General features: G+C 61.6%; 192 protein-coding genes, 3 pseudogenes and 2 riboswitches (1 of these 197 cut by a window edge). Of the genes and pseudogenes, 98 read left to right on the top strand and 97 right to left on the bottom strand.

Annotated features, from left to right (window positions below; translation table 11 throughout):
• On the top strand, positions 1–395 hold the 3' end of the coding sequence (locus AC0IYH_RS12695; RefSeq protein WP_471834616.1) for a GAF domain-containing protein. The gene continues 1,798 nt to the left of window position 1, outside the view; only the last 395 of its 2,193 coding nucleotides appear in the window; the start codon falls outside the window, past its left edge; the stop codon is at positions 393–395.
• 8 nt (positions 396–403) lie between these two features.
• On the opposite strand, the gene AC0IYH_RS12690 is transcribed toward AC0IYH_RS12695, so the two are convergent.
• The 4 genes from AC0IYH_RS12690 to AC0IYH_RS12675 all read right to left on the bottom strand — a co-directional run bounded on the left by AC0IYH_RS12690 (position 404) and on the right by AC0IYH_RS12675 (position 9,285).
• Positions 404–1,570 (bottom strand): GGDEF domain-containing protein, encoded by a 1,167-nt coding sequence (locus AC0IYH_RS12690; protein ID WP_122773907.1) that lies wholly within the window; start codon positions 1,568–1,570, stop codon positions 404–406.
• A 51-nt stretch (positions 1,571–1,621) separates the two neighbouring features.
• A complete protein-coding gene (gene glgB, locus AC0IYH_RS12685) occupies positions 1,622–3,859 on the bottom strand; it encodes a 1,4-alpha-glucan branching protein GlgB (protein WP_471834614.1) in 2,238 nt (745 codons plus the stop codon).
• Complete coding sequence (treS, locus tag AC0IYH_RS12680) at positions 3,856–7,203, bottom strand: maltose alpha-D-glucosyltransferase (protein ID WP_116629883.1); 3,348 nt, start codon at positions 7,201–7,203, stop codon at positions 3,856–3,858. The genes glgB and treS overlap by 4 nt, the downstream gene beginning before the upstream one ends.
• A 93-nt stretch (positions 7,204–7,296) precedes the next feature.
• The gene (locus AC0IYH_RS12675; RefSeq protein ID WP_116629884.1) at positions 7,297–9,285 is read right to left on the bottom strand and encodes an alpha-1,4-glucan--maltose-1-phosphate maltosyltransferase; all 1,989 of its coding nucleotides are present in this window, start codon (positions 9,283–9,285) and stop codon (positions 7,297–7,299) included.
• 204 nt (positions 9,286–9,489) lie between these two features.
• Here AC0IYH_RS12675 and AC0IYH_RS12670 point away from each other — a divergent pair, with 204 nt between their 5' ends.
• Positions 9,490–9,648, top strand: a complete 159-nt coding sequence (locus tag AC0IYH_RS12670) for a hypothetical protein (RefSeq protein WP_163821451.1) — start codon at positions 9,490–9,492, stop codon at positions 9,646–9,648.
• Positions 9,649–9,779: 131 nt separating this feature from the next.
• Here AC0IYH_RS12670 and AC0IYH_RS12665 read toward each other — a convergent pair whose 3' ends face one another.
• Positions 9,780–10,274, bottom strand: coding sequence for an MgtC/SapB family protein (locus tag AC0IYH_RS12665; protein WP_471834611.1), 495 nt, complete (start codon positions 10,272–10,274; stop codon positions 9,780–9,782).
• A 119-nt stretch (positions 10,275–10,393) separates the two neighbouring features.
• Here AC0IYH_RS12665 and AC0IYH_RS12660 point away from each other — a divergent pair, with 119 nt between their 5' ends.
• From AC0IYH_RS12660 to AC0IYH_RS12645, 4 genes are all read left to right on the top strand, one after another.
• A complete protein-coding gene (locus tag AC0IYH_RS12660) occupies positions 10,394–10,633 on the top strand; it encodes a DUF3203 family protein (protein WP_116629886.1) in 240 nt (79 codons plus the stop codon).
• A gap of 184 nt (positions 10,634–10,817) precedes the next feature.
• Positions 10,818–12,227, top strand: a complete 1,410-nt coding sequence (gene ccoG / locus AC0IYH_RS12655) for a cytochrome c oxidase accessory protein CcoG (RefSeq protein ID WP_471834609.1) — start codon at positions 10,818–10,820, stop codon at positions 12,225–12,227.
• Positions 12,228–12,270: 43 nt separating this feature from the next.
• On the top strand, positions 12,271–13,680 hold the full coding sequence (gene mapR / locus AC0IYH_RS12650) for a GntR family transcriptional regulator MpaR (RefSeq protein WP_122773902.1): 1,410 nt from the start codon (positions 12,271–12,273) through the stop codon (positions 13,678–13,680).
• Between the two features lie 92 nt (positions 13,681–13,772).
• Positions 13,773–14,231, top strand: a complete 459-nt coding sequence (locus AC0IYH_RS12645) for a hypothetical protein (protein ID WP_471834607.1) — start codon at positions 13,773–13,775, stop codon at positions 14,229–14,231.
• Positions 14,232–14,248: 17 nt separating this feature from the next.
• Here the strand turns inward: AC0IYH_RS12645 and AC0IYH_RS12640 are convergent, their stop codons facing one another.
• The 7 genes from AC0IYH_RS12640 to tpx all read right to left on the bottom strand — a co-directional run bounded on the left by AC0IYH_RS12640 (position 14,249) and on the right by tpx (position 27,442).
• Complete coding sequence (locus AC0IYH_RS12640) at positions 14,249–14,995, bottom strand: SDR family oxidoreductase (protein ID WP_116629889.1); 747 nt, start codon at positions 14,993–14,995, stop codon at positions 14,249–14,251.
• Between the two features lie 54 nt (positions 14,996–15,049).
• Complete coding sequence (locus AC0IYH_RS12635; protein ID WP_116629890.1) at positions 15,050–17,146, bottom strand: EAL domain-containing protein; 2,097 nt, start codon at positions 17,144–17,146, stop codon at positions 15,050–15,052.
• Positions 17,147–17,752: 606 nt separating this feature from the next.
• The gene (locus AC0IYH_RS12630; protein WP_471834605.1) at positions 17,753–19,207 is read right to left on the bottom strand and encodes an efflux transporter outer membrane subunit; all 1,455 of its coding nucleotides are present in this window, start codon (positions 19,205–19,207) and stop codon (positions 17,753–17,755) included.
• On the bottom strand, positions 19,204–22,311 hold the full coding sequence (locus AC0IYH_RS12625; protein ID WP_116629892.1) for an efflux RND transporter permease subunit: 3,108 nt from the start codon (positions 22,309–22,311) through the stop codon (positions 19,204–19,206). The genes AC0IYH_RS12630 and AC0IYH_RS12625 overlap by 4 nt, the downstream gene beginning before the upstream one ends.
• Positions 22,308–25,409: an MdtB/MuxB family multidrug efflux RND transporter permease subunit gene (locus AC0IYH_RS12620; protein WP_471834604.1), complete on the bottom strand. Its 3,102-nt coding sequence runs from the start codon at positions 25,407–25,409 to the stop codon at positions 22,308–22,310. The genes AC0IYH_RS12625 and AC0IYH_RS12620 overlap by 4 nt, the downstream gene beginning before the upstream one ends.
• The gene (locus tag AC0IYH_RS12615; protein ID WP_471834602.1) at positions 25,406–26,710 is read right to left on the bottom strand and encodes an MdtA/MuxA family multidrug efflux RND transporter periplasmic adaptor subunit; all 1,305 of its coding nucleotides are present in this window, start codon (positions 26,708–26,710) and stop codon (positions 25,406–25,408) included. Before AC0IYH_RS12615 ends, AC0IYH_RS12620 begins: the two co-directional genes overlap by 4 nt.
• A 231-nt stretch (positions 26,711–26,941) precedes the next feature.
• On the bottom strand, positions 26,942–27,442 hold the full coding sequence (tpx, locus tag AC0IYH_RS12610; RefSeq protein ID WP_116629895.1) for a thiol peroxidase: 501 nt from the start codon (positions 27,440–27,442) through the stop codon (positions 26,942–26,944).
• Positions 27,443–27,600: 158 nt separating this feature from the next.
• Between tpx and AC0IYH_RS12605 the strand changes: the two genes are divergently transcribed.
• The 12 genes from AC0IYH_RS12605 to AC0IYH_RS12550 all read left to right on the top strand — a co-directional run bounded on the left by AC0IYH_RS12605 (position 27,601) and on the right by AC0IYH_RS12550 (position 43,873).
• Positions 27,601–28,884, top strand: coding sequence for a glycosyltransferase (locus AC0IYH_RS12605; RefSeq protein ID WP_471834600.1), 1,284 nt, complete (start codon positions 27,601–27,603; stop codon positions 28,882–28,884).
• 72 nt (positions 28,885–28,956) lie between these two features.
• Entirely contained in the window at positions 28,957–29,862 is a 906-nt protein-coding gene (locus AC0IYH_RS12600) for an AraC family transcriptional regulator (protein WP_116629897.1), read from the top strand.
• 162 nt (positions 29,863–30,024) lie between these two features.
• On the top strand, positions 30,025–34,383 hold the full coding sequence (locus AC0IYH_RS12595) for a hypothetical protein (protein ID WP_471834598.1): 4,359 nt from the start codon (positions 30,025–30,027) through the stop codon (positions 34,381–34,383).
• Positions 34,384–34,657: 274 nt separating this feature from the next.
• Positions 34,658–35,929, top strand: coding sequence for an ABC transporter substrate-binding protein (locus tag AC0IYH_RS12590; protein ID WP_471834650.1), 1,272 nt, complete (start codon positions 34,658–34,660; stop codon positions 35,927–35,929).
• Between the two features lie 152 nt (positions 35,930–36,081).
• The gene (locus AC0IYH_RS12585; protein WP_116629901.1) at positions 36,082–36,972 is read left to right on the top strand and encodes a carbohydrate ABC transporter permease; all 891 of its coding nucleotides are present in this window, start codon (positions 36,082–36,084) and stop codon (positions 36,970–36,972) included.
• 10 nt (positions 36,973–36,982) lie between these two features.
• Entirely contained in the window at positions 36,983–37,813 is an 831-nt protein-coding gene (locus tag AC0IYH_RS12580; RefSeq protein ID WP_017848429.1) for a carbohydrate ABC transporter permease, read from the top strand.
• Between the two features lie 23 nt (positions 37,814–37,836).
• Positions 37,837–38,940, top strand: a complete 1,104-nt coding sequence (locus AC0IYH_RS12575) for an ABC transporter ATP-binding protein (protein ID WP_471834596.1) — start codon at positions 37,837–37,839, stop codon at positions 38,938–38,940.
• A gap of 18 nt (positions 38,941–38,958) precedes the next feature.
• Entirely contained in the window at positions 38,959–40,440 is a 1,482-nt protein-coding gene (locus AC0IYH_RS12570) for a mannitol dehydrogenase family protein (RefSeq protein WP_471834594.1), read from the top strand.
• A gap of 154 nt (positions 40,441–40,594) precedes the next feature.
• Positions 40,595–42,076, top strand: a complete 1,482-nt coding sequence (gene xylB, locus AC0IYH_RS12565) for a xylulokinase (RefSeq protein ID WP_116629904.1) — start codon at positions 40,595–40,597, stop codon at positions 42,074–42,076.
• Between the two features lie 12 nt (positions 42,077–42,088).
• Positions 42,089–43,027 carry a carbohydrate kinase family protein gene (locus AC0IYH_RS12560; RefSeq protein ID WP_471834592.1) on the top strand — a complete coding sequence of 313 codons (939 nt, stop codon included), beginning with the start codon at positions 42,089–42,091 and terminating at the stop codon, positions 43,025–43,027.
• Between the two features lie 99 nt (positions 43,028–43,126).
• Complete coding sequence (locus AC0IYH_RS12555; RefSeq protein ID WP_471834591.1) at positions 43,127–43,396, top strand: DUF2790 domain-containing protein; 270 nt, start codon at positions 43,127–43,129, stop codon at positions 43,394–43,396.
• 78 nt (positions 43,397–43,474) lie between these two features.
• Complete coding sequence (locus AC0IYH_RS12550) at positions 43,475–43,873, top strand: hypothetical protein (RefSeq protein WP_471834589.1); 399 nt, start codon at positions 43,475–43,477, stop codon at positions 43,871–43,873.
• Here AC0IYH_RS12550 and AC0IYH_RS12545 read toward each other — a convergent pair.
• Together AC0IYH_RS12545 and ilvA are read right to left on the bottom strand one after the other, a co-directional pair.
• The gene (locus AC0IYH_RS12545) at positions 43,870–44,139 is read right to left on the bottom strand and encodes a DUF1652 domain-containing protein (RefSeq protein WP_116629908.1); all 270 of its coding nucleotides are present in this window, start codon (positions 44,137–44,139) and stop codon (positions 43,870–43,872) included. The genes AC0IYH_RS12550 and AC0IYH_RS12545 overlap by 4 nt on opposite strands.
• A gap of 259 nt (positions 44,140–44,398) precedes the next feature.
• A pseudogene (ilvA, locus tag AC0IYH_RS12540) lies at positions 44,399–45,397 on the bottom strand (threonine ammonia-lyase, biosynthetic); the annotation flags it as partial.
• Between the two features lie 274 nt (positions 45,398–45,671).
• Here ilvA and AC0IYH_RS12535 point away from each other — a divergent pair.
• Together AC0IYH_RS12535 and map are read left to right on the top strand one after the other, a co-directional pair.
• Positions 45,672–45,872 (top strand): ParD-like family protein, encoded by a 201-nt coding sequence (locus AC0IYH_RS12535; RefSeq protein WP_025855286.1) that lies wholly within the window; start codon positions 45,672–45,674, stop codon positions 45,870–45,872.
• Positions 45,872–46,621 carry a type I methionyl aminopeptidase gene (map, locus tag AC0IYH_RS12530; protein WP_471834586.1) on the top strand — a complete coding sequence of 250 codons (750 nt, stop codon included), beginning with the start codon at positions 45,872–45,874 and terminating at the stop codon, positions 46,619–46,621. The genes AC0IYH_RS12535 and map overlap by 1 nt, the downstream gene beginning before the upstream one ends.
• 139 nt (positions 46,622–46,760) lie before the next feature.
• Here the strand turns inward: map and sfnG are convergent, their stop codons facing one another.
• Entirely contained in the window at positions 46,761–47,846 is a 1,086-nt protein-coding gene (sfnG, locus tag AC0IYH_RS12525; RefSeq protein ID WP_471834584.1) for a dimethylsulfone monooxygenase SfnG, read from the bottom strand.
• A 267-nt stretch (positions 47,847–48,113) separates the two neighbouring features.
• Here sfnG and AC0IYH_RS12520 point away from each other — a divergent pair, with 267 nt between their 5' ends.
• Positions 48,114–49,352 (top strand): acyl-CoA dehydrogenase family protein, encoded by a 1,239-nt coding sequence (locus tag AC0IYH_RS12520; protein WP_116629912.1) that lies wholly within the window; start codon positions 48,114–48,116, stop codon positions 49,350–49,352.
• 125 nt (positions 49,353–49,477) lie between these two features.
• On the opposite strand, the gene AC0IYH_RS12515 is transcribed toward AC0IYH_RS12520, so the two are convergent.
• Entirely contained in the window at positions 49,478–50,263 is a 786-nt protein-coding gene (locus AC0IYH_RS12515; protein WP_116629913.1) for a sulfite exporter TauE/SafE family protein, read from the bottom strand.
• Between the two features lie 193 nt (positions 50,264–50,456).
• Here AC0IYH_RS12515 and AC0IYH_RS12510 point away from each other — a divergent pair, with 193 nt between their 5' ends.
• The 3 genes from AC0IYH_RS12510 (at position 50,457) to AC0IYH_RS12500 (ending at position 52,218) form a co-directional block, all read left to right on the top strand.
• Positions 50,457–50,978, top strand: coding sequence for a DUF3455 domain-containing protein (locus AC0IYH_RS12510; RefSeq protein ID WP_471834582.1), 522 nt, complete (start codon positions 50,457–50,459; stop codon positions 50,976–50,978).
• 71 nt (positions 50,979–51,049) lie between these two features.
• Positions 51,050–51,556, top strand: coding sequence for a sigma-70 family RNA polymerase sigma factor (locus AC0IYH_RS12505; protein WP_471834580.1), 507 nt, complete (start codon positions 51,050–51,052; stop codon positions 51,554–51,556).
• A complete protein-coding gene (locus tag AC0IYH_RS12500; protein WP_471834578.1) occupies positions 51,553–52,218 on the top strand; it encodes an anti-sigma factor in 666 nt (221 codons plus the stop codon). Before AC0IYH_RS12505 ends, AC0IYH_RS12500 begins: the two co-directional genes overlap by 4 nt.
• On the opposite strand, the gene AC0IYH_RS12495 is transcribed toward AC0IYH_RS12500, so the two are convergent.
• Positions 52,219–53,520, bottom strand: a complete 1,302-nt coding sequence (locus AC0IYH_RS12495) for an ATP-binding protein (RefSeq protein WP_116629917.1) — start codon at positions 53,518–53,520, stop codon at positions 52,219–52,221. It abuts the gene before it with no gap.
• A 3-nt stretch (positions 53,521–53,523) separates the two neighbouring features.
• The gene (locus tag AC0IYH_RS12490; protein WP_116629918.1) at positions 53,524–54,225 is read right to left on the bottom strand and encodes a response regulator transcription factor; all 702 of its coding nucleotides are present in this window, start codon (positions 54,223–54,225) and stop codon (positions 53,524–53,526) included.
• A 228-nt stretch (positions 54,226–54,453) separates the two neighbouring features.
• On the opposite strand from AC0IYH_RS12490, the gene AC0IYH_RS12485 reads away from it, so the two are divergent.
• Genes AC0IYH_RS12485 through AC0IYH_RS12475 form a run of 3 tightly spaced genes read left to right on the top strand, consistent with a single transcriptional unit; the run spans position 54,454 to position 59,361 of the window.
• A complete protein-coding gene (locus tag AC0IYH_RS12485) occupies positions 54,454–55,578 on the top strand; it encodes an efflux RND transporter periplasmic adaptor subunit (RefSeq protein WP_122773887.1) in 1,125 nt (374 codons plus the stop codon).
• Positions 55,579–55,585: 7 nt separating this feature from the next.
• Positions 55,586–58,675 carry a multidrug efflux RND transporter permease subunit gene (locus tag AC0IYH_RS12480; protein ID WP_471834575.1) on the top strand — a complete coding sequence of 1,030 codons (3,090 nt, stop codon included), beginning with the start codon at positions 55,586–55,588 and terminating at the stop codon, positions 58,673–58,675.
• A 44-nt stretch (positions 58,676–58,719) separates the two neighbouring features.
• Positions 58,720–59,361, top strand: coding sequence for a DUF1345 domain-containing protein (locus AC0IYH_RS12475; RefSeq protein ID WP_116629921.1), 642 nt, complete (start codon positions 58,720–58,722; stop codon positions 59,359–59,361).
• A 56-nt stretch (positions 59,362–59,417) separates the two neighbouring features.
• On the opposite strand, the gene AC0IYH_RS12470 is transcribed toward AC0IYH_RS12475, so the two are convergent.
• The 3 genes from AC0IYH_RS12470 to AC0IYH_RS12460 all read right to left on the bottom strand — a co-directional run bounded on the left by AC0IYH_RS12470 (position 59,418) and on the right by AC0IYH_RS12460 (position 65,229).
• Positions 59,418–61,430 (bottom strand): autotransporter outer membrane beta-barrel domain-containing protein, encoded by a 2,013-nt coding sequence (locus AC0IYH_RS12470; protein WP_471834573.1) that lies wholly within the window; start codon positions 61,428–61,430, stop codon positions 59,418–59,420.
• Between the two features lie 520 nt (positions 61,431–61,950).
• Positions 61,951–64,029 carry a hypothetical protein gene (locus AC0IYH_RS12465; RefSeq protein WP_471834571.1) on the bottom strand — a complete coding sequence of 693 codons (2,079 nt, stop codon included), beginning with the start codon at positions 64,027–64,029 and terminating at the stop codon, positions 61,951–61,953.
• Positions 64,030–64,176: 147 nt separating this feature from the next.
• The gene (locus AC0IYH_RS12460) at positions 64,177–65,229 is read right to left on the bottom strand and encodes a hypothetical protein (RefSeq protein WP_471834569.1); all 1,053 of its coding nucleotides are present in this window, start codon (positions 65,227–65,229) and stop codon (positions 64,177–64,179) included.
• 408 nt (positions 65,230–65,637) lie between these two features.
• Here AC0IYH_RS12460 and AC0IYH_RS12455 point away from each other — a divergent pair, with 408 nt between their 5' ends.
• From AC0IYH_RS12455 to AC0IYH_RS12435, 5 genes are read left to right on the top strand one after another with little or no spacing between them, the layout of a single operon-like run.
• Positions 65,638–66,651, top strand: a complete 1,014-nt coding sequence (locus AC0IYH_RS12455; protein WP_471834567.1) for a LacI family DNA-binding transcriptional regulator — start codon at positions 65,638–65,640, stop codon at positions 66,649–66,651.
• A gap of 45 nt (positions 66,652–66,696) precedes the next feature.
• Positions 66,697–67,479, top strand: a complete 783-nt coding sequence (locus AC0IYH_RS12450) for a sugar phosphate isomerase/epimerase family protein (protein WP_471834566.1) — start codon at positions 66,697–66,699, stop codon at positions 67,477–67,479.
• Positions 67,472–68,413, top strand: coding sequence for a sugar kinase (locus AC0IYH_RS12445; protein ID WP_471834564.1), 942 nt, complete (start codon positions 67,472–67,474; stop codon positions 68,411–68,413). The genes AC0IYH_RS12450 and AC0IYH_RS12445 overlap by 8 nt, the downstream gene beginning before the upstream one ends.
• Positions 68,414–68,458: 45 nt before the next feature.
• Complete coding sequence (locus tag AC0IYH_RS12440) at positions 68,459–69,757, top strand: MFS transporter (RefSeq protein ID WP_116629926.1); 1,299 nt, start codon at positions 68,459–68,461, stop codon at positions 69,755–69,757.
• Entirely contained in the window at positions 69,754–70,731 is a 978-nt protein-coding gene (locus AC0IYH_RS12435; protein WP_471834562.1) for a 2-hydroxyacid dehydrogenase, read from the top strand. Before AC0IYH_RS12440 ends, AC0IYH_RS12435 begins: the two co-directional genes overlap by 4 nt.
• Before the next feature lie 30 nt (positions 70,732–70,761).
• On the opposite strand, the gene AC0IYH_RS12430 is transcribed toward AC0IYH_RS12435, so the two are convergent.
• Positions 70,762–72,387 carry a HAMP domain-containing methyl-accepting chemotaxis protein gene (locus AC0IYH_RS12430; protein ID WP_122773880.1) on the bottom strand — a complete coding sequence of 542 codons (1,626 nt, stop codon included), beginning with the start codon at positions 72,385–72,387 and terminating at the stop codon, positions 70,762–70,764.
• A 233-nt stretch (positions 72,388–72,620) separates the two neighbouring features.
• Between AC0IYH_RS12430 and AC0IYH_RS12425 the strand changes: the two genes are divergently transcribed.
• Together AC0IYH_RS12425 and AC0IYH_RS12420 are read left to right on the top strand one after the other, a co-directional pair.
• Positions 72,621–74,051 (top strand): nucleobase:cation symporter-2 family protein, encoded by a 1,431-nt coding sequence (locus AC0IYH_RS12425; RefSeq protein WP_116629929.1) that lies wholly within the window; start codon positions 72,621–72,623, stop codon positions 74,049–74,051.
• A 13-nt stretch (positions 74,052–74,064) separates the two neighbouring features.
• Positions 74,065–74,526 (top strand): LEA/WHy family protein, encoded by a 462-nt coding sequence (locus tag AC0IYH_RS12420; RefSeq protein ID WP_122773879.1) that lies wholly within the window; start codon positions 74,065–74,067, stop codon positions 74,524–74,526.
• Positions 74,527–74,641: 115 nt separating this feature from the next.
• Here the strand turns inward: AC0IYH_RS12420 and AC0IYH_RS12415 are convergent, their stop codons facing one another.
• Complete coding sequence (locus AC0IYH_RS12415) at positions 74,642–75,568, bottom strand: carbon-nitrogen hydrolase family protein (protein WP_471834560.1); 927 nt, start codon at positions 75,566–75,568, stop codon at positions 74,642–74,644.
• A gap of 83 nt (positions 75,569–75,651) precedes the next feature.
• Here AC0IYH_RS12415 and AC0IYH_RS12410 point away from each other — a divergent pair, with 83 nt between their 5' ends.
• The gene (locus AC0IYH_RS12410) at positions 75,652–76,581 is read left to right on the top strand and encodes a LysR family transcriptional regulator (protein ID WP_471834558.1); all 930 of its coding nucleotides are present in this window, start codon (positions 75,652–75,654) and stop codon (positions 76,579–76,581) included.
• Here AC0IYH_RS12410 and AC0IYH_RS12405 read toward each other — a convergent pair.
• Positions 76,553–76,807: a hypothetical protein gene (locus AC0IYH_RS12405; protein ID WP_003190904.1), complete on the bottom strand. Its 255-nt coding sequence runs from the start codon at positions 76,805–76,807 to the stop codon at positions 76,553–76,555. The genes AC0IYH_RS12410 and AC0IYH_RS12405 overlap by 29 nt on opposite strands.
• Before the next feature lie 164 nt (positions 76,808–76,971).
• Between AC0IYH_RS12405 and AC0IYH_RS12400 the strand changes: the two genes are divergently transcribed.
• On the top strand, positions 76,972–77,292 hold the full coding sequence (locus AC0IYH_RS12400) for an ElaB/YgaM/YqjD family protein (protein WP_017528517.1): 321 nt from the start codon (positions 76,972–76,974) through the stop codon (positions 77,290–77,292).
• A 33-nt stretch (positions 77,293–77,325) separates the two neighbouring features.
• Here AC0IYH_RS12400 and AC0IYH_RS12395 read toward each other — a convergent pair whose 3' ends face one another.
• Positions 77,326–78,360 carry an Ldh family oxidoreductase gene (locus AC0IYH_RS12395; RefSeq protein WP_122773876.1) on the bottom strand — a complete coding sequence of 345 codons (1,035 nt, stop codon included), beginning with the start codon at positions 78,358–78,360 and terminating at the stop codon, positions 77,326–77,328.
• Between the two features lie 180 nt (positions 78,361–78,540).
• Here AC0IYH_RS12395 and AC0IYH_RS12390 point away from each other — a divergent pair, with 180 nt between their 5' ends.
• From AC0IYH_RS12390 to AC0IYH_RS12355, 8 genes are all read left to right on the top strand, one after another.
• The gene (locus AC0IYH_RS12390; protein WP_471834556.1) at positions 78,541–83,409 is read left to right on the top strand and encodes a dermonecrotic toxin domain-containing protein; all 4,869 of its coding nucleotides are present in this window, start codon (positions 78,541–78,543) and stop codon (positions 83,407–83,409) included.
• A gap of 127 nt (positions 83,410–83,536) precedes the next feature.
• Entirely contained in the window at positions 83,537–84,532 is a 996-nt protein-coding gene (locus AC0IYH_RS12385) for a FecR family protein (RefSeq protein WP_116629936.1), read from the top strand.
• Positions 84,533–84,859: 327 nt separating this feature from the next.
• Positions 84,860–85,303 (top strand): hypothetical protein, encoded by a 444-nt coding sequence (locus AC0IYH_RS12380; protein WP_177411982.1) that lies wholly within the window; start codon positions 84,860–84,862, stop codon positions 85,301–85,303.
• 1 nt (position 85,304) lies between these two features.
• Positions 85,305–85,868, top strand: coding sequence for an adhesin (locus tag AC0IYH_RS12375; protein WP_116629938.1), 564 nt, complete (start codon positions 85,305–85,307; stop codon positions 85,866–85,868).
• 67 nt (positions 85,869–85,935) lie between these two features.
• On the top strand, positions 85,936–86,670 hold the full coding sequence (locus AC0IYH_RS12370) for a heme utilization protein (protein WP_471834553.1): 735 nt from the start codon (positions 85,936–85,938) through the stop codon (positions 86,668–86,670).
• A 63-nt stretch (positions 86,671–86,733) separates the two neighbouring features.
• On the top strand, positions 86,734–87,411 hold the full coding sequence (locus AC0IYH_RS12365; protein ID WP_116629940.1) for a C39 family peptidase: 678 nt from the start codon (positions 86,734–86,736) through the stop codon (positions 87,409–87,411).
• Positions 87,412–87,448: 37 nt separating this feature from the next.
• Positions 87,449–88,198, top strand: coding sequence for a hypothetical protein (locus tag AC0IYH_RS12360; protein WP_122773873.1), 750 nt, complete (start codon positions 87,449–87,451; stop codon positions 88,196–88,198).
• Between the two features lie 50 nt (positions 88,199–88,248).
• On the top strand, positions 88,249–89,553 hold the full coding sequence (locus AC0IYH_RS12355) for a transporter (RefSeq protein ID WP_122773872.1): 1,305 nt from the start codon (positions 88,249–88,251) through the stop codon (positions 89,551–89,553).
• A 120-nt stretch (positions 89,554–89,673) separates the two neighbouring features.
• On the opposite strand, the gene AC0IYH_RS12350 is transcribed toward AC0IYH_RS12355, so the two are convergent.
• Together AC0IYH_RS12350 and AC0IYH_RS12345 are read right to left on the bottom strand one after the other, a co-directional pair.
• Positions 89,674–90,999: a sigma-54 dependent transcriptional regulator gene (locus AC0IYH_RS12350; RefSeq protein WP_471834551.1), complete on the bottom strand. Its 1,326-nt coding sequence runs from the start codon at positions 90,997–90,999 to the stop codon at positions 89,674–89,676.
• A 2-nt stretch (positions 91,000–91,001) separates the two neighbouring features.
• Positions 91,002–91,175, bottom strand: a complete 174-nt coding sequence (locus AC0IYH_RS12345) for a hypothetical protein (protein WP_163821449.1) — start codon at positions 91,173–91,175, stop codon at positions 91,002–91,004.
• Between the two features lie 168 nt (positions 91,176–91,343).
• On the opposite strand from AC0IYH_RS12345, the gene AC0IYH_RS12340 reads away from it, so the two are divergent.
• A complete protein-coding gene (locus tag AC0IYH_RS12340; protein ID WP_116629944.1) occupies positions 91,344–91,604 on the top strand; it encodes a hypothetical protein in 261 nt (86 codons plus the stop codon).
• A 57-nt stretch (positions 91,605–91,661) separates the two neighbouring features.
• Here the strand turns inward: AC0IYH_RS12340 and AC0IYH_RS12335 are convergent, their stop codons facing one another.
• The 3 genes from AC0IYH_RS12335 to gnd are packed head-to-tail and all read right to left on the bottom strand — an operon-like array spanning position 91,662 to position 94,986.
• A complete protein-coding gene (locus AC0IYH_RS12335; protein WP_471834549.1) occupies positions 91,662–92,486 on the bottom strand; it encodes an HAD family hydrolase in 825 nt (274 codons plus the stop codon).
• A complete protein-coding gene (gene zwf, locus AC0IYH_RS12330) occupies positions 92,483–94,006 on the bottom strand; it encodes a glucose-6-phosphate dehydrogenase (RefSeq protein WP_116629946.1) in 1,524 nt (507 codons plus the stop codon). The genes AC0IYH_RS12335 and zwf overlap by 4 nt, the downstream gene beginning before the upstream one ends.
• Positions 94,003–94,986: a phosphogluconate dehydrogenase (NAD(+)-dependent, decarboxylating) gene (gnd, locus tag AC0IYH_RS12325; protein WP_116629947.1), complete on the bottom strand. Its 984-nt coding sequence runs from the start codon at positions 94,984–94,986 to the stop codon at positions 94,003–94,005. Before gnd ends, zwf begins: the two co-directional genes overlap by 4 nt.
• Before the next feature lie 270 nt (positions 94,987–95,256).
• Between gnd and AC0IYH_RS12320 the strand changes: the two genes are divergently transcribed.
• From AC0IYH_RS12320 to AC0IYH_RS12305, 4 genes are all read left to right on the top strand, one after another.
• Positions 95,257–95,436, top strand: a complete 180-nt coding sequence (locus tag AC0IYH_RS12320) for a DUF6026 family protein (RefSeq protein ID WP_163821447.1) — start codon at positions 95,257–95,259, stop codon at positions 95,434–95,436.
• Between the two features lie 158 nt (positions 95,437–95,594).
• Positions 95,595–97,352, top strand: a complete 1,758-nt coding sequence (locus tag AC0IYH_RS12315) for a phosphoethanolamine transferase CptA (protein WP_471834547.1) — start codon at positions 95,595–95,597, stop codon at positions 97,350–97,352.
• Between the two features lie 114 nt (positions 97,353–97,466).
• The gene (locus tag AC0IYH_RS12310) at positions 97,467–99,707 is read left to right on the top strand and encodes a TonB-dependent siderophore receptor (RefSeq protein WP_471834545.1); all 2,241 of its coding nucleotides are present in this window, start codon (positions 97,467–97,469) and stop codon (positions 99,705–99,707) included.
• 142 nt (positions 99,708–99,849) lie between these two features.
• Positions 99,850–100,071 (top strand): hypothetical protein, encoded by a 222-nt coding sequence (locus tag AC0IYH_RS12305; protein WP_471834543.1) that lies wholly within the window; start codon positions 99,850–99,852, stop codon positions 100,069–100,071.
• A gap of 89 nt (positions 100,072–100,160) precedes the next feature.
• Here the strand turns inward: AC0IYH_RS12305 and AC0IYH_RS12300 are convergent, their stop codons facing one another.
• A complete protein-coding gene (locus tag AC0IYH_RS12300; RefSeq protein WP_116629951.1) occupies positions 100,161–100,652 on the bottom strand; it encodes a GNAT family N-acetyltransferase in 492 nt (163 codons plus the stop codon).
• 147 nt (positions 100,653–100,799) lie between these two features.
• Positions 100,800–101,903 (bottom strand): cell division protein ZapE, encoded by a 1,104-nt coding sequence (gene zapE, locus AC0IYH_RS12295; RefSeq protein ID WP_471834541.1) that lies wholly within the window; start codon positions 101,901–101,903, stop codon positions 100,800–100,802.
• 217 nt (positions 101,904–102,120) lie between these two features.
• On the opposite strand from zapE, the gene AC0IYH_RS12290 reads away from it, so the two are divergent.
• Entirely contained in the window at positions 102,121–103,167 is a 1,047-nt protein-coding gene (locus AC0IYH_RS12290; RefSeq protein ID WP_471834540.1) for an aldo/keto reductase, read from the top strand.
• 46 nt (positions 103,168–103,213) lie between these two features.
• Here the strand turns inward: AC0IYH_RS12290 and pepN are convergent, their stop codons facing one another.
• The 6 genes from pepN to AC0IYH_RS12260 are packed head-to-tail and all read right to left on the bottom strand — an operon-like array spanning position 103,214 to position 109,714.
• Positions 103,214–105,871 carry an aminopeptidase N gene (gene pepN / locus AC0IYH_RS12285; RefSeq protein ID WP_471834538.1) on the bottom strand — a complete coding sequence of 886 codons (2,658 nt, stop codon included), beginning with the start codon at positions 105,869–105,871 and terminating at the stop codon, positions 103,214–103,216.
• 13 nt (positions 105,872–105,884) lie between these two features.
• Positions 105,885–106,715 carry a DUF2797 domain-containing protein gene (locus tag AC0IYH_RS12280; RefSeq protein WP_122773864.1) on the bottom strand — a complete coding sequence of 277 codons (831 nt, stop codon included), beginning with the start codon at positions 106,713–106,715 and terminating at the stop codon, positions 105,885–105,887.
• Positions 106,712–106,972 carry a YeaC family protein gene (locus AC0IYH_RS12275; protein WP_033902243.1) on the bottom strand — a complete coding sequence of 87 codons (261 nt, stop codon included), beginning with the start codon at positions 106,970–106,972 and terminating at the stop codon, positions 106,712–106,714. The genes AC0IYH_RS12280 and AC0IYH_RS12275 overlap by 4 nt, the downstream gene beginning before the upstream one ends.
• A 14-nt stretch (positions 106,973–106,986) precedes the next feature.
• A complete protein-coding gene (locus AC0IYH_RS12270) occupies positions 106,987–107,856 on the bottom strand; it encodes a rhomboid family intramembrane serine protease (protein WP_122773863.1) in 870 nt (289 codons plus the stop codon).
• Positions 107,853–108,827 (bottom strand): metallophosphoesterase, encoded by a 975-nt coding sequence (locus AC0IYH_RS12265; protein WP_471834648.1) that lies wholly within the window; start codon positions 108,825–108,827, stop codon positions 107,853–107,855. Before AC0IYH_RS12265 ends, AC0IYH_RS12270 begins: the two co-directional genes overlap by 4 nt.
• Positions 108,824–109,714, bottom strand: coding sequence for an NAD(+) kinase (locus AC0IYH_RS12260; protein WP_116629958.1), 891 nt, complete (start codon positions 109,712–109,714; stop codon positions 108,824–108,826). Before AC0IYH_RS12260 ends, AC0IYH_RS12265 begins: the two co-directional genes overlap by 4 nt.
• 146 nt (positions 109,715–109,860) lie before the next feature.
• Here AC0IYH_RS12260 and AC0IYH_RS12255 point away from each other — a divergent pair, with 146 nt between their 5' ends.
• Entirely contained in the window at positions 109,861–110,808 is a 948-nt protein-coding gene (locus tag AC0IYH_RS12255; RefSeq protein WP_471834535.1) for a DUF1853 family protein, read from the top strand.
• 109 nt (positions 110,809–110,917) lie between these two features.
• Here the strand turns inward: AC0IYH_RS12255 and AC0IYH_RS12250 are convergent, their stop codons facing one another.
• From AC0IYH_RS12250 to cobW, 4 genes are read right to left on the bottom strand one after another with little or no spacing between them, the layout of a single operon-like run.
• Positions 110,918–111,520 (bottom strand): VWA domain-containing protein, encoded by a 603-nt coding sequence (locus AC0IYH_RS12250; RefSeq protein ID WP_116630014.1) that lies wholly within the window; start codon positions 111,518–111,520, stop codon positions 110,918–110,920.
• 53 nt (positions 111,521–111,573) lie between these two features.
• Positions 111,574–112,572 (bottom strand): ATP-binding protein, encoded by a 999-nt coding sequence (locus AC0IYH_RS12245; protein ID WP_471834534.1) that lies wholly within the window; start codon positions 112,570–112,572, stop codon positions 111,574–111,576.
• Positions 112,572–116,333: a cobaltochelatase subunit CobN gene (cobN, locus tag AC0IYH_RS12240; RefSeq protein WP_471834532.1), complete on the bottom strand. Its 3,762-nt coding sequence runs from the start codon at positions 116,331–116,333 to the stop codon at positions 112,572–112,574. The genes AC0IYH_RS12245 and cobN overlap by 1 nt, the downstream gene beginning before the upstream one ends.
• 3 nt (positions 116,334–116,336) lie before the next feature.
• Positions 116,337–117,398 carry a cobalamin biosynthesis protein CobW gene (gene cobW, locus AC0IYH_RS12235; protein ID WP_116629962.1) on the bottom strand — a complete coding sequence of 354 codons (1,062 nt, stop codon included), beginning with the start codon at positions 117,396–117,398 and terminating at the stop codon, positions 116,337–116,339.
• Between the two features lie 93 nt (positions 117,399–117,491).
• A riboswitch (cobalamin riboswitch) is annotated at positions 117,492–117,691 on the bottom strand.
• Positions 117,692–117,733: 42 nt separating this feature from the next.
• Positions 117,734–117,948: riboswitch (cobalamin riboswitch) on the top strand.
• Between the two features lie 96 nt (positions 117,949–118,044).
• On the opposite strand from cobW, the gene AC0IYH_RS12230 reads away from it, so the two are divergent.
• The 4 genes from AC0IYH_RS12230 (at position 118,045) to cobM (ending at position 120,155) form a co-directional block, all read left to right on the top strand.
• Complete coding sequence (locus AC0IYH_RS12230; RefSeq protein ID WP_032875937.1) at positions 118,045–118,233, top strand: CbtB domain-containing protein; 189 nt, start codon at positions 118,045–118,047, stop codon at positions 118,231–118,233.
• A gap of 11 nt (positions 118,234–118,244) precedes the next feature.
• The gene (locus AC0IYH_RS12225) at positions 118,245–118,949 is read left to right on the top strand and encodes a CbtA family protein (protein ID WP_116629963.1); all 705 of its coding nucleotides are present in this window, start codon (positions 118,245–118,247) and stop codon (positions 118,947–118,949) included.
• On the top strand, positions 118,946–119,338 hold the full coding sequence (locus AC0IYH_RS12220; RefSeq protein WP_471834530.1) for a cobalamin biosynthesis protein: 393 nt from the start codon (positions 118,946–118,948) through the stop codon (positions 119,336–119,338). The genes AC0IYH_RS12225 and AC0IYH_RS12220 overlap by 4 nt, the downstream gene beginning before the upstream one ends.
• Before the next feature lie 70 nt (positions 119,339–119,408).
• A complete protein-coding gene (gene cobM / locus AC0IYH_RS12215) occupies positions 119,409–120,155 on the top strand; it encodes a precorrin-4 C(11)-methyltransferase (protein WP_471834529.1) in 747 nt (248 codons plus the stop codon).
• A 175-nt stretch (positions 120,156–120,330) separates the two neighbouring features.
• On the opposite strand, the gene nfuA is transcribed toward cobM, so the two are convergent.
• Positions 120,331–120,915: a Fe-S biogenesis protein NfuA gene (nfuA, locus tag AC0IYH_RS12210; RefSeq protein WP_017136914.1), complete on the bottom strand. Its 585-nt coding sequence runs from the start codon at positions 120,913–120,915 to the stop codon at positions 120,331–120,333.
• 222 nt (positions 120,916–121,137) lie between these two features.
• Between nfuA and AC0IYH_RS12205 the strand changes: the two genes are divergently transcribed.
• Positions 121,138–125,133, top strand: coding sequence for a dermonecrotic toxin domain-containing protein (locus AC0IYH_RS12205; protein ID WP_471834527.1), 3,996 nt, complete (start codon positions 121,138–121,140; stop codon positions 125,131–125,133).
• Positions 125,134–125,141: 8 nt separating this feature from the next.
• Here the strand turns inward: AC0IYH_RS12205 and AC0IYH_RS12200 are convergent, their stop codons facing one another.
• Positions 125,142–127,424 (bottom strand): fatty acid cis/trans isomerase, encoded by a 2,283-nt coding sequence (locus AC0IYH_RS12200; protein WP_471834525.1) that lies wholly within the window; start codon positions 127,422–127,424, stop codon positions 125,142–125,144.
• A gap of 167 nt (positions 127,425–127,591) precedes the next feature.
• Between AC0IYH_RS12200 and metH the strand changes: the two genes are divergently transcribed.
• Positions 127,592–131,302, top strand: coding sequence for a methionine synthase (gene metH / locus AC0IYH_RS12195; protein ID WP_471834523.1), 3,711 nt, complete (start codon positions 127,592–127,594; stop codon positions 131,300–131,302).
• 38 nt (positions 131,303–131,340) lie between these two features.
• On the opposite strand, the gene AC0IYH_RS12190 is transcribed toward metH, so the two are convergent.
• Positions 131,341–137,616, bottom strand: coding sequence for an NEL-type E3 ubiquitin ligase domain-containing protein (locus tag AC0IYH_RS12190; RefSeq protein WP_471834522.1), 6,276 nt, complete (start codon positions 137,614–137,616; stop codon positions 131,341–131,343).
• A 131-nt stretch (positions 137,617–137,747) separates the two neighbouring features.
• Here AC0IYH_RS12190 and AC0IYH_RS12185 point away from each other — a divergent pair, with 131 nt between their 5' ends.
• The 3 genes from AC0IYH_RS12185 to AC0IYH_RS12175 all read left to right on the top strand — a co-directional run bounded on the left by AC0IYH_RS12185 (position 137,748) and on the right by AC0IYH_RS12175 (position 140,511).
• Positions 137,748–137,963, top strand: a complete 216-nt coding sequence (locus AC0IYH_RS12185; protein WP_116629969.1) for a DUF2970 domain-containing protein — start codon at positions 137,748–137,750, stop codon at positions 137,961–137,963.
• Positions 137,964–138,374: 411 nt separating this feature from the next.
• The gene (locus tag AC0IYH_RS12180) at positions 138,375–140,033 is read left to right on the top strand and encodes a nitrite/sulfite reductase (RefSeq protein WP_116629971.1); all 1,659 of its coding nucleotides are present in this window, start codon (positions 138,375–138,377) and stop codon (positions 140,031–140,033) included.
• Positions 140,017–140,511 (top strand): DUF934 domain-containing protein, encoded by a 495-nt coding sequence (locus AC0IYH_RS12175; protein WP_012723852.1) that lies wholly within the window; start codon positions 140,017–140,019, stop codon positions 140,509–140,511. The genes AC0IYH_RS12180 and AC0IYH_RS12175 overlap by 17 nt, the downstream gene beginning before the upstream one ends.
• Positions 140,512–140,574: 63 nt before the next feature.
• Here AC0IYH_RS12175 and AC0IYH_RS12170 read toward each other — a convergent pair whose 3' ends face one another.
• A complete protein-coding gene (locus tag AC0IYH_RS12170; RefSeq protein WP_471834519.1) occupies positions 140,575–140,985 on the bottom strand; it encodes a MerR family transcriptional regulator in 411 nt (136 codons plus the stop codon).
• Between the two features lie 71 nt (positions 140,986–141,056).
• Here AC0IYH_RS12170 and AC0IYH_RS12165 point away from each other — a divergent pair, with 71 nt between their 5' ends.
• Together AC0IYH_RS12165 and poxB are read left to right on the top strand one after the other, a co-directional pair.
• A complete protein-coding gene (locus AC0IYH_RS12165) occupies positions 141,057–142,277 on the top strand; it encodes an NADH:flavin oxidoreductase/NADH oxidase family protein (RefSeq protein WP_471834518.1) in 1,221 nt (406 codons plus the stop codon).
• Positions 142,278–142,367: 90 nt separating this feature from the next.
• Complete coding sequence (poxB, locus tag AC0IYH_RS12160) at positions 142,368–144,092, top strand: ubiquinone-dependent pyruvate dehydrogenase (RefSeq protein WP_471834516.1); 1,725 nt, start codon at positions 142,368–142,370, stop codon at positions 144,090–144,092.
• A 68-nt stretch (positions 144,093–144,160) separates the two neighbouring features.
• Here the strand turns inward: poxB and AC0IYH_RS12155 are convergent, their stop codons facing one another.
• Complete coding sequence (locus tag AC0IYH_RS12155; RefSeq protein WP_471834515.1) at positions 144,161–144,718, bottom strand: NADPH-dependent FMN reductase; 558 nt, start codon at positions 144,716–144,718, stop codon at positions 144,161–144,163.
• 225 nt (positions 144,719–144,943) lie between these two features.
• Between AC0IYH_RS12155 and AC0IYH_RS12150 the strand changes: the two genes are divergently transcribed.
• Positions 144,944–145,180 (top strand): hypothetical protein, encoded by a 237-nt coding sequence (locus AC0IYH_RS12150; protein ID WP_016979714.1) that lies wholly within the window; start codon positions 144,944–144,946, stop codon positions 145,178–145,180.
• 63 nt (positions 145,181–145,243) lie between these two features.
• Here the strand turns inward: AC0IYH_RS12150 and AC0IYH_RS12145 are convergent, their stop codons facing one another.
• Entirely contained in the window at positions 145,244–145,588 is a 345-nt protein-coding gene (locus AC0IYH_RS12145) for a hypothetical protein (RefSeq protein WP_471834513.1), read from the bottom strand.
• Positions 145,589–145,743: 155 nt separating this feature from the next.
• Here AC0IYH_RS12145 and AC0IYH_RS12140 point away from each other — a divergent pair, with 155 nt between their 5' ends.
• The gene (locus AC0IYH_RS12140; RefSeq protein WP_116629978.1) at positions 145,744–146,637 is read left to right on the top strand and encodes a LysR substrate-binding domain-containing protein; all 894 of its coding nucleotides are present in this window, start codon (positions 145,744–145,746) and stop codon (positions 146,635–146,637) included.
• Here AC0IYH_RS12140 and AC0IYH_RS12135 read toward each other — a convergent pair.
• The 5 genes from AC0IYH_RS12135 to AC0IYH_RS12115 all read right to left on the bottom strand — a co-directional run bounded on the left by AC0IYH_RS12135 (position 146,634) and on the right by AC0IYH_RS12115 (position 151,669).
• Positions 146,634–147,215, bottom strand: a complete 582-nt coding sequence (locus AC0IYH_RS12135) for a GNAT family N-acetyltransferase (RefSeq protein WP_116630016.1) — start codon at positions 147,213–147,215, stop codon at positions 146,634–146,636. The genes AC0IYH_RS12140 and AC0IYH_RS12135 overlap by 4 nt on opposite strands.
• 8 nt (positions 147,216–147,223) lie before the next feature.
• Entirely contained in the window at positions 147,224–149,479 is a 2,256-nt protein-coding gene (locus AC0IYH_RS12130; RefSeq protein ID WP_471834511.1) for an Orn/Lys/Arg family decarboxylase, read from the bottom strand.
• 141 nt (positions 149,480–149,620) lie between these two features.
• Entirely contained in the window at positions 149,621–150,361 is a 741-nt protein-coding gene (gene dnaQ / locus AC0IYH_RS12125; RefSeq protein WP_163821452.1) for a DNA polymerase III subunit epsilon, read from the bottom strand.
• A gap of 64 nt (positions 150,362–150,425) precedes the next feature.
• The gene (gene rnhA, locus AC0IYH_RS12120) at positions 150,426–150,878 is read right to left on the bottom strand and encodes a ribonuclease HI (protein WP_003173571.1); all 453 of its coding nucleotides are present in this window, start codon (positions 150,876–150,878) and stop codon (positions 150,426–150,428) included.
• A gap of 32 nt (positions 150,879–150,910) precedes the next feature.
• Positions 150,911–151,669, bottom strand: a complete 759-nt coding sequence (locus AC0IYH_RS12115) for a methyltransferase domain-containing protein (protein ID WP_116629980.1) — start codon at positions 151,667–151,669, stop codon at positions 150,911–150,913.
• Between the two features lie 65 nt (positions 151,670–151,734).
• Between AC0IYH_RS12115 and gloB the strand changes: the two genes are divergently transcribed.
• From gloB to AC0IYH_RS12075, 8 genes are all read left to right on the top strand, one after another.
• Positions 151,735–152,502 carry a hydroxyacylglutathione hydrolase gene (gene gloB / locus AC0IYH_RS12110; RefSeq protein WP_471834509.1) on the top strand — a complete coding sequence of 256 codons (768 nt, stop codon included), beginning with the start codon at positions 151,735–151,737 and terminating at the stop codon, positions 152,500–152,502.
• Positions 152,503–152,600: 98 nt separating this feature from the next.
• Positions 152,601–154,010, top strand: coding sequence for a lytic transglycosylase domain-containing protein (locus tag AC0IYH_RS12105; protein WP_116629982.1), 1,410 nt, complete (start codon positions 152,601–152,603; stop codon positions 154,008–154,010).
• A 211-nt stretch (positions 154,011–154,221) separates the two neighbouring features.
• The gene (locus AC0IYH_RS12100) at positions 154,222–156,051 is read left to right on the top strand and encodes an extracellular solute-binding protein (RefSeq protein ID WP_116629983.1); all 1,830 of its coding nucleotides are present in this window, start codon (positions 154,222–154,224) and stop codon (positions 156,049–156,051) included.
• Positions 156,048–157,880 carry an extracellular solute-binding protein gene (locus tag AC0IYH_RS12095; protein ID WP_471834508.1) on the top strand — a complete coding sequence of 611 codons (1,833 nt, stop codon included), beginning with the start codon at positions 156,048–156,050 and terminating at the stop codon, positions 157,878–157,880. The genes AC0IYH_RS12100 and AC0IYH_RS12095 overlap by 4 nt, the downstream gene beginning before the upstream one ends.
• Entirely contained in the window at positions 157,881–158,957 is a 1,077-nt protein-coding gene (locus tag AC0IYH_RS12090; RefSeq protein ID WP_116629985.1) for a microcin C ABC transporter permease YejB, read from the top strand.
• Position 158,958: 1 nt separating this feature from the next.
• On the top strand, positions 158,959–159,978 hold the full coding sequence (locus AC0IYH_RS12085) for an ABC transporter permease (RefSeq protein ID WP_116629986.1): 1,020 nt from the start codon (positions 158,959–158,961) through the stop codon (positions 159,976–159,978).
• A 1-nt stretch (position 159,979) separates the two neighbouring features.
• Positions 159,980–161,581, top strand: coding sequence for an ABC transporter ATP-binding protein (locus AC0IYH_RS12080; RefSeq protein WP_471834506.1), 1,602 nt, complete (start codon positions 159,980–159,982; stop codon positions 161,579–161,581).
• Between the two features lie 231 nt (positions 161,582–161,812).
• On the top strand, positions 161,813–162,700 hold the full coding sequence (locus AC0IYH_RS12075; RefSeq protein WP_471834505.1) for a helix-turn-helix domain-containing protein: 888 nt from the start codon (positions 161,813–161,815) through the stop codon (positions 162,698–162,700).
• Here AC0IYH_RS12075 and AC0IYH_RS12070 read toward each other — a convergent pair.
• Positions 162,642–163,229 (bottom strand): LysE family translocator, encoded by a 588-nt coding sequence (locus AC0IYH_RS12070; protein ID WP_116629991.1) that lies wholly within the window; start codon positions 163,227–163,229, stop codon positions 162,642–162,644. The genes AC0IYH_RS12075 and AC0IYH_RS12070 overlap by 59 nt on opposite strands.
• Positions 163,230–163,390: 161 nt before the next feature.
• Here AC0IYH_RS12070 and AC0IYH_RS12065 point away from each other — a divergent pair, with 161 nt between their 5' ends.
• Positions 163,391–164,233, top strand: a complete 843-nt coding sequence (locus AC0IYH_RS12065; RefSeq protein WP_471834503.1) for an alpha/beta fold hydrolase — start codon at positions 163,391–163,393, stop codon at positions 164,231–164,233.
• A gap of 64 nt (positions 164,234–164,297) precedes the next feature.
• Positions 164,298–164,588: a helix-turn-helix domain-containing protein gene (locus tag AC0IYH_RS12060; RefSeq protein ID WP_241092323.1), complete on the top strand. Its 291-nt coding sequence runs from the start codon at positions 164,298–164,300 to the stop codon at positions 164,586–164,588.
• Here the strand turns inward: AC0IYH_RS12060 and AC0IYH_RS12055 are convergent.
• Positions 164,581–166,269, bottom strand: coding sequence for a phospholipase D-like domain-containing protein (locus AC0IYH_RS12055; RefSeq protein WP_471834501.1), 1,689 nt, complete (start codon positions 166,267–166,269; stop codon positions 164,581–164,583). The two genes, AC0IYH_RS12060 and AC0IYH_RS12055, sit on opposite strands and share 8 nt — an antisense overlap.
• Positions 166,270–166,322: 53 nt before the next feature.
• Positions 166,323–166,757 carry a winged helix-turn-helix transcriptional regulator gene (locus tag AC0IYH_RS12050; RefSeq protein WP_471834500.1) on the bottom strand — a complete coding sequence of 145 codons (435 nt, stop codon included), beginning with the start codon at positions 166,755–166,757 and terminating at the stop codon, positions 166,323–166,325.
• A gap of 106 nt (positions 166,758–166,863) precedes the next feature.
• On the opposite strand from AC0IYH_RS12050, the gene AC0IYH_RS12045 reads away from it, so the two are divergent.
• Both AC0IYH_RS12045 and AC0IYH_RS12040 read left to right on the top strand, forming a co-directional pair.
• Positions 166,864–167,562 carry an SDR family oxidoreductase gene (locus AC0IYH_RS12045; protein WP_116629996.1) on the top strand — a complete coding sequence of 233 codons (699 nt, stop codon included), beginning with the start codon at positions 166,864–166,866 and terminating at the stop codon, positions 167,560–167,562.
• Positions 167,563–167,655: 93 nt separating this feature from the next.
• Positions 167,656–167,736 (top strand): annotated as a pseudogene (locus AC0IYH_RS12040) (transcriptional regulator); the annotation flags it as partial.
• On the opposite strand, the gene AC0IYH_RS12035 reads toward AC0IYH_RS12040, so the two are convergent.
• Together AC0IYH_RS12035 and AC0IYH_RS12030 are read right to left on the bottom strand one after the other, a co-directional pair.
• Positions 167,733–168,362 carry a ribonuclease T2 family protein gene (locus tag AC0IYH_RS12035; RefSeq protein ID WP_471834498.1) on the bottom strand — a complete coding sequence of 210 codons (630 nt, stop codon included), beginning with the start codon at positions 168,360–168,362 and terminating at the stop codon, positions 167,733–167,735. The pseudogene AC0IYH_RS12040 and the gene AC0IYH_RS12035 sit on opposite strands and share 4 nt — an antisense overlap.
• A gap of 22 nt (positions 168,363–168,384) precedes the next feature.
• A complete protein-coding gene (locus AC0IYH_RS12030) occupies positions 168,385–169,365 on the bottom strand; it encodes a Gfo/Idh/MocA family protein (protein ID WP_471834496.1) in 981 nt (326 codons plus the stop codon).
• A gap of 127 nt (positions 169,366–169,492) precedes the next feature.
• Between AC0IYH_RS12030 and AC0IYH_RS12025 the strand changes: the two genes are divergently transcribed.
• A complete protein-coding gene (locus AC0IYH_RS12025; RefSeq protein ID WP_116629999.1) occupies positions 169,493–169,855 on the top strand; it encodes an NUDIX domain-containing protein in 363 nt (120 codons plus the stop codon).
• Here the strand turns inward: AC0IYH_RS12025 and AC0IYH_RS12020 are convergent.
• Entirely contained in the window at positions 169,841–170,554 is a 714-nt protein-coding gene (locus AC0IYH_RS12020; protein WP_471834495.1) for a transporter substrate-binding domain-containing protein, read from the bottom strand. The genes AC0IYH_RS12025 and AC0IYH_RS12020 overlap by 15 nt on opposite strands.
• Entirely contained in the window at positions 170,547–170,759 is a 213-nt protein-coding gene (locus AC0IYH_RS12015) for a hypothetical protein (protein ID WP_122773838.1), read from the bottom strand. Before AC0IYH_RS12015 ends, AC0IYH_RS12020 begins: the two co-directional genes overlap by 8 nt.
• Between AC0IYH_RS12015 and AC0IYH_RS12010 the strand changes: the two are divergent.
• Positions 170,700–170,837, top strand: a pseudogene (locus AC0IYH_RS12010) (DUF6124 family protein); the annotation flags it as partial. The gene AC0IYH_RS12015 and the pseudogene AC0IYH_RS12010 overlap by 60 nt on opposite strands.
• Positions 170,838–170,920: 83 nt before the next feature.
• On the opposite strand, the gene AC0IYH_RS12005 reads toward AC0IYH_RS12010, so the two are convergent.
• The 4 genes from AC0IYH_RS12005 to AC0IYH_RS11990 are packed head-to-tail and all read right to left on the bottom strand — an operon-like array spanning position 170,921 to position 172,732.
• Positions 170,921–171,394, bottom strand: a complete 474-nt coding sequence (locus AC0IYH_RS12005; protein WP_122773837.1) for a periplasmic heavy metal sensor — start codon at positions 171,392–171,394, stop codon at positions 170,921–170,923.
• Positions 171,391–171,816 (bottom strand): hypothetical protein, encoded by a 426-nt coding sequence (locus AC0IYH_RS12000; RefSeq protein WP_471834494.1) that lies wholly within the window; start codon positions 171,814–171,816, stop codon positions 171,391–171,393. The genes AC0IYH_RS12005 and AC0IYH_RS12000 overlap by 4 nt, the downstream gene beginning before the upstream one ends.
• Positions 171,813–172,391 carry an RNA polymerase sigma factor gene (locus tag AC0IYH_RS11995; RefSeq protein ID WP_471834492.1) on the bottom strand — a complete coding sequence of 193 codons (579 nt, stop codon included), beginning with the start codon at positions 172,389–172,391 and terminating at the stop codon, positions 171,813–171,815. Before AC0IYH_RS11995 ends, AC0IYH_RS12000 begins: the two co-directional genes overlap by 4 nt.
• A gap of 29 nt (positions 172,392–172,420) precedes the next feature.
• Complete coding sequence (locus AC0IYH_RS11990; protein ID WP_471834491.1) at positions 172,421–172,732, bottom strand: YXWGXW repeat-containing protein; 312 nt, start codon at positions 172,730–172,732, stop codon at positions 172,421–172,423.
• Between the two features lie 224 nt (positions 172,733–172,956).
• On the opposite strand from AC0IYH_RS11990, the gene AC0IYH_RS11985 reads away from it, so the two are divergent.
• On the top strand, positions 172,957–173,097 hold the full coding sequence (locus AC0IYH_RS11985) for a hypothetical protein (protein ID WP_163821448.1): 141 nt from the start codon (positions 172,957–172,959) through the stop codon (positions 173,095–173,097).
• Here AC0IYH_RS11985 and AC0IYH_RS11980 read toward each other — a convergent pair.
• Positions 173,094–173,342 (bottom strand): DUF1652 domain-containing protein, encoded by a 249-nt coding sequence (locus AC0IYH_RS11980; RefSeq protein WP_116630017.1) that lies wholly within the window; start codon positions 173,340–173,342, stop codon positions 173,094–173,096. The genes AC0IYH_RS11985 and AC0IYH_RS11980 overlap by 4 nt on opposite strands.
• Between AC0IYH_RS11980 and AC0IYH_RS11975 the strand changes: the two genes are divergently transcribed.
• Together AC0IYH_RS11975 and AC0IYH_RS11970 are read left to right on the top strand one after the other, a co-directional pair.
• A complete protein-coding gene (locus tag AC0IYH_RS11975; protein ID WP_133250597.1) occupies positions 173,341–173,529 on the top strand; it encodes a hypothetical protein in 189 nt (62 codons plus the stop codon). The genes AC0IYH_RS11980 and AC0IYH_RS11975 overlap by 2 nt on opposite strands.
• 57 nt (positions 173,530–173,586) lie before the next feature.
• A complete protein-coding gene (locus tag AC0IYH_RS11970; RefSeq protein WP_471834489.1) occupies positions 173,587–174,531 on the top strand; it encodes a GGDEF domain-containing protein in 945 nt (314 codons plus the stop codon).
• Between the two features lie 291 nt (positions 174,532–174,822).
• Here AC0IYH_RS11970 and AC0IYH_RS11965 read toward each other — a convergent pair whose 3' ends face one another.
• From AC0IYH_RS11965 to AC0IYH_RS11955, 3 genes are all read right to left on the bottom strand, one after another.
• Positions 174,823–175,731: a helix-turn-helix domain-containing protein gene (locus AC0IYH_RS11965; protein ID WP_116630006.1), complete on the bottom strand. Its 909-nt coding sequence runs from the start codon at positions 175,729–175,731 to the stop codon at positions 174,823–174,825.
• A gap of 50 nt (positions 175,732–175,781) precedes the next feature.
• A complete protein-coding gene (locus tag AC0IYH_RS11960) occupies positions 175,782–176,477 on the bottom strand; it encodes a fumarylacetoacetate hydrolase family protein (protein ID WP_116630007.1) in 696 nt (231 codons plus the stop codon).
• A gap of 66 nt (positions 176,478–176,543) precedes the next feature.
• A complete protein-coding gene (locus AC0IYH_RS11955; RefSeq protein WP_471834487.1) occupies positions 176,544–177,599 on the bottom strand; it encodes an AbrB family transcriptional regulator in 1,056 nt (351 codons plus the stop codon).
• 106 nt (positions 177,600–177,705) lie between these two features.
• Here AC0IYH_RS11955 and AC0IYH_RS11950 point away from each other — a divergent pair, with 106 nt between their 5' ends.
• Positions 177,706–178,605, top strand: a complete 900-nt coding sequence (locus tag AC0IYH_RS11950) for a LysR family transcriptional regulator (protein WP_471834485.1) — start codon at positions 177,706–177,708, stop codon at positions 178,603–178,605.
• A gap of 4 nt (positions 178,606–178,609) precedes the next feature.
• Here the strand turns inward: AC0IYH_RS11950 and AC0IYH_RS11945 are convergent, their stop codons facing one another.
• Entirely contained in the window at positions 178,610–178,939 is a 330-nt protein-coding gene (locus AC0IYH_RS11945) for a hypothetical protein (protein ID WP_116630009.1), read from the bottom strand.
• A gap of 137 nt (positions 178,940–179,076) precedes the next feature.
• Positions 179,077–181,569, bottom strand: a complete 2,493-nt coding sequence (locus AC0IYH_RS11940; RefSeq protein ID WP_471834483.1) for a TonB-dependent siderophore receptor — start codon at positions 181,567–181,569, stop codon at positions 179,077–179,079.
• A 263-nt stretch (positions 181,570–181,832) separates the two neighbouring features.
• On the opposite strand from AC0IYH_RS11940, the gene AC0IYH_RS11935 reads away from it, so the two are divergent.
• A complete protein-coding gene (locus AC0IYH_RS11935) occupies positions 181,833–186,437 on the top strand; it encodes an RHS repeat-associated core domain-containing protein (RefSeq protein WP_471834482.1) in 4,605 nt (1,534 codons plus the stop codon).
• Positions 186,434–186,823: a hypothetical protein gene (locus AC0IYH_RS11930; protein WP_471834480.1), complete on the top strand. Its 390-nt coding sequence runs from the start codon at positions 186,434–186,436 to the stop codon at positions 186,821–186,823. The genes AC0IYH_RS11935 and AC0IYH_RS11930 overlap by 4 nt, the downstream gene beginning before the upstream one ends.
• A 16-nt stretch (positions 186,824–186,839) precedes the next feature.
• Here AC0IYH_RS11930 and AC0IYH_RS11925 read toward each other — a convergent pair whose 3' ends face one another.
• Positions 186,840–187,277 carry a DUF3995 domain-containing protein gene (locus tag AC0IYH_RS11925; RefSeq protein WP_471834478.1) on the bottom strand — a complete coding sequence of 146 codons (438 nt, stop codon included), beginning with the start codon at positions 187,275–187,277 and terminating at the stop codon, positions 186,840–186,842.
• A 93-nt stretch (positions 187,278–187,370) separates the two neighbouring features.
• On the opposite strand from AC0IYH_RS11925, the gene AC0IYH_RS11920 reads away from it, so the two are divergent.
• Both AC0IYH_RS11920 and AC0IYH_RS11915 read left to right on the top strand, forming a co-directional pair.
• Positions 187,371–187,760 (top strand): DUF2946 domain-containing protein, encoded by a 390-nt coding sequence (locus tag AC0IYH_RS11920; RefSeq protein WP_471834477.1) that lies wholly within the window; start codon positions 187,371–187,373, stop codon positions 187,758–187,760.
• A 94-nt stretch (positions 187,761–187,854) separates the two neighbouring features.
• The gene (locus AC0IYH_RS11915; protein ID WP_471834475.1) at positions 187,855–189,981 is read left to right on the top strand and encodes a TonB-dependent receptor; all 2,127 of its coding nucleotides are present in this window, start codon (positions 187,855–187,857) and stop codon (positions 189,979–189,981) included.
• A 15-nt stretch (positions 189,982–189,996) separates the two neighbouring features.
• Here AC0IYH_RS11915 and AC0IYH_RS11910 read toward each other — a convergent pair whose 3' ends face one another.
• The gene (locus AC0IYH_RS11910) at positions 189,997–191,013 is read right to left on the bottom strand and encodes an ABC transporter substrate-binding protein (RefSeq protein ID WP_471834473.1); all 1,017 of its coding nucleotides are present in this window, start codon (positions 191,011–191,013) and stop codon (positions 189,997–189,999) included.
• Between the two features lie 132 nt (positions 191,014–191,145).
• Positions 191,146–191,595 (bottom strand): hypothetical protein, encoded by a 450-nt coding sequence (locus AC0IYH_RS11905; protein ID WP_177411987.1) that lies wholly within the window; start codon positions 191,593–191,595, stop codon positions 191,146–191,148.
• Between the two features lie 419 nt (positions 191,596–192,014).
• On the opposite strand from AC0IYH_RS11905, the gene AC0IYH_RS11900 reads away from it, so the two are divergent.
• The 3 genes from AC0IYH_RS11900 (at position 192,015) to AC0IYH_RS11890 (ending at position 192,942) form a co-directional block, all read left to right on the top strand.
• Positions 192,015–192,290, top strand: coding sequence for a hypothetical protein (locus AC0IYH_RS11900; protein WP_165842723.1), 276 nt, complete (start codon positions 192,015–192,017; stop codon positions 192,288–192,290).
• A 110-nt stretch (positions 192,291–192,400) separates the two neighbouring features.
• The gene (locus AC0IYH_RS11895) at positions 192,401–192,631 is read left to right on the top strand and encodes a hypothetical protein (RefSeq protein WP_116630485.1); all 231 of its coding nucleotides are present in this window, start codon (positions 192,401–192,403) and stop codon (positions 192,629–192,631) included.
• Between the two features lie 74 nt (positions 192,632–192,705).
• A complete protein-coding gene (locus tag AC0IYH_RS11890) occupies positions 192,706–192,942 on the top strand; it encodes a DUF2789 domain-containing protein (protein ID WP_116630484.1) in 237 nt (78 codons plus the stop codon).
• 3 nt (positions 192,943–192,945) lie between these two features.
• Here the strand turns inward: AC0IYH_RS11890 and AC0IYH_RS11885 are convergent, their stop codons facing one another.
• The 13 genes from AC0IYH_RS11885 to AC0IYH_RS11825 all read right to left on the bottom strand — a co-directional run bounded on the left by AC0IYH_RS11885 (position 192,946) and on the right by AC0IYH_RS11825 (position 208,239).
• Positions 192,946–194,178 (bottom strand): methyl-accepting chemotaxis protein, encoded by a 1,233-nt coding sequence (locus tag AC0IYH_RS11885; protein ID WP_471834645.1) that lies wholly within the window; start codon positions 194,176–194,178, stop codon positions 192,946–192,948.
• Positions 194,179–194,722: 544 nt separating this feature from the next.
• Entirely contained in the window at positions 194,723–195,127 is a 405-nt protein-coding gene (locus AC0IYH_RS11880; RefSeq protein WP_010564800.1) for a TraR/DksA family transcriptional regulator, read from the bottom strand.
• A 360-nt stretch (positions 195,128–195,487) separates the two neighbouring features.
• Positions 195,488–196,510: an ABC transporter permease gene (locus AC0IYH_RS11875; protein WP_094952516.1), complete on the bottom strand. Its 1,023-nt coding sequence runs from the start codon at positions 196,508–196,510 to the stop codon at positions 195,488–195,490.
• 31 nt (positions 196,511–196,541) lie between these two features.
• Positions 196,542–198,095: a sugar ABC transporter ATP-binding protein gene (locus tag AC0IYH_RS11870; protein ID WP_116630482.1), complete on the bottom strand. Its 1,554-nt coding sequence runs from the start codon at positions 198,093–198,095 to the stop codon at positions 196,542–196,544.
• A gap of 65 nt (positions 198,096–198,160) precedes the next feature.
• The gene (locus AC0IYH_RS11865) at positions 198,161–199,090 is read right to left on the bottom strand and encodes a sugar ABC transporter substrate-binding protein (RefSeq protein WP_116630481.1); all 930 of its coding nucleotides are present in this window, start codon (positions 199,088–199,090) and stop codon (positions 198,161–198,163) included.
• Positions 199,091–199,138: 48 nt separating this feature from the next.
• Positions 199,139–199,315 carry a hypothetical protein gene (locus tag AC0IYH_RS11860; RefSeq protein WP_163034651.1) on the bottom strand — a complete coding sequence of 59 codons (177 nt, stop codon included), beginning with the start codon at positions 199,313–199,315 and terminating at the stop codon, positions 199,139–199,141.
• A gap of 128 nt (positions 199,316–199,443) precedes the next feature.
• On the bottom strand, positions 199,444–200,472 hold the full coding sequence (locus AC0IYH_RS11855) for a Gfo/Idh/MocA family protein (RefSeq protein ID WP_471834469.1): 1,029 nt from the start codon (positions 200,470–200,472) through the stop codon (positions 199,444–199,446).
• Between the two features lie 167 nt (positions 200,473–200,639).
• On the bottom strand, positions 200,640–201,650 hold the full coding sequence (gene iolG, locus AC0IYH_RS11850) for a bifunctional inositol 2-dehydrogenase/D-chiro-inositol 1-dehydrogenase (RefSeq protein ID WP_471834468.1): 1,011 nt from the start codon (positions 201,648–201,650) through the stop codon (positions 200,640–200,642).
• 19 nt (positions 201,651–201,669) lie between these two features.
• Positions 201,670–203,601, bottom strand: coding sequence for a 3D-(3,5/4)-trihydroxycyclohexane-1,2-dione acylhydrolase (decyclizing) (gene iolD, locus AC0IYH_RS11845; RefSeq protein WP_471834466.1), 1,932 nt, complete (start codon positions 203,599–203,601; stop codon positions 201,670–201,672).
• A 10-nt stretch (positions 203,602–203,611) separates the two neighbouring features.
• A complete protein-coding gene (locus AC0IYH_RS11840; protein ID WP_116630477.1) occupies positions 203,612–204,427 on the bottom strand; it encodes a TIM barrel protein in 816 nt (271 codons plus the stop codon).
• A 25-nt stretch (positions 204,428–204,452) separates the two neighbouring features.
• Positions 204,453–205,241: a 5-deoxy-glucuronate isomerase gene (gene iolB, locus AC0IYH_RS11835; RefSeq protein ID WP_116630476.1), complete on the bottom strand. Its 789-nt coding sequence runs from the start codon at positions 205,239–205,241 to the stop codon at positions 204,453–204,455.
• The gene (iolE, locus tag AC0IYH_RS11830) at positions 205,241–206,131 is read right to left on the bottom strand and encodes a myo-inosose-2 dehydratase (RefSeq protein WP_116630475.1); all 891 of its coding nucleotides are present in this window, start codon (positions 206,129–206,131) and stop codon (positions 205,241–205,243) included. The genes iolB and iolE overlap by 1 nt, the downstream gene beginning before the upstream one ends.
• Before the next feature lie 170 nt (positions 206,132–206,301).
• Entirely contained in the window at positions 206,302–208,239 is a 1,938-nt protein-coding gene (locus AC0IYH_RS11825) for a bifunctional 5-dehydro-2-deoxygluconokinase/5-dehydro-2-deoxyphosphogluconate aldolase (protein WP_471834463.1), read from the bottom strand.
• Here AC0IYH_RS11825 and AC0IYH_RS11820 point away from each other — a divergent pair.
• Positions 208,238–208,441 (top strand): hypothetical protein, encoded by a 204-nt coding sequence (locus AC0IYH_RS11820; protein ID WP_133250602.1) that lies wholly within the window; start codon positions 208,238–208,240, stop codon positions 208,439–208,441. The two genes, AC0IYH_RS11825 and AC0IYH_RS11820, sit on opposite strands and share 2 nt — an antisense overlap.
• A gap of 82 nt (positions 208,442–208,523) precedes the next feature.
• Entirely contained in the window at positions 208,524–209,432 is a 909-nt protein-coding gene (locus tag AC0IYH_RS11815) for a MurR/RpiR family transcriptional regulator (RefSeq protein WP_471834461.1), read from the top strand.
• On the opposite strand, the gene pdxR is transcribed toward AC0IYH_RS11815, so the two are convergent.
• Positions 209,362–210,846 carry a MocR-like pyridoxine biosynthesis transcription factor PdxR gene (pdxR, locus tag AC0IYH_RS11810; protein ID WP_471834459.1) on the bottom strand — a complete coding sequence of 495 codons (1,485 nt, stop codon included), beginning with the start codon at positions 210,844–210,846 and terminating at the stop codon, positions 209,362–209,364. The genes AC0IYH_RS11815 and pdxR overlap by 71 nt on opposite strands.
• Before the next feature lie 92 nt (positions 210,847–210,938).
• Between pdxR and AC0IYH_RS11805 the strand changes: the two genes are divergently transcribed.
• On the top strand, positions 210,939–212,237 hold the full coding sequence (locus AC0IYH_RS11805; RefSeq protein ID WP_471834458.1) for a multidrug effflux MFS transporter: 1,299 nt from the start codon (positions 210,939–210,941) through the stop codon (positions 212,235–212,237).
• Between the two features lie 24 nt (positions 212,238–212,261).
• On the opposite strand, the gene AC0IYH_RS11800 is transcribed toward AC0IYH_RS11805, so the two are convergent.
• On the bottom strand, positions 212,262–213,155 hold the full coding sequence (locus AC0IYH_RS11800) for a hypothetical protein (protein WP_116630470.1): 894 nt from the start codon (positions 213,153–213,155) through the stop codon (positions 212,262–212,264).
• Between the two features lie 333 nt (positions 213,156–213,488).
• On the opposite strand from AC0IYH_RS11800, the gene AC0IYH_RS11795 reads away from it, so the two are divergent.
• Positions 213,489–214,172 (top strand): response regulator transcription factor, encoded by a 684-nt coding sequence (locus tag AC0IYH_RS11795; RefSeq protein ID WP_003219726.1) that lies wholly within the window; start codon positions 213,489–213,491, stop codon positions 214,170–214,172.
• Positions 214,150–215,541 (top strand): sensor histidine kinase, encoded by a 1,392-nt coding sequence (locus AC0IYH_RS11790; RefSeq protein ID WP_471834455.1) that lies wholly within the window; start codon positions 214,150–214,152, stop codon positions 215,539–215,541. The genes AC0IYH_RS11795 and AC0IYH_RS11790 overlap by 23 nt, the downstream gene beginning before the upstream one ends.
• Before the next feature lie 133 nt (positions 215,542–215,674).
• On the opposite strand, the gene AC0IYH_RS11785 is transcribed toward AC0IYH_RS11790, so the two are convergent.
• The 3 genes from AC0IYH_RS11785 to AC0IYH_RS11775 are packed head-to-tail and all read right to left on the bottom strand — an operon-like array spanning position 215,675 to position 217,940.
• Complete coding sequence (locus tag AC0IYH_RS11785; protein ID WP_116630468.1) at positions 215,675–216,091, bottom strand: SRPBCC family protein; 417 nt, start codon at positions 216,089–216,091, stop codon at positions 215,675–215,677.
• Positions 216,092–216,120: 29 nt separating this feature from the next.
• Complete coding sequence (locus AC0IYH_RS11780) at positions 216,121–216,918, bottom strand: SDR family oxidoreductase (RefSeq protein ID WP_116630467.1); 798 nt, start codon at positions 216,916–216,918, stop codon at positions 216,121–216,123.
• Between the two features lie 17 nt (positions 216,919–216,935).
• Entirely contained in the window at positions 216,936–217,940 is a 1,005-nt protein-coding gene (locus tag AC0IYH_RS11775) for an aldo/keto reductase (protein WP_471834453.1), read from the bottom strand.
• A 114-nt stretch (positions 217,941–218,054) separates the two neighbouring features.
• Between AC0IYH_RS11775 and AC0IYH_RS11770 the strand changes: the two genes are divergently transcribed.
• Positions 218,055–218,948: a LysR substrate-binding domain-containing protein gene (locus AC0IYH_RS11770; RefSeq protein WP_471834451.1), complete on the top strand. Its 894-nt coding sequence runs from the start codon at positions 218,055–218,057 to the stop codon at positions 218,946–218,948.
• Here AC0IYH_RS11770 and AC0IYH_RS11765 read toward each other — a convergent pair.
• From AC0IYH_RS11765 to AC0IYH_RS11745, 5 genes are all read right to left on the bottom strand, one after another.
• Positions 218,917–219,825 carry an EamA family transporter gene (locus AC0IYH_RS11765; protein ID WP_471834450.1) on the bottom strand — a complete coding sequence of 303 codons (909 nt, stop codon included), beginning with the start codon at positions 219,823–219,825 and terminating at the stop codon, positions 218,917–218,919. The two genes, AC0IYH_RS11770 and AC0IYH_RS11765, sit on opposite strands and share 32 nt — an antisense overlap.
• 10 nt (positions 219,826–219,835) lie before the next feature.
• A complete protein-coding gene (locus AC0IYH_RS11760; protein WP_116630463.1) occupies positions 219,836–220,516 on the bottom strand; it encodes a hypothetical protein in 681 nt (226 codons plus the stop codon).
• Between the two features lie 183 nt (positions 220,517–220,699).
• Positions 220,700–221,986, bottom strand: a complete 1,287-nt coding sequence (locus AC0IYH_RS11755; RefSeq protein WP_471834448.1) for an NAD(P)/FAD-dependent oxidoreductase — start codon at positions 221,984–221,986, stop codon at positions 220,700–220,702.
• Entirely contained in the window at positions 221,983–223,071 is a 1,089-nt protein-coding gene (locus AC0IYH_RS11750; protein ID WP_116630461.1) for a polyamine ABC transporter substrate-binding protein, read from the bottom strand. The genes AC0IYH_RS11755 and AC0IYH_RS11750 overlap by 4 nt, the downstream gene beginning before the upstream one ends.
• Positions 223,072–223,093: 22 nt before the next feature.
• Positions 223,094–224,452 (bottom strand): glutamine synthetase family protein, encoded by a 1,359-nt coding sequence (locus AC0IYH_RS11745; RefSeq protein ID WP_471834446.1) that lies wholly within the window; start codon positions 224,450–224,452, stop codon positions 223,094–223,096.
• 138 nt (positions 224,453–224,590) lie between these two features.
• Between AC0IYH_RS11745 and AC0IYH_RS11740 the strand changes: the two genes are divergently transcribed.
• The 3 genes from AC0IYH_RS11740 (at position 224,591) to AC0IYH_RS11730 (ending at position 229,723) form a co-directional block, all read left to right on the top strand.
• Complete coding sequence (locus AC0IYH_RS11740; protein WP_471834444.1) at positions 224,591–225,478, top strand: helix-turn-helix domain-containing protein; 888 nt, start codon at positions 224,591–224,593, stop codon at positions 225,476–225,478.
• Positions 225,479–225,653: 175 nt separating this feature from the next.
• A complete protein-coding gene (locus tag AC0IYH_RS11735) occupies positions 225,654–227,804 on the top strand; it encodes a TonB-dependent siderophore receptor (RefSeq protein ID WP_471834442.1) in 2,151 nt (716 codons plus the stop codon).
• Between the two features lie 245 nt (positions 227,805–228,049).
• A complete protein-coding gene (locus tag AC0IYH_RS11730) occupies positions 228,050–229,723 on the top strand; it encodes a hypothetical protein (RefSeq protein ID WP_471834440.1) in 1,674 nt (557 codons plus the stop codon).
• A gap of 99 nt (positions 229,724–229,822) precedes the next feature.
• Here the strand turns inward: AC0IYH_RS11730 and AC0IYH_RS11725 are convergent, their stop codons facing one another.
• Positions 229,823–230,260, bottom strand: coding sequence for a carboxymuconolactone decarboxylase family protein (locus AC0IYH_RS11725; RefSeq protein ID WP_078048013.1), 438 nt, complete (start codon positions 230,258–230,260; stop codon positions 229,823–229,825).
• Positions 230,261–230,686: the final 426 nt, after the last annotated feature.

Below are 230,686 nucleotides of genomic sequence, written 5' to 3'. Positions count from 1 at the left end.
ACACGCCGACGCCAGCCCATGACACCACCCAGTGCCGCGTGTTGATCGTCGAGGACAATCTGGAAGTCGGACGTTTTGCCAGCCAGATCCTGCAAGACCTGGGTTACCAGACCACCTGGGCGACGGATGCCGAGCAGGCGCTGGCGCTGGCGCTGGCCGGGCAGGATGCGATGGCGTTCGACGTGGTGTTTTCGGATGTGGTCATGCCCGGCATCACCGGCGTGGCCATGGCCAAGTTGCTGCGCCAGCGCCGCGCCGACCTGCCGGTGGTGCTGACCTCGGGCTACAGCGACGAGCTGGCGGAAGACGGCTACGCAGGGTTCGAATTCCTCGCCAAGCCCTACTCTGCCGACCAGGTGTCCAGGGTTTTGCTCAAGGCCATGCTCAAGGACTGAGCGGCGCCCTACTCCGCCACCGCCACCTGGTTGCGGCCCAATGCCTTGGCACGGTACAGCGCCTTGTCGGCGGTGTTCATGAGGCCGTGCAGGTCCTGGTCAAGGGCATGGGTGGACGCCACGCCAAGGCTGGCGGTCAGGCCGTGCACCGGCTCGGACACCAGCCCGGAAATCGACTTGATCAACTGCTCGGCGATATCCCTGGCGGTTTCCAGCGAGGTATTGGGCAACAGCACCGCAAACTCTTCGCCGCCCAGGCGGCCGTACACGTCAGCCTTGCGGAACGAGGCACTGATCACCCCGCCGATCTGGCGCAGCACCTGGTCGCCGGCCTGGTGGCCGTAGGTGTCGTTGATTTGCTTGAAGTGGTCCATGTCCAGCATCAGCGCGCACAGCGGCTGCTGGTTGTGGCGGCATTGCGCGTACAACAACTGGGCATGTTCGAAAAACGCGCGGCGGTTCATCAGGCCGGTGAGTTCGTCGGTCTGTGCGGCGCGAGTGGATATGTTGTGGGCACGTTCCATTTGCCGGGTCAGCCGGAAGGCCTTTTCCAGCGCATCGGAGAATTTGCGCGTGGCGCTGACCACAAAGGTCGAGAACACCAGCACCGCCAGAGCCACGCCCACCTGCATCGACGACGGCTGGACCAGCAGCCACAGCGTGCACGGCAGCAGCACCAGCGCCATGGACGCCAGCGTCAGGTAGCGATACGCCGAATAACACGACACCGCGCTCACTGACATGCCCACCGTGAACAACATCACCAAGACCTGGGACAGGCGGTCATCGGTGGGCATCACCGCAAACGCGCCGGCCCCCCAGATCCCTGCAGACAACATCAGCGTGACGCAATAGCGACGCTCCCAACGCGCCGGCGTGCGCTCGGCGTTGGGGCAGCGGAACCATTCCATGAACATCTTCAGCCGCAGCAGGGACGACACCGCCAGCGCGACCAGCCAGACCAGGATGACCTGATGGTCAAACCGGTCCCAGCACAGCCAGCACAGCATCACGGCGGCCAGGTAGCTGCCGAGAATGGCGGCAAAGGATTGCCTAAACAACTGGTGCAGACGGTCGGTCCGCACCTGTTCCTCTATGAAGCAATCCTGGTCCTGCCCACGCCCAAGGCCATTCATCAATTTCGCTCGATTCGACTGCCACGACAAAGGCGCCATTGTGGCACCCTGCCAGTAGCGTGGACAACAAAATCCAGCACGGTAGAGCCTTTAAAACGCTTCCGGACGCAGAATCAGCACGCCCAGCGGCGGCAGATTCAACGACAGCGACACCGCTTGCCCATGGCGTGGCTCATCCTGGGTAAACACTTCACCGCCATTGCCGTAATTGGAGCCGGCATAGGTGTCGGCATCGCTGTTGAGCACCTCGCTCCAGCGCCCGGCAAACGGTACCCCCACGGCGTACGCCGCACGCGGCACCGGGGTGAAGTTGGCCACCACCAGTACCGGCTTGCCATCCTTGCTCCAGCGCAGCCAGGCGTAGACGCTGTTGATCGCATCGTCGCCGATCAACCACTGGAAACCCTGGGGCGCGTCGTCCTGCTCATGCAGCGCGGGTTCCTCGCGGTACAGACGGTTCAAATCGCCCACCAGCTTTTGCACGCCTTTGTGTTCGGCGTACTGCAGCAGGTACCAGTCCAGTTGCTGATCGTGGTTCCACTCACGCCATTGGCCGAATTCGCAGCCCATGAACAGCAATTTCTTGCCGGGATGCATCCACATGAACGTCAGGTAGGCGCGCAGGTTGGCGAACTTCTGCCAGCGGTCGCCGGGCATCTTGTCGATCAGCGAGTGTTTGCCGTGCACCACTTCATCGTGGGAGATCGGCAAAATAAACCGCTCGGACCAGGCATACACCAGGCCGAAGCTCAGCTCGTTGTGGTGATGGGCGCGGTACACCGGATCCTGCTGGATGTAGTGCAGCGAATCGTGCATCCAGCCCATGTTCCATTTGTAGTTGAAACCCAGGCCGCCCTGCTGGGTCGGCTGGCTCACGCCCGGCCAGGCCGTGGACTCTTCGGCAATCACCAGCGCGCCGGGGGCTTCCAGGGCCACCACGTCGTTCAGGTGGCGCAGGAAGTCGATGGCTTCGAGGTTCTCGCGGCCACCATGGCGGTTGGGCACCCACTCACCGGCCTTGCGCGAGTAATCGCGGTAGAGCATCGACGCCACGGCATCCACGCGCAGCCCGTCAATGTGGAAGTGTTTGAGCCAATGCAGCGCCGAAGCAAGCATGAAACCGTGCACTTCGGTGCGGCCCAGGTTGTAGATCAACGTGTCCCAATCCTGGTGAAAGCCTTCCAGCGGGTTGGCGTATTCGTACAGCGCGGTGCCGTCGAATTGCGCGAGGCCGTGGGTGTCGGTCGGGAAATGCGCCGGCACCCAGTCGAGAATCACGCCGATATCGGCCTGGTGCAGCGCGTTGATGAAGTAGGCGAAATCCTCCGGCGAGCCAAAGCGCGCGGTCGGCGCGAACTGCGATAGCGCCTGGTAACCCCAGGAGCCCCCGAACGGGTGTTCCATGATCGGCATCAGCTCCACATGGGTAAACCCGAGCTGCTGCACATACGGCACCAGCCTTTCAGCCAGCTCACGCCAGTTATATTGGCGCGCGACCTCGCCCGCCTCGTCCAGTTCGCACTGCCAGGAGCCCACGTGCAGCTCGTAGATCGACAGCGGCGCAGTGGTCTTCCGGCGTTCGACCCGCGATTGCATCCATTCATGGTCCTGCCAGTCGACCCGCAACGGCTCGGCGACTTTCGACGCGGTGTCCGGCGGCAACTGGGTGGCCAGCGCCATCGGGTCGGCCTTGAGCGGCAGAATCCCGTTGGCGCCGAGGATTTCATATTTGTAGGCTGCGCCCGGTTGCAGGCGTGGGATAAAGATTTCCCACACGCCGGACGGATGCCGCAAGCGCATCGGGTGGCGGCGGCCGTCCCAGATATTGAAGTCGCCCACCACCGACACGCGCCGTGCATTCGGAGCCCACACGGCAAACCGCACGCCGTCGATGCCATCAACGTTAGTGACCTGGGCGCCCAGGCAACTGCTGAGGTCGCGGTGATTGCCTTCGGCAAACAGATACAGGTCCATTTCCCCCAGCAGCAGTTGCTGGAAGCTGTAAGGGTCTTCGGTGATCTGCTCACCGCCGGCCCACTGAATTTTCAGCAGGTACGGCTGGCGGGTATTGAATTGCCCGACAAACAGGCCCGGCACCTGAGTGGCGTCGAGGCTGCCGATCTGCTCGCCGCTGTCGCGGGCCAGCACCTGAACGCTCAAGGCCTCGGGCAGGAATGCGCGGATAAACTGGCCGCCCTGCTCGTCGTCGTGCGGCCCGAGAATCGAGAACGGGTCATGGTGCTCGGCGCGCACCAGCGCTTCGACGTCCTTGGACGCCGGCAATGCAGTCAACTTTGGCTGCAGCGGTTCTTTATGTGTAAAGCTCATGACGTCTCCCCACCGCGTACAGTTTTCGATATAGGTATAAGCCCACTGAGCAAGCCGTGCAGCCCTTGCAAGGGCACCGGCAGCCAGGTCGGGCGATTTTCCGCTTCGTAAGCCACTTCATACGCGGCCTTTTCCAGGCTGAACAATGTCAGCGCGGCGTCCTGGCCTTTGGCATCCTGCCAGTCATGCGCCAGTGTAGACGTAGCTGCCTGATAAGCCTGAATAAATGCCTGGCGCGCTTCTTTCAGATAACGATCGGTCACGCGTTTACGCGCCACATCGGCCTCGGGCGAGTGATCCACCCCCTGCACGTTCAGGGCCATCGCCGCCGCGTAATCGAAAGAGCGCAACACGCCGCTCACATCTTTATACGGGCTGTGCTTGCCGCGTCGCTCGTGCAGCGGTCGCGCCGGTTCACCTTCGAAGTCGATCAAGTAGGCATCGCCCTTGACCACCAGCACTTGGCCCAGGTGCAAATCACCATGCACCCGAATACGCAGGCCACCCAAGGTGGCTTTGGCCAACGCCTGCACATGGCTGGCGATGGCTTTTTTCTGCGTCAGCAAGTCACTGACCAGTGCCTGATCGGCAGGGTTCAATTGGTTTTGATGCACCTTGAGCAATTGCAGGGCGCGCTCGATCTGCGCCCCCACATCCTTGGCCCAGGCCTGGGTGTCCTTGGCGCTTGTGACTTCAGGCTTGAAGTCTTTATTGCCGGTGGGCGCGCCCAGCACGCCGTGCATCTCGCCAAGGCGCTGGCCGAGCAAGCCGGCAAAATCGGCCAGCTCGCCAAGGGCGTTGTAATGCTGCTCCTGCTCGGAGATAGCTTCGGCCAGCTCGTCGCGAATCGCGCGTTCGAGGCTGTTCTGGGTCCAGCTCCAGGCGTCGCCCTGGTTGCTCAGATAGCCTTGGGCGATCATCAACAGGTTGTCCTCGCCCTGGGCGTCGTGGCGCACCATCGAGCCCAGCAACGGCGAGATATTCGGGTAATCGGCCGCCGTGAGGTAGGCGCTCATTTCCAGCTCCGGGTGCACCCCGGCGCTGACTTTGCGGATCAGCTTGAGCACCAGGCTCTCGCCCACCACCACCGAGCTGTTGGACTGCTCGGCGGACAAATAACGCACCGGCGACTCGTCCGTGAGCTGCAACTTGGCCAAGTGCTGGGTACCTTCAAAACGCAACTCGCCCTCGCTGGAATTCAGCACACTGCCGGCTTGCATGCCCTGGATCACCGCGCGGATAAAGTGCTCCAGGCTGAAGGCATCGGTCACCAAACCCACCTGGCGCACACGCCGTACCCGGGCCATAGCCAATTGCTGCGGCAACGCGCTGGTGAACTGGTCCTCACCGAGGAAGCCGAACGGCAGCTGATAACGGCTGACCTGGCCGCCGGCAGTCACCTCAAGCTCACTGAGCAATACCGGGTGCTGCGGGTCGCCAAACCGCACGCCGTAAGCGATGCGCACGCGGTCGATGGCCGTGTCCTTGCCGGCAAACCAACGCCGCTTGGGCAGCCAGGCCGGCAGCGAAGTCTGTTCCAGGCTGCTGCGGCAGGGTTCGTCGAGCAATTCTTCCATACGTTTTTTCAGCACCAGGGTGGTGAAGTCCGGCATGCTTTGCGCCGGTTCCACGTGCCAGCTCGGCATCTGGTTTTCCGCCGCCAGCACAAACCAGTAAAAGCCATACGGCGCCAGGGTCAGCAGGAAATTCAACTGGCCGATCGGCGGGAACGCGTTACCGCCGAGCATCTCCACCGGCACCATGCCGGCGAACGCCGACAGGTCCAACTCGGCCGCCTGGGCACTGCGCGACACGTTGGCCACGCACAGGATGATTTCGTTGCGTCCGTCCTCACCGGTAAATTCGCGGGTATACGCGAGGATCCGGCGGTTGCTCGGCGACAGCATTTTCAGGCTGCCGCGGCCAAACGCCTTGGACTGCTTGCGCACCGCGAGCATGCGTCGGGTCCAGTTGAGCAGCGAGTGCGGGTCCTGGGCCTGGGTTTCGACGTTGACCGACTGATAGCCGTATTGCGGGTCCATGATCGGCGGGAGCACCAGGCTGGCCGGGTCGGCGCGGGAGAAGCCGCCGTTGCGGTCGATGGACCATTGCATTGGCGTGCGCACGCCGTCGCGGTCGCCGAGGTAGATGTTGTCGCCCATGCCGATTTCATCGCCGTAGTACAGGGTCGGCGTACCGGGCATTGACAGCAGCAGGCTGTTGAGCAGCTCGACGCGCCGGCGATCGCGCTCCATCAAGGGCGCCAGGCGCCGGCGAATCCCGAGGTTGATCCGCGCGCGACGGTCGGCGGCGTAGTAATTCCACAGGTAGTCGCGCTCTTTGTCGGTGACCATTTCCAGGGTCAGCTCATCGTGGTTGCGCAGGAAAATCGCCCACTGGCAGTTGGCGGGGATCTCCGGGGTCTGGCGCAGGATGTCGGTGATCGGGAAGCGATCTTCCTGGGCCAGCGCCATGTACATGCGCGGCATCAGCGGGAAGTGGAAAGCCATGTGGCATTCATCGCCGTCGTCGCCGTGTTTGTCACCGAAATACAATTGCGTGTCTTCCGGCCACTGGTTGGCTTCGGCCAACAACATGCGGTCGGGGTAATGCGCGTCGATCTCGGCGCGGATCTGCTTGAGCACGTCGTGGGTTTCGGGGAGGTTTTCGTTGTTGGTGCCATCGCGCTCGATCAGGTACGGGATCGCATCCAGGCGCAGGCCGTCAATGCCCATGTCGAGCCAATAGCGCATCACCGACAGTACGGCTTTCATGACCTGGGGGTTGTCAAAATTGAGGTCTGGCTGGTGGGAATAGAAGCGGTGCCAGAAGTACTGGCCGGCCACCGGGTCCCAGGTCCAGTTGGACTTCTCGGTATCGAGGAAAATGATGCGCGTGCCGTCGTACTTCTGGTCGTCATCGGACCACACATAGAAGTTACGCGCCGCCGAACCGGGCTTGGCTTTGCGCGCGCGCTGGAACCACGGGTGCTGGTCGGAGGTGTGGTTGATCACCAGTTCGGTAATCACCCGCAGCCCGCGCTGGTGGGCCTCGGCGATAAAGCGCTTGGCGTCGGCCATGGTCCCGTAGTCGCTGTGCACGCCACGGTATTCGGCGATGTCGTAGCCGTCATCGCGGCGTGGCGAAGGGTAGAACGGCAGCAGCCAGATGGTGTTCACGCCGAGGTCGGCGATGTAGTCGAGTTTGGCGATCAGCCCGGGAAAGTCACCGATGCCGTCGTTGTTGGAGTCGAAATAGGATTTGACGTGAACCTGGTAGATCACCGCGTCCTTGTACCAGAGCGGGTCTTTGATAAAGGTGGCAGCCTTGGGTTTCTTCGCCATTGGAAACTCCTGAAACACTGAAATTCTGCGGGCTGGATGCAAAACAATGTGGGAGGGGGCTTGCCCCCTCCCACATTTGAATCCCCATCGAACTTAAGAAGTGGTAATGCGCCAAATGCCAAACGGCATCTGCGGGTCCAGGCGGGTCCACTGGGTCTTGCCGTACCAGGTCCAGCGATGGCCGTTCATCAGGTCTTCGCCTTGGGTCTGGGCGTCATCCGGCAGGCCCAACTCCCACAGTGGCAGTTCGAAATTCGCCTCCTGGGCGTTGTAAGGGTCGAGGTTGACGGCCACCAGAATGAAGTTGCTGCCGTCCTCGCTGCGCTTGCCGAAGTAGAGGATGTTGTCGTTCCATGCGTTGTAGAGCTTGAGCCCCAAATGGGTCTGCAACGCCGGGTTCTGCCGGCGGATGCGGTTGAGCTGGGCGATCTCGGCGATGATGTTACCGGGCGCGGTGAAGTCCCGTGGGCGGATCTCGTATTTCTCCGAATCGAGGTATTCCTCCTTGCCCGGCACCGGCGCGGCTTCGCACAGCTCGAAGCCCGAATACATGCCCCACAGGCCAGAGCCCATGGTGGCCAGCGCGGCGCGGATCAAGAAGCCCGGGCGGCCGGACTCATGCAGGAACGCGGGATTGATGTCCGGCGTGTTGACGAAGAAGTTCGGCCGGTAGCATTCACGCCACGGCGACTCGTTCAACTGCGCGAAGTATTCACTCAATTCGGCCTTGGTATTACGCCAGGTGAAGTAGGTGTAGCTCTGGGAATAGCCAACCTTGCCCAGGCGCGCCATCATCGCCGGCGTGGTGAACGCTTCGGCGAGGAAAATCACCTCGGGGTGTTTGGCGCGCACATCGCTGATCAGCCATTGCCAGAACGGCAGCGGCTTGGTGTGGGGGTTGTCGACGCGAAAGGTCTTCACACCTTCTTCCACCCAGCCCACCACAATGTCGCGCAGCTCGGTCCAGAGGCCTGGAATCGCATCCGCCGCATAGAAATCGACGTTGACGATGTCCTGGTATTTTTTCGGCGGGTTCTCCGCGTATTTGATCGTGCCGTCCGGGCGCCAGTTGAACCAGCCCGGGTGCTGCTTGAGCCACGGGTGGTCCTGGGAACACTGGATGGCGAAGTCCAGGGCGATTTCCAGGCCGTGGTCGGCGGCGGCGGCGACCAGGCGACGGAAGTCCTCGCGGCTGCCCAATTGCGGGTGGATGGCTTCATGGCCGCCCTCCTCGCTGCCGATGGCGTAGGGGCTGCCCGGGTCGTCAGGGCCAGCCGTCAGGGAATTGTTCTTGCCTTTGCGGTGGCTGCGGCCGATGGGATGGATCGGCGGGAAGTACAGCACGTCGAAGCCCATGTCGTGGATCATCGACAGGCGTGAGTGCACATCGTTAAAGGTGCCGTGGCGCGCGGGATCGTCGGTGATCGAGCGCGGAAACAGCTCGTACCAGCTGGCAAACTGCGCGGCCTCGCGCTCCACATCGATCGGGTACACGGTGCTGATGCTCAAATAGGCGCGGTGGTCGGCCTGGGTCATCAGGTGTGCACTGTCTTCGTGCAGAAACTGCGCGACCTGCTCGGTTTCCAGCAACCCGGACAATTCGTGGTGCAGCAGCATCAAGCGGTCGCGCAGTTCGTTGTCACTGCGCTCGGCGGCCTGCAGCACCAGGCTGCGGCCTTCCTGCAGCTCCAGGCTGACGGGGACACCGGCTTCATGTTTTTTGCGTAATTCGTAGCAAAAGCTGGCGAAAGTATCGATCCAGGCCTCGATGCAGTATTCATGCGGGCCCTGGCTGATCACGGTAAACCCGCCTTCCCAGCCGTTGTTGCCGACATCGCTCATGACCACGCTGTGCCAGCTTTCTTCGTGCAGGGCGCGCCAGCGGATCAGCACGGCGAGCTTGTCGTGGCCGTCAGCGAATACCTTGCTGGTGACGTTGACCCGCTGGCCAACCACGGCCTTGACGGCAAATTCGCCGCCGTCGATCACGGGTGTGGTGCTTTCGATTGCGATCCTGGGCAGCAACAATGCCTGGGACAGCGGCAAGAGAGATTCTTCTGGAACCAGTGTTTCAGCAGTCATCGAGCATCTTCCCCTTACGCCCTGTGGACGCTCTTTGCTTGATCCGAATTCTGAGACGGCGACGCTCTCCCTGAGCAGGGCCGTATAAGGTCCGAGCCTGCCCTGGCAAGAAAAGTTCAGGTGGATGTGCCGCCATCGGGCGGGGAATCAATTTGCCCAGGCAGCTGTCCACCGATAGAGCAAAGCACAAAGGAGGCCACACCGATGAATATCCCGATCCCGGCTGAAACGCCCGACCCCAACATCGACAACCCGACCCTGCCGCCCAGCGAACCTGCGCCGATCCCCGAGCAGGAACCACCCGAAAACGAGCCGCCGCCGGTGCAGGAGCCACCCACCACCGTACCGCCGGTAATCGTTTAAATACCGCAGAAATCCAAAGGCCAGCGAGACACTCGCCCGAGTCAAACCTCCTGGCCTTTTTTACAGTCGTTAATGACATCTGGCCGAGGCGTCGGCTGAGTTTGGCGCGCAGATCATCCCTCTGCGCTCGCTTACGACTTCTTCTCCAGCAGCTTGACGATCCTTGGCATCACACTGAACACCGCCAGTGCCAGCACCGTACTCAGCACCGCGGTGGACTCGCGACCCAACCCGGCCGAGACCCCAATCGCAGCGGTCATCCAGAGCCCGGCGGCGGTGGTCAGCCCCTTGACGTGGCCCTCCTCGTCGTCTTTGCCCTTGATGATGGTGCCGGCGCCCAGAAAACCGATCCCTGCGATCACCCCCTGCACCACTCGGCTCATGGCGTCCGCCTGATTGCCGGACATCTGCGGCACCATCACAAACAACGCAGCGCCCAACGCCACCAGCATGTGTGTACGCACGCCGGCGGCTTTACCCTTGCTCTCTCGCTCAAAACCGAGAATCCCGCCCAGCACGGCGGCGATCAGCAACCGCACGGTGATTTGGGTGAGCTGCCTGGCGTCGCCGATATCAGCGAATTCAGCCTGCAGGGTTTGCCACACTTCATGCCACCACGCGTCCATGAAAGCCGTCCTTTGTCATTGTTGGTAAAGGATGGACAGCGGCGACCGCCAGTCAGTTGCCTGGAACCGTTGGCAACTCGGCCAAGCCTAACGCTCACAGCCTGCAAAAGGAGATCACCATGCCCGTACGCATCGAAAATCAGACGTGCTATTTCAAGGTCAACGACGACGGCCAGGAACACAGCCTGTCGGCAAGCGCAGTGACGGTCAGCACCGACATTCCCAAGGCCATGTCCTATGTGGAGCTGGGCGCCGAGCGGGTCTACATCACCGAGCAGGAAGCCGATGCGCTCACCGTCGCCGGCGCGACCGACGGGCGCCAGCACAAGAAGGTCACCGAGCCTGGTTCGGCGATTTAGTTGATCTGTATCAGCACACGCAAAAATTGGCTGCACCCCCCGCGCCACGGGGTGCAGCAGATTGCCGCATAGGGTTGGCTCCAGCCCGTCTGATCCGCTTTTTATCGCCCTACCTGAGTCTGTTATGCAAACACCCTGACGCGCATAGTTCAGCGGCCTGATGGAGGCTGATGAGCGAACGACCATGAGCGAAAGAATCCCAACCGTGGAAACCTTTGAGCGTGTTCACCCAAAGAAGGTGACAGCCAAATCCAGCGATAACCTGATCCATACCCGCAGCTTCACCGGGTTGTTCCGTACCTTGCGCGTGGGCGGTGCCGCCTTGCTGTTCCTGGCGTTTTTCGGCACGGTGTGGCTCAACTGGGGCGGCCGCCAAGCGGTGTTATGGGACTTGGCTGAAAGCAAGTTCCACATCTTCGGTGCCACGTTCTGGCCGCAGGATTTCATCTTGCTGTCAGCCCTGCTGATCATCTGCGCCTTCGGCCTGTTTGCGATCACCGTGTTTGCCGGACGGGTGTGGTGCGGCTACACCTGCCCGCAAAGCTCGTTCACCTGGCTGTTCATGTGGTGCGAAAAGGTCACCGAAGGCGAACGCAACCAACGCATCAAGCTGCAAGCGGCGCCCTGGAGCCTGAACAAACTGGCCCGGCGCTCGGCCAAGCACAGCTTGTGGCTGGGCATCAGCGTGCTCACCGGGCTGACGTTCGTGGGCTATTTCACCCCGATACGGCCCCTGGCCAACGAGCTGCTGACCTGGCAAATGGGCGGCGTGAGCCTGTTTTGGGTGCTGTTCTTTACCGGCGCCACCTACCTCAACGCCGGTTGGCTGCGCGAAGCGGTGTGCATGCACATGTGCCCGTATGCGCGGTTCCAGAGTGTGATGTTCGACAAGGACACCCTGACCATCGCCTACAACCCAGCCCGTGGTGAAAGCCGTGGCCCGCGCAAGCGTGAGGTCAAGCCCGCCGACGTCGGCCTGGGTGATTGCATCGACTGCCAGTTGTGCGTGCAGGTCTGCCCCACCGGCATCGACATCCGCGACGGCCTGCAAATGGAATGCATCGGTTGCGCGGCGTGCATCGACGCTTGTGATTCGATCATGGACAAGATGGGCTATGCCCGCGGCCTGGTGAGCTACACCAGCGAACATCAACTGCAAGGTGGCAAGACCCAGCTGCTAAGGCCGCGCCTGATCGGCTACAGTGCGGTGTTGCTGGTGATGATCGCCGCGCTGGTGGTGGCGTTGGTCGAGCGGCCGATGGTCTCGCTGGACGTGACCAAGGACCGTGGCATGTTCCGCGAAAACGCCCAGGGCCAGATCGAAAACATCTACAGCCTCAAGGTCATCAACAAGACCCAGCAACACCAGGACTACCGCCTGGAGCTGGTGGACGCGGAGGGCTTCCAGCTGCAGGGCAAGACCGCGATCAGCCTGGCACCCGGGGAAATCAGCGATGTGCCGGTCTCCGTGGCGTTGCTGGCCGACAAACCGGCAAGCAGCTCGCAGACCCTGCGCTTCAAGGTCACGGATATCGATGAACCCTGGGTCTACAGTGCTGCAGACAGCCGCTTTGTAGCGCCGCTGAACCGCTGACACTGTGATCGATGTAAACACTGGAACTCTGTTTAAGGCCACCATGAAACGCTACGAAAAATTCGCCGACGACATCGCAGAACTGATCCGCTCCGGCGTGCTCGGCCCCGGCCAGCGCGTGCCCTCCGTGCGTTATGCCAGCCAGACTTACGGGGTCAGCCCGTCCACGGTGTTCCAGGCCTATTACCTGTTGGAACGCCGCGGGCTGATCCGCGCACGGCCGCGCTCCGGCTACTTCGTCAACACCCACGCGCCGAGCCCGTTTTCCGAGCCGGTGGTGAGCGAGCAGGTGCATGAGTCCACCGAAGTGGACGTCAGCGAATTGGTGTTCTCGGTGCTCGACTCCATCAAGGACCCGAACACTGTGCCCTTCGGCTCAGCCTTCCCCAGCCCGATGCTGTTTCCGCTGCCACGCCTGGCTCGCTCCCTGGCCAGCGCCAGCCGTGAGATGGACCCGCGCCTGGTGGTCACCGACATGTCGCCGGGCAACCCGCAACTGCGCCGGCAGATCGCCCTGCGTTACATGGTCGGCGGCCTGATGCTGCCCATGGAAGAACTGCTGATCACCAACGGTGCCCTGGAAGCACTGAACCTGTGCCTGCAAGCCGTGACCGAACCCGGCGACCTGGTGGCCATCGAGGCCCCGGCGTTCTATGCCTGCCTGCAAGTGCTGGAACGCCTGAAGCTCAAGGCCGTGGAAATTCCGGTGCACCCGCGCGATGGCATCGACCTCAACGCGCTCGCACAAACCCTGGAGCGCTACCCGATCAAGGCCTGCTGGACCATGACCAGCTTCCAGAACCCCATGGGTGCGACCCTGCCGGAGGAGAAGAAACAGGCGCTGGTAGAACTGCTGCGCAGCCATCAAGTGCCCTTGATCGAAGACGATGTGTACGCCGAGCTGTACTACGGCCAACACGCGCCAAAACCGGCCAAGGCCTTCGACACAGAAGGCCTGGTGATGCACTGCGGCTCCTTCGCCAAGAGCCTGGCGCCCGGCTATCGCGTGGGTTGGGTCGCGGCCGGGCGCTTTGCGCAGAAGGTCGAGCGCCTCAAACTGATGACCTCGCTCTGCCCCTCGATGCCGGCCCAGGCGGCGATTGCCGACTACCTGCAGCACGGCGGCTACGACCGCCACCTGCGCAAATTGCGCTATGCCCTGGAGGAACAGCAAAGCGCCATGCTGGCCGCCATCGCGCGTTACTTCCCGGCGCAAACGCGCGTCAGCCAGCCGGCGGGCGGGTATTTCCTGTGGCTGGAATTGCCGGAACAGACCGACTCATTGAAGTTGTTCCAGATGGCGCTGGCCCAAGGCATCAGCATCGCGCCGGGGCCGATTTTCTCGGCGACCCAGCGCTTTCGAAACTGCATCCGCCTGAACTACGGCAGCCCCTGGACCGAGGCGTCGGAAAAGGCCATGGAGACATTGGGAAGGATCGTGCGCTCGTTCTGAGCGGGAACCGAATCGCAGTGAGGACCACATAGAAAGGTGCCTTTTTTGCACGTCAAAAGAACGTCTTTCCAGGTTCCATGCTGAGGTTTCCTATGTCTATGTCCATACCCGAAGGGCTCAAGCCGCTGCCCGTGCCTCCCAACTATATGCGCGCAGCAGAACGCCGCCAATTGCTCGAAATGACCGGCCCCATGGGCCGCCCCGCCGGCGACCTTCGTTCGGCAGCCAGAATTATCGAACAAAGCGCTGTCGCTACGCGGTTTCTGGAAAGCCGTGATCATTACGACGTGGGTGACGACCTCAAGCACCAGGTCGGCGACTGGACCGACGCAAATCCGAACTCGCAAACCCGGGCGGACGCAGCCTATGACCTGGACAAGGTGCTGCGGTTTATCGATAACGTCGACGACCGCACCTTGAATGGCAGCGATAGCCGCAACGGGCACATTGACGGTTTTTCCGACTATGGCTACAGCAGCCTCGATAACTCGGAAGCCAGGCTGCTATCGCGGTTTGCCCAGAACGGCTACGAGGTACTGCGCCGTCTGTGAAGGTGGCTAAAACGGTCTCAGCGCCCGCCGCCGAGGTCAACAAAGGTGCCGGTGGCATAGGAAGCCTTGTCTGACAGCAGCCAGATAATCGCCTCCGCCACCTCATCCGGGCGACCGCCACGGGCCATGGGAATGCCGGACTCCAGCTTGCTGACCCGGTCCGGGTCGCCGCTCAGGGCATGGAAGTCGGTGAAAATATAGCCTGGGCGCACGGCGTTGACACGAATACCCTCGCCCGCCACTTCCTTCGACAAGCCCAGGGTAAAGGTGTCGACCGCGCCCTTGGAGGCCGCGTAATCGACGTACTCACCCGGCGAGCCCAGGCGCGAGGCCACTGACGACACGTTGACGATGCTGCCGCCCTGCCCGCCATGCTTGGGCGACATACGCAATACCGCGTGCTTGGCACACAGGATCGGGCCCAATACGTTGGTCTTCAGGATTTTCAGGATACGAAATTCAGACATCTCATCAACCCGCGACTTGTGCGCCACGGTACCGGCGTTGTTGACCAACGCCGTGACACGCCCCAGTTCGGCATCCACACGGGCGAACAGTGCGATCACCTCATCTTCAATGCTGACATCCGCGCGCACCGCAATCGCCTGGGCGCCCAAGGCGCGAACCTGGTCGAGGACGGCATGGGCCGCTTGCTCATCGGAGTGATAGTTGATGCAGATTCGATAGCCTTCGCGCGCGGCCAGCAATGCCGTCTCGGCACCAATCCCGCGGCTGCCCCCGGTGATGATCACTACTTTGTCCATGCGTGCGGTCTCCTGGTCCAATCAGCTGATAAGAGTTGGATCCAATACTAACCGTCATGCACGGCTTTTGTCAGGCGCCAACGCGTCTTCGGCGCGCTGGATATCGGCCATGAATCCGTCGGCCGGCAGCGGGTGGCCGAGCAGGAAGCCTTGCAGGGAGTTACAGCCCAGCCGCGTCAGGAAACTTTGCTGCACATCGGTTTCCACACCTTCGGCGACAATCCGCAACCCAAGGGCCTGGCCCAGGGCGACGATGGCCGACACAATCGCCGCGTCGTCGCTGTCGTGTTCCAGGTCGCGCACAAAACCACGGTCGATCTTCAACTCGTTGGCCGGCAGGCGCTTGAGGTACATCAGGCTTGAATAACCGGTGCCGAAGTCATCGATGGACAGGTCGACGCCCATGTCCGACAGCTGCTGCAACACCGTCATGCTCGCATCTGCGTCGCTCATGGCGGTGGTTTCGGTGATTTCCAGGGTCAGGCTGTTGGCCGGCAACTGATGCCGCTCCAGCGCCGAGGCCACACTTTTGACCAGCCCCGCGTGGCAGAACTGCAACGCCGAGAGGTTCACCGCAATGCGCCAGTCTTCGTAGCCCTGCGCATACCACACGCGCATCTGGCGGCAGGCTTCATTAAGTACCCATTCGCCGATGGGAATGATCAGCCCGGTTTTTTCTGCCAGCTCGATAAACATCGCCGGCAGCAGCAGGCCCTGTTGCGGATGCTCCCAGCGCAGCAGGGCTTCGGCACCTACCGGGATACCGCTGACCGCGTCGAACTTGGGCTGGTAATACAGCCGGAACTGCTCTTGCTCAACCGCGTTGCGCAGGTCTTGCAGCAACTGCAATTGCTTGCGCGCGTTGGTGTTCATCGACACATCAAAAAAGCTGTAGCCGTTCTTGCCCATGCCCTTGGCGTGGTACATCGCGGCATCGGCGTTCATCAGCAACTCCTGGGGGCTGCCACCGTTACCCGGGTACATGGCGATGCCGACACTGGCGGAGATTTTCAGCTGATGCTCGGCCACCTGGAACGCCCGGTTGATCAGCACCACCTGGCGCTCGGCGAGGCCGAGGGCATCATCCGGCTGAGTCAATTGCACCAGCAGTACAAACTCATCCCCGCCGATGCGCGCCAGGGTGTCGTGGCTGCGCAAGTCTTCACGCAGGCGCAGGCCGACTTCACGCAGCAATTGGTCACCCATATGGTGGCCAAAGGCATCATTGACCGGCTTGAAGCCGTCCAGGTCGATAAACATCAAGGCGAAGCAGCCGCCCTGCTCCTTCACCGCCTGCATGGCTTGCTGGATACGGTCGGCGAGCAAGGTGCGATTGGGCAGGCCGGTGAGCATGTCATGCAGGGCCAGGTGGGTCAGCTCCTGGTTGGCCAGGGTCAGGGAGTCGGCGAGCACGGCGGTGCGCGCTTCCAGGCGCGCGTCTAGCAGCGAGGTCAACAGCGCGATGGCCAGCACGGCCAGGGTGGTGACCAGCACCAGGTTGTCCAGGCCCTTGCCGCTGAGGCCCGACAGTGCCGCGCCGCAAAAGCTTTCATCGGCAAACTGCGCCGCCGCCATGCCGGTGTAGTGCATACCGACGATGGCAAAGCCCATCACCACCGCCGCCCCGCCACGCTTGAGTCGCACGTAAGGCGTGTTGCGGCGCAGGTTGAACGCAATCCACAGCGCGGCGCCGGAGGCGACTACGGCGATCAGCAACGAGGCGCCAAACAGCGTCGGGTCATAGTCGATGCCCGGGGTCATGCGCATGGCGGCCATGCCGGTGTAATGCATGCTGGCAATACCGGCGCCCATCACCAACGCGCCAAAGGCCAACTGCCAGGCGGGCAGCCGCGGCTGGCTGACCAGCCATAACGCAAAGCCACTGGACAACACCGCGATCAACAAGGAGAGCGCGGTAATACCGACATCAAAGCCAAGGGCAAACGGCAAGCGCAACGCCAGCATGCCAATGAAGTGCATCGACCACACGCCGATCCCCATGGCGATGGCCCCGCCGGCGATCCACAAATAGACGGCACGGCCCTTGGCCGTCGAGATACGGCCAGAGAGGTCCAGCGCGGTGTAGGAAGCGAGCATCGCGACGCACAGCGAGATCGCGAGCAGTGAGGGGGAATAACTACCGATGAGCATGGGACTTCTCGTGCGCAACGGGTCTGAAAGGCCGATGCGAAGTGGCAAAGCGGGCGATTGTAGCGAGAATAATTCTTGGGTAGGTGATTAATTATCAGAGGGCCATTATTGGATTTTTGGCGTCAAATGAGTGGCTTATTTCGGGGGTGGGGTGGCGTTTATATCCGTTGCTTCGGTAACGGCGGCTTAGGGTTCCGCTCTTACAGCGGGTCACTTTGGAAAAGAGCCCCAAAAGAAACCAAAAAGGCTCTTGCCCCACCACTCGGCACCTTGCCCAGGCTCGGTGTGCCCGAAAACAGGTAGTACGGAGCGCTTGAGATCAAAATCAAAAGCAGAGCAGATCAAAAGCAGAGTGAAATGCACCTGAAATGTGGAGATCAAAATGTGGGAGGGGGCTTGCCCCCGATGAGGGTGTGTCAGCTAATAAATTTCTGGCTGACCCACTGCCATCGGGGGCAAGCCCCCTCCCACATTTTTAACCGAGCTCGACACACAACAACGGGACTGTTGGGGCAAGAGCCCTTTGCTTACTTTGGGGCTTTTCCAAAGTGATTCGCTGTAAGAGCGGAACCATAGCAAGCCGTTACCGCAGCAACGGATATGTATTCAATCCCCCTTCCCAGCAATAGGCGTCTCCCCATCCCACCCGCCACCCAATGCAGCAATCAACTGCACGCTCGCCACCAACCGCGTCTGCAGCAACGTCAACACCGTGCGCTCATTACTCAACGCAGTTGCCTGCACCGTGACCACATCCAGATAAGCAATCAACCCAGCCTTATACTGATTCTGCGTCAACCGCAGCGATTCCCGCGCCGCATCCAGCGCCTCATTACTCACCACCGCCTCGTCTTCCAGCACCTTGAGCTGAACCATGTAGTTTTCCACTTCACGGAACCCATCCAGCACCGTCTGCCGATATTTGGCCACGGTCTCGTCATAGGACGCCACGCTGCGATCAACCTCGGCCGAGCGCTGCCCACCGTCAAACAGCGTCATCGCCAGTTTCGGTCCTACCGACCAGAACCGGTTCGGCAAGCTGATCCAGTCGGCATAGGTACTGCTGGAGTAGCCCCCGGCCAGGCTCAAGCTCAAATCCGGATAATAGGCAGCCTTGGCCACGCCGATATTGGCGTTGGCGGCAATCACCGAGCGTTCGGCCGAGGCAATATCCGGGCGGCGTTCAAGCAATTGCGACGGCAGGCTCACGGGAATCTGCGGCAGCGCCGGGATGTCCTTGCTCACCGCCAGGTTGAAGTTGGCCGGCGCCTCGCCGATCAGCACGGCAATTGCGTTTTCCAGCTGGGCACGCTGCCAGATCAGGTCGATCAGGCTGGCCTGGGTGGTCTTCAGTTGAGTCTGCGCCTGAGCCACCGCGTCCTTGCCGGAGACCCCGGCGCGGTACTGGTTTTCGGTCATTTGCAGGGAGCGCTGATAGGTCTCCAACGTGGCTTGCAGCAAGCGGGTCTGTTCATCCATCACCCGCAGTTGCAGGTAGCTTTGCACCAGTTCCGACTGCTGGCTCAGGCGCATCGCGGCGAGGTCGGCCGAGCTGGCTTCGGCGCTCGCCTCGTTGGCCTCCAGGCCGCGGCGCAGCTTACCCCAGATGTCCGCTTCCCAGCTCACGCCCAACTGCGCATTGAGTGTGTCGCGGATACCGCTGCTGGAACTGCTGAGGCTCGCGTTACTGCTGCCGGTGCCCTGGCTGGCGCGGGTTTTACCGGCGCTCAGGTCCACCGTGGGGTAAAACGCCCCGCGCGAACTGCGCACCAGGGCCTGGGCCTGGCGAAAGCGCGCCTCGGCCTGGGCGACGGTCTGGTTGGACGTGTTCAGGCGAGTGACCAGGTCATTGAGCTGACGGTCGCCGTACAGCTCCCACCAGGCGCCACGGGCCAGCGAGTCACTGGGCGTGGCCTGGCGCCAGCCCTGGGCTTCCTTGAATTGCGCAGGCTCCACGACCTCCGGACGTTTGTAATCCGGGCCAACGGCGCAGGCGCTGAGCAACAGGCCACACAGCACCGCCACCAACAGTTTCTGGCTTGTCTTAGGGAAATCGGTCATAGCGCAGTGTCCAGGGCAGCATCGGTACGCACGCCGCGCCAGGCGTTGAAACGGTGGCGCGCGCGGTCGAGGTAGAGGTAGACCACCGGGGTGGTGTAAAGGGTCAGCACCTGGCTGAACACCAGGCCGCCAATGATGGTCAGGCCCAGCGGGTGGCGCATTTCCGCGCCGTCGCCGGTACCAAGCAGCAAAGGCAAGGCGCCGAGGATGGCTGCCAGCGTGGTCATCAGAATCGGGCGTAAACGCAGCAGGCAAGCGCTGCGGATCGACTCCAGCGGGCCCATGCCGTCGTTGCGTTCCAGCTGCAAGGCCAGGTCGATCATCAGGATCGCGTTTTTCTTCACCACGCCAATCAGCAGGAACAGGCCCAGCAAGGAGATCAGGCTGAACTCCCCGCCCGTGAGGTAGATGGCAAGCATGGCGCCGACGCCGGCCGACGGCAGGGTCGAGAGAATCGTCAGCGGGTGAATGTAGCTTTCATACAGGATGCCCAACACCAGGTACACCGCCACCAGCGCGCCGAGGATCATGAACGGCTGGCCCTTCTGCGTCGCCGCAAAGGCGTCGGCGGTGCCGGCCATCTTGGCGATCACGTCTTCCGGCAGGCCGACCTTGGCAATCGCCCGCTCGATGGCAGCCGTGCCCTGCTCCACCGTCACGCCGGGAGCCATGTCGAAGGCGATGTTTTCCGAGGCGAACTGGCCTTCATGGCTGACGCGGTCATCGGCCAGGCTGTTCTCGTAATGGGCGATGGTCGACAGCGGCACCCGCGCGCCATCGGCGGTAATCACCTGCATCTGGTTGAGGGTGATCGGGTCCTGGGCGTATTTGGGGTTGACCTCCATCACCACCTGGTACTGGTTGAGGCTGTCGTAGATCGTCGAAATCTGCCGCTGGCTGTAGGCGTTGTTCAGCACCGCCGTGACCATGTCCATGTCGATGCCCAGGCGCTTGGCCTGGTCGCGGTCGACAATCAGCGTGACCTGCGCCGCGCCCCTGCCCTCACGGGCGTCGATGGCGGTGAGTTCCGGCAGCTCGCGCAAGGCGCTGACAACTTTCGGGTACCACAGGCGCAGTGCGGCCAGGTCGCCGCTTTGCAGGATGTAGGAATATTGCGCGCTGGTCTGGTCACGGCTACCGCCGAACTGCAGGTCCTGGTCGGCCATCAGGAACAGGCGCCCGCCCGGCACCAGCGGCACATCTTTACGCAGACGCTCGATCACCGCCTGGGCGGAAAGCTTGCGTTCGCTGATGGGCTTGAGGCGTACCAGCATCACCGCGTTGTTGGTGCCGTTGTTGCCGCCGATAAAGCCGGCCACGCTGAGCACCGCCGGGTCCTTTAGCACAGCCTTGCGGAAGGTTTCCATCTTCGGCTGCATCACGCTGAACGACAGCCCGTCGTCGCCGCGCACAAAGCCGATCAACTGGCCGGTGTCCTGCTGCGGCATAAAGGTTTTCGGCACCACCACATACAGCGCGACGTTCACGCCGATGGTCAGCAACAGGCTGAGCAGGGTCAGGCGACGGTGGCGCAGGACCCAGTCGAGGCTGGTGGCGTAGCCGGCGACCATGCGGTCGTTGATCTTCTGGCTCCAGCGCTGCAAGCCGGTCATCTGGCCTTTGACATGGGGCTTGAGCCAACGGGCACAGAGCATCGGCGTGAGGGTCAGCGAAACAATCAGCGACACAATGATCGCCGCCGACAAGGTGATGGAAAACTCACGAAACAGGTTGGTAACGATCCCGCCCATAAACAGGATCGAGAGGAACACCGCCACCAGCGACACGTTCATCGACAGCAAGGTAAAGCCGACTTCCTCGGCGCCCAGGTACGCGGCCTTCATCGGCGGCACGCCTTTGTCGATATGCCGGGAAATGTTCTCCAGCACCACGATGGCGTCATCGACCACCAGGCCGGTGGCCAGGATCAAGGCCATCAGCGAGAAGTTGTTCAGTGAAAACCCGTACAGGTACATCACCGCAAAGGTGCCCACCAGCGACACCGGCACCGCCAGGGTCGGAATCAGCGAGGCGCGGAAGTTGCCGAGGAACAGGTAGACCACCAGGATCACCAGCCCCACGGCAATCAATAGGGTCATCTCGGCTTCGTGCAGGGTGGCGGTGATTACCGGCGAGCGGTCCATGGCCAGGCTGAGCTTGACGCTGGACGGCAGCACCGCCTGCAACGCCGGCAGTTGCGCCTTGATCTGCCTGACGGTTTCGATGATGTTGGCGCCGGACTGGCGGTTGATCACCAGCAGCACCGCCGAGTCATTGTTGAAGAAGCCACTGTTGTAGCGGTCTTCCACGCCGTCGGTGATTTTGGCCACGTCCTTGAGGCGCAAGGCTGCGCCGTCCTGGTAGCGGATCAGCAGCGGCTCGTAGTCCTTGGCTTTTTCCAGCTGGTCGTTGGCCTGGATCTGCCAGTTGCGCTGGCTGTCTTCCAACGAGCCCTTGGGCCGGCGCTGGTTGGCATTGGCGATGGTGTTGCGCACATCGTCGAGCGCCACGCCGTACTGGTCGAGGGCCTTCGGTTCCAGCTCGATGCGCACCGCCGGCAGGGAGCTGCCGCCGATCTGCACTTCGCCCACACCCGGCACCTGGGACAGGCTTTGCGAAAGGATGGTCGAGGCCAGGTCGTACAGCTGGCCCTTTTGCAACACGTCCGACGTCAGCGACAGCACCATGATCGGCGCCTGGGACGGGTTGATCTTCTTGTAGGTGGGCATGCTGCGCATACCGCTGGGCAGCAGGTTGCGCGAAGCATTGATGGCCGCCTGCACTTCCCGCGCCGCGCCGTTGATATCACGGTCGGAGTCGAACGCCAGGATCACACGCGTGGAGCCCTGGCTGGAGCTGCTGCTCATGGTGGTTATGCCGGCAATCGCGCCGAAAGAGCGCTCCAGCGGCGTGGCCACGGTGGACGCCATCACCTCGGGGCTCGCACCGGGCAAGCTGGCCGACACCACGATCACCGGGAAGTCGATCTGCGGCAGCGGCGACACCGGCAGCAGGTTGAAGCTGACGCCGCCCAGCAACAGGATCGCCAGGCTCAGCAGCATGGTCGCGACCGGCCGGCGGATGAAAGGTCCGGACAGGTTCATGACTCAACCGGCTCCAGGCTTTGCGGCTCTTTGCGCCAGCGGCGGCCGAGGCGATCGAAGTACAGGTAGATCACCGGCGTGGTGAACAGCGTCAGCACCTGGCTCACCAGCAGGCCGCCGACCATCACCAGTCCCAGGGGCTGGCGCAGCTCGGCACCGGAGCCGGTGGCCAGCATCAACGGCACCGCACCGAACAGCGCGGCCAGGGTGGTCATCAGGATCGGCCGGAAGCGCAGCAGCGCCGCCTGGTAGATAGCCGTCTGCGGGTCCAGGCCCTGGTTGCGCTCGGCGTCCAGGGCAAAGTCGATCATCATGATCGCGTTCTTTTTCACGATACCGATCAGCAAGATGATGCCGATGATCGCGATCATGCCCAGGTCATTGCCACTGATCAGCAAGGCCAGCAAGGCCCCCACCGCCGCCGACGGCAAGGTCGAGAGAATGGTGATCGGGTGGATATAGCTCTCGTAAAGCACGCCCAGCACGATGTACATGGTCACCACCGCCGCCAGAATCAGCAGCAAGGTGCTCGACAACGACGCTTCGAAAGCCTGGGCCGCGCCCTGGAACTGAGTCTGCACGCCCACCGGCATGCCGATGTCTTTCTGCGCCTGGTTGATCAGCTCCACGCCTTTGCCCAGCGCCACGCCGGGGGCGAGGTTGAACGACATCATCACTGCCGGGAACTGGCCGATATGCGCAATGGCCAGTTGGGCCTGGCGCTGCTCGACGTGGGCCAGGCTGGACAGGCGCACCTGGCCGCCGTCGGTGGTTTTCACGTGGATCTGGTTCAGCGCCGCCGGGCCGAGGGTTTCACCCGATTGGGCCTGCAACACCACGCGGTACTGGCTGGCCTGGGTGTAGATGGTGGAAATCTGCCGCTGGCCAAAGGCGTCGTAGAGCGCGTCGGTGATGGTCGACACGCTCACACCCAGGCGCGAGGCCGCATCGCGGTCGATTACCAGGTACACCTGCAGGCCTTTGTCCTGCAAGTCGCTGGCGACATCGGTGAGTTCCGGCATCTGGCTCAGGGTGTACACCAGCTTGTCGCTCCACAGCGCCAGCAGCTCGGCGTCCGGCGAGGACATGCTGAACTGGTACTGGGTGCGGCTCACACGGTCTTCGATGGTCAAGTCCTGCACCGGCTGCATGAACAGACGGATACCCACCAACTTGTCGATGTTGGGTTGCAAGCGGGTGATCACCTCGGCCGCACTCAAGTCGCGCTGGCCGTGGGCCTTGAGGTTGATCAGCAGGCGCCCGCTGTTGAGCGTGGCGTTGTCGCCGTCCACGCCGATGTAGGACGACAGGCTTTCCACCGCCGGGTCGGCGAGGATGATTTTGGCCAGTTCCTGCTGGCGCTGGCTCATGGCCGCAAAGGAGATCGACTGCGGGGCTTCGGAAATGCCCTGGATCACGCCGGTGTCCTGCACCGGGAAAAAGCCCTTGGGCACCACCAGGTAAAGGAACACCGTAAGGCCCAGGGTGGCGATGGCCACCAGCAGGGTCAGTGGCTGGTGCCGGAGCACCCACTGCAACATGCTGGCGTAACGCGCGATCAACCAATCAATCCACGCGCCGCTGGCCTTGTAGAAGCGGCTTTGCTCCTCCTCCTTGGGTTCACGCTTGAGCAACCGCGCGCACATCATCGGCGTGAGGGTCAGGGACACCACCAGGGAAATCAGGATTGCCACCGCCAGAGTGATGGCGAATTCGCGAAACAACCGCCCTACTACGTCGGCCATGAACAGCAGCGGAATCAATACGGCAATCAGCGACAGGGTCAGGGAGATCAGGGTAAAGCCGATCTGCCTGGCGCCCTTGAGCGCGGCATTGAGCGGCGTCTCGCCTTCCTCGATGTAACGCGAGATGTTCTCCAGCATCACGATGGCATCGTCCACCACAAAACCGGTGGCAATGGTCAGGGCCATCAGGGTCAGGTTGTTGATGGAAAAACCGGCCAGGTACATCACGCCAAAGGTGCCGATCAGGGACAACGGCACGGCGATGGACGGAATGATGGTAGCGCTGACCCGACGCAGGAACAGGAACGTGACCATCACCACCAGGGCAATGGCGATCAGCAATTCATGCTGCACGTCGGTGACCGAGGCGCGGATGGTCTGGGTGCGGTCGGTGAGCACCGTGACGTCCAGGCCCGCCGGCAGGTTATCGGTGATGCTCGGCAACAGCGCCTTGATGCGGTCGACCACCTCGATCACGTTGGCGCCCGGCTGGCGCTGGATGTTCAGCAGCACGGCCTGGTTTTCATTGGCCCAGGCGGCAAGCCGTTCGTTTTCGGCGCCGTCGACGATCTGCGCCACATCCTTAAGGCGCAGCGGCGCGCCATTGTTGTAGGCCAGGATCAGCTCGGCGTATTGCTGGGGCGAGACCAACTGGTCGTTGGCATCGAGCATCGACACGCGCGTGGGGCCGTCGAAGTTACCCTTGGGCTGGTTGACGTTGGACGCTGCGATCAGGGTGCGCACGTCCGACAGGTTCAAGCCATTGGCCGCCAGCGCCTCGGGGTTGACCTTGATGCGCACGGCCTGGCGCTGGCCGCCGGCAATGCTGACCATGCCGACGCCGCTGATCTGCGCGATTTTCTGCGCCATGCGCGTGTCGACCAGGTCATTGAGCTTGGGCAGCAGCATGGTCTTGGAGGTAATCGCCAGGGTCAGCACCGGGGTGTCCGCCGGGTTGACCTTGTTGTACACCGGCGGCGCCGGCAGGTCCTTGGGCAGCAGGTTGGTGGCGGCGTTGATCGCGGCCTGCACCTGTTGCTCGGCGACATCCATATTGATGTCAAGGTTGAAACGCAGGGTCAGCACCGACGCACCGCCGGAGCTGGTGGACGCCATTTGCGTGAGGCCGGGCATTTGCCCGAACTGGCGCTCCAGCGGCGCGGTGACCGCGCTGGTCATCACATCGGGGCTGGCGCCGGGGTACAGGGTCATCACGCGGATCGTCGGGTAATCCACCTGCGGCAAGGCCGATACCGGCAGCAATCGATACGAAATGATGCCGGCCAACACGATCGCCAGCATGCTCAGCGTGGTGGCGACCGGGCGAAGGATAAACAGCCGCGACAGGTTCATGAACCGACCTTTTGCGCCTTGCCGGCGGTGGTACCGGTCTCCCCTTTCGCTGCCGGCTTGCCTTGCAGATGTTCGGTCGGGGTGGTCGGCACTTCGGCGCTGTCATTGACCACTTCGATCTCGCTGCCGTCCTTGAGGCGGTCGGTGCCTTCCAGCACCACACGGTCGCCAGCCTTGAGGCCCTCTTTGATCACGGTGTTGTCGCCGTCGGTGTCGCCGACCACCAGTGGCTGGACCTTGACCTTCTTGTCGCCATCTAGCACGTAGACGAAGGTGCCGGTGTTGCCGAACTGAATCGCCGCCGACGGCGCCAGCACCACGTTATGCAGGGTATCGGCCAGCAGGTGCACATTGACGAACTGGTTGGGGAACAGCGCCTGGTCCTTGTTATCGAAGCGCGCCTTGAATTTCAGGGTGCCGGTGGTCACGTCGATCTGGTTGTCCAGGCTTTGCAGCACGCCGGCCGCCTGTTGCTTCACGTCGCCACGGTCCCAGGCGTCCACGGGCAGCTTGTTGCCGGCGTGGTAGCGGGTCAGCACGGTGTCCAGGGTGTTTTCCGGCAGGGTGAAGGCCACGCTGATCGGCTGGGTCTGGGTGATCACGGCGAGAAAGGTGGTGTCGTTGGCCGCCACCAGGTTGCCCACGTCGACCTGACGCAGGCCGACCCGGCCGCTGATCGGCGCGCGGATCCTGGTGAATTCGAGGTTGAGCTTGGCGTCATCCACAGCGCCCTGGTTGGTCTTGACCGTGCCCTGGTATTGCAGAACCAGCGCTTCGGCGGTGTCCAGGGTTTGCTTGGCGATACTGTCCTGGGCGTACAGGTCGCGGTAACGCTGTACATCGACCTGGGCGTTTTTCAGCTGCGCCTGGTTCTGCATCAGCGTGCCCTGGGCCTGGAGCAAGGCGTTCTGGTAACTGCGCGGGTCGATTTCCGCCAGCAGGTCGCCGGCCTTGACCATTTGCCCTTCTTCAAAGGCGATCTTCACCAACTCACCGCCCACCCGGCTGCGCACATTGATGGTGTTGAGCGCCGTCACCGTGCCCAAGGCCTTGTAGTACACCGGGAAATCCCCCAACACCGCCGGTGCCACACGCACCGGGACCGGGCCGGTGGAGCCGCCGAAGCCCGGGCGCATCATCCCCGACTTGCCGGCATGCCCGGCTGGCGCTTGCGCGCTGCCATCCTTGTGGCTGCCGGGCCAGAATTTCCAGCACAGGCCGGCGATAACCAGCAGCACAAGCAGGCCGAACAGCCAGCGGCGGGACTTACGGGGGGAGGATTGCATGGAGTGATCAACCATTGGGCGCGAGAGCTTCTTCTTTGGGAGGCTGAAAGATAAGCACTGGGGCGCATTAAGAAAAGCGCCTTTACCGGCTATTTACCTTGGGCTTACAACTTTTAACTTCTGAGCTTAGTCCGTCGCCTATTCAGCTAAGCGTCTGAAGCGCAAATGAAAACGGCCTGGACTAGGCCAGGCCGCAATCATGTAGCAAGCGTGTTACTGCAAAACGACAGCAACGCGCCGAAACAGTTACTTCAAAACAGCCAGGGCCGCTTCGTAGTTTGGCTCCTGGCCAATTTCCGGCACCAGCTCGCTGTGCAGCACGTTGTTGTTTTCGTCCAGTACCACCACGGCGCGGGCGGTCAGGCCTTGCAGCGGGCCGTCAGCCAGGGAGACGCCGTAGTCGACAGCGAAGTCGGCGTTACGGAAGTCCGACAGGCTCAGCACGTTGTCCAGGCCTTCGGTACCGCAGAAGCGCTTCTGGGCAAACGGCAGGTCGGAGGAGATGCACAGCACCACGGTGTTGCGCAGATCGTTGGCCTGGGCGTTGAATTTGCGCACCGAAGTGGCGCAGGTCGGGGTGTCGACGCTTGGGAAGATGTTCAGCACTTTACGCTTGCCGGCGAACGTTTCCAGGGTTGCGTCAGACAGGTCGACAGCGACAAGTTTGAACTCAGGGACGTTGGCGCCGATTTTCGGCAATTCGCCTTCAACCTGGACAGGGTTACCACGAAGGGTGACTTGAGCCATGAACGGAATCCTTATGCTGGGTTTTGGTTAAACGAATTCGAGACGCCGAAGTTAACCACAAAGTGCCGTGGCTACCTACCGCCAGACGCAAATTGTCATGTGACCGATTGTGGTTTAATTGCGCGCTTTTCGCCCGCCCTTGAAGGAAGCCGTTGTTGATGAATCCGCCCGCCACCAAAGTCCTGGTCATTGGTTATGTCTGGCCGGAGCCGCGCTCCTCGGCCGCCGGCGGGCATATGATGCAGATTCTCGAGAGCTTTCTTACGCAAGGTTGGGACATTACGTTCAGCAGCCCGGCCGCGCTCGGCGAACACAAGGCCGACTTGCTCAGCCTGGGCATCGCCGAATGCGCTATCGAACTCAATAACAGCAGTTTCGACGACTTTATCCGCGAGCTGGCGCCGGATATCGTGCTGTTCGACCGCTTCATGATGGAAGAGCAGTTCGGCTGGCGCGTGGAGAAATGCTGCCCCGGCGCCCTGCGGGTGCTGGAAACCTCCGACCTGCAAAGCCTGCGTGACGCGCGTCACCAGCGCCTCAAAAACCTGCTCAAAACTGACAGCGACGATTTCACCGCGCTGTTCGCCCCCGCACTGGAAGAAGAATTCCAGCTGATGGCCGACACCGACCTGGCCAAGCGTGAAATCGCGGCGATCTACCGCTGCGATATCAGCCTGATGATTTCCGATGTGGAAATCCGCCTGCTCACCGAACAGCTCAAGGTGCCCGCCGCCCTGCTCCACTGGTGCCCATTGATGATGGTGCCGCCGACCGAGGCCTTCGCGCCCTTTGAGGACCGCGCGCACTTCCTCAGTATCGGCAACTTCCGCCACGCGCCCAACTGGGACGCGGTGCTGTGGATGAAGAACAGCGTCTGGCCGCTGATCCGCCAGCAATTGCCCGGCGCCCAACTGCATATCTATGGCGCCTACACCCCGCCCAAGGCCACCGCGTTGCACAACCCGGCGCAGGGCTTTCATGTAATGAACTGGGCCGAAGATGCCCTGCAGGTCATGACCGCCGCGCGCATTTGCCTGGCGCCGCTGCGCTTTGGCGCGGGCATCAAGGGCAAGCTGGCGGACGCGATGCTGTGCGGCACGCCGAATATCACCACGCCCATCGGTGCCGAGGCCATGGGCGATGCGCAGCCCTGGCCGGGCGCTATCGAACAGAGCGCCGAGGCATTCGCGGCAGCGGCCGTGGCGCTGTATCAGGACCGCGAACGCTGGACCCAGGCCCAGGAAGACGGGCGCCTGCTGTTGGCTCGCCGTTACGACCAGAACGTCCACGGCCCGGCATTGGTGGCCCGCCTGGAACACTGCCGCAGCCGTCTGGCCGCCCATCGCCGGGACAACTTCACCGGCAGCATGCTGCGCCACCACGCGCATAAAAGTACCCAGTACATGTCCCAGTGGATCGAGGCAAAAAACCGTACGCTATAAACAGCGAGGCTGGCGAGGTTGCACGCGAGGGGGCATTATCCTACGCAGCAACCACAATAAAGCGACGGCAGCATGACCCGAGCAACGCGCATTACCGACCCTTCCTACGAGCTGATGGACGATCACAACGGTCTGTCCATCATCTATCGCCAACACGGCTTCCCGTGCCCCTTGGTGCGCTGGCATTTCCACAAGGAATACGAACTGCACCTGATCGTCGCCAGCTCCGGCAAGGTGTTTATCGGCGACTACATCGGCAACTTCTACCCCGAAAGCCTGTTCCTCACCGGCCCCAACCTGCCCCACAACTGGATCAGCCAGGTCGAGGAAGACGAGGTGGTGCCCAAGCGCGACATGCTGGTGAACTTCACCGATGACCTGTTCGAACAAGGCAGCCATACGTTCGCCGAACTCAAGACCCTGGCACCATTGCTGGAACGTGCGCAATACGGCATCGAATTTCGCTGTAAAAGCACCATCGCCCAGGCCATGGCCCTGATGCAACGCATCGAGGACGCCCAGGGCATGGCGCGCCTGGGGCACTTCTTTATCCTGCTGGAAGTGCTGGCCGCCTGTGAAAACTACCAATTGCTGTCCGGCGCGACCACGCCACAACTGGCTGACGAGCACAGCGTCGACCGCACCAACCGTGCGGTGGACTACATCTTTGCCCACTACGCACGCGAGTTGCCGCTGGAGGAAGTGGCCGACCATCTGGGGATGAAACCGACGTATTTTTCCCGCGTATTCAAGCAGGCCACCGGGCGCACCTTTATCGAGTTCGTCAACCGTTTGCGCATCAGCAAATCCTGCGAGTTGCTGGCTGATGGCGACAAGGCCGTGACCGATGTGTGTTTCGAGTCGGGCTTCAACAATATCTCCAACTTCAATCGGCGCTTTCAGCAGCTCAAGGGCATGACCCCGTCACATTACCGGCGCCTGGCGGTGCAGCGGCTGACGGAGCAGAACCTGGGCTAGACCCTCGCCGCCCTACCCCTCCCGCCTTTCACGTAATCCCCTGCAATGAATCCTGCCAGGTATTCCCAGGAACGTTCGCGCACGCGCGATCCACACATCGACTGCCAGCGTAAGAAAACTCATCAGCCGCTGTCATTCCGAGAACTTCCCAAGGTAGCTGACATGGCCATTGCCCCTCTGAGTCACCCCACCAAGACCGCCATAGTGCATTCGATAGCCGCTCAACCTGCGGCAGCGCTGCCTGCGCGTGATGCGTCAACCGCGCCGGAAACACGGGGGCGTTCACGCCGCGACCTGCCGTTTGTCAGCCTTGAAAACGCCAACAGCGCCAAACAGCTGGTAGAAAACAGCGACAGCGAGATGGCCATCCATTACGCCTTCACGCTGGCGGAAGGTGAAGCCTCACCCCGCAGCGCTGAGACAGACAACTGGAACCCTCCACGTATGTCCACTATTGCCCCTTATTCAACCTTTGGCATGGCCTGGTCAAATTTCGCCCGCGTGTTGAAAGCAGAACCCTTTGCCACGTTTGCCAGAACTCACAACATCGACACGTCAACCCTGCGCTGGAACCCCAACTACGGCGGCACGCTCGAATGTCGGGTTAACGGCAAAATCACCACCTTTGCTGATCACGTCCCAGGCTGGACACAGGCCAGCGCAGACCTGAAAGCCGCCGCGAGTCTGCTTCGCGACCGGTTTACCTACAGCGATGAACACAGCGCGCCAACCAGCTTGGTGGCGTCGTTCTATGGTTCCCCGCCCAATCCCAAAGACCGGCTTTGCGAGATCGGCACCCTGCTGAATACCGGATCGTTCCCCGGTTTGTCCGGCTCCACACAGCCCCACCCTCGCGTCATTCTCGACGACCAGCGACAGACCATACTCGGCGTTGCGAGCCTGCGTGCGAGTGGTCAGATACCCGCCGTCGCGCCGGCCGCAAGCGTAGTAACGCAGGTCAAAGAGGCGGATAAAGCGGCCGCGCGACTGAGTGCAGCAGCGCTGCTGACAACTAGAAACGAAATACGACCTGACAACGCGAGCCCAATGTCGGGCCATGTCATTACCCCGCCCGTGCGTTCCACCCTCGGGCAAACGATCAAGGCCTTCAACCGTGCATTTCAGGCTGAGGCAGTGATGGATTTTGTGCGAACGAAAAACCTCGACCCATCAAACTTGTACATTCGCCTACCTGCGGGCGACCTGGTGGTCCTGGACTCGGTAAACCGCGTATTTCGCACCGTCGCAACGGTCCACGATCAATCCGGATGGGCACAGGTATCAGGCCGGATCAGGGCGCTGGCCAGCGAACTCGGTGAAGGCACCAATGAACTCGTTCAGCATGCCGCTGACGGCTCAATCTCACTCACCATGGCCTTGAACTTCTATGGCGTGCCGTTTACCCCGCGCCCCCTGGCAGAAACGCTCGCCCACGGCGCGATGCTCTACCACCAAGGCTTCCCCGCATTGAACCCGGATACAGCGCTGACTGACGAACGCTCCCGCAAGGTCCAGCAACGCCAACGCGCGGCCATCCAGCGACTCGATACCCCAGGCACGCCGCAACCCCACCCACTGGCCGCGATTGCACAGCGCCAGTTCGCCGCTGAGCCAACCCTGTACAGCGTGATCACCCGGTTGCTCAACGACAAGATAAGCGCCACTCAACAGGCGCTGGACATCGACGTCAACCAGCTCGCCATTGCAGCCCCCGACCCGGACAACCCGGGGCAACTCAAATATACGCAATTGCTGACGCTGGCCCTGGACTACCTGGCCGGCGGCGATGCGCCCAACTTCACCAGCGCCGACCAAGCCTTTGATACTCGCGCTGATGTATTGGCGCGCACAGGCACCCCGGCCAAGGTCCCGCTCGCCCTCGATCTGCCTGCCCTCAGTGCGGCCATACGCGACCTGCCCGCCCAACTGAGCGACGCGTTCGAAGCAGACTCGCGTGAGTATTGGAACAAACCGGCCTTCAACACTTCAGGCAATACTGCTGCTGTCTTCCCCGGTAATCACCGGGCCGTGGTCAGCAGCATTCTGCGCAGCAACCTGCAACTGGCCGCGCTGAAAAAACCCGGCCTGGATGAGGAACAACGTAAAACCCTGGGCATGGTTCTCACGCATCCCGACGGTTCCATGCGCCCTGCCCCTCTTGACTCCATGAGCTCCGGCGCCACCGTCTACAGTTTTCCCGGCGCTTCGCCGAACCTGCTGATTCACCGCGCCTTGTCGCCATCAAATCGTGAGATTCTGCTGCTGGTGGAGCCCAACGGAAAAATCACCCCGTACACCCGCTGGGATGACCTCAAAGCGCTCGGAACCCCTCGGGAAGTAACCGGCAATATGTTCGATGCCCAGGCCGACATCCTCATCCAACAGCATCGGGGCAACAGCCTGTCCGACCTCCCGACAACGATGCCCCTCGACACGGCGAAGCCAATCAAAACCCCGCTGCCCGACTGGCTGGCCACCGCCGGCGAAGCAGAGCGTTTTGTGCTGCAGGCATTGAGCCTTGAGCTGGCGGGTTTCATCCAACGCAACAAAGGCCGGGCCTACAGCGACGGCATCCCCGACATCCGCACGTTTGCGCAGCAGCAATTCGACCAGCTACCGGCCAGCAAAAAGCTCACGCAGTACGCCGCCGAGGATTTGGAGGTGGTCTTCAAAGTCGCCCAGGGCGCGCCGGGTACATCCGGCTATGTCGAGCGCAAAACCATGAGCCTGACCGACATGCTCCTCAACAATCTGTCGGGACTGCCCAATGGTCAGGTAGAAGTTTTTTTCAAGACCGGGCTCAAGGAAAACGGCGTAGAAATAAAAACCAGGGTGCCGGCTCTGGAGCAAGAGCTTTATCTGAAGACACTGGTAGACGAGCTTGATATCGGCACCACCTACCCGGCTTTGCTCAAGAAAGACCTGCTCGGTGCGCCTGAAAAAACCGCCGAACGTCGCGCGCTGTTTACTCAGCAAGTGCCGATCGAGTTGCAGATGAAAGCGCTGGAACTGAGCATCAAGGGTGAGTCCGGTTTCAACGCCACCGGCTTCCGGTACGTCCAGAAGATACTCAAGCCGCAACCCGGCCCCAGGTCCGTTGACGGCAAGGACATCGTGATCCGGCCGCTGGCGTTTGATAACAAGCCCCAAGGCACAATCGATGTGGTCGAAGGCGCCTACCTGATCGAACCCAAGGACAGCAGCACCGGCCCACATATCCTGTATCGCCCACTGATTGCCGAAGCGCCGCTGCTGCAATTTGCTTCGCGCCAGGCGCTGCTGGACGCCATTCAGAACAAGGGCAAACTGCAAAATGACACGCTCGCTTGGCTACCTAAAAACGTTCAAAAGGAGTACAGCGGCAACGGCTTCAAACACCCCAACCTGGTGATATTCGGCGTCAACCTGGGGTCCGTGCCCCTCAATCAGACGATCCCCCTGGCGGTGGACAACCGCCTGCAGCAAACCCTGCAAGACGGTAAACTGATGGAACACCTGTACGAGGCCAATGCCCAGAGCCTGATCACCCTAGCCGAGCACCAATCGACCGCCAGCGCACAAAGCCGTTGGGCGTCCCTCAAGGAGGGGGGGTTCCTGCTGCTCAATGCCCTGCTGCCGGCGCTGCGCGGCCCCGCTGCCACGCTCGGCCTGCTGCTGCAGGCCGAAGGTATCGTCAAGGACCTGCAGACCCTGACTGACGCTGACTCGAAGAATAAAGAGGCAGCCCTGGCAGACCTGTTGACCAACCTCGCCACGCTGTTGCTGCACTTCAAGACGCGCCCATCGCTCAAGTCGCCCACCACACCTTCAACCCGGGCCACAACCGGCGGCAGCCGGTTGGTAGATGGCGTTATTGCGCCCGCCCCGCCGTCGCACACGCAGGTTCGAGTGGCCGCCCCGGTGGAGATCAACCCACGCGGCGCTTCGGCAAAAGTCCCGCGCCTGATGGTCATGAAAGGCACCATGAAGGAGACGAAACTGGTCAAGGACGACCTGTTTACCTTCGTGGACGAATACAAAGGCAAGCCACGCCTGAACATCAACGCCCACGGCCGTGACCTGGGCCTCAGAGAAAAGCTGTCCAGTAGCCCCTCGACGATCATCTATGAAGGCGCCGAACATAGCGCCGCACAACTGCATGCCGATCTACTGGCGAAGGGCATTGACCCGGCCACCTTCGCCAACACGCGATTACTGGTGTGTTACTCCGCCAATGGCAGCGAAAACTCGTTTGCCGCCGACTTCCAACGGTTGATCAACAAACCCGTCAAGGCCTTCATGGGCACGGTTACCGTTACCCCAAGCCCGGAACTGGTGACCGCCGAGTTTGACCGCAGCACTGAACAATATGGCAAGGTCCAGGGGCCGCTGCTGCTGAGCGAAACCTACGCGGTTCACGATAACGTCGACATTCTAAAGAACCGCAGTGACATCTCCATGCTGAACAACCCCATCGAATACTTTCTGTTCACCTACTTTCCCGTTTACCACCCACCCCGCACGAACGCCATGGCCGGCTAGAGGCTTAAACGGTACCCAAGCGCCACCGCGTTACCCGTATCCGTTCCCGTGGACCGTGCGGGCAGCGCGCCGCTGGGCCAGTGCAAATAAGTATCAGTCCCAGTGCGCCCAAGGATTTGTCAGAACCCCATTTGAAGGCTGTAATCAACGCACACTCTTCCTGACTGTTCGTAGGAAGACACAACAACAATAACTGTCCTTCTGTAGCCCCCTGGGCGCAGAAATGGAGTGCGCGATGAAGTTCACAGCAAAAGCACTGCTTGTCTCAACCTGCATGACCCTCAGCGCCGTCAGCTTTGGCGCGCAGACCCTGACCATTGCCACCGTCAACAACAGCGACATGATCCGCATGCAAAAGCTCTCGAAAACCTTCGAGACCGAGCATCCGGACATCAAGCTGAACTGGGTGGTGCTCGAAGAAAACGTGCTGCGCCAACGCCTCACTACCGACATCGCCACCCAGGGCGGGCAGTTCGACGTGTTGACCATCGGCATGTACGAAGCCGCACTCTGGGGCGCCAAGGGCTGGCTGGAGCCGATGAAGGACCTGCCGGCGTCCTACGACCTCGACGACGTATTCCCTTCGGTGCGTGACGGCCTTTCTGTCAAAGGTTCGCTGTACGCCCTGCCGTTCTACGCCGAAAGCTCGATCACCTATTACCGCACCGACCTGTTCAAGGACGCCGGGCTGACCATGCCCGAGCACCCGACCTGGAGCCAGATCGGCGAATACGCCGCCAAACTCACCGACAAGAGCAAAGAGCAATACGGCCTGTGCCTGCGTGGTAAAGCCGGTTGGGGTGAGAACATGGCGCTGATCACCACCCTCGCCAACGGCTACGGCGCGCGTTGGTTCGATGAGAAGTGGCAGCCTGAATTCAACGGTCCTGAATGGAAGGACGCGCTGAACTTCTACGTCGACAACATGAAAAAATCCGGCCCGCCGGGTGCCTCCAGCAACGGTTTCAACGAAAACCTGGCGCTGTTCAACAGCGGCAAGTGCGCGATCTGGGTCGACGCCAGCGTGGCCGGCTCGTTTGTCACCGACAAGACCCAAAGCAAAGTCGCCGATCATGTCGGCTTCACCTTTGCCCCCCATGAGAAGACCGACAAGGGCACCTCGTGGCTGTACTCCTGGAGCCTGGCGATCCCGACCAGCTCCAAGGCCAAGGACGCCGCCAAAGTGTTCACCAGTTGGGCGACCTCCAAGGAATATGGCGCACTGGTCGCCAAGACCGACGGTGTTGCCAACGTACCGCCAGGTACGCGCAAATCCACCTACAGCGACGAGTACATGAAGGCTGCGCCGTTCGCCAAGGTGACGTTGGAATCGCTGAAAGTCGCGGACCCGACCAAGCCAACCCTCAAGCCGGTGCCGTATATCGGTATCCAACTGGTGACCATTCCTGAGTTCCAGGCGATTGGTACCCAGGTCGGCAAGTTCTTCTCCGGCGCGCTGACCGGTCAGCAAACCGTGGATGCCGCACTGACCGCCGCACAGACCACCACCGAGCGTGAAATGAAGCGGGCCGGTTACCCCAAGTAATCTGAGCCCTCACCACAGTCAAATGTGGGAGGGGGCTTGCCCCCGATAGCAGTGGATCAGCCAACTGATCCATCAACTGACACACCGCTATCGGGGGCAAGCCCCCTCCCACACTAACCGCGTTTGCATGTACCTGACTGGTTCTGATCACCATGAATACAACACCCAAAAACCGCGTGGCCAACCCCGGCTGGTTTCTCGTCAGCCCCTCGGTGGCCTTGCTGCTGCTGTGGATGATCGTGCCGCTGGGCATGACCCTGTACTTTTCACTGATCCGCTACAACCTGCTCTACCCCGGCGAAAACCAATTCGTGGGGCTGGAGAACTTCACCTACTTCATCACCGATTCGGGCTTCCTGCCCGGCGCCACCAATACCCTGTTGCTGGTGGGCAGCGTGCTGCTGATCAGCGTGGTATTTGGCGTGTTGATCAGCGCCCTGCTGGAGGCCAGTGAGTTCTTTGGCCGGGGCCTGGTGCGGGTGCTGTTGATTTCGCCGTTCTTCATCATGCCCACCGTCGGTGCGCTGATCTGGAAGAACCTGATTTTCCACCCGGTGTCGGGGATTCTCGCTGCCGTGTGGAAGTTCTTCGGCGCCGAGCCGGTGGACTGGCTGGCGCACTACCCGTTGCTGTCGATCATCATCATTGTGTCGTGGCAATGGCTGCCCTTCGCCATCCTGCTGCTGATGACCGCCATGCAGTCCCTCGACCAGGAGCAAAAGGAAGCCGCGCGCCTGGACGGTGCCGGCGCCATCGCGATCTTCTGGCACCTGACCCTGCCGCACCTGGCCCGCCCGATTGCCGTGGTGGTGATGATCGAAACGATCTTTTTGCTCTCGGTATTCGCCGAAATCTTCACCACCACCAACGGTGGCCCCGGCTACGCCTCGACCAACCTCGCCTACCTGATCTACAACCAGGCGCTGGTGCAGTTCGACGTGGGCATGGCCTCGGCCGGCGGCTTGATTGCCGTGGTCATCGCCAATATCGCGGCGATCATCCTGGTGCGGATGATCGGCAAAAACCTGACTGACAAGCCTTGAGGGCCGCGCCATGACGCTTCAACAATCCCGTCGCCTGCAAAGCCTGTTGCTCGGCACATTGGCCTGGGCCATCGCGATCCTGATCTTCTTCCCGATCTTCTGGATGGTGCTGACCAGCTTCAAGACCGAAATCGACGCGTTCGCCACGCCGCCGCAGTTCATCTTCACGCCGACGCTGGAGAACTACCTGCACATCAACGAGCGCAGCAACTACTTCAGCTACGCCTGGAACTCGGTGCTGATTTCCTTCAGCGCCACCGCCCTTTGCCTGCTGATTTCGGTGCCGGCCGCCTACTCCATGGCGTTCTACGAAACCCAGCGCACCAAGGGCACGCTGCTGTGGATGCTGTCGACCAAGATGCTGCCACCGGTGGGCGTATTGATGCCGATCTACCTGCTGGCCAAAAGCTTTGGCCTGCTGGATACGCGCATTGCGCTGATCATCATCTACACGCTGATCAACCTGCCGATCGTGGTGTGGATGGTGTACACCTACTTCAAGGACATCCCCAAGGACATCCTCGAAGCCGCGCGCCTGGACGGCGCCACCCTGTGGCAGGAAATGGTCCGCGTGCTGCTGCCCATCGCCAAGGGCGGCCTGGCGTCCACCGTGTTGCTGTCGCTGATCCTGTGCTGGAACGAAGCCTTCTGGTCGCTGAACCTGACCTCCTCGAACGCGGCGCCATTGACCGCGCTGATCGCCTCCTACTCCAGCCCCGAAGGTTTGTTCTGGGCCAAATTGTCGGCCGTGTCGACCCTGGCCTGCGCGCCGATCCTGATCTTCGGCTGGATCAGCCAGAAGCAACTGGTACGCGGTTTGTCCTTCGGCGCCGTTAAATAATAATTCCAAGCGGAGGGCCCATCATGGCCAACCTGAAAATCAAGAATTTGCAAAAAGGCTTCGAAGGTTTCTCGATCATCAAGGGCATCGACCTGGAGGTGAACGACAAGGAATTCGTGGTGTTTGTCGGCCCGTCGGGCTGCGGCAAGTCCACCCTGCTGCGCCTGATCGCCGGGCTGGAAGAAGTCAGCGAAGGCACCATCGAACTGGATGGCCGCGACATCACCGAAGTCACCCCGGCCAAGCGCGACCTGGCCATGGTGTTCCAGACCTATGCGCTGTACCCGCACATGAGCGTGCGCAAGAACATGTCGTTTGCCCTGGATCTGGCCGGTGTCGACAAGAAGCTGGTGGAGAGCAAGGTCAACGAGGCCGCGCGCATCCTCGAGCTGGGCCCGTTGCTGGAGCGCAAGCCCAAGCAGCTCTCCGGCGGCCAGCGCCAGCGTGTGGCCATCGGCCGCGCGATTGTGCGCAACCCGAAGATCTTCCTGTTCGACGAACCGCTGTCCAACCTCGACGCCGCCCTGCGCGTGCAGATGCGCCTGGAGCTGGCGCGCCTGCATAAAGAGCTGCAGGCGACCATGATCTACGTGACCCACGACCAGGTCGAAGCCATGACCCTGGCCGACAAGGTAGTGGTGTTGAACAGTGGCCGTATCGAACAGGTCGGCTCGCCGCTGGAGCTGTACCACCAGCCGGCCAACCTGTTTGTGGCTGGCTTTTTGGGCACGCCGAAAATGGGCTTTCTCAAGGGCAAGGTCACGCGTATTGAAGCGCAAGGCTGCGAAGTGCAACTGGACGCCGGCACCACCATCAACCTGCCACTTAGCGGCCCGACCCTGAGCGTCGGCAGCGCGGTGACCCTGGGGATTCGCCCGGAACACCTGGAAATTGCCTCGCCCGGCCAAACCACCCTGACCGTCACCGCCGACGTCGGCGAGCGCCTGGGCAGCGACACCTTCTGCCACGTCATCACCGCCAATGGCGAGCCGCTGACCATGCGCATCCGTTGCGACATGGCCAGCCAATACGGCGAGACGCTGCACCTGCACCTGGACCCGGCGCATTGCCATCTGTTCGACACCGACGGCGTGGCCGTGGCCCGCCCACTGCGCGCTGCCGCCTGATTTCGCGAGTATTACGTTATGAAGCTGAATAAACACAACCTCACTCAACTGGCGCCGCAAGTGAAAATCCCGGCCTACGCGATTGCCAGCACCACCCAGGGCATCGCGCATATCGGCGTCGGCGGTTTCCACCGCGCGCACCAGGCGTATTACACCGACGCGCTGATGAATAGCGGCGAAGGCCTGGACTGGAGCATCTGCGGCGTCGGCCTGCGCGCCGAGGACCGCAAGGCCCGCGACGACCTGGCCGGCCAGGACTACCTGTTCACCCTGTATGAACTGGGCGACACCGACGACACCGAAGTGCGCGTGATCGGCGCCATCAGCGACATGCTGCTGGCCGAAGACAGCGCCCAGGCGCTGATCGACAAACTCGCCAGCCCTGAGATTCGCATTGTTTCGCTGACCATCACCGAAGGCGGCTACTGCATCGACGACAGCAACGGCGAGTTCATGGCCCACCTGCCGCAGATCCAGCATGACCTGGCGCATCCCGCTTCGCCGAAAACCGTGTTCGGGTTTATCTGCGCCGCGCTGACCAAGCGCCGCGCCGCCGGCGTCCCGGCCTTCACGGTGATGTCCTGCGATAACCTGCCGCACAACGGCGCCGTCACGCGCAAGGCGCTGCTGGCGTTCGCCGCGCTGCACAACGCCGAGCTGCATGACTGGATCAAGGCCAATGTGAGCTTTCCGAATGCCATGGTCGACCGCATCACGCCGATGACCAGCACCGCGCACCGCCTGCAGTTGCACGACGAGCACGGCATCGACGATGCCTGGCCGGTGGTCTGCGAACCCTTTGTGCAATGGGTGCTGGAAGACAAGTTTGTCAACGGGCGCCCGGCCTGGGAAAAGGTCGGCGTGCAGTTCACCGATGACGTGACGCCCTATGAAGAGATGAAAATTGGTTTGCTCAACGGCAGCCATCTGGCGTTGACCTACCTGGGGTTCCTCAAGGGTTACCGGTTTGTCCACGAGACCATGAACGACCCGGTGTTTGTCGCCTATATGCGCGCCTACATGGACCTGGACGTCACGCCCAACCTGGCGCCGGTACCCGGTATCGACCTGACGGACTACAAGCAGACCCTGGTGGATCGCTTCTCCAACCAGGCGATTGCCGACCAGCTGGAGCGCGTGTGCTCGGATGGTTCGTCGAAGTTTCCCAAGTTCACCGTGCCGACCATCAACCGCCTGATTGCCGATGGGCGTGAGACCGAACGTGCGGCGCTGGTAGTGGCGGCGTGGGCGTTGTACCTCAAGGGAGTCGATGAAAATGGCGTGAGCTACAAGATCCCGGATCCGCGTGCGGAGTTTTGCCAGGGGCTGGTGAGCGATGACGCTTTGATCAGCCAGCGCCTGTTGGGCGTGGAAGAGATTTTTGGCACGGCTATTCCCAACTCGCCTGAGTTTGTGGCAGCGTTCGAGCGCTGTTATGCAAGTTTGCGCGACAACGGCGTCACTGAAACACTGAAGCTGTTACTGAAGAAGATGAATTAAAAATGTGGGAGGGGCCTGCCCCCGATGGCGGTGTATCAGTCAAATATCCTTCACTGACCCACTGCAATCGGGCGCAAGTCGAATCGTCGCACCGCCCCTCCCACATTTGACCGGGTTTCCAATCCAGAACAATAAAACTGCTGAGCACCCCACTATGACCCAGCAAAACCTCTACCTCGGCATCGACTGCGGCACCCAAGGCACCAAAGCCATCGTCCTCGATGCCGCCAGCGGCCGGGTATTGGGCCTGGGCGCGGCCAACCATACGCTGCTCAGCGGCGCCAATGGCCGGCGCGAACAGCACACCCAGGAATGGCTGGACGCCTTTACCGAAGCCACCCACCGCGCCCTGCAACAGGCCGGCGTGGACGGCCAGGACATCCTTGGCATCGGCGTTTCCGGCCAACAGCACGGCCTGGTCCTGCTTGACGACCAGGGCCAGGTGCTGCGCCCGGCCAAGCTGTGGTGCGACACCGAAACCGCGCCGGAGAACGAGCGCCTGCTCCAGCATCTGGGCGGCGAAAGCGGCTCGCTGGAACGCCTGGGCGTGGCGATTGCGCCGGGCTACACCGTGTCCAAGCTGCTGTGGACACGCGAACAATACCCGGACGTCTTTGCGCGCATCGCCCACATCCTGCTGCCCCACGACTACCTCAACTATTGGCTGACCGGCCGCGCCGTAGCGGAATACGGCGATGCCTCAGGCACCGGTTACTTCAATGTGCGCAGCCGTGAGTGGGACGTGGCACTGCTGCAGCACATCGACCCCAGCGGTCGCCTGGAAGCCGCGTTGCCCGAGCTGATCGAGGCTGACCAGGCGGTGGGTACGATTTTGCCGGCCATCGCCGAGCGCCTGGGCATCAACCCGAATGCCGTGGTTTCCAGTGGTGGCGGTGACAATATGATGGGCGCCATCGGCACCGGCAATATCGCCCCCGGCGTGATCACCATGAGCCTGGGTTCATCGGGCACCGTGTATGCATTCGCCGACCAGCCAAATGTAAGCCCGCAAGCCTCGGTGGCCACGTTCTGCTCGTCCAGCGGCGGTTGGCTGCCGTTGATCTGCACCATGAACCTGACCAACGCCACCGGGGTGATCCGCGAGCTGCTCGAGCTGGACCTGCACGCCTTCAACGCCCTGGTTGACCAGGCCCCGATCGGCGCCGACGGCGTGAGCATGCTGCCGTTCCTCAACGGCGAACGCGTGCCCGCCCTGCCCCACGCCACCGGCAGCCTGCACGGCTTGACCATGACCAACCTGACCCGCGCCAACCTCTGCCGCGCGGTGGTCGAAGGCACCACCTTCGGCCTGCGTTATGGCCTCGACCTGCTGCGCCAGACCGGCCTGCAAAGCCAGAGTATCCGCTTGATCGGCGGTGGCTCGAAAAGCCCGGTGTGGCGCCAGATGGTCGCCGATATCATGAACACCGAAGTGGTCTGCACCGAACAAAGCGAAGCCGCCGCCCTGGGCGCGGCCATCCAGGCGGCGTGGAGCCAGTCCGGCGAGTCGCTGGCCAGCCTGTGCGACAAATGCGTGAGTGTCGACCCCACCAGCCGTACCCTGCCGGTGGCCGAGCGTGTAGCGGCCTACCAACAGGCGTATGAGCGCTATCAACAGCTTGTGGCAACCCTTTAAGAGCGAACGACTATGTATCTGGTGTGCGGTGAAGCGCTGTTTGATTTTTTCAGCGAGGAGGATGCCAGCGGGCAGGCTTCCAAGGTTAATTACAAGGCAATTGCCGGCGGTTCGCCGTTCAATGTCGCGGTGGGCTTGCGCCGCCTGGGCATCGAGGCCGGGCTGTTGGGCGGGCTGTCCACGGATTTTCTCGGGCGGCGCTTGTTGCAGGTGCTGAAGGATGAAGGTGTGAGCGAGCAGTTCCTGGTGGAATTTGCCGCACCGACCACCTTATCGATGGTCGCGGTGGGGGCCAACGGCTCGCCACAGTACAACTTCCGTGGCGAAGGCTGTGCCGACCGGCTGCTGGAAGTCGCGCACCTGCCGCTGCTCGGCGACAACGTGCGCGGGTTGCATATCGGCTCGTTCTCCCTGGTGGTGCAGCCGATTGGCGACACCCTGCTCGCCCTGGTCAAGCGCGAAAGCGGCAAGCGCCTGATCAGCCTCGACCCCAACGTGCGCCTGAACCCGCAGCCGGATATCCAGCTGTGGCGTGACCGCGTGGCCGAGCTGGTCCAGCATGCCGACCTGATCAAGGTCAGCGACGAAGACCTGCACCTGCTCTACCCCGACCAGTCGCCGGAAAGTGTGCTGCAGGGCTGGCTGCAACACCGTTGCCAGTTGGTGTTCCTCACCCGTGGCGGCGACGGCGCCAGCGTGTTCAGCCGCCAGCATGGCAACTGGAGCGCGCCGGCGGTCAAGGTGGTGATGGCCGATACCGTGGGCGCCGGCGATACCTTCCAGGCCGCGCTGATTGCCTGGCTGACCGAGCAACAGCTGGATTCAGTGCAAGGCCTGCAACAGCTGACCCGCGCGCAAATCGACAGCATGCTCGGTTTCGCCATCCGCGCCGCCGCGTTGACCTGCACAAAGACCGGACCGGACCTGCCCTATCGCAATCAACTGGGGTGACCGCGGCTTTTATGAAGGTTTTGTCAGCCAGGCAAGGATTAATCGATGGTTAATCGCGCAGGACGAGAGTGAGGTTCTACCCACTTGCGGAGAACCACCATGAAACTGCGTACGTTTATGCTGGGCGGCGCATTGGCGCTGGCAGCCGTGTCAGGCCTGGCCCAGGCCGACGACCACAGCACCGACGCCAAGCCCGTGCCTTACCAGTACGGCATGCCGCTGAACATCGCCAAGGTCCTGGCGATGAATGAAACCCAGACCGATGAATGCAAAGTCATCAAGGCCGATATCAAGTTCCTCGACAAGGCCGGCAAGGTCGAAGACGTAAGCTATCGGAAAATGTCCGAAGCCTGCGACTTCCAGAACTGAGCCGGTGAAGTACCCGCGACAAGCCCGTACCTGACAGAGTAGTCTTGCGGGCTTGTCCTACGGCTGAAAGGATTCGCCATGCAGTTGAGCTTCCGCTCCCTCGCCACCTTCACCGCCCTGCTCTGCTTTGCCCTCGCCCTGGTCTGGGGATTGCGCCCCGACCTGCTGCTCTGGCTGTGGAGTGTCGAATATTCAAATGCCACCGGGCTGGTATCACGCCGCAACGCCGCGCTGTTCCTGGGCATCGGCATTATGTTCTGGCGTGCCCGCCATGCGCCGCCCAGCGATATACGTCGCGCCATGACCAGCGGGTTCGCCGTCGGGTGCCTGGTATTGGCCGTATTGGGGTTCAGCGAATGGATCAATGGCAACGCGGGCCCGGGCATACTGCTGGCGGTGGCAACAGAAACCGTATTGGGCCTGGCGTTTATCCAGGCCCACAGGTCTTCGGTCGTACGCCCGCAAACATCCGTCTAATAGACGCCGCGCCCGCCCACGCGTTGCAGGGTGGGTGCATGGCTGTGCTTGAGGTCTTCGCGCAACCCGGAGATCAGGTTGCAAATGGCTCGACTGCTATCGAGTTTGTCAGCGTTTATACCTTTGACTTCCAAATCCACTCGGTCACGATCACGGTCGTCATAGACTTTGATCGTCAGCGAAGCATCTTCGGCTTTGGTGCATTCGCACCGTTTGGGCAGGAAACTTCCTTCAATAATGCTGCGAAGTTCTAATTCCGAAAGCATGGTCAACCTCTCCTTTCTTGAGACTGCCAACAGGTTATTGTGTGTCCGGCGAGCCCTTGCCCGCCGCGCCTCGCCGACCCTGGCAGACGCTTACCACTCAAGAGCGTACTCGGCAAAATCCAGTCTTGTTGTAACTTTTCCTCATAAGCAACCCGCGCGTTTATATAAGTAAAATTGCCGCGTTTGAATTGTCGCCGAACAGCTTCGATTAATCGTTTAACCCTCGGGCATGGTATTAAACGGCGACTTGTGCGGCGACTCTTTCAGCAACATGTCGCAAACTATCGAAGTTGATATTCGCCCCGGAATTCACCGCTACCAGGGTCTGCCCCTGAACGCCCCGACTGGCGACGTACTTGCGGATCCCCGCGACCGCCAGCGCGCCGGAGGGCTCGGTGATGGAGCGGGTATCGTCGTAGATCAGCTTGATCGCGCTGCACAGTTCATCGTTGCTCACCGTGATCACCTCATCTACCCAGTCCCGGCAGATTTCAAAACCATAGGCGCCGATCTGCGCGACCGCCGTGCCATCGGCAAAACCGTCGACACTGGGCAGCACCACGCGCTCGCCAGCCTGAAGCGCAGCCAACAGGCAACTGGAACCTTCTGGCTCAACGCCGATGATGCGCACCTCGGGGCGCAGGTATTTAACGTAGGCGGCGATCCCGGCGATCAGCCCCCCACCGCCCACCGGCACGAAGATCGCGTCCAGGGCGCCTTGCTGCTGGCGCAGGATTTCCATCGCCACTGTGCCCTGGCCGGCGATCACCTCCGGGTCATCAAAGGGCGACACGAAGGTGCAGCCGGACGCGTCGGCCAGTTGCAACGCATGGGCCAGGGCAAAGGGGAAACTCGCGCCGTGCAGCACCGCTTCGGCGCCCCGGGAGCGCACGCCCAGGACTTTCAACTCCGGCGTGCTGCTGGGCATGACGATGCGCGCCGCAATCCCCAACTCCCGCGCCGCCAGCGCCACGCCCTGGGCATGGTTGCCGGCCGAGGCGGTGACCACGCCCCTGGCCTTTTGCTCATCCGAGAGCTGCACCAGCTTGTTGTAGGCGCCGCGAATTTTGAAGGAGAACGTCGGTTGCAGGTCTTCACGCTTGAGCAGCACCTGGTTGCCGAGCAACGCCGAGAGCGCCGGCGCGGCTTGCAGCGGCGTACGCACCGCCAAGTCGTAGACCGGCGCGGCGAGGATCTTTTTCACATAGTGTTCAAGCAACGCCGTTTCAGCGGTGGTGGGAACGGGCACGGTGCTCATGGGTGTCTCCTGGCTTTTTTGTTAAGGGCCCTGGAGACGGAAAAACAAAACCCGCCTCTAAGGCGGGTTTGGGTGCAGCCGTGTGCTATCCCGCCAAATGAGGAATGGCGGTAATAATGCTTGGCTGGCTGCGGAAGGCTTGAAATGTCATGTCACGAAATTAACCGCCGGCAGCGCGGCAAGTCAATGGCCAGGCGCCATTTAGCCGCAGGGGGTTTACTCGCGATATACGAAACATATACGCTTTGTATATCCATTCTACAGAGTGAGCCCCATGGGCATCGTCAAGATCACCGACCAACTGCACGAACAACTGCGCCTGGCCAGCGCCGCCATGGACCGCTCGATCAACGCCCAGGCGGAGTTCTGGATCAAGATCGGCCTGCTCGCCGAATTGAATCCCAACCTGCCCTACAACGAGCTGATCAACAAACTGTTGCTCGACAAACCCGACCTGATCAGGGGGCGCAGTTGATGATCAAGACGCCCGCCCAATTGGCCGTGATGCGTGAATCCGGGCGCCTGCTGGCGCAGGTGTTCAGCATGCTTGACAGCTTTGTCGCCGCCGGCCGCTCCACCCTGGAGCTGGACAGCGCCGTCGAAGCGTTTATCCGCAACGACTTGCAGGCCCGCCCCGCCAGCCTCGGGCAATACCACTACCCGTTCTGCATCAACACCTCGATCAACGAGGTGGTGTGCCATGGCATGCCCAGTGCCAAGGACGTGTTGAAGGACGGCGACATCATCAACATCGACATCACCCTGGAAAAAGGCGGCTACATCGCCGATTCCAGCAAGATGTACATGATCGGGGCCGTCGCGCCCAAGGCCAGGCGCCTGGTGGAAATGACTTTCGAGGCCATGTGGGCCGGCATCCGCCAGGTCAAGCCGGGCGCGCGCCTGGGGGATATCGGCCACGCCATCCAGAGCCACGCGCAGGCCAACGGCTACAGCGTGGTACGTGACTACTGCGGCCATGGCATCGGCAAGCAGATGCACGAAGAGCCGCAGGTGCTGCACTTCGGCCGCCCCGGCACCGGCCTGGAACTGCGCGAAGGCATGGTGTTTACCATCGAGCCGATGCTCAACCAGGGCGGCGCCAAGGTGCGCAGCCTCAAGGACGGCTGGACGGTGGTGACCAAGGACAACAGCCTGTCGGCACAGTGGGAACATACCGTGGCGGTAACTGCAGATGGGTTTGAAGTGCTCACCCTGCAGGCTTGACTCGGTCTAATGTGGGGGGCAAGCCCCCTCCCACATTGGGTTTCCTTATCATCCGGCTCACCACACCTGGCCCTGGCGCTTCAATTCCAGGCGCCGCACAAACTCCGCCAGCTCCCCCACCGCCTGCAAAAATGCTTGCTCACGCCACCTGCTTGATCCCGGCCTTGGCCTCCAGCTCGCGCACCAGCGGCAACACGCGCTGGCCGAAATACTCGACTTCTTCCTGGAAGTGCAGGAAACCCGCGAGCACCAGGTCCACGCCCACCGCCTTGAGCGCAACGATACGCTCGGCGATCTGCTGCGGGGTGCCGATGAGGTTGGTCTTGAAGCCGTCGTTGTACTGCACCAGGTCTTCAAAGCTGGACTTGGCCCAGTTGCCTTCGCCTTCCGGGGAAGCCTTGCCCGCCTGTTTGGCCGCGTCGCCAAACGCGTTCACTGCCTCCGGGTCGGCCTTGTCGATGATTTCCGCCAGCACCGCGCGGGCTTCTTCTTCGGTATCGCGGGCGATCACGAAGGCGTTCACGCCGACTTTGACCGAGTGGTTATTCGCCGCTGCCTTGGCGCGGATGTCATCGACCTGGGCCTTGATGCCTTCCGGGGTGTTGCCGTTGGTGAAGTACCAGTCCGACACGCGCGCGGCCATGTCCCGTGCGGCGCGCGAGCTGCCGCCCTGGAACACTTCCGGCTGGCCCAGGGGCTTGGGCTTGAGGGTGTAATTGTTGAAGCGGTAGAAGTCGCCCTTGAAGGTGAAATCGTCCTGGGTCCAGATACCTTTGAGGGCGCGGATGAATTCTTCGGAACGGCGATAACGCTCGTCGTGTTCCAGCCAGGGTTCACCGATGGCCTGGAATTCGCCCTTGAACCAGCCACTGACGATATTCACCGCGATGCGGCCATTGGTGAGCTGGTCGATGGTCGCCAACTGCTTGGCCGCCAGCGCCGGCTGCCACGGACCGGGCAGGATCGCGGCGATCACCTTGAGGGTGGTGGTCGCGGCCAACAGCGCATGGCTGAACGCCACCGACTCATGCTGGTTTTCGGCGCCATAGCCGGCGGTGAAACGGATTTGCGTCAGGCCGTATTCAAAGCCGGCGGCTTCGGCCAGTTGCGCCAGTTTGCGGTTGTAATCGATGCCCCAATGGGTGCGCTGCTCGATCTTGCTGACCACCAGCCCACCGCTGACGTTGGGCACCCAATAGGCAAATTTCACGGCTTGCTGACTCATCGAACGGTACCTCGTACAAAGGGATGTACCGAGGGATTGAGCAGCAAGCGTGCCAGCCGTGGGCAAACGCCCAGCCCGTCAGTGCTGCGCCGGAAAATCGCGGCCTGGCCGCCCCGAATGCACCTGTTGAGGATTGCGCCGGTTTGTTGGTTGAGTGTTGCTGGAGCAACAGCAGGCGCGCCGTATCCCCCGTAAACATTGGCCCGGGCACCCGGCACGGACTGTGCAATCACCCCAGGCATTGACCACTGCCCCGGAGCCTTGCCCATGACCGAACATCACGTCATCAACCCGCTGTCCATTGGCGTTGACTACCCGACCCTGGCCGCGCGTTTTCGCCCGATCTTCCAGCGTATCGCCGAGGGCGCCGTCGAGCGTGAACACAACCGCACCCTGCCCCATGCGCCGATCCAGTGGCTCAAGGAGGCTGGCTTCGGCGCGGTGCGGGTACCGGTGGAATACGGCGGCGGCGGTGCATCCTTGCCGCAGTTGTTCGAACTGCTGATCGAGTTGGCCGCAGCCGACTCCAACGTGCCCCAGGCCCTGCGCGGGCACTTCGCCTTTGCCGAAGACCGCCTGAACGCGCCGCCGAGCGCCGGCCGCGACCTGTGGTTCAAACGTTTTGTGGACGGCGATATCGTCGGCTGTGCCTGGACTGAAATCGGCAATGTGGCCATCGGCGACGTGGTCACCCAAGTCAGCCCGGACGGCGATAACTGGAAACTCAACGGCGAAAAGTTCTACAGCACCGGCAGCATTTTCGCCGACTGGATCGACGTGTATGCCCAGCGCAGCGACACCGGCGGCGACGTGATCGCCGCCACCCGCGCGCGCCAGCCCGGCGTGGTACACAGCGACGACTGGGACGGTTTCGGCCAGCGCACCACCGGCAGCGGCACCTCGCGCTTTACCGATGCCGTGGTTGAGGCGGACAACGTCATCGACTTCGCCACGCGGTTTAAATACCAGACCGCGTTTTACCAACTTGTCCTGTTAGCCAGCCTGGCCGGTATCGGCCGCGCCGCCGTGCGCGACGTGGCCCATCAGGTGCGCAGCCGCAAGCGCATCTACAGCCATGGCAATGCGCCCCATGTCAGCCAGGATTCACAGGTTCAGCAGGTGGTGGGCGAGGTTGCGGCGCTGGTGTATGCCGCCGAGGCCAGCGCGTTGAAAGCCGCAGAGCCGGCGCAGCGTGCCTACGTGGCGCGGTTTGGCGGGGATGCGGCGGCCGAGCGCGAAGCCAATGTGGCGGCCGAAATTGAATCGGCGACGGCGCAGGTGGTGGTGTCGGAGTTGATCCAGCGGGCTACCAGCCAATTGTTCAACGCGCTGGGCGCCTCGGATGTGCGCCAGGGCAAGGCCCTGGACCGGCATTGGCGCAATGCGCGTACGGTGTCGTCGCACAACCCGGTGATCTACAAGGCGAGGATCGTGGGTGACTGGGTGATCAATGGCACCGAACCGCCGTTTGTGTGGCAGATCGGTAATGGGCCGGTGAAGGCCTAGAGCCTGTCATTGCTCTAAATGTGGGAGGGGGCTTGCCCCCGATAGCGGTGGGTCAGGTAAAAATCTGCTGACTGACACACTGCCATCGGGGGCAAGCCCCCTCCCACATTTGTACTGTGTTCACATTAGAACGCCAGCTTATACCCGACGGCCATCAACATGATCGCCAGGCACGGGCGCAATACGCCGTCCGGGATCTTGCCGGTCATGTGGCTGCCGACATAAATGCCCGGCAGCGAACCCATCAGCAAAAAGCCCAGCAGGTGCCAGTCCATATTGCCCATGCCCGCATGGCCCAGGCCCGCCACCAGGGTCAGGGGCACGGCGTGGGCGATCTCGGTGCCCACCAGCCGGCGCGTGGCCAGGAACGGATAGAGGATAAACAGCGCCACGGTGCCGAGGGCGCCGGCGCCAATGGAGGTCAGTGCAACCATGGTGCCGAGGATGGCGCCAGTCACCACAGTCAGCACGTTCAGGTTGCGCGGGTTCATGTGGTAGCTATCGCCGGCATGGCGTTGAGCGAAGGCCAACAGGCTTTTCTTGAACAGGATCGCCAGGGCCGTCAGCAGCAGCACCACGCCGAGGGCTTGCTTGATCACCGCGTTCATCACGCTGGGGTCGGTGTGCAACGTGGCCAGGAACCACAACGTCAACAGCACGGCGGGCACGCTGCCGAGGGTCAGCCAGCCGGTGATGGTCCAGTCGATGTTCTTGTTCTTGCTGTGCACCAGCACCCCACCGGACTTGGTGATGGCCGCGTACAACAGGTCAGTGCCCACGGCCGTGGCCGGGTTGATGCCAAACCACAGCAGGATGGGGGTCATCAGCGAACCGCCACCGACACCGGTCATGCCCACGATAAAACCAACGATCAGGCCTGCAATCACGAAACCAAAATTACCCACTTCCATTGACGCTACCTGCGGCCTTATAAATTTCTGGCGGCAGGATAGCGATTTTTCTTATAACGACTTATATCAATATGATCTGACTTTAGATCTTTTTGGATTTATCCAAATTATTTTCCGATCACTGCATCCATTTGCCGCGCCCATGGGTAGTACCTGCAGCAACCCTGCTGTTTCATCTAATGGAGAAACACCCATGAACGCTAAAGCCCTGCTCTGCCTCACCGGTTTACTCGTTGCCAGCCCTGCCGCCTTCGCCCAGGCCAGCTTGCCCGACAGCATCAAGGTGCCGGATGGCCATAAAGTAGCGATGGAAACCACCGGCGTCGGCGAAATCACCTACGAATGCCGCGACAAAGCCAACGCCGCCGGCCAAACCGAGTGGACCTTCGTCGGCCCCAAAGCCGTACTGAATGACCGCAGCGGCAAGCAAGTCGGCACCTATTTCGGCCCACCGGCCACCTGGCAGGCCAAGGATGGTTCGAAAATTACCGGCACTCAGCTGGCCGTGGCGCCCTCGAGCCCTGGTAACTTGCCGTATCAATTGGTCAAGGCCAACCCGGCCGAAGGCAAGGGCGCCATGAGCGGCGTGAGTTATATCCAGCGGGTCGCGCTCAAAGGCGGCGTGGCGCCAAGCACCGAGTGCACGGCGGCCAACAAGGGCAAGCAGGAAGTAGTGAAATACCAGGCCGATTACATTTTCTGGGCGGCCAACTGAGTAAACCGGGCTACGCTGCCCTGTGGCGAGCACACGTGCTTGCCATAGGGTCCGGCCATTGAGGGATGTGTGTGTTCGATTACGAAGCCTGTCTGCTGGCCTGTGCCCGTGGCGATCAACGCGCGTTGCGCCAACTGTACGAGCAGGACAGCAGCCGCTTGCTCGGCGTGGCCCTGCGCATTGCGCGGGACAAGGCCCTGGCCGAAGACATCGTGCATGACGCGTTTATCAAGATCTGGCGCGGCGCCGGCAGTTTCGACCCTGGCCGAGGTTCGGCGCGCGGCTGGGTGCATAGCGTGACCCGGCACCTGGCGCTCAACGCGGTGCGCAACCACTACCGCGAGGTGCCGCTGGGCGAAGAACACGAACAGGTTGCCAAGATTGAATTGGATGGGCATTCGGGGCAGATCTACACCTGCCTCGAACAGCTCGACCCGGCCCGTCGCACGTGCATCCTGCATGCCTATGTCGACGGCTATTCCCACAGCGAAATCGCGCAGAAAACGGGCACCCCGCTGGGGACCGTCAAAGCCTGGATCAAACGTAGCCTCGCCGCGCTGCGGGAGTGCATGGCATGAGTGAACCCCTGGACGAACTGGCCAGCGAATATGTGTTGGGCACCCTGCCCGCCGAACAACGCGCCGAGGTCGAACAACGCCTGCCGCACGACGCCGAATTACGCGCGGCGGTAGACGCCTGGGAACAGCGCCTGCTGCCCCTCGCGGCGCTGGCTGAACCGGTGCCGCCCTCGGCTCAGCTATGGCGGCGCATCGAACGCAACCTCGGCAGCGCGCGCGCGCCCTGGTGGGATCTGCTGGCGGTGTGGCGCGGCCTCGCCGCTGCCGGGTTGGCGGCGAGCGTGGTATTGGCCACGCTGCTGCTGACTCGTTCACCCGTCGAACCGAGTTTTGTGGTGGTGCTGGTGGCCCCACAAACCCAGGCGCCCGGTTGGGTGATCCAGGCCAGCAATAATCAGCAGATCCAGTTGATCCCGTTGGGCGTGATGGAAGTGCCGGCGGACAAGGCCTTGCAGTTCTGGACCAAGGGCGAGGGCTGGCAAGGCCCGGTCTCCCTGGGGCTGGTCAAGCCGGGCGAAAGCCTGTCGGTGCCGCTGGACAAGCTGCCGCCGCTGTCGTCGAACCAGCTGTTCGAGCTGACCCTGGAAGACCCGCGCGGCTCGCCGACCGGCAAACCCACCGGGCCAATCCAGGCGATCGGCCGCGCGGTCAAGGTGCTCTGATCAGGCGACGCTGGGCAACCACACGCGAAAGCGCGCGCCGCCCAACGGCGAGGCCAGGGCCGTCAAGGTGCCGCCCTGGGCTTCCAGGGCGCGCCGGCTGATGGCCAGGCCCAGGCCGAAACCGCCGGTGGCGCGGTCGCGGCTGCGGTCGAGGCGGTAGAACGGTTCGAAGATGCGTTCGCGCTGGTCCAGCGGAATGCCGATGCCGTCGTCATCCACCCAGATTTCACAGCCCTTGGGGCACACCTTGACCCCGACCTGAATGCGTTTGTCGCAGTAACGCGTGGCGTTGCGCAGCAGGTTTTGCAAGGCGCGGGCGGTGAGGCGCGGGTCGAGGCTGAAGCGTTCCACGGCGCAGTCGAGGGCTACATCGATAACGATTTCGGGGTTTTCCAGTTCGTCATCGACACTGCCCAGCACGCTGTCGATAAATTCATCGAGTACCACCTCGACCCGCTCCGGCAGCTGCGCCGGGTTTTGCAGGCGGCTGTAGGAGAGCAATTCCAGCACCAGCTCATCCAGCTCACGAATGTGCGCCACCAGGCTTTGCAGGCGTTCGCGGCTGGCTTGGGGCAGGTCTTCGGAGAGCGCCAGCGCCAGGCCGAAATCCAGGCGCGTGAGCGGCGTGCGCAGTTCGTGGGACACGGCATTGAGCAGGTCGCGCTGCTGGTTGAGCAGGTGTTCGATATCGCCGGCCATGGTGTCGAACACCGCCGCCAGGCTACCGATATTCGAGCTGGGCGGGATACGCGTGCGCTCGGCCAGGTTGCCCTTGCCCAATTGCGCGGCGGTGCTTTTCAGGCGCTCCAGATCACGCCAGTGCGGTCGCAACCACACCAGCAGGCAAGCCAGCAGCGCGGCGCCGATCAGCACGTTCATCGACCAGTACAACAGGTTCATGTCCAGCGGGTCCGGCGGGACGGTCAGCTTGACCACGAACTGCTGGTTGATCGGCGAACTGACTTCTTCCATCCAGCCCCACTCCCCCAGGCGAATCACCGGCTTGCCCTGCTCCAGAAGCGTGGCTTCGGCGGGCGTGTAACTGGCGTCCTGGCGCAGCAGCAGTTGCACCTTGAGCGGCGCAAAGTCTTGCCCCAGCTGCTCGGTCACCTGCGACCAGCGCTCCACCGGCGCGCGCAGGTATTGCTTGACGATCAGCTTTTGCATACCCCGGGACTGCTCGACGTTGTAGTCCAGGTAGCGGTGTTCGAACAGCTGGATCACCAGCTTGGGGATCAGGAACATCGCCGCGCTGTAGGTGACGATGGTGATCAGGTAGAGGCGCAGCAGTACTCGAAACATCGATCAGCATTCCCACTCGGAACGGCTGAACAGGTAGCCCTTGCCCCACACGGTCTTGATCTTGCGCGCTTCGCCGGCGTGGTCGTCGAACTTGCGGCGCAGCTTGGAGATGGCCACGTCCACCGAGCGGTCGGTGCCGTTGAACTCGATACCCCGCAGGCGTTGCAGGATCTGGTCGCGGCTGAGCACCTCGCCGGCGTGCCGGGCCAACACCACCAGCAGGTTGTATTCGCCGCTGGACAACTCCACCGCCTGGCCGCGCCAGGTCACGGTGCGCTCCGACAGGTCGATGCACAGGTTGCCCATCAGGATCTGGTCACTGGCCACCTGCGGCTCGGACAAACTGCTGCGGCGCAGCAAGGTGCGCACGCGGGCCAGCAGCACGCGGGGCTCACAGGGTTTGGTCACGTAGTCGTCGGCGCCCATTTCCAGGCCCAGCACCTGGTCGTGGCTGTCGTCGCGCGCGGTGAGCATCAGGATCGGCAGGCCCGCCGAGTCGGCGCGCAGCAAGCGGCACACCTGCAAGCCGTCGAGGCCGGGCAGCATCAGGTCAAGGATCACCAGGTCCGGCGGGCTGACGCGCGCACGTTCACGCACGTGGTCGCCACGGCTGAGCACGCTGACGTGGTAGCCATTGCGCTCCAGGTAGCTGGCAATCAGCTCGGAGAGTGCGGCGTCGTCTTCCACCAGGAGGATGTTGGGCATGGTGTTTCCAATTAATACGGTTTGTCGGCAGTACACAAATCCACTGTGGGAGGGGGCAAGCCCCCTCCCACATTTTGATCTTCAGTGTTTGCAGGATTGTGCAAGGATATACGCCCCCGGCGCCCCGCGCGCCGACCCCTTACATTTCTTCACACACGAGCTACACAGCTTCACAGCACCACGGCGCAGGTGACCTTAGGATGCGCCAGTCAATATTGGGATAAGAGCATGTCGAAGAATCTGTTTGCGCCGTTTTGCCTGCTGGCCCTGACGCTGGCCCTGAGCGCGTGTGACAAATCCGCCGCCGAGGCGCCGCAAGCGCCCCCGGCCAAGGTGCGCATCGAAACCCTGCAGGCCAAGCCGCTGTCGATCACCAGCGAGCTGAGCGGGCGCATCGCCGCGCCGCGCATCGCCGAAGTGCGCGCACGGGTCGCCGGCGTGGTGATGCAGCGCGTGTTCAAGGAAGGCCATGACGTGAAACAGGGCGACGTGCTGTTTCGCATCGACCCGGCCCCGTTCAAGGCCGACCTCGACAGCGCCCAGGCCAACCTGAGCAAGGCCGAGGCCAATGCGTTCCAGGCGCGCCTGCAAGAGCAGCGCTACAGCCAACTGGTGGAAGGCAACGCCATCAGCGGCCAGGACTACGACAATGCCCGCGCGGCGGTGCGCCAGACCAACGCCGAAGTCGCCGCCAATAAAGCCGCGGTCGAGCGCGCCAAACTGAACCTGGGTTATGCCACCGTGACCGCGCCAATCTCCGGGCGCATCGGCCGTGCGCTGGTCACCGAAGGCGCCCTGGTGGGCCAGAACGAAGCCACGCCGCTGGCGATCATCCAGCAACTGGACCCGATCCACGCCGACCTCACCCAGTCCACCCGTGAGCTGAACGACCTGCGCCGCGCCTTCCGCGCCGGCAGCTTGAAGCAGGTTGGCCAGGACCAGGCCAAGGCCACGCTGATCCAGGACGACGGCAGCCTGTACCCGCTGCCCGGCAAGTTGCTGTTCGCCGAAATCAGCGTAGACCCCGGCACCGGGCAGATCATCCTGCGCAGCGAGTTCCCCAACCCCGACCTCGACTTGCTGCCCGGCAGCTTTGTGCGCGTGCGCCTGGAGCAGGCCGTGGATAAACAAGGCATCAGCGTGCCGCAACGCGCCATCACCCGTGACAGCGCCGGCATCCCGATGGTGCTGTTGTTGAATGACGAACAGGTCGTCAGCCAGCAACCGGTGGAATTGGGCGCGGTGATCGAGGATCGCTGGATCGTCAGCAGCGGCCTCAAGCCCGGTGACCGCATTGTGGTCGAAGGCCTGCAACACGCGCGCCCCGGCGAAAAAGTCCAGGTAGAGGAATAACCCCGCCATGCCGCAGTTCTTTATTGACCGCCCGATCTTCGCCTGGGTGGTGGCCCTGTTTATTTTGCTGGCCGGCGCGCTGGCCATCCCGCAGTTGCCGGTGGCCCAGTACCCCAACGTCGCGCCGCCGAAGGTGGAGATCTACGCGGTGTACCCCGGGGCCTCGGCGCAGACCCTGGATGAAAGCGTGGTCAGCCTGATCGAGCAGGAGCTCAACGGCGCCGACCACCTGCTGTATTTCGAATCCCAGAGCAGCCTCGGCTCAGCGACCATCACCGCCACCTTCCAGCCGGGCACCGACCCGGAGATGGCCCAGGTCGATGTGCAGAACCGCCTCAAAGCCGTGGAGCCGCGCCTGCCCCAGGCCGTCACCCAGCAAGGCTTGCAGGTAGAAAAGGTATCCGCCGGCTTCCTGCTGCTGGTGACCCTGACCTCCAGCGACGGCAAGCTCGACGACGTTGCGCTCAGCGATTACCTCGCGCGCAACGTGATGAACGAACTCAAGCGCCTGGACGGCGTGGGCAAGGCTCAGTTGTACGGCGCCGAACGCGCGATGCGCATCTGGATCGATCCGCAGAAACTGATTGGCTTCAACCTCACCCCGGCCGATGTGAATGCGGCGATCAGCGCGCAGAACGCCCAGGTGTCGGCGGGCAGCATCGGTGATTTGCCGGGGACTAAAACCCAGGAAATCACCGCGGCGATCCTGGTCAAGGGCCAACTGTCGACGCCGGCGGAGTTCGCCGACATCGTGCTCAAGGCCAACCCGGACGGCTCCACCGTGCGCATCGGCGATGTGGCGCGGGTGGAAATCGGCAGCCAGGAATACCAGTTTTCCACGCGCCTGAACGGCAAGCCGTCCACCGCCGTGAGTGTGCAACTGGCGCCGGGGGCCAACGCGCTGAACACCGCGACCCTGGTGCGCGCGAAGATGGACGAGCTGTCGCGCTACTTCCCGGCCAATGTGGAATACAAGATCCCGTACGACACCTCGCCATTCGTCAAAGTCTCGATCACCAAGGTGGTCTACACCTTGCTGGAGGCCATGGCGCTGGTGTTTGCGGTGATGTTCCTGTTCCTGCAGAACGTGCGTTACACCTTGATCCCGACCCTGGTGGTGCCGATTGCGCTGATGGGCACCTTCGCCACCATGCTGTTGCTGGGTTTTTCGATCAACGTGCTGACCATGTTCGGCATGGTGCTGGCCATCGGCATCCTGGTGGACGATGCGATTGTGGTGGTGGAGAACGTCGAGCGCATCATGGTCACCGAGGGCCTGTCGCCCAAGGATGCGACCAAAAAGGCCATGGGCCAGATCACCGGGGCCATCGTCGGTATCACCTTGGTGCTGGTGGCGGTGTTTCTGCCGATGGCGTTCATGAAAGGCTCAGTGGGGGTGATCTACCAGCAGTTTTCGCTGTCGATGGCCACCTCGATTCTGTTCTCGGCGTTCCTCGCCCTGACCTTGACCCCGGCGCTGTGCGCCACCTTGCTCAAGCCGATTGCCAAGGACGACCACCATGCCAAGGGCGGCTTTTTCGGCTGGTTCAATAAACGCTTTGAGCAATTCTCCGACCGTTATGAGGGCTGGGTGGCCTACGCCCTCAAGCGCAGCGGGCGCTATCTGCTGATCTACCTGGTGTTGCTGGTGGGCCTGGGGCTGATGTTCAGCCGCCTGCCCTCCTCGTTCCTGCCGGTGGAAGACCAGGGCTACACCATCACCGATATCCAATTGCCACCCGGTGCGAGCAAGAACCGCACGGTGCAGGTCGCCGAGCAGATCGAAGCGCATAACGCCAAGGAACCCGGGGTGGGCGATACCACCATGATCATGGGCTTCAGCTTCTCCGGCTCGGGGCAGAATGCGGCGCTGGCGTTTACCACACTGAAGGATTGGTCGACGCGCAGCAGCGAAGACTCGGCCTCGGCGATTGCCGACCGTGCCAACGCCGCGTTCAGCGAGCTTAAGGACGCAATTGCCTACGCGATTCTGCCGCCGCCGGTGGACGGCCTTGGCACTTCCAGCGGGTTCGAGTTCCGCCTGCAGGACCGGGGTGGCGTCGGCCATGCTGCATTGATGCAAGCGCGTACCGAACTGCTGACCGCCGCCGAGAAAAGCCCGATCCTGGCCAACGTGCGTGAAAGCGCCCTGGCCGAGGCGCCGCAAGTGCAGCTAGAGGTAGACCGCAAGCAGGCCAACGCGCTGGGCGTGTCCTTTGCGGATGTGGGCAACGTGCTGTCGTCGGCGATTGGCTCGGCTTACATCAACGACTTCCCCAACCAGGGCCGCATGCAGCGGGTGGTGGTGCAGGCCGAAGGCGACCAGCGCAGCCAGGTGGCGGACCTGATGAAGATCAACGTGCGCAATAACGCCGGCAAGATGGTGCCGTTGTCGGCGTTTGTCGAAGCCAAGTGGACCCAGGGCCCGGCGCAGCTGACGCGCTACAACGGCTACCCCGCCATCGCCATCAGCGGCGAAGCGGCGCCGGGGCACAGCACCGGCGAGGCCATGGCAGAAATCGAGCGGCTGGTTAGCCAATTGCCCGCCGGCCTGGGCCAGGAATGGACCGGGTTGTCGCTGCAGGAACGTTTGTCCGGCGCCCAGGCGCCATTGCTGCTGGGCCTGTCGCTGCTGATTGTGTTCCTGTGCCTGGCGGCGCTGTATGAAAGCTGGTCGATTCCGACCTCGGTGCTGCTGGTGGTGCCGTTGGGTGTACTCGGCGCGGTGTTGGCGGTGACCTTGCGTGGCATGCCCAACGATGTGTTCTTCAAGGTGGGCTTGATCACCATCATCGGTTTGTCGGCGAAGAACGCGATCCTGATCATCGAGTTCGCCAAGGATCTGGTCGACCATGGCGAAGACCTGATCGACGCCACCTTGAAAGCCGCGCGCCTGCGCCTGCGGCCGATCATCATGACCTCGCTGGCGTTCATCCTCGGCGTGGTGCCGTTGGCGATTGCCACCGGTGCCAGCTCGGCCAGCCAGCAAGCCATCGGTACCGGCGTGATCGGCGGGATGATCACCGCCACCCTGGCGGTGGTGTTTGTGCCGGTGTTCTTTGTGGTGGTCATGAAGCTGGTGCGCAAGCGTCGATAAAAAATGCGCTATGGTGCTCACAACCTCCCCTGTTGTGAGCACCTATGGCTTTTCTCGCCCGCACCCACCCTCGCCTCTCGTCCGCCGCCGTACTCGGCCTTGCCGTGGGCATCCTGGCGCCGGCTGATACGCTGATTGGAAAAGTACTCTATGGCTGGAACGCCGGGGTCTGGACCTACCTGATACTGATGGTGTGGCTGGCAAGCCACGCCCGGGCTGACGACGTCAAACGCATCGCCGAAATCGAGGATGAGAACGCCGGCCTGGTGCTGTTCATGGTGTGCATCGCGGCGATTGCCAGCCTGGCGACCATCACCCTGAACCTGGTGGGCAGCAAAGACCTCGACGGCAGCGCGCGCCTGGTGCATTACGGGTTCACTGCGTTGACCGTGATCGGCTCATGGCTGCTGATCGGGGTGATTTTCAGCGTGCATTACGCGCGCCTGTTCTACACCTGGGATGGCGATGAACCGGCCCTGCGTTTTGCCGAGGGCTTGCGCACGCCCAATTACTGGGACTTCCTGTACTTCTCGTTCACCATCGGCGTGGCCGTGCAAACCGCCGATGTGGGCGTTGCCACCCGTGGGCTGCGCAAAGTGGTGCTGGGGCAATCCCTGATCGGTTTTCTGTTCAATACCGCGATACTGGGCTTTTCGATCAATATTGCTGCGGGGCTGTTCAGCTGATCCGGCAGGCAAAAAAAGGGGAAGCCTAAGCTTCCCCTTTTTACCTGCTCGACTATTTAGAAGGTGTAACGCAGACCAACGGTCCCACCCCAAGGCATGTCGATTTTCTTGCCTTGGCTGGTTTCGATCTCGGCGTGCAACTTGAGGTTATCCGACAAGTTAACCGCCATACCCGCCGCCACTTCATAACGCGAACCCGACAGGTCGTTGTTGAAGGCCTGGTTGTTGATGAGCACCTTGTTGTTATCGTTGAACTCATGCGCCGCGGCGGTACGCAGGTACGGCTGCAGCACCGGGCCACCTTCCAGCTGGATATTTTTACCGATTGTCACACCCACCTTGCCGAGCACCGACTTGGTACTTTCACCCTTGGCTTTGAGGCCGTTGTCCATACTGTAGCTGGAACCCGCGATAAAGGCGGTGGACAGCTGGGCGTACGGTTCAACGAAGAAGTCATCGTCCAGCTTGATATGCCTGCCCACTTCCGCCGAGGCGCTCACGGCATCCTGCGTGTAGTTGCCTTTGGCGCGCTGGCCATCGCTCATATTGACCTGGCTTTGGGTATTGAGGCGGTTGACCTTACCCACCAGGTCGACGTACAGCCCGCTCTCGGCATCCAGCCAGGTTGCATAAGCACCCACGTGGTAGCTGTTGACCATGCCACTGCTGCCACGGCTCAGGCTCAGATCGGTCTTGCTGTAACCGCCCATCACACCCGCAAGCCACTGGCCATCGCCCGCCTCCAGCGCGGTGTCGGCACCGATGGTGAAACCGGTCTGGTTCTGGGTGTACCCCAAGCCATTGCTGTTGGCCGCCACATCGTATTTGTTGCCGTAGGAGCGCATCCACAGGCCTTGGCTCTTGCCTTCGCTGAAGCGCAGTTCGCCCATGCGTGTACGCAGGATGCTGCCTTCGGCGAGCAAGATGGTCGGTGTCGCGTTGAACGCTGCCAACACGGCCTGGGCAGCGTTACTGGTACCCCGGCGTTCGGTGTCCAGGTACCAGTCGGTGCCTTCCTGCTTGAGCCCATAGGAGAAAGCGCCGACGTCAACGGTATCGCCCACCAGGCCGAACTGCGCACCACCGCTCTGGGTGTGAACAACCTTGATCGGCTCACCGACGGCCAATTCGTTGCCGCTGGCGGCGATCAGCAGTTGGTGGTTGCCCTCGGCGTTGCCATTGACGTTCAACAGGTCGGTCACGCCGGTGTTGAAGTTGGTGTGCATGATGAACGTACCGTTGCCGGCCAGGCTGTTGGTGTTCAGCTGGAAGAATTGGGTCGGAGCGCCAAACTCCACCGAGCCACCGGCCATGCGCAATGCACCGACTTCGCTGTCACCCACCAGCATCCACTTGCCGCCGTTGTTGGCATCCAGTTGTGCAACGTTGCGCAACTGCCCGGTCAGCAAGGCATTGTTGTTGAGTTGCACGGTACCCGTGCCGGTCGCGCTGATGACCACGTCGCCGGTCAATCGGCTGTTGTCGACGTTCATGTTGGCAATGCCGTTATTCGCGACCTGCAACAGGACGCCATTGCCACCCAGCAAGTTCGAGCCGTTCAGCACCTGGATATCGGCGGCGCTGTTATTGGTCAACGGCGGGTCTACCAGGATCGCGGGGCCGGTTCGCCCCTGGACCACGGAGTTGTCAAGAATCAAGCTATTGGTAAGGGTAAGGTCGGCGTCCGTACGCATGTTTACGCCGGAGGCTCCGCCAACAATGCTGCTGTTGTTTCTGACGACGGCCTCGGCATTGAGCAACACCAGCCCCATACCCGTCGCACCGGTCGCCTCGACACGGGCATTATCCAGATTTACCTTGCCGTAGCCGGAGGAGTTGATACCACGGCTTATGGCGGTAATACTGCTGTCCCTGACCTCGAGGGAGGAACCATTCGTTGCATTGAGCGTACGCGTGACCGACACGCCAAAGCCATTGGCCGTGTTATTGGTGATGGCACTGTTATTGGTGATGAGTACACTGCTGCCGCCCCTGGAAAAGATGGCACTGCCTACCCCGAGGCGGGCATCCACCCTTGAGCTATCGATGACTACGGTCGATCGATTCATCGCATCGATATCCCGCGCGCTACTGTTTGCCTGGAGCGTCAAACCGGCGTTATCCATCGTGATCTGGCTGGTATTCGCGCCGGTTGCAATCAGGCTCGACGCTGGAAACAAGCCATAACTATCAAGCGGCGTAGCGACTGATATGGACGTGTTGGGGGACCGCACTTGGGTAAGCGCCGATGCATCCGGAGCCACCAGAAACAAAAGCGAGACTGCCTGGGCCGTTAAAGCAAGGCTCAAAGGTGTGGGTTTGAAATTGAACACTGCCGACATATTAATGAACCTCTAGTACCTTCAGTAAACGATAGGGAGGGTTCTAAATCTCGTGGGACCCAACCAATCAAGCGGCGCCATGATTCACCAGCAAACGCCTTAAATCTGTAGGACTTTTCCTCAACTTGCATGAAAAAAATCAACAAGACCAATAAGAAACATCACCATAAAATCCGTTAAACCACACACAAATAAAATACGCCAAAGAGGGCCTCACCCCTCTTTGGCAACATCACTGCACGCTGGCCTATGGAATACGCGCGCCATCGCAGTAGTAGGCGGCAGGGGCAGTACCCGGCCTGAATCCTCTTACCCTTACTACGTAAGGAAGAGAGCTCACCGGTTGCCCCTGATACAGAGTTGAAACAGTCACGCTTGCAGACCCGGAGTTTAGAAGACCAGTATTGGCATTGACCGGGTTATACAACACTGCGGGACTGCCTAGACTCACTTCGAAACCAAGACGCAGTGCAGTAGCATTAGGCACAGGGAAACTTTGAACGATGGGCGGCAAAGTTGGCGGGGCGCCGGTATTATTACCTTGGGCGCCTACGTAGGTCACATTAACCGGTTCGTTTAGCGACAAGTACGGGGAAGGCGGGATAAATACTCTGAGTGCGCCGGTATTGATCGGAAGCAGACTATTGCAGTTGACCAGTGTAATTGGAGTTGTAGTGTTCGGGGCCCGAACAACTGGCGCGTCCATTTGCAATATCGCAGAGTTTACAGTGACCGTGGTATCGACCGAACGCTGCGGGTTAGGATTTCCAAGGCGACTGACGGTATAAAACGCCTGTTGAGTCGGGCCACCCAACGCGAGGATATCGGCGAACGGAATTGTGAATATCACCTCCCGACCCGGCGGCATGGCTGTTACGTCTTGCGTATAAACACGACCACCATAATTCAAAGTAATCGTGAACGGCAGTTGCACATCGGGTAATACGGCGGCCGTCCACAGCGGGATTCGCGCTCTTGCATCGCGGTTGACATCGACCGCTTCCAGAAGGTTGGGCGGCCCGAACACACCGCCAGGGCGAATGGCCTCGACCACGACCGGCAGCAGGTCGACGTTTATACCGTTCGGCCCTGGAGGGATGGGGTTAGGATTCGGCCCTGCAACAGCCAGGTTCAGATTGAACGGGGTACTTAACGGCACCGCCGGGAAAGTGTTCCCGCCGCGATTTACGGTGTAAGTCGCGGTTACGGCCACGTCGCCTGGTCCGGCCCCGTAGAGCGTCGTCGCGTTAGCAGTGCCGAACTGGAATGGGATCGGAAAAACACTCGTACCGACAGGAAGCGACAGCGGTATTGAACCATTCACCGAGGTCAAGGTAACGATGATCTGGTCTGTGGGTTGAGCATTGGTAAAGGCAGGAACCCGCACGATAATGCCGGTATTAGTCGCCACATCATTAAGATGAATCAGCCCGTCACCGGGTACGGCAAGGTCAACCAACGCAGGCTGAAAGCCGGCGGGCACGGGGGCCTGGGACAAACCTGGCAGCCGCAGCCGATACGACTCTTGCGACGGGTTTCCGGCAACGTCGAACAATCGATAGCGCAGGTCAAAGTTACCCGACGCCTGTGCAGCCAGTACTGCACTCAGCGGCAAGGGAATGGTGGTTGGCGTGGCGGGGTCAATCAGATTCCTGGTGCTCCCTGCAATTACGATCGGCGTATCCGAATCGCCGAAGTACACCTCGACGAGATCGTCCGAGGCTTTCCCGTCGGTGAGGGCGTAAGAAATCGGAAAATTCACGGTCTGGTTTGGCTGGCCCTGGAAATAGGCCTGGTCGATAGGGTTCGGCGCCCCCGCGGGAAGCGTCGGTGCAGGAGGCCGATCGCCAGAACGGTCATAGGGTGCCGTCCCGTCAACGATCAGCAGTTGTGGGACTGAGGTATTGTCGTTGCCCGTGTCTCGGCTAAGCACAGTGTATCTAACCAACCATACGCCCGGCGGACGTAAGGCTTCGGGAATCGGCACGACAAAAGGATCGGCTGGATTGACGGTCGTCACGGAATATTGCACGCCACCGGTTGCGAAATACAGGTCCTCTGCAGCGACATCAGCGAAACTGCTGAGGTCACGATAGGGTTGAATCTGAATCGTGACCACATCGGGCTCGGCCGGATTAGCACTGGCGGGAAACCAAACGGGGATGTTCAGATCAGTCAGTTGACCTTTCGCGGCATTCCTTGTGAGTAACCCGGTATAACCAGGAACTTCACCTACAAATGTACCGGCATTCATTCGAGTGGGGCTGTAGCTCGCGGGAAGATTCGGCACAAAGGCGTTAATAATATCTCTGTTTGTTCTGTCCATCTTCTTGCTCCGGCTAATTAAGTTACTAGAACAACTGCTCACTTCGTCGATTGAATAAACCCAAGTGCATCAACCACGAACCTTTTGAATGCGCTGGGCTCACGCACATCGCTTAATCGACGCCGCCCTGCACCCATCAAAACCAAATCAATTACATACAATGCCGCGCGGCGTGCAATAACAACCTGTGGAGTAAGTCAGATCAACTCGCACACGCCCGGGCTGCGATACGCCCACTCTTACACCGTTGCGCCACACCTCATAAATAAAGGTGGCCGATGTAAACCTGCGCAGAGGAAACAATGTCGTGTCGAAGGAATCGACTACAACCGTCGCGCCTGTTGTTACATTTTGCTGTGTCCACAGCAATGAACGCTGGAACACCACATTCGGATTTTGCGTTTCCCAGTTATTTTCGTTATACCCCTGCCACACACACCTCAGTTCATCACCTACTTGTATGGCGTTTATTGGGGAAATCAACCAGATAACACCGGCCATCACGCTGGGCACCGAGGTACAGTTCAAGTAACCATTGGTTAATGTGTGTTGCACCCGGGGCGCTGGCAGCGTAATAGACGGGGTCGGAACTACCGTGCCCAGGTTGACATTAAAAGGCAGGCCGATACTTCGGGTGCTGAAGTTACCGGTGGCGTCAAATATCTTGTAGAACACATACGCCGGGCCATTGCTCAGCGCGCGAAAGGCAGCGGCATCCAGCGATACGGTCCAGGGCGAAGTGGCAAAGTTCACCAGCGCTCCCCCGGCGGCAGGCAGATTGGGAGCAGGATTTGCCTGGTTGGATAAAAACAGTTCGACCCGGTCACCCGGTGCCGCGATGTTATAGACGGGGAGGTTGAAGGCTACACGCGGGTTATTCTGCAGGTAGGCGTTGTCGAGCGCCGGTACGGGAGGCACCACGAACTGCAGCACATCGGTCGGCAGCAAACGCCTCGGAGGGTCCAGGTCAAAGGTGACCGGGATGGTCGGCAGCATACTATTCGAACCGCCCTCCGTGGTAACGGTGTAGTAAAGCTGCACCACGCGAGAGGGTGCACTGCGCATGTATGCCAGGCTGATGGTGAGATTATAAAAGTTGAGAATCGGTGGCGGTGGCGGCCCCACAACCAAGGTGTCAAGTAGCGTTACAGTGCCATTGCTGATGCCAAAAAGTTCGACTACGTGCGGGGGCGAGCCCACTGAGGGCTCTGGGGCCCACCTGGGAATCTGGCAGATAAGCGGCGCCAACATTAACGCTTGCGGCACCACCCCTCTGCCGTCAGTGGTACTCACACCCGCAATTGTCAAAGGAGCCAAACCAGGGATAGTAGACATGTCGCAACCTCAGGATTAGGTTCACTACGCCAAGCCAGGAGCGAACTACGTACCTGTCTGTTGTTAGGAAAAATTAAACGCCTAAAGCCCGTAGCCGGATACTGTCAGAACTAACAGGTAGGCCTATCCGCTCGTCGGTTTCCTAAGTTGACCCCGGTCTGTTTTTCACAAAAATTCCTTGACGAAATGGGTTGCCTGGCATCTTATGAAACCGGTTTCATCGCTGTTTGAAAGCAATGAAACCTATAAATCCAATAAGAAAGGCCTGCTTTCGTGACTACTTTTTCCGCCGCTCAGCGCAGCCGCGTCACCATGCTCGACGTCGCCAAGCGCGCCGGGGTGTCCAAGGCCAGCGTGTCGCGCTTTATCGGCGATGACCGCGCCCTGCTCTCCGACGCCATTGCCCTGCGCATCGAGCAAGCAATCGAGCAACTCGGCTACCGCCCCAACCAGATGGCCCGTGGCTTGAAACGTGGTCGCACGCGCCTGATCGGCATGCTGGTGGCCGATATCCGCAACCCCTATTCCATTGCCGTGATGCACGGCGTCGAAACCGCCTGCCGCCAACACGGCTACAGCCTGGTGGTGTGCAACACCGACCGCGATGACGAGCAAGAGCGCCAGCACCTGGCCGCGCTGCGTTCGTACAACATCGAAGGGCTGATCGTTAACACCCTCGGCCATCACCTCGACCAGTTACTGGAATTGCAGCGCGAAATGCCCCTGGTGCTGGTGGACCGCAAGGTCGAGCCGCTGCACAGCGACCTGGTCGGTTTGGACAACCCTGCCGCCGTGCGTATGGCCGTGGAGCACCTGCAACAGCAGGGTTACCGCGATGTGCTGCTGGTGAGCGAAGCCACCGACGGCACCAGTTCGCGCCTGGAGCGCCTGGCCAGTTTCAAGGCCGAAATCGCCGCCCGCGCAGGCCTGACCGGCGCGGTGCTGGAACTGGATGACGCGCTGCAAACGCACCTGCAAGCCTTCCTCGCCAAACCCGGCCCCAAGGCGTTGTTCTGTGCCAACGGCATCGCCGCGCTGGCCTGTACCCACGCACTCAAGGCGCTGGGCTGCGAGCTGTTTAAAGACGTCGGTTTGATCGCCCTGGATGACCTGGACTGGTACCCGCTGGTGGGCACCGGCATCACCGCCCTCGCCCAACCCACCGAGGCGATTGGCGCCAGCGCCTTCGACTGTTTGCTCAAGCGCCTGCGCGGTGACGACGCGCCGACGCGCACCCTGGATTTCCTGCCTGAACTGATCGTCCGCGGCTCAACGCAGCGCATCTGATATTTTTTTCTACAAAAATGAAACCGGTTTCAGAGGTAAACAACAATGCACAAATACCCCGTCTCCATCAGCCTCTCCAGCTACGGCGCCGACCTGGTTCGCCAGCGTGGCCAGCTGAGTTTTGTCGAGTTGCTGGCGGCCGCCGGCGCCCAGCGCATCGAATGGCGTGAAGAATTGCTGACCCGCGAACAGCCCGCCGAACTGGCCAATGCTGCCGCCGAGCAAGGCCTGGAATCAGTGTTCTCATCGCCTTTGGAATTGTGGGTCGCCGGCCGCGCCCAGCCGAACGCTGAACTCAACGCCACCCTGGACCGCGCCCAGGCCTTCGGCGCGCAGTGGCTGAAAGTCTCCCTGGGCTACTTCACCGACACCAATGACCTGGAGAGCCTGCACGCCCTGCTGCAACGCCACCCGGTCGCGCTGCTGGTGGAAAACGACCAGACCCTGCACGGCGGGCGGATCGAGCCGATGCAGCGTTTCTTCAGCGAAGTCGAACGCCTGGGCCTGTCGGTGAAGATGACCTTCGATATCGGCAACTGGCAGTGGCAGGACCAATCCGCCCTGACCGCCGCGCGCCTGCTGGGCCGGCATGTGGACTACCTGCACTGCAAGGCCGTGGCCCGCCGCGCCGACGGCAAGCTGGTGGCGCTGCCGCCCGGCGCCACCGACCTGCATCTGTGGGAACAACTGCTCAAGCACATGACTCAAGGCATTACCCGGGCCGTGGAATTCCCCCTGCAAGGCGCGGACCTGATCGAGGTCACCGCACAGCAGGTCGCCGCCCTCGCCCGCCTTGGCCAACCTCGTGAGGAGAACGCCCATGTCTGACATCGATATTTTGTCGTTTGGTGAAACCATGGCGATGTTTGTCGCCGAGCAGACCGGCGACCTGGCCCAGGTCGCGGACTTTCACAAGCGCATTGCCGGCGCCGACAGCAACGTGGCCATCGGCCTGTCGCGCCTGGGTTTCAACGTGGCCTGGCTGAGCCGCGTGGGCAATGATTCCCTCGGGCGTTTTGTGGTCGACACACTGCAAAAAGAAGGCCTGGATTGCCGGCACGTGGCGGTCGACCCGCTGCACCCCACCGGTTTTCAGTTCAAGTCCCGCGAGGACGCCGGCGCCGACCCGCAGGTGGAGTACTTTCGCAAGGGGTCGGCGGCCAGCCACCTCTCCATCGCCGCCATCAGCCCCGCGCTGTTGCAGGCGCGCCATCTGCACGCCACCGGTATTCCGCCGGCGTTGTCCGAGGCCACGCGCGAGCTGTCCGTGGAGCTGATGACGCAGATGCGCAAGGCCGGGCGCAGCGTGTCGTTCGACCCCAACCTGCGCCCGTCGCTGTGGGCCAGCCAGGCGCAGATGATCCGCGAAATCAACCACCTCGCCAGCCTGGCCGACTGGGTTTTGCCGGGCCTGGGCGAAGGCCGTTTGCTGACCGGTTACGACGACCCGGCGGACATCGCCGCGTTTTACCTCGACCAGGGCGCCGAAGCCGTGGCGATCAAGCTGGGCGCGGACGGTGCCTATTACCGCACCCACATGGACCAGGGCTTTGTCGCCGCCGTGCGCGTCGACAAGGTGGTCGACACCGTCGGCGCCGGTGATGGTTTTGCCGTCGGCATGATCAGCGCCCTGCTGGAAAACCTCAGCTTCCCCGAAGCGGTCCAGCGCGGCAACTGGATCGGCAGCCGCGCCGTGCAAAGCCGTGGCGATATGGAAGGCCTGCCCACACGCCAAGAGCTGCCCAGCCGATCCGTTGCATGACCCACACCCTGTTGCCACAACTACAACAAGCTCAGGAGCAACCCCATGGAAACCGTGAAACTCGCCACCCGCCGTTGGTGGTACATCATGCCCATCGTCTTTATCACCTACAGCCTGGCGTACCTGGACCGCGCCAACTATGGCTTCGCCGCCGCCTCCGGGATGGCCGAAGACCTGATGATCACCCCCGGCATGTCGTCGTTGCTGGGCGCGCTGTTTTTCCTCGGCTACTTTTTCTTCCAGGTACCGGGGGCTATCTACGCGCAAAAGCGCAGCGTCAAGAAGCTGATTTTCGTCAGCCTGATCCTCTGGGGCGGCCTGGCCACCCTGACGGGCGTGGTGTCCAACGCCTACATGCTGATCGTGATTCGCTTCATGCTCGGCGTGGTCGAAGCGGCGGTGATGCCGGCCATGCTGGTGTACCTGTGCCACTGGTTCACCCGCGCCGAACGCTCGCGCGCCAATACCTTCCTGATCCTCGGCAACCCGGTGACCATGCTGTGGATGTCGGTGGTCTCGGGTTACCTGGTGCAGCATTTCAGCTGGCGCTGGATGTTTATCATCGAAGGCCTGCCGGCGGTGCTCTGGGCGTTTATCTGGTGGAAGCTGGCCGACGAGCGTCCCAAGGATGCCAAGTGGCTGAGCGACAGCGAGAAACACGACCTGGAAACCGCGCTGGCCGCCGAGCAGGTCGGCATCAAGGCGGTGAAGAATTACGCCGAAGCGTTCCGCTCGCCCAAGGTGATCATCCTCGCGCTGCAGTTTTTCTGCTGGAGCATCGGCGTGTACGGCTTTGTGTTGTGGCTGCCGTCGATCCTCAAGCAAGGCCTGCAGATGGACATGGTCGAAGCCGGCTGGCTTTCGGCGCTGCCTTACCTGGCGGCGGTGATCGGCATGCTGGTGGTGAGCTGGGGCTCGGACAAACTGCAAAAGCGTAAACGCTTTGTGTGGCCGCCGCTGCTGATCGCCTCCATCGCCTTCTACGCCTCCTACGTGCTGGGCGCCGAACACTTCTGGTGGTCCTACACCCTGCTGGTGATTGCCGGCGCCTGCATGTATGCGCCCTACGGGCCGTTTTTTGCCATCGTCCCGGAGATCCTGCCCGCCAACGTGGCCGGTGGCGCCATGGCGCTGATCAACAGCATGGGCGCCCTCGGCTCGTTCGGCGGCTCCTACCTGGTGGGTTATCTCAATAGCAGCACCGGCTCGCCCGGCGCTTCGTACCTGCTGATGAGCGGCGCGTTGATGCTGGCGGTGGTGCTGACGATTTTCCTCAAGCCCGGCGCCAGTGACCGTGAACGCGCGCCGCAGCCAACCCTTGATTTAAAGGTGAACACCCGATGAAAAAGTCTGTGGTTTTGTACAAGAAACTCTCCGCGCCGCTGATGGCGCGCCTGCATGAGCATGCCGAGGTCACGCTGATCGAGGCGCTGGACGACACCGGCCTGGCCAAGCTGCGCGACGCCCTGCCCGGCGCTCACGGCCTGCTGGGTGCGAGCCTGCGTCTGGACGCCAAGCTGCTCGACCTGGCACCGCACCTGGAGGCGGTGGCCAGCGTCTCGGTGGGGGTCGACAACTATGACATCGACTACCTGACCCAACGCGGCATCCTGCTCAGCAACACCCCCGATGTGCTCACCGAAACCACCGCCGACACCGGCTTCGCGCTGATCCTGGCCACCGCTCGCCGCGTGGTCGAGCTGGCCGACATGGTGCGCGCCGGCCAATGGAACAAAAACATCGGCCCGGCGCATTTCGGCAGCGATGTGCATGGCAAGACCCTGGGCATCATCGGTATGGGCCGCATCGGCGAAGCGCTGGCCCAGCGCGGGCATTTCGGCTTCGGCATGCCGGTGATCTACCACAGCCACTCGCCCAAGCCCCTGGTGGAGAAGCGTTTTGGCGCGCACTACCGCAGCCTCGATGACTTGCTGCAGCAGGCCGATTTCGTCTGCCTGACCCTGCCGCTGACGGCCGAAACCGAAAAACTGATCGGCGCCAAAGAATTCGCGCGGATGGGGCCCGAGACGATCTTTATCAATATCTCGCGGGGCAAGGTGGTGGACGAAGCGGCACTGGTGGAGGCCCTGGAAAAACGCACCATCCGCGCGGCGGGGCTGGATGTGTTCGAGAAGGAACCGCTCGATCACCACTCGCCGCTGCTGCGCCTGAACAATGTGGTGGCCACGCCGCATATCGGCTCGGCGACCCATGAAACGCGGGAAGCGATGGCCACCTGTGCGGTGGATAATCTGCTCCAGGCGTTGGCTGGGGAACGGCCGAAAAACCTGGTGAATCCTGACGCCCGGAAGCCATAACCCCTCCCACTTTTGATTGCATTCCAGACGTTAGATAACGAACCGGGCCACCATCGCGTTCAAATCCACCGCGAGGCGCGACAGCTCATGGCTGGCCGCACTGGTCTGGTTGGCGCCCGCCGCCGACTGCGTGGCCAGGTCGCGGATGTTGACGAGGTTGCGGTCGACTTCGCGGGACACCTGGGCCTGCTCTTCCGAGGCGCTGGCAATCACCAGGTTGCGTTCGTTGATCAGGCTGATGGACTGGGTGATCTGCTCCAGCGCCACTCCGGCGGCGCGCGCCATTTCCAGGGTGGTCTGGGTGCGCTGGTTGCTCTGTTGCATGGACTGCACGGCTTCGCCGGTGCCGTTCTGGATGCCGGCGACCATTTTTTCGATCTCCTGGGTCGACTGCGCCGTACGGTGGGCCAGTGCCCGCACTTCGTCCGCCACCACCGCAAAACCGCGCCCGGCCTCACCGGCGCGGGCCGCTTCAATGGCGGCGTTGAGCGCCAGCAGGTTGGTCTGCTCGGCAATCGCGCGGATGACGTCCAGCACCTTGCCGATGTCGCGGCCCTGGGACGCCAGGCCTTCGATCAATACCGAGGTATTTTGCACGTCCTGGGTCATGGTCTGGATCGCGCCGACGGTTTCCACCACCCGGTCGCGGCCTTCGCGCGCGGCCTGGTTGGACTGGCCGGATGCCTCGGAGGTGGACACCGCGTTGCGCGCCACTTCTTCCACGGCAGCCGTCATCTCGTTGACCGCCGTGGCGGCCTGGTCGATTTCATTGTTCTGCTGCTGCAAGCCCCGGGAGGCTTCTTCGGTGACCGCGCTCAGCTCTTCTGCCGCCGACGCCAGCTGCGTGGCCGAGCCGGCGATGTGCTGGATGGTCTGGCGCAGATTGGTTTGCATGGCCGACAAAGCGTTGATCAGCCGCGCGGGCTCATCCTTGCCGTCATCGTCAATCACGGCGGTCAGGTTGCCGCCGGCGATGGTCTCGGCCACGGCCACGGCCTTGCGCAACGGTGCGACGATGCTGCGGGTCAGCAGCCAGGCCAGCAGCACGGTGAGCAACGCAGCGGCCACTGATACGGCGATAACGCCGGTGATGGCGCCGTCATAGCTCTGCCCCGCTTCTATGTCGGCTTGCTTGGCGTCGGCAGCGTTGATGGCGATCAGTTTATTCAACTGCTCGCCCATCTGGTCGGTGCCGTCCTTGATACGGCTGTTGATCAACGCGCGCATCTCGTCGACCTTGCCTTGTTTGGACAGCGACAGCATCTCGGCCTGGGCCTGGGTGTAGTTGTCCAGGGTCGCAACGAACGTCTTGTACAGCGCGGCCTCTTCCGGCCCCGCCGGCAACGCGGCATAACCGGCCTGGGCGGCCTTGACCTTATCGGCGAGCACGCCCATGCGCACTTCGGCTTCCTGCAAGCCGGCAGGCTCGCGGTTGACCAATACACGGAACGACAGGATGCGCAGACGCAACACGTTTTCGGTGATGTTGCCCAGGTAAGTCACGCTAGGCAGCTGGTTCACGCTCATGTCCACCGACGACTGGCGGATTTGCGTCATGCGGTTGACCGCAAATACCCCCAGTACAACCACTAAAAATGCGATGAAGGCGAAACCAAGCGACGCGCGTGGGGCGATATTCAGATGACGGAGGGACATAGGCGGGGCTCTCGGATGGAGTGTTTGCAAGCGTCCCTGCCGCGAAACGATCGGTCAGCGTCAACGCGCTGATCAGACCTTGGTCACCACTGTTGTAATTGGTATGTGGGCCTATACGAGGTATCGGCTGGCCGCCGGGTTTTATGCAGGGTTTTATAAATATTCTTTTACACTTCTGACGACCGGCAGTTTCTGGCATCCTGCGCCTCCATTTTCTGACCCGAGCCCTCATTTTGTCTGACGCTCAAGCCCCTCGCCCGCGCTATAAATCCGACTTGATCTACGGCCTGGAAGACCGCCCGCATTTCACCGCCGCAATTTTTGCCGCGCTGCAGCATGTGCTGGCGAGTTTTGTCGGGATCATCACGCCGACCCTGATCGTCGGCGGCGTGCTCGGCCTGGAAAGCGAAGTGCCGTATCTGGTGAGCATGGCGCTGTTCGTCTCGGGGCTCGGCACCTTTGTGCAAGCGCGCACGTTCGGCCCGATCGGCTCGGGGCTGCTGTGCCTGCAGGGCACCAGTTTCTCGTTTATCAGCGTGATCCTCAGCGCGGGCTTCATGGTCAAGGCCCGAGGCGGCGGTACCGACGAAATCCTCTCGACGATCTTTGGCATCTGCTTTTTCGCGGCGTTTATCGAAGTGGTGCTCAGCCAGTTCATCGGCAAACTGCGCAAGCTGATTACCCCGGTGGTGACCGGCACCATCATTACCCTGATGGGCCTGTCGCTGATCAAGGTGGCGGTCACCGACATGGCCGGCGGCTTTGGCGCCAGCGACCTCGGCGCGGCCAGCAATATGGGCCTGGCAGCGCTGGTGCTGCTGACCATCGTGGTGCTCAACCGCTTCAACAACCCGTTCCTGCGCCTGGGGTCGATCGTCATCGGCCTGACCCTGGGTTTCGTGGTGGCCTGGTGGATGGGCCGCGTCGACATGGCCGCCCTGCCCCACGTGCCGTTGATCAGCGTGCCGGTGCCGTTCAAGTATGGTTTTTCGTTCGACTGGGTGGCGTTTATCCCGGTGGCGGTGATCTTCCTGATTTCGCCGCTGGAAGCCGCCGGCGACCTGACCGCCAACTCGATGATCTCGCAGCAGCCGGTCAAGGGCCCGCTGTATATCAAGCGCATCAAGTCGGGGCTGTTGGCCGATGGCCTCAACTCGGCCATGGCCGCGACCTTCAACAGCCTGCCGATGGTCACCTTCGCCCAAAACAACGGCGTGATCCAACTGACCGGCGTGGCCAGCCGCTACGTGGCGTACTTCATTGCCGGCCTGCTGGTGCTGCTGGGGTTGTTCCCGATGATCGGCGCGGTGCTGCAACTGATGCCCAAGCCGGTACTCGGCGGCGCGACCCTGATCATGTTTGGCACGGTGGCCGTGGCGGGTATCAAGATCCTCGCCGAAGCCGGCCTGCACCGGCGCAATGTGCTGATCGTGGCGATCTCCCTGGGCATGGGCCTGGGCGTCGCGGCCGTGCCGGAAGTGCTGCGCGAGCTGCCAAAAGCGCTGCACAACATCTTCGAATCACCGATCACCGTGGGCGCGTTCTGTGCAATCCTGCTGAACATTTTCCTGCCGGAAGAGTTCATAGAGCTGGAAGAAGATGAATTTGATCCGGAGTCCTCGACCCTCAAGGTGATGCAGGACCCGGACGTCGCGAAAAAATAGGAGCACCTTTTATATGCGCAAGCTCATGGTTCTATCGTTGCTGCTGCTGACCTTGAGCGCCTGCGCCCTGTTCCCCAACCGCGACCCGGTGAATATCAACGTGGTCGGGATCGAGCCGCTGCAAAGCCAGGACCTGGAAGTGCGCTTCGCCGTAAAGCTGCGGGTGCAAAACCCGAATGAAACGGCGATCGACTACAACGGCGTGGCCCTGGACCTGGAGGTCAATGGCCGGCCGTTGGCGTCGGGGGTGAGTGACCAAGCGGGAAGCATCCCACGCTTTTCCGAGACGGTACTGACAGTGCCGGTGAGTGTTTCGGCGTTTTCCGTGTTGCGCCAGACCCTGGGCCTGAGCCAGACCCAGAGTTTGAACAACCTGCCGTATGTGCTGCGTGGCAAGCTGGCGGGTGGGTTGTTTGGCACCATGCGGTTTGTCGATCGCGGGACCCTGGACCTGCCCAATACCGCGACGTGGTAAACAAGGTTAAAAATGTGGGAGGGGGCTTGCCCCCGATGGCGGCGTAACAGTCACCACTGATAGTGACTGGACCACAGCTATCGGGGGCAAGCCCCCTCCCACATTTTGACCCTGTTCAGTCAGTGATGTAGCGCACGCCCGGCTTGGCGCGCTCGTCCACCGTCAGCTCGAAAATGTCCGGGCGCGCATAGTGCCCCACCACGTCATAGTCATACCGCGCGCGCACCAGGTCGTCGGTGTTGATCTGCGCGGTCAGCAACCCGGCTTCATTGAGCAGCGGCCCGGCCAGGACGTCACCCATGGGGCCGACAATCACACTGCCCCCGGCAATCAATGGTCGGTCTGCCGGCCAGTTGGCCACCTCCATACCCAAGGCCTCAGGTGAAGCCTGGACCTGACACGCGCTGACCACAAAACAACGCCCCTCATGGGCCACATGGCGCATGCTCACTTGCCACATCTCGCGCTCATCCACCGTCGGCGCGCACCACACCTCCACACCCTTGGCATACAGAGCAGTGCGCAGCAGCGGCATCATGTTTTCCCAGCACACCGCGCCGCCGATCCGCCCTACGGCGCTGTCGATCACCGGCAAGGTCGAGCCGTCGCCCTGGCCCCAGATCAGCCGTTCGGTACCGGTGGGCATCAGCTTACGGTGCTTGGCCACCAGGCCGCCGAGCGGTTCGAAGTACAGCATCGTGCAATACAGGGTACTGCCGCTGCGCTCGATCACACCGAGAACCAGGCTGGCCCCGGTGCGGGCCGACAAGCCGGCCAGCGCCTCGGTCTCCACGCCTGGCACGTCAATGGCATTGGCAAAATAACGCGCAAAGGCTTCGCGACCTTCGGGCAGGCGGTAGCCCAATTGCGTGCCAAAGCCTTCGCCTTTGGGGTAGCCACCCAGCAGCGCTTCGGGCATCACCACCAATTGCGCGCCGCCGCGGGTGATCGCGTCTTCATAGGCGAGGATTTGCGCCAGGGTCTCGGCCTTACCGCCTGGCAGGGCACCGATTTGCAGGGCGGCCACGGTAGAAATGGGCATCACGTTCACTCCGAATCAGGGGGGGTTGCCCATTCTCCCGCCAGCCTCGATCATGAATAAAGCCCACCTCAGTACTGAATGATATGAGCCAAACAAATATCGCCCAGGTCGACCTGAACCTGCTGAAAACCTTCGAAGCCCTGCATGACGAGTCCAGCGCCAGCCGCGCGGCCCTGCGCCTGGGCGTTACGCAGTCGGCTATCAGTGCGGGCTTGCGGCGTTTGCGCGAGGTGTACGGCGACCCACTGTTCGTACGCACCGGCCGCGGCCTGGCGCCCACGTTGCGCGCCAATCAGTTGAAGCCGGTGATCAGCGAAGCCCTGGAGCGCTGCCGACAGAGCCTGGCGATGGTCAACCCGGACAACCCGAATTACCAGGGCCGCTCGGTGGTGGTGGGTTTGTCCGATGACTTCGAGATCGCCTACGGCCGCCGTCTGATGCAGGCCATCGCCCAGCGCTTGCCGAAGCTGCGGGTGATCTTCCGCCAGACCCACAGCCAGATCGTCGCCGCCGCCCTGCTCGACCGCAGCCTGGACCTGGCGATTACCGCCGGCGGGTTCGCCCAGGGCCGGCTAAGCCGCCAGGTGCTGGGTGAAGGCGATTACCGCTGCCTGGTCGACCCGGCCAGCCTGACACCGGGGCAGATGAGCATCAGCCTCGACGAGTTCGTCAGCCGCGAGCATGTGTTGGTGTCGTCGGGCGGGTTTATCGGGATTACCGATGAAGGGTTGGCGGCGCAGGGGCTGAGCCGCCAGGTGTGCGCCTCGACCAGCCACTTTGCCGCGCTGCCGTTTTTGCTCAAGGGCAGCACGGCGGTGGCGACCATTCCCGGGCATGCTGCCCAGGCCATCGCGGACATGACCGGCCTGCGCATGCTCGCGTGCCCCTTGGCGTTGCCGCGCTACCCGGTGGAGCTGGGTTGGCGCACCCAGGCCCAGCTGGATCCGATGTTGCAGAAGACACGCGAGGCGATTGCCGACAGCTTTACTTGGCGGCCGCCATCAGCTTGTTGACTTCACTGCGCACCATGTTGGAAAACTCCGGCGGCGACATGCCGTCGAGTTCGGCGCGAACCCATTCGGCCCACTTGCCCTTGCGCTTGGCGCGCTCGCCGAACAACCGTGCGGCTTCGCCCTTGGCCTTGCCCAGGTTGGTTTGCCACAGGTCGTAGAGGCGCGACTTTTCATCTTCCAGCTCGGCGCGTTCGGCGAGGGTCTTGTTGGCCAGATTGAAGCTCATGTTGAATTACCTGCTGCACAAATAGGCGACATCTTACACTGTAGGTCGAAATTTCCTGATCCGGATTTTTCCCCAAACCAGACTTGGGCAAAAAAACTGCAACTTTTGCAGCTCGCCAACACTCCATTGTTCACTGTCACATTCACCCGCAAGGAGTCACACCCATGGCCCGCAAAACTGCCGCCCAAGCCGTCGAAGAACAAATCAAGGATCAAGCCTTCAGCGAACTCACCGCGCTGATCGAAGAGTCGGACAAACTGCTCAAAAGCAGCGCCTCCCTGGTGGGCGAGGAAGGTGAAACCCTGCGTGAGCAGGTTGCGATCAAGCTCAAGCAAGCCCTGGATTCGGTGTCCAACGTGCGCGAACGCAGCAAGCCGGTGGTGGATGCCACCGAAACCTACATCGGTGGCCACCCGTGGCAGACCGTGGCCATTTCCGCAGGCTTCGGCCTGGTGGTTGGCCTGCTGCTGGGTCGCCGCAACTGATACAACGGGGCTGCGCCGCGTGCGCAGCCCGTTTTACCCCGCCAGTGCCTGCAACTGCCGAAGATCCTTGGCTTCAATCTCAATCCCGACTTCCTGCGACTTCGCCCGTGTGCGATGGCGCCGATCCCCCGGCAACCGCCGCAACCCCGCCGCATGCATCTGCCGCACCAGTTCCTGGCTGCGCTCGGCAAAGCTTTGGCCGGCGGTTTTGCTCGGGTCGATCAGGATCAGCAACTGCCCGGTCCAGGGCGTACGCGCACCGGGGTGATCGGCCCAATTGAACTCGAAAGAAAAGTTGCCGCCGGTCAAGGCTGCCGCCAGCAGTTCGACCATCATCGACAACGCCGACCCCTTGTGCCCGCCAAATGGCAGCAGCGCGCCGCCTTCCAGCACGGCCTTGGGGTCGGTGGTGGGCTGGCCGAGGCTGTCCACGCCCATGCCGGGCGGCAGGCGCTCGCCCTTGCGCGCGGCGATCTGCACGTCGCCGTGGGCAATCGCGCTGGTGGCCAGGTCGAAGACAATCGGCGCGCCATCGGCACGCGGGGCGGCGAAGGCGATCGGGTTGGTGCCGAACAGGGGCCGATCGGCGCCATGGGGCACCACGCAGGTCATGCTGTTGACTACGCTCAGTGCCACCAACCCTTCTTCGGCGAAGGGTTCGACATCCGGCCACAGCGCGGCAAAGTGATGGGAATTATGGATCGCCAGCAAGGCAATCCCGGCGCTGCGGGCCTTGGCCACCAGCAGCGCACGCGCCGCCTCGAGGGCCGGTTGGGCAAAGCCGTTGCCGGCGTCCACGCGCACAAAGCCTGACGCTACATCCGTGACCACAGGCGTAGCCTTGCCATCCACCCAGCCGCTGGCCAGGGTGCTGAGGTAACCGGGGATGCGGAAGATCCCGTGGCTATGGGCGCCGTCGCGTTCGGCGCTGGCGCAATTGTGCGCCAGGATCGCGGCCACCTCGGGCGAGGTGCCGTGCTTCACAAATACGCTGTGCAGCAACCCCACCAGGTCGTTGAAACCAATGAGCGCTGTAGCACGTTCAACTATCGGGGACTGGGCTGACATCTGTAGCTCCGATTTTATAATTGGAAGAGACAACAAGAATCCAGACCGTCGATTAAACAACGCCGCCCGTGCCTGCTGTCAACGGGCGCTTTGGATCGGCACCATTTATCTACCGCCACGTGCGCTGTACCACTACCTAACTTGGGGCCTTCCAACCGCCGCAACGATGGAGAACGCAGCATGACGAGCGTCACCCCCCCCTATTATTTTCAAGAGTTTCTTCTGCCGGGCAGCCGCCGGGGGCCGACCCCACGAGAGCGGGAATTGGGCTTCACGGTGAAGGATCTTGAATGGCTGTACACCGTGTACCGCGCCACTGACGCGGCACGCAGCGACTCGACGATACGCGGCTACCCCATGTGCGTGGAAAGATTGCTGGTCAACCTCAGCGGCCAACCCGCGCTGCCGTTGGCGGGTACCTTCATGATGAGCGCTACGCCCGACAAAGCAAAAGCTGTGCTCTATACCCCCTACGGCGGCCTTGAACTGTTCGACAGCCGCGCCACCCTGCTCGCTGAAGTGAGCTCGCGCCTCACGCAGCCGAGCCAGCGTACTGAACTGCTACAGTTTGTGTCTATCGACGAACGTGACGCGCTGCCACCCAACGCCCTACTGAGCGTGACCACCTCGGTCATTCAGGGCCAGGTCATAGAGGACCAGGAAAACGCCATCCTGACAGCCCAGCGCAAGAACGTAGCAACAATGCTTGGCGAGTTACGCAAACTCCCCAGCCTGAATACGATGCTCGACACGTTGCTGGGCATCCTGTCGCGCTCCTATTTCCCGGGGCTGAACCAAGGCGAAACACGCGTCAATACGTTCCGTCGTGCCTCAGCTGGCGAGAAGGATCACTGGATCGCCTCCGAGACCTTACGCGACGTACTGTTGCGTTTTTATATCGAGCAAGACTGGCCGGCCGATCAAACCCGCACCTACACCAACGCCGCTCACGACACCCGCGGGTTCAACCGGGAACAGCTGGCCGAGGACCAGCAACGCTGGGACAGCGTGGTCGAACAAACCAGCGGGACGCTCTCGAAGTTATTGAACAGCCTGCTGAAGACCTACTGGAATGAAGACGTCACTGCCGGTCGGTCGCGCTTGCAGTTTTTTGCCCAGGCGCTGCGTGACAAGTTCCGCGCCGACCTGCTGTTCAAGCACCAGGACTCGATTCTTAGCGCCGATGAAACCCGGGCATTACGTGGCAAAATCCTGGCGGACAAGGCCGAAGGTGATATCGACAACCACCACTTCAAGGTCGAGAAGGTCAGGGTTGACGCGCCCTTTCAACATCACGTCGACCTGGCCAGCACGTTGATGATCAGCAATTCCCACGCATACCTCTATACCCAATCGCGCGGGTTACAGGTGCTCACCAACCTGGAAGACCTTAAAGACGCACTGCTGACCATGCTCAAAAGCGCGGGTTATGAAGATGAGTTGTTTAATTTCCTGTCTCTGGATGAACGCAGTGTATTTGTGAGCATGGATCAGATACAGGTGACCGGCACGCCTGTCGACGGCGATGTCGTCAAGGCAATGCTCGAAGACATTATGGCCAAGCAGTCCGCCAACCTCGACTATGCACTGGGGCTTTATCGTCGCAGCGAAGGCAGCATCGACCTCGGCGCGCTGCTCGACAGCGCCCTGGATGTACGCGCCATGCTCGACAGTCGCCTGCTGGAGCAAAATACAGACGGGCGCTGGACCGTCCGCCCCATCACCAGCGGCGATGGCCAGCCCACCACAGTCCAGGCTGAAAAAGCCAAACTGCAGCTCAAGCGGCTGCAATCGATCGTGGAAGCCATGAAACCGGTTGGCAGCCCCCCCACTATTACCCTCGACAACCTGAGCACGCTGCCGACATTGCTGCTGGACAAGAACCAGGCGCACTTGAGCCAGGCGATGTTGCAGGGGCTGATCGGTGAGGCGCAACTGAGACGCCTGTACAAGAGTTTTCCGGCCGATGCCCTCGCATTGCTGGACAGCGCGCTGCACGCCGACGGCATGACCCGGCTCAAGCGCCACAGCCTGAACGGCTTTATACCGGATGCTTTTGGCTTGAGCGTAATAGTGGGCGCGGACACTACCCCCCACGCCCTGGCCAATTGTTTTGTACTGACCGAACGCGGTGGCACGGACGTCACTCACTCAGGAACGGCGGTGCTATGGACCCCCAGTCAAGGCTATGAACCATTTGCATCGATCATGGCCTTGCGTGAAGCGCTGGCAAAACGCCTACTGGACCCCGAGGCGCGCTGGTCCCTGACGGAAAATCTGCGGGCGTCCAAACGTACCCCCCATCAGTCCTTCCAGCTCGGCCCATTGCGACGGATCGACGACCATTTGCTGGACGACCGCCAGCAGACCTATAGCGACTTCGTCCGTGACGAAATTGAGCACGTGCAGGCAATGAAATTGAGCAAGACACGCCTTCAAGAATGGATGGGCAGATTGATCCAGCGGCCGCCGCCGACCAACCTGCCGAGGGCCATTGCCATCGCACGCACCATCACCCACCAGCAGGCACTCCCGGCATGGCTTGGCATGGCCCGGCCGCAAGAGCAGGTCCTGCACGCCGAACTGCTGGAGCAGTACCGCATCAGCGCACCGGACGAACGCGACTACCTGCACGGTATTACGCCGATGCGCGAGCAGGTGGTGAACGCCCTGTCGCCCCTGCTCACTGCGCGCTTCCCGGGGGACGTGATCGATCCGAATGACGTACTGATACCCGGTCGTATCAACCTGAAGGGCAACACGCTGAGCCTGCCGGACTTCGCCATGCGGCATTTAGCTCAATTACGCGCCGAGGATATCCACCCTAAATCGCAAACGACGACCCCATTGCCCGCGACACTGGACGGCACCGCGGTGGTGCAACTGCTTCGGCAACTGGACTTGAACGGCATTTACGAGAAGCTTGTGAACACTCACCTCAAAGGCAAGGGTGAGGATACGCGCGAGCGCCGCCGTTTTTTCTGTCGGCAACTGCCCTGGCAAATACTGCAGTTCGCCCATCAACAAAAACTCGATGATCGCCTGTCGGACTCGGCATGGAGCCTGGTCAAGCAAGTCTTTGATATGCCGGATGCGACGGCACGTAAAATCGTGGACGGTGCGACGGCGACCATTCGGCCTCTTGAATTGATCGCCACCAAGGGTGCAACGCTGGCCAAGGCCCTGGGCTGTTACCTCATTGGCCCAAAGGATGATACGGCCGGCCCTCTGGTCCTGTACGCGCCGTACAGTCCTCAACACTTATTGACCGAATACGCGAACGAACAGGCGCTAATCAATGAGTTCATCACCCCCGGCGCGCTGCAGGCCTGGGTTACCTGCCAGTTGGAAGCCCCCCATCAAGCTACCTACCGCAATTTGCTGAGCCAACAAAAAACCCGCGACAACCCGGAGATCAGCCTGGGTGCCCACCCTATCGCCGGTAACCTGTTCAAGCAGCTGTTTGAGGACAATAGCGAGATGCTGCTCCGAATGCTGGCCTGCCAGTTTTCCGAAGGGGGCAAGGAACGCTGGAATGCAGTCACCAACGTGTTCAGCCAAGGGATCCTCAAAGGGTTGCAGTTTATCGCCGGCAAACTGGCCTACCCGCTGGTGGTATGGCGCAGCTACCAGTTGTTCAAAAACTCCGCTGAAGACTTGCAGCAACACCGCTGGCAACACGCGCTCAAGAGTTTTATCGGCGGCGTGGCGCAATTGGCCTACTTACGCAACGAATTGGACACCGTACTGCCCTCAGAGCCAGTGCCGGAGCCAGAAGCAGACGTAGACGTCACGCAGGAAGAACCGCAGCAAGCGCCAGGACCCACCACCCCGACGCTGGCCGATCTGGACCTGACAGGCCCCGAGCGCACACAGCTGCAAGTCTTCGAAAGCCACGACACCGCCTTGGCGGACCTGACCAAAAGTACGTCGACACAACTTTACCGGGACAAGACCGGCACCCGGCATTTCGTGCCGTTGGCGGGCAAGGTCTACCCGGTGAAAGAAAACGGGGGACGCTGGCACCTGAGCCAAGACAAATCAGACGGCCCTTTTCTGCAACACAACGCCCAAGGGCAATGGGAGCTGGACCTTCGTGGCCGTTATGTAAACTTCGGACTGGCATCGAGCAAAGCCGCCAAATCGCGTCAGATTCGCAGAGATATAAAAAGCTTCATCAATGTCGAAGCGGTGGGCTTGGAGAACATGAGGGCGCTCTGCAGCTGGAAAGCATCGTGCGTTGTAGAAGCGATAAATGTCGCCACGTACTATACGGTCAACTGCAAACTCAATCTGCGCCACTACGCGGCAGTGCCTGGTCCTAAGAGCCGTTTGGCGCACTTTGTCAAAGATTTCTTCGACGTTGCCGCGCCCACCTCCGATCAAATGCAAAGAATCGAGAAGCGGGTCGACGAAGTCCTTGATGGGTTGACCGACCCCACACTGACCGGTCCCAACTCAATGCGTATTGTTGCCGGCACTCAACGCGCCCGGCCTCACGACACGTTTGCCTTCGCGATACCAGGAGACACAGGGAAGAAAATCTACCTGATGGATCGCTTCTTCGACCCGCAGATAGACGTGTATGAAAACCGTTTGAGCCAGCCGTTCAACCTCTCCCAGCACGCACGGGGGACCACATTCATTCACGAAATATCGCACATAAATTCCTCGACAGTCGACTTGGCGTATCTGGAAAGCATGCGGCCGTTCCACGACCTGCTTAACGTCAAAGTCAAAGGCACAACGAAGATGAAGAAAACACTTGCCGACGTGCGTCGTACTGCGTTGTCTACCCTCACGCCCGCCGGGCAGCTGTTCAGAACATTAAACGACGCCACGAACAAATGGGAGGACTTCGGCACCGACGAATCAACCAAAGAGCTTGAGGCTAAAGTCCTGAGTACCACCGGCGCCCTGACCCTTGCGCAGGCCCGACACACCTTCATGACCGACATAGACAAGCGTATCGACACGATCCTGGCCAATGCCGACTCTGTCACCTACTTGATCAGTGTGCTCGGCCGCGAACTGGACCCGGGCGCCTGAGCGGGGCCTTTGCTCAATTTCCCAGTGCCTCAAACGAGAATAAATGCCAATTGATGGGCAATTGCCATGACCGCTGTTCTCGCCATCCGCATGGGGAGGTTAGAATGTGCGAAATCAGGATGAGTCAATGAGCGAAAAGTCCCTTTCAGAAGCCGAATATGACGCCATCACCGACGCCGCCGCGCATTGGTGCATGCGCCTGCACGCGGGTGATTGCACCAGCGGTGAACGTCAGGCTTTTACGCAATGGCATGATGCCCACCCGCTGCACGCGTTTGAATACGCAGCGATGCTGGAAATCTGGGACGTCGCCGACCACCTGCCCCGCCACGAAACCAGCGCCGTGGTGGTGCCGTTCAAACCCCGCAGCCGCGTGCGTCGCTATGCGGTAGCGGCGGCGATTTGCCTGGCGGCCTTGCCGCTTGCCGCCTTTACCGGCTGGGAAGCCGGCTGGTTGCCGAGTTCCTATGAGCGCTTCCAGGCCGACACCGGTTTGCGTCAGATCACCTTGAGTGACGGCAGCCAGGTGGAACTCAACCTCGGCACCGAACTGGTCTATAGCAACTACAAGGATCAGCGCCGGGTCACGCTGAAAAAAGGCGAGGCCTTCTTCAAGGTCAGCCATGACAGCGCCCATCCGTTCATCGTGCATGCCGGCGCCGGCCAGGTGCGGGTCACGGGCACCCAGTTCAACGTGTGGAAGTACGAAGACCAGGTGCGGGTCATGCTGCTTGAAGGCTCGGTACAGATCGCCAGCGACCAGGTGCACGGCAGCGTGCCCATGACGCCCGGCATGCAGGCGAGCTATCAACAGGGCGATGCCACGCCTCGCGTACAGGCGATCAACCCCAATGACAGCGCCCTTGCCTGGCGCCAGGGCAAGCTGGTCCTCGACAACCTGGCCCTGGCCGATGCGTTGCCGCTGATCAACCGCTACCTGAACAAACCGGTGATGCTGGCCGACGCCAGCACCGGCGCGATTCGCATCGGCGGCATCTACAACATCAATGAGGTCAACAACCTCGTCCCCTCCCTGCCCAAGGTTTTACCGGTCTACCTGACCCAGAACCAGGACGGCAACCCCGTACTCAACGCCATCCCGCGTAAAACCCCCAAAGGCTGAGCCTTGCCCGCAGGCTGGGGCTTGCTCACGCCTGCGGTGTCCATTTTTGAAACACCTGCCTGGCCTGAAGCGCCCGCCCCGAGCGGATTCACGGTTTTGTCACGGGCGGTGTTACAGCGCTGATACACCCAGGTGAAACGTTTGTGGTATGGCGCCGAGCATTGGACGAAACGGTCGCTGTATCAGCCATGAAACAGCACTGACCTCATCTCGCCCACCTACAACCCCAACCTGTTGAATCACAACAATAAATCAAAAGCGGCACGCCTTCTGCTCTATCCCTTACAGCGCTGTTTAGGGTCAGCGCGAAGAATAAGGAATGCCGCCGTGATCACACTCACTCAAGGTTCGATGAACGTACTGTTGATCAGCTGTGCACTCAGCGCAGGCATCAGTGCTCCGAGCTTTGCCGACGATGGCGTGATCGTGATCGAGCGGGCTGTGCGTGGCCACATGTGGGGCCGCACCGCCGGCTCCGACCCAAGCCCCACGACTGCCAATGCCAACCCTTCCGCGCAAATCTTCCGTGCCACCAATGAACTGAACGACAACGATATTGCCGGCATCAGCAGCGGTGCCAGCATCACGCGCACCGTGCTGCCTGGTGGCACCCTCCCCGGTTTCGACAATAACGGTGGCGGTGTCGGCCTTGGCGCAGGCGGCGCAGCCAGCCACGTCGGTGGCAGCAGCCTTTCCGGTACGGTCAATGGCGCGGTGTCCCGCGGCCTTGCGCCGCTCAATACCATCGGCAGCATGGTTGGGGGGCGTTGACATGAACCGTTCCTGGATCCTTCTGGCACTGTTGAGCTGCAACGTCGCAATGGCCGACAGCGACAACAACGCAACTATCAGTAACTCGGGCAAACAGTACAACGGCGTGGTCACCGTCAACCAGGCCGCCGGTGACCAGCAACAGTTGAGCAATAACGTCGCCATCGCCGTGGGCCATAACGCCCAGGCGAACATCAATGTCACCCAGCGCATCAGCGGCGCGCCCGCCGACCGCTCCCTGAACGCCAAAGCGGCCATCCAGGGCAACTCATTCAGCAATGGCAACGGTGTACTGAGCATCAACCAGTCCGCCGGGGCCCAGAACCAATCAATCAATGCCGTGCGAATCAGCATCAACGCTGGGCCGCAGAGCATCGATGACAGTGTCATGTCGCAACAGAACGTTGCGCTTGCAACAGACTCAGGGCCGACCCCTACCACTGGCAGCCGCCAGGTCGTTACCAGCGACCAGGCCTTCACCGGCAGCCGTGGAGTGGTACAGGTCACCCAGAGCGCCGGGGTGGGGAACCGAGTGGCTAACACCCTGAACTTACGACTCAACTGATGGAGCTGGGTCGATAGCTAGACCGTACCGACACTTAACCAACTAAATAGAAGCAAGGAGAAACACCATGAAACCTACAACGGCTCTCAAACCACTGGCTTTCGCTCTCGCTGCGCTCATGGCTGTTGCTGCTCAAGCTGGTAGCGGCGGCGGTGGTGGCGGTAGCGGCTACCCAACCCCAACCCCGACCCCTGCGCCGACTACTGCCAGCGCTACGTCTAACGACGGTCAAAGCAACCATGGCAACGTGGTGCTCAATGACAAAACCAAAAACAACGCTTCGGCTAACGAGTCGTACAACAACATCAGCGGCATTGCCAACGGCAACGTGCTGAGCGGCGACAACAACCAAGGCAAGAACGACGTGGTTGTACAGTCTGCCGATGCTGATTTCGTGTTCGCTACCGTGAACTCCGCGCAGCAGAACTACGGCAACCTGGTGATCAACAGCGGCACCAAAAACAACGCCTCGCTCAACGACAGCGGCAACCACGCGTCGGGCATCATCCAGCTGAACGCCGCCGCGGGCACCTCCAACCAAGGCAGCAACAGCACTGTGATCCAGGCTAACAAAGATGGCTCCGGCGGCGCCGCAACCGTCAACGGCGTGCAGGACGTGTCCGGCAACCTGACCCTCAACCTGAGCAGCGGCCATGGCTGGAACACCAAGCCTGTGACCAACAACGCCAGCGTAAACAACTCGATGAACTTCAGCTCCGGGGTGTCGAACTCCAACGTGCTGTCGGGTAGCAACAACCAAGGTCAGAACAACGTAGTCGTGCAATCCACCACTCGCTTCTGATCCTGACAGGGCCTTGGCAACAAGGCCCTTTTTTCATTCCAGTGTCCAACAGGTCATACGATCATGCGCCTCGTTGCCGCCTTCCTTCTGCTAGCACTCACCGGCCCGACCTGGGCAGGGCAAATGGCCGTGGTCATGCCCAATGGTGGGTTGATCTACAAGAAGGTCGAAAGCATCCGCGAACGCAAGTTCTCCAACCTAGTGGAACAGAAAACCGATTTCAGCTGTGGCGCCGCCGCACTGGCCACCATCCTGCGCCAAGCGTATTGGATGGATGTGGATGAAGAACACGTGATCAAAGGCATGCTGGTCAACGCCGACCAGGATCTGGTGCGCACCCAGGGCTTCTCGATGCTCGACATGAAGCGCTACCTGGAAAGCATCGGCATGCGGGCCAAGGGTTATCGGATTACGCAGGAAGTACTGATCACCGTCAAAGTACCCGTTGTGGTGCTGTTGGAGATCCGCGGCTACAAGCACTTCGTGGTGTTGCAGCGCGCCGACAAGGACTGGGTCTATATCGGCGACCCCGTGCTGGGCCACAAGCGCTACACAAAGGACGATTTCATCAAGGGCTGGAACGGCATTGTGTTTGCCGTATTGGGTGAAGGCTACGACAAGACCAACGCCCTGCTCTCCCCGCCCACGCCGTTGACCGCCAAGAACCAGCTGAACGAGTTCAGCCCGGTGCGTGACAGCGAACTGATGGACTTCGGTTTCATCCAGAGCGACTTCTTCTAGAAGCGCAATAAGGAGCAGGACGCTCCAGGAGCAGATGATGAACACTTACCGTTGGCTGACGGTCATGTGCCTGGCAGCCTCAATGCCCGCTTACGCGTCATCGGCCTTCAAGCCTGTAGAACTCAAGGATTCGGAAATGGCCGATCTGCGCGGGCGCTTTGTGATGCCTGGGCGAATCATCAGTTTCGGCATTGTCATGAGCAGCACCTGGACCAACTCCGCCGGCGCCTCCGTCACAGGCAGCGCCAACATGACCATCGACAAAACCACCGTCACCCCGCAGTTTTACGTAACGATCACCGGTAACGACGGGAACGGCAGCATCAACCAACCCACCGGCACCGGCACCGTCGTAGGCGGTAACGGCCTGGGCACCGGCCAAGGCGTGACCCAAAGCGTGCGCGCCGCCGGTGACGGCAATACGGCCAACAACGCAGTCGACATCAACGTGACCAAAAACGGCCTGGCCCCGGCCAACTACGCGCAGTCAGGGCAGGCGCTGGTCGCCGGCCAGCCGATTACCGGCAGCACGGCCGCAGGCCAAGTCACCGTCTCGGCCAAGAATGGCGGGCTGCAAATGTCGCTTCTGGCCAATAACAACCAAGGCAATGTCGTGCAGCAAATCGGCGGCGGCAATGTGCTGCAAGGCACGGTTATCCAGGGCAACAGCAACCTCATCAACAACCTGACGCAGCTCAACGTGGTGATGGGCAATAACGGCCTGAACAACATCACGCAGAACCTCAACCTCGACCAACTCAAAGGCCTACGCACTATCGGTTATTGAACTACGCTGAGCCACGACACTTACGTATTAAAAAAGGGACGGCTTACTTCATGCATCGATCTTTATCGTTACGTGCCGTAGTTTGTTTAAGTACGCTCCTGCCTGCGACCATGCTGTATGCCGCGCCGGACGCCGATATTGAAACGCTCAAACGCGAACTCCTGGAGCTCAAGCAACGCTACGAAGTGCAACAAAAGGCACTGGCGGTATTGGAACAACGGGTACGCCAGGTCGAAGACCAACCGGCAACGCCGGCGCCCAAGCGCCTCGCCAAGTCCCCTGCCGACTTCAACAAAGGCACCACCGTGGCCGGCGCGCCGGGTGTGGGCGCCGCAGCAGCGTCAGGCGGTGCCGGCGGCGGCAGCTCCTATGGGCAAAGCCTCAAGGATGATTCGGCCCCGGCGCAAAGCGTCAGCAACTTGTACAACGAGGCCAGCGGCTTTTTCGGCGATGGCAAGTTCAGTTTTGAAACCGGCATTACCTATGCCCGTTATGACGCACGCCAGTTGACCCTCAACGGTTTTCTCGCGCTGGATTCGATCTTCCTCGGCAATATCAACCTCGACCGGATCAAGGCGGATAACTGGACCCTGGACCTCACCGGTCGCTACAACCTGGATAACCGCTGGCAGTTCGATATAAACGTGCCGGTGGTGTACCGCGAGTCCACTTACCAGTCGGGCGGCGCCAACAACAGCGGCACCACCACCTCGGAAGCCTCGGTGACCCGCGACCCGACCATCGGCGACGTCAACTTCGGCGTGGCGTACAAATTCCTCGACGAAACCGACACCCTGCCCGATGCCGTGGTATCGGTACGGGTCAAGGCCCCGACCGGCAAAGAACCCTACGGCATCAAGCTGATCGGCTCACCGAACAACGACAACCTGTTCGTGCCGGAAAGCCTGCCCACGGGTAACGGCGTCTGGTCGGTCACCCCGGGCATTTCCCTGGTCAAGACCTTCGACCCTGCCGTGCTGTTCGGCTCGTTGTCTTACACCCACAACTTCGAAGACTCATTCGACGACATCAGCTCCAACGCCAACCAGAAAGTCGGCGGCAAGGTCAGCCTCGGCGACAGCTTCCAGGTCGGCGTCGGCGTAGCCTTCGCCCTCAACGAGAAAATGAGTATGTCGTTCTCGGTGTCCGACCTGATACAGCGCAAGAGCAAGCTCAAGCCGGATGGCGGCGACTGGCAATCGGTGGTCTCCAGCGATGGCAACGCCGGGTATTTCAACGTGGGCATGACGATTGCGGCATCCGAGAACCTGACCATCGTGCCGAACCTGGCGATCGGTATGACGGATGACGCGCCGGACTTTACGTTCAGCCTGAAATTCCCGTACTACTTTTGATTAAGCAGTGACCATGTGACGAGAGAGCAAGCTCCTTCGCCACAACACGCCCAGTTGCAACCCAAAAGGAAAAGCCCCGCAACGATAAGGGTCGTTGCGGGGCTTTTCGGTTTACCCGCCCTAGCGGATCTGGTGTTTGTGCAGCAACCGGTAGAACGTCGGCCGGGAAACCCCCAGCACGCGGGCCGCGACACTCAGGTTATCGCTGTGCCGGTTGAGCACATCGCACAACGCCTGGCGCTCGGCGCGGTGCTTATAGTCTTCCAGTGTAGCCATGGGTTGCGAAATTGCCTGTTCGACCTGCAATCCCAGATCAACGGCCTCGATCTGACGCCCTTCGGCAAGCACCAGGCCTCGGCGCACCCGGTTGGCCAACTCGCGCACATTGCCCGGCCACGGGTGTTGCCCCATGGCGCCCAGGGCCTCTTCGCTGAAGCTGCGCGGGCGTCGGCCGGTTTCCTGGCTGTAGAAGCGTGAAAAATGGTTGGCCAGCATCGCCACGTCACCATGGCGTTCGCGCAAGGGTGCGGTCGCCACTTGCAGGACATTGAGCCGGTAATACAGATCCTCACGGAATGTGCCCTTCTGCACCGCAGCCTCAAGGTCGACGTGCGTTGCCGCCAATACGCGCACATCCACCGGAATCGGCTGGCTACCGCCGACCCGCTCGATCTGTTTCTCCTGAAGAAAACGCAGCAGGTTGGCCTGCAGTTCCATCGGCAAATCGCCGATTTCATCCAGGAACAGCGTGCCGCCATTGGCCGCCTCGATACGCCCGACCTTGCGCTGATGCGCCCCGGTGAACGCGCCCTTCTCATGGCCGAACAATTCGGATTGAATCAAGTGCTCCGGGATCGCCCCGCAATTGATCGCCACAAATGGCTTGGCATGCCGCTGGGATTGGCGATGCAGGGTCTTGGCCACCAGCTCTTTGCCGGTGCCGCTGTCGCCGCGAATCAATACCGGGGATTCGGTCGGCGCCAACTTGGATAACAATTTACGCAGCTCACGGATCGGTCGACTGTCCCCCAGCAGCTCGTGCTCGGGCTCGTCGACTTGCGTGTAGCCCTTGCCGCGCAAGCGCGCCATACCGAATGCACGGCCGAGGGTGACCTGCACGCGGGCGACGTCGAAGGGCAAGGTGTGGAAATCGAAGAACCATTCACAGACAAAATCACCGACGTTCTGCAGGCGCAGTACGTCCTGGCTAAGCACCGCGATCCACTCGGTGCCGCTGCGACCGATCAGTTCCTTGACCGCTTCGGGGCGTTCAAGGTGAAACGGCTGCAAGCGCAGCAGGCCCACGTCGCAGGTGCGTTCACCCACGGTCTCCAGGGCGCAGCTGTCTACCTCCCACCCAGCGGTGCGCAAGCCGGGCAATAGCCCATGGCAGTCGTCACAGGGATCGACCACAAGCAAACGACGCTGCACGGGTGTAACAATCATGACTATTCCTTGGCGTCAAAATTGTTAAATTTATTAATAAACAACGGTTTGTGACGCCTGGCGCTAACACTAGCAAGGTCTTGACGCGGCGCTTGTACCGTTTCGCTATAAGTGCGGGCAAAAAGCCACTTCTCCGCATTTTCGGCAAAAAAGTTGCGCCCCGTGGAAACTTTCATTCAGCTTTCAAAACAGCCGCTTACATGACTTTAATCAGGGAAAGTTAAAATATTTCGCACTAACATGTGACCCGTACCCGGTCATCGTGCATCAGTACAAGTAACCCGCCGCATGGTCAGCCCAACCACCGGCACTCACTTGAATGGGCAATGAGAGAGAAGACCCACATGAACGCCCCGCTCCGCATCAACGAAGCTCTTTTGATCGCAGACCGTGCTTTCCAGCCCTTTCAGTGCGTGGCCTGGCACGATGGCAATGGCGCCCTCAGCCTGAGCGTCATCGACCGCACCAATACCCGCATCGGCAGCAAACAACTGTCGTCGAGTGCCTATACCGACCCGGCGCAGTTGGAAGACTTGCTGTTGCAAGCCCGCGCCGAACTCGATAAAGATGGCCACCAGTTGCAATCCTGGGTAATGCCGAAATAAACCCACGCGCAAACTTCCGATCACTGTAAACAGTGTTCGGAAGTTAAGCGTCAGCGTTTATCGTGCTGCGAGAATAAAGCGTTCGATTGCTTCTGCCGCGCCGTCGTCAACATTGCTGCCGGTAACCACAGTAGCCTGACGTTTCACGGCTTCTTCGGCCTGGCCCATGGCAATCGACAAACCCGCCACATGAAACATCGCCGGGTCATTGCCGCCATCGCCGATGGCCGCCGTCTGCTCCATGGGCACGCCAAGGTGCGCGGCGATGGTCTTCAACGCCTCGCCCTTGTTGGCCAACATGGCCGTCACATCCAGATACACCGGTTGCGAACGCGACACATGAGCCAGCCCCTGCACCTTGGGCTGCAACTGCGCTTCCAGCTCCACCAGCAACTGCGTGTTGTTACTGGCAGCGACGATCTTGTCGACCCGGTCCAGGTACGGCTCAAAACTCTCCACCACGACTGGCCCGTAGCCCAGGCCATCGGCCTCACGCTGCACCATCGGCCCTGGCGGGTCGCGGCGCAGCCAGTCGCCGTCGGCAAACACCCACACTTCCACGTCCGGCTCGGTCGAGAACAGCGCCAGGGTCACCAGCGCCGCTTCTGCCGGCAGATGATGCGCGACCAGAATGCTGCCATCCGGGTTGATCACCGTGCCGCCATTGAAGCCGGCCACCGGCACATCGATACCAAATGTCTCGATCAGCTGCAGCATGGCCTTGGGCGGCCGCCCGCTGGCCAGGCTGAAAAACACTCCGGCGTCGCGCAAGGCGCGAACCGCGTCGGCCGTGCGCTGGCTGAGGCGGTGATCCGGGTGCAGCAAGGTGCCGTCCACGTCACTGAGGATAAAACGGATGGGATGAATCGCGGCATCACTCATCCGAGGCTATGCCAGGTACGGCCGTCGCGGGCCAGCAGCGCATCCGCCGCCGCCGGGCCGTCTTCACCCGCCTTGTAGGCCTGGATCCCATCGTCTTCCTTCCACGCATCCAGGAACGGCTGCACGGCACGCCAGCCGTTCTCGATATTGTCGGCACGCTGGAACAAGGTCTGGTCGCCGGTCATACAGTCGTAGATCAGCGTTTCGTAGCCGGTCGACGGTTGCATCTCGAAGAAGTCCTTGTAGGCGAAACCCAGCTGGATGTTGGCCATGTCCAGGGTCGGCCCGGGCTTTTTCGCCAGCAGGTCGAACCACATGCCTTCGTTCGGCTGGATCTGGATCTTCAGGTAGGTGGGCTTGAGTTCATCGACTTCAGTGTCGCGGAACTGCGCATACGGCGCCGGCTTGAAGCAGATCACGATTTCAGTGTCGCGAACGCTCATGCGTTTGCCCGTACGCAGGTAGAACGGCACACCGACCCAGCGCCAGTTATCGATCATCACTTTAAGTGCGACGAAGGTTTCGGTGCTGCTGTCGGGCGCGACGTTGGCCTCGTCCCGATAACCCGGCAGTTGCTTGCCGCCAATTTCACCGGCGGTGTACTGGCCACGCACCGAGTTGGCCCGCGCGTCTTCCAGGGACCAGGGGCGTACCGCGCCGATCACCTTGGCCTTCTCACCACGCACCGCGTCAGCCCCAAAAGCGGCTGGCGGCTCCATGGCCACCATCGCCAGCAGCTGGAACAGGTGGTTAGGCACCATGTCGCGCAGAGTACCGGTTTTTTCGAAGAAGTTACCCCGGGTTTCCACACCGACGGTTTCGGCGGCGGTGATTTGCACGTGATCGATGTAGTGGTTGTTCCAGAACGCTTCGAACAGCACGTTGGAGAAACGGCTGATCAGGATGTTCTGCACCGTTTCCTTGCCCAGGTAATGGTCGATGCGATAGATCTGCTTCTCGCTCATCACCTTGAGCAGGCTGGCGTTCAGCGCTTCGGCGGTGGCCAGGTCGGAGCCGAAGGGCTTTTCGATCACCACACGACGGAAACTGTCGTCGGTTTCCGTCAACAGGCCGGCGCTGCCCAGGCGCTGCACCACGTCACTGAAGAAGCGTGGTGCAGTGGCCAGGTAGAACACCGCATTGCCGGTGCCGCTGTCGGCGATCTTTTTGCCGATGTCGGCGTAGGTGCTGTCGTCGAGGAAATCACCCTCGACGTAGCTGATGCCCTTGGCCAATTGCGCCCACAAGGCCGGGTCCAACGCGTTGTCCGCATTGCCCTTGACCTTGCTCGCCGCTTCGGTGCGAATGAAGTCTTCTAGTTTCTTGGCGAAATCGGCGTCGCTGATGGCGTTGTGATCAACGCCAACAATGCGCAAGCCGTCGCCCAGCAATCCATCCCGACTGAGGTTGTACAGCGCCGGCATCAGCAGGCGCTTGACCAGGTCGCCATGGGCGCCAAACAGAAACAATGTGGTGGGTGGAGCGGGTTCGGCCTTGGTTTTTTTGCCGTTGGCGGTCATTTTTTGGAAGTCTCCACGTGGCCACCGAAGCCAAAGCGCATGGCAGACAGCATCTTGTCACCATAAGTGCTCTGCTGGCGCGAGCGGAAGCGCGCGAACAACGAGGTGGACAGCACCGGCACGGGCACGGCTTGTTCCATGGCGGCTTCGATGGTCCAGCGGCCTTCGCCACTGTCGGCCACGGAGCCGGAGTAGCCGTCGAGCTTCGGGTCGGTCGCCAGGGCGTCGGCGGTCAGGTCCAGCAGCCAGGACGACACCACGCTGCCACGGCGCCAGACTTCGGCAATGTCGGCCACGTTGAGGTCGAAGCGCTGGTCTTCCGGCAGGTTTTCCGAGTTCTTGGTCTTGAGGATGTCAAAGCCTTCGGCAAACGCCTGCATCATCCCGTATTCGATGCCGTTATGGATCATCTTGACGAAGTGCCCGGAGCCCGCAGGACCGGCGTGGATGTAACCTTGCTCGGCACGCTTGTCAGCCGAGGCGGAGCGGTCCTTGGTGCGCGGGATGTTGCCCAGGCCCGGGGCCAGGCTGGCGAAGATCGGGTCCAGGCGCTGCACCGTTTCGGTGTCGCCACCGATCATCATGCAGTAACCACGCTCCAGGCCCCAGACGCCGCCGGACGTGCCGACGTCGACATAGTGCAGGCCCTTCTCTGCCAGGGCCTTGCCGCGACGCACGTCGTCCTTATAGTTGGTGTTGCCGCCGTCGATGATCACATCACCGTCTTCCAGCAGCTCGCTCAGTTCATTGATGGTGTTCTCCGTGGGGTCGCCTGCCGGCAGCATCACCCAGACGGCGCGGGGCTTTTGCAGCCCGGCGACCAGGGCTTTCAAGTCGGCAACGCCGGTGGCGCCCTCCTCGCTCAAGCCTTTGACAAATGCTTCGTTACGGTCGTAAACAACGGTGGTATGCCCATTGAGCATCAGGCGCCGTGCAATATTCCCGCCCATGCGGCCTAGTCCGATAATCCCCAGTTGCATGTGCTGATGCTCCTAACTACTAAATAAATGTGTGACATAGTTTATAGCGCAATGAGGCTAATGAGGGTTAGTCCAGAGCCGATCCGTGTAGTTTCATGACAAAAAGTTGCCATCGTTTCACCATCACGGCACAAAAAGTCACACGACCGCCAAAAATAAAAAAGTTCCATTGCTCGCAAAAAGAATTCAGAATTGCCCCGACTGCTGCCGAGAACCTCGACTCAAGCGTTCTGGCACACCGCGACACACCGGCTATTTGCGAGGTAAGCAATGAGCACTGCACAGATGACCCGTCCGCCACAGACCCTCTACGTCACTATCCGTCGCGACGAATTGCGCCAGTTGAAAGACGAGCGCGAACAGCTGCAGCAGGAAGTCATGCGCCTGCGCTCGCACATCATTCAAGCCCAGCTGGACCAGCCCTCCGGCGCACAGCCCGCGCTCTGCTGAGCTCTGCAAACGCTTTGTAAGATATCACCTACAAAAATCTCACAAAGTTTTCACATGCCCCTCCCGATACTCCCGCCCGAAGGGCCGCCCCACACCGGCGGCCTCTGTTGCGTGCAGCCCTGCGCGTCGACTGAAGAACTATCGGGTTGGAGCGCTGGATGGCAATGTTCAAACGCAGCATCAAGTCTGCGAAAGGCTTTGATTGGGCCGGTCTTGGCTGGCTATTCGTGTTTTTCTGGTACTTCTCGGGTATCACCCAACTGCTGATCCAGCTCAGCGGCACCTCCGGCTTCAGTGGGTTTCGCCAAGCCTTCTTCATGAGCGCGATCTGGCTCGCGCCTCTTCTGGTATTCCCGCGTCGTACACGTTTGCTCGCTGCCATTATCGGCGTGGTGCTGTGGGCCTGTTCCATGGCCAGCCTGGGTTATTTTTTCGTCTACCAGCAGGAATTTTCCCAAAGCGTCATCTTCATCATGTTCGAATCGAACATCTCTGAAGCCGGCGAATACCTCACACAATATTTCGCCTGGTGGATCGTGCTGGCGTTCATTGCCCACACCGCCGTCGCAATCTTCCTGTGGACTCGCGTGCGCCCGGTCTACCTGCCACGTGGCCAGGCGCTGGTAGCGGCGACGGCGATCCTGGTGGCCATCATCGGCTACCCGCTGGTCAAGCAGATCGCCCGCAGCGACACCCTGGAAGATGCCATCGACCGCTTTGAAGCCCGCATCGAACCGGCCGTGCCGTGGCAGATGATCGTCGGCTACCACCGCTACACCCAGCAGCTGGACAACATGCAAGGCATGCTCGACAGCGCCAGCCAGATCCCGCCCTTGACCAACCTCAAGGACAGCATGGCCGGCCAGCCCTCGACCCTGGTGCTGGTGATCGGCGAATCCACCAACCGCCAGCGCATGAGCCTCTACGGTTACCCGCGCAACACCACGCCGGAACTGGACAAACTGCGCGACCAACTGGCGGTGTTCGACAACGTCATCACCCCGCGCCCCTATACCATCGAGGCGCTGCAACAGGTGCTGACGTTCGCCGATGAGGAGAACCCCGATCTGTACCTGAAGACGCCGTCGATTGTCAGTGTGATGAAACAGGCCGGCTACAAGACCTACTGGATCACCAACCAGCAGACCATGACCAAGCGCAACACCATGCTCACGACCTTTTCCGAACAGGCCGACGAGCAGGTGTACCTGAACAACAACCGCAACCAGAATGCCCGCCAATATGACGGCGATGTGCTTGAGCCGTTCACCAAGGCGCTGGCCGATCCGGCCGAGCGCAAATTTATTGTGGTGCACCTGCTCGGTACCCACATGAGCTACCAGTACCGCTACCCACCGACGTTCGACAAGTTTACCGATCGCCAAGGCGTGCCCGCCGGCATCAGCGACGACCAACTGCCGGTCTACAACAGCTACGACAATGCGGTGCTGTACAACGACTTCGTGGTGTCGAGCCTGATCAAGGACTACGCCAAGACCGATCCGAACGGCTTCCTGCTGTACCTGTCGGACCACGGCGAGGACGTGTTCGACTCCGCCGGCCACGCCACACTGGGACGCAACGAAGGCAAACCGACGGCGCCGATGTACACCATTCCGTTCATGGCCTATGCCTCGCCGAAATGGCGCGAAAGCCACGACTGGAGCTTCGCCGGCGACTTGCAACGGCCTTACAGCAGTTCGCAATTGATTCACACCTGGGCCGACATGGCCGGGCTGAGTTTCAATGAACTGGACCGTAGCAAAAGCCTGGTGAGCGATAGCTTCAAGCCGCGCCCGTTGATGATCGGCAACCCCTACGCGCGCCAGCAGAAGGCATTGATTGACTTCAGCATGATCAAGCCGAAAAAGGTCAACACGGCCGACGTGGTGCTTCAGGAAGCGCCGGGCTTGTAACAGAAAGATAACAATCATTCTCGTTTAAGCCTAAAGTTCCCCTTCTCCTTTCGTCTTTGAGCCATGGCCTTCCCTTTCCGGGGTGGCCACAAAGACGACAAGGAGTCTTCCGCGATGTTTGCGCCTTTTACCCGATGCATGACCTTCACCTGTGGCCTCTTCAGCCTGGCATTGAGCCCGCAACTGCTGGCCGAAACCGACCGCGAACACCTCCCGGCCAAACCCTTCGAGCTCGGCGCCACCAGTATCACGGCCGAAGGCCTGGGCACCACCACCGAGCACACTGGCGCCTACACCACGGGCGCGATGAGCACCGCCACGCGCCTGAACCTGTCCGTCAAGGAAACCCCGCAATCGATCTCGGTGATCACCCGCCAGCAGATGGATGATTTCAACCTCAACACCTTGACCGACGTGCTGCGCCAGACCACCGGGGTCAACGTTCAGCACAACGATTCCGACCGCGTGTCCTATTCCTCACGTGGCTATGGCATCAACAACTTCCAGATCGACGGGATGCTCAATACGTTTGGCTACATGAAGTCCGACGCCGACACCATCATCTATGACCGCATCGAGGTGGTACGCGGCGCTACGGGTCTGACCACTGGCGCGGGCGACCCGTCGGCGACCATCAACATGGTGCGCAAGCGCCCTACTGCCCAATGGCAGGCCAAAACCGGTCTCAGTGGTGGCAGCCACGACAACTATTACAGTTATGTAGACGTGGGCGGCCCGCTGGCCTTCGATGGCAGGTTGCGCGGGCGCACCGTACTGGCCTACCGCGACAGCAAATCCTTCCGTGACCACTATGCCCTGCAGCGCGCAGTTGGCTACGGCATTCTCGAAGGCGACCTGTCGGACGACACCGTGCTCGCCGTCGGTTTCGATTACCAGAACAAGCAGGTACAAGGCACCTCATGGGGCACCGTGCCGTACTGGAACAGCCAGGGCGGCAAGGCCGGGCTGTCGCGCTCCACCAATATGGCGGCGCACTGGAGTTCCTGGCCGCTGACCGACAAGACCGCCTTCGCCACGCTCGATCACCGACTGGCCGGCGACTGGCACCTGAAAGCCGCCTACACCCATCGGCAAAGCGACACCGATGGCAAGGTGTACTACGGCGGTGAAGGTTTCCCCAATGCAGACCGCAGCGGTATGTATGCGTGGTCCAGCCACATGCGCGGCACCTCCAGAATGGAAGCGGTCGACCTCAACCTGGGCGGCAGCTATGCACTGCTGGGTCGCGAACACGCACTGATGATGGGCTATGGCGAGGCGACGCAACGGGATGTTTCGCCGTTTATGCGCAGAGGCCAGACGCCCGACGACTATGACGTGATCGATGACTGGAAATACATGGGCGGGATCGGCAAGTTCCCCGACACGGTCACCGGCCTCAAGGGTGAACACAGCAGCAAACAGCAAAAGGCCGGCTACCTGGCCACGCGCCTGAGCCTGACCGAGCGTTTGCACGCCGTATTGGGCAGCCGCTATGGCAGCTGGGAGTTAAAAAGCGCGGCGCCGGAATATTACGACAACGACCAGTTGAAGGCCGAAGGCAAGACCTCACAGACCCACAATGACATGTGGACCCCTTACGCCGGGCTGCTTTATGACGTGACGCCGCAGTACACGGTTTACGCGAGCTACACCGATATCTTCAAGCCCCAAAGCCTGCGCGATGCCAACAAGAAGTACCTGGAACCGGTGGTGGGCAGCAACTATGAAGTGGGCCTCAAGGGCAGCCTGTTGCAGGAGCGCTTGAACCTGGCGGCGGCGTATTTCTGGAGCACCCAGGACAACGTCGCCGAACTGGACGATTCGGTGGAACCGAACCGAACCACTGGCGAGGAGTACTACAAGTCGAGTGGCAAAGGTAACAAGGTCAACGGCTTCGAATTGGAAGTCGCCGGTGAAGTCATGCCCGATTGGAACCTGACGGCAGGCTACACCTACACCCACTCGGTCAATGGCTCGGACAAACGCAACAACACCGGGCAGCCTTTGAACCTGCTGAAAATGTCCAGCGCCTACCGGCTGCCGGGTGCCTGGCGCAAGCTGACGGTCGGCGGCGCCGTGAACTGGCAGAGCGAAATCTATGACTTCGGCAATCGGCCGACGGGCGCGACGGATAGCCAAGGCGACTTGATCACCACCCGCGCAAAGATTAGCCAACAGGCCTACACCGTGGTCAACCTGATGTCTCGGTATCAATTCGACGAGCAGCTTTCAGCCTCGCTCAATATCAATAACCTATTTGATAAAAAATATTACGAACGCGTCGGCTTTTATAATGGTGTTTATTGGGGCGACCCACGCGCCGTCACGCTTGCACTGGATTGGCGGCTTTAAGCACCTATCCCAAAGTTAACAAAAGCGTTAAGTTTCCATCAGAGTTGAGTTAATTCCCACTTAATAAAATCGCTCCATAGTTCCCCCCATCATCTGATCAAGGAGCGACCGGATACCGATTATTCTTAATGGGAACACTGCCATGAAACTCTCCACCGTACTGCTTGCCAGCCTGATGACACTGACCTCCGCCGCCGCTTTCGCAGAAGGCGGCTCGGAGCGTTCAAAAGAATTCTACAAGAGCTTCGCCTTCGAACAGAACCAGCTCCACGGCACTAACGAACGTATCGCAGCCGCCGACGGCAAAGATGTTAAACCGGTAACGGCAGAACAAACCACTGCCGAGCAACAACCGAAAGGCTGATTTACCCGCACTACCCTCTGCCATTGTGCTCCTATGGCTAAGGTTAACTTGGCGCCATTTAATGGCGCCTTTTTTTTGCCCGTTAGTTATTAAAGCGGTTTGCTCCAGAACAACATGCGCCCAAACTCCGGATCAAACTTGGAATCATCAAAACCAAACTTCCGGTAGGCCGACTGGGCCACCGCGTTGCCTTCGAGCACCTCCAGCGTGATCTTGCAGCAACCACGCTGCCGGGCAATTTCCTCGACCTTCTGCAGCATTTTCTGGCTCAGCCCCAGGCCACGAAACGACGCCATCACCACGACGTCATGCACGTTAACCAGAGGCCTGCAGGCAAAGGTGGAGAACCCCTCGAAGCAGTTCACCAGGCCCGCCGGCTCACCGCCGACAAAAGCCAGCACACTGAAGGCGTGGGGACGCTTGGCCAGTTCGGCCGGCAATTGCTCCAGGAGGTCGGCAGGCAGGCTATGGCCTCCCCCCATCGGGTCTTCGGCGTAATGGTTGAGCACACGACCAATCGCTTCGGCATGCACGGGGTTGGTGTAGCTGGCTTGCAACACCAGGATATCCGGGGTGTCCATTTCCTTCCTCGATCACGGCAACAAGGGAATCGGCTCCCTTTGAGGTGCACGATTGTAAGCGCGGAGCGGGCGCAGGATGAAGGAGATTAACTACAAATATCTGCGTGAAAACGCGAAAGTAATGCCGCGTTTTTAGCCGTAATAATCTCAGCCAAAGCGCTGCCGTTGCATCTCTTGCAACCGGCTCAGGGTGCGACGGAAAGGAAACTCCAGGTAACCCTCGGTGTACAGGCACTCCAGCCGCACCTGGGCCTCGATGTAAAGCGGCACCTTACGGTCGTAGCACTCGTCCACCAAGGCGATGAACCGCCGCACGCTGTCATCGTGCACTGACAACTGCGGCAGCTCACGATCACCGGCGACCACACGCTCGGCGCCGTCTTCGGTGCCGCGTGCAATCCGGCCCGGACGTTTCTGCGCGCTCAGGTTCGGCACCTCGCCCAGCAGGATGGCCGTGTAGCGATCGCACAACAGCATGAAATCCATCGCCGCCAGGGGCTGCTCGCACAGCTCGGCATAACGACACCACAGCACGCTGTCACTGGACTGCACCGCCGCAATGCAGCGGTGGCCGACCCTGACTGGCCCAGTGCTCACCCCCTGCCCCTGGGCCAACTGCCGGAACACGTTCGCCAGCGCCTGCGGCTGATTCACCCAATAGCGCTGAACACCCACACCTGGGTGCAGGCGATGGTCTTCACCTCCGTCTACCGCCACCACCTGCATATGCTGCTTGAGCGCAGCGATACCCGGTAGAAAGCGCTCACGGTTGAAGCCATCGGCATACAACTGGTCGGGCGGCTGGTTGGAGGTGCAGACCATCACCACGCCTTCCTCGAACATCACCTGGAACAGGCGGCCGAGGATGATCGCATCGCCAATGTCATTGACGAACAACTCGTCAAAACACAGCACGCGCACGTCCTGGCCGAGTTCGCGCGCCAGGGCCTGCAACGGGTCATGGGTACCGGTGAGCTGGAACAGGCGCTGATGCACCCAGCCCATGAAGTGATGAAAGTGCTGGCGCCGCGCCGGCACCCGCAGGCTCTGGTAGAACTGGTCCATCAACCAGGTTTTGCCCCGCCCCACCGGCCCCCACAGATAGACGCCGCTGATCGGCGAACGGCCCTGATGCAAGGCTTCATGGCAGGCCTGCAGGGCTGCCACCGCCTGGCGCTGGGCGGCGTCGGCGACAAACCCCTGCTGGGTGATGGCGTGTTGGTAGGCACTGAGGGGCGAGTCGAAAGTCATGCCTGCCAGTATGACCTACAGCGAAATATCCAGCCGCGAAATCTTGCCCTGCTCGTCCAGGCGAAAGGTGTAGCCGGCACAAGTGCCGCAGCCAGGCAGAGCCCCCTGTCAGAAAACGCCAGCAGCAAAAAGCCCCTTGACCGAATAAATTACCGCGATCATATTAAATACATGTTTCTAAACATGTAAGACACATCACTGCCTCAGGAGTCCTTGTATGCGCAATAAAGTCTTTGGCCGCCGTAGCGGTCTGCAGGTATCTGAACTGGCGCTTGGCACCGGTAATTTCGGTACGGGTTGGGGCCATGGCGCCGAGCGCGATGAGGCCAAGGCGATTTTCGATGGCTACCTCGAAGCCGGCGGCAACTTCCTCGATACCGCCAACGGCTACCAGTTCGGCCAGGCCGAAAAACTGCTGGGGGAATTTATTGCCGCCGAGCGCGACAACCTGGTCGTCGCCACCAAGTACACCCTGCGCACCCAACCGTCCGATGAAGGCACGATCAAGCTGGGTAACAACCGCAAGAACCTGGTGCGCGCCGTCGAAGAAAGCCTCAAGCGCTTGAACACCGAGCGAATCGACCTGCTCTGGGCGCACATGAGCGACAACGTCACGCCCATGGAAGAGATCCTGCGCGGCTTCGACGACCTGGTCCGCGCCGGCAAGATCCACTACGCCGGGCTCTCCAACTTCCCCGCCTGGCGCATTGCCCGCGCCGACTTGCTGGCCGAAGTACGCAACTTCGCACCGATCATCGGTATCCAGGTGGAATACAGCCTGGCCGAACGTACCGCCGACCGCGAACTGCTGCCGATGGCCGAAGCGCTGGGCTTGGGCGCTACGTTGTGGTCGCCTCTGGGCGGCGGCTTCCTGACCGGCAAGTACCGCGAAACCCAAGGCGACAACCGCGCCAACAAGATGGGCATTCTGGTGCACGCCGAGAAGAGCGCGCGTGAAACCGCAGTACTCGACACCCTGCTGGCGGTTGCCGCCGAGCTGGACGCCAGCCCCACCCACGTCGCCATCGCCTGGCTGCGAGAAAAGGCGCGCCGCTCCACCACGGCGCTGATCCCGATCCTCGGCTCGCGCACCCGCGCGCAGCTGGACGCCACCCTCGGCGCCTTGCACGTGCAGCTGTCGGCCGAGCAAGTGACCCGCCTCGACACCGCCAGCGCCATCCCACTGGGCGTGCCCCACGGAATCATCGCTGAGCGTTTCCCCATCGACAACGGCGCCGACACCCCTCGACCACCGGTTATCTGAAGCAAAAAAAAACGGCCTGAACAGGCCGTTTTTTTAATCGTGAAACTTACGCAAGGCTCTTGCTGACCACCTCAAACACATCACTCGACAGCTCGCCGGAGCCGCGAATGCGCTCCAGCTCCGCCTTCATCAGCGCCTGACGGGCGCTGTCGTATTTACGCCAGCGGGTCAGCGACGCCAATTGACGCGAAGCGATCTGCGGGTTGAAGCCGTTCAGCTGGATGACCAGGTCCGCCAGGAAACGATAGCCCGAACCATCCGCCGCATGGAAGTTGATCAGGTTCTGCCCGGCAAATGCGCCAATCAGCGCGCGCACCTTGTTCGGGTTCTTGATAGTGAACGCCGAATGCTCCATCAGCGCCTTGACCCGCGCCAGGCCGCCCGGCAAGGTGCTGCCGGCCTGCACGCTGAACCACTGGTCCATGACCAATGGGTTGTCCTTGAAGTTCTCGGCAAACACCGCCAGCGCCTGGGCCTTCTCTGCCTCGAACGGCGAATTCACCAGCACCGCCAGCGCGGTCAGGCGCTCGGTCATGTTGTCGCTGGTGTCGAACTGATCCAGGGTGGCCGCCAGTACTTCCGCTTTGCCGCTGAGCATCAGGTACGACAGCGCAATGTTCTGCAAGGCGCGCCGGGCGAAGTGCTCGGCTGCAGCCACATATGGCGTCTGCTTGGACAGTTCGCGATTGGCCTGGTAACGCAGCCACAAGCCTTCGAACAGGTTGTCGGCCAGTTGCTTGCGGGCAAATTCACGCGCCGCGTGGATCGCGTCTACGTCCGCCACTTCGCTGATTTCGGTCAGGTAGGCTTCGCTCGGCAGCGACAGCATCTCGGCAACCATCGCCTGGTCGAGGCTTTCGTCGCTCAATACCGTGCGCAGCGCGTCGATCAGACGCTGGTCCAGCTTCAACGGCTGGCCCGCCTGATGCTGGCCGATCAGCTCCTGCAACACCTGCACCGACAGTTGCTGGCCGGCATCCCAGCGGTTGAAGCCGTCGCTGTCGTGCTGCATCAGGAACATCAGTTGGTCGCGGTTGTACGGGAAGCTCAGTTTCACCGGCGCCGAGAAGCCCCGCAGCAAGGACGGCAGCGGTTGTTCGGCGATATCAACGAAGGTGAACGTCTGCTCGGCTTCAGTCACCGAGATCACCCGGGACGTAGCGCCCGCAGCCGCTTCACCGGCCAGGCGCAAGGCAATGCCGGCGCCCTGCGCGTCCAGCAAACCCAACTCCACCGGAATCACGAACGGCAGTTTTTCGACCTTGTCCGGGGTCTCCGGGCAGCTCTGGCGGAAGGTCAGGCTGTAGGTTTTGGCTGCGGCGTCGTAGGACTCACTCACCGCCAGGCGTGGCGTACCGGCCTGGCTGTACCAGCGCTTGAACTGGCTGAGGTCGGCGCCGTTGGCGTCTTCCATGGCCTTGATGAAATCGTCGCAGGTCACGGCCTGGCCGTCATGGCGTTCGAAATACAGGTCGCTGCCTTTGCGGAAGCCTGCGGCGCCGAGCAAGGTGTGGATCATACCGACCACTTCCGAGCCCTTTTCGTACACGGTGAGGGTGTAGAAGTTGGAGATCTCGATAAAGCTGTCCGGGCGCACGGCGTGAGCCATCGGGCCGGCGTCTTCGGCGAACTGGTGGGTCCGCAGGTAGGCCACGTCCTGGATGCGCTTGACCGTGGCCGAGTTCATGTCGGCAGAGAAGCCCGAATCGCGGAATACGGTGAAACCTTCCTTGAGCGACAGCTGGAACCAGTCGCGGCAGGTCACGCGGTTGCCCGACCAGTTGTGGAAGTATTCGTGGGCGACGATTGCCTCAACCCGCTGGTGCGCGGCATCGGTGGCAGTTTCAGCGCGGGCCAGCACGGCGCTGGAGTTGAAGATATTGAGGCCCTTGTTCTCCATGGCGCCCATGTTGAAGTCGTTCACCGCGACGATCATGAAGATGTCGAGGTCGTACTCGCGGCCGTAGGTTTCTTCGTCCCAGCGCATGGATTTTTTCAGGCTGGTCATGGCGTGCTGGCACTTGTCGATGTTTTCCGGCTCGACGTAGATGCGCAGCGCCACTTCACGCTGGGTCATGGTGGTGAAGCTGTCTTCGACGCACCACAAATCACCGGCCACCAACGCAAACAGATAAGCCGGTTTCTTGAACGGGTCTTCCCAGGTCGCCCAGTGGCGGCCGTCTTCACCTGGGCCGCTGGCGATCGGGTTGCCGTTGGAGAGCAGCACCGGGTAACTGTGTTGCTCGGCGATCACCGTGGTGGTGAAGGTGCTCATCACGTCCGGGCGGTCGAGATAGTAAGTGATCTTGCGGAAACCCTCGGCCTCGCACTGGGTGCAGAACATGCCGCTGGATTTGTACAGGCCTTCCAGGGCGGTGTTGGTTTCCGGGTGGATGCGCACGCTGGTATCGACCGTGAACGTCTCGCTGGTCGGGTGCAGGGTCAGGTGGCTGTCGGTCAGCTGGTAGTCAGCCTCGGTCAGCTCCTTGTCGCCCAGGTTGACGGTCAGCAGCTCCAACTGCTGGCCATCCAGCACCAGCGGCGGCAAGCCGGCGCCGCGCTCGGGGTTGCGGCGCATCACCAGCTGCGCGTGAACCAGGCTGTGGTCCTCGAACAACTCGAAGGTCAGGTGGGTTTCCTCGATCAGGTAGTCCGGCGCCTGATAGTCCTTCAGGTAAATCATCTTCGGTTGTTCGGTGCGCATGGTTGGCATCCTTCTACTGATGCACGGCGAGCTGGTAGGCCGTGTACTTACGAATATTGATAACGCCGGTGTCGAAGATCAGGTATTGGCCCTTGATCCCCAGCAACGTGCCTTCGGCAATCGGGTTCTTGTCCAGGTTGAAGCTGACGATCTTCGCCGGATACTGCTCTACCGGGTAGCGAATCTCAATCGGCTCGAGGTCGGTCACCGGTTGGATGGCTTGCAGGCCAAAGCGTTCCTGCAAACCGCTGATGCCTTCGGCGCAGGACGCAAACAACTCATCGCGTACCTGCTTGAGGTCCACCGCTGCGGCGTCGCCCTTGAGCAGTGCGCGCCAATTGGTCTTGTCGGCCACCTGGCTGCGGAACACGTCTTCGACAAACCCGGATTGCTGGCGCGTGGCCACGCGCATGATCGGCAGCGCCTGGCTGGCGCCCTGGTCAAGCCAACGGGTCGGCAACTGGGTGGCGCGGGTGATGCCGACCTTGATGCCCGACGAGTTGGCCAGGTACACCACGTGGTCGGTCATGCAGAATTTTTCGCCCCAGCCTGGATCGCGGCAGGTGCCTGCGTCGTAATGGCAACGTTCGGGGCTCATGATGCACAGGTCACACTGGGCCAGCTTGGTCATGCAGGGGTAGCAATAGCCCTGGCTGAAGCTGGTCTTGGTCTTGCGGCCGCAATGGCTGCAATGGATGGCGCCAAGGTATTCCAGGCGAATATGGGTGCCAATCAACGGGTTGACCGGCACCTCGGTATCACCCAGGCGAAACGCATATTGAACGGTCGGCTCACCGAGTTGCGCCGACATTTTGTTGACTGCACCGCGACCAATTTCAATCAATGGATCGCATCCGACTTGAACAGGATGTTTGGCACTGGCGCGGATTTGGACGCACATTCCTGCGGGCCCATGTAGCCGGTGCGCTGCTCCTCCGGCAGGTTCTGGATTTCCCAGGCGATCATCGCCTGCAACGACAGTTCGCGCTGCTCGGCACTGAGCTTGCGGCCATCGGACCACTTGCCGATTTCCACCGCGAGCTTGAGGCTCTCGTAGATGTCCGGGGTGATGTTTTCAATCATTTCAGCAAAAGAGGACATTAAGCTCTTCCTTATCAAATAGACGACTTGCGACGGTTATACACACCACCGAGCAAACCGGTAAGGCAACCGATAACCAGGCCGCCCACATGGGCCGCGTTGGCGATTTCGCCGAAACCGATCATCGAGATCAGCCCCGACATGCACAGCACCAGCCAGATCAGCATCATCGCCAGCACCCCACGGGGCAGGCGATAGGCCGGGTTGGGCGAGATCAATTGAAAGATCCAGCAATGCCCGAGCAGGCCATACAGCACGCCGGACAAACCGCCGAACAGGCCCGGGCCGCCATAAGCGTACTGAGCGTAGTTGGAGACCAGGCTGAACAACAGGGTCAGGCCCAGCAGGTTGATGCTGCCCTGGCGCACTTCGATGCGTCGGCCCAGCTCCCAGTACCACATGCCGTTCATGGCCAGGTGCAGGATGCCGAAGTGGATCAGCATCGGTGTGACCAGCCGCCACCATTGGCCCGAGGCCAACATGTCGGCAAATGGCGTGAACTGGATGTATTCGCCCATCACCCGGAACGGCAGGAAGGTCAGCCAGCTCATGGCTTGCAGGTTTTCGCCGAGCAACGTCAGCGCGCCGACGAGCATGCTCGCCAGCAGCACCAGCGCCGTTACCGGGCTGTGGCGCACTTGCTGGACAAAACCTGGGCGGGAAACAGGCGCCTGCTCGGGAATATCCAGTTGCTGGTCCGGGTCACCGGCGGGAAAGCGTTGATACAACACGCGCACGTCGTCGCTGATGGTTTCCGGCACCCACAGCACTTGCTCGCCGGCTTCCTCGCTGACGCGATGGGGCACTTGCATGCGTTGCAGCAGTTTGACGAAACCGCCCAGGTCGACGCTCAGGGGCAAGCGTAATACAGCCACGGTACTCATTTAATGACCTCGGGTCGCTCAACGTCGACCCACACAAATTTACGCGGATCCAGTTGGGTTTCCTGATCCAGGCGGTACGCCACCAGCTTGCCGTACAGCACCGCGCTGTAGTCTAGGCACGCCAGGTTCGGGCGGATCGGCGCCGGTTTGCCGCTGCGCCAGTAATGCCCGACGAACAACAACGGCTCGTCGACGCCGTAGCGCAGCAGGGAATTCTTTTCGGTGGACGACAACGGCGTGCGCGCCACCGGTTCCGGCAACGCGTCGGGCTGGAACACGATGTCGCCATAGGTCTTGGGGTCGTCTTCCCAGAATTTGGTGCGGAAGAACGAGCGCGTCAGCCCGTCGCCGCCGGTCAGCGTCAGGCCATCCGGCAGGCGCATGTCGGTGCCGCGCAACAGGCGGTCGAAGGCGTTGCAGGCAAAACTGCCCGGCACGGCGGCGGCCTGCAGGAAGTGCTGGTCGATGCAGCCGTCCGGAAAGGTCGCACGCAGCGGCTGGATAAAGCCTTCGTCCCAGCACGCATGCACCACGCGAAAACGCCCGGCGTCGACAAACAGCGGCATGTCGTAGAACCAGCCGAGGAAGTCGTGCCAGTCGGCCGGGTGCTGTTCGAACTGGGTCAGAGTTTCGTGGATCAACCGTTCATGCCGCGGGGTATGTTCACGCACGAACTGTTTGCCACTGCCCGGCGGTGCCGGCGTGGCCCACCCCAAGGCGTTGAACTCATGGTTGCCCATGATGCACAGCGCCTGGCCGGCCTCGGTCATGTCGTGGACGATATGCAGCGCCTCGCGGATGCGCGGGCCACGGTCGATGATATCGCCGAGGAACACCGCCATGCGCGACGGATGGCGCCAGGTGCCGCCCTGCTTGTGGTAGCCCAACTGGTCGAGCAAGTGCTCAAGGGTATGGGCGCAACCGTGCACGTCACCAATCAGGTCGTAGCTACGCGCGGGATCGAGCATCAGTCGCCTCCACCCCCCAAGCGGCTGCCCCAGCCCAGCTTGGTGCGGCACACTTCGTAGTAGTTGTGGTCCAGCGGGTGGATCAATCGCAACTTCTGTGCCTTCTTGCTCACGGTGATGGTGTCACCGGGGGCGCAGGTGAAGTGGTTCTGCCCGTCGCAGGACACCTGCGGGTAGATCTGCATGTCTTTGGACACCACGATTTTCAGCTCACTGTTGCCGTCGACCACAATCGGCCGGCTGGACAACATATGGGGGTACATGGGCACGATCACAATGGCATCCAGCTTGGGATGCATGATCGGCCCGCCGGCGGACAGCGCGTAGGCCGTGGAACCGGTGGGCGTGGCGACGATCAGGCCGTCGGCCTTCTGGCTGCTGACGAACTGGCCGTCGATATACAGCTCGAACTCGATCATCCGCGTGGATTTGCCGGGGTGCAGCACCACGTCATTCAGGGCATCGCCCTGGCCGATGGCTTCGCCGTGGCGGCGCACTTCGGCTTGCAGCAGGAAGCGGTTTTCCACCAGGTAATGGCCGTCGAGCACCTTGCCGACTTCAACTTCCAGGTCATCCGGGCGGATATCGGTGAGGAACCCCAGGCTGCCGCGGTTGATCCCCAATACCGGCACGTTATGCCGCGCCAGGGCACGGGCCGCGCCGAGCAGGCTGCCGTCGCCGCCGACCACGATGACCATGTCGCAGACTTCGCCGAGCATCTTGCGCGAGGAGGTTTGCAGGCCGTGGCCGGGGAGAATCTCGGCGATGGTGTCTTCGAGGATCACATGCAGGTGGCGTTCCAGCAGGAATTTTTTCAGCCGGCGGACGGTATCCAACACCTGGGTACTGCCCAGGCGACCGATAATGCCGATATTGCGAAATTGCTCCATGGGGCTCCTGCGGGATCTGGGGTATGGCAAAAAAGAAACGATTATGGGCGAAAGGCCGCCGCAGACAAAATCCTTTGTCACCGCCAAGCCTTGATGACAATGGTTCTCAGCCACCTGCCGCACGCGTTACGGGCTATGCTCGGACCATGAATCCGTTCCCCGACTTGCATACCCTACCCCGCCAATTGCGTCACCCTGAGGTGCGCGACCTGGCGTGGGTGATGCTCGCCCCGCCGATGCTCGCACAGACGCCCTGGCCGCAGCGCCACCCGCTGGCCGGCAGTGATTGGGTACAGGCGCCCGAGCGTCTTGAGCACTGGCTACGCGCCCTCGATCAAGACAGCAGCGCCTTGCAACACTGGCTGAGCCAGTCCCGCACGCGCCGCCTGGGCCTGTATTACGAACGCTTGTGGCAGTTCGCCGTGCAGCATGCGCCCGGCGTGGAACTGCTGGCCGCCAACCTGCCGATCCGCCGCGCCGGGCACACCCTCGGCGAGCTGGACATGCTGCTGCGCGACCGCGATGGCGTGCACCACCTGGAACTGGCGATCAAACTCTACCTCGGCCCCCAGGCCGGCAATGGCCAGGACGCCGCGCAGTGGCTGGGCCCGGGTTGCCATGACCGGCTGGACCGCAAGCTGGCGCACCTGGCCCAGCATCAACTGCCGATTTCCGCCCGACCGGAAAGCCGCGAGGTGTTGGCGGCGCTGGATATCCAGCAGTTCGACGCGCATTTGTGGCTTGGCGGCTACCTGCTTTACCCCTGGCCCGGCCAGGCCGAGCCGCCCGTTGGCGCGCATCCGCAGCATTTGCGTGGGCGTTGGTTGCACCAGCGCGATTGGCCGGGCTTTGTCAGCGCCAGCGCGCCTGGCCGCTGGCAGCCCCTGCCCCGCCACGCATGGCTGGCGCCGGCGCACTACCTGGCGGGCGAAGTATGGAGTGAAGAGCAGATGCACGGCTGGCTGGCAGAGCTTGACGCAATGGCGCCGGCGCAGTTGTTGGTGCGGATGGTGCAAAACGGTGAGGATTGGGAGGAAGCGGAGCGGTTGTTTCTGGTGGCGGATCTTTGGCCGAATGTGCCGGGGGCTGGCTGATTATTTGGGGGGGTTGGTAGTGGACTCATCGAGGGCAAGCCCCCTCCCACATTGGAATGCATTTCAACATATGGGAGGGGGCTTGCCCCCGATAGCAATGGCCCAGGCACTACACATCATCAATATGCTGATATTCCAACTGCAACCCGCTCGCCAATTCCCGAGCGCGCCCCAACCTGATCGGCCCACGCTCGATATCCACCAGCAACCCCGGACACTCCAGCATCGGCAAACCGCCAATCGCCTTGAGCCGCCCATCGGTAATCACCAGCAACCGCTGCTGCTCGGCGGGATGTCGCTTGCGCCGCGCCGCCAGCCACTGCCCGGCCTCGCTCAACGCCGCCAGCAACGGTGTACCACCGCCCGCGCCCAGTTGATCCAGCCAATTGGCCAACCCCTTAGCAGCCTTCAACCCTTGCACCTGCCACTTCGGCGACTGCCCGCTGGCCGTCAACAACGCCATGCGCGCGCGTTGCCGATAGGCGTCGTCAAACAACTGCGCCAACAAACCCTTGGCATCCGCCAACGCACGATGCCGCCGGGTCGAGGCCGACGCGTCGACAATCACCAGCCACAACTCCTGGGCCGAACGGCTGCGCAAGTGGTACAGCAAATCTTCACGGGTTTGCGGCCGCCCGCCGAGCAAGGTGCCGGGCCAATTGATTGCCCCCTGCCTGGCGCTGCGCGCCTTGCCTTGCCGGCCTCGGTCCAGTCGCCCGGCCTTGGGGCGGGCATCCGCCCCCGTGTCCGGTCGGGGGCGGATGCCTAGGGCTTTTTTGGCCAGGCGGGCACGCCTCGGCGAGCACCCGTGGGCAGCGGCGGCGCGGGCATATCGCCCCATTGGCCCTGGCCGGGCGAGGTGTCCGAGGGTTGCGGCGACCGCCCTTGATCAGGTGGGCTGGCCGGTGGAGATTGCTGCTGGCGACGATGGCGCAAGGCAAACTCCGCGACCGCTTCTATATCTTCCTCGGCGATGGCGCTGGCGCCGCGCCAGGCGGCATGTGCCCTGGCGCCGCGCAGCCAGACCAGGTCCGCACGCAAGCCATCGACCCCGGCGGCAAAGCAGCGCTCGGTGATCTGTGCCAACGCCTGGTCGTCCAGCGCAATGCCGTCCAACCGTTTGCGTGCCTGGGTGCAGCGCTCACGCAGCGCCGCCTGTTGCGCGGCCCACTGCGCGCAGAACGCCGCCGGGTCGCTGTCGAAATCCAGGCGCCGACGGATGATCTGCCCGCGTTCGGCCGGCAAGGTCTGCCCGCTCAGCGCCACATTGAAGCCGAAGCGGTCGAGCAACTGCGGGCGCAACTCGCCCTCCTCCGGGTTCATGGTGCCGATCAGCACAAAGCGCGCCGAATGCCGGTGGGAGATGCCATCGCGTTCGATCAGGTTGGTGCCGCTGGCGGCCACGTCGAGCAGCAGGTCCACCAGGTGGTCCGCCAGCAAGTTGACCTCGTCCACGTACAGCACGCCGCCATCCGCCTTGGCCAGCACGCCCGCGGAAAACTGCGCGCGGCCCTCGCCAAGTGCGGCGTCCAGGTCCAGCGTACCCACAAGACGCTCTTCGGTGGCGCCCAACGGCAAGGTGACAAACTGGCCGCTGGCCAACAGGTCGGCCAGGCCACGGGCCAGGGTCGACTTGGCCATGCCGCGCGGGCCTTCGATCAGCACGCCGCCGATCTTCGGGTCGATGGCGGTCAGGCACAGCGCCAGTTTCAGGTCATCGGCGCCGACCACGGCGGACAGCGGAAAATGGGGAATATCAGTCATCAACTGTCTTCTTCTATATCCAGCAACAGGTTTTCCAGCGCCTCGCGATACGCGCCCGGTTCCTGCCACAGGCCGCGCTGCTGGGCTTCGAGCATGCGCTCGGCCATATCGCGCAGCGCCGCCGGGTTGTGCTGTTGCACAAAGGCGCGGGTGTCGGGGTCGAGCAGGTAGGCGTCGGCGAGCAAGGCGTATTGGTGATCGTCGATCAGCGCGGTGGTGGCGTCGAACGCGAACAGATTGTCCACGGTCGCGGCCATTTCGAACGCGCCTTTATAGCCATGGCGCTTCACGCCGTCGATCCACTTGGGGTTGGCGGCGCGGGAACGCATCACCCGGTTCAGCTCTTCCTTCAAGGTGCGGATCTTCGGCAGGTCGGGCTGGCTATGGTCGCCGTGGTAGCTGGCGGCTTTTTCGCCGCTCAGGGTTTCCACGGCGGCGAGCATGCCGCCCTGGAATTGGTAGTAGTCGTTCGAGTCGAGCAAGTCGTGCTCGCGGTTGTCCTGGTTCTGCAGCACCGCTTGCACCTGGCTCAGGCGCTGGGCGAATTGTTCGCGGGCGGCGGTGCCCTCATCGGAACCGCCGTAGGCATAGCCGCCCCAGTTCAGGTAGAGCTCGGCCAAGTCCTCGCGGCTCTGCCACAAGCGCCCGTCAATCGCGCCCTGCACGCCCGCGCCGTAGGCACCGGGCTTGGCGCCGAAAATGCGCCAGCCAGCCTGCTTGGCTGCCGCCTCTTCATCCAGGCCGGACTTGAGCAGCGCCTCGCGCTCGCTGCGCACCTTGGCGGCCAGTGGGTTCATGTCGTCCGGCTCATCCAGGGCCGCCACCGCTTGCACCGCCGCGTCAAACAGGCGGATCAGGTTGGCGAAGGCATCGCGGAAGAAGCCGGACACGCGCAAGGTCACGTCCACACGCGGGCGGTCGAGCAAGCTGACCGGCAGGATCTCGAAGTCGTCCACCCGCTGGCTGCCCGTGGCCCACACCGGGCGCACGCCCATCAGCGCCATGGCTTGGGCTATGTCGTCACCGCCGGTGCGCATGGTCGCCGTGCCCCATACCGACAGGCCAAGCTGGCGCAGGTGGTCGCCGTGGTCCTGCAAGTGGCGCTCAAGAATCAGGTTGGCCGACTGGAAGCCGATGCGCCAGGCGGTGGTGGTCGGCAGGTTGCGCACATCCACGCTGAAGAAATTGCGCCCGGTGGGCAACACGTCCAAACGCCCACGACTCGGCGCGCCGCTCGGCCCCGCCGGCACGAAACGACCGCTCAAGGCATCGAGCAAACCACGCATTTCCGCCGGGCCGCAGGCATCCAGGCGTGGCGCCACGACGATGCGCAGGCTTTCGATCACCGCTTTCACATCTTCCCAGCCAGGTTCTTCCAACTGTTCCACCGGGCCTTCCAATGCCTGCTCGATCAAGCGCGCGGCATACAACTCCAGGCGTTCGCGGGTATCGCCGGCGGTGCGCCACAGCTGCGCGTCAATCTGTTGCAACACGGCGGGGCGACGCCCGGTCCAGGGTTCGGCGAGGGCGCAATCGAGCGGATCAAACCCCAGCTCAAACGCCTTGGCCAATACCCGCAGCAGGCTCGATTGCGGGCCACGCCCGTCGCCACGCGGGATGCGCAGCAAGGCCAGCAAGGTGTCGATACGCAGACGGCCCTCGGGGGATTCGCCGAAAATATGCAGGCCGTCGCGGATCTGCGATTCCTTCAAATCACACAGGTAGGTGTCGAGGCGCGGCAGCCACACGGCGGCATCGGCGTCGTTGTCCAGCTCCAGCTCCTGGTCGATGCGAGTTTCGCGCACCAGCTTGAGGATGTCTTTCTGCAGCTCCAGGGCGCGGCGTGGGTCGAGCAATTGGGCTTCGTAATACTCGTCCGCCAACAGCTCCAGGTTACGCAGCGGGCCGTAGGTTTCGGCACGGGTCAGTGGCGGCATCAAGTGATCGATAATCACCGCCTGGGTACGGCGCTTGGCCTGGGCGCCCTCGCCCGGGTCGTTGACGATGAACGGGTAGATATTCGGCAGCGGCCCGAGCAGCGCATCCGGCCAGCAGTTTTCCGACAGGCCCACGCCCTTGCCCGGCAGCCACTCGAGGTTGCCGTGCTTGCCGACATGGATCACGCCATGGGCGCCGTAGGTGTGGCGCAACCAGAAGTAGAACGCCAGGTAGCCGTGGGGCGGCACCAGGTCCGGGTCGTGGTACACCGCGCTGTGGTCCACCTGATAACCGCGCGCCGGCTGGATGCCGACAAAGGTCAGGCCCAGGCGCAGGCCGGCGATCATCAGGCGGCCGTCGCGAAACATCGGGTCGTTATGCGGTGTGCCCCAGCGCGCCAGCACGGCCTGTTGGTTGGCCGGCGGCAGGCGCTGGAACAGCGTCTGGTAGTCGTCCAGCGTCATGCTTTGATGGCAAGGGCGCAGGTCGAGGCTGTCGAGGTCGTTGGTCACGCCGCCGAGCAGGTCGTGGATCAATGCAGTGCCGCTGTCGGGCAGTGCGTCCGGCAGCGGGTAACCTTCGGCCTGCAGCGCACGCAGGATATTCAGCGCGGCCGCCGGCGTATCCAGGCCCACGCCGTTGCCGATGCGGCCGTCGCGGGTCGGGTAGTTGGCGAGGATCAGCGCGATGCGTTTATCCGCATTCGGCACCCGCGCCAGCTCGACCCAGCGTCGCGCCAGTTCGGCGACAAAATCCATGCGCTCCGGCGCGGCGCGGTAGCACACCACGTCCGACTGGCTGCGCTCGCTGCGCCAGGCCAGGTCCTTGAAGCTGATCGGCCGGCTGATAATGCGCCCGTCCAGCTCCGGCAAGGCAATGTGCATCGCCAGGTCGCGCGGGCCAAGGCCCTGCTCGCTGGCCTCCCAGCCAGGCTGGTTGTCCTGGGCGCAGATCGCCTGGATTACCGGGATATTGCGCCGAAACGGCCGCAAGTGCGGCGCTTCGGGGCTCGATTGGGCAAACCCGGTGGTGTTCAGAATCACCGCCGCGCCGACTTCATCCAGCAGGTCCTCGACCACCGTCAGGCAGCCGGGCTCTTTCAAACTGGCCACCGCCATCGGCAACGGGTTAAGACCCGCCGCCTGCAAGCGCTGGCAGAACACGTCGATAAAGCCGGTGTTGGCCGCCTGCAAGTGCGAGCGGTAGAACAACACCGCCGCCACCGGCCAGTCGGCGTGCCAATCCGCCTGCCAGTCGTTCAGGCGCGCGTTGGCTTTATGCGGGTGATAGATCGCGGTGCGCGGCAGGGTCTGCGGCTCGGCCCAAGCGTAGTCGCGGCCCAGATGGCTGCTTGCGAGGCAGCGATAGAAATCCAGCGCATTGCTTAAGCCGCCCTGGCGCAGGAAGTGCCACAGACGGTCACGCGCCTCGACGCCGACGGTGCTCAGGCCGCTCAGCTCCGGATCGGGGCGATCATCCCCCGGCACCAGGATCAGTTGCACGCCACGCTCGGCCAACTCCACCAGGCGCTCGATACCGTAACGCCAATAACCGATGCCGCCATGCAGCGAGATCAGGATGACCTTGGCGTGGCGCAGCACTTCATCGACGTACAGGTCGACCGAGGCGTGGTTCTGCACCTGCATAGGGTTGGCCAGGCGAAAACTCGGGAAGTCGTCGGGCAACTGCCGGGCTGCTTCCGCCAGCAGCGCCAGGCTGGAGTCGCCGCTGCACAGGATCACCAGCTCGGCGGGGGTTTGTCCAAGGTCGGCAATATTGTCGTCCGAGACGAAACCACCGGGCTGAGTCCTGAGCAGGTGCATGGGTTAAACGCTGAGGGCTGCGCGCAATTGCGCTTCGAGGCCGGCTGCGTCCAGCTCCTGGCCGATCAGCACCAGGCGGGTGATGCGCGCTTCGTCGGCGCCCCAGGCACGGTCGAAGTGCTTGTCGAAGCGCGTGCCCACGCCCTGGATCAGCAGGCGCATCGGCTTGTTCGGGATGGCGGCGAAACCTTTGACACGCAGAATGCCGTGTTGCACCACCAGTTGGGTCAGGGCGTCGAGCAGCAGGGCTTCGTCGGCTTGGGGCAGATCGATGGAGATGGAGTCGAAGGCGTCGTGATCGTGGTCGTCTTCACCTTCGTGGTGATGATCATGATGGCTGTGGCGCCCGTCGATGTGTTCCTCGGAGCCGGCGCCCAGGCCGATCAGCACGTCCAGCGGCAGGCGACCGCTGCTGGCTTCGATGATCTTCACCGCTGGCGGCAGCTCTTCGGCGACTTCCAGGCGCACACGGGCCAGGTCTTCCGGGCTGATCAGGTCGGATTTGTTCAGGATCACCAGGTCGGCGCTGGCCAGTTGGTCGGCGAACAGTTCGTGCAGCGGCGACTCGTGGTCCAGGTTCGGGTCGAGTTTGCGCATGGCGTCGACCTGGTCGGGGAAGGCGGCAAAGGTGCCGGCGGCCACGGCCGGGCTGTCGACCACGGTGATCACCGCGTCAACCGTGCAGGCGCTGCGGATTTCCGGCCACTGGAAGGCTTGCACCAACGGTTTTGGCAGGGCCAGGCCGGAGGTTTCGATAAGGATATGGTCAAGGTCGCCACGGCGGGCAACCAGTTCGCGCATCACCGGGAAGAACTCTTCCTGCACGGTGCAGCACAGGCAGCCATTGGCCAACTCGTACACGCGGCCATTGGCCTCTTCCTCGGTGCAACCGATGGAGCACTGCTTGAGGATTTCACCGTCGATGCCCAGCTCGCCGAACTCGTTGACGATCACGGCAATGCGACGGCCCTGGGCGTTGTCGAGCATATGGCGCAGCAAGGTGGTCTTGCCCGAACCGAGGAAGCCGGTAACGATGGTGACGGGGAGTTTGGCCAGTGTTTTCATCGGATGCCCTTTGGGGCGGGCATACGGGACGATAGGCCCTGCGGCGGCGCGCAGATGCGGATTTCGTCACCGGATCACCCCGCCCGGTTGAAGTAGAAAATCGGTTGCGAGGCAGGTCTCCTGGCTTGGGGCGTGCGGGTCTTGCGACCGGCGCTGGCTGCGCCTTCCCGCCTTGTCGGCAGTGGCGTGGCAGTCAGTTGAACCCTTCACAGTTGCGGGGGCAGCCGCGGCTTGAACCGCGTTCCCTTCTTAGCTTCGGCCTGGGCCGAAGAACCTCGAGGGTGCAAGGCTACAGGGGCACGCTGCATTTGACTACCGTCGCCCGCCCATGCTCTCCTACACATCTTGTTTCGGGTGCCCCTCACGGGGTGAAACGGGAAACCGGTGAGCCATGGTCTATGGTAAGTCCGGTGCTGCCCCCGCAACGGTAAGCGAGCGAAGCGTCATGGCCACTGTGCATTTGCATGGGAAGGCGATGCTTTTCTGAGGAAGGCTGTTTAACAAGTCGCCCCTCGCAAGCCCGGAGACCGGCCCGAAAAAATCAGATAACAAACCCGCGGTGGGCGGGCGCTGTTCGGAACCCTGCGTGCCTGGCTCGCGGGGTTTTCATGCGCCTGTGCACCCTGACACTCGTAAGGGACGCGCCATGTCGATCATCAGCAGCACTTCGCACTCCGCCAGCAGCACCGCCACCCTGAGCCAACGCCTGACCGCCGCCATCGGTGCGTCGATCCTCGGCGCGTGCCTGGTGTATTTCGCCGGCTTCTCGCATATCGAAGCAGTGCACAACGCTGCCCACGATACCCGCCACAGCGCCGCGTTCCCGTGCCACTGAGACCTGCCGACATGATCAAGCGTATTGCCCAAACCGCAGGGTTTACCGGCCTGCTGGCTGCCCTGTTACTGACCCTGCTGCAAAGTTTCTGGGTCGCACCGCTGATTCTGCAGGCGGAAACCTTTGAAAAAGCCCCGGCCGCCACTGAAGTGGCCCATGAACATGCCGCCGGCGCTGCCGCTCACACCCATGACGCCGAAGCCTGGGAGCCGGAAGACGGCTGGCAGCGCGTGTTGTCCACCACCGGTGGCAATCTGGTAGTCGCGGTTGGTTTTGCCCTGATGCTGGCCGGTCTCTACACCTTGCGTACGCCGACTCGCACGGCCCAGGGCCTGCTCTGGGGCCTGGCCGGTTACGCGACCTTCGTACTGGCGCCGACCCTGGGCCTGCCGCCGGAGTTGCCGGGCACCGCCGCTGCCGACCTGGCACAACGCCAGATCTGGTGGATCGGCACCGCCGCGTCTACCGCCGTCGGCATTGCGCTGCTGGTGTTTGGTCGCAACTGGCTGCTTAAAGTGCTGGGCGTGGCGATCCTGGCCGTGCCTCACGTGATCGGCGCGCCACAACCGCAAGTGCATTCGATGCTGGCGCCGGAAGCACTGGAGGCGCAGTTCAAAATTGCATCGCAACTGACCAATGTGGCGTTCTGGCTGGCCTTGGGCCTGATCAGCGCCTGGCTGTTCCGCCGCAACCGCGACGACCACTACTCGGCATGACCCTGGTGGCCGGCCTGGGCTGCCAGCGGGGTTGTGAGGTTCACACCCTGCTGGCGTTGTTTGACCGCGCCCTGGCCGAAGGCGGGATTGAGCGCCAGCGCATTACCGCGCTGGCGAGCATTGATCTGAAACAGGCTGAGCCGGGGCTGCTCGCACTGGCCGAGCGTCTGGACCTGCCCTTGCAGTGTTTCAGCGCCGAGCAATTAGCCGCGTATGAAAGCCGCTTGAGCCACAAATCGGCCGTGGCGTTCACCCATACCGGCTGCTACGGGGTCGCCGAAAGCGCCGCCCTGGCCCTCGCCGAACACCTCGCCGATGCCCCAGCGCGCCTGCTGATCACCCGCCAGAAAAACCCCCAGGCCACGTTTGCATTGGCCTGCGCCGGCTAAAACCTCGATAATCGCCCCTCCCGAACATGAGCAACCTTCATGCTCGCCCGTTTTACGACAGGAATTGTCCATGACCGTCTACTTCATCGGCGCCGGCCCCGGCGACCCGGAATTGATCACCGTCAAAGGCCAGCGGCTGATCCGCAGTTGCCCGGTGATCATCTATGCCGGTTCGCTGGTGCCGGCGGCGGTACTGGAGGGGCATCGGGCCGAATCGGTAGTTAACAGCGCCGAGCTGCACCTGGAGCAGATCATCGATCTGATCAAGGCAGCCCACGCCAAAGGCCAGGACGTGGCCCGCGTGCACTCCGGCGATCCGAGCCTGTATGGCGCGATTGGCGAGCAGATCCGCCATTTGCGCGAGCTGGGCATCCCGTTCCAGATCATTCCCGGCGTCACGGCCGTGGCCGCTTGCGCGGCACTGCTGGAAACCGAACTGACCCTGCCGGACATCGCCCAGAGCGTGATCCTGACCCGCTACGCCGACAAAACCAGCATGCCCGCCGGCGAGGACTTCGACAGCCTGGCACGGCACGGTACGACCATGGCGATTCATCTGGGGGTCAACCACCTGGAGAAGATCGTCGCCGAACTGCTGCCGCACTATGGCGCGGATTGCCCGATTGCCGTGGTGCACCGGGCCACGTGGCCGGATCAGGATTGGGCGGTTGGAACGCTCAGTGACATTGCCGACAAAGTCGCCGCCAAGGGCTTTAAGCGCACGGCCCTGATTGTGGTGGGACGGGTGTTGGCGAGTGACAATTTCAGTGAGTCGTCGTTGTATCGGGCCGGGCATGCTCACCTTTATCGACCATGACATTTCACTTTATAAATACAAATCAAATAATTGATTTAATTGAATAAATAAAAAACAAAATGTAGGAGGGGGCTTGATCTGCTTTGTTAGGTATATAGTGCAAGTAATTGAATTTTAGGCATAAAAAAACGGCGCTCACGGGGCGCCGTTTTTTTGTTCGCAGTGAACGCCTTACTCAGTAGTAGGCGTTTTCTTTCTGCGTGTGGTCAGTCACGTCGCGTACACCCTTAAGCTCCGGAATACGCTCCAGCAGGGTGCGCTCGATGCCTTCGCGCAACGTCACGTCCGCCTGGCCGCAGCCCTGGCAGCCGCCGCCGAACTTGAGCACGGCGATGCCGTCTTCAACCACGTCGATCAGGCTGACCTGGCCGCCGTGGCTGGCCAGCCCCGGGTTGATTTCGGTTTGCAGGTAATAGTTGATGCGCTCGTTTACCGGGCTGTCGGCGTTGACGTTCGGCACCTTGGCGTTGGGCGCCTTGATGGTCAACTGGCCGCCCATACGGTCGGTGGCGTAGTCGACCACGGCGTCGTCGAGGAAGGCTTCGCTGAAGTTGTCGATATAGGCGGTGAAGCTTTTGAGCCCCAGGGCGGTGTCTTCAGGTTTCTCTTCGCCAGGCTTGCAGTAGGCAATGCAAGTCTCGGCGTATTGGGTGCCGGGCTGGGTGATGAAGACGCGGATACCGATACCCGGGGTGTTCTGCTTGGACAGCAGGTCAGCCAGGTAATCGTGGGCGGCGTCGGTAATGGTTATGGCAGTCATGGAAACTCCTCACAGGCTTGCCGGCAGTTTACGCCAAATTATTACCGAGGTACAAAGTCCTAGTATTTTTGTCGGGAAAAGGTCAGCCCCCATCCGCGGCGCACGCACGTCAACCAGCCCCCACAGGAACAGCCTCCCGACCCGTTATATATCTACGCCGCCACCGCGCCAGGCAGTTTTAACATCGTTGATCCCGCTCACAGCGCCCACGAGATCAACTCGATGCCAGACTCACCCTCGTCGTTTTATCTGGAAAACATTGCCAGCTTCCAAACGCAACTGCAGCAACTACTCCAACAACAACCCAGTGCGTATAGCCTGATCGGCGTTCTTCACTCGCACGCACAAAACATGTTCGCCACACGCCCGCCGCCGATTGAGGCGCAAGAAATACGCTACGAAAAGAACCTCTGGTTCATCACCGTCCCCGATCGCCGCGTGTACGCGCCTGCGGGGTACAGCGTCAATGGTTTGCAACGACTCCTCGCACAAAGGCCATGGGCAGGCGGCGTCCTGCAAGATAACGGCTTTTACCGAGCCTGCCTGCAATCGGCGAATTCGACCCTATACAGCAACCCCTCATTTGAATCGTTGATCGAATCCATGGTTCGCAGCCCGGACCAACTCTACGCCCGACAACTCGATGCGTTCTGGAACGGCGCTTACTCCGACACCGATCTTCGCACGCGCCGGCAATGGCTGGCCGACATCCAGCGCAGTGCTCTGCAAGCCCTGGCAGCGCTGCGTCTGGAGGATGGCACGCTGGGCCTGCACTTCAGGCACATGCTGGACCATTTGTACCGTTGCCCGAGCGCTATCCAACGGGCCAGCGCCCCCTCCCAGCAACGCCCTTCCACGCTGAAAGCGAGTGTGCACATCGCAGACGGCCTGCCGGACATCGACCTGCTCAACACATTCATCCTGACAACCAAGACACCAGGGTCATCGATAAACGCCGACACCGACTGCGGCCCTGTTGTGCTGTGCTGCAACATCAATGGCATCCAAACCTTTGACTCCCTGCCGGCGCTCCAGCAGGCGCTGCAAGCTCGCCTGGCCGCACCCACCTCGCGCCACCAACTGCTACGTAACGTGCCATGGCACGCCCATGGCAGGATCGAACGGCACCCTCAGCGATCCATTTCGTTCACCACAGTCGAAGGCAATATCTTTGAATATGCCGCCCAGGCCCTTCTGGACCAGCAGCGAAGTGACTTGGCGTTCACTTGGCAGACCCTGCCCAAAGATGAAACAGACTTCGCGGCGCTGCAGGAAGCTTTCGATCACGCCGCCGATATCGGCCCTCTACTGGACCTTGGGCATGGGCTCAAAGCCCGCGCAATCTTGCTACTCGAAAAACATCGCCCGGATTGGTATATCGCACTCGATCCAGCCAACGGGATACGTTTGCGGCAATACCTGGTCGACGACCATGCGCAAAACAAGACCCTGGCCCGTTTGCTGATGCAAAAACAGATCCCTTCGTTGCAGGCTTATACCCGCAAACGCATTAAGGAGTACTTCGCGCCGCGTTTCGTCGACCTCGACCCGGAAACGGTGCAGGTGGTCTTTACGACCGTTTCAAGCCCTATCAATCCTTCCGGATCCTCGACCCCGACCATTGGTGGCCCCGCAGCTGAGTACCCGAAGAAAATCGATCTGGAACGCATGACACTGACCCAGTTTGTGCTGAGAAACGTCGACCCTTGGGACGTGACCTATATGAAACTGCTGGCACGCACGAATAGCCGTTTACACGCCCATTACCTGCACAAGGCCCCCACAGAGGTGCTCCTCAATAATGATGAACTACGCGCCCTCGCCAAGGATCTGGACGCGGGCCAAGGCTACGATGAGTTATTACACGAACAAATGATCGTACAGGGCGCAGAACTGCGTGAGTCGTGGCGAAGGGCGTACCTGGCCACGCTTAAGGCCAACGCCTTGGTTGCGCACTTGGAAAACACACGGTTCCTGCCTGACCGGCTCAACCGCGGCTACGAATGGGTCAAAGCATTGATTGATCATCCATTGCCAGCCCTGCGCAGCGTAGAAGGCCAACTGATCGTTGCCAATATTCTGCAAATCGGCAACAGCCCGAGGGCTCGTAATGGTTATGAGCTGAACAACGTGCTGGTGCTCAGCGCCCAACACCCGGCCTCCGTCCCCAATGTCGTGCTCTATACGCCAAACGGGCCAGACGGCCAGGAGTTCAAGGAGTTCAAGGACCTCGGCACACTCAAATGCGTGCTGAAAGAGCAGTGGGCCTCCTCGCCCCCATGGGTCCGCTATTTCCAGGAACGGCTGACCACCGAAGGCAAACGCTCCCTGGAACACAAGGCGTTTTCCCAGGACTGGATGAAGACCTTTCTGAGCGCCTCGCGCCATCGGGCAGGCAACCCGTTCGACACCCTGCGCCTGGTTCCCGTCAACGGGAATGTGCATGAATCGATGTACGATCAGTTAGTCCACACCCTGAGGCATAGCGCTGGCAGCGAGTCCACCACCAATGCCGAGGTCAAAAAGCAGTCGGTCATGAACAAAATCATGTTCGGCGTTGAAGTCGGGCTCGACATCCTTGGTTTTCTGCCCGTCACCTCAACGTTTACGGCACTGTCGCATATCCGCCAGATTTACTTGATGCTGGCACAAATAAAGAAGTCCAGATCCGCAGCCAACCAGATATGGTCCCTTATCGGCAGTAACAGTCGAGTAGTGCTGACAACCCCCTCTGCCCTGCCGCCTGCCCTGAGCAGCCTGCCCCCCGCACCCGCCAACCCCCTTGTGCCGGTGCCTTCGAAAGATCTCAGGCAAATGTCCGGCAATCTCTATCGCAATAACGCCGGATCGGAATATTTCGTACGGATAGGTGACGACTTTCACCCCAGCCTGCAAATACAAGGACAACGTTATATCCATGACCCAGCCTTCCCCAACATTCGCTACCTTGTCGCCCAGGATGAGCTGACCGACATATGGTCGCCTGTGCCCCGGGAACGGCAGCTGCGCCTGCTCGGCGGGGGGGATGATGCCCCACGCACGGATGCCGACACCCCCCTGAACAGCTACCACCTCAGCCCTGCTCACCGCAACGAGCTTGCGGCCTTTGCCACCGAGCGCTTCGGCATACTCAACCTGGCGAATTCGCAGCTCTACGCGCCGGCGACTCGCGCGTTTCAGCGCCATCTTGAAGCGGTGCGCGAAAGGCTGACCCAGGACGCCCAGCGCTCCCTCGTGCAATTCAGGCCTGCACCCAAGCCACGATTGGCGCAGGCCAACCACACAGACGTGCGCGCCCTGATTGAGGAAATCCTTGATCAACACCCAGGCCTGGTCGTCGCAGAGATGCACACCCACTCAATCGCACGGCAGTTTCTGATCGAAAACATGCCCACCTTTCACCAGCAGGGCGTAAGCGTGCTCTACCTGGAAGCCTTCAGTTGGGACCTGCACCAAACCGCCCTCGACCGGTTTTTCCTTTCCAGGACCGGAGAACACACCCCGGAGCTGAAAACCCTGCTCCAGCAAATCGACCAGGTGACCAACGCCAATGACGCGTTCACCTACAGGCGACTGATCGATACAGCCCGTGCACAGGGCATACGCCCGGTTGCGATCGATTGCCTGGCCTCGTGCAGTATCGCCGCTATCAAGCCGTTCAGCCTGGATATGCTGCAACAGCGTTTGCGCACGATGAATTATCACGCAGCAAAACTGATAAACGCCGATCAGGTCCAACGGGGAGCAAGCCGCTGGGTAGCGCTGGTCGGCTGCGCCCATGTCAATCAGTATCTGGGCGTGCGAGGGATCGCCGATATGACCAACGCGGTCGGTGCACGTATCAGCAGTGTCGACCGGGCCTTGTCCGCACACGCCTTCAGAGACCCTGGCGAAGCCACGTACCATGGCAACGTGCAACACCCCATCAAGCTGCAATGCGACCTGTTGATCAACCTGCCAGGCACACCCGTGACGTCGTTTCCCGAGTTCCGGCTGCACAGCAAGGGCATGTTTTCCCTTGAGCGCAACCTGACCCAGCTGCCAATTTTGCATTACCGAAACCGGCAAAACCAACTGACTCGATCAGCGATCCTGAGTCGCAACTCGAAGTACTACCTTGACGACGCTGAGTTCGGTGCTCTCCTCCATCAGCGTTTCGACAGCCTTCAGGCACTGGTCGACGCGCTGACCACTGACTATCAGATGGTGTGTGTCTGATACATGCCTTAAAGGTTCTCGTAGCGATTCATGTCCAGCACGCCGTCTTCCACGGGCGTAGTGTCGCGGATGTACTGCGATAAATCGTGAAAATACTGCCAGAACAACGGGTGGCTGCGCCGAACGCCCCAGCGGTCGACAATCTTCCCAAACCGATTGGCATCCTTGGCGCGCTCCATCTGCGCAACGAATTCGGGCACTTCCTGTGCAGGGATATTGAACATGAAATTCGGGTAGCTGCTGAGCACCCCTGGGTAGACCGTCAGCGTGTCCAGCCCCGGCTGATAGCGATAGGCCTCACCCAGCAGAAACGCCACGTTACTGTGCGCGCGGTTACGCAGCAGGCTGTAGACCACCCGTTTGCCGCCGGCGGTTTCAATACGCAGCATCGTGGCTTCGGGCAACTGGTCGATGACTTTAAGCCCCGCCGCCGGCCGCGACGTCAGGCGGCTCAATGCTTGCTCGGCGTCCTGCAACGCCGGGTCGATACCGTCGCGCGAGCAATAGGCGCCGGAGCAGCGGTTGATCGGGTCCGGGCTGGCGTTCAGGTCGCCATAACGGCCGAGTAATTGATTGGCAAAGTCGCGCTTGGGATCCTTTTCATCCAGATGCAGCCCCGTAGGCTTATCGTCGTCAATCGCTTCGTAGTCCAGCCACAGCTTGATCTTGCCGCTGTTCTGGTACCAGTCGTCCATAAAGTCATCGCGGCTGTCGGCCGGCATCAGGCGCAGGAAGTTCTGTTCGGCGCCGTTGCGAATCAGGTCGAAGTACAGGCGGGTCTGAGCCTGATGGGAGACGTTGCCGAACACATCGAAGTTCACCGCCAACTGGTAATAGGTGCGCTCCAGCAGCGGGTAGTCGAACAGCCACATCGTCTGCGGCACTTCGCCAATCAGGCCTTTGCTGACCGAAGCACTGTCGAAATGCCGAAAGATGGTCAGCAACGCATTGTCATTGCCCGCCCACAGGCTCGACCAGCTGGGCGGCGGCAGGTCGGCGTAGCTGTCACGGCGCAAGGCCTCGTATTCATTGCGTTTGTCGCGATACTTGAGCCACAGGCTGAGCACGCTGCCCACGTCGTCGATCTGCCCCGGCATCGCCAGCAGCGGCGTGGCCTGGCCGCGGTAGCGGGCATCGTTGATGTACAGGTCGTGGTCAGGATCCTGGAACAGGGTCCAGAAATTGTCGCGGATCACGTCCGTGGCGATCTGCCCACGGCACACCGGCCCGCGAATAAAGGTGCGTACGAAGTATTCGGCGTTATCCAGCATGAACTGGTAGCGCGCCTTGGCCGGGATGGCCTCGAAGGTTTCGAACGGGTTGGCGCGCCGCCCTGGACCATAACCCGGCAAGGCGTTGACCTGCCAGTTGCCGGCGTAGAACAGCTCTTTGATGCGGGCCATTTTCGCCGCGCTGAACGGGTACGTGATGTGGGTTTTATGCACGATCACGCCCTGTACCGGCCACAGGCGATAGTAAACCTGGGTGCCTGGGTCGTCATTCGGGCGGCGCGTGGCGATCAGGTCGATGGGCTGGCCGCTTGGCGTGCGCGAACGCACCCACTGGAAGAAATGCCCCGGCTCGCCATTCTCGAAATAGATATGCGCCAGAAACAAATGCTCGAACAGCCAGCGCGCCACCAGGCTTTCGCGGGCGCCCGGCTGGTTGAACAGGTTTTCCCACTGCTGCACCTGCAAGGCTTCCTTGGCACTCGGCGCCAGGCCCTGCTCGTCAATCGGGGCGCCGGAGGCCAGCCAGCGTTGCAGGGTCTGGTATTGCTGGTCGGTCAGGCCGGTGACCGCCAGCGGCATGCCTTCCCTGGGACGGGCACCGGCGTAGGCATTGAACTCGCCGGGCGCGGCGCACATGTTTTCACGGTTCAGGCCCAACACAATGTCATCGGGCAACTTGGCGTTGGGCTGCAACGGCGCGCTGTGGCCCAGCTCGAGCATGCGCGCCATCAGGGCGGCCTGGCTGCCTTGGGCGTCCAGCACCGAATAAAAGCCTTTCTGCTGCCAGGCCTGTTTGCCGAAGGCGTCATAGAACAAACGCGTGGTGGGCGCGGCCTGGCTGCGCTCGCCGTCGTACACCGGCATTTTGCTCGCACCGCGCGCCGCGCCCTCGGCACTGCCCAGGTTGAGCTGGCAGGCAGAGTCGTAGCAGGCATGGCAGGCCACGCACTTTTCGGTGAAGATCGGCTGGATATCGCGCGTGTATGAAATGGAACCTTCCGCCAGGGCGGTACTGGCGATCAATGCCAGGACGGCGCTGACGATAAGACGAAGTGACATGTATCCGGTCCCGATTCAATGCGTGCGCTGAAAAATTGCCGACGATTCTACCGATGTCGACACGCCATCAACATGAACGATATTCATGCAAAAACCTACCATGCTCCAAAAGCGCACAGGTTTGCTATGATCCACGCCCTCCGTAAAGCCTGACCTAGAGTAGTCCCATGCCCGATCGTAGCGCTCGTCTGCAAGCCCTCCACCAAGCCCTCAAGGAACGCATCCTGATCCTCGACGGCGGCATGGGCACGATGATCCAGAGCTATAAGCTTGAGGAGCAGGATTACCGTGGCAAACGTTTCGCCGACTGGCCAAGCGACGTCAAGGGCAACAACGACCTCTTGGTCATCACCCGCCCGGACGTGATCGGCGGCATCGAGAAAGCCTACCTGGATGCCGGCGCCGACATCCTCGAAACCAACACCTTCAACGCCACGCGCATTTCCATGGCCGACTACGGCATGGAAGAGCTGGCCTATGAACTGAACGTAGAAGGCGCACGCCTGGCGCGCAAGATCGCCGACGCCAAGACCGCCGAAAACCCGGCCAAGCCACGTTTCGTCGCCGGTGTACTCGGCCCGACCAGCCGTACCTGCTCGCTGTCGCCGGACGTGAACAACCCCGGCTACCGCAACGTGACCTTCGACGAACTGGTAGAAAACTACACCGAGGCCACCAAAGGCTTGATCGAGGGCGGCGCCGACCTGATCCTGATCGAAACCATCTTCGACACCCTCAACGCCAAGGCGGCGATCTTCGCCGTGCAAGGCGTGTTCGAAGAGCTGAACCTCGAACTGCCGATCATGATTTCCGGCACCATCACCGACGCCTCCGGCCGTACCCTGTCGGGCCAGACCACCGAAGCGTTCTGGAACTCCGTGGCCCACGCCAAGCCGATTTCGGTAGGCCTCAACTGCGCCCTGGGCGCCAGCGAGCTGCGCCCGTACCTGGAGGAGCTGTCGAACAAGGCCAACACCCACGTGTCCGCGCACCCCAACGCCGGCCTGCCCAACGAATTCGGCGAATACGACGAACTGCCGTCGGAAACGGCCAAGGTCATCGAAGAGTTCGCCCAGAGCGGCTTCCTCAACATCGTCGGCGGCTGCTGCGGCACCACGCCGGGCCACATCGAAGCCATCGCCAAGGCCGTGGCCGGTTATGCGCCGCGCCCGATCCCGGACATCCCCAAGGCCTGCCGTCTGTCGGGCCTGGAGCCGTTCACGATTGACCGCAGCTCGTTGTTCGTCAACGTCGGCGAGCGCACCAACATCACCGGTTCCGCGCGCTTTGCCCGCCTGATCCGCGAAGACAACTACACCGAGGCCCTGGAAGTCGCCCTGCAGCAGGTGGAAGCCGGCGCCCAGGTGATCGACATCAACATGGACGAGGGCATGCTCGATTCGAAGAAGGCCATGGTCACCTTCCTCAATCTGATTGCCGGCGAGCCGGACATCTCCCGCGTGCCGATCATGATCGACTCCTCCAAGTGGGACGTGATCGAAGCCGGCCTCAAGTGCATCCAGGGCAAGGGCATCGTCAACTCCATCAGCATGAAGGAAGGCGTCGAGCAGTTCATTCACCACGCCAAACTGTGCAAGCGCTACGGCGCCGCGGTGGTGGTGATGGCCTTTGACGAAGCCGGCCAGGCCGACACCGAAGCGCGCAAGAAAGAAATCTGCAAACGCTCCTACGACATCCTGGTGAATGAAGTCGGCTTCCCGCCGGAAGACATCATCTTCGACCCGAACATCTTCGCGGTGGCCACCGGTATCGAGGAACACAACAACTACGCCGTCGACTTCATCAACGCCTGCGCCTACATCCGCGACGAGCTGCCGTATGCGCTGACGTCCGGTGGCGTGTCCAACGTATCGTTCTCGTTCCGTGGCAACAACCCGGTGCGCGAGGCGATCCACTCGGTGTTCCTGCTGTACGCGATCCGCAACGGCCTGACCATGGGCATCGTCAACGCCGGCCAGCTGGAGATCTACGACCAGATCCCGGCCGAGCTGCGCGACGCGGTGGAAGACGTGGTGCTCAACCGCACCCCGGAGGGCACCGACGCCCTCCTCGCCATTGCCGACAAGTACAAGGGCGACGGCAGCGTCAAGGAAGCCGAAACCGAGGAATGGCGCGGCTGGCCGGTAAACAAGCGCCTGGAACACGCGCTGGTCAAGGGCATCACCACCCACATCGTCGAAGACACCGAGGAATCCCGCCAGTCATTCGCGCGCCCGATCGAAGTGATCGAAGGCCCGCTGATGTCCGGCATGAACATCGTCGGCGACCTGTTCGGCGCCGGCAAAATGTTCCTGCCCCAGGTGGTGAAATCCGCCCGCGTGATGAAGCAGGCCGTGGCTCACTTGATCCCGTTCATCGAGCTGGAAAAAGGCGACAAGCCGGAAGCCAAGGGCAAGATCCTGATGGCTACGGTAAAAGGCGATGTGCACGACATCGGCAAGAACATTGTCGGCGTGGTGCTGGGTTGCAACGGCTATGACATTGTCGACCTGGGCGTAATGGTGCCGGCCGAGAAAATCCTGCAGGTGGCCAAGGAACAGAAGTGCGACATCATCGGGCTGTCCGGCCTGATCACCCCGTCCCTGGACGAGATGGTGCATGTCGCCCGTGAGATGCAGCGCCAGGACTTCCACCTGCCGTTGATGATCGGTGGCGCCACCACCTCCAAGGCGCACACGGCGGTGAAAATCGAGCCCAAGTACAGCAATGACGCAGTGATCTACGTCACCGACGCCTCCCGCGCCGTGGGCGTGGCCACGCAGTTGCTGTCCAAGGAATTGAAGCCGGCGTTTGTCGAGAAGACCCGCCTGGAATACGTCGACGTGCGTGAGCGCACCGCCAACCGCAGTGCACGCACCGAGCGCCTGAGTTACCCGGCGGCCATCGCCAAAAAGCCGCAGTTCGACTGGAGCACCTACACGCCGGTCAAGCCGACCTTTACCGGTGCCAGAGTGCTGGACAACATCGACCTCAAGGTGCTGGCCGAGTACATCGACTGGACGCCGTTCTTTATCTCCTGGGACCTGGCCGGTAAATTCCCGCGCATCCTCGAGGATGAAGTGGTCGGTGAAGCCGCCACCGCGCTGTACGCCGATGCCCAGGAAATGCTCGCCAAGCTGATCGACGAAAAACTCATCAGCGCCCGCGCCGTGTTCGGCTTCTGGCCGACCAACCAGGTGCAGGACGACGACCTGGAAGTCTACGGCGACGATGGGCAGCCAATTGCCAAACTGCACCACCTGCGCCAGCAGATCATCAAGACCGACGGCAAGCCGAACTTCTCCCTGGCCGACTTCGTGGCGCCCAAGGACAGCGGCGTGACCGACTACATCGGTGGCTTCATCACCACCGCCGGCATCGGCGCCGAAGAAGTCGCCAAGGCCTACCAGGACGCGGGCGACGACTACAACTCGATCATGGTCAAGGCCCTCGCCGACCGCCTGGCCGAGGCCTGCGCCGAATGGCTGCACCAGCAGGTGCGTAAAGAACACTGGGGGTATGCCAAGGACGAACAACTGGATAACGAAGCGCTGATCAAGGAACAGTACAGCGGTATCCGCCCTGCCCCGGGCTACCCGGCGTGCCCGGACCACACCGAAAAAGCCCAGCTGTTCCAACTGCTCGACCCTGAAGCCCGCGAGATGCAGGCCGGCCGCAGCGGCGTGTTCCTCACCGAGCACTACGCGATGTTCCCGGCGGCGGCGGTCAGCGGCTGGTACTTCGCCCACCCGCAGGCGCAGTACTTTGCCGTGGGCAAGATCGACAAGGACCAGGTCAACAGCTACACCGCGCGCAAAGGCCAGGACCTGGCCGTGACCGAGCGCTGGCTGGCACCGAACCTGGGCTACGACAACTGATCCAGACCGGGGCGCGGTGTTCAGCCGCCCCCCCCGGTTTACACGCCGAACGCGGTGCGCTCGCGCGCCGTCAGTTGCAATGCAAGCGCCGTCGCCTCCTGGGTACGCTGGCGGTCCAGTACCACTGAGTCCGCCAGGTATTGCGGGTTGAGGTCCGCGTGCCGTGCGTCCAGGGCGTCGACCCTGGCATTATGCTGCCGCGCCTGCTCGGCAAACTCGGCGGGATACTTTCGCTTCAGGTATTCCACCCAATAACTGCGCGCCACCAGCTTGTCGGCAAATGCCGGGGCGCTTTCGCCGGCGATGATGCGGCTGTAGGCACTGTCGATATCCGCCTGCGGTACGTTCGCGAGGTCCTGGTAGATCATGCTGGACGGCTGACGCGGCAGTCCCAGCCTTTTTGCCAGGCCAATCCGATAGGCCAGGCGTACTTCGGCCGGGTCGACTCGCGGGCGTTGGCTGATGGCAGTCGCGGCGCTGGCCTCGACCTCTTCCAGGCGGATCATGCCGCGAGCCAACTTGAACAGGCTGAGACCCTCCTCGCCCGGCGCCACTGCATTGAGCGCCTTGAACTCATAAACGCCAATCTCCAGGTCGCTGAACAACAGGCTCCAGCCATCGCCGCAGGTAACCGTCTGCGTCGCCTGCGCAGCCTTGGCAAACAGCATCTCCCTCACTTCAGGCCTCTGGTGTGCAGTTTCCAGCACGTCCCAGACCCGACGCGTCAGCTCGATGCGATCGCGGCTGAAGTCCTCGGCATACCTCAGTTGGGAAAGGATGAAGAAAAAGTCGGCGCTGCCTTCGGCGGCGCTGAGTTCGTCCCATAGCGCCTGTTTTTTCGAATCCGCCAACACTTCGGAACACCATTGGTTTTTCTGCGCCTGAGGCGACTGTAATTCGGGATGCGCCTCTCCCTCGTCCTCGCTCGTCTCCTCGTAGCCGTCCAGCAACTCGTCAATCTCGGCCTCGGAAAAACCCAGGCCATGGCCGGTGTCGAGGAAATAGTCGTGCAACCTGCGCAGGTCGGGGGCCAGCAGCAGGTTATCGGACAGGTCCGTGCCAGCCATCAAGCCGAGGTGCTCCGGGTACCAGGCATCGTCGGGGATGCTTTCGATGCGGTTGTTGCTCAGGTTCAAGTTGCGCAGGCGCGGCGCCGCCAGGCATCCCGCCGGCCAGTCCGTCAGGCCATTGTCGCGCAGGTCGAGGGTTTCCAACCGGGGGAGCGCGGTAATGTCCAGGTCATTAAAGGCGTTGCCGCCCAGGTCCAGCGCCTCCAGCGCCGGCAATTCGTGCACCGCCGGCGGCAACCGGCTGAGCCCGTTGCGACTGAGGATCAGACGACGCAGTTGAGGAAACGCGCGCACAAACCCGTTAGAGCCCTGCTCCGTGAGCCGGACGGCGCTCAGGTTCAGCGTGGTGACATGCTCGAAGCGATGCCCCAGCGCGGGCAAGTCGCCCAGGCACAGCGCGGACAAATCCAGCGTGGTTGCGTCGCCCTCCGGCTGAGCGTGCAGGTGGTTTCGCCAGCTTTGCAGGATTCGGTCTGCCGCCCGGCGCCGGTCAACCGCACTGACCCAGCCACTACCCTCGCGGTAGGCGCGAATATCGATCCAGGTATTCAACTGGCGCGTCAGCATTTGCTGCTGCTCACCACCTGGCAAGCCCTCGGGCACATCGAGCAACAGGCCAGGGTCGTCCGCGACTTCCAGCGGGAAATATTCGGGATCGCAACCCGTGAGGCCCCGCGCGAGCAGGTCGCGGGGGATGCCGAGCGGTGCGTCACCGCCCATGTGCTGAAGCATGCGGCGTTGCAACTCGGCCAGCGCCTGGGGCTCCAGATGCTGGGCAAGGCGTTGCAGCTCGGCATTGACGCTGGGGGGCAGGGGCGGCTCGAAACGTTGTAAATCCGCAAGCGCCTGCGGCCCCAGGCGACAGCCCCGCAGTTGGGTGCCTTGCATGAGCGTTTGATGCTCGGTGAGCGCCTGCGCGGGGATCTCGGTGATTGCGCTGTGGCTCAAGTCCAGGCGGCGCAGCGCGGGCAAGTCCAGCACGCCCTCGGGCCACGTGGCAATGCCGCTATGGCTGAGGTTTAAACCACGCAATTGCTTCAACGCCCGTACGTCCAAGCGGCCCACCCGGTTGTATGCCAGGCTCAGTTCCTGAAGGTTGCCCAATTCATTCAACTGCTGCTGCATGGCGTGTGTCAGCGTCAGCTCGTTATAGGAAAGATCCAGGTGCTCGAGCAGGCGCAGCTCACTCAGCCGCGACGGCAACAGCGCCAGGCTGTTGCGGGCCAGGTCCAGTCGGTACAGCATTGGGAACTGGTCCAGTAGCCCATCCAACGCCTCGACGGACACGCGTATACCGTTCAGGCTCAAAAACCGCACGTGGGCAAAGCCCTGCATCGGCAACTGCGGCAGGCTCGCCAGGCCGCCTCCCGACAGGTCCAGGCTGTCGGTGTAGGCCTCGCCTGGCGCGGTATCGCCTGCCACGCGACGGTCAAGCCCTTCACGCCAGCTTGCGAGCACATTGTCGGCCGCGCGTTCGCGGTAGACCCCCTCCTGCTGCTGACGGCCAACCTCCAGCCCGCGGGTTTTCCAAGCCTCCAGCTCGGCGAGTAATTGCCGGTGCTCATTGCGCAATTCATTGACCTGCAGCACGCGCGCACGCCCTGAAAGCTGCGACGGCACATCACGGGCCAACGCGCCCTTCATGGAGCGAAGGGCACCCGCGCAATACGCTTGCACCCACTGCGCCTCATCCACCAGATGCGCCGGGTTATCGTGCAGGTAATCAAACACGCGCATGGCCGCTTCGGGTTCAAACGTCGACCAGTTCAATTCCAGGCCTCGCCACAGCCGCTCATGCCCGGCAAAGACGGCCTCGGGCACCGTGCAAATCCGTGTGTCCTGCAGCCTCGCGGCTTCAAGCCGTTCCAGCATCACAAGCCCTTCGGGGAACGCCGCGAGCGACCCGCTGACTTCCAGGGTTCGCAGGTCTGTCAGGCCACTGACATCCAGGCTTTCCAGGGCTCCCCTGAGGGCCAGCCGCTCCAGCTGTGGCATGCCGGTCAATACAGGCTCAAGCCCTGTGGCCAGATTCAGTTCAGGGCCATTGATCGACAGCTGGGTGATGCCCGGCAAGTCGCGCAAACGCTCGCCCACGGAGCCCAGGTCGGCCTGCATCACAGACACTTCAAGGTGCTGTACTCGGGGAAACAGTTGGAACAACGCCGCGCCGTCGTCACCCAGCAGCGCGGGGCCCTCCAACCGCAAGGCCTGTACATGCGAAAAATCTGCCGCCAAGGCCGGCAGGCGGTGCTCAACGCCGAGGTTGAATCGCGCATGGGGCGGTATCCCGCGATACAGGTTTTGCCGCCAACATTGCGTCAGCGCCTCAGCAACTTGCCGGCGTGCGGAGGGCAGATGCAGGGGTTCACCGGTTGCCTGTGCCCATTCCTCAAGGGTGGCGCGCAGGGTGTCAAACTCGCGCCGTCGGTTCGCCAGGAGGTTGAACACCTGCTGCGTCGTGTCGCCGCCACGCAACCGCGCCCGCACAAAACGGCTGGCCTGCTCGCTGCTGAGTTCGGGGTACAAATCCTGCACCCGAGTCACCAGGGAGGCATCCACGGCAAACGCGTCACCACGACCACTCAGTGTGAACCCCGCGCGCGTGTTCGACAGGCGCCATTGCGGCCTGGAGCGCGCCACGCGCTGCTTCAGGAAGGCACTCATGCGTGTGCGATGGCTCACCGCATAATCGGCCAACGCGCGTTGCAACTCGGCCTCTTGGCCGACCCGCGCAAACCCCATATCGCGCCGCGCGGCCTCAGGCAAGGCCTGCAGGATCGATTGATACGCGTTGTGCGCATCGGGCACAGCGTTGGCCAGCGGCTCGCCGCGCTCGTTACAGGCCAGGAAGGTACCGTCGTGCTTGACCAGGTATCTACGGACCGGTGCCGCTTCAGGGCCGATGCTGTCCAGCAATACCCCGTCGAAGGCGTCCGCGCGCACCTCCAGGCGAATATTCCCCGGCCAGCCCGGCAGTTGCTCCAGGCTGTGCAATGCCAGGCGATCGCTGTCGGCGCTGGCCAGGCTGTCTCGGTGCAGCCCGGCGATCGCCCGACTCAAGCGCACTTGCTGGGCCTGGGCGCGCGCAAGGTTGTCCAGCCGCGCCGGCACCCGGCCGCTGCTGCGGATCTGCACACGCTCAGGCTCGCTGGCCTGCGCCAGTACCTCAGCCATGGCCTCCCTGGGCAGCCCCGGGAAACGCCGCTGTAGCCACTCGCTGTCGCGCAACGGGGCTTCGGCGAAAGTGGTCGGCTGATCAACCCTGAACCGCCGCAATGTATCGGCCAGGGGTGCCGGCAAAGGCGAACCATCAAGATGGATTTTGCACAGTGCCTCGTCGGATGCGCCGCTGATATCGCCAATGCGCAACAGGGTGTCGTCGGCGAAGCTGCGGGTTGCATGCCCCAGGCGCCGCAGCAGGGTCAGGCGCGACCAGTCCCGAGGTCGTTCGTGGATAGAACGCCACGCTCCGGCCTGGTTGCCGTGCAGTTCCGGCTGGTAGGCCTCGGGGTCGCGCGGGTGTTTGATCCGCCATTTTTTCAGTTGGGTATCAAAGCCTTTTTCGTAGACGCCCGCTCCGATGCGCACATAGATTTTGCCATCTACCTCGTATTGGCCCTGGGCATTGGGCTGCAGCGCCGGGTCGAGCACCACGTCACTGCGGTAGGGTTCAAGGTCGGGCTTCCACAGGCGCGCTTCACCACTGGGCAGCTTGACCGGCACCAGGCCGTCGACCCATTTCGACACTTGAATCATTGGTGGGCGCCTAAGCAGCACGCCCGTGCCCGCCAGCGTTGCCATAAAGGCCACATTCAGCGCCACCGATTCCAGATGGGCCCAGGCCGCATCCAGGTCGCCCTGCTTCCACGATTCGATGCCGTGGTACACCTCCATGCCCACTTGAATGGCCGTCACGACCAACATCAACTCGCCCAACCCGGGCACAAAAAACGCCGCCACATTCAAAAGGTTCATGCCCAGGCCGAGCCAGTACTGATGGCGCTCCTGGGCCGCCTTGCGATCGGCCTCGGCCGTCGGCACGGCGAGCTTGAGGGCACCCTTCTTGAGGCGTTGCACATGTTTTTCGTAGAGCGCGCCAAACAGCTCGCCAGTGATGCGACTTTCGCGCAGGTTCAGGTTGATCTGCTCATCGTAGACCTGCTCCTGGACGCCCTTGGCCGCATTCCAGCGGTAGGTAAAGAGCTTCTCTTGCAGCCGCTTGAAAAAGGCTGGCGCATCGCCCTGTGGCACGCGGCTGGCCAACAGCCGCTGATAAGTGCGTGAGCGCAGGTTGATCGCCAAGTCTTTTTCAAACGCCTGCATCGACGCATATTCCTTGAGCGGGTACAGCGGCGCGCCGGCAATCCAGGCGACCAAACGCCCGGCTGGCGGGCCGATCAGCACCACTTCGCCCAAGGGGCAACCGAGGACCGACAACTGGGTGTAACCCAAGGGTCGACCGTCCAGCGTGAGCCTTTCAGCGCCGGCCAGCAGCTTGAGCAACACGGCATAGAACGACGCGCTGACCTCGTGCTTGATCCGCGCCGTGTGCAGCCGCACCGCGAGCAGGTCCTTTTGTGCCTGGATCATCTGCGCGCGAACCTGGAGTGCTGTGTCCGGCGCGTCGAATACTTGCTTCAAATGGTTCTGGTACTGCTTGCCCAGGTCCAGGTGGCGACACATCGTCGCGAAGTCCTGCGGCGCTATCGGCAACTTCTCGGTGTAGCGATAGCGCGCCGGCCATCCGCCTCGCGTGAACGTGCCGTAGTCGGTTTTCAACGCCCCGACGGGGGCAAGGGCGCTGGTTTCACCCAGCGCCACCTCGGAGAACGTTTCGTTGCCCTCGAAATTCAACAAGGCAGCCTGGAGCAAGGTGTGCTGCACGGTGGCCTGGCGATAACGTAGATAGAACAAGGCGTTTTGATGCACGTCGGGGGCCTGCCCGAAACGCTGTTGCAATGCGGCCTCCAGCAACGGCTGGGCAAAGGCGGCCGGGCCCTTGAGCGGTTTCAAGGTCTTGGCCAAGACCTGGTTGGACGCGTGGCTGCGCAGCTGGCTAGCGCTCAGGGCAGCACGCAGCTCGGCCGGGGCATCACTTAGCCAGGCAGGCGCCGGGCCGGGCTGCACGCCACCGCGCAGACGGCGGATATCCGCGCTGGCGCTGTGGGTGAGCCAGAGTGGCAGGCGGTGTTTGATCAGCGCGGTGTGCAGGCCTTCGTCCGGCGCTGGGGTTGAAAGGGCCATGAGGTGACTCCTGGAAACTCGGGTTAAAGAGTTCCAGTACAACGGCCACGCCGCCCTGCAAGGCAGTAAATAGCTATAAGTTGACTATCCTGTGGGGAGCATTGGGCTTGTCACCACGATCCGAGGGCCACATGGACGACTCCAACAACAAACCACCGACGTTCTGGCAGATGCTGCACAGCGTGATGGCAGCGGCATTCGGCGTGCAAAGCGGCAAAAACCGCGCCCGCGACTTCACCCACGGCAAGCCCAGCCACTTTGTGCTCTTGGGAGTTCTGTTCACGGCGATCTTTGCCTTGGCGCTGTTCGGCATCGTCAAGCTGGTGCTGCACCTGGCTGGCGTGTAGGCGAAAAAATGAGGGAGCAGCGCGGCTGCTCCCTCATTTTTTGCCTTAGGATCACGCCGTCTTCCTATTGATGGCTGACCCAGAACACGGCAGTTCCCACCACCAGGATTATCAAGAATAAAATCGCCCAGGCATCCACGGTACTGTCGGGTTTACGGGCTTTTGTCGAATTGCTCATCGCATCGCCTCTTGTCGGTTTTGTAGGTGACTGCAGGTAAACACGCTCACAGTAAAGTTGAGGATTGCCCGCATGACAAATGTGGGTATCCCGATAACCGTTCTCATTATTCAATTTGGTTATTTGCATATACTCAAACATCACTTTTGCGCATAAACGCAAACTGGTATCGTGCGCCGGCTCCGTTGGGAGTGCGCGGCCGTGCGCGCAGATTTGCCGAGAACAGGACCTATATGTACGTATACGACGAATACGATCAGCGCATCATTGAGGACCGCGTCAAGCAGTTCCGTGATCAGACCCGACGCTATCTGGCAGGTGAACTGAGCGAAGAAGAGTTCCGCCCTCTGCGCCTGCAAAATGGCCTTTATGTTCAGCGCTTTGCGCCGATGCTGCGGGTGGCCGTGCCTTATGGCCAGCTGACTTCGCGCCAGATGCGCATGATGGCCAAGATTGCCCGCGACTTCGACAAAGGCTACGCCCACATCAGTACCCGCCAGAACGTGCAGTTCAACTGGCCGGCGCTGGAAGATGTGCCGGACATCCTGGCTGAACTGGCGACCGTGCAGATGCACGCGATTCAGACCAGCGGTAACTGCCTGCGCAACGTGACCACCGACCAATTCGCCGGCGTCGCCGCCGACGAGCTGATCGATCCGCGCCCGTGGTGCGAGATCGTGCGTCAGTGGACCACCTTCCACCCCGAATTCGCCTACCTGCCGCGCAAGTTCAAGATCGCCGTCAATGGCTCGACCTCGGACCGCGCTGCCATCGAAGTACACGATATCGGCCTGGAGCCGGTGTACAACGCGGCCGGCGAGCTGGGTTTCCGCGTGCTGGTGGGTGGCGGCCTGGGCCGTACCCCGGTGGTTGGCGCGTTTATCAACGAGTTCCTGCCGTGGCAGGACCTGCTCAGCTACCTCGACGCGATCCTGCGGGTCTACAACCGCTATGGCCGTCGTGACAACAAGTACAAGGCGCGAATCAAGATCCTGGTCAAGGCGCTGACCCCTGAGGTGTTTGCCCAGAAAGTCGACGCCGAAATGGAACACCTGCGCGGCGGCCAGACCACCCTGACCGAAGCCGAAGTGCACCGTGTCGCCAAGCACTTCGTCGACCCTGAGTACAAGGCCCTGAGCAATCAGGACGCCGAACTCGCCGCGCTGGATAAAGAGCATCCAGGCTTTGCCCGCTGGCGTGGCCGCAACACCCTGGCGCACAAGAAGCCGGGTTATGTGGCCGTGACCCTGTCGCTGAAACCGACCGGCGTAGCGCCGGGCGATATCACCGACAAGCAGCTGGACGCCGTCGCCGACCTGGCCGACCGCTACAGCTATGGCCAACTGCGCACCTCCCACGAGCAGAACATCATCCTCGCGGACGTCGAGCAGAGCCAACTGTTCACCCTCTGGGGCGAGCTGCGCGAAGGCGGTTTCGCCACGCCGAACATCGGCCTGCTGACCGACATCATCTGCTGCCCGGGCGGCGATTTCTGCTCCCTGGCCAACGCCAAGTCGATCCCGATTGCCGAATCCATCCAGCGCCGTTTCGACGACCTGGACTACCTGTTCGACATCGGCGAGCTGGACCTGAACATCTCCGGTTGCATGAACGCCTGTGGTCACCACCACGTCGGCCACATCGGCATCCTGGGCGTGGACAAGAAAGGCGAAGAATTCTACCAAGTGTCCCTGGGTGGCAGCGCCAGCCGCGATGCGAGCCTGGGCAAGATCCTTGGCCCGTCCTTCGCCCAGGAAGCCATGCCCGAGGTGATCGGCAAGCTGATCGACGTGTACATCGAACAGCGCACCGAAGATGAGCGTTTCATCGACACCTACCAGCGCATCGGCATTGACCTGTTCAAGGAGCGCGTCTATGCAGCGAATCATTAAGAACAACGAAGTCCTCGACGAAACCTGGCACCTGCTGCCCAAGGACGCGAGCTTCGACGGCATCTCCAACTGCGACGACCTGATCGTGCCGTTGGCGTTGTGGCGCGAGCACGGCCACGCCCTCAAGGCCCGCGACGGCGGCCTGGGTGTATGGCTGGACGCCGATGAAGAAGCCGAGGAAATCGGCGAAGACGTGGAGCATTTCCAGGTTATCGCGCTGAACTTCCCGGCCTTCACCGACGGTCGCAACTACTCCAACGCGCGCCTGCTGCGTGACCGTTATGGTTACAAGGGCGAGCTGCGGGCGATTGGCGATGTGCTGCGCGACCAGCTGTTTTACCTGCGCCGCTGCGGGTTCGATGCCTTCGCCTTGCGCGCCGACAAAGACCCGTACGAAGCGCTGGAAAGCCTCAAGGACTTCTCGGTGACGTACCAGGCTGCAACGGATGAGCCGCTGCCGCTGTTCCGCCGCCGCTAATTACTGCAACACAATTCATGTGGGAGGGGGCTTGCCCCCTCCCACATTCGAATGGCTGCATATTCAGGATTGTGCATTTGGCTTAATCGACGCCAGCATCTGCTTCTGCCCCATGGAGCACGGCACCCCTTCCGGTTGCGCCCGCACCGCCTCGATCACACCCAGCAACTGCGCCTTGCTACGCGCCAGTTGCGCCTGCATCTCTTCGATCTGCGCCACCTTGCGTTCCAGCGCTTCAATCAATTCCTCGCGTTTGTGCTCGCCCGGCGCCGGCATCAATGCCTTGAGCTCCTGCAACGTAAACCCGGCCTGCTGCGCGCTCTGAATCAACTGTAGGGTTTGCAAGGCTTCCTCGGAATAACGCCGGTAACCATTGGCCTGGCGCCCGACCTGGCTGATCAGCCCTTGCGTCTCATAAAAGCGGATACGCGACGCCGCCAAACCGCTCTGTTTTGCCAGTTCCCCAATATTCATCCCAACGCCTGCTTGACATTAAAGTTAACTTTAAGCTTAGCCTGAGGCCTCCCCCGCTCAGGAGTCAACCCATGTCACCCTTTGAAGCCTTGCACCTGCCCAACGGCCAAGTCATCGCCAACCGTATCGCCAAGGCGGCGATGGAAGAGAATATGGCCGATGCCAATCAGGCCCCGTCCCGCCAGTTGAAGCAGCTGTACCAGGCCTGGGCAGACGGTGAGCCCGGCCTGCTGATCACCGGCAATGTGATGGTTGACCGCCGCGCCATGACCGGCCCCGGCGGCGTGGCCCTGGAAAACGCACAACACCTGGCCAGCTTCCGCGAATGGGCCGACGTGGCCCGGGCCAAAGGCGTGCACTTCTGGGTACAGCTCAGCCACCCGGGGCGCCAGACCATGGCCAACCTGGGTCAGCAAGCGCTGGCGCCGTCCGCTGTCGCGCTGGATTTGGGCAGCTTTTCGAAGATGTTCGCCAAGCCCAGGGCCATGACCGAAGACGATATCCAGGACGTGATCAAACGCTTCGCCACCAGCGCGCGCCTGGCCGAGCAAGCCGGGTTTACCGGTGTGCAAATCCACGGTGCCCACGGTTATTTGCTCAGCCAGTTTCTCTCGCCGCTCAGCAACCACCGCACCGACCGTTGGGGTGGTTCTCTGGAAAACCGCGCACGCCTGCTGCTGGAAGTGATCCACGCCGTGCGCGCCAGCGTCAGCCCGTCGTTTTGCGTGGCGGTCAAACTCAATTCGGCGGATTTCCAGCGCGGCGGTTTCGATGAAACCGATGCGCGTGCAGTGGTGGAAATGCTCAACCCGCTGCCCATCGACCTGCTGGAATTGTCCGGCGGCAGCTACGAAGCCCCGGCCATGCAAGGCGAAGCGCGGGACGGCCGGACCCTGGCCCGTGAAGCGTACTTCCTCGACTTTGCCGCGCAGATGGCCAGCGTCGCCCGCATGCCGGTGATGGTCACCGGCGGGATTCGCCGCCTGCCCATCGTGCAGCAGGTGCTGGACAGCGGCATCGCCATGGCCGGCATCGCCACCGCCCTGACCCTGGAGCCACAGCTGATCAAACATTGGCGCGAAGGCCGCGACCTCAACCCGCAACTCAAACCCATCGACTGGAAGCGCAAGCCTCTGGCCTCCCTCGCCACCCTGGCGGTGGTGCGTGACCAGATGCGCCGCCTGAGCCGTGGTCGCCTGCCGAATGCTAAGGTCGCGCCCTGGCTGGCCCTGGTGCGTGACCAATGGTTTATCGCGCGGCGCACCCGCCAATACCGCGCGGCCATGACGTAATCTTCATGATTTAAGGCGGAGCATTCGCCGTGATCGAACTGTCCCCTATTGATCAGCAGTTTTTAACCTCACTGACGATTGGAGTTCTTCATGGCGAAAATCAACCTGGCCCAGCAACTGGCGACCACCCTTGAACAGGCGGGCATCAAGCGCATCTGGGGTCTGACCGGCGACAGCCTCAACGGCCTCACCGACGCCCTGCGCACGATGGACAGCATCGAGTGGATGCACGTGCGCCACGAGGAAGTCGCCGCGTTCGCCGCCGGTGCCGAAGCGGCCGCCACCGGTGAACTCACGGTGTGCGCCGGCAGCTGCGGGCCGGGCAACCTGCATTTGATCAATGGCCTGTTCGACTGCCATCGCAACCATGTGCCGGTGCTGGCGATTGCCGCGCAGATCCCCTCGTCCGAGATTGGCTTGAACTACTTCCAGGAAACCCATCCCCAGGAACTGTTCAAGGAATGCAGCCACTTTATCGAACTGGTGACCAACCCCGAGCAGATGCCCCAGGTGCTGCACCGCGCCATGCGCTCGGCGATCCTCAATCGTGGCGTGGCAGTCGTGGTGATTCCGGGGGACGTGTCGCTGCTCGAAGTGGAAGATACGCTCAAGCCCTGGCCAGCCCTGCACGCACCGCGCACGTTGCCGGCGGAAGCGGATTTGCAACGTCTTGCCGAAATCCTTGAAAGCAGCCAGAAAACCACCCTGCTGTGCGGCAGCGGTTGCGCCGGCGCCCATGCCCAGGTGGTGGCCCTGGCTGACGCCCTCGGCGCCCCGGTGGTGCACGCCCTGCGCGGCAAGGAGCATGTGGAGTGGGACAACCCGTTCGACGTGGGCATGACCGGCCTGATCGGCTTCAGCTCCGGCTACCACGCCATGCTCGACTGCGACACGCTGATCATGCTCGGCACCGACTTCCCCTATCGCCAGTTCTACCCCACCGACGCCCGGATTATCCAGGTCGACCGCAACCCCCAGGCCCTCGGCCGTCGCGCCACGCTGGACCTGGGCATCGCTGCGGATGTCAGCGAAACCATCGACGCCTTGCTGCCGCGTCTGACGCGCAAGGCCGATCGCAGTTTTCTCGACACGTCACTCAAGCACTACGCAAAAGCCCGCCAGGGCCTGGATGACCTGGCGCAGCCTTCGAAGGCCAATCGCCCTATCCACCCGCAATACGTGGCGCGCTTGCTCAGCGAACTGGCCGAGGAGGATGCAATCTTCACCGCCGACGTCGGCTCACCCACCGTGTGGGCCGCGCGTTACTTGAAGATGAACGGCAAGCGCCGCCTGATCGGCTCGTTCAACCACGGCTCGATGGCCAACGCCATGCCCCAGGCCATTGGCGCGCAGGCGGCGTTCCCTGGGCGGCAGGTGATCTCGATGTCCGGCGACGGCGGCTTCGCGATGCTGATGGGGGATTTCATCTCGCTGGCGCAGTTGAACCTGCCGGTCAAAGTCATCGTGTTCGATAACTCGTCCCTGGGTTTTGTCGCGATGGAAATGAAGGCTGCGGGCTATCTGGACGCCGGCACCGAGCTGAAAAACCCGGACTTTGCCGCCATGTCCAACGCCATGGGCATCCTTGGCATTCGCGTGGAGCAATCCGAAGACCTCGAACCCGCCCTGCGCCGCGCCCTGGCCCATGATGGCCCAGTGCTAGTGGATGTGGTCACCGCCACTCAGGAACTGGTGATGCCGCCGAGCATCAAGCTGGAACAGGCCAAGGGGTTCAGCCTGTATATGCTCAAGGCGGTGATGAGCGGGCGCGGGGATGAGGTGATTGAGCTGGCGCGCACCAACTGGCTGCGCTGAGCTGGAACTGCATTTCACTGATTCTGGGAGGGGGCTTGCCCCCTCCCACATTCGATCTGATTGTCAGATCAGGCGTGTTGTTTTTCTACCCACTGACCATAGGCATCAATGAATGCCTGCAGGAACGGCTTGGTCTTTTCCGACACCTTGCCGCTGTCATCAAACACACTGCCCGCGCCGCCCAGGTAGGCTTCCGGCTGCTGCATGCACGGCACATCAAGAAACACCAGCGACTGGCGCAGATGATGGTTGGCGCCAAAACCGCCAATGGCGCCCGGCGACACACTGATGATCGCCCCCGGCTTGCCACTCCACGCGCTTTGCCCATACGGGCGGGAGCCCACGTCAATCGCATTCTTCAATGGGGCGGGCACGGAACGGTTGTATTCAGGGGTCAGAAACAGCACCGCGTCGGATGAACTCACCTGTTGGCGGAAAGTACTGTAGGCTGCCGGCGGTGCCGCACCGTCGATGTCTTCGTTGTAGAGCGGTAAATCGCCAATTTCCACAATGTTCAACTTCAGGTTGGCAGGGGCCAGTTCGGCCAATGCCAGCGCGACTTTGCGGTTGATCGAGTCTTTTCTCAAGCTGCCAACCAGGACGGCAATCGTGTAGACCTTGCTCATTGAGGTTTCCCGACGTCTGACTAAAGGAGCTGTAGTTATAGAGGCTTCACGGCGCGATCACCAGAAGGTTTTGAGAATTCCCCGGGCGCTTGTCTCGCAGCACACTGCGTAGGAAGCGTCTGAAAACATCATCGAATTTTATTTTTTTCCATAGGTAAACTACCCCGCTCTATGACGGTCTACAGAACCGCAAATCGAGTGTTTATCTCCAGAGGTTCTAAACAGATGGCAGCAGTACTAGTCGGACAGTTTCATGCCAGAGACGCAGAAGGACGCGTGTACTCGGTGCATGAGTTCCAGGAATCCAACCCGGCGCAAGGCGACCTGGCTGGCTCGGCCCCCACCACCACCTACAAGCTGGCCATTGGCGACCGTGTAGAAAAACTGGAAGGCGATGAGTTCAAACTGATCCAGTCGGGCACCATTCTTGTGCGCGAATCGCAAACGACCCTCGCCTCATAAGTTCGATCCCCCGAACGTACCTGCTCAGTCCTGGCCATTGACGGCATTGACTGGGCCGGGCGATCAGGGTCGGCGAATCTCGGTCACTTCAACCCCCGCATCACCCTCCACCGCCTTAAGCGTCACCAGCAACCGCCCCCGCTCGCCCTCCACTGCATACATCAAGCGCTTGTAGCCTGGCGAGTTGTTCGCCGGATACGCCACCACCTGCCTGACCATTGTCATACCCAGCACGGCACCGACCTGCTCGCCCACCTGTTCCTGGGAACGGATAAACGTTTCGAGCGCGAGGTTTTCCGGCGTGGTTTCGTCGTGATTGCTCAACAGATAAGCAGCCACGCACCCCACGGTCACCAGGACCAGGAGTTGCTTGGCCGTTACCCCGAGGAAGATCGAGGGAGTAGGCATGTGGGACCGGACCTATTTTTGTTGTATTGGTCGTCAGTGATCGGTGGAGCCATTCTAATGAGGTCTGGGCCGAACACCAGATCAGCGCGCAGTCTTTTTTGCGCTGGCCGGCCTGTGCCATTGAAACCCCACCGCACTGCACATAGACTCCGGCGATGCGTTTACGTCATATCGAAGTGATTCAGGCCATCTTGCAGACCGGACACCTCGGCACGGCCGCCGAATGGTTGCAACTCCCCGTGGGCGATGTAGACGCGGCGCTCAAGGACGCCGAGCAGCAATTGGGCTTCATGCTGTTCGCCAGTGTGCGTGGGCGTTTGCAAGCCACCCGCGAGACTCTTGAATTGCAGGCCGAAATCGCCCACCTATATGAAGCCCTGGAACCGGTGCAACGCCTGGCCAGCCGTTTGAAACACCATCACGCCCCGACCCTGCGCGCCCTGTGCACTCCGCCCCTGGCCAATCAGTTGCTGCCGCAAAGCATTGCGCTGCTGCGCCGGCGCTTTCAGGACACGCCGTGCAACCTGTCGAGCCAGCCCACCCGCGACATCGTCAGGAGCCTGCTGCTGCACGACGCCGACGTGGGCCTGAGCCTCCATGACCCGGAACACCCGCAAATCCACAGCAGCGTGCTGGCCCAGGGCAAACTGCAATTGCTCGCACCCCATGGCTGGCTCAAGCCCAGGCAGAAGTACATTGCGCTGCAGGATTTGGCCGGGCAATCGATGATCGGTCTTGAAGGCCAAGACCCGCTCAGTCGCCAACTGGACGCCAAGCTGCAAGCCTTGCGCCCGTTGCCGGTGGTGCAGACACGGGTGCAGACCTACCAGATGATGCGCAGCATGGTGGAAGCGGGAGAAGGCCTGGCGATTGTCGACCCGTTCACCGCCTACGGCGCGCGCGAGGCCGGGCTGGACGCCTGCCCGGTGTCGCCGCCGATACTGGTCAGCCTGTATGCGCTGACCCTCAAGGAGGCCACGGCTTCACCGGCACTGAATGCGCTGCTGGAAATCGTTGCGCAGAAGGCTGAAGGCCTGTTGGCGGGTTAAGGCTGCGCGACTTCGGTCTTGAACAACCGGTACCAGAAAATCGCCACTTCGCGGGTTTGCGGGTCGATGCCGCGATAACGCAGGTGGTCGATCCCGCCCATGACGTAACCGCAACGCTCATACAAACGGCAGGCGCCCAGGTTGTTGTTCTGGGTTTCGAGCATCATGCCCGGCAGGTTTTTCTTGCGGCTCCAGAACTGTGCCACGTCCAGCAAGGCCTTGGCCACGCCATGTCGGCGCGCGGGCAACACCACCGCCAGCTCGTCGACGTGGGCAAAGCCATTCCAATTGGTGCTGACCACAATGTGCCCCACTGCCCGATCATCGAGGTAAGCCATGAAAATCGCACTGTCCGGCGCATCGCGAAAACTGGCGAACTCCTCGGGGTCGATGCCATAGCACTTGCGGTACGGCAGGATGCGCTCCACAGGCCACTGATCGACGCGCTTGCCCATCTGCGGCTCACCGTAGGCGCTGACCTCAAAGCTGAAGTCATTGCCCCATACGTAGGCATCAAAGCCTTCGTCGGCGACCCGTACACTGAGCCCTGGATACTTCGGGTTCATGACAGCTTGCATAAACATTCTTAACCCTTGATGCAGTCGACGGTGTAACAACGACCACTGCCGTCATCTTCGTGTTGCAACCCATGAACATCCGCGACAAAACCGGGAAAACTGCTATCGAACGTACGGGCGAAAGCCAGGTAGTCAATGATCGATCGCGTCGACTCGGTAAAGCGCTCGCCCGGCATGATCAACGGAATGCCGGGCGGATAAGGCACCAGCATCACGGCGGCGATGCGCCCTGGCAAGGCATCGATGGACACGGCCTCCACTTCACCCCTGACCAGTTGGTCGTAGGCATCCGCCGGTTTCATCGCGACTTCGGGCAACACCGTATACATCCGCTTGAGGTGTTTGGCGGTCGCGTTGCTACGGTAACAGCTATGCAACTGATCGCACAGGTCGTGTAAACCCAGGCCTTGATAACGCGCCGGGCCTTGGGCAAACACCGATGGCAAACAACTGGCCAGGCTGGCGTTGGCGTCGTAACTGCGTTTGAACTCCAGCAACTCGGTGAGCAAGGTACTCCATTTGCCTTTGGTGATGCCCATGGAAAACAGCACGAGGAAGGAATACAGGCCGGTCTTTTCCACCACCAACCCACGCTCCCAGAGAAATTTACTGACCACCGCCGCCGGAATCCCGCAGTCGCTCAGGGCGCCGCCAGCATTCAGGCCAGGCATCACCAGGGTCACCTTGATCGGGTCGAGCAGCACGTAATCCTCGGCGACGTCGCCAAAGCCGTGCCAGTCATCCTCGGGTTGCAACAGCCAATCCGCGGTTGCCACCCGGTCGATACCCGCCACCGAAGGCGGTTGCCAGATGGAGAACCACCAGTCGGCGGCGGCTATGTGCTGGCGCAGGTTGGCCAGGGCGCGGCGAAAACTCAGGGCTTCGTCGAACATTTCCTGCAGCAGCGAGCGCCCGGCCGGGCCTTCCATCATCGCCGACGCCACGTCCAGCGAGGCGATGATGCTGTACTGAGGTGAGGTAGAAATATGCATCATGAACGCTTCGTTGAAACGATCACGGTCCAGCTGGCGCGCGCCGCCGTCCTGCACGTGGATCATCGACGCCTGGCTGAACGCAGCCAGCAACTTGTGGGTGGAATGGGTGGTGAACACCAGCGGGCTGTCCGGGGTGCGCGAGGTGCCCATGCCGTAGCGCCCGGCAAAGAACTCATGGAACGCCGCATAGGCGTACCAGGCCTCGTCAAAGTGCAACACCTCGACACTGTTGCCCAATTGCTGCTTGATCAGCTCGGCGTTGTAGCACAGGCCGTCGTAGGTGGAGTTGGTCACCACCGCCAGCTTGACCTTCGGCGGGCGCCCCCGGGCCAGCGAGCTGGCCTCGATCTTGGCGCGGATCGACTCGGGGCTGAACTCGCTCAAGGGGATGGGGCCGATGATTCCCAGCTCGTTACGCTCCGGGCACAGGTAGAGCGGGATCGCGCCGGTCATGATGATCGAGTGCAACACCGACTTGTGGCAGTTGCGGTCTACCAGCACCAGGTCATCGCGCCCGACCATCGAGTGCCACACGATCTTGTTGGCGGTCGACGTGCCGTTGATCACGAAGAACGTATGGTCGGCGCCAAAGTTGCGCGCGGCGCGGGCTTCGGCCTCGGCCAAGGGCCCGGTGTGATCGAGCAGCGAGCCCAGTTCGGGCACCGACACCGACAAATCCGAGCGCAGGGTATTTTCCCCGAAGAACTGATGAAACGCCTGGCCCACCGGGCTTTTGCGATAGGCCACGCCCCCACCATGGCCGGGGGTGTGCCAGGAGTAGTTAGAGTCGGCGGTGTGCTGCACCAGGGCTTTGAAAAACGGCGGCAACAGGCCATCCAGGTACGTGCGCGCCGCACGGGCCACTTGCCGGGCCAGAAACGGCACGGTGTCTTCAAACAGATAAAGGATGCCGCGCAGCTGGTTGAGTTCGCTCATGGCGTCAGCCGGCGCATTTTCCAGGGTGACTTGCTCACCCAGCGCGAAAATCGGCAGGTTCGGCGCCCGCAGCCGTGCCAGGCGGATCAGCTCGACCATGTTTTGCAGCAGGTGGGTATTCTCGCCGGCGCCTTCGGCGGCAATCAACATGCACGCGAGGCCGTGATGGGTAGAGGCAACCAGCCGGCCTTCGGCGTAGTCCACAGCGGAAAAGATGCTGAAGCCTTCTTGTTCCAGTTCTTTGGCGATGCCTCGGACCCGGTCACCGGCAACGGTGTCGGCCTTGATGTCACGGTGCACGATCAGAACGGGGAACTTCAGGTCTTTGTACATGGGGGCGTGAAGTCCTGAGGGCTATGCACTCAAGGGTAGAAGCTGGGCGGCGATGACGCGAATGAAGATTTCGTAAGTGATGGAGATCAACTGTGGGAGGGGGCTTGCCCCCTCCCACCTTTTGATTGCGTTCAGGCAGGGTTATTGCTGGGTCAACTGGGTCCACAACGCCGGCGCACCCGCCGACTTCGCAATCGCTTCCAGCCGCACCGCATGCTCGGCCAGGTCCTGCTCGCTGGCGCGGATGATCGTGGTGGGCGTGCGGTCTGCCGGCAAACGGCGGATTTCCGAAGGACGGTTGCCCGAACCCTCTGCCGAACCACTGCCGTCGGAGGCATTACCCGCCAGGGACAGGCTGGTCTGCCCGCCGGTCATGGTCAGGTAGACGTCGGCGAGAATCTCGGAGTCGAGCAAGGCGCCGTGGAGTTCACGACCGGAGTTGTCGACGCCATATCGCTTGCACAACGCATCGAGGCTGTTGCGCTGGCCGGGGTGACGCTCACGCGCCATCATCAAGGTGTCGAGGATCGAGCAGTGCCGGGAAATGTCCGCGCGATCGGTCTGCCCCATCAGGGCAAATTCATTGTTGATGAAGCCGACGTCGAACGCCGCGTTGTGGATGATCAGCTGGGCGCCGTTGATGAATTCGAAGAACTCGTCGGCCACCTCGGCGAAACGCGGCTTGCCCTTGAGGAACTCGTCGGTGATGCCGTGGACGCCGATCGCGCCTTCGTCACTGTCGCGGTCCGGTTGCAGGTAGACGTGGAAGTGACGCCCGGTGAGGCGCCGACCCATCAGCTCGACACAACCGATTTCAATGATCCGGTGGCCGTCGGTCACCGGCATGCCGGTGGTTTCGGTATCGAGTACAACAGATCGGATGGCCATCAGGGTTCAGCTCTCAACGGTGGTATACAAAGGGCGCGATGTTAACACGTGACGGGCATCAGCTCTGCTTGTAGCCGCGCACTTCGTCCACGCCACGATTGGCCAACTGGTCGGCGCGTTCGTTACCCGGGTGGCCGATGTGCCCGCGCACCCACTTCCAGGTGATGTCATGGCGATTGCATTGCTCGTCGAGCAATTGCCACAGGTCGGCATTTTTAACCGGTTCCTTGGCGGCGGTCTTCCAGCCGCGCTTCTTCCAGTTGACCATCCACTCGTTGATGCCTTTCATCACGTATTGCGAGTCGGTCACCAGCAGCACGTTGCAGCGCCGCTTGAGTTCTTCCAGGCCGCGAATGGCGCCCATCAGCTCCATGCGGTTGTTGGTGGTATTGGCTTCGCCGCCCCACAACTCCTTCTCCACGCCCTTGCACACCAGCAATGCCCCCCAGCCGCCAGGGCCCGGGTTGCCCTTGCAGGCGCCATCGGTGAAGAGTTCTACGCTGTCAGTCATCGGTTACTCGGTCTTAAATCAAAAAGAGGATTTTACGGTTCGCTTTGCTTGCGATTGACCTTGGCCATCGGCATCGGCACCAGCTTGCCCATCGGTTGACGGGCGACCTGGCGCACCGGCCGCAGCCCGACCACGATCTTGCGTGCGACCAGTAAATAGAAGCCGCCACCCGACAGTTGCCAGGCCCCCGCGCGGCGTTCCCAGCCGGCCAGGCGTGCCTGCCACTTGGTCGAGGCAAGCGGCGGACGATAGCACCCGAAGCGGCGTTTCTCCAGCGCAAAGCCCAGCAGGTTCAGCCAGTCGCCCACCCGTGATGGCGCGATGCAACGCGCCTGGCGCAGGCCGTCATGGGCGAACACATGGCGCAAGCCCCAACTGCTCCAGGGGTTGATGCCGATAATCAGCAAATGGCCACCCGGGCGCACACTGCTCGCCGCTTCGCGCAGCAAACCGTGGGGCGACAGGCAGAAATCCAGGCCATGCTGCAACACCACCACATCGGCGGCGTGCTCGCTCAAGGGCCAGGCCTGTTCCTCGCACACGATTTCCACCCCCGGCAACGGCGCGCCCAGGCGCACATTGCGTTGCACCTGCGGCGCCGCGGGCGGGGTCTGGGCCGACGGGCCGTAATGCACCAGGTAACCGCCGAAGAACCGCCCCAGCTCGTCTTCGAGCATGCGCCGTTCTTCATCCAGCAGAAATTGCCCGATCGGCCCGGACAGCCATTCGCGCGCGGCGCTGATCAGGGCCAGCCACTCAGGATCGGCCTGGGCGAACGCTTTATCAGTCATTGCATTCTCCAATTCGCCTAGACGTTCTAAGATGCACCAATGTGTTCAGCTTGGCGAATCGAAGAATGATACAGATCAGTGCCCTGCCCGCCTTCACCGATAACTACATCTGGTTGTTACAGGACCCGCATTCGCAACGCTGCGCCGCTGTCGACCCCGGCGATGCCGCGCCCGTACTGGCGTGGCTCCAGCAGAACCCGCAGTGGACCTTGAGCGACATCCTCGTCACCCACCATCACCATGACCATGTCGGCGGCGTCGAACAGCTCAAAAGCGTGACCGGCGCCAAGGTCTATGGCCCGGCCAGTGAAAAGATCCCGGCGCGCGATGTGGCGCTGCACGATAACGACCGCATCAGCGTGCTGGGCTGGGACTTCGACGTGTACGCCGTCCCCGGCCATACCCTCGGCCATATCGCCTTTTATCACCAGGGCGTGCTGCTGTGTGGCGACACCCTGTTCGCCGCCGGCTGCGGCCGCCTGTTCGAAGGCACCCCGGAGCAGATGCACACCTCGCTGGAACGCCTGGCCGCCCTGCCCGCCGACACCCTGGTGTACTGCACCCACGAATACACACAAAGCAACCTCAAATTTGCCCAGGCGGTGGAACCGGACAATGCCGATATAGCCGAACGGGTGGAACAGGTCCTGAAATTGCGGGCTCGCGGCGAGATGACGCTGCCCTCCAATCTGGCCCTGGAAAAACGTACTAACCCTTTTCTACGTACCCCTGAAACATCCGTTAAAGAAAAAGCGGACGAACGGAATGGCCGCGACAACCGCTCTGGGGCCGAGGTGTTTGCTAGTTTGAGGGCGTGGAAAGATAAGTTCTAACAGGATGCAATCTGATACGTAATTTCTGAATGGTTGACCGGAACCAAAGTGCTTTCTAGAATCGCCCGACATTTTTGCCCGGAACTTACTTCCAGCCAATGTCGTCATCTATTCGTAAATCCAACCATTCAGACGCATTGACCCGCCTGGCTCAAGCTGTGGCGGTGGCCGTGTCCGCAACTCTGGCGGGCTGCCAATCGACAAATTACGCTGCACAAACCACCGTGCAACCCAAACCCAATCTTGCCGCCAAGATCAAGCAAAAACCTATTTGGCTTTCAGAGAAGCCCAGCCCCGAAGTGCCCCAGGATGTCTGGGAACGCATGCGCCGGGGCTTTCAATTGCAGGACGGCCTGGGCGTCAACCCGCGCATCGAGCAACAGCGCTTGTGGTTCGCCAGCAACCCGTCCTTTCTGGAAAACGCCGGTGAACGCGGCAGTCTCTACATTCATTACATCGTCGAACGCCTTGAAGAACGCAACATGCCCTTGGAGCTGGCGCTGCTGCCAGTGATTGAAAGTGCCTACAACCCAATGGCCTATTCGCGCAGCGATGCGGTCGGCCTGTGGCAATTCATCCCCTCCACCGGGCGCTACTTCAACCTGCGCCAGACCCGCGCCTACGACGGCCGCCGTGATATCACCGCCTCCACTACCGCCGCCCTGGACTATCTGACCCGTCTGCACGATATGTTCAACGGCGACTGGCTGCTGGCCCTGGCCGCCTATAACGCCGGCGAAGGCACGGTCAGCCGTGCCATCGAGCGCAACGAGAAGCTCGGCCTGCCCACCGACTACTGGAACCTGCCCCTGCCCCAGGAAACCAAGGACTACGTGCCCAAGTTCCTGGCGCTGTCCCAGGTGGTGCTGGCTCCCGAGGCCTACGGGGTCAACCTGAACCCGATTGCCAACACGCCGTACTTCGAAGTGGTTGAAGTCAAGCAAAGCATGGACCTGTCACGGGTCGCCGCGTTGGCCGAGATCGACGAAGACGAGCTGTTCCAGCTCAACCCGGCGCTCAAGCAACGCACCACCCTGGACGGCCCGCAGCATCTGCTTGTGCCGAGTTCCAAGGCGCAATTGTTGACCAGTACCCTGTCGACGATGAAGCCGGAAGAGCTGCTGGCCATGCGCCCGAAAAAGCAGGTATTCGACGAAGTCGAGACCGCGCGGGTTGCCGGGCGCAGCCGCAGCTACAAGGTGCGCAGTGGCGACAACCTCACGCTGATCGCCAAGGCCAACAAGGTCGACGTGCATGACCTGCAGCGCTGGAACAAGCTCAACGGCCAGGCCCTCAAGGTCGGCCAGACCCTGGTGATGCAGGACACCCGCAAGCTGGTGGCGAAGGCCGACAAGAAGCCGGTGCAATACAAAATCAAGAAAGGCGACTCGCTGTACACCGTCGCCAAGCGTTTCAATGTCGAGATGCAACATCTCAAGCGCTGGAACCCGCGCACTGGCCAGGCGTTGAAGCCGGGGCAGATGCTGGTGGTGTCCGGCCCGCGCTAAAGTTTGAAGAACACCGCAAAGCTAATGTGGGAGGGGGCTTGCCCCCAGTAGCAGTTTGTCAGCCACCCGATTCATTGGCTGATACACCACTATCGGGGGCAAGCCCCCTCCCACATTGGATCTGCGGTGTTTCCAACTGGCTTTTTCCAACCGGAACAAGCTGTTACTGTACCGATCATAAAGCCCAAGCCGCCTGGATCGGATCTCTGACTTGAAGCGTCCCCTCCTTCTACTAATAAGTCTGGCCTTGAGCTTTGGTGCGAACGCGACGATTACCGAAAGCCACGGTTACACGCAGTTCGGCAGCCTCAAGTACCCGGCCAAATTCACCCACTTCGACTGGGTTAACCCTGCAGCGCCGAAAGGCGGGACCTTGCGGGTCATGGCATTTGGCACCTTCGATACGCTCAACCCCTACACCTTCAAGGGCTCAAGCCCGGTTTCCACGCCCAATTTCCTGCAATACGGCGTCAATGAGCTGAACGAACCGTTGATGGTCGGCACCGGCCAATATGCGCCGTCCGGCGATGAGCCGACGTCCAGCTATGGGCTGATTGCCCAGTCGGTGGAATACAGCGAGGACCGCAGCTGGGTGGTGTTCAACCTGCGCCCTGAAGCACGCTTTCATGATGGCAAGCCGATCACCGCCTACGACGTGGCGTTTTCCTATCGCACCCTGCTCACCGAAGGTCACCCGCAGTACCGCACCAATCTGCAGGAAGTCGCGCGGGTGGACATCCTCAACCGCCACCGCATCCGCTTTGTGTTCAAGCGCGCCGGCAACCCGTTGTTGATTTTGCGCCTGGGCGAGCTGCCGGTATTGCCCCAGCATTACTGGAAAGGCCGCGACTTCAAGGCCACCACCTTCGAACCGCCGCTGGGCAGCGGGCCGTACCGCATCAGCAAGGTCACTCCGGGCCGGCAACTGGTGTTCGAGCGGGTCAAGGATTACTGGGGCAAGGACCTGCCGGTCAACCAGGGTTTCTACAACTACAACAAGGTCGAAGTGGAGTTCTACCGCGACAGCGATGTGGCGTTCGAAGCCTTCAAGGCCGGCGAGTTCGATATCTATATCGAGCACCAGGCCAAGAACTGGGCGAATGGCTACAACTTCCCGGCGGTCAACCGAGGCGACGTGATCAAGGCGCAGATCGCCCACCAGATCCCGACCCAGAGCCAGGGCCTGTTCATGAACAGCCGCCGGCCGACCTTCAGCCAGACCAAGGTGCGCGAAGCCCTGGGGCTGATGTTCGACTTCGAATGGACCAACCGCACCCTGTTCAGCAGCGCCTATAAACGCACCTTGAGCTACTACCCCAACAGCGAATTCGCCGCCACCGGCGTACCCACCGGCCATGAATGGCTGATGCTCTCGCCGTACCGCGACCAACTGCCGCCCAACCTGTTCACCCAGCCGTTCAGCCTGCCCCAGACCGACGGGCGCGGCATCCCCCGCGAGACCCTGCGCCGCGCACTCGCCTTGCTGGGCGACGCCGGCTGGAAGTTGTCGGGACAACGCCTGCTGAACAAGGACGGGCAACCGCTGCGCTTCGAGATTTTGCTGGTCAACCCGAACCTGGAGCGCATCCTGCAGCCCTACGTCGAGAACCTGATCAGCATCGGCATCGACGCGCGCCTGCGCACCGTCGACCGCGCGCAATACAAGCAGCGCCTGGACCAGTTCGATTTCGACATGATCCTGATCACCCTCAACCAGACCCTGAGCCCCGGCCTGGAACAGTGGCAGTACTTCCACTCCAGCCAGGCGGCGATCAAGGGCAGCAAGAACTACGCAGGCATCAACAACCCCATCGTCGATCACCTGCTGGAACAACTGCTGGCCGCGCAGACCCGCGAAGAACAACTGGCCGCCGGCCGCGCCCTGGACCGGGTGCTGCTGTGGCAGCACTACAGCATTCCCAACTGGTACCTCAACTATCATCGCCTGGCCTACCGCAACCGGTTCGCCTTTGTCACCACGCCGCCCTACAGCCTGGGCCTGAGCGCGTGGTGGCTGAAAGCTTCGGAGAAAGCCCAATGATGCTTTTGCGCCATGCACTGATCGCCAGCCTGTTGCTGTGCAGCGCGGCCCACGCCGCGCCGCAACATGCGTTGACGCTGTACAACGAACCGCCGAAATACCCCGCCGACTTCAAGCACTTCGACTACGTCAACCCCAACGCCCCCAAGGGTGGCACCTTCCGCGAATCGAGCATGGGCGGCTTCGACAGCCTCAACCCGTTTATCAGCAAGGGCGTGCCGGCCGACAACGTCAGCCTGATCTACGACACCCTGGCCATGCAAAGCCTGGACGAACCGATCACCGAATATGGCCTGGTCGCCGGCAAGATCGAAAAGGCCCCGGACAACAGCTGGGTGCGCTTCTACCTGCGCCCCGAAGCGCGCTTCCATGACGGCCACCCGATCCGCGCCGAAGACGTGGTGTTCACCTTTCAGGAACTGATCAAGGAAGGCTCGCCGATCTACCGCACCTACTACGCCGACGTCGACGAAGTGGTGGCCGAAGACCCGTTGCGCGTGCTGTTCAAGTTCAAGCGCACCAATAACCGCGAATTGCCGCTGATCCTCGGGCAACTGCCGGTATTGCCCAAGCACTGGTGGGCCACGCGGGACTTTGCCAAGGGCAACCTGGAAATACCACTGGGCAGCGGGCCGTACAAGGTTGCCGAGGTCAAGGCCGGGCGCATGATCCGCTACGAGCGGGTCAAGGATTACTGGGCCAAGGACTTGCCGATCACCCAGGGTTTCTACAACTTCGATAACCGCATCACCGACTACTACCGCGACAGCACGGTGTCACTGGAAGCCTTGAAGGCCGGCCAGTTCGACTACTGGCTGGAGTTCAGCGCAAAAAACTGGGCCAACGCCTACAACATCCCGGCGGTGGCCGAGGGTCGGCTGATCAAGGAAGAAATTCCCAACGGCAACCCCACCGGCATGCAGGGTTTTGTGTTCAATACGCGCAAGCCGATGTTCCAGGATGTGCGCGTGCGCAAGGCCATCAGCCTGTTGCTGGATTTCGAGTGGAGCAATAAACAGCTGTTCAACGGTGCCTACACGCGCACCCGCAGTTACTTCGAAAACTCGGAAATGGCCGCCACCGGCCTGCCCGGCCCGGATGAGCTGAAGATCCTAGAGCCGCTGCGCGACAAGATCCCCGCCGAGGTCTTCACCCAGGCCTTTGCTCCGGCCAAGACCGACGGCAGCGGCATGATCCGCACCCAGCAACGCGAGGCCTACCAGCTGTTGCAGGAAGCCGGCTGGCGCATCGTCGACGACAAGATGGTCGACACCACCGGCAAACCGGTGACCATCGAGTTCCTGCTGGCGCAGACCGAGTTCGAGCGCATCCTGCTGCCCTTCAAGCGCAACCTCGCCGACCTCGGCATCGACCTGGTGATCCGCCGGGTCGACGTCTCGCAGTTCGTCAACCGCTTGCGCTCGCGGGACTTCGACATGCTGGTGGGCAGCTTCCCGCAATCCACCTCGCCGGGTAACGAGCAGCGCGAATTCTGGAAGTCCTCCAGCGCCGACAAACCCGGCAGCCGCAACTACATGGGGCTCAAGGACCCGGCCGTGGACCAACTGGTGGAGGAGTTGATCGACGCTGACTCGCGCCAAAGCCTGATGGCCCACGCCAAGGCGCTGGACCGCGTGCTGCAATTTGGCTACTACGTGATCCCCAACTGGCACATCAAAACCTTCCGCGTGGCGTACTGGGACCACCTCGGCCACCCGAAAACCCCACCGCGCTACGATGTCGGCACCGCCACCTGGTGGGCCAAGCCTGACGCCAAACCTGCCATTCCCCTGGATACGAGCGCCGATGCGGCGAGCGGAGGCGATTAAATGCTGGCCTATATCGTTCGCCGCCTGTTGCTGATCATCCCTACGCTGTTCGGGATCCTGCTGATCAACTTCGTCATCATCCAGGCCGCCCCCGGTGGCCCGGTGGAACAGATGATCGCCAAGCTCGAAGGCTTCGAAGGCGCCACCAGCCGCATTGCCGGCGGTGGCGCCGAGGTGTCAGTGGCCGGTTCCAGCAGCTACCGTGGCGCCCAGGGCCTGGACCCGGCGCTGATCAAGGAAATCGAGAAGATGTACGGCTTCGACAAATCGGCGCCGGAACGCTTGTGGATCATGGTCAAGAACTACGCCCGCCTGGACTTTGGCGACAGTTTCTTCCGCGATGCCAAGGTCATCGATCTGATCAAGGAAAAGATGCCGGTGTCCATCTCCCTCGGGTTATGGAGCACGCTGATCATGTACCTGGTGTCGATCCCCCTGGGGATCGCCAAGGCCACGCGGCACGGCAGCCATTTTGATGTGTGGACCAGCTCGGCGATCATCGTCGGTTATGCGATCCCGGCGTTCCTGTTTGCGATCCTGCTGATCGTGGTGTTTGCCGGCGGCAGTTATTTCGACTGGTTCCCGTTGCGCGGGCTAACGTCCAACAACTTCGACGAGTTGAGCTGGGGCGGCAAGATCCTCGACTACTTCTGGCACCTGGCGCTGCCGATCACCGCGCTGGTGATCGGCAACTTCGCGACCATGACCCTGCTGACCAAAAACAGCTTTCTCGACGAGATCAACAAGCAATACGTGGTCACCGCCAAGGCCAAGGGCCTGACCAACCACCGCGTGCTCTATGGCCACGTGTTCCGCAACGCGATGCTGCTGGTGATCGCCGGTTTCCCCTCGGCGTTCATCGGGATTTTCTTCACCGGCTCGTTGCTGGTGGAAGTGATCTTCTCCCTCGACGGCCTGGGCCTGATGAGCTTTGAAGCGGCGATCAACCGCGACTATCCGGTGGTGTTCGGCACGCTGTTTATCTTCACCCTGCTGGGGCTGATCGTGAAACTGATCGGCGACCTCACCTACACCCTGGTCGATCCGCGCATCGACTTCGCCAGCCGGGAGCATTGAGATGAACCTGTCCCCCCTCAATCGCCGCCGGTTCGAGCGTTTCAAGGCCAACAAGCGTGGCTGGTGGTCGCTGTGGCTGTTCCTGGTCCTGTTCGGGCTGAGCCTGGGCGCCGAGCTGATCGCCAACGACAAACCGCTGGCCGTGCACTACGACGGCGACTGGTACTTCCCCGCGCTCAAGCGCTATCCGGAGACCACCTTTGGCGGCGAATTCCCGCTGGAGGCCAACTACAAGAGCCCATATATCCAGGAGTTGCTCAAGGCCAAAGACGCCTGGACGCTGTGGGCGCCGATCCCGTTCAGCTACCAGAGCATCAACTACGACCTCAAGGTGCCGGCCCCCGCGCCGCCGTCAGGCGTCAACCTGCTGGGCACCGATGACCAGGGACGCGACGTGCTCGCGCGGGTGATCTACGGCTTCCGGGTGTCGGTGCTGTTTGCCCTGACCCTGACCGTACTCAGCTCGATCATCGGCGTAATCGCCGGCGCCTTGCAGGGCTTCTATGGCGGCTGGGTCGACCTGGCCGGGCAGCGCTTCCTGGAGATCTGGTCCGGGTTGCCGGTGCTGTACCTGCTGATCATCCTCGCCAGCTTCGTGCAGCCGAACTTCTGGTGGCTGCTGGGGATCATGCTGCTGTTCTCGTGGATGAGCCTGGTGGACGTGGTGCGCGCCGAGTTCCTGCGCGGGCGCAACCTCGAATACGTGCGCGCAGCGCGAGCGCTGGGCATGCAGAACGGCGCGATCATGTTCCGCCACATCCTGCCCAATGCCATGGTTTCGACCATGACCTTCATGCCGTTCATTCTCACCGGCGCCATCGGCACCCTCACCGCCCTGGACTTCCTAGGCTTCGGCCTGCCCGCCGGCTCACCGTCGCTGGGTGAACTGGTGGCCCAGGGCAAATCCAACCTGCAAGCGCCGTGGCTGGGCATGAGTGCCTTTGCCGTGCTGGCGATCATGTTGAGTTTGCTGGTGTTTATCGGCGAGTCCGCTCGCGATGCCTTCGACCCGAGGAAATGAGATGAATCAGGACAATCTGATCGAAATCCGCGACCTCAGCGTCGAGTTCGTCACCGGCGAACACCACCACCGCGTGGTCAACAACATCAGCTTCGATATCAAGCGCGGCGAAACCATCGCGCTGGTCGGCGAAAGCGGCTCGGGCAAATCGGTGACGGCCCACTCGATCCTGCGCCTGCTGCCCTACCCGCTGGCGCGGCACCCGAGCGGCACCATCGAATATGCCGGGCAAGACCTGCTGACCCTCAAGGAAAAAACCCTGCGGCACATTCGCGGCAACCGCATTGCGATGATCTTCCAGGAGCCGATGACCTCGTTGAACCCGCTGCATTCGATCGAAAAACAGATCAACGAAGTGCTCGGCCTGCACAAGGGGCTCACCGGCAAGGTCGCCACCCAACGGACCCTGGAGCTGCTCGACCTGGTGGGTATCCCTGAGCCGCACAAGCGCCTCAAGGCCCTGCCCCACGAGCTGTCCGGCGGCCAGCGCCAGCGGGTGATGATCGCCATGGCCCTGGCCAACGAGCCGGAGTTGCTGATTGCGGATGAGCCGACCACCGCCCTCGACGTGACCGTGCAGCTGAAAATCCTCGAGTTGCTCAAGGAGCTGCAGGCGCGCCTGGGCATGGCCTTGCTGCTGATCAGCCATGACCTCAACCTGGTGCGGCGCATTGCCCACCGGGTGTGCGTGATGCAGCAGGGTTGCATCGTGGAGCAGGCCGACTGCGAGACGCTGTTCCAGTCGCCCCAACACCCGTACACCCAGGAACTGCTGGCGGCGGAGCCCAGCGGTGGGCCGGCCACCAATGCGGTGGGGCCGCCGTTGCTGGAAGTCGATGACCTGAAAGTGTGGTTCCCGATCAAGAAGGGCTTTTTGCGCAACACCGTCGACTACGTCAAGGCGGTGGACGGCATCAACTTCAGCCTGCCCCAGGGGCAGACCCTGGGCATCGTCGGCGAAAGCGGCTCGGGCAAATCCACCCTGGGCCTGGCGATTCTGCGTTTGATCGCGAGCAAGGGCGGGATTCGCTTCGAAGGCCAGCAACTGGACACGCTGACCCAACAACAGGTGCGCCCGCTGCGCCGGGAAATGCAGGTAGTGTTCCAGGACCCGTTCGGCAGCCTGAGCCCGCGCATGTGCGTCAGCGAGATCGTTGGCGAGGGCCTGCGCATCCACAAGATGGGCACTCCGGCGGAGCAGGAAGCGGCGATTATCGCCGCGCTCAAGGAAGTCGGCCTGGACCCGCAATCGCGGCATCGGTACCCCCACGAGTTCTCCGGCGGCCAGCGCCAACGCATCGCCATCGCCCGCGCGCTGGTGCTCAAGCCACGCCTGATCCTGCTCGACGAACCGACCTCGGCGCTGGACCGCACGGTGCAACGCCAGGTGGTGGAACTGCTGCGCAGCCTGCAGGCCAAGTACAACCTGACCTACCTGTTTATCAGCCATGACCTGGCGGTGGTCAAAGCCTTGAGCCACCAGCTGATGGTGGTCAAGCACGGCCAGGTGGTGGAGCAAGGCGACGCCAAGGCGATTTTTGCCGACCCGCAGCATGCTTATACCCGGCAGTTGCTGGAGGCGGCGTTCTTGGTCCCCGCATGACCAGACACGGGCAAAATGTGCGAGGGGGGCTTGCCCCCGATGAGGGAGTGTCAGTTAACCCATTGATGCCAAGCCGAACATCCCCCGCACCGGCCTGAACAACGTCAGCACCGGGTTCTACGGCGAACCCCGCAGCCTGCAGTTGGCGACCCGATGGGACTTCTAAGCTGACGGGCCCGGCGCTGTGTGCAATGATCATCGCTCGTTCTGCCAAGGGATGGACCCACCGCCATGTCAATGCACAACACCGCATCCCCCTCGCCGCGTTTCTGGCGCGACGAGCGCTTGCCGTTCATTGAAGCGCGCACCATCGAAGACGGGCGCAAGGTCACTTACACCCGCCATGCCCACGAGCATTTTTCCATCGGCGCCGTCACCACCGGGCGCAGCTATTACCACTACGGCGCCGAGACCTTCCAGATCGGCGCCGGCACCGTGGTGTTGATGAACCCCGGCGACGTGCACGCCTGCAACCCTATCGACAACGAGCATTGGTCCTACCACATGCTCTACCTCGACACGCCGTGGCTGACCGACTTGCAGTACCAACTGGGGTTCAGCACCGACCAGGGTTACCGCCCGTTCAACACGCCCCACACCCAGGACAAGCTGCTCTACAGCGGCTTGCTGGCGCTGTACCGGTTACTGGTGGATGAGCAGGCCGACCTGCTGCAGAAACAGAGCGCGCTGGTGAGCTATTTCAGTGACGTCCAGCAATGCCTGAACCCTTCTCCCACCCCGCCGCGTGAGGTCAACCACAAGCTGGAGCGCGCCGCCGACTACATCCGCGAACACTGCACCGAGGCCCTGAAGCTTGAGGACATTTGCCTCGCCGCGGAGCTGTCGCCGTCGTATCTGATCCGCGCGTTCAAGCAATATTGTGGGCTGACGCCCCATGCGTTTCTGGTCAACCAACGCATCCAGTTTGCCCGCCGCCAGTTGCGCAATGGCGAGCTGATCGCCGATGTGGCCCTGGCCGCCGGGTTTGCCGACCAGGCGCATTTCCAGCGTGCCTTCAAGCTGCATTTCGCCGCCACGCCCGGGCAATACCGCGACCGGCTCAAGCCATCAGCAAATAACCCACACTGGCCACCAGCAACGCGGCCATTGAACGGTTGAACAGCCGCACGCCCTGAGGGTTGCTCAAATAGCGACGCAAAAAGGTGCCGGCGTAGGCCCAGCACGCCACCGACAGATAGCAGATCACCAGGTAGAGGCTCGCAAACAGCCAGACCTGCGCGGCATCGCCATCGGCCACAAACAAGCCCATCCCAGCCACGCAGGCCAGCCAGGCCTTGGGGTTGAGCCACTGCATGATCGCGCCGTAGAGCATCGACGGCGCCGTGGCAGTGCCCTCGGCATCCAGGCGGCCGTCGTCAACGGCCAGTTTCCACGCCATGTACAGCAAAAAGGCGACCCCGCCCCACTGGATCAATTGGGTGAGGATCGGCAAGCGCAGCAACACTTCATGCAAACCCAGACCAATCAGCACCAGCAGCAAGGTGAAGCCGACGGCGGCGCCGAACACGTGTTTCTGGCTGGCGACAAAGCCGAAGCGCGCGCCTGAACTCAGGGCCACCACATTCACCGGTCCTGGGGTAATGGACGTGGCCAGGGCGAAGGCCGCCATGGAAATGATCAAGCTCATTGCAGTTCCTTTTTTTTGATGCCGCGTGAAGAGGCCACAACGGTATAAGGCCCATCCAAAACGGTATTGAACAAAATCACCCTGGCCCCACAAATCTCGCCGGAGCCGGTGCTAGAGTTCACGGCCAACTGTTCGATTGATCACTGCAAAAAGGAATCGCCATGTCACGTCGCCTCTTGGCAGCTGCCTGCCTGATGCTGTCTTTTTCTGCGGCCCAGGCCGCCGAACGCTGGGAAACCCTGCCGCCGACGCCCGCTCCGGTGGCAGCAGCAACAACCGGCTACGCCGCCGTCAACGGCGTCAAGCTCTACTACACCCGCACCGGCCACGGCTCGCCGGTGGTGCTGCTGCATGGCGGGTTGGCCAACTCCGACTACTGGGGCAACCAGGTCAAGGCCCTGGCGGCCAAGCACACCGTGATCACCCTCGACAGCCGTGGCCACGGGCGCAGCTCACGCAACGAAAAACCCTTCGGCTACGGCCTGATGGCCGATGACGTGGTAGCCGTGCTCGACAGCCTGAAAATCCCCCGCGCCGATATCGTCGGCTGGAGCGACGGCGCCATCATCGGCATCGACCTGGCGCTGCATCACCCTGACCGTATCGGCAAGGTGTTCGCCTTCGCCGCCAACACCCAGACCTCCGGCGTGAAGGACGGCGTGGAAAAAAACCCGACCTTCGCCGCCTATATCGAACGCGCCGGCAAGGAGTACGCCAAGCTGTCGCCAACGCCCAAAGAGTACGACGCGTTTGTGGAACAGATCAGCCATATGTGGGGCAGCCAACCGAACTGGACCGACGCCCAACTGGCAAGCATCAAGACGCCGATCCTGATTGCCGATGGCGATCATGACGAAGCGATCAAGCGCGAGCACACCGAATACATGGCGGCGACCATTCCCGGTGCCGGCCTGCTGATTCTGCCGAACACCAGCCACTTTGCCTTCCTGCAAGACCCGGCGCTGTTCAATGCGGCCGTATTGGGCTTCCTCGATAGCAAATAGACCCTGTACCCTGTCGGCGCGCCGCCGTGGCGCGCTTTCAGTTTCCAGCCAGGTCAGGATGCCAATGCCCAACCCGATTCCACGCCGGCGCGACGCCGTCGTTACCCGCGATACCATTTTGTTGTCCGCGCGCAAAGCGTTTGCCCAGTCGGGCTATGAGGCCGCCGGGTTGAGTGAGATCGCGGCGGATGCAGGGGTGACCTTGATGTTGATCCAACGCTACTTTGACTCCAAGGAACAGCTGTTCGACGAAGTGATCGCCAAGACCCTGGCCAAAACCGATCCACAGGTAGTGATCGACTTGCTCAAGCCGCTGCTCCATCAAGGGGTGGACGGCGCTCCCGCCGCTACTTGACGAACAACTCGCGGTCCCGCGCCTTCACATGGCCTTGGCGGTAATAGGCGTCGAACCAGGGTTTCTCACCCGCCGCCGGCGGCTTGGCCAGGCGCAGGGTTTGCAGCGCGCCGGGTTTACTGGCATTGACGCGAAAGTGAAAATGGTCGAACAGGCGCAATGCCTCGATGGCATACACCACGGCGACCTTGCGGTCTTCGATGCGGATCAGGTGGTCGCCGTTGTTCTTCTCCCCGCCCCCGGCCAGGTTGGATGAGCCGGTGTACACCGTGGGGTTGGCGCCGTTGAAGTCGGTGACCACAAACTTATTGTGCACCATGTTCCCGGCATTGCCCGACCATTCGGCCCTGAACGGCGCCGGGGCATTGCTGGCCAGGAACGCAAACGGCAACAACCCCACCGAACCGTCCGGCTTGCGCAGCGCCAGCTTGCCGGTGCGCTGGGCCACGCCGTAGGAAAACAGCGCGCGCTGCATCAACTCATCCAGCGCGGTGCGCACCTTGCCGTTGATCAGGTTGAGAAACACGATGGAATACAGCACCGAACTGGTGGCCTGTTCGATGCTGGTGGCGATGGGGTCCAGGGACAACGCGCTGTCGGCATGCGGCGCGAAGCACAGCGACACCCTGGAGCCGGGCTCGTCGCGCACCACCCACCATTGCTGCGACAGCGGATTTTTGCGAAACGCCGCAGGTGCCGTCCAGTAGGCGTCGAACACTTCGCCGAACTTGCCCGCCACGGTTTCATCATCAAACAGCAGCACGTTATTGGCCTGGATATACAGGCCACGCAGGGCAAAGTTGGTGGAGCCGCCGAGCACTCGAATGGCCTTGCCTTCGCGGCGCACGATCAACACCTTGTTGTGCTGCTGGCTGGAGAAGTGCAGGCGCTTGACCTGCGCACCGGCGGCACTCAAACGCGCGGCGCTGAGGCTTTCGCAGCTGTCGGTGGCGCCCTGTTCGCCATGGTCGTCGATGATCGCGCGCAGGCGTGGGCCGAGCTGCTCCAGGCGGCGCAGGATGTCGGGTTCCTTGCTCTCGTAGATCAACGCGTCGAGGGTTAGCCCGGGGTCGCTGGCGACTTGTTCCAGCACCTGCAGAATCAATTGCCGCGCTTCGAACCCCAGCCATTGGTAATTGCGTTCGAAGGGCGCCATGTCCAGGTCCAGGTAGGCCCTGGGGGCGGAACGCGCTGGCGGCAGGATGCGGGTTTCATTGTCGAAACGATCGCCGTAGGCCTGGGACGAGGCAAAGCCCCGAGTAAAGCCGATATTCACAAACTGACTGATGGTTTGCGCTTCCAGAGACACCTGCGCGTCCACACTGACGCCCTTGCGCAGCGTGCCGTCGGCCTGCATGTAGCAGGCAGTGACGCGGTAACGGAACAGCCCCGGCAGGATCTCGCTGGGCACATGGATCCAGCGGAATTTCTGGAATGGCGCCTCGATGGAAGGAAAGGTACGCGGCCGCTGCGGCGTGGGCGGGTAGTCGAAGTGCAGGCGGTTGTGCAGCACACCCCAATGATCGGCGCCGGGATAGCGCACTTCGATGCTGAAGCCGACAAAGTCGGGGGTGGCCAGGTCCGGCGCCAGGTCAAACGCGAGCAAGGCGGCGCCCTCTCCGCGATACAGCTTGAAGGTCAACCCTTGAAACGTGGTCTTGCTCTCGAAATCGGCGCTCAAGCGATATCCCTTCTGCCGGCAGGCGGTTTCTTGAGTCTAGCGCCTGCGCCGCATCAGGCCACTGGCGCTTGTGTAACGATATCTTCGATACTCAGCACACGACCGTCCTCGGCCAGGATCTCGACCTGGCGCAACGGCTTGAGCGAACGCGCATCCAGCACGCAGGCGCCGGTCCCCTCAGGCTCCGTGAACGCCTGGCCCCACTGCGCCAGGGTGACCAGCACCGGCATCAGCGCGCGGCCCTTGTCGGTCAATTGGTACTCGCTGCGCGCGCCCACTTCGCTGGTGTGCAGCAGGCCTTGCTCGACCATGTCCTTGAGACGCGTGGCGAGGATATTTTTCGCCACGCCCAGGTGTTTCTGGAAATCACCGAAGCGCGTCACCCCGGCAAACGCGTCGCGGATGATCAACAGCGTCCACCAGTCACCCACGACGTCCAGGGCACGGGCAACCGGGCAGCCATCGCCTTCCAGGCATTTGCGTTTCATCGTCGGGCCCTCCAGGCTCTGAAAAATTTGGTTGCATTATAGGACCAACAGGCACAGGATAAAAACGGTTTCATCATTAAACCTAATTTTTGCTCCGGAGCGCATCATGGATATTCGTGGAAAAGTGGTACTGGTCAGTGGCGCCAATCGTGGCCTGGGCAAAGCATTCGTCACCGCATTGCTGCACGCCGGTGCGGCCAAGGTGTATGCCGGTGCACGTGACCCGGCCAGCGTAAACATTCCCGGCAGCACGCCGATTGCCCTCGACATCACCGACCCGGCCAGCGTGCAGCGCGCCGCCGAGCAATGCGGCGACGTCAGTGTGGTGATCAACAACGCAGGCTTCCTGAAATACGGCTCGTTACTGGCCGAAGACAGCGTCGAAAACCTGCAGCAGCACTTTGACGTGAACACCTTCGGCACCCTGCGCCTGAGCCGCGCGTTTGCGCCGATCCTGGCCAAGCAAGGCGGCGGCGCGCTGGTCAACATTCTCTCGGTATTGAGCTGGCTGAGCCCACCGGGCACCGGCGGCTACAGCACCTCCAAGTCCGCCCAGTGGGGCCTTACCAATGGCCTGCGCGGCGAATTGCGCGAGCAGAACACCCTGGTGATCGGCGTGCACCCGGCCTACATCGACACCGACATGGTTGCCGAAGTGCAGGCGCCGAAAAGCACGCCCGAAGAAGTGGTTGCCATCACCCTGCAAGCCCTGAGCGACGACCGCGAAGAAGTGCTGATCACCGACATGACCCACGCCGTCAAGGCGTCGCTGTCCACCGAAACCCCGGTGTACCTCAACCGCTGATCAGCGCCAGCGCCAGCGCTACGCAACCGGCGGCCAGCGATGCATCACCACAGGCAAACACGCCAGGCACCGAGGCCTGGCGTGGAATGTGCCGTTGAGCGCCTGGGCCAGGTCACCCTGGCGCAGTTGGCCGAGGATTTCGACGAGCGCTATCGCGTGGCGATGCTGCCTTAGCGCTGCGCCGGAATGCGAATGTCGCCGTCGCGGCACTGGCTTTTCACACTGCGCGGGCAGCCGGCGAAGGCCAGGTCCTTGGTCAGGCACACACGCACCTCCGACAGCACCTGGCCTTTGCAGATCACCGCCAGGCCATGATTGCCAAGGCGAGGGTTGCTCTGGCGGAACAAGGCCTCGATCTCACGGGCCGGCAACGACGACGGTGTGTTGAGCGGTTGCAACTGCGGCGGGATGACCACCACGCCCAACGCGGCATCGGTCTTTTCCAGATACGCCATAGGCTCAAGCCCCGAGCAGGTGCCGTGCTTGGCCCATTCATGCTTGAGCAGTGCACGCGTCGGGAACAGCGTCGCGCCTTTGTCGAGTTCGTCGCCAGACAAACGCGACTGCGGCGCACACGACGCCGGCCACCCGCCCTTCGCATATTGCGGCCACAGGCCATGCAGCACGAAGCCGTAGCCCTTGCCCGAGCACTGTTGGTTGTCCGGGTGCGTCAGGCAAAAAGTCGGCGACCACGACAGCGACAACACATAAAAATCAAATTCCCCCGGCGTGCCTTGGCTACGCGGGGCCGCCATTGCGCTGGTGGCCAGCACCAGCCACAACGCCATCCAGTATTTCATCCGGCTATTTTCCTTGAACAGACTACGCAGGCAGGTTGGGGTTACGTTGCAGCACCTTGTCGAGGATCCGATCGGTCTTCAAGGCCTCGATCCCCAGCGAAGGATGCTCGGCCTCGCCGCGGATATGCGCGTTCATGGCTAACACATGGTGCCACTGGATATGTGCATGGCACGGCACTTCGAGCACTTCGTCAGTCTCGCCTTCAAGGCGCAGCGGCTGGTCTTCGAACACCGAGAACTGGATACGCCCGTGGCTGCCGATCAGTTCAACCAGGTCCTCACGACGGTCCGCGACAAAATTCCAGCAGCCCATGCCCAGCGCGCCCGAACTGAACGTCCAGCAGGCTGTTACGGCGTCTTCAGCCGCATACTTCCCGGCCTGGCGTGCGGTAAAGCCTGATACCTCGACAATATCCCCCGCCAGGTACTGAAACAGGTCAAAACCGTGGCTGGCGAGGTCGGCAAAGTAGCCACCGCCGGCGATGGCCGGGTCGGTGCGCCAGTTGGCGGCGCTGGCATCCTCGGCCGCCGGTGGCTTGCACAGGGTCCAGGTAAGGTGACGCAAGGTGCCGATGCGCCCGGCTTGCAGCCACTCGCGCACTTGCTGGAAGCGCGGCAGCGAGCGCCGGTAATAGGAGACAAACAGGTGCAGCCCGGCGCGCTCGAAGGTGCGCTGCATCAGCGCGCTCTGCTCGGCATTCAGTGACATGGGCTTCTCGACGCAGCAGTGCTTGCCGGCCGCTGCCACCATCAGGCTGTATTCCAAGTGGCTGGCAGGCGGTGTGGCGATGTACACCGCGTCCACCTCGGGGTCATCGATCAACGCCTGGGCGTCGGTGTAGAAACGCGCAATGCCATGGCGCGCCGCATAATCGCGCACCGTTTCCTCGCGCCGCCCCATCACGGCCACCAGGGCCGAACCTGGCGCTTTATAGAAAGCGGGTCCACTCTTCAATTCAGTGACACTGCCACAGCCGATCATGCCCCAGCGTACGGTGCTCATCTGTTCTCCTCGTCCGTTTTCATCCAGCGGGCAGTATCCACATACCCACCCCGGCGCGCCATAACCACTTAGCATGACAATTGCATTACACTTTTATGACACTCATCCCGCTGCGGGGGCACAGACGATGAAAATAAGGGCAACGGTCATTTGCGAACACGAGGGGCATATCCTCTTCGTGCGCAAGGCCAGGTCAAAATGGGCATTGCCGGGCGGCAAGGTCGAACGTAACGAGCGCCCGGTCGGCGCCGCCGAACGCGAGCTGGAAGAAGAAACCGGGTTGAACGTGGACGGCATGCTGTACTTGCAGGAGCTCAAGGCGCGCGACACGGTGCACCATGTGTTCGAGGCTTCCGTGGTGAATATCGCCGATGCACGGCCCAGCAACGAGATTGTCGATTGCCGTTGGTACGCTTACGGGGCCGTGGACGAGCTGGACACCACCGACGCCACCCGCCACATCGTCAAATCCTTTCTACGGCGCCTGTAGCTGCGCGCTCTGCCCACTCTCGATCAACCCGCGTTTTACCAAGCCATTGGCTTTCTGCCGTTCGACAAAGGATCTGACGAACGTGGCAGCGGCTGCATGTGCCACCGGAACCGCCATGGCCTGGCGGATTGTCATGAAGTCATCGTCCACCAGGCGCCATTGCCCGGTGACTTTGCTCTGCAGAAAGTCCCGCACCCCCGCCGCCGCGTCCAGGCCCTGCTCGATAAACCAGTCGACCGCCGCCGCCGACGTCGGCGCGCGCACCAGCTCGGCATGCTGCACGGTGCGGCTCAGGTACAGGTCGTAGGCGGCGCCCTGGCCCACGGCGATCCGCTTGCCCGGCGCGTCCAGTTGCGCCACCTCGGTCAATGGCGAATCCGCCGGCACCAGGTAGGTGCCCTTGATCGCCACGTACGGCGCGCTGAAAGCAATCTCCTGCTCACGCACCGGCTCTATCGCAAGGAAGGCCACACGCCAGACACCCTCGGCCAGCGCGGCAAACACCTTGCCTGCCGCCTCGAAGGTGATCAGTTCCAGCGCCACACCCAACTCGTCCGCCAGTGCCTTGGCCAACGCCACGGAAACACCCTGGGCCTCGCCCGCTGCACCGCGTTGCGCGAGCACCGGGTTGCCGAAGTTGATGGCGGCGCGCAGCACGCCCTGCGGGGCCAGTTGTTGCAGTACCTGAGGGTCAATCATCGAGCGCTCCTTGACGGGTCCGTTGCACGGTCTTGCGGATCACAAATGGCAGTACGCCGCCGTGCACAAGGTACCCAAGCTCTTGCAGCGAGTCGAGGCGCAGCGCTTGATCACTATCTGTGCCCTGCCCCAACACCGGATACGGATGAGCCGATGCTTTTTCACCGTTGACCCTGAAACCAGTTTTGAAAGTGCCTTGATTCATACCAGCAGCCTGCTGCGTTGTGCTTCGGCTACTGCGCAAGAGGCGGGCGATCGGCTGGAGGGAACGTCACAGACGCTGGTGGTTTCGGTATTGCATCTGGTGGATATGGCCAGAGCGATGGTGGATCGAGCGGTGGAGATCCAAATGTGGGAGGGGCGGTCTCAAGACCGCGGCTTCCCTCCCACCGCCCTGGCCTGCCCGCGCATATACAAGGCCTCCACCAGCTTCTGCCGTTCCTCCTGGGGCAAGCCACTGGCAAACTGCGCCAATGTCGTGTCCACCAGCGCCCGCAGTGCCGCATCCGCTTCACGGGCCTTGGCCAGCTCAGCCACCAATACATCGCGGTCCAGAGTCGGCGCCTCCAGCTGCTTGATCACCCCCAAACGCGCCTCCCGGCCTGCCATGACCAACGGCTGGCTGTCGGCCCGGTTATGCCGCAGCAATTGGCGCAGTTCTCTACGACGCTCGGGCGGTAGCTTGACCATGGCCTGGCGCAGGCCGTGCTGGTTGACCACCGCCTCAACCGGCGCGGCACTGGTCCGCCAGTGATACAGGCCGCCACCCACCCCACCGATCAAAAACACGTTAAGCAGTACCGAAACAAACAACCACGGTTTCAGGGTTCTTGCAGTCATTGCTCGGCTTCCTCGGCGTTAACGGTAAAGATGACTTGCGCGTCGCCTTGGTCGAAGACGCTGGGCAGCACTTCGGATGACAGCATCGGCAGCGGCACGCTCATGGACGCCACCAGCATCCCGGTGACCACCCCGGCAATGCCCACGCCCACCAGGCCGGCGGGCGATAACCAGCTGGCATAGCGTGACCAGAATGAACGTGGGAAGGATTGACGCACCTGGCGAACCAAGGCCGCGTCCGCCAGCGTCGGCTGATGGCTGTTCAACTGGCCGTCAAGCCAGCGCGCCTCGAGCAAGGCGTCGCGCACTTGCACATTACCGCTGTCAAGCAACGCCTGGGCGGCGACCTGTTCAGCAGCAGGCCAGTGCTGCAGGTCGGCCCCGTAGGCGTCGGCCAGGTAAGCAAAGCGTTCGGGTGTCATGGTTTTCCCCTTCCTGGGCGGGCAAGCCCGGGTGTGTCGGCAAGTTGGCTGCGCAACTGGCGTCGGGCCCGCGACAGCAGGCTCTCCAGTGCCTCGACGCTGATATTCATCAGGGCCGCGGCGTCGCTATTCGACAGCTCCTGGTAGTACTGCAGCACGATGGCTTCGCGCTGGCGTTCGGGCAAGGCCGCCAACGCGGCGGCCACGCGATCACTGCGGTCCTGGCTGTGCAACTGGTCTTCGGCGGAAGGCGAGTTGTCCACCAGCTCGGCCGCCTCCTCGTCCGTCAACGGGCGCGCCTTGCGCCGGCGCAAACGGTCATGGCACAGGTTGAGCACGACCCGGTGCAACCAGGTGTCGAACCGCGCCTCGCCGCTGCGCCAGTGGGCCGCCTGGCGCCAGATGCGCAGAAAACTTTCCTGAGCCACGTCCCTGGCCTCGTCGGCATCGCCCAATAGCCGACCGGCAAGCGCCAGCAACCGCGGGAGCTTGCGCGTCACCATTTCGTTGACGGCGGCAGGTTCGTTATTGCCGATACGTGCCAACAGCTCAACGTCCGGATCAGTCTCTTTCAATCGGGCAATTCTCGGCTAAGGGTCAGGGTTCAGCGGTTCCAATGCCCTTCGCGCCAATACCAGTTCGGGCCATGGGCCTCCCAATGGCCGGGCTCCCAACGCGCATTGCGCATCAGCGGCTGCCAGTGGCCGGGGACCCAGCCGTAACCACGCCCTTCCCAGCGCCAGTGCCCACGGTCCCAGGCGTAGCCGGGGCGCTCGGCGGGGATCATCTCCACACGCTGCGGCGGCGGCGCCTGCTGGATGATGATTTCGGTCTGGGCAAATGTCGGGGTGCTGACCAACGCAACAAGGGCCAGCGGAGCAAGCAAGGCAAAACGCAATGTGGCCAGACGTTTCATGGCAACTCCTTCAGGCAACGAGCGAAAGTGCCGGTTGCTGATGGGTTGAACGGCGCGCGCAGAAAAAACCCGTCGCAGGCTGCGCAGATTTTTTCCAGCAGGCGTCCAGGGCAGTATTGCTCAGGGGATGGCGGGGCTTGATGAAATGTTTGAAAGCATCGCGACGGATTCAGGCCGGTGGCCGCGTTGAAGGATTAACGCAGGTAAACCCAAGAGGAAACACCATGTACCGTCGACTTACCATGCTGGTTGCCGCGCTGCTGATCGTCAGCCTCAGCGGTTGCGTGATCCTGCCGGAGCACCGCCATTGCTGCTGGCGCTATTACGGCGCGCTCGACACGCCCACCCACAGCGTCAACGGCTAACCCACCGCCGCAAACCCACGGCGCCCGGCCTTGAGTTCGGTGCGCAGTTCGCCGATCAGGTTTGAGATGGAACGGATGCTGTCCAAACCCTCGGGCGACACGCGGGTGAGCAGCAAATCGACGCGACCGGACACCGGCTCGAACACGCTGATGCGCAACGAGCCGTCCTCGTTCACGGTGCAATCGCATGAGAGCGGCAGGAAGCCCGAGGCCATGATGCGGTTGAATTCGACGATGGACATCATGAACAGCACCCTCCCCTGCGCCTCACCCGGTTGTGGTGATGCACCCAGCGTAGATGAGCTTTTGCAGGGTATCGAGCTATTGCTCAAAAGTGCCAACCACGCCTCATTTCGCCCCGAAACCGCCGATTCGCTGACGCCAGAAAACCCACCGCGCGACCTCTCGTCTGCTGCCCAGGCCGGCGCTTGACTCCACGCGCCGATCACCAGAGGCTCTCGGCTATTCGCCCTTTTCCCGAGCATTCCCATGAGCATCGAACCGCCGAGCCAGCCCGACAGTGACGTGTACAAAACCCTGCTGGAATCGACCAAGGCCATCCCTTGGCGCATCGACTGGCAGACCATGACCTTCAGCTATATCGGCCCGCAAATCGAGGCGCTGCTGGGCTGGACCCCGCAAAGCTGGGTCACGGTGGACGACTGGGTCGAGCGCATGCACCCGGATGACCGCGAGTACGTGGTGAATTTCTGCGTGTCGCAATCGCGCGCGGGCGTGGACCATGAGGCGGATTACCGCGCGTTGACGGTAAACGGCGACTACGTATGGATTCGCGACGTGGTGCACGTGGTGCGCAAGGACGGCGAAGTCGAGGCGCTGATCGGCTTTATGTTCGATATCAGCGAACGCAAGAAGACCGAAGAACACCTGGTGCGCCTGCAAAAGCAGCTTGAGGAATATTCCTACCAGGACGGCCTCACCGGCATCGCCAACCGGCGCATGTTCGACACCGTGCTGGAGCGCGAATGGGCCAGCGCCCAGCGCAGCCAGCTGCCGCTGTCGTTGATCATCCTCGATATCGATTTTTTCAAGCAGTACAACGACCACTACGGGCACATCAAGGGCGACGAATGCCTGCGCCAGGTGGCCCGCACGTTGTCGCAGGCGGCCAACCGGCCACGGGATTTCATTGCGCGTATCGGCGGTGAAGAGTTTGTCTGGCTGTTGCCGGAAACCGATGCAGCATCAGCCAAACAAGTGGCGCGACGCTGCCTGCATCTGGTGCGCCAGCAGCAGATCGAGCATGGCTTTTCGGCGGTGTCGAACCTGCTGACCTTGAGCCTGGGCGTGGGCACGCAAATCGTCACACCCGACAGCCCGATGCTGGGGTTTGTCGAATCCGTGGACAAGTTGCTGTACCAGGCCAAACGCAATGGGCGGATGCGCGCCGAGTTTGCCGGGGATCAAGCGTGACACCGAGGTCAAATCGCGGGCAAAAAAAATCCCAAGTAGCTGATGGAAACTTGGGATTTAAAAATGCATAAACCGTGGGAGGTGAACGCCCGGCAATAATACCCACTGTAAAAACGTGTAACAACAGTATTTTTATCCTTTCGTCGGATTAAAAGTGCTGTAAGTCCTTCAATAACCACACATTTTTAAAGGTAGAACTCCTATATGTGCCACTTTTTGGTGCAACTACCGCCTATATATCCACTGATTAAAAAGGGTTATTGATAGTTGCAATCCCACAACAGCTCGATCCTACAAAGGCCCGTTGTGTTGCTGACGCCGAAACTGCCCCGGCGCCAGCCCATGGGCCTTGCGAAAACACCGGGAAAAATACGCCTCATCGGTAAACCCGCACCGGTGCGCGATGGCACCGATCATCTGCGTGCCGTTGAGCAACAGCGTGCGCGCCAGCTGCATGCGCCGGTCGAGCACCAACTGGGAAAAGGGTTTGCCGGTTTCCTTGCGCAACAGATGGGTCAGGTAGTTAGGGGACAGGAAGGCGGCGGCGGCCGTGTCGGTGAGGTTAAGGGTCGGCTCATGCAGGTGCTCGCGGATATGCGCCTGCACCCGCGCCAACGCATCCTTGCGCCCACGCCGGGTGGCGTTGTTGGCGGCGAAGGCCTGCAGCGGTTCGGCGTAGTGCTCGCACACCAGGCCAATCAGCTGAAATAAGTAACCCTTGAGGCGCTCGCGGGCGCCAAAGGTGCGATGGGCATCGAGTTCACGCATATGCGTGAGCCAGGTTTTGACCTCCTCGAACGTCGCGTCGTCGAGGATGAAATCCAGTTGTTCCTGAAAGCGAAACGGCGACAACTCCGGCGCCTGGCCGATGGGAATGTCTTCCAGGTCCAGGGGGTCGCAGCTCAGTTGCGGCAGGAAAAACGCCTGGCTGAAGTTGATCAGCATGAACTCGCCATCCTCGGGATGGGGAATCACATGCAACCGATGGGGCAGGATAAACGCCAGGGCGTTGCGCGGAAACGGTCGTACGGCGCCACCGATATGCTGGACGGTGTCGCCGCCGAGGTTGATCTGGATCTGGAAGTATTCATGCCGATGGGGACTGGTCAGCGCCGCCCTGCCCCGCTTGTCGCGGATATAGAAGTCGGGGCGGTCGCTGCGTTGCTCCATGCCGTAGGTGGTGACGCGGGTGCCTGGCATAACGCTCTCTCGGGTGGCCTGGGCCTGAGTCGAAAGGCACCACTGTAGCCTCAACCCTGGCTGAGGGTAAAACTCAACTCGCCAATGCCGTCGATGCCGGCGCTGAGTACATCGCCCGGTTGCACCGTACCGACGCCGGCGGGGGTGCCGGTGAAGATCAGGTCGCCGGGCTTGAGCGCCACGGAGCGGGAGGCGTAGCTGATCACTTCGCTGACGTTCCAGATCAGGTCGGCCAGGTCGCCGACCTGGCGTTGTTCGCCATTGATCTTGAGCCAGATCTTGCCGCTTGCAGGGTGCCCGATGGCGCTCACCGGTTGCAGGGCAGTGGTCGGCGCCGACTGATCGAAGGCCTTGGCCCAGTCCCACGGGCGTGAGAGTTTTTTCGCCTCGGCCTGTAGGTCGCGACGGGTCAGGTCGATGCCGACGCCATAACCCCAGACGTGGGACAACGCGTCCTCAACACGGATATCCACCCCGCCCTTGCCGATGGCCACCACCAATTCCACTTCGTGGTGCAGGTCGGCAGTCAGCGGCGGGTAGGCGATCACCCCCTCGGCCGGGACCACCGCGTCCGCCGGTTTCATAAAGAAGAACGGCGGCTCGCGATCCGGGTCGTGGCCCATCTCGCGGGCGTGCTCGCTGTAGTTACGGCCCACGCAAAAGACGCGGCGCAGGGGAAAGCTCGCGGTGCTGCCCTGTACCGCCAGGGACGGCGTTGGCGCGGGAGTGAATACATAATCGGTCATGGCCTGTGCCTCTTGGTTTGCCTGGCGCCAGTATGGCGAGGGGCGCCGGGGCAAAGTTGGACAGGCTTACGCAGATTTTGCACTGGGAGGTGCTTGCACCTGCGGGGCGCGCGTCAGCAGGCGATACAGCGGCAGGCAGGCGGCCTGGATCAGCAACATGCGGATCACCTGCATCGCCGTCACCAGGGTCACCGCCAGGCCCAAGGCCTCGGCAGTCAGGCTCATTTCCGGCGCGCTGCCGGGCATCATGCCCAGGGCCAGGGACAGCCACGGCATCTCCAGCCAAGTACCGAGCGCCCAGGCCGCCAGCGCCGTGGCCATCACCGAGCCGGCCAGCAACAGCAGCACCTTCGACAGAAAACCCGGCGCGCGCCGCAGGAAACTACGGTCAAACGCGACACCCAATGCGCAGCCAATCAGCAACTGCCCAGTGCCACTCAGCCAACCGGGCATGCTCATCGACAGGTTGTTGCAACCCACACCCACTGCGCAGATCAGGAACGGCCCGAACGTCCAGGGGTTAGGCAGGTTGCACTGCTTGAAACCCAAGGCGGCCAGCCAGCCCGTTGCAAGGATAAAGACCAGCCACGGCCAGATCACCGGCAACGCCGGCTGCGCCGCCACGTGCGGCACCCCGAAGGTGACGACGGCGGGCACCGTCAGCAGGATCAACAGCAGGCGGATGCTATGGGCGGCGGCGATAAACCCGGCGTCCGCCTGGCGTTGGCGGCCGAGGTGGACCATCTCCGAAGAGTTGGCCGGCATCAAGGCGAAGAATGCGGTGCCCAGTGGCACGCCCCAGCGGTGCAGGATCAGCACCGCGCCCAGCGCCAACACCAGCGTGAGTGAGACCGCCAGCATGATCAGCCCCAGATGAGCCGCCACCTGTTGCATCACCGGCAACGTAAAGTGGCAGCCAATGGCGACCGCCACTATCACCTGCCCGGCTTGACGACCGTAGGGAATTTCCGGCACCAGGCCGCCAGCGCAGCGGGTCAGCAACACCGCAACCAAAGCACCGATCACCCACGGCAACGGCCACCCGGCCCAACTCACAAGGCTGCCGCCAAGGGCGCCGACCATCAGGGTTACAAGCCAGTACTGGCGAAGATTGAGCATCATGTTTAACCCGGCATGGAGAAGGATGGCGCAAGGTTATAGACTTGCCCTCATCACAGAAAATATCCATTTGTGAAGCACATCATCATTCTTTGTTATGTGAGCAGGCATGAACCTTAAAGCGTTGGAGTACTGCGTCGAGATCGCCCGCCAAGGCAGCTTTACCAAGGCTGCGCAGGCCCTGCACGTGGCGCAACCGGCGCTGAGCATGGCCGTCAGCCGCCTGGAGGATGAGTTGGGCGTGGCATTGTTCAACCGTGCGACACGGCAAATCAGCGTGACCGCCGAAGGCCAGCTGTTCCTGGCCCGCGCCGAAGCCTGCCTGCAGGGCCTGGCCGGTGCCCGTAGCGAGTTGCAGGACCTGACCCAATTGCACAGCGGCGAAATCCGTATTGGCGTACCGCCCATGTATGGCATCCGCCATATTCCGGAGCTGTTGATGCAGTTCCGCGCGCGCTACCCCGGTATCGCCATGCATGTGGTGGAAGGCAGCGCCGATGACATCAGCGAACGTCTGGGCACCCGGCAGATTGACGTGGCGCTGCTGGAGTCACGCCGGGTTGATGCGGGCTGGGAGTCGGTGTTGCTGGGCAGTGATGAGATGGTGTTGTGCGTGAGTGATCGGCACCCGTTGGCGGGCGAGCTTTCGATCCCGGCAGAACGGTTGAAGGACGAGGCGATGCTGGTGTTCGACAACACCTTTTTACAGCGTCACCTGCTGGACGCCTTTTGCAGCAACGCCCGCGTGAGTTTCAACGTCGCCCTGGAAAGCAACTTCGTGCCGTTGGTGATTGCCGCCACCCGCAGCGGCATGGGGGCTTCCACCCTGCTGCGCTCGGTGCAGGAGCAGGAACCGGGGCTGGTGGGCGTGTCGTTCGAACCGGCGCAGTTCATGCACTTCAACCTGTGCTGGCGCGCCAGTGAATACCTGTCCCAGGCCAACCGACGGTTTATAGAGACGGCGCGGGTGTATTTCCAGGAAGACGCCAGCTCGCCGCTGACTCGCTAAGCGATCATTTACGCGCGACTTTGTAGCGCAGGCAATCCTGGTAGAAGCTCTGGCGAATGGCCTCGGGTTTCAGGCGTGAACGGCTGTCATAGGTTTGCTCGGTGATGCCCATGGCCATCATGCGCATCCACGATTTGTTGAACTTGATGGTGTGGATCTTTTGCCGCGCGGCGTACAGCGACACCCCCGACAGCTTCAACTCCTGGGCCCTGGCGGCGGTGCCGGCGCCCCAGCTGCACATGTACTTGTCCCCGTCGCGCAGCTCCCGTGCCTGCACGGCAGCCGCGCCGCCGGCCAGGGCACAGGCGATCAGCATGATTCCAACAGTGCGCATTTGCTTCCTCACCTAACCACCTGAAATAAAAGCGATTCTGGCGAGGATTTGGTTACAGGGGGGCCATTAAATTGCCTTCTTACCAAGGTGAGTTGTCGCCGGTTCCTGTGGCGAGCGAGCTTGCCACATTGACCGCGCTACCACTGGTAGGTCGCACTCGCCTGCACGGTGCGCTGTGAGCCATACCAGCACCACGAGTAGGAATAGCACGACGCGACATACTCTTTATTCGCCAGGTTGGTGGCGTTGAGCGCCAGGCGTAGGTTGTCCTTGAGGTTCGCGATATTCGGGATGTCGTAGTGCACCGCCGCATCGAACAGGGTGTAACCCGGCACCTTCAAGGTGTTGGCGGTGTCGCCCCAGGACGAACCCACATACCGCGCGCCGGCGCCCATGCCGAAACCTTTGAGGTTGCCGTCATGGAAGGTGTAGTCCGCCCACGCCGACGCCGTGTGGCGCGGCACACCGTAAGTGGTGGTGCCTTCGGCCGGCACGGGCGCGCCTACACCGACATCGGTGATGGGCGCGTAACGCACGGTGCTGTTGGACTTGCTCACGCGGTTGTCCAGGTAAGCGTAGGCCGCGGTGATATCCAGGTTGTCGTTGAGGCTGGCCTTGCCTTCCAGCTCAAAACCACGGGATTGCTGCTCGCCGTCCTGAATGCTGCAACGGCCGCTGCCGCACAGGTGGGTTGGATCCGGATCCATGGTCGGCACGTTGGTCTGACGCAGGTCGAAGATCGCTGCGGTAATAAAGCTGTTGCTGCCCGGCGGCTGGTATTTGATACCGATTTCATACTGCTTGCCTTCGGTGGGTTTAAACACCGAACCGCCAAAACCGGTGCCCGACTGCGGGTTGAACGACTCCGAATAACTGGCATACGGCGCCAGGCCATTATCGAACAGGTACACCAGGCCTATGCGACCGGTAAACGCCTTGCTGTCCAGGGACGACTTGCTCTTGGCCCCGGTTTTGATGGTTTTGGTGGTGCTGTCGGTGCTGGCCCAGTCATATCGGCCGCCCAGCAACAGCACCCATTTGTCCCATTTCATTTGCTCTTGCAGGTAAACGCCGGTTTGCTCGCTGCGCGAGGTGGCGTCGGTAATGAACGCCGGCGTAGCCACGGGAGCCCCGTAGACCGGATCGAAAATATCCAGCGTCGGCCCCGCACCGTAACCTTGCTTGGTATCGGTGCTGGTGTTCTGGTAATCAAGCCCCATCAACAAGGTGTGCTGCAACGGGCCGGTATCGAATTTGGCCTGCACCTGGTTATCGAGGGTGTAGGCGTCCATGTCGACATCGGTGGCGATGGTCGAACGGTTGGACGTGCGGTAATCCGCCTGCAAGTTGCTGTTGTAGAGGCTGCGGTAGATGCCTTCAGCGCGCAGGTATCGGGCGTTCTGGCGCACCGTCCACACATCGTTGAAGTGATGCTCGAAGGCGTAGCCGAGGGAGTAGTACTCGCGGTCGCTTTTCTCGAAGTTCTTTTCGCCGTCATAGAAATCCACGTCGATCTTGCGCCCGGTCGGGCTGTGCAACACCGAGCCCCAGGCGGGCACCGAGCCGTAGGACGCGCCCTTGGGGTCCTTCTGGAAATGCCCGAGCAAGGTCAACGACGTGTCTTCGTCCGGGCGCCAGGTGAAGGCACTCGACAACGACTGGCGACGGGTTTCGGTGTGTTCGACCTGGCCGTCGGCATCATCGAAAAGGCCGGCGACGCGGTAGGAATAAACGCCTTGATCGTCGATCGGGCCACTCAAGTCAAAGGTGGTGCGCTTCTTGTTGAACGTGCCGTATTCAACGCCCACTTCATGAAACGGCGTGTCCAGCGGGCGCTTGGTGACCATGTTGATCACCCCGCTCGGCGTGCCCTGCCCGTACAACACCGAGGCCGGGCCGCGCAGCACTTCGACGCGCTCCAGGTCGAACGCATCCTTTTGCGGCAAGGCGTCACGGCTCGAGGGCATGCGCAAGCCGTCGAGGTAGGTGGCCGGGGCGAAGCCACGAATGGTCAACTGGTCCAGGCGCGAGGCGGTGGCGCCCCGGGTCTCCGGGACCACGGCAGCGCTGTAGCGCAGGATCTGGTTGAGGCTTTCGGCGTTCTGCGCGCGCATCTGGTCTTTGGTGACGATGGAGATCGACTGCGGCGTCTCGATCACCGCGGTGTCGGTCTTGGTGCCCGACAGGCTGCGGGTGGCCACGTAGCCGGACACGGGCCCGGTCGGGCTTTCGCTCTGGTAGGCGCCGCTGATGGTGGTGGCCTGCAACTCCATGGCGCCGCCGTTATCGGGGATGGCTTCGAGGCGGTAGCGGTCCGCCGAGAGTTTTAACGCTTGCAGGCCGCTGCCGGCGAGCAACTGGGTCAGCGCCACGTCGGTGGCGTATTGCCCGCTCAGGCCATTGCTGTGTTTGCCGCGCGTGAGGCTTGCGTCGAATGCCAGCACCAGGCCCGCCTGCTCCGCCAGGCTGTTGAGCGCCTGGCTCAGGTCGCCGGCCGGAATCTTAAAGCCGCGCAGCGTACTGCTGCTTTCGGCAGCGACGGCGGGCTGGACAGTCAACAACGGCACGGCGGCAAAAGCCATCGCCACTGACAGGGCCAGTGGGTGCAAGGGACGAGCAAGGCGCGACATGGGAAATCCTGCGTAATAGAGGTTCTATTAACCATGACGGCCACCTCGGAAAATCGGGCAAGGATACGAGGCATTTTTATTTGAGAATCTTTCCATGGCCTTGTCGCAATCAGATGCGTCGCTTTCTTTTGTAGCTTTTTGACGTGATCTTTCACGGCTTTTTCCCTTTGCAGGTCAGCCCTTTCTGATTTTTTCAACCGTTCATCCAGCCGCTTTTGGCTGCGGCAGACTCCGACGCCTTGCCCCCTTCCGAGACGTCATGGATGACCCACATCGCCTTTATCGAACATGAACTGGATGGCTTCCATCAGAGCCTGGCGGTGTATCGCCAGCAGATGAATAGCTGGTATGGCCGCGCGATGGACTCGGTCAGCCATGCAGCGGATTTGCCGTCGTTGCTGGGGATGGATCGGGTGTTGCGGGTGGGGGATTCGCTCAAGACCGTCAGCATGACCGATGCGGATGTGCTCGGCAGCGTCGCCCTGTGCCCGTTGGGCGGCGAGCTGAAGATCGAAAGCAAGTTCGAGTCGGCCTACGACGTGCCGATTGGCGACATCCCGGTGGAGGTGATCGGGCTGGATGACGGCAGCTCGACCGTTGTGATGCTGGATGAGCACGGCAAGGGTTCGCACCCCTGTGCCGCTGGCAAGCGCTATCAGGTGCGGGTGCAGGGCGGCGTCTCGGCGCAACAGGTGGATGCACTGTTTGCCTCCTACGCAGGGCTGACGTCAGACCTTGAACAATGGCTTCGGGAGCAGTGGAAAGGCTTCAGGCCACACTGGGAAGTTTCCACCGCCAGCGCCATTGGCAGCGGTGTGCTGGCCGGCAGCTGGGCAGCGATCCGTGATGTGTGGGACAGCATCAAGCTGGTGCAGGCGATTCTTGAAGACCCGTTGAAATACGCCGAACAGCTGGGCGCCGAGGCGGCCAGGTTGGCAAAAATTGCCACCGACGCCCCCAAGGTCATGGAACAGTCGATGTTGCTGGCCAGTGACGAGGCAGCGCTGTTCCTGATGATGCGCACGGCGATGCTGTGGCTCGACGCACTGCCACCCAGCGAAATCGCCAAGGCCGCCGCCGGGTTCGTGGTGTCGTTGCTGATCGACCTGGTGATCGCCGTAGTGCTGACGATTGCGCTGCCGGCGGCGGGCGTGGCCTACCTGAGCTTGCGCTTGATCAAGTACGGCAAGCAGATCATTACGCTGGCCATCGGCTTTGTTGAGAGCCTGTTCGCGATTCTGACCCGGTTTATGCAGGCGGTGGATCGCTACAAGGCGGTGGCGGTTCGCGGGGTGGTGGGCGGGCTGAAGCAAGGCACGATGCAGATGCGCTGGCGTGCGCGGCAGAACGCGGTTTTGAAGCAGAAAGAGCACGTTGATGACGTGCCCGTATCGGCGAAAAACCCGAAGGGGGATGCGGCGGCTTCTGCGGACAAGACGGCCACCCATGGCTGCCCTGTTTCGATGGTCACTGGCGAAGAATTGCTCACGCTGACTGATGGCACGCTGGATGGGGTGCTGCCGTTTGAGTGGACGCGGGTGTATCGCACCAGTGCGGTGGAGGTGGATTGTGGGTTGGGGTTTGGGTGGAGTCATGCCCTGGCGCAGCGGCTTGCTGTATCTGGTGAGTCGGTGGTGTGGACGGATCATGAGAACCGACGCACTGAGCTCCCTTTGCCTACGGTCTCTCGGCCGGCGATTACTAACAGCCTGGCTGAAGCGGCAATTTATTTGGGCGCTGCGCCCGATGAATTAGTGCTGGCGCAAGGGGCACGTTTCTACCACTTCCTCGACGGTACGCTGAGTGCCGTCAGCGATGCGTATGACAACCGGCTACGAATTTCCCGGGACTACTCCGGGCGCATTGAGCGGTTGGACAACGGTGTCGGGCGCTCGCTGTTTTTGCGCTATGTGGCTGGCCACATTGTCGCGGTGGACTACCAGATTCAGCGCGCCAAAGACCGTGAACCCTTTGAGTGGGTCACCGAGTTTTGCATTGTTTCCTACGCCTATGACGACCTTGGCCGACTGGTTTCAGCGACCAATGCCGTAGGCGAAACCGAAGTTTACCGGTACGACGATCAGCACGTGATTCTGGAGCGTGGGCTGGCCGGTGGCGCGAGTTTCTTTTGGGAATGGGAACGCGCCGGCAAAGCTGCACGCTGTGTCCGGCATTGGGCCAGCTTCTCGCAGATGGACACGCGTTACGCCTGGGACGACAACGGCCGCGTCACCGTGCACAACGCCGATGGCAGCCAGGAAGTGTATGTCCACGATGACCGCGCACGGCTGGTGCAGCGCATCGACCCGGATGGTGCCGAGCACTTTAAATCCTATGACGCCAAGGGCCGGTTAACCGTCGAGCAGGACCCGCTGGGTGCGGTGACGGCCTATCAATACGACGACGCCGGACGCTTGGTGGCGCTGTTTCCTGGGGATGACGAGCCGACTTCCTACGAGCATGACAATGGTTTCGTACGGGTTGTACGCCGTGGTGAGGCGGTCTGGAAATACGAGCGTAATGACCAGGGCGACGTCATCCGCAAGACCGATCCCGATGGCCATGTTACCGATTACACCTACGACAAATATGGGCAGCTGATTGGGGTTTGGTACCCGGATCACAGTTGCTTGCGGCGGGTGTGGAATGAGCGCGGTCAGCTCGTTGAAGAACAGCTGCCCAATGGCGGGATCAAGCGTTATCGCTATGACGACTTGGGCCGCCAGATTGCGCGCGAGGATGAGTTTGGCGCCCTGACACAGTATCAGTGGGATGCCGCTGACCGCCTGTTGAAACTCACCCAACCGGGCGGTGCCACGCGGGAATACAGCTACAACCCGTACGGAAAGATCACCGCCGAACGCGATGAATTGGGGCACGTCACCCGCTACGAATATGCCGATGGCTTGCACCTGATCAGCCGCCGCATCAACGCCGATGGCAGCCAGGTCAGGTACCGCTACGACAATGTTCGGCTGCTGCTCACCGAAATCGAAAACGAAGTCGGTGAAACCTACACACTCGATTACCACCCCAACGGGCTGATCCAGCAGGAAACCGGCTTTGACGGCCAGCGCACGGCTTACGCCTACGACCTGAATGGCAACCTGCTGGAGAAAACCGAATACGGCGACGAGGGCAGTCAGCTGGTTACCCGCTACGAGCGCGATCACGCCGGGCGGCTCGTACGAAAAACCCTTCCTGACGACAGCATTGTTGAATATGCCTACGACCGCCAAGGCAATCTCCTCAGCGTCGATGACAACCATTGGGCCCTAGCCTACGAGTACGACAGCCAAAACCGCCTCACCGCCGAGCACCAAGGCTGGGGCACCTTGCGTTATGGCTACGACGCCTGCGGCCAACTGCAACACCTGCGCCTGCCCGACAATAACCGTCTGGTGTTCAATCACGGCAAGGGTGGCCACCTGTCCACCGTCGAGTTGAACGGCGAAACACTCACCTCCCACCTGTTCAAATCCGGCCAGGAACACCAACGCCAACAAGGCCAACTCCTCAGCCACTACCACTACGACGACCAGCAACGCCTGCACGCGCACGCCATCACCCAGCAAGCAGACACCCTCTACCAACGCCAATACGACTACGACACATCCGGCAACCTCACCCGCCTGCTCGACACCCGCAAAGGCGAACACCACTACCACTACGACCCCCTCGCGCGCCTCACCCGCGCCGACCACTCCCAGGACGTCCAGGAACGCTTCGCCCACGACCCCGCCGGCAACCTGCTGATGCAAGACCGCCCCGGCCCCGACATCGTCGCCGGCAACCGCCTCACCATCCAGGGCGACCGCCACTACGACTACGACGCCTACGGCAACCTCATCCGCGAACACCGCGGCCGCGGCCACGCGCTGGTCACCGAATACCGCTACGACAGCCAACACCGCCTCATCAGCCTCACCCAACCCAACGGCCAAACCGCAAGCTACCGCTACGACCCGTTTGGTCGACGCATCAGCAAAACCGTGGATGGCATCACCACCGAATTTTTCTGGCAAGGCGACAAGCTGATTGCCGAACACCACGCCGATCGCCACCGCAGCTATCTCTACGAACCCGACAGCTTCCGCCCACTGGCCCTACTCGAAGGCTACGGCCCAAAGGAAACCAAACCCTACCACTACCAACTCGACCACCTCGGCACGCCCCAGGAACTGACAACGCCCGACGGCGAAATCGTCTGGTCCGCCCATTACCGCGCCTACGGCAAAATAGCCCGCCTCGACGTAGGAAAAATCGACAACCCGCTGCGATTCCAAGGCCAATACTTCGACCCGGAAAGCGGGCTGCACTACAACCGCCATCGCTACTACAATCCAGATATTGGCCGCTACCTGACGCCAGACCCGGTGAAGCTGGCGGGTGGGATTAACGCGTACCAGTACGTGCCTAACCCTACGGGATGGGTTGATCCGCTGGGCCTAGCATGTGCTCCGTATGACTGTCCGCAATCCGTAGCCGGCGGAACCTGGAAATTCAACCCTGATGTAGACATAGATAAGCGTAACGAAACAGGTAATGCCTACGAACAGATGCATATAGGATTGAAAGAAGCTTTCGGTAAAACAGGCGTATCCAAAGAGGAATTCAAGGTTACTAAATGGGGAAAGGACCAATATGGAAAATCTTTCCCAACAGAGTGGCGTGTTCTAAATGGACCCAATAAAGGCGCAGAGGTAAATATAGACGACCCTTTACTTGTTCCGAGCACCGACGGCCCAAGCTCGCCTCATATCGGCTACCAGACCGCGGGAAAACGTGGCACAGGCGGGGCTAAACGGGGCCATCTTTTACTGGAGCTACTCCCTGTAAGCCGCTCCAAGATAGGAGTTAATCAATGAGCTATTTAGAAACAGAAATTGATGAGGTTTTAGAAAGCTTATGTATCGAAAATAAAAAGCTCAACACAGATGCGCTAAAGGCGCTAACTGCATCCCTGTGCCAGAAATTTTGCCGCGCTGGATGCAGCCTTCTCAACCCAACTGAATTGATAGCTAAACGCACCGAACACAATCCAGGATTTTGGAAAGAGGTATCACAACGAATCCATCAAGATCGTTTGATTTTTATGGTTTTCGATACGGCCTATAGAGCTTGGGAGATCGAAAGTTCACGGCAACTTGAACGTATTTTATTTGAAACAACCGGGTATCCATTCTGGGTGACGGACACAAATTTTTCGTTTTTGATCTACATGGACGACCATGACTGCGTAACCTGGGCTTAGGTGAACAAAGCGAAAATCACCCCCACGCCACCACCAACAACCCCACCCCCAACACCAAACACAACGGCGAATAAAACCACGTATCCAACCGCGCAAACCGCGACCCACCGACCTTCTTGAAAAACCCCACCAACTCCGAATCCCCAATCGCCCGGGCAAACATCACCAGCGCAATCGCGCTGATCCCCCATTGCAACGCGCCATGGGACACCGCCGAAAAGTACAACCCCGCGCGCAGGCAGACCAGCAGTGCAATCGCCACCAGGCCCATAGCCACCAAAAAAGTCCCCAGCGCCGAGGGTTTGAACGCCGGCCGTGGGCCACGGGCGAATTCGCCGGGGAGTTGGGGGATGGCGGCGAGGCTGCCGAATTTGCCGCCGGCGGCCCAGTACAGGTGCACCATGCTGATGCAGGTAAAAACCCCGACGATCCATCGTGCGATGACAAAGCTCATGGCTGGTTCTCCCTGAAAAGGTGCGAAACAGGATAGTCGCCCTGGGATTTTTTGCAGGCATTTCGTCGGCGGCTGATGGTAAAGTGCCGCCCCATGAAAATCGCCCGTGCCGACCGCTCGCTCATTGCCTGGATGCTGTATTGCTGCGTCCTGTTCAATGTGTTCGCCTGCAGCATTGGTCATGGGCAGATGGTGGGGATGCAGCTCAATGGCATCGGCGGGCAGTTCTGTACCGTGGACCCGCGCACCCAGGCGCCCACGCCGTCCAACTCCACCGACGAGAACCTGCCCACGCTGGCAAAGGCCTTCGGTTGCCCGCTGTGTTCCACCGGCGGCATGGGCCCGGCGCTCAATTCCAGCCTGAACGTGGCGGTACTGCCGCAACCCCACGCGCCGCCGCCGGCTGTCGTCGCCGCTACTAACATCCCTGCCCGCTCTACCTGGCCCACGGCCCATCCACGCGCCCCGCCCACGCTCGCCTGATCCCTTCGCTTTCTGATCTGCACCGACCACCGTTTCCACGAGGAAGTACGGCGGCCGTGCGTTGTTTTCAAGCCAAGTTTTTCAGGATTCAACCATGAAACATTTACCCCTGTTGGCGGGCCTGTTCGGCTGCCTGCCTGTCTGCGCCTGGGCCATCGAGCTGGCCCCCACCACCATTGATGGCGAACAAACCGCCGAGCCCGGCCTGGCCCTGGACCAATCCAGTGGTGTGGCATCGCGGTTGGGATTGAGCGTGCGGGAAACGCCGGCGTCAGTGGCGATCGCCAATCGCAGCGATATCGAGCGCCATGGCGCCAAGACCTTCCGCGATGCGGCCAACACCTTGCCCGGCGTCAACGCCAGCGCGCCGCCGGGTTTTGGTGGGTTTGTGTCGTATCGCGGGTTTACCAGCAGCCAGATCACCCAGATGTTCAACGGGATCAATGTCGCCACGGGGTTGGCCCGTCCGGTGGACGCCTGGATTTATGACCGGGTGGAACTGGTGGGCGGCCCCTCCTCGCTGATCAACGGCGCCGGTTCCGTCGGCGGCTCGCTCAACTACGTGACCAAACTGGCCACCCGTGAAGAACAGGCCGCCGAGGGCCAGCTCACCTATGGCAGCTATGACACGGCCGGCATGGCCTTCGGCGTCAACCACGCGCTGACCGAACCCGGCGCCGACGTGCAGCATTACGCGCGCCTGGATGTGAGCCGCAATACCAACCACAGCTATATCGACCGCGATCAACGCGACGCCTGGAGCCTGGCGTTTTCGCTGCTCAGCGACCTCACCCCCAACCTGTCCCATACCCTGGCGCTGGAATATCAGGATGAGCATGAAGACAGCCCCTACTGGGGCACGCCGGTGCTCAACCCCAAGGCCGGCGAGCTGAAGATCGACAAGCACAACCGTTTCAACAATTACAACGTCGCCGATGGCCGCTACGAGCAACGTACGATCTGGGCGCGCTCGATCATCGACTATCGCCTCAACGACAGCACCACACTGAAAAACACCCTCTACCACCTCGACAGCCAGCGCGATTACCGTAACCTGGAAACCTACCAGTACAACGCCGACAACAGCGCAGTGAACCGCTCCACCGCGTACCAGGTGCGGCATCAGGGCGAACAGAATGGCAACCAGTTCGAGCTGCGCCACGACGCCAGCCTCTTTGGCTTATCGACCACCTGGTCCGGCGGTTTCGAATACAAGGTCAACAGCACCACCAACACGCCACTGAATGTAGCGGGCAACAGCACGGTGGACCCGAACAACTTCGACCCCGGCCACTTCTACGACATCCCGCGCACCCGGGAAAACTTTGGCAAGGACAAGACCAGCGAGGTCACCACCAAAGCCTTGTTCGTGGAGAACCGCCTGGGCCTCACCGATAAACTCTCGCTGCTGACCGGGCTGCGCTACGACGCCATCGATCTGGATGTGACCAACCACCGCGTGGTCACCGCCACCAACCCACGGCACTTCAAGCGCAGTTGGGAACCGCTGACCGGCCGCGTGGGCCTGACGTACCAGTTCGTCCCCTCGGCCAATGTGTATGTGCAATACAGCACCGCCGCCGAACAACCGAGTACCACCACCCAAGTCTTCGATGTGTCGACCGGCAAGCAATGGGAAGTCGGCAGCAAGTTCGATTACCTCGATGGCCGAGGCTCTGCCACCGTGGCCGCCTACAAAATCGAGCGCAAGGACTTTGCCGTCACCGACCCGCTGGATCCCACCAGCAGCATTGCGGTGGGCGCTCAGTCTTCCAAGGGTATCGAGCTGGCCAGCTCGTTGCGAATCACGCCAAGGCTATTGGCAGAAGGCAACGTTGCCTGGGTGGATGCCGAGTACGACGAGTTCAACGAGAAGACCGCCAGCGGCGCCGTGGTGTCGCGCAAGGGCAATACGCCGACCAACGTCCCCAAACGCGTCGGCAACCTGTGGCTGACCTATGACTTTGCCGAGGACTGGCAAGGAGGCGTGGATGTGCGGTATGTGGCGCAGGTGTATGCGGACAACGCCAATACCCAGACGGTACCGGCCTACACGCTGTTCGGAACCTTCGTGCGCTATAAGGTGGACGCGCACACCTCGGTGACCGGCCGGGTTCGCAACCTGACGAATGAGGTGTATGCCGAGTTTGCGCATGTGTCGCCAGCGTATTACCTGGGTTCTCCAAGAACCTTCGAGCTGGCTATACAAACCCGGTTCTAAGGCTGGATGGAGCGGCTACTTCAGGCTCGCCTCAACCTTTTGCGCCACTTCCTCGGTCAACCAGGCTTTCCACACTTCCGGATGTTCCTTGAGGAACGCTTGCGCCACATCCCGTGGCGCGCTGTGGTTCTCGCTCATCGTCGCCAAGGCTTTGTTCAAAGGCTCAATCGGAAACTCGACCTTTTCGAAAAATTCGGCAATCTGCGGGTGAGCCTTCTGAAACGGCGTGGACACCCCGATACTCAACTTGGAGGCCAGGGAACGCGTGGGTTTGGGATTCGGGTTGTCCGCATCGGTCAGCGTCTTCCACGCCTGCGCATCAAACGGCGGCTCTTCCAGCTGGATCAACTTGTAGCGGCCCATCAACGGGGTCGGCGACCAGTAGTAGAACAACACCGGCTTGCCGCGACGGATGGAAGAGGCAATCTCGGCATCCAGTGCCGCCCCGGAGCCGCTGCGGAAATTCACGTAGCTGTCGTCCAGGCCATAGGCCTTGAGCTTCTGCTTGTTGACCACTTCCGAGGTCCAGCCGATAGGGCTGTTGAGGAAGCGACCCTTGCCTGGGGATTCGGGGTCCTTGAACACATCTTTGTAACGCGCCAGGTCCTGTACGCTCTTGAGTTCCGGGGCGAGCGGCTTGATGCCTTTGGCCGGGTCGCCCTTGACCACGTATTCCGGCACCCACCAGCCTTCGGTGGCGCCCTTGACCGTATCGCCCAGGCCCACCACTTTGCCTTCGGCCTCGGCCTTGACCCACACCGGGCTGCGGCCGGCCCACTCTTCGCCGATCACCTGGATGTCGTTCTTGGCCAGGGCGGTTTCCAGGGTGATGGTGGTGCCGGGCAAGGTGTCGGTGGGCAAGTCGTAGCCCTTCTCGACAATCACCCGCAGCACTTCGGTGATCAGGCTGCCGCTTTCCCAGTTCAGGTCGGCGAAATGTATCGGCGCCTCGGCGGCCGAAGCCGGCAACGTCATCACCGACAGCCCAAGGGTTGCCAGGGCCGCAGCCAACAGCGTTCTCAATCCTTTCATGCCTTCGCACCTCGCGATCTCGCAGCCAATAGCGGACGGCTTTGCTGCCAATGCGCGAAGCCTCTGAATAGTTAAGTCAACTCAACTGTAGTAGAGGTTCCGGGAGATAAGCCTATACGCGGTGTTTATCAATCACTCACTGGCCTTGAAGGTCACCAGCTCACCCTTGCGCCACTTGGCGGCCTTGCCAGTCACGGCCTTGAGGGTCTTGGTCAGGCCTTCCTGCAGTTGCTCATTGGCGGCAAACACCAGCATCACGCTGTGGCCTTCCTTGAACACGATGCCCTGGCCCTCGGTCGAAGAAACAAAGGCGTAGTCGCCCAGGCCATAGACCGTCAACTTGATGTCACGGAACTTCAATTCAAACTTGCCGCCTTCGCGACTGGGCAATACCGCTGCGCGAAAGTGATCACCCACTTTGAGTTCAAGACGTTGTTTGTCATCGACCACCAACGCCGCCTCTGTATCGATTTCCGCGATATAGATGCCTTCGGGCGTCTGCTCTGTTACGTAAACAAAACGAGATTGAAACTGTTTGACCAACTTTGCGCGCAAATCACCCAGCACGAATAACGCGTGCATATCCAGATTACTGACTGCCAAGGAAACGCCCCCACATCGAAAAGAGCACTGTCCGCCAGAGCGGGCAGCACGAAAAAACCGGCCATCACGGCACGAGCACACCACACATTCACTGAAAAAAAACTGAAGAAAATCCCGTTGCAGCGCCGTAAGACTAGTACAGGCGTGCGCGATGGACCTTGTGCAAGGTCATCAGGCATCACAGGAGATCACAGGTTCAACGGCCCGAGAATACGGCCCGACCAACTTCAGAGAATAACCCTATTAAAAACGCAGTTTTCCGACATCAACACAAAAACACATACCTGGGCATGGAACCAGGCGTCGGCTGCCGACGACAATACTAAAACAGCTGCACAGGTCAAAACTACTCAAAACACTACAGATGGGTCAACTGGATAGATCGAAAGGAGCAGGCCATGCAACGTCCGCACTCTAACGCTATGTCTTCGCGTACTCGCTCATCAAGTCAGCACGAGGCTCAATACTACCCCTTGCAAGGCCATGATGGGTGCCCGTATGCGGTTCTTTACCAAGTCGTACCCGCCGGCAGAAACTTTTTCCATATCCGTGAAGTGACCAGCGGGCGAATCAAAGGCTTTCGCAGTGACCATATCCAGGCCTGCGAACTGGCGAAAAAACTCGAAACCATCCTGCATGAACCTCACGGCGGCATCGTTTCGTCACCCCGATGACTTTACTGCGCCGCCGACCCGCAACAACTGCCATACTGGCCCGTCCACTGAAGTTTGTGCCTTCGGCCCAGGTTTCTACCAGTGCAGTTATCTCCAAGGGAAGGCTATACGTGACGGAATTTGATATCGGCGAATTTTTCATCCATGGCGACGCAAGAGAGGTAGAGGGCGAGTTCCAGGCAGTCATCGTGATGCGGGCCAAGCCTCCGCTGAACACCATCACCACGCACCAAGTGGAAAAAGATCGCTGGTTCAAGACTGTCGAAGCCGCTTCCATCGCCGGAAAAGAGGCCGCCCAGGCCCTGAAAAGCGCCGTGGACTCAGGCGCACTGAACGCCTGAAGACTTCCAACAGAACTATGCAGCGTCACAAGCCTCCCATGCATAACGCCCCCCACCCTTGCATGGAGAACGATATGGACGCGCCAATCCCTACCCTCGAAACCCTGTTCGAACAACTGGGCCTGGATTCATCCCCGGAGGCCATCGATGCGTTTATCGTCGCGCATCCTTTGCCCGAGGACGTGAAGCTCATCGACGCGCCATTCTGGTCACCGCAGCAGGCGCAGTTTCTCAAGGAAGAACTGCGCGAAGACGCCGACTGGGCGATGGCGGTGGATGAGCTCAACCAGCGCCTGCACCAACCGCACTGACCTCTAGGGCCCGCCCTTGGCCGCCTCGGGTTTATAGCCCAGGCGCAACCCGCCCCAATGCCGGCCCCTGAGCATGATCGGCACCGACAGGTCATGCATCAGCTCGCCGGTGTCGCGCGTGTAAGTCTGTAGCAATACGGCCTGTTGATGGCTGCCACAGCGAATGCCGGTGCGGTCTTCGAATTTGCGTTTGGTGCGGTTCTGCACCGCATCCACCTGCGCATCGCCGGTCAGCGTCTGGGAAAACGCCTTGTTGTGCGTAGGCACATAACCTTGTGGCGTGCAGGCAATGGCAAACACCAGCCCTTCGTGGCGCGGCAGCAATGCTTCCTGGATCGCCGGCAAGACCTGGTCGGTGTAGCCGTCGAACCGGCTGTGGTATTTGCTTGGGCGGGTGTTGGGGATCAGCGTGTAGCTGCGGTCGAACAGGTCATCCAGGCTGATGCGATTGTGCTGCACATCGGCCTCGAACTGCTCGGCGATGCGGCTCGCGCCTTCGCGCGCGAGGTCGTAGATGCGCTGGTGATAGTCATCCAGCCCGACTTCCGCCAGGCGCTCGCTGATGGTTTCGGCTTGCCCTTCCATCTGCACGGCAGCATCGGCCAATTGACGGGTTTGCTGGTCGCTCACGGCCAGGTCGCTGCGCATTTGCTCCACGGCATGGAACAGGCTGTCGAGTTGGGTGCGGTTGGTGTCGGTGCCCTGGGCGATTTCGCTGACCTGGCCTTCCACATCCGCGGCCAGGCTGGCGATGCTGTGCAGTTGCTCGCCGGCGTGCTCCACCTGTTCGACACCGGTGTGCAGGTCTGCCGACAGTTGGCGAATCTGCTCCACTACCTGGGCGGTGCGCTGCTGGATATCGGCGACCATCACCCCGACTTCATCGGTGGCCGTGGCGGTACGGCCTGCCAACCCACGCACTTCATCGGCCACCACGGCAAAACCGCGCCCATGTTCACCGGCACGCGCCGCTTCAATGGCGGCGTTAAGCGCCAGCAGGTTGGTCTGGCTGGCGATGGACTGGATCACCAGGGTCACCCGCTGGATTTCCTCGCTGCGCTGGCTCAAGGCTTCGATCAGCTCACGGCTGGCATTCGCACGTTGGCTGAGCTGGTGCATGCGGGTAATCGACTGGGCCAGCACCTCACGGCCTTCGGTACTGCGCCGGTGGGCCTGGCTGGCGGCCTCAAGGGCTTGACGACTCAGTTGAGAAGTGACCTTTTCCGTGCTGATCATCACTTCGGCGCTGCTGACAATCTGCTTGGCCGCACCCAATTGCGACTGCAGGCGCGCCGCCAGTTGCTTGACCGAGAAGGCCACGCCGGCAGCGGAGAGCGCATTGTGGCTGGTGGTATAGGACAGATCGCGAGTCAGCTCGCCAATCGCATCGATAGCTTCGGGCGGGGCCGTGCGCGCAGAGCGGTGTTTAAGCGTGGGCAGCCAGATCACCAGCAAGGACAGTGGCAGGCAGAGGTAGAGCGGCAGGCCGGCAAACCCCAGGCCCAGCAGGATCAGCACCAGGGCGGTGCTCTGCAGCAGCGGCGTCAGCCAGCCGGGCAGCCCGCGTACCACCGTTTGCGGCGGTACTGCTGCGCCCATCAGAGATCCGTCTCCAGCCATCTTCGTTACCCCGCTGCTTGTCATTATTGTCGCTGCATTAAACGCCACTATCGGGCCATTATCCATGGGCCTTTAGTGGGGTGGCTTGCAGCAAATCAATAGAGCGGGCGTAACCGGTGTTGCTCCGGGGCGCAAATGCGCGCGCCCCAGCTTCAGCGCATCAGGCTTGGCGCTGGTGCTTGTCGATCTGCTCGTGGCGCTCTTGCGCTTCGATGCAGTACTTGGTGGTCGGGCTGATCAGCAGGCGCTTGAGGCCGATAGGCTCGCCGCTGTCATCACACCAGCCAAAGGAATCTTCCTTGATGCGTTCCAGGGCACGCTCAAGCTGCGGCAGCATGCGCTGGTCGCGGTCGATGGCGTTGACCAGCCAGGTACGCTCTTCTTCAACGGAAGCGGCGTCGGCCGGGTCGGCCGGGGTGTCCAGGCTTTCAATGGCGATACGGTTCTGCTCAATGCGCTCGTGGTGTTCCACTTTCATGTCTTGCAGCAACTGCTCGAAAAAAGCGTGCTGTTCGGCATTCATGTAGTCATCCGCCGGCATGGCCAGCAACTTTTCCTTTGTCATTGATTTCTCTATAAAAAATACGTGCATTAAGGCGAATAAGGGAGCGTTCCGGCCGACCTCTGCAGGTCTCGGAAAGGCGCCGTCCATTCCAAGCGCCACCCGGCACTCAATTTACGAGGGGCGGCAGTCTAAGGCCGACTTGAGGGCGCAGCAACTGAAATGACAGGCATTTTTTCCGATATAACCCCAAAAGGCACCAGGACGGGCTTGGCGAACGGTCATCGGAGTGCGTTTATAGCAAGAAATTCAAGTTTGTGGAGCTATATAGAAGACAAACGGTTCGAACTGCCTGGTGATTTTCAAATGTGGGAGGGGGCAAGCCCCCTCCCACATTTAGCTCTTCACCCGCTTCAAGTTCACTCAGCGCTTTAGTTTGCGCTTGTTGCGGTATTGGTCGATCACCACCGCTACCACGATGATCAAGCCCTTGATGATGTCCTGGATATACGCATCCACCCCCACAAAGGTAAACCCGCTGGCCATCACGCCGAGGATCAGCGCGCCGATCACGGTGCCGGTGATGCGCCCTACCCCGCCTGCCAGGCTGGTGCCGCCGATGACCGCTGCGGCAATCGCGTCCAGCTCATAGGACATGCCCATGCCGGCCTGGCCGGTCGCAGCGCGGGCCGAGGCCACCACACCGGCCAGGCCTGCGAGCAAGCCGGCGATGCTGTAGACGATGATCAGATGGCGCTTGACGTTGATCCCCGAGGTGCGCGCCGCCTGCATGTTGCCGCCGATGGCGTAGGTGTACTTGCCGTACTTGGTGTAGCGCAGGGCGATATGGAAGATCACCGCCACCACCAGAAAGATGATCACCGGCATCGCGCCATGGCCGATGGCCGTGTAGGAATCCGAGAGCATGCTCACCGGCTGGCCTTCGGTGTAGTAACGCGCCAGGCCACGGGCCGAGACCATCATGCCGAGGGTCGCAATAAATGGTGGGATACCGGTGACGGCGATGATGCTGCCGTTTATCGCCCCCGCCAGCAGCCCGACACCCAGGCCCATCGCCACCGGAATCCACACCGGCAAGTCAGTCAACGACGGGAACACCGCCCGGGAAAAATCGGAGGTCTGCGCCAAACTGGCGGCGATCATCGCCGACAGCGCCAGCACCGAGCCCGAGGACAAGTCGATCCCCGTGGTGATGATCACCTGGGTCACGCCGATGGCGAGCAGGCCAATGATCGACACTTGCAGGATCATCAGCACCAGGCGCTGGGAGTTCATCAAAAAGCTCTGGTCGCGCACGATCCAGCCGAACACCTCAAACACCAGGCCGATGCCGATCAGCACCAGGAAGATGCTCAGCTCGGTCGGCAGTCGCCGGCGGTTCTTGACCGGGGCCGTGGCAGGCTTGTTGTCTGTTATTGCGTTCATAGCCAATCACCTTCTTATTCTGTGCAATTCTTCAGTGGACCACGGACATGCCCGAGGCCAGCTGCATGACTTTTTCCTGGGTCGCATCCGCGCGGTCCAGGGTGCCCATCAGTTCGCCCTCGTGCATCACCATCACCCGATCGCTCATGCCCAGCACTTCGGGCAGCTCCGAGGAAATCATGATCACCGCCATGCCTTCGCTGGCGAGGAAAGAGATCAAGCGGTAAATCTCGGCCTTGGCGCCGACATCGATGCCACGGGTCGGCTCATCGAGAATCAGCAACCGTGGGTTGGTCATCAGCCAGCGCGCCAACAAAGCCTTTTGCTGGTTGCCGCCGGACAAGGTGTCGATGCACTGCTCCAGCGAAGGCGTCTTCACCCGCAATTTCTTGCACATGTCTTCGCACAGCGCGCGCAGGGCTTTCTGCTGGATAAACCCGTTGCCCGAATAGTGTGGCAGCACCGCCATTTCCATATTTTCCAGCACCGACAGGCACGGGAACAGGCCACTGAGCTTGCGGTCCTCGGTCAGCAGCGCGAAGCCTTTCTCGATGGCCATGTGCGGGTCGCTGATGCGCACCGGCTTGCCGTCGAGGGTGATTTGCCCACCGTCGCTTGGGGTGATGCCAAAAATGGTTTCCGCCACGTTGGTGCGGCCGGAACCCATCAGCCCGGCGATGCCGAGGATCTCGCCGGCATGCAGGTCGAAGGACACGTCCTTGAACACCCCGTCCAGGCGCAGGTCGCGTACCGACAGCAGCAGCTCGCCAATCGGCGTCTCGCGCACCGGGAACAGCTGGCTCAGCTCACGCCCCACCATCATCGAGATCAGGCTGTCGCTGTTCATGCTGTCGGCACGTTGCAGGCCGATGTAGTGGCCGTCACGGAACACCGCGACTTCATCGGCGATGGCAAACACTTCGTTCATTTTATGCGTGATGTAGACGATGCCTTTGCCCTGGGACTTGAGGTCGGCAATGATCGAAAACAGGTGGGCCACTTCCTTCTCGGTGATGGCCGAAGTCGGTTCATCCATGATCAGGATGTCGGAATCGTAGGACACCGCTTTGGCAATCTCGACCATCTGCCGCTCGGCGATGCTCAGGTTGCCCACGTGTTCCTCCGGGTCCAGGTTGATGCGCAAGCGCGCCAGCAGCTCGGCGGTGCAGCGGTGCATTTCGCGGTGGTTGACCATGTGCAGGCTGTTGAGCTGCTCGCGGCCGATCCAGATATTTTCGGCGATGCTCATGTGCGGCATCAGGTTGAGTTCCTGGTGGATCATCGCGATCCCGGCCTTCTGCGCCGCCAGCGGTGTTTCAAACACGATCGGCTTGCCACGCAGGCGGATTTCGCCGGCGTCGGGCTGGTAGATGCCGGCGATGATTTTCATCAGCGTCGACTTGCCCGCACCGTTCTCACCCATCAGCGCCAGCACGGTGCCGGGGCGCACCCGCAGTTGCACGTCGGCCAGGGCCACGACGCCGGGAAAGCCTTTGCTGATGTTGACGATTTCCAGCAGGTAGGGTTCGTCCAGCGGCAACGGCTGGATACCGGGGGGCTGCGACACAGCGGCTTGAGCGAGCATAGGGAGGTACTCCATCGGCAAGGCGGGCACGACCGCCCTGCCGGCTTATTGTTGTTATGTAAGGGCTACTTGAAGTCTTTGACGTTGTCCGGCGTGATCAGCTGGAACGGGATCACCACGTTCTGCTCGATAGGCTCGTTCCTGGCCATCTTGCGCGCGGTTTCTACCGACTTGTCGGCCTGGCCCTTGGCGTCCTGGAAGGCCGATACGGTCATGTCGCCCTTGGTGATCGCGTTGAGGCCATCCGGCGTACCGTCGACACCGGCAATCAACACACCTTTCTTGCCGGCCGACTTCAGGGCCATGGACGCACCAATAGCCATCTCGTCATTGTTGGCCAGCACCGCGTCAAAATCGCGGCCCTGGGTCAGCCAGTCGTTGACCAGGGTCATGCCCTTGTCACGCAGCCAGATACCGGTCTGCTCCTGTTCGATCTTGATGCCGGGGTACTTGGTCAGAACTTCCTTCACGCCTTTGGTACGGTTGGTGGTGGAGTTGTTTGCCAGGTCGCCCAGCAGGATCACGATGTTGCCCTTGCCGCCGAGTTTCTCGGCGATGTATTGCATTTGCAGCTTGCCGGCCTCGACGTCATCGGACACCACCGCCGCGACGCCTGGGGCCAGGGTCGGGCTGTCAGGGCGGCGGTTGACGAACACCAGCGGGATTTTCGCCGCGGTGGCGGCCTTGATGATGTTGGCCGTCGAGGCGGTGTCCACCGGGTTGACGATGATTGCGTCGACCTTCTGGCTGATAAAGTTCTCGACCTGGCTCAGTTGTTTGACCACGTCGGCGCGGGCGTCTTCGAACTGCAGCTGCACGCCGTCACCCTTGGGGTAAGACTTGGCTTGCTTGTCCATGTCCTCGCGCAGGTAGGTCAGGAAGGTGTCATCGAAGGCGGACATGCTCACGCCTATCTTCAGGTCAGCGGCCGAGGCCACACCGCTGGCGAGCAGCATGGATAAAGCCAGTGCGGTAAAACGGATCGGGGTCTTCATGAACGGTCTGTCTCCACTTTCTTGTTGGTTTTTTGGACGTTGCGTTTATCAGAGCTCGGCGGGCAGTCGAACGACCGGCGCGCCAGGGATGCAGCAGACCAGCGCGCCATGGTTTTCGACGCACAGCACATTAAGGAAGGAGAAGTAGAACGGCCGAGCGCGGGGCAGACCGCGTGGCGTGTGGGCAGGGCGTAAAACTCGCAGTACAGCGTTGAAGATTTTCATCTGACGGTACCTGGTTGTTTTTGATCTTGTTTTTGTTGAGTCGCCGGGGTCGAGCCCTGGACGTACTTTATGCAACCTGGAAAAGACTTTATTGGAAAATAATTTCCATATCAACCTGTTTTAGAATTTTATTCTATTTTTGTTGAAACCACCTGCTGGCGCTCGGCGCTCAGGCGTGCGGCGTCCAATATACGGGTGGTTTCCAGCGCGTCATAGGCGTTTACCGGCAATGGCCCCTGCCCTTGCACGGCGGTTTGCAACTGGCGATAGAACTGCGTCCAGCAGCCTTTCTCCGACGGCACGCGTTCGCGCTCCGAACCTTGCTCGAACCAGCCCCAGCGCCGATGCTCCTCGGCGCCCCAGTGTTCGCCCTCGGTTTTCGGCGACTTGCCGGCCATCAGCGCCTCTTCCTGGCCATCCAGCCCTTCCACGGTGTAGCAGCCCAAACTGCCACTGACGCGAAAACGCGGGGCCTGGCTGTTTTGCAGGGCATTACCCCATAGATGGGAAATCACGCCGTTGGCGTGGGTCAGGGAAACGAAGAAGCCGTGGTCCAGCGTAGGGTATTCAGGCGTGAACTGCAGTTGCGCGAACACCCGGTCGACCGGGCCGAACAGTTGCAGCGCCTGGTCGACCAAGTGGCTGCCGAGGTCGCGCAGCCACCCGCCGCCGCTGGCATTACCCACCGCCTGCGGGCTGTAGCGTTCCACACGGGATTCGAAGCGGGTGATGGTGCCCAAGGCGCCGGCGTCGATAAGTTTGCGCAAGGTCAGGTAATCCGAGTCCCAGCGGCGGTTCTGGTAGACGCTTAGCAATACTTCATGGCGCTCGGCGGCAGTGATCAGGGCCTGGGCTTGTTCGGCGTTGGCGGCGAAAGGTTTGTCGCTGACCACTGCGACGCCGTGTTCGATGGCTTCCAGCACCAGCGCCGGGCGGCCTTTGAGGGTGGTGGAGATGACCAGGGCGTCGACGCCGGCTTCGACGATCTGGCCGATGCTGTCAAAGGCCGGGATGCCTGGGTGGTCGGTATTTAACTGCTGGCGGCGTTCGGGGGAACGGGTGACTACTCCGACGAAGGTTGCGCCGGGCAGTGTTGCAATAAGCGGCGCATGAAAGAAGCGCCCTCCGTGGCCGTAGCCGACTAGTCCGATTCGCATACATTTACTCCAAACTTGAACTGGAAACCCAATTCAAATGTGGGAGGGGGCTTGCCCCCGATAGCGGTGGGTCAGGTATAGGTTTGTTGACTGACACACTGCCATCGGGGGCAAGTCGAATCGTCGCACCGCCCCTCCCACATTTTTGACCGAGTTTCTTCAGTGGGTTAGCCGTAGAAGTGCGGGCGATCAGGGAGGCTGACCTTCACAATCTGCTCACTGCTCTGCGCTTGAATACACGCATCCGCCGCCACCGCCGCCGCAAACCCGTCCCACGCCGACGGCCCACCCACCTGCCCGGCGCGTACGCTGTCGATAAACGCCTGCAACTCCACGTCATAGGCGCCGATAAACCGGTCCTTCCAGTCCATCAGGATTGCGTTGGACAACTTCGCGTCACTGCGCAGTTGCACCTGGGACGGTTCCGGCAGTTTGGCGATACCGGTCTCCCCCACCACTTCACACTGGATGTCGTAGCCGTATTGGCAGTTCACAAACACTTCCACGTCGATGCGCGTGCCCTTGGCGGTTTCCAGCAGCACGATCTGCGGGTCGCGCAGGTGGGCCAGGGCCTTGCTGGTCTTGCGTGGGAACACCACTTGTACCGACACGTAGTCGTCGTTGAGCAACCAGCGCAGCACGTCGAGCTCGTGGATCAGCGTGTCGGTGATCGCCATGTCGGTCTTGTAGTTCTCGCCCACCGTCGGGTTGCGGTGCGCGCAGTGCAGCATCAACGGCTCGCCGATCTGGCCGCTGTCGATCACGGCCTTGAGGGCGCGATAACCTTCGTCGTACGGGCGCATGAAGCCCACTTGCACCAGGCGTTTGCCGTGGGCCACTTCGGCCTCGACGATCTTGCGGCAGCCTTCGGCGGTGACGGCCAGGGGCTTTTCACAGAACACCGGTTTGCCGGCGGCGATGGCAGCCAGCACGAACTCTTCGTGGCTCGGGCCCCAGGAGGTCACGAGTACGGCTTCAACCTGCGGCGAATTGATCAACGCGTGGCCGTCCGGGTACACCTCGGCATCCAGCTTCAAATCGGCGACGACCTTGGCGGCTTGCTCAAGGTTGATGTCGGTGACGGCCACCACCTGGCTGTTGAGCAGGGTCTGGCTGCAACGACGAATATGGTCACGGCCGATGGCACCGGTACCGATCACTCCAAGCTTCAACGACATACAAACACTCCTCTTGTTATTAGTACTGCCGGGCCTTCGCCAGGTGTTCATTGAGTTTTTTTGCCGCGGCGTTCGTGCGTTCGCTGGTGGACACCTGCGCCACGCCGACCCGCCACCACGACAGGTAGCCGTGGATCATGGTCTTGGGCAGGACCTTGATATCGATCAGCGTGGACACGGTTTGCGTGCGCGCATCCGCCAGCGCCTCTTGCAGTTGCTCCACGGTGCTGACCTTGTAGGTCTTGCAGCCATAGGCCGCCGCGCTCATGGCGAAATCCACCGGCACCAGGCCGCCGTCGAGCTTGCCGCTCTCGGGGTTGCGGTAGCGGAACTCGGTGCCGAAGCTGTCCATGCCGTTGCCGATCTGCAAATTGTTGATGCAGCCGAAGGCCATGTTGTCGAGCAGCACCACGTTGATCTTGCGCCGCTCCTGGATCGAGGTGGCCAGCTCCGAGTGCAGCATCATGTAGGAGCCATCGCCGACCAGGGCGTAAACCTCCTTGGTCGGTTCGGCCAGCTTCACGCCGAGCGCGGCGTTGATCTCGTAGCCCATGCATGAATAGCCGTATTCGACGTGGTAGGTGTTCACGCCCTTGCTGCGCCAGGCGCGCTGCAAGTCGCCGGGCAGGCTGCCGGCGGCGGCAACGATGATCGCGTCGTCGGCCAGGGTGTCATTCAACACACCGAGCACACGGCTTTGGGTCAGGCAGGAACCGGTCAGCTCGATAAATTCGCGCAGTACGGCGCGGTCCAGGTGGTCGTCGACTTCCGGCACGAAGCCGTCGCCGTCATATTCCACCTGATGCACGCGATCCACTTCAGCCTCCAGCTGCGCCTTGGCCTGCGCGATCTGCTCGCCCCAGCCGGAGCGGTAATCACCCAAGGCATCCGCCAGCGCTTCGAGGGCGACCTGGGCGTCGGCCAGCACCTGCACAGCGTCGAGCTTCAAGGCGTCGGCAGGGCTGATATTGAGGTTGAGGAACTTCACGTCGGCGTGCTTGAACAGCGACTTGGACGAGGTGGTGAAGTCGGTGTAGCGGGTGCCGATGCCGATGATCAGATCCGCCTCGGGCGCCAGCAGGTTGGCCGCCAGGCAGCCGGTTTCACCAATGCCGCCGAGGTTCAGCGGGTGGCTGGAGACCACCGCGCTCTTGCCCGCCTGGGTTTCGGCGAAGGGAATATCAAACCGCTCGGCAAACGCCTGCAGCGCCGCATTCGCTCCGGAATACTTGACCCCGCCACCGCAGATGATCAGCGGCTTGCGCTTGCCGCGAAAGGCAGCCAGCGCGTCGCCGATCATCGCCGTGGTAGCCGGGCGACGGTCGATGCGGTGCACGCGTTTTTGCAGGAAGTAGTCCGGGTAATCCCAGGCTTCGGCCTGTACGTCTTGCGGCAACGCCAGAGTCACCGCGCCGGTTTCCGCCGGGTCGGTGAGCACGCGCATGGCGTGGATCGCCGCCGTCATCAACTGCTCGGGGCGGTTGATGCGGTCCCAGTATTTGCTTACGGAGCGGAACGCGTCGTTGGTGCTGATGCTCAGGTCGTGGAACTGCTCGATCTGTTGCAGCACCGGGTCAGGCTGGCGGCTGGCGTAGACATCGCCCGGCAATAGCAGCAACGGAATCCGGTTGGCCGTGGCGGTCGCGGCGGCGGTGAGCATATTCGCCGCGCCGGGGCCGACAGAGGCCGTGCATGCATAGATCTTGCGGCGCAGGTGCTGCTTGGCGAAACCGATAGCGGCATGAGCCATGCCCTGCTCGTTGCGGCCCTGGTGCACCACCAAATCGCCGCTGTCCTGCTCCAGGGCCTGGCCCAGGCCCAACACGTTGCCGTGGCCGAAAATGGTGAAGACCCCGGCGACAAACTTGCTCTGCACGCCGTCGACTTCGATGTACTGGTTGTCCAAAAACTTCACCAGGGCCTGGGCCATGGTCAGTCGAGTGGTGGTCATGTCGCGCCCCTTAACGATTTTGCAGGTGAGCGATGCTCGCCCCCAAGGCCTGCTGGATATCCGCCAATTCATGCACGCTGGTCGCAAACGGCTCGAACGACAGGTAGCCGCTGTAACCGGTGCTGAGCAAGGTGTCGATCTGCGCGGCATTGCCGAGGATATCGCCCTCGCCCACCAGCACGCGGTGGCCGTCGCGGATCGAGTTGAGCGGCGCCTCGGCATCTTCCACGCCGGAGATATGCACCAGCCCGGTCAGTTCCGGGAAGAATTCATGCTCGTTGGCCAGGTGGTGATGGAAGGTGTCGTGCACCACACGGAACACATCCAGGCCGCCGATGGACTTGATCGCGTCGACCGCCACGCGCTTGCGGCGCAGGGCAGATTCTTCGAAGCCCAAGGGTTCGACAAAACCGAGAATCCCGTGCTCGCGCAGAATAGGCGCCAGCTCGCTCAGGGCAGTGCGCAACCCGGCAGCGCGCTGGGCGTCGTTGCGGGTGTCGCCGGGTTCATTGAGCGGGCACATCACCAAACCCTGCGCCCCGCATTCACGGGCGTAAGTGGCGAGCTTGAGCGCCTGGGCACGGCGTTCGTCGTTCCACACATCAAAGGGGTACAGCGCGTTGATCGACAGCACCTTAATGCCCTGCACCGCGCACAACTCACGCACGCGGCTGGCCGGGGTGCCGTATTCGATTTCGCGGTTCTTGAGGTCGTTGCGGATCTCGATGGCATCGCACTTGAGCGCGGCCGCCAACTGGATGAAATCCGGCAGGGACAGGTTGGGCGCGACCATGCGGTTCAGGGCAAAGCGTAGAGGCGACTTCATTATTGTTGTTCTCCGTCCAAACCGTTTAGAGGTCCAGCAGCCAGCTGTGCTGCGGGTCGTTGTGGAAATGCCAGGCGCGTTTGGGCCCGGCCATCACGTTCAGGTAGTAAGACTCATAGCCATACGGCACGCTGACCGGGTGGTACCCCTTGGGCACCACCACCAGGTCGCTGTTTTCCACGGCCATGGCCTGGTCGATGCTGCGGTCGTCGGTGTACACGCGCTGGAACACGAAGCCCTGGGGCGGGTTGATCTGGTGATAGTAGGTTTCTTCGAGGAAGCTCTGGTGCGGCAGGTCGTCGGTGTCGTGCTTGTGCGGCGGGTAGCTGGACGAATGCCCCGACGGCGTGCGCACTTCCACCACCAGCAGCGAGTGGGCTGGCGAGGTGTCCGGCAGGATGTCGCACACGTAGCGGGTGTTGGCGCCCTTGCCGCGCACGCTGCGCTTGCAGTCTTCGGGGCGAATCAGGCGGGGTTCGTAGCCTTCGGCCCCGGGCGCGGCGCAGACGGCAATCTGCACATCGCTCAAGGCCGTTACCTGGGCGTCGGTGCCCGGCGGCAGGTAGGCGGCGAACGGTGATTTTTCTTCGAAGACCGACTGGCGATCACCGAGGTTCTGCCAGTTGAAGCCTTCGCCCTCGATGTTGACCCGGCCGCTGAGCAGCACCAGGCACAGCTCTTTATCACCGGCGCTGACCGGCAGGGTTTCGCCCAGGCTCAGGCGGTAGGCCTTGAACCCTACGTATTCCAGGCGGCCCTCTTCCAGGGCGACCATGGTTTGCCCACGTTTGCTGCTTTTGACCAACAGGCTCATCACTGGGTCCTCTCGCTGAGAAGTGCGCGCAGGGTGTCGTAACCCTTTTTCGCATAGATATAGCTGGGCGCCACGGCCGGGTCCTGCTCGGCTTCGACCACCAGCCAGCCTTCGTACTTCGCCGCCAGCAGCTCGTCGAGTAACGGCGCGAAGTCGATATCACCGTCGCCGGGCACGGTGAAAGTGCCGTTGACGATGCAGTCGGGGAAGCTCCACATCTGGTTGCGCGCCAGTTGCACCACCGGTTTGCGCACGTCCTTGAAATGCACGTGGCACACGCGGTCGATGTGCTTGCGCAGCACCTCCAGCGGTTCGCCGCCACCCATGTAGCAGTGGCCCGAATCGAACAGCAGGCCGACTTCCGGGCCGGTTCTTTTCATCAATTGATCGATGTCTTCGGGGGACTCGACGTAGGCGCCCATATGGTGGTGGTAGGCCAGACGCACGCCCTGGGACAGGGTGAAACGCGCCAGCTCAGTGAGCTTGTCGGCGTAGTCCTGCCAGGCCTGTTCGCTGTGCAAGCGCGGACGTTCGATCAGGCGAATGCGTGAACCCTGGATCGAATCGGCGACTTCGCCGTAGACCAGTACTTTGGCGCCGTTTTGTTTCAACAGCTCGACGTGGCCGGCGATGGCTTCGATTTCTTCGGCTACCGAGCGGTGTGCGAGGCGGCTGGAGTACCAGCCGGAGACCAGCGCGAGGTCATAGGGGCGCAGCACGTCGCCGACGCCTTTGGCGTCCTTGGGGAATTTGCCGTTGAGTTCAAAGCCTTCGTAGCCGATTTCCTTGCCTTCGCTCAAGGCGGTGCTCAGGGGCGTTTCACCGCCCAGGGCCGGCAGGTCGTCGTTGCTCCAGGAGATCGGGTTGATGCCAATTCGGATTGCGGGCATGGCTGCACCTTTATTATTTTCAGGTATTACTGAGATCTGCTTTCTGCTTTATGTGGGAGGGGGCTTGCCCCCGATAGCGGTGGATCAGTTAGAGATGTGTTGCCTGACACACTGCTATCGGGGGCAAGCCCCCTCCCACATTTGATTGCATTCCACATTTAGAACTGTATTTAGTTTCGAGCACTGCGCCAGGCGTTGATGAGCTGTTCGAAGGTGGCCTGGACTTGCTGGATCAGGGTTTCATCGTCGATCTCGCCCGCCATCCACGCTTTGCTGGGTTCCTGGAAAATCGTGCGGCCCACGGCAAACCCACGGCAGGTGGTGCTCAGGCGTGCTTGCTGGAAACCGTCGGCGAGAAACTCCGCCGAGGCGTTCAGACCCAGCAGCACTACGCCACGGCAGTACGGGTCGCGCTCATTGATCAGTTCGTCGAGCTTTTTCCAGTCCTCGGCCGATTGCGCTTCAATCTTCCACCACGCCGGGTAGATGCCCAGGTTGTACAGGCGCTTGAGGCTGCGGTAGAGCACGTCCGGGTAGGTCGAGGGGTGATCCTTGGGCGGGATGACTTCCAGCAGCAGTTCATGCCCACTGACCAGCGAGGCGTCGTACACCGCCTTGAGTTGCGCTTCCTGTTCCAGGCGCAGCAACGGCTCGTCATCCGGGTGGTATTGCACCAGGCACTTGATGATTTGCTCTTGGGGCCAGGCGATCAAATTGCTGCCGAGCGAGCGCCCGTGCTCAAACGCCAGCGGGCGCGAGTTCTGCACTTCCACCGGGCGCGCGATCCACCAGCCGCGACCGCTGGCGGCGTTGAGCGCGTCCTGGCCGAAGCGTTGGTCGGCCAACAAGCCCACGTCAGCCTCGACGCCCTGCTCGGCCAGCTTGGTTTCCACGCGTTCGATGGCCTGGATAAACAGCTGCTTGATCTCGCTGATGCGCGCCGGGTCCTGGCCGCCTCTTTGCGCCAGGTCCACCAGTTGCCAGCGATGGTCGAAGGCAAACACGAACAGCTGCTTCCAGGCCTTGCGCGGCACGGTGACACGGTGCAGGCGTTGCAGGGTCAGGTCCTGGTCGGGCCGGGTAATCGGCACCGGGCTGTTGAACAGGTAATCCAGCTCGGCAGGGGTCGGCATGGCCGGGGCGCAGGCATGGCGTGACACCACCAGGCCGCCGCAGGCATTCGCCAACTGGCTGCAGCGCTCGTCGCTGGCGTCGTTGATCCAGCCGCTGAGGAAGCCCGACATAAACGCGTCGCCGGCGCCCAGCACGTTGAGCACTTCCACGCGCACGCCGGGGTAGATCGCGCCGTCTTCCAGGCGCGCAGGGATCGCGCCGTGGATCACCGTGCAGCCCTGCGGGCCGAGCTTGACCACCAGGGTCGCCGGCGTGAGTTCACGCACGGTGCGCAACGCGGTGAGCAAGTCTTCACTGCCGCCGGCGATCAAAAATTCTTCTTCGGTGCCGACGATCAGGTCAAAACGCGGCAGGATTTTCTGCACGTGCTGGCTGACATTCTGGTCGGCGACAAAGCGCGTTTCGCCATCGGCCTTGCCCGCCAGGCCCCACAGCACCGGGCGGTAGTCGATATCCAGCACACGCTGGACGTTGTGCTTGGCGGCGTAATCCAGCGCCTGGATGCTGGCCTTGTACACGCTGTCGGTGGAGAAATGCGTGCCGGTGATCAGCAAGGCTTTGCTGGAGGCAATAAAGGCTTCGTTGATGTCTTCGGCGCGCAGGGCCATGTCGGCGCAGTTTTCGCGGTAGAACACCAGCGGGAAGGTTTCGCGGTCCTTGAGGCCCAGCAGCACCAGCGCGGTGAGGCGTTCCGGGTCGACCTTGATGCCGCTGACATCGCAGCCTTCACGGGCCAGGGATTCCACCAGGAAGCGACCCATGTGGTCGTCCCCTACCCGGCTCAACATCGCCGAGCGCAGGCCCAGGCGGGCGGTGCCGAAGGCGATGTTGGCGGAGGAACCGCCGAGGTATTTGGCGAAGCTGGACACGTCCTCAAGCCGCGCACCCACTTGCTGCGCATAGAGGTCGACGCCCAGGCGCCCGAGGCAAATCAGATCCAATTGACGCCCACTGGCAAAACGAGTCTGGCCCATGCTGGCTCCTGTTATTTTTATCAGCCTGCGTTGTGCCGCCGTGGCGACGGCAAACGCTCTTGGTGGGAGCAGACTAGAACGTCCGGCGGCGGCAATCAATATTTATTCCATAATTATTTTTAGTGGAATATTTTTTCCAATAAGCCAGCATAATGGCATGCCAGCCGCCGTGCATCGTTTCAGCAGGCCACGGGGGCCGTGATGCCGGGGTATTTTTTTGCGCCTACCCTGTAGACTTGCGCCACCCATCAGCGCATCAGAAGAACAAGCCAGAAGGATTGCCCATGTCCCGCACCGATCCCGAGACGAACCTGGAAGACACTATCGCCAGCCCTCCGGTGAATGCCGAACGTCTGTTGCAGCTGATTACCGACGAATACGAAAGCCTGCCGCGCCAGCTCAAACGCATCGCCAGTTATATGAGCCAGCAAAGCGACCGGATCATGGTCGACCGCATCAGCGATATCGCCCGCGAGTGCGAAGTGCACCCGTCGGCCATCGTGCGTTTTTCCCAGCGTTTCGGGTTCAGCGGGTTCAGTGAGATGCAGGCATTGTTCCGCGAGGCCTACACCCACAAGACCACGCCGGTGCAGAACTACCAGCAGCGCATTCGCAGCATGATCGCCAACAAGTCGCAGAAGGCCAGCGGCGGCGACCTGGCCCGCGAATGCGTGAATGCCACCCTGTCCGGCATCGAGCGCCTGGGGCTGGAGCTGGATGATGTGGCGTTCGACAAAGCCGTGGACCTGGTGGTCAACGCCGACAATATCTACGTGGTCGGTGTGCGCCGCTCATTTGCCGTGGCCGATTACCTGGTCTACAACCTGCAGCACACCAACAAGCGCATCCACCTGATCTCGGGCCTGGGCGGCAGCTATCGTGAGCAGATGCGCAGCGTGCGCGCCAATGACCTGGTGATTGCGATCAGCTTCACGCCCTACGGCAAAGAGACCCAGCATTGCCTGCGCATTGCCCAGCATCATCAGGCCAAGACCTTGATCATCACCGACAGCAACCTGTCGCCGCTGGCCAAGCGGGCGAACGCGGTGCTGTTGGTGAATGAGGGGTCGTCGTTTGCGTTTCGCTCGTTGAGCGCGACTTTGTGCCTGTGCCAGGCGTTGTTTATCGCGGTGGCGTATCGGTTGGAGTTGAAGGTGGATGAGATTCATGAGCAGGTTGGGTTTGACGACTGATCGCCAGTAACGCGGTTAAAGCGCGGCCATGAAAACGGATCTGCGCAAGGGTCAGCGCCGTGTAGCCGATAATCACCGCCGGCGGCAGGCGCGTGTCGACGCAGAACTTGCCCAACGGCTGTAGCGTCAACCCGACGGCGGCGGCGCGGCTGCAAAAATCGTCTTCGGCCACCCCCGCCGGCAACCACAACACAAAGTGCAGCCCGGCTTGCTGGCCGCTGACGGTGCAGTGCCCGCCCAGGCAGTCGAGCAGCGTGTCGCGGCGGGCCTGGTAAGCCTGGCGCGAGGCGCGCAGGTGGCGCACAAAGGCGCCGCTGCGCAGAAACTCGGTCAAGCCCGACTGGTCGGTGGCGCCGACTGAATGCCCGGTCAGTTGCAGGGTACGCAGCAGCGGCCGACGGAGTGCCTTGGGTACCACCATGAACCCCACGCGCAAACCGGGGAACAGGTTCTTGTTGAAGCTGCCGCAGTAGATCACCCGGTCGCCGCCATCCAGGGATTTAAGGGCCGCCAGCGGCGCGCTGTTGTAGTTGTATTCGCTGTCGTAGTCGTCTTCGACCACCCACGCCTCGGCGCGCGCAGCCCAGTCCAGCAGCGCCAGGCGGCGCGACACCGACAAGGTCATGCCCAACGGCGCCTGGTGCGCCGGGGTGACGTAGGCCAGGCGCGCGTGCTCGGGCAGTTGCGCAGTGTCGAGCCCCTCGGACGTGACGTTGATCGCCTGCACCTGCGCGCCCGCCAAGGCAAACAAGCGCCGCGCCGGTGGATAGCCGGGGTCTTCCACACAGGCGATATCGCCGGCCGTGAGCAGCGTACGCGCAATCAGGTCGAGGGCGTGGCGAATGCCGGTGGTGACGATCACCTCATCCGCCTCGCAATGCATGCCGCGATAACTGCGCAGGTACTGGGCGATCTGCCCGCGCAGGTCAGGCAGGCCGGCGGGGTGCGCCGCTTCGAGCACGCCCGGGCCTGCCGCGAGCAGGCCACGGGAGATGCAGCGGGCCCAGGTTTTCAGGTCGAACAGGCCGGCGTCGGGGCGGCGCGCCACAAAGGGCACGTGGCTCTGCACGCCGCCTGGCGGGCGGTCCACTTCCAGGGCTCGGCGCGCCTTGAGCTGAGGTTTATGCGCCGCAATGAATTGCTCGGGGATTACCGCGCACACCCGCGTGCCGGAACCTGCCACCCGCTGCACATAGCCTTCGCTGTGCAACCGCTCGAACGCCGCCTCAAGGGTGCCGCGCGACACCAGCCAACGCTCGGCCAGGCTGCGGGTCGACGGCAAGCGACTGCCCGCCGGCAGCTGCCGATTCAGAATGGCGGCGCGTAACGCCTCGTAGGCACCTTGCTGCTTGCCTGCATCCAGCGCGTCAGGGCGCGGCAGGTCGAGCATCGATGCGGCTTTTCCTCGGCTCATAGTGGTCCAGTCCTTTGCGCCATAAGTGGCTCTCAGGATTAAACCACACTACCGCTAGAGTTCGGGCTCTACTCCTTGCCAAGAAGCGTCCCATGACTCAACGCGCCCTCTCCTCCTGGTTCTGGCTGGTGCTGCTGACCGTGCTGATCGGCCTGCCGCGCATCACCCTGGACCTGCACCTGCCAGCCCTGCCCGCCATGGCTGACTACTTCCAGAGCAGTGACAGCCAACTGCAACTGACCCTCACGCTGTACACCCTCGGCTCGGCGATTTCGCTGCTGGTGAGCGGCCCATTGACCGACCGTTTCGGCCGGCGCCCGGTATTGCTGGCCGGGCTGTTGCTGTATGTGCTGGCCACCGTGGCCTGCGCCTTGGCCGACAGCCTTGCGGTGCTGATCGTCGCCCGCCTGTTCCAGGCCTTGGGCGGTTGCTGCACCACGGTGATCGGCCGGGTGATCGTGCGCGACTACTTCGACCGCGACGAACAGGCGCGCCTGCTGGGCCTGATCTCCATGGCCATGGCCATCTCGCCCATGGCCGCGCCGGTGCTGGGCAGCCTGATGCTGCCGTTTATCCACTGGCGCGGCTTGTTTGTGCTGCTTGGCGTGATCGGCGCGGTGCTGTACCTGGTGGTGTACCGCCGCCTGCCGGAAACCCGCCCGCCGCACGTCGCCGCCGCGCCGCCGAGCAACCTGCTGCGCATTTACGGCCAACTGCTGCGCGACCGGCATTTCCTGCGCTATTCCCTGGCCATCGGCTGCGTGTACAGCACCTATTTCCCGTTTATCAGCGAGTCCTCGGCGCTGCTGCAGCGGGGTTTTCACCTGTCTGCCACGGCTTATGCGCTGGTGTTCGCGGCGACGATCAGCGGCTACATGCTCGGCGCCAACCTGTTCCGTCGCCTGGTGCTGCGCGTCGAGCCGGACCAGTTGATCAGCGCCGCCATCGCCCTCAATGTGCTCGGCAGCCTCCTCCTCGCAGCTGCGACCACGGCGTTGCCGCAGCAATGGCTGGCGATTGTGCTGCCGATGGTGGTGATCATGGTGTCGGTGGGGATGGTGATTCCGGCGTGCCAGCTATCAGTGCTGCAGCCCTATGGTGCGATTGCCGGGACGGCCTCGGGGTTGTTCTTTTTCACCCAGATGTTCCTCACGGCGGTGAGCAGTTGGGCGACCGGGCTGCTGTCTGACGGAACGTCACAACCCTTGGTAATCATGACCTCAGTGGCCAGTCTTTTGCTCGTCGCAACCTGGCTGACACTGCGCCAAACAAAATGTGGGAGGGGGCTTGCCCCCTCCCACAGTGGATCCTGGCTTGACTCAGGATCAGTGCATGAAGATTGCGATCAGAATGATGACCGGGATAGGTACACCGAGGAACCACAGCAGTAATGAGCGCATAGCGTTCTCCTTGAATTAACGGACAAAGTGTTCAGTTTCGACATACACCACCGCATCCCGGCGACGACCGCCAAAGGTTGCAGCGAAGCTGGCAAAGAAGGCACCAATCAACAGCGCTACAAAGGTCCACAGCGAGGCATACGCGGCGACTTTCGCAGCCGTGTCAGCCGCTTGCTTGGCTTTGAGCTTGGCGTCTTCAATAGCTTTACGGGCATCACCGTAGACCTTGTCGATACGCGCCTCGGCATCCGCCTGGCTGAGGTTGGTGCGCTGGCTGATCAACTGGGCCAGGTAGGTCCGGTCTTCAGCAGCGAGTTGGCCGTCGTTGCTCACGGTGCGGGCAAAAATGCGCGCCACTACCGCATGAGCCGCGTCATCGCTGACCGCCGCCGGGCGGTCGTCGCGGAACAGGCTGTCGACGTAATAGCCGAAGTCATCACCCTTCACGCCCTGCGCGGCAGTACCGGCCGCCTGGGCCACGCCCGAGGCTACGCTGGCACCGGCTTGCACGCCGCCACCGACCACACTGCTGACAGAACCGACTACCAGCGTCGCGGTAATCAGCGTCGCCACAGCCCAGGCGAGGAAGCCGTGGGCGGTGTCGCGAAAGTACACCTCATCGCCATGCATGTTGGCCCACTTCACCCGCAACCGACCGGCGATGTAACCGCCCAGCCCGGAAGCGACAATCTGTGTAAAGGCCAGCCAGATAATCGTGGAAATGCCAAGCCCTTTGGCGCTGATGCCACTGTTGGCCCACGGCGACACCGCCGAAAAGCCCAGGCCGAAGCCCAGCAACACCAGAATCAACGACAATGCTGCCGCAGCGGCAGCCCCGGCAAAGATCGCCCCCCAGGAAACCCCGGAGAGGGCGCTCGATTCTTGTAGCGTGGATGAGGATGTGATCATTGTTGTTGTGCTCCCGGCAGGAAAAATAGTGTTACAACTCTCAAAAGGGACAGTGCAGGCAGCGTGCCAGCCGGGCTAAAACTTAAATCCCTTATACTTCAACGCCTTAACTAAATTGAACTTACTTGAACCATGCAAGTTGCAAGAAATGACCGTAAAGGGCGGGCGTTATGCACTCCCCCTCCCACAAAGGCCCCCACTGGCCACACTAGCCACTGCCAGCCATGAAACTTGTGTCAGATTCGCCAACATGAAGTTTTATTTAGGAAGCGTTCAGGCAAACCTTGGCAAAATGTGCCCACTTCTAGTCTGAATCGCTCACCAGGTAATCCTATGACCCGTATTTTGACCATCGAGGATGACGCCGTAACAGCCCGCGAGATCGTCGCCGAGCTGAGTAGCCATGGACTGGATGTAGATTGGGTGGACAACGGCCGCGAAGGCCTGGTGCGTGCCGTGAGTGGTGACTATGACCTGATCACCCTCGACCGCATGCTGCCGGAACTCGATGGCCTGGCCATCGTCACCACCCTGCGCACCATCGGCGTGTCGACGCCGATCCTGATGATCAGCGCCCTCTCCGATGTGGACGAGCGCGTGCGCGGCCTGCGTGCCGGCGGTGATGACTACCTGACCAAGCCGTTCGCCTCGGATGAAATGGCGGCGCGCGTCGAGGTGCTGCTGCGGCGCAAAAGCACGGTCAAGGAATTCGAAACCGCGCTGCGCGTGGCCGACCTGGAGCTGAACCTGATCAGCCGCGAAGCCAGCCGCGCCGAACAGCCCCTGAGCCTGTTGCCCACCGAATACAAATTGCTCGAATTCCTGATGCGCAACACCGGGCAGATCCTCTCGCGGATGATGATCTTCGAGGAAGTCTGGGGTTATCACTTCGACCCTGGCACTAACCTGATCGACGTGCACATCGGCCGTCTGCGCAAGAAAATCGACCCGCCGGGCCTCACGCCGCTGATCCGCACGGTACGAGGTTCCGGTTATGTCATTGCTGAACCCCTCTAAGGGCTGGCGCTCCTCCAGCAGCCGCTTGCTGGCGCTGTACAGTTCGTTGTTCGTGGCCTGGAGCTGCATCCTCATGGGGGTGTTGTATTACGAAGTGTCCGGTTACCTGAGCGACCTGTCGCGCCATTCGCTGATGCAGCGCCAGCACCTGTTCCAGCATTTTGACGGCGAAGAACTGGTGGAAGCATTGACCACCAGCATGACCTTCGACATGAAGGGCGTGGACGCCTACGGGCTGTTCGATGAGCAGTTTCGCCCCTTGAGCGGCCCGATCCGCGCGATCCCACCGGACCTGCCGCTGGACGGCAAGATCCACGCCCTGGCCAATTGCGTCGACTCCGACGACCCCAAACTGCCCAAAGACAGCTGCGACGCCGTGGCCACCCACACCGAAGACGGCCGCTGGCTGGTGCTGGTGCGCGCCAACGGTTCGCTGTTTGGCGTAACGCGGATCATCTGGCACGCGCTGCTGTGGGCGCTGTCGCTGACCATCATCCCCGGTGCGGCCGGTTGGCATTTGTTGCGCCGACGCCCGTTGCGGCGGATTCGCGGGATCCAGGCCAGCGCCGAAGCCATCGTCGCCGGCGACCTCACCCACCGTTTGCCGCTGTCCAACCGGCGGGATGAACTGGACATGCTCGCGGCTATCGTCAACGCCATGCTCGACCGCATCGAGAAGCTGATGAACGAGGTCAAGGGCGTGTGCGACAACATCGCCCATGACCTGCGCACCCCGCTCACCCGTCTGCGCGCGCAGTTGTACCGCATCCGCCAGGAAGCCGAGGAAGATTCGGGCTACGCGGTGAAACTCGACGACGCGATTGCCGAGACCGACACCCTGATGGCGCGTTTTCGCGGGCTGTTGCGCATCTCCGAGCTGGAAGACCACCAACGCCGTTCCGGCTTCCTGGTGATGGACCCGCTGCCGCTGCTGCGCGAGCTGCATGACTTCTACCTGCCCCTGGCCGAAGAAGGTGAATTGCAGCTGCGCCTGGAAGTACCCGAATCGCTGCCGTGGATCACCGGCGACCGCGCGCTGTTGTTTGAAGCCCTGGCCAACCTGCTGAGCAACTCGATCAAGTTCTCCCCGCAGGGCGGCGAAGTGATTTTGCGCGGGCTCAACGATGCCGGCAGCACGCGCATCGAAGTGCACGACTCCGGGCCAGGCATACCGGCGGCGGAACGGGCTGCGGTGTTCCAGCGCTTCTATCGCGTGGATGAAGGCGACCAGCAAGGCGGGTTTGGCTTGGGCTTGTCGATTGTGGCGGCGATCATCAACTTGCACGGCTTCAAACTCGAAGTCGGCAGCAGCGAGCAAGGCGGCGCCAGCCTGATCCTCGAATGCCGCCAGCAGCTAATGCCCGAATAGCCCAAACACCACATAACAACTGTGGGAGGGGGCTTGCCCCCGATGAGGGTGTGTCAGCTGAGAAATCTATAGCTGACCCATCGCCATCGGGAGCAAGCCCCCTCCTACACTTGGTTTTGCATTGGCGGGTAGATCAAGCCGGGTAGTTGGCCCGCAGTGCCTCGAGGCCGCCGCTGTAGACGCCGGCAAACAGCTCTTCCACCGCCTGCTCCGTAGTCCCCGCCGCCGGGGTGAACACCCCAGACCAGGTCACCTTGGCCGACGACTCGCTCAAAGCCTCAACCTGCAACGTCGCCAGGTAAGCACTCACCGGAAACGGCGACTGCTCAATGGTGTAGCTATAACTGCGGCCTACGTTATCAAAGCTCTGCAGACGCTCCACCACCACACCGCCATCCGCCGTTTGCAGGTGACGCACGCGGCCGCCCTCGCTGGCCTCGCTCTTGACGATAAACGGCAGCCAATCCGGCAGGCTGTTGAAGCCGCCAACCAACTGCCAGACCTGATCGGCCGACACCGGAATTTCAATCACAGAAGACGCTGTTGCCACGATACATACTCCAGAACATTAAAAAGAATTCAGATCGCCATGCTGTCGACAACGCCGCCGTCGACCCGCAACGCCGCACCGGTGGTGGCAGACGACAGGGGTGAAGCAATGTACGCCACCAGGTTCGCCACTTCATCCACATTCGCCGCGCGCTGGATGATGGAGGTGGGCCGCGCATTGCGCACAAACACATCGGCCTCATCCCGCGCACTGCGCCCGGACTTGGCGGTGGCGTCTTTGAGCATTTGCTCCAGGCCATCGGTAAAGGTCGGCCCCGGCAGGATCGCATTGACCGTCACGCCCGTGCCCGCCAAGCGCTTGGCCAGGCCGTGGGACACCGCCAGGTTGGCGCTTTTGGTCACGCCGTAGTTGATCATGTCCGCCGGCGTCGCCACCCCGGATTCCGACGACAGGAAAATCACCCGTCCCCAGCCCTGCTCCACCATGCCCGGCGTGTAGAACCGCGCCAGGCGCACACCGGAGATCACATTGACCTCGTAGAAGCGCGTCCATTCGCTGTCGGGCGCTTCGAAGAAATCCACATCGTTGAAGATGCCCAGGTTGTTGACCAGGATATCGGCGCGCGGTTCGGCGGCGAACAGTTTCTCGGCGCCCTCAGCAGTGCCAAGGTCCGCCACCAGCCCACGCAGGTCGGCGCCCGGTACCGCCTGGCGAATGCTCGCCAGCGCGTCATCGACCTTGCCCGCTTCACGCCCGATCACCACCACCGTGGCGCCGGACTGGGCCAGGGCCTGGCTGATGCCCAGGCCGATCCCGGCCGTGCTGCCACTGACAATCGCCACTTTGCCGCTTACATCGATTTTCATAAGTACAACTCCTGAAATTAACGCGGCAGAGGTGCGCGGTCCGAAATCAAGCGGGCGTCACGCAGGGCCTGCCAGAAGGCTGCCGGAATCTGCTCTGACATCGCCGCGAGGTCTTCGGCAATTCGCCCCGGACGACTGGCACCGGGAATTACAGCAGCCACCGCCGGATGCGCCAGGGAAAATTGCAACGCCGCAGCTTTTACGCTCACGCCGAACGCCTGGGCAATCGCCTTGATCTGCTCGACCTTGCTGATGATCGCCGGGCTGGCCTGTTGGTATTCAAAGTGTGCGCCGCCGGCCAGGATGCCCGAGCTGTAGGGCCCGCCGACCACAATTTCGACATTCTGCGCCAGCGCCGCATCCATCAGGCGCTGCAATGCGCGCTCATGGTCCAGCAGGGTGTAGCGGCCGGCGAGCAGGAAGCCGTCGGGCTGGGCTTCGCTCAGGTCCAGGGTCAGCTCGCACGGCTCCACGCGGTTCACGCCCAGGCCCCAGGCCTTGATCACGCCTTCTTCACGCAGGCGGGTCAGCACTTTGAAGGCGCCGGTGCGGGCCTGGTTGAAGTATTCCAGCCACTGGTCGCCATAGAAGTCCTGGGCGATGTCGTGAATCCACACGATGTCCAGGCGATCGGTCTTCAGGCGCTCAAGGCTGTCTTCGATGGAGCGCAAGGTGGCGTCGGCGCTGTAGTCATTGAGCATCTTGTTGGGGCGGCCGTGTTCGAACACGCCGCTTTTTTCGCCGAGGTCGCGGGCGCTGTCTTCGACTTCATCGAGAATCACCCGGCCGACCTTGGTGCTGAGCACGTAGTCATCGCGGTTGTAGTTAGACAGGGCCTGGCCAAGGCGGATTTCCGCCAGGCCCGAGCCGTAGAACGGCGCGGTGTCGAAGTAGCGCACGCCGTGGTTCCAGGCAGCCTCAACGGTGGCCTGGGCTTCTGCTTCAGGGATAGCGCGGAACATGTTGCCCAGCGGTGCGGTGCCAAAGCCCAGCTGGCCGGGCAGTTTGTCTTTCAAGCTCATGGTGGATCCTCAATCGGTTGGTGGGTCTCGATGACCGTTGAGCAGATCCTAGATTGCGAAGATCAGACCGTCCAAGACATACTGCGACCAACTTGAGTCTCTACAGGTCTTACCATGATTGACCTTCGCCAGCTGCGCTACTTCGAAGTCGTCGCCGAAGAAGAACACGTCGGCCGCGCCGCCGAGCGCCTGCACATTTCCCAATCGCCCCTGAGCCGGCAGATCGCCCAGCTTGAGGAACGCCTGGGCCTGACCCTGTTCGAACGCAGCCAACAGCGCATTCGCCTGACCCGCGACGGCCAGACCTTCCTGGCCGAAACCAAGGCGCTGCTGACCCACGCCAATCGCCTGGAATCGTTGGGCAAGCGCCTGGGCCGGGGCGAAGAAGGCGGGCTGTGCATCGGTTACATCGAGAACGCCATGCACGCCGGGGTATTACCGAATGCCTTGCGCGTACTGCGCGATGACCGGCCTGGCGTGCATATCAAGCTGTACAACCTGCCCTCCCTCGAACAACTCGAAGGCCTGCGCCAACGCAGCCTGGACATCGCCCTGGTGAGTGAACCACCGGCCGCCGATGACCCGGACCTGATCGCGCAGCAAGTGCTGGACGACCCGATGCTGCTGGCGCTGCCGCAACACCACCCGCTGGCCCAGCAAACACAACTACTGCCTGAGCACCTCGCCGAGCAGCAGTGGATCGGCGTGCAACGCAAACCCGGCGCCAACCCCGCCGATGATTTTGTCGCCGCGTGCATTCGCGCCGGGTTCACCCCGCAGATCCCCATGGAAGCCGGCGAGCCGTTTACCGCGCTGGGCCTGGTGGCCTCCGGGTTGGGCGTGGCCATGGTGCAAAAGGGCCTGAGCCGCAATGCCCCGCCCGGCGTGGTGCTGCGTGAACTGCCGTGGCTGACCTACACCACGCCGCTGTGGGCGGCGTGGCATCGGGTCAACCTGCGCCCGCTGGTGGAAACCTTCAGGAAGGTGCTGACCGATCCTGCGCCTTGACCAGCCGTTGGTGGATACGGGTGGAATTGACGAACAGCGCAATCCCGATAAACACCAGGCTGATGGCAATCCCCTGCTCGTTGCGCAACTGTTCGTCAAAAAACAGGTACGAGGTCAGCAACCCGGACACCGGCACCATCAACGACAAGGGCGCAACCACCGAGGCCGGGTATTTCTTCATCAGGTTGTTCCAGATCCGGTACCCGACGATGGTGGTGACATAGCACTGGAACACAATCGAGAAGCCCGCGCCCCAGGTGAAGTCGGTGATCAGGTTGTACAAGGGTTCGGCGCCCTCGAACCACAGGGTCATCAGCAGCAGCACCGGGATGGAGAACAGGCTCGACCACACGATAAACGCCACCATGTCCTCAGGCTTGCGCACCTTGACGATCAGGTTGCACAGCGACCACGAAAACGCCGCCAGCAGCACCAGCACGATGCCCACGGTGGTCGAGACTTCATCCGACAGCTGCAGAATGATCACCAACCCTACCGCGCAGAACGTCATGCCCGCGCCCTGTATCCGGTTGATCGGCTCGGCCAGGAACCAGCGGCTCATCAGGATGGTGAAAAACGCACTGAACTGCAGGAACACCGAGGACATCCCCGCCGACAATCCGTGGTACATGGCCACGTTCACCACACCCCAGAGCCCGGTGCCAAACAGCACGCCGTAGGCGATCAAGGTGGCGTATGACACCTCTGGCGGGCGCTTGATAAACAACACCAGCGGCACCGCGCAGAAGGTGAACCGCAGCAGCGTCAACACAAACGGGTCGAGGGTTTGCAACCCCAGCCCGATCACCGAAAAGTTCGCGCCCCATATGGTCGTGACGGCCAGGCCGGCGAAGAGATCTGTTTTGCTCAATTGCATGGCGCGCCCCTTATGCCAGTGTCTTGGGCGCAATGCCGTAGTACACGAAGTTATCGAAGTCCTCATGGCGGTAGGTGTCGTGGCGCTCGTAGTAGTTGTAGACCACCGAGAGTTTTTGCTCAGTGACGGTCGGCTCGCTGTCGTGCAAGGTCTTGCGCCCCTGCATGATTAGCAGCGAGCCTTTTTTCGCGTAGATTCTGCGGTGTTCGATCCAGGGTTCTTTCTGACTCGGGTGGCTGCGTTCGATCTGCATGCGCAGCGGCGCTTCCTGGTTGGAGGTCAGGAACAGCAGCACCGTGATGCCATTGGTGTCGTAGTGCAGCCCAAGGGTGCCGCCGCCCGGGGGGTAGGCCTTGATATTGATATCCGACAGCGGGTACGGCGACACCACGGTGTCGGTGTGGGTGACCAGGCTCACCAGCGGCACCAGGCTGTGATAAATCGCCGGCAATTCCGGCAGGTACCAGCGGATGTCGTCGCCCTTGAAGATATGGTGGTTGTAGGCGCCGCCCAGATCGGAAACCGCGTCGGTACCGAGGCTTTGGTGGTTGACCAGATCAACCCCCTGCTCGTCGATAATGATGTTGACCCGTTCCGCCAGGGCGTCACACAGGTCATCAGGCACGATGCCGTCGATCACGGTCGCGAGGTTATAAAAGAAGTCATGCCGGTGTTTGTTGATGTCGAACATTTGCGCACTCCCTGTAAACAAGCAGGCGCCAAACCGGCGCCTGTTATAACGGGAGCGGAATTTACTAAAACGTTTCAGTGCCGGTAACTGACCGTACGGACAGTTGAATCGCCCGCGCAAAAGTGTTTATACAAAAGCCCTTAACCCTTTCCCATTGCGCCGGGCGTTGATTAAACCGCCCGATTAAACCAGCTCGCGCAAGCGGTACCACAACATCCCCAGCGCCAGCAGCGGTGAACGCAACGCCTTGCCGCCGGGAAAAGTCATGTGTGGCACCTGGCTGAAGATATCCAGGCCGCTGCTGGCACCTGCGTGAATGCCTTCGGCCAGCAGCTTTGCGCACCAATGGGTCACATTGAGCCCATGCCCGGAATAGCCTTGGGCATAGTAAACGTTGGGGTACTGCTTCAATCGCCCGACCTGGGGGAACCGGTTGGCGGTGATGCCGATCTTGCCGCCCCACTGGAACTCGATGGCGGTGTCGGCCAGCTGCGGGAACACCTTGAGCATTTTCGGCTGCATATACGCGGCGATGTCCTTCGGATCGCGCCCCGAGTAATGGCAGGCGCCGCCGAACAGCAGGCGGCGGTCGGCGGACAGCCGGTAGTAATCCAGTCCGACTTTCTGGTCGCACAGCGCCAGGTTCTGCGGGATCAACTGGTTGGCCACTTCAACCGGCAACGGCTCGCTGGCGATGATGTAGCTGCCCGCCGGCAGCACCTTGCCGCTCAAGCGCGGTTCGAGTTCTTCCAGGTGCGCATTGCAGGCCAGTACCAGGCTGGCCGCGCGCACGCTGCCGGTGGCGCAGCGCACCTGCACGCTGTCGCCGTGGATCAGCTCCAGCACCTCGGTGTGTTCAAAGATTCGCACGCCGAGAGACTCGGCCACTTGCGCCTCGCCCAGCACCAGGTTCAGCGGGTGCAAGTGCCCGGAGCCCATGTCCACCAGCGCCCCGGCATACGCCGTGGAGCCGACCACCTGCTGTATGTCCTGGGGGCCCACCAAGCGGGTTTCATGGGCATAGCCCAGGCGCGCCAGGCTTTCCTGCTCGCCCTTGAACGCGGCGAACTGCGCCGGGGTGTTGGCCAGTTCGGCAAACCCCCAGCGCAGGTCACAGTCGATGGCGTGCTCACAAATACGTTCGCCCACCAGCGCCACCGAGTCGATGCCGGCGCGCTCCAGGTAGGTCACGCCCTCCTCGCCCACATACTTGGCAAACCCCGAGACGTCATGGCCAATGCCGCGAATCAACTGCCCTCCGTTGCGCCCGCTGGCGCCCCAGCCGATGCGCCGGGCCTCCAGCAGGATCACCGAGAGCCCGCGCTGGGCCAGTTCAATGGCGGTGTTGACGCCGGTGAACCCGCCGCCAATCACGCACACATCGGCGCTCAGGCCGGCGTCCAGTGGCGGGCGCTGCGGCATCGCAGTGGCCGTGGCCCGGTAGTAGGACTGGGCGTGATCGAGGCTCATTTGTTGGTCTTCACTTTGCTCCACGCGCGGGTCATCAGGCGCATGGTCGCCGGGGTCGGCGTGGTGGAAATATACAGTTTGTCGAGCACTTCCTGAGGCGGGTACACCTCAGGGTTGTTGACCAGCTCCGGGTCCATAAAGGCCTTGGCCGCCGGGTTGGCGTTGGCATAGCCCACGGAGGCACTGACCTTGGCGATCACCTCGGGGTCGAGCAGGTAGTTGATGAACGCGTGGGCTTCTTTCGGGTTGCCGGCGTCGGCGGGGATCGCCAGCAGGTCGAACCACAGGTTGGAGCCTTCCTTGGGAATCGAATAGGCGATGTTCACGCCGTTCTTGGCTTCCTTGGCGCGGTTGGCGGCCTGGAACACGTCCCCGGAATACCCGAAGGCCACGCAGATATCACCGTTGGCCAGGTCCGAAATGTACTTGGAGGAATGGAAGTAGGTGATATACGGGCGCAGCGTCAGCAGCTTGGCTTCGGCCTGTTTGTAGTCCTCGGGGTTCTCGCTGCGTGGGTCCTTGCCCATGTAGTTGAGGATCGCCGGGAACAGCTCATCCGCCGAATCGAGAAAGGCCACGCCGCACTGGTTGAGCTTCTTGATGTTCTCCGGCTCGAACAGCACCGCCCACGAATCGATATGGTCGATGCCCAGCACCTGCTTGACCTTGTCGACGTTATAACCAATGCCATTGGTGCCCCACAGGTACGGCACCGAGTGCGCATTGCCGGGGTCGTTTTTCTCCAGCAGTTTGAGCAGCTTGGGGTCGAGGTTCTTGAAGTTGGGCAACTGCGCGCGGTCGAGCTTGAGGAAAGCGCCGGCCTTCACCTGCCGCGCCAGAAAGTGGTTGGACGGCACCACCACGTCATACCCGGTGCGGCCCGCCAGCAGCTTGCCCTCCAGGGTTTCGTTGGAGTCGAACACGTCGTAGATCACTTTGATGCCGGTCTTGGCCTGGAAGTCGGCCAAGGTGGTCTCGCCGATGTAGTCGGTCCAGTTGTAGACGCTGACCGTCGGCGCGGCCTGGCTGGCACTGCTGAATGCGGCCACCAGGGCCAGCGGGAGAAGCTTGTTCACAAGACGCATATCGACACCCCTTTGAGTTTTTTTAGACGCTCAACAGCAGGAACTCACGCTCCCAGGAACTGATCACCCGCTTGAAATTCTCGTGCTCGGCGCGCTTGACCGCCACGTAGCCGCGCACAAACTTGTCGCCCAGGTAGTGCTTGACCGTGTCACAATCCTCCATGCGCGCCAGGGCGTCTTCGAGGGTCAGCGGCAGGCGCAGGTTGCGCCGCTCGTAGGCGCGGCCTTCGACGGCGGCGCTGGGTTCGATGTGCTCGACCATGCCCAGGTAGCCACACAGCAGACTAGCGGCAATTGCCAGATAGGGATTGGCATCCGCGCCCGGCAAGCGGTTTTCCACGCGCATGGCCTCCGGGCTGGAGGTAGGCACGCGCAGGCCGACGGTGCGATTCTCTTCGCCCCACTCGACGTTGACCGGCGCCGAGGTGTCCGGCAAAAAGCGCCGGAACGAGTTCACGTTTGGGGCAAACATCGGCAGCAGCTTGGGGATGTAGGTTTGCAGGCCGCCGATGTGGTGCAGGAACAGCTGGCTCATGTTGCCGTCGGCATCGACAAACACCGGTTTGCCGGTGGCGATGTCCACCACGCTCTGGTGCAGGTGCATGGCGCTGCCCGGCTCGTCGGCCACCGGTTTGGCCATGAAGGTGGCGGCTACGTTGTGCTTGAGCGCCGCTTCGCGCAGGGTGCGTTTGAACACGGTGATCTGGTCGGCCAGGTCGAGGGCGTCGCCGTGGCGGAAGTTGATTTCCATCTGCGCCGGGCCGTCTTCGTGGATCAGCGTGTCGAGGTCCAGGCCCTGCAGTTCGCACCAGTCGTAGACGTCTTCGAACAGCGGGTCGAACTCGTTGGCGGCGTCGATGGAAAACGACTGGCGCCCGGTTTCGGCACGACCGGAGCGGCCTACCGGGGTCTTCAACGGCAAGTCCGGGTCTTCGCAGCGCTGGGTCAGGTAGAACTCCATTTCCGGTGCGACAATCGGCTGCCAGCCCTTGTCGGTGTACAGCTGCAAGACTTTTTTCAACACGTTGCGCGGCGACAGTTCGATGGGGTTGCCGTGCTTGTCGAAGGTGTCGTGGATCACGATGGCGGTGGGCTCGATGGCCCACGGCACCACATAGGTGGCGTTGGACACCGGGCGGCAGATCATGTCGATGTCGGCCGGGTCGAGCAGGTCGTAGTAGATATCGTCGTCGACAAAGTCCCCGGTTACCGTTTGCAGCAACACACTTTCCGGCAGGCGCATGCCTCGCTCATGCAGGAACTTGTTGGTGGGCGCAATCTTGCCGCGTGCGATGCCAGTCAAATCACTGATCACGCATTCGACTTCGGTAATCTTGTGTTCTTTCAGCCAGGTGGAGAGCTGATCGAAGGGGGCGTTCATAAGGACCTCGTCATGGGTGGGATGCCACGCCGGCTTGTACTGGCGGCGCATTGAGGTCTATCTTGGGCCAGCCTTGAAGCGGCATCTATCCACTTTGCACCAACCACAACGCACCAATAGAGTGCGCCCAGGTTACCCATGACACAGGCAGCAGCTTTGCGCGTACAGGCCTTCACCACCGGTGATGTGGCCGCTCAATGCAGTGCGACACCCGGCTGGGTGCAGCAGTACCAGCAGATGTCCCCGGGGCATTTTGCCGGGCAGATCCGTTACCTCGACCTGCACGGCGTGCAGGTGTACGAAGAGTGCATGAACACCCGCGTGGAGCAGCACTTCAACGCGCCGCCAGGCTCGCTGGCGTTCTGTTTCGATGGCAGCGACAACGCGCTGTATATGCTCAATGGCGAAAGCCGCAATACCTGGATCACCCCGGAAAACTACCGTGAAGTGGCGGTGGTGTTCGGCCCGCAGTTTGTGCAGCGCCAGGGGTTGGACGTGGCCAAACTCGAAGGACTGTTCATGGCGCCATTGACCTGCCAACAGAACGCGCTCTTCACCCGCTGGCTCAGCGGCACCCTGACGCGCTTGTCCACGGTGCCTGACCCGGTTTCCCTCACTCAGCAACTGCTCGACGACTGCCTGTTTATCCTCGACAACGCCTGCGTGTGCCTGGACCGCAGCTCACTGCAAAAGCGCAGCGATGAACGCCGGTTGATGGCGCGCATTGGCGAGTGGTCTGCGGATGCGCCGGATGAAACCGTCAACCTGCTGGAACTGGCGCAGATCGCCGGCGTGCCGCTGCGCCAGTTGCAGCAAGGCTTCAAGACCTACACTGGGATGAGCCCGGCGCAGTGGTTGCGGTTGCGGCGGCTGAATGGGGCGCGGCGCGAATTGTTAAGTGGCGCGGGCACAACCGTGGCCGAGGTGGCGATGAACTGGTCGTTCTGGCATCTGGGGCGGTTTTCCAATAGTTACCGGGCGCTGTTCAAGGAACTGCCCAGCGAAACCCTCAAGCGTTCACTTTGAAATGCAGTTAACACTGTGGGAGGGGCTTGCCCCCGATGAGGGTGGGCCAGCTACAGATTCATCAACTGGCACAGCGCAATCGGGGGCAAGCCCCTACCCCATCGAATGCTTGTAAAAATGTGCACTTGTGCCTAGCTTATGCGCCCCCCGCCCTGCGCTTTAAGGCCCTGCCCACATGGTTTTGCGTTTTCGTCCCGTCGTCACTTCACGTTTCGCCCTCGGCCTGCTGCTCAGCGGCGGTATCGGCAACAGCCTTGCGGCAGGGATCGAACTGCCGGCGGTGAAGGTTCAGGGCCAGGACGAATCCGGCTACCGCGCCGACACCGCCTCGGTGGGCGGCTTCACTGAAGCACCGCTGCTCGACACCCCGGCCTCAATCACGGTGCTCAACGCTGCGCTGATCAAGGACCAGCAAGCGCGCCTGCTCAGTGAAGTGCTGCGCAACGACGCCTCCGTCGGCGACAGCTACGCACCCATCGGCTACTACGAAAACTTTGTGGTGCGCGGCTTTTCGCTGAACGCGGCCAGCAGCTACAAGATCAACGGGCGCACCATCACCGGCGAGCAAAACGTTGCACTGGAAAACAAGGAGCAAGTCGAAGTGCTCAAGGGCCTGGCCGGCCTGCAAAGCGGGATTTCCGAGCCCAGCGGCGTGATCAACTACGTGACCAAGCGGCCGCAGGACGTGCGCTCGGTCACCGTGTCCAGCGACGATCGCGGCAGCGGCTACATCGCCACCGACGTCGGCGGCTGGTTTGGCAGCGAGCAGCAATTCGGCCTGCGCGCCAACGTCGCCCATGAAGACCTCAATTCCTACGTGGAACACGCCAATGGCCAGCGCGATTTCGTGTCCCTGGCCTTCGACTGGAACATCAGCCCCGACGCCGTGCTGCAAGTGGACGCCGAATACCAGAACAAGCAACAGCGCTCGGTGCCCGGTTACCAGTTGCTCGGTGGCACTGAGGTGCCCCATGACGCCTCGCCGAAAAAGCTGCTGGGGCATCAGAGCGGTTCCAAACAGGTGGGCATCGACTCGCTGAACCTCAACGGCAAGTTTGAATACCGCTTCAGCGACCAGTGGAAAGGCAGCGTCAGCGCGGCGCGCAGCAAGGTGGTGATAGACGATTACAGTTCGTTTGCCTATGGCTGCTTTTACGTGACCGGTTGCGGCACCGCGACCTTCGGCCCAACGGGTGACTATGACGTCTATGATTACCGCAGCCCTGACGACACCCGTCGCGACGACGAACTGCAGGCGGCCATGACCGGGCTGTTCAATACTGGCAACCTGGGCCATGAACTGACCTTTGGCACCAGCGCATTTCGCCGGGTGATCGACAAACGCTCGTCGGTCAACGAATACATCGGCAGTACTAATATCAACGTCGACGCCCCGACCTTCACTCCCACCGATGTGCCGCTGAACGACAAACACCGGCGCCTGGACAGCCGCCAGTACGGCCTCTTTGTCACCGACCGCATCCGCTTCAACGAGCAATGGCAGACCATCCTCGGTGGCCGCGAAGTACGTCTGGATGAAAAAGCCTTCGATAAGGACGGCGAGCAGGAACGCCATACACAGAAATACGCGTTTCTGCCCCAAGCATCGTTGATCTACAAACCGGTGGAAAACGTGTCGCTGTACACCAGCTACAGCAAAGGCCTCTCGTTGGGCGGTGAGGCGCCGTGGACGACCACGAATGACGGCGAAACCCTCGCCCCGACCACCTCCCGCCAAATCGAAGCCGGGGTGAAATACGACTGGCGCCGCATCAGTTTTGCCGCCGCCGTGTTCCAGACTCGCCAGGCTTACCAGTACGCCAAGCCCGACAGCGCGGGACTCTTCACCTACGTGCAACAGGGCGAGCAGAAAAACACCGGCCTGGAGCTGTCGGCCAACGGCTGGGCCACAGAACGCCTGCAGATCGCCACCAGCGTGGCGGCGATCCGCGCTCGGGTGACCGGCAGTGACACCCCGGAATACGAAGGCCACCAGGCTATCAACGTGCCCAAGCTGCGTGCCAGCTTGTACGCCGACTACGCCCTGCCGTGGGTGAACGGCCTGGCGGTGCTCGGCGGAGTGCAATACAGCGCCAAGAAGACCGCCAATCGCAGCGGGAATGTGGAGGTGGGCGATTATGCGGTGGTCAATGTCGGCGGCCGCTACACCACCAGGGTCGACGGCTACGAGACGGTGTTTCGCCTGAGCGTCGACAACCTGTTCGACAAGCGCTACTGGCGCGACGCGGGCGAATACATGGGCGATGACTACCTGTTCCAGGGCGCACCACTGACAGCGCGACTGAGTGCTTCGGTCAATTTCTGAACAGGTACGGCGCTGCTGACAACAGCGCCAGCGTTAAGTATTTCAACAAAAACACCCTTTAAAACGACAATACATATTTATACAAACTCAACTATCTGCCCCCGCCCCCCGCCACACTCGCTCGAAACAAATAATCATAAAAACCCGGTAGCGCCCACACTTCACACCCGTACACTCCCCCAACTTGAAGAAAGGCAGAATGCACACACCCTACCAATTGTAAATAAATACGGAACCCATTAAGAATGCTGGCAACCTACAACTCTACCCACTTCCCGAACACACTCACCCTCAACACCAGCGAGCGCCCACCCCAGCATCTTGATCGGATCGAAACAACACTGGCCAACGCCAAAAAGAATGGCTTGGATATCAAACAGACAAACTTGCCCCACGGCACCACAATCGATCCTGACCTGAGTTTCTCATTTACGTATAACGCACAAAAAAAACAGTGGCAAAGTGGGGGTAAGCACGTCAGCTACCTGACACCTTTCAGAATCGGCTATAACATTCCAAGCACACAACCTCCCATCACCTTCGTCAACGTTACAAGCCACAACTGGCTCCCTGCTATAAATCTTCCCAAAGAGGCTAACAATAATGACGTCATCGTTCTTAGTTCATCTGCCAGCTACGACACAAGAATAACCGGAGACAATCTACGGTCTGCCTTGCCCCTGACGTTGAAACAGGGTGAGCAGCAGGTTTTCCGCTATTCCACCTCGCACCATGGCTGGACCCGTGAGCAAGCCGAGCCATCCACAACAATCGACCCCGTAAAACCCGAGATCTCCAAGTTAAATCAACCACTGACGATCGCGTTGAAGGGGGCCAAAACGGTTGTTTCGTTTAATGGCGCGGGCGTGCCAGGCACCGTGAAACTTCCCTCACATGCCAATGATCGCGACAGGGTTTTCATCAATTCAACGTCCCGCCAGACCGTCAACGTGGATAGTTCAAACATGAACAATGCGGGCGCAATTAAAGTCGCAGCCGGCCAAAACTATGAATTCATGTACATCGCTGAAGATAAAAAATGGGAAGTACTTAACGCCCCGCTCTCTCGTTACACAACACGTCAACTGATTGACGGCAGGGTGCCTGCGCTCACCACCCCTAAAACAATCATCGACATCCCCAAAGACAATTGGAAAGACACGCTACAGTTACCGTCGAATTCAACGCCTGGCAGTCGAGTCGTCGTCAAGTCCGATTCCGCTCGTTCTGTCACTATAAAAGCGGATCCGACCGACCACACCATTAAGCCAGGTGAGATCATCGCCTTCAAAGTTGACAGCGATAATAAATGGACGAGGGAAACCGTCACCATTGATCTTTTATTGCTATATAGCGACAAGGCACGAAACTTACTCGGGACGGGGAATATGAAAGCCCGCCTGACTGACGGTTTGAACCTGACGAATGAAGCCTTGGAAAACTCCCGTGCAAACTTCAGATTTCGCAGCACCGACATCCGGGAAGTGCCCGCAGAAGCACATTGGAAAAAACTCATTGATCCATTAACTGCACTGAAAGATGACCCTACCGTGCAGGGTTGGAGAGACGAACTCAAGGCCGACGGCATTTATTATGAAGGGACGGAAAACGATTTGGGGGGGCAAGGCTATCTAAAAGCCGACGCTCGCCATATGGCAGCAGTCGGCAGTATTTACTCTTCGACCCGCGTCATGCGTCATGAGCTGGGCCATAACATGGGAATTAGCCACGGTGGCGAAAGCACCTCCTACGACCAGGGCTACTCTGACCTGGGAACGATCATGGGGGGCAACGACATTGGATTTTACTCCACACCCAATCGATATACGCGCGATGGGCGAGCCCTGGGTATCAAGAACAAGATTGACGCAGTACGTGCGATGAACGAGTTCTCTGCCACCGTCGCAAACTACCGGTAAGACTGAATCGTGAATGCGCCAGCGGCAGAAGTCCTGACGGTGAGCGGCGTCTTGCAACAGCGCGAGCCCTTCACCGCCCAGGTTAGATATTGGCCAAGCTTACTTCGGCATTTTGCGGAAACCTACCGCCAGACGGTTCCAGCTGTTGATGGTGGCGATGGCCACGCTCAGGTCGACCTGTTCCTGGGCACTGAACTCGGCGGCCAGCGCGTTGAAGTCTTCATCCGGCGCGTGGGTGTGGCTGATCAGGGTCAGGCTTTCGGCCCAGGCCAATGCGGCGCGTTCACGTGGGGTGAAGAACGGGGTTTCACGCCAGGCTGACACGGTGTAGAGGCGACGCTCGGTTTCACCGCCTTTGCGGGCGTCGGCGGTGTGCATGTCGAGGCAGAAAGCGCAGCCATTGATCTGCGAAACGCGCAGGCGTACCAGTTCGAGCAATGGCAGTTCGATGGAGAGTTTACCGACGGCGGCTTCCAGGGCGAGCATGGCTTTCATGGCGTCTGGGGAGGCGGTGTAGAAGTCTGTGCGGGTTTGCATGAGGATGCTCCAGAGTGGTTGGGGTTGGTGGCTAGGTTAGTCACCAGGGGGGGCTGGAGGAATATCCAATTTGGGGGAAGACGGGGTGACCAATGTGGTGGGGTTGGGGTTGTGTGCATATCCGTTGTTTGGGTAACGGCGGATTATGATTCCGCCCTTACGGCGGCTCACTTTGGAAAAGCCCCAAAGTAAGCAAAGGGCTCTTGCCCCAACACTCGCCACCTCGCTTAGGCTCGGTGTGCCCGAACGAAGGCTTGAATCCGCGGGCCGCCGCAATGGGCCATCCTTGGCCCAGCGCGGCTAACCCGGCGTCCTGCCGGGTTACCCACGGATTCAAGCCTGCGTTCGCCCAGCGTGTTTAACGGGGCGCCTAAGATCAAGATCAAGATCAAAAGCGCAGATCAAGAGAGCGCTGACTTCGTCAGC

Source organism: Pseudomonas sp. AC463 (assembly GCF_979253585.1).
Note: the sequence above shows the minus strand (reverse complement) of the source record. Positions and strands in the feature narration are given on the sequence as shown.

Coding starts and splice junctions, on each gene's coding strand:
- AC0IYH_RS12690 (WP_122773907.1), bottom strand. CDS start 1,570: ATGGCGCCTTTGTCGTGGCAGTCGAATCGAGCGAAATTGATGAATGGC.
- glgB (WP_471834614.1), bottom strand. CDS start 3,859: ATGAGCTTTACACATAAAGAACCGCTGCAGCCAAAGTTGACTGCATTG.
- treS (WP_116629883.1), bottom strand. CDS start 7,203: ATGGCGAAGAAACCCAAGGCTGCCACCTTTATCAAAGACCCGCTCTGG.
- AC0IYH_RS12675 (WP_116629884.1), bottom strand. CDS start 9,285: ATGACTGCTGAAACACTGGTTCCAGAAGAATCTCTCTTGCCGCTGTCC.
- AC0IYH_RS12670 (WP_163821451.1), top strand. CDS start 9,490: ATGAATATCCCGATCCCGGCTGAAACGCCCGACCCCAACATCGACAAC.
- AC0IYH_RS12665 (WP_471834611.1), bottom strand. CDS start 10,274: ATGGACGCGTGGTGGCATGAAGTGTGGCAAACCCTGCAGGCTGAATTC.
- AC0IYH_RS12660 (WP_116629886.1), top strand. CDS start 10,394: ATGCCCGTACGCATCGAAAATCAGACGTGCTATTTCAAGGTCAACGAC.
- ccoG (WP_471834609.1), top strand. CDS start 10,818: ATGAGCGAAAGAATCCCAACCGTGGAAACCTTTGAGCGTGTTCACCCA.
- mapR (WP_122773902.1), top strand. CDS start 12,271: ATGAAACGCTACGAAAAATTCGCCGACGACATCGCAGAACTGATCCGC.
- AC0IYH_RS12645 (WP_471834607.1), top strand. CDS start 13,773: ATGTCTATGTCCATACCCGAAGGGCTCAAGCCGCTGCCCGTGCCTCCC.
- AC0IYH_RS12640 (WP_116629889.1), bottom strand. CDS start 14,995: ATGGACAAAGTAGTGATCATCACCGGGGGCAGCCGCGGGATTGGTGCC.
- AC0IYH_RS12635 (WP_116629890.1), bottom strand. CDS start 17,146: ATGCTCATCGGTAGTTATTCCCCCTCACTGCTCGCGATCTCGCTGTGC.
- AC0IYH_RS12630 (WP_471834605.1), bottom strand. CDS start 19,207: ATGACCGATTTCCCTAAGACAAGCCAGAAACTGTTGGTGGCGGTGCTG.
- AC0IYH_RS12625 (WP_116629892.1), bottom strand. CDS start 22,311: ATGAACCTGTCCGGACCTTTCATCCGCCGGCCGGTCGCGACCATGCTG.
- AC0IYH_RS12620 (WP_471834604.1), bottom strand. CDS start 25,409: ATGAACCTGTCGCGGCTGTTTATCCTTCGCCCGGTCGCCACCACGCTG.
- AC0IYH_RS12615 (WP_471834602.1), bottom strand. CDS start 26,710: ATGGTTGATCACTCCATGCAATCCTCCCCCCGTAAGTCCCGCCGCTGG.
- tpx (WP_116629895.1), bottom strand. CDS start 27,442: ATGGCTCAAGTCACCCTTCGTGGTAACCCTGTCCAGGTTGAAGGCGAA.
- AC0IYH_RS12605 (WP_471834600.1), top strand. CDS start 27,601: ATGAATCCGCCCGCCACCAAAGTCCTGGTCATTGGTTATGTCTGGCCG.
- AC0IYH_RS12600 (WP_116629897.1), top strand. CDS start 28,957: ATGACCCGAGCAACGCGCATTACCGACCCTTCCTACGAGCTGATGGAC.
- AC0IYH_RS12595 (WP_471834598.1), top strand. CDS start 30,025: ATGGCCATTGCCCCTCTGAGTCACCCCACCAAGACCGCCATAGTGCAT.
- AC0IYH_RS12590 (WP_471834650.1), top strand. CDS start 34,658: ATGACCCTCAGCGCCGTCAGCTTTGGCGCGCAGACCCTGACCATTGCC.
- AC0IYH_RS12585 (WP_116629901.1), top strand. CDS start 36,082: ATGAATACAACACCCAAAAACCGCGTGGCCAACCCCGGCTGGTTTCTC.
- AC0IYH_RS12580 (WP_017848429.1), top strand. CDS start 36,983: ATGACGCTTCAACAATCCCGTCGCCTGCAAAGCCTGTTGCTCGGCACA.
- AC0IYH_RS12575 (WP_471834596.1), top strand. CDS start 37,837: ATGGCCAACCTGAAAATCAAGAATTTGCAAAAAGGCTTCGAAGGTTTC.
- AC0IYH_RS12570 (WP_471834594.1), top strand. CDS start 38,959: ATGAAGCTGAATAAACACAACCTCACTCAACTGGCGCCGCAAGTGAAA.
- xylB (WP_116629904.1), top strand. CDS start 40,595: ATGACCCAGCAAAACCTCTACCTCGGCATCGACTGCGGCACCCAAGGC.
- AC0IYH_RS12560 (WP_471834592.1), top strand. CDS start 42,089: ATGTATCTGGTGTGCGGTGAAGCGCTGTTTGATTTTTTCAGCGAGGAG.
- AC0IYH_RS12555 (WP_471834591.1), top strand. CDS start 43,127: ATGAAACTGCGTACGTTTATGCTGGGCGGCGCATTGGCGCTGGCAGCC.
- AC0IYH_RS12550 (WP_471834589.1), top strand. CDS start 43,475: ATGCAGTTGAGCTTCCGCTCCCTCGCCACCTTCACCGCCCTGCTCTGC.
- AC0IYH_RS12545 (WP_116629908.1), bottom strand. CDS start 44,139: ATGCTTTCGGAATTAGAACTTCGCAGCATTATTGAAGGAAGTTTCCTG.
- AC0IYH_RS12535 (WP_025855286.1), top strand. CDS start 45,672: ATGGGCATCGTCAAGATCACCGACCAACTGCACGAACAACTGCGCCTG.
- map (WP_471834586.1), top strand. CDS start 45,872: ATGATCAAGACGCCCGCCCAATTGGCCGTGATGCGTGAATCCGGGCGC.
- sfnG (WP_471834584.1), bottom strand. CDS start 47,846: ATGAGTCAGCAAGCCGTGAAATTTGCCTATTGGGTGCCCAACGTCAGC.
- AC0IYH_RS12520 (WP_116629912.1), top strand. CDS start 48,114: ATGACCGAACATCACGTCATCAACCCGCTGTCCATTGGCGTTGACTAC.
- AC0IYH_RS12515 (WP_116629913.1), bottom strand. CDS start 50,263: ATGGAAGTGGGTAATTTTGGTTTCGTGATTGCAGGCCTGATCGTTGGT.
- AC0IYH_RS12510 (WP_471834582.1), top strand. CDS start 50,457: ATGAACGCTAAAGCCCTGCTCTGCCTCACCGGTTTACTCGTTGCCAGC.
- AC0IYH_RS12500 (WP_471834578.1), top strand. CDS start 51,553: ATGAGTGAACCCCTGGACGAACTGGCCAGCGAATATGTGTTGGGCACC.
- AC0IYH_RS12495 (WP_116629917.1), bottom strand. CDS start 53,520: ATGTTTCGAGTACTGCTGCGCCTCTACCTGATCACCATCGTCACCTAC.
- AC0IYH_RS12490 (WP_116629918.1), bottom strand. CDS start 54,225: ATGCCCAACATCCTCCTGGTGGAAGACGACGCCGCACTCTCCGAGCTG.
- AC0IYH_RS12485 (WP_122773887.1), top strand. CDS start 54,454: ATGTCGAAGAATCTGTTTGCGCCGTTTTGCCTGCTGGCCCTGACGCTG.
- AC0IYH_RS12480 (WP_471834575.1), top strand. CDS start 55,586: ATGCCGCAGTTCTTTATTGACCGCCCGATCTTCGCCTGGGTGGTGGCC.
- AC0IYH_RS12475 (WP_116629921.1), top strand. CDS start 58,720: ATGGCTTTTCTCGCCCGCACCCACCCTCGCCTCTCGTCCGCCGCCGTA.
- AC0IYH_RS12470 (WP_471834573.1), bottom strand. CDS start 61,430: ATGAATCGATCGACCGTAGTCATCGATAGCTCAAGGGTGGATGCCCGC.
- AC0IYH_RS12465 (WP_471834571.1), bottom strand. CDS start 64,029: ATGGACAGAACAAACAGAGATATTATTAACGCCTTTGTGCCGAATCTT.
- AC0IYH_RS12450 (WP_471834566.1), top strand. CDS start 66,697: ATGCACAAATACCCCGTCTCCATCAGCCTCTCCAGCTACGGCGCCGAC.
- AC0IYH_RS12445 (WP_471834564.1), top strand. CDS start 67,472: ATGTCTGACATCGATATTTTGTCGTTTGGTGAAACCATGGCGATGTTT.
- AC0IYH_RS12440 (WP_116629926.1), top strand. CDS start 68,459: ATGGAAACCGTGAAACTCGCCACCCGCCGTTGGTGGTACATCATGCCC.
- AC0IYH_RS12435 (WP_471834562.1), top strand. CDS start 69,754: ATGAAAAAGTCTGTGGTTTTGTACAAGAAACTCTCCGCGCCGCTGATG.
- AC0IYH_RS12430 (WP_122773880.1), bottom strand. CDS start 72,387: ATGTCCCTCCGTCATCTGAATATCGCCCCACGCGCGTCGCTTGGTTTC.
- AC0IYH_RS12420 (WP_122773879.1), top strand. CDS start 74,065: ATGCGCAAGCTCATGGTTCTATCGTTGCTGCTGCTGACCTTGAGCGCC.
- AC0IYH_RS12415 (WP_471834560.1), bottom strand. CDS start 75,568: ATGCCCATTTCTACCGTGGCCGCCCTGCAAATCGGTGCCCTGCCAGGC.
- AC0IYH_RS12410 (WP_471834558.1), top strand. CDS start 75,652: ATGAGCCAAACAAATATCGCCCAGGTCGACCTGAACCTGCTGAAAACC.
- AC0IYH_RS12405 (WP_003190904.1), bottom strand. CDS start 76,807: ATGAGCTTCAATCTGGCCAACAAGACCCTCGCCGAACGCGCCGAGCTG.
- AC0IYH_RS12400 (WP_017528517.1), top strand. CDS start 76,972: ATGGCCCGCAAAACTGCCGCCCAAGCCGTCGAAGAACAAATCAAGGAT.
- AC0IYH_RS12395 (WP_122773876.1), bottom strand. CDS start 78,360: ATGTCAGCCCAGTCCCCGATAGTTGAACGTGCTACAGCGCTCATTGGT.
- AC0IYH_RS12390 (WP_471834556.1), top strand. CDS start 78,541: ATGACGAGCGTCACCCCCCCCTATTATTTTCAAGAGTTTCTTCTGCCG.
- AC0IYH_RS12385 (WP_116629936.1), top strand. CDS start 83,537: ATGAGCGAAAAGTCCCTTTCAGAAGCCGAATATGACGCCATCACCGAC.
- AC0IYH_RS12375 (WP_116629938.1), top strand. CDS start 85,305: ATGAACCGTTCCTGGATCCTTCTGGCACTGTTGAGCTGCAACGTCGCA.
- AC0IYH_RS12370 (WP_471834553.1), top strand. CDS start 85,936: ATGAAACCTACAACGGCTCTCAAACCACTGGCTTTCGCTCTCGCTGCG.
- AC0IYH_RS12365 (WP_116629940.1), top strand. CDS start 86,734: ATGCGCCTCGTTGCCGCCTTCCTTCTGCTAGCACTCACCGGCCCGACC.
- AC0IYH_RS12360 (WP_122773873.1), top strand. CDS start 87,449: ATGAACACTTACCGTTGGCTGACGGTCATGTGCCTGGCAGCCTCAATG.
- AC0IYH_RS12355 (WP_122773872.1), top strand. CDS start 88,249: ATGCATCGATCTTTATCGTTACGTGCCGTAGTTTGTTTAAGTACGCTC.
- AC0IYH_RS12350 (WP_471834551.1), bottom strand. CDS start 90,999: ATGATTGTTACACCCGTGCAGCGTCGTTTGCTTGTGGTCGATCCCTGT.
- AC0IYH_RS12345 (WP_163821449.1), bottom strand. CDS start 91,175: ATGAAAGTTTCCACGGGGCGCAACTTTTTTGCCGAAAATGCGGAGAAG.
- AC0IYH_RS12340 (WP_116629944.1), top strand. CDS start 91,344: ATGAACGCCCCGCTCCGCATCAACGAAGCTCTTTTGATCGCAGACCGT.
- AC0IYH_RS12335 (WP_471834549.1), bottom strand. CDS start 92,486: ATGAGTGATGCCGCGATTCATCCCATCCGTTTTATCCTCAGTGACGTG.
- zwf (WP_116629946.1), bottom strand. CDS start 94,006: ATGACCGCCAACGGCAAAAAAACCAAGGCCGAACCCGCTCCACCCACC.
- gnd (WP_116629947.1), bottom strand. CDS start 94,986: ATGCAACTGGGGATTATCGGACTAGGCCGCATGGGCGGGAATATTGCA.
- AC0IYH_RS12320 (WP_163821447.1), top strand. CDS start 95,257: ATGAGCACTGCACAGATGACCCGTCCGCCACAGACCCTCTACGTCACT.
- AC0IYH_RS12315 (WP_471834547.1), top strand. CDS start 95,595: ATGGCAATGTTCAAACGCAGCATCAAGTCTGCGAAAGGCTTTGATTGG.
- AC0IYH_RS12310 (WP_471834545.1), top strand. CDS start 97,467: ATGTTTGCGCCTTTTACCCGATGCATGACCTTCACCTGTGGCCTCTTC.
- AC0IYH_RS12305 (WP_471834543.1), top strand. CDS start 99,850: ATGAAACTCTCCACCGTACTGCTTGCCAGCCTGATGACACTGACCTCC.
- AC0IYH_RS12300 (WP_116629951.1), bottom strand. CDS start 100,652: ATGGACACCCCGGATATCCTGGTGTTGCAAGCCAGCTACACCAACCCC.
- zapE (WP_471834541.1), bottom strand. CDS start 101,903: ATGACTTTCGACTCGCCCCTCAGTGCCTACCAACACGCCATCACCCAG.
- AC0IYH_RS12290 (WP_471834540.1), top strand. CDS start 102,121: ATGCGCAATAAAGTCTTTGGCCGCCGTAGCGGTCTGCAGGTATCTGAA.
- pepN (WP_471834538.1), bottom strand. CDS start 105,871: ATGCGCACCGAACAACCGAAGATGATTTACCTGAAGGACTATCAGGCG.
- AC0IYH_RS12275 (WP_033902243.1), bottom strand. CDS start 106,972: ATGTCCTCTTTTGCTGAAATGATTGAAAACATCACCCCGGACATCTAC.
- AC0IYH_RS12270 (WP_122773863.1), bottom strand. CDS start 107,856: ATGAGTACCGTGGCTGTATTACGCTTGCCCCTGAGCGTCGACCTGGGC.
- AC0IYH_RS12260 (WP_116629958.1), bottom strand. CDS start 109,714: ATGGAGCAATTTCGCAATATCGGCATTATCGGTCGCCTGGGCAGTACC.
- AC0IYH_RS12255 (WP_471834535.1), top strand. CDS start 109,861: ATGAATCCGTTCCCCGACTTGCATACCCTACCCCGCCAATTGCGTCAC.
- AC0IYH_RS12245 (WP_471834534.1), bottom strand. CDS start 112,572: ATGACTGATATTCCCCATTTTCCGCTGTCCGCCGTGGTCGGCGCCGAT.
- cobN (WP_471834532.1), bottom strand. CDS start 116,333: ATGCACCTGCTCAGGACTCAGCCCGGTGGTTTCGTCTCGGACGACAAT.
- cobW (WP_116629962.1), bottom strand. CDS start 117,398: ATGAAAACACTGGCCAAACTCCCCGTCACCATCGTTACCGGCTTCCTC.
- AC0IYH_RS12230 (WP_032875937.1), top strand. CDS start 118,045: ATGTCGATCATCAGCAGCACTTCGCACTCCGCCAGCAGCACCGCCACC.
- AC0IYH_RS12225 (WP_116629963.1), top strand. CDS start 118,245: ATGATCAAGCGTATTGCCCAAACCGCAGGGTTTACCGGCCTGCTGGCT.
- AC0IYH_RS12220 (WP_471834530.1), top strand. CDS start 118,946: ATGACCCTGGTGGCCGGCCTGGGCTGCCAGCGGGGTTGTGAGGTTCAC.
- cobM (WP_471834529.1), top strand. CDS start 119,409: ATGACCGTCTACTTCATCGGCGCCGGCCCCGGCGACCCGGAATTGATC.
- nfuA (WP_017136914.1), bottom strand. CDS start 120,915: ATGACTGCCATAACCATTACCGACGCCGCCCACGATTACCTGGCTGAC.
- AC0IYH_RS12205 (WP_471834527.1), top strand. CDS start 121,138: ATGCCAGACTCACCCTCGTCGTTTTATCTGGAAAACATTGCCAGCTTC.
- AC0IYH_RS12200 (WP_471834525.1), bottom strand. CDS start 127,424: ATGTCACTTCGTCTTATCGTCAGCGCCGTCCTGGCATTGATCGCCAGT.
- metH (WP_471834523.1), top strand. CDS start 127,592: ATGCCCGATCGTAGCGCTCGTCTGCAAGCCCTCCACCAAGCCCTCAAG.
- AC0IYH_RS12190 (WP_471834522.1), bottom strand. CDS start 137,616: ATGGCCCTTTCAACCCCAGCGCCGGACGAAGGCCTGCACACCGCGCTG.
- AC0IYH_RS12185 (WP_116629969.1), top strand. CDS start 137,748: ATGGACGACTCCAACAACAAACCACCGACGTTCTGGCAGATGCTGCAC.
- AC0IYH_RS12180 (WP_116629971.1), top strand. CDS start 138,375: ATGTACGTATACGACGAATACGATCAGCGCATCATTGAGGACCGCGTC.
- AC0IYH_RS12175 (WP_012723852.1), top strand. CDS start 140,017: ATGCAGCGAATCATTAAGAACAACGAAGTCCTCGACGAAACCTGGCAC.
- AC0IYH_RS12170 (WP_471834519.1), bottom strand. CDS start 140,985: ATGAATATTGGGGAACTGGCAAAACAGAGCGGTTTGGCGGCGTCGCGT.
- AC0IYH_RS12165 (WP_471834518.1), top strand. CDS start 141,057: ATGTCACCCTTTGAAGCCTTGCACCTGCCCAACGGCCAAGTCATCGCC.
- poxB (WP_471834516.1), top strand. CDS start 142,368: ATGGCGAAAATCAACCTGGCCCAGCAACTGGCGACCACCCTTGAACAG.
- AC0IYH_RS12155 (WP_471834515.1), bottom strand. CDS start 144,718: ATGAGCAAGGTCTACACGATTGCCGTCCTGGTTGGCAGCTTGAGAAAA.
- AC0IYH_RS12150 (WP_016979714.1), top strand. CDS start 144,944: ATGGCAGCAGTACTAGTCGGACAGTTTCATGCCAGAGACGCAGAAGGA.
- AC0IYH_RS12145 (WP_471834513.1), bottom strand. CDS start 145,588: ATGCCTACTCCCTCGATCTTCCTCGGGGTAACGGCCAAGCAACTCCTG.
- AC0IYH_RS12140 (WP_116629978.1), top strand. CDS start 145,744: ATGCGTTTACGTCATATCGAAGTGATTCAGGCCATCTTGCAGACCGGA.
- AC0IYH_RS12135 (WP_116630016.1), bottom strand. CDS start 147,215: ATGCAAGCTGTCATGAACCCGAAGTATCCAGGGCTCAGTGTACGGGTC.
- AC0IYH_RS12130 (WP_471834511.1), bottom strand. CDS start 149,479: ATGTACAAAGACCTGAAGTTCCCCGTTCTGATCGTGCACCGTGACATC.
- rnhA (WP_003173571.1), bottom strand. CDS start 150,878: ATGACTGACAGCGTAGAACTCTTCACCGATGGCGCCTGCAAGGGCAAC.
- AC0IYH_RS12115 (WP_116629980.1), bottom strand. CDS start 151,669: ATGACTGATAAAGCGTTCGCCCAGGCCGATCCTGAGTGGCTGGCCCTG.
- gloB (WP_471834509.1), top strand. CDS start 151,735: ATGATACAGATCAGTGCCCTGCCCGCCTTCACCGATAACTACATCTGG.
- AC0IYH_RS12105 (WP_116629982.1), top strand. CDS start 152,601: ATGTCGTCATCTATTCGTAAATCCAACCATTCAGACGCATTGACCCGC.
- AC0IYH_RS12095 (WP_471834508.1), top strand. CDS start 156,048: ATGATGCTTTTGCGCCATGCACTGATCGCCAGCCTGTTGCTGTGCAGC.
- AC0IYH_RS12090 (WP_116629985.1), top strand. CDS start 157,881: ATGCTGGCCTATATCGTTCGCCGCCTGTTGCTGATCATCCCTACGCTG.
- AC0IYH_RS12085 (WP_116629986.1), top strand. CDS start 158,959: ATGAACCTGTCCCCCCTCAATCGCCGCCGGTTCGAGCGTTTCAAGGCC.
- AC0IYH_RS12080 (WP_471834506.1), top strand. CDS start 159,980: ATGAATCAGGACAATCTGATCGAAATCCGCGACCTCAGCGTCGAGTTC.
- AC0IYH_RS12075 (WP_471834505.1), top strand. CDS start 161,813: ATGTCAATGCACAACACCGCATCCCCCTCGCCGCGTTTCTGGCGCGAC.
- AC0IYH_RS12070 (WP_116629991.1), bottom strand. CDS start 163,229: ATGAGCTTGATCATTTCCATGGCGGCCTTCGCCCTGGCCACGTCCATT.
- AC0IYH_RS12065 (WP_471834503.1), top strand. CDS start 163,391: ATGTCACGTCGCCTCTTGGCAGCTGCCTGCCTGATGCTGTCTTTTTCT.
- AC0IYH_RS12060 (WP_241092323.1), top strand. CDS start 164,298: ATGCCCAACCCGATTCCACGCCGGCGCGACGCCGTCGTTACCCGCGAT.
- AC0IYH_RS12050 (WP_471834500.1), bottom strand. CDS start 166,757: ATGAAACGCAAATGCCTGGAAGGCGATGGCTGCCCGGTTGCCCGTGCC.
- AC0IYH_RS12045 (WP_116629996.1), top strand. CDS start 166,864: ATGGATATTCGTGGAAAAGTGGTACTGGTCAGTGGCGCCAATCGTGGC.
- AC0IYH_RS12035 (WP_471834498.1), bottom strand. CDS start 168,362: ATGAAATACTGGATGGCGTTGTGGCTGGTGCTGGCCACCAGCGCAATG.
- AC0IYH_RS12030 (WP_471834496.1), bottom strand. CDS start 169,365: ATGAGCACCGTACGCTGGGGCATGATCGGCTGTGGCAGTGTCACTGAA.
- AC0IYH_RS12025 (WP_116629999.1), top strand. CDS start 169,493: ATGAAAATAAGGGCAACGGTCATTTGCGAACACGAGGGGCATATCCTC.
- AC0IYH_RS12020 (WP_471834495.1), bottom strand. CDS start 170,554: ATGATTGACCCTCAGGTACTGCAACAACTGGCCCCGCAGGGCGTGCTG.
- AC0IYH_RS12015 (WP_122773838.1), bottom strand. CDS start 170,759: ATGAATCAAGGCACTTTCAAAACTGGTTTCAGGGTCAACGGTGAAAAA.
- AC0IYH_RS12005 (WP_122773837.1), bottom strand. CDS start 171,394: ATGACTGCAAGAACCCTGAAACCGTGGTTGTTTGTTTCGGTACTGCTT.
- AC0IYH_RS12000 (WP_471834494.1), bottom strand. CDS start 171,816: ATGACACCCGAACGCTTTGCTTACCTGGCCGACGCCTACGGGGCCGAC.
- AC0IYH_RS11990 (WP_471834491.1), bottom strand. CDS start 172,732: ATGAAACGTCTGGCCACATTGCGTTTTGCCTTGCTTGCTCCGCTGGCC.
- AC0IYH_RS11985 (WP_163821448.1), top strand. CDS start 172,957: ATGTACCGTCGACTTACCATGCTGGTTGCCGCGCTGCTGATCGTCAGC.
- AC0IYH_RS11975 (WP_133250597.1), top strand. CDS start 173,341: ATGAACAGCACCCTCCCCTGCGCCTCACCCGGTTGTGGTGATGCACCC.
- AC0IYH_RS11980 (WP_116630017.1), bottom strand. CDS start 173,342: ATGATGTCCATCGTCGAATTCAACCGCATCATGGCCTCGGGCTTCCTG.
- AC0IYH_RS11970 (WP_471834489.1), top strand. CDS start 173,587: ATGAGCATCGAACCGCCGAGCCAGCCCGACAGTGACGTGTACAAAACC.
- AC0IYH_RS11965 (WP_116630006.1), bottom strand. CDS start 175,731: ATGCCAGGCACCCGCGTCACCACCTACGGCATGGAGCAACGCAGCGAC.
- AC0IYH_RS11960 (WP_116630007.1), bottom strand. CDS start 176,477: ATGACCGATTATGTATTCACTCCCGCGCCAACGCCGTCCCTGGCGGTA.
- AC0IYH_RS11955 (WP_471834487.1), bottom strand. CDS start 177,599: ATGATGCTCAATCTTCGCCAGTACTGGCTTGTAACCCTGATGGTCGGC.
- AC0IYH_RS11950 (WP_471834485.1), top strand. CDS start 177,706: ATGAACCTTAAAGCGTTGGAGTACTGCGTCGAGATCGCCCGCCAAGGC.
- AC0IYH_RS11945 (WP_116630009.1), bottom strand. CDS start 178,939: ATGCGCACTGTTGGAATCATGCTGATCGCCTGTGCCCTGGCCGGCGGC.
- AC0IYH_RS11940 (WP_471834483.1), bottom strand. CDS start 181,569: ATGTCGCGCCTTGCTCGTCCCTTGCACCCACTGGCCCTGTCAGTGGCG.
- AC0IYH_RS11935 (WP_471834482.1), top strand. CDS start 181,833: ATGACCCACATCGCCTTTATCGAACATGAACTGGATGGCTTCCATCAG.
- AC0IYH_RS11930 (WP_471834480.1), top strand. CDS start 186,434: ATGAGCTATTTAGAAACAGAAATTGATGAGGTTTTAGAAAGCTTATGT.
- AC0IYH_RS11925 (WP_471834478.1), bottom strand. CDS start 187,277: ATGAGCTTTGTCATCGCACGATGGATCGTCGGGGTTTTTACCTGCATC.
- AC0IYH_RS11920 (WP_471834477.1), top strand. CDS start 187,371: ATGAAAATCGCCCGTGCCGACCGCTCGCTCATTGCCTGGATGCTGTAT.
- AC0IYH_RS11915 (WP_471834475.1), top strand. CDS start 187,855: ATGAAACATTTACCCCTGTTGGCGGGCCTGTTCGGCTGCCTGCCTGTC.
- AC0IYH_RS11910 (WP_471834473.1), bottom strand. CDS start 191,013: ATGAAAGGATTGAGAACGCTGTTGGCTGCGGCCCTGGCAACCCTTGGG.
- AC0IYH_RS11905 (WP_177411987.1), bottom strand. CDS start 191,595: ATGCACGCGTTATTCGTGCTGGGTGATTTGCGCGCAAAGTTGGTCAAA.
- AC0IYH_RS11900 (WP_165842723.1), top strand. CDS start 192,015: ATGCAACGTCCGCACTCTAACGCTATGTCTTCGCGTACTCGCTCATCA.
- AC0IYH_RS11890 (WP_116630484.1), top strand. CDS start 192,706: ATGGACGCGCCAATCCCTACCCTCGAAACCCTGTTCGAACAACTGGGC.
- AC0IYH_RS11885 (WP_471834645.1), bottom strand. CDS start 194,178: ATGATCAGCACGGAAAAGGTCACTTCTCAACTGAGTCGTCAAGCCCTT.
- AC0IYH_RS11880 (WP_010564800.1), bottom strand. CDS start 195,127: ATGACAAAGGAAAAGTTGCTGGCCATGCCGGCGGATGACTACATGAAT.
- AC0IYH_RS11875 (WP_094952516.1), bottom strand. CDS start 196,510: ATGAACGCAATAACAGACAACAAGCCTGCCACGGCCCCGGTCAAGAAC.
- AC0IYH_RS11870 (WP_116630482.1), bottom strand. CDS start 198,095: ATGCTCGCTCAAGCCGCTGTGTCGCAGCCCCCCGGTATCCAGCCGTTG.
- AC0IYH_RS11865 (WP_116630481.1), bottom strand. CDS start 199,090: ATGAAGACCCCGATCCGTTTTACCGCACTGGCTTTATCCATGCTGCTC.
- AC0IYH_RS11860 (WP_163034651.1), bottom strand. CDS start 199,315: ATGAAAATCTTCAACGCTGTACTGCGAGTTTTACGCCCTGCCCACACG.
- AC0IYH_RS11855 (WP_471834469.1), bottom strand. CDS start 200,472: ATGCGAATCGGACTAGTCGGCTACGGCCACGGAGGGCGCTTCTTTCAT.
- iolG (WP_471834468.1), bottom strand. CDS start 201,650: ATGTCGTTGAAGCTTGGAGTGATCGGTACCGGTGCCATCGGCCGTGAC.
- iolD (WP_471834466.1), bottom strand. CDS start 203,601: ATGACCACCACTCGACTGACCATGGCCCAGGCCCTGGTGAAGTTTTTG.
- AC0IYH_RS11840 (WP_116630477.1), bottom strand. CDS start 204,427: ATGAAGTCGCCTCTACGCTTTGCCCTGAACCGCATGGTCGCGCCCAAC.
- iolB (WP_116630476.1), bottom strand. CDS start 205,241: ATGAGCCTGTTGGTCAAAAGCAGCAAACGTGGGCAAACCATGGTCGCC.
- iolE (WP_116630475.1), bottom strand. CDS start 206,131: ATGCCCGCAATCCGAATTGGCATCAACCCGATCTCCTGGAGCAACGAC.
- AC0IYH_RS11820 (WP_133250602.1), top strand. CDS start 208,238: ATGCTGGCTCCTGTTATTTTTATCAGCCTGCGTTGTGCCGCCGTGGCG.
- AC0IYH_RS11825 (WP_471834463.1), bottom strand. CDS start 208,239: ATGGGCCAGACTCGTTTTGCCAGTGGGCGTCAATTGGATCTGATTTGC.
- AC0IYH_RS11815 (WP_471834461.1), top strand. CDS start 208,524: ATGTCCCGCACCGATCCCGAGACGAACCTGGAAGACACTATCGCCAGC.
- pdxR (WP_471834459.1), bottom strand. CDS start 210,846: ATGAGCCGAGGAAAAGCCGCATCGATGCTCGACCTGCCGCGCCCTGAC.
- AC0IYH_RS11805 (WP_471834458.1), top strand. CDS start 210,939: ATGACTCAACGCGCCCTCTCCTCCTGGTTCTGGCTGGTGCTGCTGACC.
- AC0IYH_RS11800 (WP_116630470.1), bottom strand. CDS start 213,155: ATGATCACATCCTCATCCACGCTACAAGAATCGAGCGCCCTCTCCGGG.
- AC0IYH_RS11795 (WP_003219726.1), top strand. CDS start 213,489: ATGACCCGTATTTTGACCATCGAGGATGACGCCGTAACAGCCCGCGAG.
- AC0IYH_RS11790 (WP_471834455.1), top strand. CDS start 214,150: ATGTCATTGCTGAACCCCTCTAAGGGCTGGCGCTCCTCCAGCAGCCGC.
- AC0IYH_RS11780 (WP_116630467.1), bottom strand. CDS start 216,918: ATGAAAATCGATGTAAGCGGCAAAGTGGCGATTGTCAGTGGCAGCACG.
- AC0IYH_RS11775 (WP_471834453.1), bottom strand. CDS start 217,940: ATGAGCTTGAAAGACAAACTGCCCGGCCAGCTGGGCTTTGGCACCGCA.
- AC0IYH_RS11770 (WP_471834451.1), top strand. CDS start 218,055: ATGATTGACCTTCGCCAGCTGCGCTACTTCGAAGTCGTCGCCGAAGAA.
- AC0IYH_RS11765 (WP_471834450.1), bottom strand. CDS start 219,825: ATGCAATTGAGCAAAACAGATCTCTTCGCCGGCCTGGCCGTCACGACC.
- AC0IYH_RS11760 (WP_116630463.1), bottom strand. CDS start 220,516: ATGTTCGACATCAACAAACACCGGCATGACTTCTTTTATAACCTCGCG.
- AC0IYH_RS11755 (WP_471834448.1), bottom strand. CDS start 221,986: ATGAGCCTCGATCACGCCCAGTCCTACTACCGGGCCACGGCCACTGCG.
- AC0IYH_RS11750 (WP_116630461.1), bottom strand. CDS start 223,071: ATGCGTCTTGTGAACAAGCTTCTCCCGCTGGCCCTGGTGGCCGCATTC.
- AC0IYH_RS11745 (WP_471834446.1), bottom strand. CDS start 224,452: ATGAACGCCCCCTTCGATCAGCTCTCCACCTGGCTGAAAGAACACAAG.
- AC0IYH_RS11740 (WP_471834444.1), top strand. CDS start 224,591: ATGACACAGGCAGCAGCTTTGCGCGTACAGGCCTTCACCACCGGTGAT.
- AC0IYH_RS11735 (WP_471834442.1), top strand. CDS start 225,654: ATGGTTTTGCGTTTTCGTCCCGTCGTCACTTCACGTTTCGCCCTCGGC.
- AC0IYH_RS11730 (WP_471834440.1), top strand. CDS start 228,050: ATGCTGGCAACCTACAACTCTACCCACTTCCCGAACACACTCACCCTC.
- AC0IYH_RS11725 (WP_078048013.1), bottom strand. CDS start 230,260: ATGCAAACCCGCACAGACTTCTACACCGCCTCCCCAGACGCCATGAAA.